General features: G+C 66.0%; 210 protein-coding genes and 6 pseudogenes (1 of these 216 running past the window's edge). 91 read left to right on the top strand and 125 right to left on the bottom strand.

Features of this window, described 5'->3' with window-relative positions:
* The 7 genes from BMZ43_RS10455 to BMZ43_RS10425 all read right to left on the bottom strand — a co-directional run.
* Positions 1 to 766, bottom strand: the 5' portion of a protein-coding gene (locus tag BMZ43_RS10455) for a peptidoglycan DD-metalloendopeptidase family protein (protein ID WP_093253211.1). 134 nt of this gene lie to the left of the window's left edge; only the first 766 of its 900 coding nucleotides appear in the window; its start codon is at positions 764 to 766; its stop codon lies beyond the left edge, outside the window.
* Positions 767 to 842: 76 nt separating this feature from the next.
* On the bottom strand, positions 843 to 1,763 hold the full coding sequence (locus tag BMZ43_RS10450) for a response regulator (RefSeq protein WP_017639284.1): 921 nt from the start codon (positions 1,761 to 1,763) through the stop codon (positions 843 to 845).
* Positions 1,764 to 1,835: 72 nt separating this feature from the next.
* Positions 1,836 to 2,561 carry a phosphate signaling complex protein PhoU gene (gene phoU / locus BMZ43_RS10445; RefSeq protein ID WP_007161478.1) on the bottom strand — a complete coding sequence of 242 codons (726 nt, stop codon included), beginning with the start codon at positions 2,559 to 2,561 and terminating at the stop codon, positions 1,836 to 1,838.
* Between the two features lie 58 nt (positions 2,562 to 2,619).
* Positions 2,620 to 3,447, bottom strand: a complete 828-nt coding sequence (pstB, locus tag BMZ43_RS10440) for a phosphate ABC transporter ATP-binding protein PstB (protein WP_093253208.1) — start codon at positions 3,445 to 3,447, stop codon at positions 2,620 to 2,622.
* Between the two features lie 200 nt (positions 3,448 to 3,647).
* Positions 3,648 to 5,360 carry a phosphate ABC transporter permease PstA gene (gene pstA / locus BMZ43_RS10435; protein ID WP_093253204.1) on the bottom strand — a complete coding sequence of 571 codons (1,713 nt, stop codon included), beginning with the start codon at positions 5,358 to 5,360 and terminating at the stop codon, positions 3,648 to 3,650.
* On the bottom strand, positions 5,347 to 7,632 hold the full coding sequence (locus BMZ43_RS10430; protein ID WP_177344801.1) for an ABC transporter permease subunit: 2,286 nt from the start codon (positions 7,630 to 7,632) through the stop codon (positions 5,347 to 5,349). Before BMZ43_RS10430 ends, pstA begins: the two co-directional genes overlap by 14 nt.
* A gap of 94 nt (positions 7,633 to 7,726) precedes the next feature.
* Positions 7,727 to 8,698, bottom strand: a complete 972-nt coding sequence (locus BMZ43_RS10425) for a PstS family phosphate ABC transporter substrate-binding protein (protein ID WP_068384553.1) — start codon at positions 8,696 to 8,698, stop codon at positions 7,727 to 7,729.
* Positions 8,699 to 8,964: 266 nt separating this feature from the next.
* Here BMZ43_RS10425 and BMZ43_RS10420 point away from each other — a divergent pair, with 266 nt between their 5' ends.
* From BMZ43_RS10420 to BMZ43_RS10410, 3 genes are all read left to right on the top strand, one after another.
* Positions 8,965 to 10,263: an MFS transporter gene (locus BMZ43_RS10420; protein ID WP_093253196.1), complete on the top strand. Its 1,299-nt coding sequence runs from the start codon at positions 8,965 to 8,967 to the stop codon at positions 10,261 to 10,263.
* Positions 10,264 to 10,274: 11 nt separating this feature from the next.
* Positions 10,275 to 11,456, top strand: coding sequence for a M20 aminoacylase family protein (locus BMZ43_RS10415; RefSeq protein WP_077171300.1), 1,182 nt, complete (start codon positions 10,275 to 10,277; stop codon positions 11,454 to 11,456).
* Between the two features lie 102 nt (positions 11,457 to 11,558).
* Positions 11,559 to 12,425 carry an SMP-30/gluconolactonase/LRE family protein gene (locus BMZ43_RS10410; RefSeq protein ID WP_093253193.1) on the top strand — a complete coding sequence of 289 codons (867 nt, stop codon included), beginning with the start codon at positions 11,559 to 11,561 and terminating at the stop codon, positions 12,423 to 12,425.
* Between the two features lie 20 nt (positions 12,426 to 12,445).
* Here the strand turns inward: BMZ43_RS10410 and BMZ43_RS10405 are convergent, their stop codons facing one another.
* The 9 genes from BMZ43_RS10405 to arnB are packed head-to-tail and all read right to left on the bottom strand — an operon-like array spanning position 12,446 to position 22,919.
* Complete coding sequence (locus BMZ43_RS10405) at positions 12,446 to 14,128, bottom strand: glycosyltransferase family 39 protein (protein WP_093253190.1); 1,683 nt, start codon at positions 14,126 to 14,128, stop codon at positions 12,446 to 12,448.
* Positions 14,128 to 15,525: a UDP-glucose dehydrogenase family protein gene (locus BMZ43_RS10400; RefSeq protein WP_093253180.1), complete on the bottom strand. Its 1,398-nt coding sequence runs from the start codon at positions 15,523 to 15,525 to the stop codon at positions 14,128 to 14,130. The genes BMZ43_RS10405 and BMZ43_RS10400 overlap by 1 nt, the downstream gene beginning before the upstream one ends.
* Positions 15,522 to 15,923: a 4-amino-4-deoxy-L-arabinose-phosphoundecaprenol flippase subunit ArnF gene (gene arnF / locus BMZ43_RS10395; RefSeq protein WP_093253176.1), complete on the bottom strand. Its 402-nt coding sequence runs from the start codon at positions 15,921 to 15,923 to the stop codon at positions 15,522 to 15,524. Before arnF ends, BMZ43_RS10400 begins: the two co-directional genes overlap by 4 nt.
* Entirely contained in the window at positions 15,920 to 16,261 is a 342-nt protein-coding gene (locus BMZ43_RS10390) for an EamA family transporter (protein ID WP_093253170.1), read from the bottom strand. Before BMZ43_RS10390 ends, arnF begins: the two co-directional genes overlap by 4 nt.
* The gene (gene arnT / locus BMZ43_RS10385) at positions 16,258 to 17,901 is read right to left on the bottom strand and encodes a lipid IV(A) 4-amino-4-deoxy-L-arabinosyltransferase (RefSeq protein WP_256562920.1); all 1,644 of its coding nucleotides are present in this window, start codon (positions 17,899 to 17,901) and stop codon (positions 16,258 to 16,260) included. The genes BMZ43_RS10390 and arnT overlap by 4 nt, the downstream gene beginning before the upstream one ends.
* Positions 17,898 to 18,779: a 4-deoxy-4-formamido-L-arabinose-phosphoundecaprenol deformylase gene (gene arnD, locus BMZ43_RS10380; RefSeq protein WP_058791270.1), complete on the bottom strand. Its 882-nt coding sequence runs from the start codon at positions 18,777 to 18,779 to the stop codon at positions 17,898 to 17,900. The genes arnT and arnD overlap by 4 nt, the downstream gene beginning before the upstream one ends.
* An 11-nt stretch (positions 18,780 to 18,790) precedes the next feature.
* Complete coding sequence (gene arnA, locus BMZ43_RS10375; protein WP_371913869.1) at positions 18,791 to 20,770, bottom strand: bifunctional UDP-4-amino-4-deoxy-L-arabinose formyltransferase/UDP-glucuronic acid oxidase ArnA; 1,980 nt, start codon at positions 20,768 to 20,770, stop codon at positions 18,791 to 18,793.
* Between the two features lie 14 nt (positions 20,771 to 20,784).
* Positions 20,785 to 21,774 carry an undecaprenyl-phosphate 4-deoxy-4-formamido-L-arabinose transferase gene (arnC, locus tag BMZ43_RS10370; RefSeq protein WP_068384540.1) on the bottom strand — a complete coding sequence of 330 codons (990 nt, stop codon included), beginning with the start codon at positions 21,772 to 21,774 and terminating at the stop codon, positions 20,785 to 20,787.
* The gene (gene arnB / locus BMZ43_RS10365) at positions 21,771 to 22,919 is read right to left on the bottom strand and encodes a UDP-4-amino-4-deoxy-L-arabinose aminotransferase (protein WP_143075256.1); all 1,149 of its coding nucleotides are present in this window, start codon (positions 22,917 to 22,919) and stop codon (positions 21,771 to 21,773) included. Before arnB ends, arnC begins: the two co-directional genes overlap by 4 nt.
* 243 nt (positions 22,920 to 23,162) lie before the next feature.
* Here arnB and BMZ43_RS10360 point away from each other — a divergent pair, with 243 nt between their 5' ends.
* From BMZ43_RS10360 to BMZ43_RS10340, 5 genes are all read left to right on the top strand, one after another.
* Entirely contained in the window at positions 23,163 to 23,495 is a 333-nt protein-coding gene (locus tag BMZ43_RS10360) for a hypothetical protein (protein WP_256562919.1), read from the top strand.
* Positions 23,492 to 23,782: a cell division protein ZapA gene (gene zapA / locus BMZ43_RS10355; RefSeq protein ID WP_017639266.1), complete on the top strand. Its 291-nt coding sequence runs from the start codon at positions 23,492 to 23,494 to the stop codon at positions 23,780 to 23,782. The genes BMZ43_RS10360 and zapA overlap by 4 nt, the downstream gene beginning before the upstream one ends.
* A 239-nt stretch (positions 23,783 to 24,021) precedes the next feature.
* Complete coding sequence (locus BMZ43_RS10350; protein ID WP_093253160.1) at positions 24,022 to 24,573, top strand: chorismate mutase; 552 nt, start codon at positions 24,022 to 24,024, stop codon at positions 24,571 to 24,573.
* A gap of 58 nt (positions 24,574 to 24,631) precedes the next feature.
* Positions 24,632 to 25,309, top strand: coding sequence for a response regulator transcription factor (locus BMZ43_RS10345; RefSeq protein WP_093253150.1), 678 nt, complete (start codon positions 24,632 to 24,634; stop codon positions 25,307 to 25,309).
* Positions 25,306 to 26,700: a sensor histidine kinase gene (locus BMZ43_RS10340; RefSeq protein ID WP_093253147.1), complete on the top strand. Its 1,395-nt coding sequence runs from the start codon at positions 25,306 to 25,308 to the stop codon at positions 26,698 to 26,700. Before BMZ43_RS10345 ends, BMZ43_RS10340 begins: the two co-directional genes overlap by 4 nt.
* A 49-nt stretch (positions 26,701 to 26,749) precedes the next feature.
* Here BMZ43_RS10340 and BMZ43_RS10335 read toward each other — a convergent pair whose 3' ends face one another.
* The 4 genes from BMZ43_RS10335 to BMZ43_RS10320 are packed head-to-tail and all read right to left on the bottom strand — an operon-like array spanning position 26,750 to position 31,256.
* Positions 26,750 to 27,982, bottom strand: a complete 1,233-nt coding sequence (locus BMZ43_RS10335; RefSeq protein ID WP_093253144.1) for a thiolase family protein — start codon at positions 27,980 to 27,982, stop codon at positions 26,750 to 26,752.
* A 23-nt stretch (positions 27,983 to 28,005) separates the two neighbouring features.
* Positions 28,006 to 28,557, bottom strand: coding sequence for a DUF3237 domain-containing protein (locus tag BMZ43_RS10330; RefSeq protein WP_093253140.1), 552 nt, complete (start codon positions 28,555 to 28,557; stop codon positions 28,006 to 28,008).
* Positions 28,550 to 29,782, bottom strand: coding sequence for a 3-(3-hydroxy-phenyl)propionate transporter MhpT (gene mhpT, locus BMZ43_RS10325; RefSeq protein ID WP_093253137.1), 1,233 nt, complete (start codon positions 29,780 to 29,782; stop codon positions 28,550 to 28,552). Before mhpT ends, BMZ43_RS10330 begins: the two co-directional genes overlap by 8 nt.
* A 10-nt stretch (positions 29,783 to 29,792) precedes the next feature.
* A complete protein-coding gene (locus BMZ43_RS10320) occupies positions 29,793 to 31,256 on the bottom strand; it encodes an alginate export family protein (RefSeq protein WP_093253132.1) in 1,464 nt (487 codons plus the stop codon).
* A gap of 394 nt (positions 31,257 to 31,650) precedes the next feature.
* Here BMZ43_RS10320 and BMZ43_RS10315 point away from each other — a divergent pair, with 394 nt between their 5' ends.
* Positions 31,651 to 31,986: an I78 family peptidase inhibitor gene (locus BMZ43_RS10315; protein WP_093253128.1), complete on the top strand. Its 336-nt coding sequence runs from the start codon at positions 31,651 to 31,653 to the stop codon at positions 31,984 to 31,986.
* A gap of 52 nt (positions 31,987 to 32,038) precedes the next feature.
* Here the strand turns inward: BMZ43_RS10315 and BMZ43_RS10310 are convergent, their stop codons facing one another.
* Positions 32,039 to 32,686 carry an HAD hydrolase-like protein gene (locus BMZ43_RS10310; protein ID WP_093253122.1) on the bottom strand — a complete coding sequence of 216 codons (648 nt, stop codon included), beginning with the start codon at positions 32,684 to 32,686 and terminating at the stop codon, positions 32,039 to 32,041.
* Between the two features lie 97 nt (positions 32,687 to 32,783).
* Here BMZ43_RS10310 and BMZ43_RS10305 point away from each other — a divergent pair, with 97 nt between their 5' ends.
* Complete coding sequence (locus BMZ43_RS10305) at positions 32,784 to 33,680, top strand: alpha/beta hydrolase (RefSeq protein ID WP_093253117.1); 897 nt, start codon at positions 32,784 to 32,786, stop codon at positions 33,678 to 33,680.
* Here BMZ43_RS10305 and BMZ43_RS10300 read toward each other — a convergent pair.
* Entirely contained in the window at positions 33,677 to 34,165 is a 489-nt protein-coding gene (locus BMZ43_RS10300; RefSeq protein WP_093253114.1) for a GNAT family N-acetyltransferase, read from the bottom strand. The genes BMZ43_RS10305 and BMZ43_RS10300 overlap by 4 nt on opposite strands.
* Positions 34,166 to 34,202: 37 nt before the next feature.
* Complete coding sequence (locus tag BMZ43_RS10295; protein WP_093253105.1) at positions 34,203 to 34,781, bottom strand: TetR/AcrR family transcriptional regulator; 579 nt, start codon at positions 34,779 to 34,781, stop codon at positions 34,203 to 34,205.
* A 76-nt stretch (positions 34,782 to 34,857) separates the two neighbouring features.
* On the opposite strand from BMZ43_RS10295, the gene BMZ43_RS10290 reads away from it, so the two are divergent.
* From BMZ43_RS10290 to BMZ43_RS10280, 3 genes are all read left to right on the top strand, one after another.
* A complete protein-coding gene (locus tag BMZ43_RS10290; protein ID WP_093253100.1) occupies positions 34,858 to 35,487 on the top strand; it encodes a glutathione S-transferase in 630 nt (209 codons plus the stop codon).
* Between the two features lie 161 nt (positions 35,488 to 35,648).
* Positions 35,649 to 36,407 carry an SDR family oxidoreductase gene (locus BMZ43_RS10285; RefSeq protein WP_068384524.1) on the top strand — a complete coding sequence of 253 codons (759 nt, stop codon included), beginning with the start codon at positions 35,649 to 35,651 and terminating at the stop codon, positions 36,405 to 36,407.
* A 39-nt stretch (positions 36,408 to 36,446) separates the two neighbouring features.
* On the top strand, positions 36,447 to 36,980 hold the full coding sequence (locus BMZ43_RS10280; protein WP_017639251.1) for a DUF924 family protein: 534 nt from the start codon (positions 36,447 to 36,449) through the stop codon (positions 36,978 to 36,980).
* 31 nt (positions 36,981 to 37,011) lie between these two features.
* On the opposite strand, the gene BMZ43_RS10275 is transcribed toward BMZ43_RS10280, so the two are convergent.
* Entirely contained in the window at positions 37,012 to 37,662 is a 651-nt protein-coding gene (locus BMZ43_RS10275; RefSeq protein ID WP_064307703.1) for a nucleoside/nucleotide kinase family protein, read from the bottom strand.
* 272 nt (positions 37,663 to 37,934) lie between these two features.
* Between BMZ43_RS10275 and BMZ43_RS10270 the strand changes: the two genes are divergently transcribed.
* Positions 37,935 to 39,395 (top strand): YdgA family protein, encoded by a 1,461-nt coding sequence (locus BMZ43_RS10270; RefSeq protein ID WP_093253097.1) that lies wholly within the window; start codon positions 37,935 to 37,937, stop codon positions 39,393 to 39,395.
* Positions 39,396 to 39,602: 207 nt separating this feature from the next.
* Here BMZ43_RS10270 and BMZ43_RS10265 read toward each other — a convergent pair whose 3' ends face one another.
* The 5 genes from BMZ43_RS10265 to BMZ43_RS10245 all read right to left on the bottom strand — a co-directional run bounded on the left by BMZ43_RS10265 (position 39,603) and on the right by BMZ43_RS10245 (position 42,918).
* Positions 39,603 to 41,564 carry a DUF7844 domain-containing protein gene (locus tag BMZ43_RS10265; RefSeq protein WP_093253092.1) on the bottom strand — a complete coding sequence of 654 codons (1,962 nt, stop codon included), beginning with the start codon at positions 41,562 to 41,564 and terminating at the stop codon, positions 39,603 to 39,605.
* Positions 41,561 to 41,881: a DUF2388 domain-containing protein gene (locus BMZ43_RS10260; RefSeq protein WP_007160025.1), complete on the bottom strand. Its 321-nt coding sequence runs from the start codon at positions 41,879 to 41,881 to the stop codon at positions 41,561 to 41,563. The genes BMZ43_RS10265 and BMZ43_RS10260 overlap by 4 nt, the downstream gene beginning before the upstream one ends.
* A 34-nt stretch (positions 41,882 to 41,915) precedes the next feature.
* Positions 41,916 to 42,215 carry a DUF2388 domain-containing protein gene (locus BMZ43_RS10255; protein WP_037006567.1) on the bottom strand — a complete coding sequence of 100 codons (300 nt, stop codon included), beginning with the start codon at positions 42,213 to 42,215 and terminating at the stop codon, positions 41,916 to 41,918.
* 99 nt (positions 42,216 to 42,314) lie between these two features.
* Positions 42,315 to 42,635 carry a DUF2388 domain-containing protein gene (locus tag BMZ43_RS10250; RefSeq protein ID WP_007160027.1) on the bottom strand — a complete coding sequence of 107 codons (321 nt, stop codon included), beginning with the start codon at positions 42,633 to 42,635 and terminating at the stop codon, positions 42,315 to 42,317.
* A 73-nt stretch (positions 42,636 to 42,708) separates the two neighbouring features.
* A complete protein-coding gene (locus BMZ43_RS10245; protein ID WP_064307700.1) occupies positions 42,709 to 42,918 on the bottom strand; it encodes a DUF1127 domain-containing protein in 210 nt (69 codons plus the stop codon).
* Positions 42,919 to 43,179: 261 nt separating this feature from the next.
* Between BMZ43_RS10245 and argC the strand changes: the two genes are divergently transcribed.
* The gene (gene argC, locus BMZ43_RS10240) at positions 43,180 to 44,133 is read left to right on the top strand and encodes an N-acetyl-gamma-glutamyl-phosphate reductase (protein WP_017639245.1); all 954 of its coding nucleotides are present in this window, start codon (positions 43,180 to 43,182) and stop codon (positions 44,131 to 44,133) included.
* Positions 44,134 to 44,322: 189 nt separating this feature from the next.
* On the opposite strand, the gene yihA is transcribed toward argC, so the two are convergent.
* Positions 44,323 to 44,961 carry a ribosome biogenesis GTP-binding protein YihA/YsxC gene (gene yihA / locus BMZ43_RS10235; protein WP_017639244.1) on the bottom strand — a complete coding sequence of 213 codons (639 nt, stop codon included), beginning with the start codon at positions 44,959 to 44,961 and terminating at the stop codon, positions 44,323 to 44,325.
* Positions 44,962 to 45,162: 201 nt separating this feature from the next.
* Here yihA and BMZ43_RS10230 point away from each other — a divergent pair, with 201 nt between their 5' ends.
* From BMZ43_RS10230 to BMZ43_RS10220, 3 genes are all read left to right on the top strand, one after another.
* Complete coding sequence (locus BMZ43_RS10230) at positions 45,163 to 45,792, top strand: thiol:disulfide interchange protein DsbA/DsbL (RefSeq protein WP_017639243.1); 630 nt, start codon at positions 45,163 to 45,165, stop codon at positions 45,790 to 45,792.
* Positions 45,793 to 45,969: 177 nt separating this feature from the next.
* Positions 45,970 to 47,739, top strand: a complete 1,770-nt coding sequence (locus BMZ43_RS10225) for a GGDEF domain-containing protein (RefSeq protein ID WP_093253088.1) — start codon at positions 45,970 to 45,972, stop codon at positions 47,737 to 47,739.
* Between the two features lie 25 nt (positions 47,740 to 47,764).
* Positions 47,765 to 48,550, top strand: a complete 786-nt coding sequence (locus BMZ43_RS10220; protein ID WP_093253085.1) for an N-acetylmuramoyl-L-alanine amidase — start codon at positions 47,765 to 47,767, stop codon at positions 48,548 to 48,550.
* A 15-nt stretch (positions 48,551 to 48,565) separates the two neighbouring features.
* Here the strand turns inward: BMZ43_RS10220 and BMZ43_RS10215 are convergent, their stop codons facing one another.
* A complete protein-coding gene (locus BMZ43_RS10215) occupies positions 48,566 to 49,663 on the bottom strand; it encodes a choline metabolism transcriptional regulator GbdR (RefSeq protein ID WP_017639240.1) in 1,098 nt (365 codons plus the stop codon).
* Between the two features lie 465 nt (positions 49,664 to 50,128).
* Here BMZ43_RS10215 and choX (BMZ43_RS10210) point away from each other — a divergent pair, with 465 nt between their 5' ends.
* The 4 genes from choX (BMZ43_RS10210) (at position 50,129) to choV (ending at position 54,474) form a co-directional block, all read left to right on the top strand.
* Positions 50,129 to 51,067: a choline ABC transporter substrate-binding protein gene (choX, locus tag BMZ43_RS10210; protein WP_093253082.1), complete on the top strand. Its 939-nt coding sequence runs from the start codon at positions 50,129 to 50,131 to the stop codon at positions 51,065 to 51,067.
* Between the two features lie 273 nt (positions 51,068 to 51,340).
* Positions 51,341 to 52,279, top strand: coding sequence for a choline ABC transporter substrate-binding protein (locus BMZ43_RS10205; RefSeq protein WP_017639238.1), 939 nt, complete (start codon positions 51,341 to 51,343; stop codon positions 52,277 to 52,279).
* 116 nt (positions 52,280 to 52,395) lie between these two features.
* Positions 52,396 to 53,238 carry a choline ABC transporter permease subunit gene (choW, locus tag BMZ43_RS10200; protein ID WP_017639237.1) on the top strand — a complete coding sequence of 281 codons (843 nt, stop codon included), beginning with the start codon at positions 52,396 to 52,398 and terminating at the stop codon, positions 53,236 to 53,238.
* Between the two features lie 3 nt (positions 53,239 to 53,241).
* A complete protein-coding gene (gene choV, locus BMZ43_RS10195) occupies positions 53,242 to 54,474 on the top strand; it encodes a choline ABC transporter ATP-binding protein (RefSeq protein ID WP_017639236.1) in 1,233 nt (410 codons plus the stop codon).
* Positions 54,475 to 54,784: 310 nt separating this feature from the next.
* On the opposite strand, the gene purU is transcribed toward choV, so the two are convergent.
* The 6 genes from purU to glyA form a co-directional block, all read right to left on the bottom strand.
* Positions 54,785 to 55,642: a formyltetrahydrofolate deformylase gene (gene purU / locus BMZ43_RS10190; RefSeq protein ID WP_093253079.1), complete on the bottom strand. Its 858-nt coding sequence runs from the start codon at positions 55,640 to 55,642 to the stop codon at positions 54,785 to 54,787.
* A gap of 98 nt (positions 55,643 to 55,740) precedes the next feature.
* Positions 55,741 to 56,370 (bottom strand): sarcosine oxidase subunit gamma, encoded by a 630-nt coding sequence (locus BMZ43_RS10185; protein WP_059316708.1) that lies wholly within the window; start codon positions 56,368 to 56,370, stop codon positions 55,741 to 55,743.
* Positions 56,371 to 56,385: 15 nt separating this feature from the next.
* Positions 56,386 to 59,406 (bottom strand): sarcosine oxidase subunit alpha, encoded by a 3,021-nt coding sequence (locus BMZ43_RS10180; RefSeq protein WP_093253076.1) that lies wholly within the window; start codon positions 59,404 to 59,406, stop codon positions 56,386 to 56,388.
* Entirely contained in the window at positions 59,403 to 59,702 is a 300-nt protein-coding gene (locus BMZ43_RS10175; RefSeq protein WP_017639232.1) for a sarcosine oxidase subunit delta, read from the bottom strand. The genes BMZ43_RS10180 and BMZ43_RS10175 overlap by 4 nt, the downstream gene beginning before the upstream one ends.
* Positions 59,703 to 59,713: 11 nt before the next feature.
* Positions 59,714 to 60,964, bottom strand: a complete 1,251-nt coding sequence (locus BMZ43_RS10170; RefSeq protein WP_064307693.1) for a sarcosine oxidase subunit beta — start codon at positions 60,962 to 60,964, stop codon at positions 59,714 to 59,716.
* A gap of 78 nt (positions 60,965 to 61,042) precedes the next feature.
* On the bottom strand, positions 61,043 to 62,296 hold the full coding sequence (gene glyA, locus BMZ43_RS10165) for a serine hydroxymethyltransferase (RefSeq protein ID WP_007160043.1): 1,254 nt from the start codon (positions 62,294 to 62,296) through the stop codon (positions 61,043 to 61,045).
* On the opposite strand from glyA, the pseudogene BMZ43_RS27320 reads away from it, so the two are divergent.
* The 3 genes and pseudogenes from BMZ43_RS27320 to BMZ43_RS10155 all read left to right on the top strand — a co-directional run.
* A pseudogene (locus BMZ43_RS27320) lies at positions 62,213 to 63,283 on the top strand (PAS domain-containing protein); the annotation flags it as partial. The gene glyA and the pseudogene BMZ43_RS27320 sit on opposite strands and share 84 nt — an antisense overlap.
* On the top strand, positions 63,284 to 63,871 hold the full coding sequence (locus tag BMZ43_RS27315) for a methyl-accepting chemotaxis protein (RefSeq protein ID WP_371099767.1): 588 nt from the start codon (positions 63,284 to 63,286) through the stop codon (positions 63,869 to 63,871). It abuts the pseudogene before it with no gap.
* An 81-nt stretch (positions 63,872 to 63,952) separates the two neighbouring features.
* Complete coding sequence (locus tag BMZ43_RS10155) at positions 63,953 to 64,381, top strand: universal stress protein (protein WP_017639228.1); 429 nt, start codon at positions 63,953 to 63,955, stop codon at positions 64,379 to 64,381.
* Positions 64,382 to 64,439: 58 nt separating this feature from the next.
* Here the strand turns inward: BMZ43_RS10155 and BMZ43_RS10150 are convergent, their stop codons facing one another.
* Complete coding sequence (locus BMZ43_RS10150; RefSeq protein WP_007160046.1) at positions 64,440 to 65,219, bottom strand: exodeoxyribonuclease III; 780 nt, start codon at positions 65,217 to 65,219, stop codon at positions 64,440 to 64,442.
* An 80-nt stretch (positions 65,220 to 65,299) separates the two neighbouring features.
* Between BMZ43_RS10150 and pyrE the strand changes: the two genes are divergently transcribed.
* The 4 genes from pyrE (at position 65,300) to BMZ43_RS10130 (ending at position 68,238) form a co-directional block, all read left to right on the top strand.
* Positions 65,300 to 65,941 (top strand): orotate phosphoribosyltransferase, encoded by a 642-nt coding sequence (gene pyrE / locus BMZ43_RS10145; RefSeq protein WP_017639227.1) that lies wholly within the window; start codon positions 65,300 to 65,302, stop codon positions 65,939 to 65,941.
* A 23-nt stretch (positions 65,942 to 65,964) separates the two neighbouring features.
* Entirely contained in the window at positions 65,965 to 66,561 is a 597-nt protein-coding gene (locus BMZ43_RS10140) for a DUF4124 domain-containing protein (RefSeq protein ID WP_068384510.1), read from the top strand.
* 143 nt (positions 66,562 to 66,704) lie between these two features.
* The gene (locus BMZ43_RS10135) at positions 66,705 to 67,370 is read left to right on the top strand and encodes a GntR family transcriptional regulator (protein WP_093253072.1); all 666 of its coding nucleotides are present in this window, start codon (positions 66,705 to 66,707) and stop codon (positions 67,368 to 67,370) included.
* A gap of 16 nt (positions 67,371 to 67,386) precedes the next feature.
* On the top strand, positions 67,387 to 68,238 hold the full coding sequence (locus BMZ43_RS10130) for an urea carboxylase-associated family protein (RefSeq protein WP_093253067.1): 852 nt from the start codon (positions 67,387 to 67,389) through the stop codon (positions 68,236 to 68,238).
* A gap of 61 nt (positions 68,239 to 68,299) precedes the next feature.
* On the opposite strand, the gene argB is transcribed toward BMZ43_RS10130, so the two are convergent.
* The 4 genes from argB to coaBC form a co-directional block, all read right to left on the bottom strand.
* Complete coding sequence (argB, locus tag BMZ43_RS10125; protein WP_093253062.1) at positions 68,300 to 69,202, bottom strand: acetylglutamate kinase; 903 nt, start codon at positions 69,200 to 69,202, stop codon at positions 68,300 to 68,302.
* Between the two features lie 74 nt (positions 69,203 to 69,276).
* On the bottom strand, positions 69,277 to 70,671 hold the full coding sequence (gene algC, locus BMZ43_RS26720; protein WP_197480243.1) for a phosphomannomutase/phosphoglucomutase: 1,395 nt from the start codon (positions 70,669 to 70,671) through the stop codon (positions 69,277 to 69,279).
* 1,212 nt (positions 70,672 to 71,883) lie between these two features.
* Positions 71,884 to 72,339 (bottom strand): dUTP diphosphatase, encoded by a 456-nt coding sequence (gene dut, locus BMZ43_RS10115; RefSeq protein WP_068384508.1) that lies wholly within the window; start codon positions 72,337 to 72,339, stop codon positions 71,884 to 71,886.
* Entirely contained in the window at positions 72,332 to 73,555 is a 1,224-nt protein-coding gene (gene coaBC / locus BMZ43_RS10110) for a bifunctional phosphopantothenoylcysteine decarboxylase/phosphopantothenate--cysteine ligase CoaBC (RefSeq protein ID WP_093253053.1), read from the bottom strand. Before coaBC ends, dut begins: the two co-directional genes overlap by 8 nt.
* Positions 73,556 to 73,690: 135 nt before the next feature.
* Here coaBC and radC point away from each other — a divergent pair, with 135 nt between their 5' ends.
* The 3 genes from radC (at position 73,691) to drt3b (ending at position 77,693) form a co-directional block, all read left to right on the top strand.
* Positions 73,691 to 74,365: a RadC family protein gene (gene radC, locus BMZ43_RS10105; RefSeq protein WP_017639219.1), complete on the top strand. Its 675-nt coding sequence runs from the start codon at positions 73,691 to 73,693 to the stop codon at positions 74,363 to 74,365.
* 117 nt (positions 74,366 to 74,482) lie between these two features.
* Positions 74,483 to 75,706: an antiviral reverse transcriptase Drt3a gene (gene drt3a / locus BMZ43_RS10100; protein WP_093253049.1), complete on the top strand. Its 1,224-nt coding sequence runs from the start codon at positions 74,483 to 74,485 to the stop codon at positions 75,704 to 75,706.
* Positions 75,699 to 77,693: an antiviral reverse transcriptase Drt3b gene (drt3b, locus tag BMZ43_RS10095; RefSeq protein ID WP_093253045.1), complete on the top strand. Its 1,995-nt coding sequence runs from the start codon at positions 75,699 to 75,701 to the stop codon at positions 77,691 to 77,693. The genes drt3a and drt3b overlap by 8 nt, the downstream gene beginning before the upstream one ends.
* A 244-nt stretch (positions 77,694 to 77,937) precedes the next feature.
* On the opposite strand, the gene BMZ43_RS10090 is transcribed toward drt3b, so the two are convergent.
* Positions 77,938 to 78,606, bottom strand: a complete 669-nt coding sequence (locus BMZ43_RS10090; protein WP_093253042.1) for a uracil-DNA glycosylase family protein — start codon at positions 78,604 to 78,606, stop codon at positions 77,938 to 77,940.
* 141 nt (positions 78,607 to 78,747) lie between these two features.
* Here BMZ43_RS10090 and BMZ43_RS10085 point away from each other — a divergent pair, with 141 nt between their 5' ends.
* The gene (locus BMZ43_RS10085; protein WP_068384497.1) at positions 78,748 to 79,125 is read left to right on the top strand and encodes a glutaredoxin family protein; all 378 of its coding nucleotides are present in this window, start codon (positions 78,748 to 78,750) and stop codon (positions 79,123 to 79,125) included.
* A gap of 96 nt (positions 79,126 to 79,221) precedes the next feature.
* On the opposite strand, the gene BMZ43_RS10080 is transcribed toward BMZ43_RS10085, so the two are convergent.
* From BMZ43_RS10080 to BMZ43_RS10030, 11 genes are all read right to left on the bottom strand, one after another.
* Positions 79,222 to 79,770, bottom strand: coding sequence for a DUF3299 domain-containing protein (locus BMZ43_RS10080; RefSeq protein ID WP_093253038.1), 549 nt, complete (start codon positions 79,768 to 79,770; stop codon positions 79,222 to 79,224).
* Between the two features lie 310 nt (positions 79,771 to 80,080).
* Positions 80,081 to 80,329: a GlsB/YeaQ/YmgE family stress response membrane protein gene (locus BMZ43_RS10075; RefSeq protein WP_007160058.1), complete on the bottom strand. Its 249-nt coding sequence runs from the start codon at positions 80,327 to 80,329 to the stop codon at positions 80,081 to 80,083.
* 128 nt (positions 80,330 to 80,457) lie between these two features.
* A complete protein-coding gene (locus tag BMZ43_RS10070; RefSeq protein WP_064307667.1) occupies positions 80,458 to 81,540 on the bottom strand; it encodes a 5-(carboxyamino)imidazole ribonucleotide synthase in 1,083 nt (360 codons plus the stop codon).
* Positions 81,537 to 82,031, bottom strand: a complete 495-nt coding sequence (purE, locus tag BMZ43_RS10065; RefSeq protein WP_093253033.1) for a 5-(carboxyamino)imidazole ribonucleotide mutase — start codon at positions 82,029 to 82,031, stop codon at positions 81,537 to 81,539. The genes BMZ43_RS10070 and purE overlap by 4 nt, the downstream gene beginning before the upstream one ends.
* A gap of 332 nt (positions 82,032 to 82,363) precedes the next feature.
* Positions 82,364 to 83,284: a dihydrodipicolinate synthase family protein gene (locus BMZ43_RS10060; RefSeq protein WP_093253030.1), complete on the bottom strand. Its 921-nt coding sequence runs from the start codon at positions 83,282 to 83,284 to the stop codon at positions 82,364 to 82,366.
* Positions 83,281 to 84,072: an AraC family transcriptional regulator gene (locus tag BMZ43_RS10055; RefSeq protein ID WP_017639212.1), complete on the bottom strand. Its 792-nt coding sequence runs from the start codon at positions 84,070 to 84,072 to the stop codon at positions 83,281 to 83,283. The genes BMZ43_RS10060 and BMZ43_RS10055 overlap by 4 nt, the downstream gene beginning before the upstream one ends.
* Complete coding sequence (locus BMZ43_RS10050) at positions 84,069 to 85,304, bottom strand: NAD(P)/FAD-dependent oxidoreductase (protein WP_093253027.1); 1,236 nt, start codon at positions 85,302 to 85,304, stop codon at positions 84,069 to 84,071. The genes BMZ43_RS10055 and BMZ43_RS10050 overlap by 4 nt, the downstream gene beginning before the upstream one ends.
* Positions 85,301 to 85,537: a (2Fe-2S)-binding protein gene (locus BMZ43_RS10045; RefSeq protein ID WP_017639210.1), complete on the bottom strand. Its 237-nt coding sequence runs from the start codon at positions 85,535 to 85,537 to the stop codon at positions 85,301 to 85,303. Before BMZ43_RS10045 ends, BMZ43_RS10050 begins: the two co-directional genes overlap by 4 nt.
* Entirely contained in the window at positions 85,531 to 86,646 is a 1,116-nt protein-coding gene (locus tag BMZ43_RS10040) for an NAD(P)/FAD-dependent oxidoreductase (protein WP_017639209.1), read from the bottom strand. The genes BMZ43_RS10045 and BMZ43_RS10040 overlap by 7 nt, the downstream gene beginning before the upstream one ends.
* Positions 86,643 to 87,581, bottom strand: coding sequence for a 4-hydroxyproline epimerase (locus tag BMZ43_RS10035; protein ID WP_017639208.1), 939 nt, complete (start codon positions 87,579 to 87,581; stop codon positions 86,643 to 86,645). Before BMZ43_RS10035 ends, BMZ43_RS10040 begins: the two co-directional genes overlap by 4 nt.
* A 106-nt stretch (positions 87,582 to 87,687) precedes the next feature.
* Positions 87,688 to 88,593, bottom strand: a complete 906-nt coding sequence (locus tag BMZ43_RS10030) for a LysR substrate-binding domain-containing protein (protein WP_026083632.1) — start codon at positions 88,591 to 88,593, stop codon at positions 87,688 to 87,690.
* 154 nt (positions 88,594 to 88,747) lie between these two features.
* On the opposite strand from BMZ43_RS10030, the gene BMZ43_RS10025 reads away from it, so the two are divergent.
* The 6 genes and pseudogenes from BMZ43_RS10025 to BMZ43_RS10000 all read left to right on the top strand — a co-directional run bounded on the left by BMZ43_RS10025 (position 88,748) and on the right by BMZ43_RS10000 (position 95,307).
* On the top strand, positions 88,748 to 90,181 hold the full coding sequence (locus tag BMZ43_RS10025; protein WP_017639206.1) for an aspartate ammonia-lyase: 1,434 nt from the start codon (positions 88,748 to 88,750) through the stop codon (positions 90,179 to 90,181).
* Between the two features lie 98 nt (positions 90,182 to 90,279).
* Positions 90,280 to 91,281, top strand: coding sequence for an AraC family transcriptional regulator (locus tag BMZ43_RS10020; RefSeq protein ID WP_064307661.1), 1,002 nt, complete (start codon positions 90,280 to 90,282; stop codon positions 91,279 to 91,281).
* A gap of 46 nt (positions 91,282 to 91,327) precedes the next feature.
* Complete coding sequence (locus BMZ43_RS10015; protein WP_064307660.1) at positions 91,328 to 91,687, top strand: cupin domain-containing protein; 360 nt, start codon at positions 91,328 to 91,330, stop codon at positions 91,685 to 91,687.
* Positions 91,688 to 91,801: 114 nt separating this feature from the next.
* Positions 91,802 to 92,833, top strand: a pseudogene (locus tag BMZ43_RS10010) (histone deacetylase family protein).
* Between the two features lie 23 nt (positions 92,834 to 92,856).
* Complete coding sequence (locus BMZ43_RS10005; RefSeq protein ID WP_017639202.1) at positions 92,857 to 93,957, top strand: polyamine ABC transporter substrate-binding protein; 1,101 nt, start codon at positions 92,857 to 92,859, stop codon at positions 93,955 to 93,957.
* A 144-nt stretch (positions 93,958 to 94,101) separates the two neighbouring features.
* Positions 94,102 to 95,307, top strand: coding sequence for a GGDEF domain-containing protein (locus tag BMZ43_RS10000; RefSeq protein WP_064307658.1), 1,206 nt, complete (start codon positions 94,102 to 94,104; stop codon positions 95,305 to 95,307).
* On the opposite strand, the gene BMZ43_RS09995 is transcribed toward BMZ43_RS10000, so the two are convergent.
* On the bottom strand, positions 95,304 to 96,092 hold the full coding sequence (locus BMZ43_RS09995; RefSeq protein ID WP_017639200.1) for a helix-turn-helix domain-containing protein: 789 nt from the start codon (positions 96,090 to 96,092) through the stop codon (positions 95,304 to 95,306). The genes BMZ43_RS10000 and BMZ43_RS09995 overlap by 4 nt on opposite strands.
* 276 nt (positions 96,093 to 96,368) lie before the next feature.
* On the opposite strand from BMZ43_RS09995, the gene BMZ43_RS09990 reads away from it, so the two are divergent.
* A complete protein-coding gene (locus BMZ43_RS09990) occupies positions 96,369 to 97,823 on the top strand; it encodes an alanine/glycine:cation symporter family protein (RefSeq protein ID WP_068384473.1) in 1,455 nt (484 codons plus the stop codon).
* Positions 97,824 to 97,984: 161 nt separating this feature from the next.
* Positions 97,985 to 98,968 (top strand): asparaginase, encoded by a 984-nt coding sequence (locus tag BMZ43_RS09985; protein WP_017639198.1) that lies wholly within the window; start codon positions 97,985 to 97,987, stop codon positions 98,966 to 98,968.
* Positions 98,969 to 99,348: 380 nt separating this feature from the next.
* On the opposite strand, the gene BMZ43_RS09980 is transcribed toward BMZ43_RS09985, so the two are convergent.
* Positions 99,349 to 100,251, bottom strand: a complete 903-nt coding sequence (locus tag BMZ43_RS09980; protein WP_064307051.1) for a D-hexose-6-phosphate mutarotase — start codon at positions 100,249 to 100,251, stop codon at positions 99,349 to 99,351.
* Between the two features lie 169 nt (positions 100,252 to 100,420).
* Between BMZ43_RS09980 and ampC the strand changes: the two genes are divergently transcribed.
* A complete protein-coding gene (gene ampC, locus BMZ43_RS09975) occupies positions 100,421 to 101,569 on the top strand; it encodes a class C beta-lactamase (protein WP_093253024.1) in 1,149 nt (382 codons plus the stop codon).
* 199 nt (positions 101,570 to 101,768) lie between these two features.
* Here ampC and BMZ43_RS09970 read toward each other — a convergent pair whose 3' ends face one another.
* The 4 genes from BMZ43_RS09970 to BMZ43_RS09955 all read right to left on the bottom strand — a co-directional run bounded on the left by BMZ43_RS09970 (position 101,769) and on the right by BMZ43_RS09955 (position 107,165).
* The gene (locus BMZ43_RS09970; RefSeq protein WP_093253020.1) at positions 101,769 to 103,439 is read right to left on the bottom strand and encodes a Na/Pi cotransporter family protein; all 1,671 of its coding nucleotides are present in this window, start codon (positions 103,437 to 103,439) and stop codon (positions 101,769 to 101,771) included.
* A 164-nt stretch (positions 103,440 to 103,603) separates the two neighbouring features.
* Entirely contained in the window at positions 103,604 to 104,356 is a 753-nt protein-coding gene (locus BMZ43_RS09965; protein ID WP_017639194.1) for a TerC family protein, read from the bottom strand.
* Positions 104,357 to 104,472: 116 nt separating this feature from the next.
* Positions 104,473 to 105,807: a CitMHS family transporter gene (locus BMZ43_RS09960; RefSeq protein ID WP_007160081.1), complete on the bottom strand. Its 1,335-nt coding sequence runs from the start codon at positions 105,805 to 105,807 to the stop codon at positions 104,473 to 104,475.
* A 455-nt stretch (positions 105,808 to 106,262) separates the two neighbouring features.
* Complete coding sequence (locus tag BMZ43_RS09955; protein ID WP_064307054.1) at positions 106,263 to 107,165, bottom strand: homocysteine S-methyltransferase family protein; 903 nt, start codon at positions 107,163 to 107,165, stop codon at positions 106,263 to 106,265.
* Positions 107,166 to 107,265: 100 nt separating this feature from the next.
* On the opposite strand from BMZ43_RS09955, the gene BMZ43_RS09950 reads away from it, so the two are divergent.
* The 4 genes from BMZ43_RS09950 (at position 107,266) to BMZ43_RS26045 (ending at position 109,521) form a co-directional block, all read left to right on the top strand.
* Positions 107,266 to 108,087, top strand: a complete 822-nt coding sequence (locus BMZ43_RS09950; protein ID WP_017639192.1) for a transporter substrate-binding domain-containing protein — start codon at positions 107,266 to 107,268, stop codon at positions 108,085 to 108,087.
* On the top strand, positions 108,084 to 108,890 hold the full coding sequence (locus BMZ43_RS09945; RefSeq protein WP_093253017.1) for an amino acid ABC transporter permease: 807 nt from the start codon (positions 108,084 to 108,086) through the stop codon (positions 108,888 to 108,890). The genes BMZ43_RS09950 and BMZ43_RS09945 overlap by 4 nt, the downstream gene beginning before the upstream one ends.
* Positions 108,891 to 108,953: 63 nt before the next feature.
* Positions 108,954 to 109,166, top strand: coding sequence for a DUF6434 domain-containing protein (locus BMZ43_RS09940; protein WP_017639190.1), 213 nt, complete (start codon positions 108,954 to 108,956; stop codon positions 109,164 to 109,166).
* 61 nt (positions 109,167 to 109,227) lie between these two features.
* Positions 109,228 to 109,521 carry a hypothetical protein gene (locus BMZ43_RS26045; RefSeq protein ID WP_143075249.1) on the top strand — a complete coding sequence of 98 codons (294 nt, stop codon included), beginning with the start codon at positions 109,228 to 109,230 and terminating at the stop codon, positions 109,519 to 109,521.
* A 138-nt stretch (positions 109,522 to 109,659) separates the two neighbouring features.
* On the opposite strand, the gene BMZ43_RS09930 is transcribed toward BMZ43_RS26045, so the two are convergent.
* The 4 genes from BMZ43_RS09930 to BMZ43_RS09915 form a co-directional block, all read right to left on the bottom strand.
* A complete protein-coding gene (locus tag BMZ43_RS09930) occupies positions 109,660 to 110,493 on the bottom strand; it encodes a hypothetical protein (protein ID WP_026083629.1) in 834 nt (277 codons plus the stop codon).
* A gap of 1 nt (position 110,494) precedes the next feature.
* Positions 110,495 to 112,159, bottom strand: a complete 1,665-nt coding sequence (locus tag BMZ43_RS09925) for a hypothetical protein (RefSeq protein WP_093253013.1) — start codon at positions 112,157 to 112,159, stop codon at positions 110,495 to 110,497.
* Positions 112,160 to 112,174: 15 nt separating this feature from the next.
* Positions 112,175 to 113,644: an OmpA family protein gene (locus BMZ43_RS09920; RefSeq protein WP_143075248.1), complete on the bottom strand. Its 1,470-nt coding sequence runs from the start codon at positions 113,642 to 113,644 to the stop codon at positions 112,175 to 112,177.
* 227 nt (positions 113,645 to 113,871) lie between these two features.
* Positions 113,872 to 115,290, bottom strand: coding sequence for a MocR-like pyridoxine biosynthesis transcription factor PdxR (locus BMZ43_RS09915; protein WP_093253009.1), 1,419 nt, complete (start codon positions 115,288 to 115,290; stop codon positions 113,872 to 113,874).
* Positions 115,291 to 115,378: 88 nt separating this feature from the next.
* On the opposite strand from BMZ43_RS09915, the gene BMZ43_RS09910 reads away from it, so the two are divergent.
* From BMZ43_RS09910 to BMZ43_RS09885, 6 genes are all read left to right on the top strand, one after another.
* The gene (locus BMZ43_RS09910) at positions 115,379 to 116,011 is read left to right on the top strand and encodes an FMN-binding negative transcriptional regulator (protein WP_093253004.1); all 633 of its coding nucleotides are present in this window, start codon (positions 115,379 to 115,381) and stop codon (positions 116,009 to 116,011) included.
* A gap of 14 nt (positions 116,012 to 116,025) precedes the next feature.
* A complete protein-coding gene (locus BMZ43_RS09905; protein WP_177344800.1) occupies positions 116,026 to 116,487 on the top strand; it encodes a GNAT family N-acetyltransferase in 462 nt (153 codons plus the stop codon).
* Between the two features lie 18 nt (positions 116,488 to 116,505).
* Positions 116,506 to 116,955 carry a GNAT family N-acetyltransferase gene (locus tag BMZ43_RS09900; RefSeq protein WP_093252994.1) on the top strand — a complete coding sequence of 150 codons (450 nt, stop codon included), beginning with the start codon at positions 116,506 to 116,508 and terminating at the stop codon, positions 116,953 to 116,955.
* Positions 116,952 to 117,617, top strand: coding sequence for a GNAT family N-acetyltransferase (locus tag BMZ43_RS09895; protein WP_093252991.1), 666 nt, complete (start codon positions 116,952 to 116,954; stop codon positions 117,615 to 117,617). Before BMZ43_RS09900 ends, BMZ43_RS09895 begins: the two co-directional genes overlap by 4 nt.
* A gap of 66 nt (positions 117,618 to 117,683) precedes the next feature.
* Positions 117,684 to 118,412, top strand: coding sequence for a response regulator transcription factor (locus BMZ43_RS09890; RefSeq protein ID WP_068384452.1), 729 nt, complete (start codon positions 117,684 to 117,686; stop codon positions 118,410 to 118,412).
* Positions 118,409 to 119,764: a sensor histidine kinase gene (locus BMZ43_RS09885; protein ID WP_093252988.1), complete on the top strand. Its 1,356-nt coding sequence runs from the start codon at positions 118,409 to 118,411 to the stop codon at positions 119,762 to 119,764. Before BMZ43_RS09890 ends, BMZ43_RS09885 begins: the two co-directional genes overlap by 4 nt.
* Positions 119,765 to 120,188: 424 nt before the next feature.
* Here BMZ43_RS09885 and BMZ43_RS09880 read toward each other — a convergent pair whose 3' ends face one another.
* The 9 genes from BMZ43_RS09880 to BMZ43_RS09845 form a co-directional block, all read right to left on the bottom strand.
* Entirely contained in the window at positions 120,189 to 122,132 is a 1,944-nt protein-coding gene (locus tag BMZ43_RS09880) for a TonB-dependent receptor domain-containing protein (protein ID WP_177344799.1), read from the bottom strand.
* Between the two features lie 82 nt (positions 122,133 to 122,214).
* The gene (locus tag BMZ43_RS09875; protein WP_017639179.1) at positions 122,215 to 122,649 is read right to left on the bottom strand and encodes a CBS domain-containing protein; all 435 of its coding nucleotides are present in this window, start codon (positions 122,647 to 122,649) and stop codon (positions 122,215 to 122,217) included.
* 66 nt (positions 122,650 to 122,715) lie between these two features.
* Positions 122,716 to 123,561, bottom strand: a complete 846-nt coding sequence (locus BMZ43_RS09870; protein WP_093252975.1) for a metal ABC transporter permease — start codon at positions 123,559 to 123,561, stop codon at positions 122,716 to 122,718.
* A complete protein-coding gene (locus BMZ43_RS09865) occupies positions 123,561 to 124,415 on the bottom strand; it encodes a metal ABC transporter permease (protein WP_017639177.1) in 855 nt (284 codons plus the stop codon). The genes BMZ43_RS09870 and BMZ43_RS09865 overlap by 1 nt, the downstream gene beginning before the upstream one ends.
* Positions 124,415 to 125,185 (bottom strand): metal ABC transporter ATP-binding protein, encoded by a 771-nt coding sequence (locus BMZ43_RS09860; protein WP_064307070.1) that lies wholly within the window; start codon positions 125,183 to 125,185, stop codon positions 124,415 to 124,417. Before BMZ43_RS09860 ends, BMZ43_RS09865 begins: the two co-directional genes overlap by 1 nt.
* Entirely contained in the window at positions 125,182 to 126,075 is an 894-nt protein-coding gene (locus BMZ43_RS09855) for a metal ABC transporter substrate-binding protein (protein ID WP_093252972.1), read from the bottom strand. Before BMZ43_RS09855 ends, BMZ43_RS09860 begins: the two co-directional genes overlap by 4 nt.
* Positions 126,076 to 126,262: 187 nt before the next feature.
* Positions 126,263 to 126,394, bottom strand: a complete 132-nt coding sequence (locus BMZ43_RS26890) for a hypothetical protein (RefSeq protein ID WP_256562914.1) — start codon at positions 126,392 to 126,394, stop codon at positions 126,263 to 126,265.
* A gap of 147 nt (positions 126,395 to 126,541) precedes the next feature.
* Positions 126,542 to 128,347, bottom strand: coding sequence for a sodium-extruding oxaloacetate decarboxylase subunit alpha (gene oadA, locus BMZ43_RS09850; RefSeq protein WP_093252969.1), 1,806 nt, complete (start codon positions 128,345 to 128,347; stop codon positions 126,542 to 126,544).
* A 10-nt stretch (positions 128,348 to 128,357) separates the two neighbouring features.
* Positions 128,358 to 129,773: an acetyl-CoA carboxylase biotin carboxylase subunit gene (locus BMZ43_RS09845; protein WP_064307073.1), complete on the bottom strand. Its 1,416-nt coding sequence runs from the start codon at positions 129,771 to 129,773 to the stop codon at positions 128,358 to 128,360.
* 138 nt (positions 129,774 to 129,911) lie between these two features.
* Between BMZ43_RS09845 and BMZ43_RS09840 the strand changes: the two genes are divergently transcribed.
* Positions 129,912 to 130,886 (top strand): LysR family transcriptional regulator, encoded by a 975-nt coding sequence (locus tag BMZ43_RS09840; protein WP_173148799.1) that lies wholly within the window; start codon positions 129,912 to 129,914, stop codon positions 130,884 to 130,886.
* On the opposite strand, the gene BMZ43_RS09835 is transcribed toward BMZ43_RS09840, so the two are convergent.
* Both BMZ43_RS09835 and hexR read right to left on the bottom strand, forming a co-directional pair.
* Entirely contained in the window at positions 130,816 to 131,037 is a 222-nt protein-coding gene (locus BMZ43_RS09835; RefSeq protein WP_081594569.1) for a PA3496 family putative envelope integrity protein, read from the bottom strand. The two genes, BMZ43_RS09840 and BMZ43_RS09835, sit on opposite strands and share 71 nt — an antisense overlap.
* Before the next feature lie 74 nt (positions 131,038 to 131,111).
* Complete coding sequence (gene hexR, locus BMZ43_RS09830) at positions 131,112 to 131,981, bottom strand: transcriptional regulator HexR (protein ID WP_017639169.1); 870 nt, start codon at positions 131,979 to 131,981, stop codon at positions 131,112 to 131,114.
* A 340-nt stretch (positions 131,982 to 132,321) separates the two neighbouring features.
* Between hexR and BMZ43_RS09825 the strand changes: the two genes are divergently transcribed.
* The 3 genes from BMZ43_RS09825 (at position 132,322) to BMZ43_RS09815 (ending at position 135,573) form a co-directional block, all read left to right on the top strand.
* Entirely contained in the window at positions 132,322 to 132,840 is a 519-nt protein-coding gene (locus BMZ43_RS09825) for an Hcp family type VI secretion system effector (protein WP_017639168.1), read from the top strand.
* Between the two features lie 132 nt (positions 132,841 to 132,972).
* On the top strand, positions 132,973 to 135,141 hold the full coding sequence (gene uvrD, locus BMZ43_RS09820) for a DNA helicase II (RefSeq protein ID WP_017639167.1): 2,169 nt from the start codon (positions 132,973 to 132,975) through the stop codon (positions 135,139 to 135,141).
* Positions 135,142 to 135,144: 3 nt separating this feature from the next.
* Entirely contained in the window at positions 135,145 to 135,573 is a 429-nt protein-coding gene (locus BMZ43_RS09815; protein WP_017639166.1) for an EamA family transporter, read from the top strand.
* Between the two features lie 180 nt (positions 135,574 to 135,753).
* On the opposite strand, the gene BMZ43_RS09810 is transcribed toward BMZ43_RS09815, so the two are convergent.
* Entirely contained in the window at positions 135,754 to 137,514 is a 1,761-nt protein-coding gene (locus BMZ43_RS09810; protein ID WP_093252963.1) for a cation:proton antiporter, read from the bottom strand.
* A gap of 272 nt (positions 137,515 to 137,786) precedes the next feature.
* Here BMZ43_RS09810 and BMZ43_RS09805 point away from each other — a divergent pair, with 272 nt between their 5' ends.
* The 5 genes from BMZ43_RS09805 to ybaL all read left to right on the top strand — a co-directional run bounded on the left by BMZ43_RS09805 (position 137,787) and on the right by ybaL (position 142,390).
* Positions 137,787 to 138,644 (top strand): Tim44 domain-containing protein, encoded by an 858-nt coding sequence (locus BMZ43_RS09805; RefSeq protein ID WP_093252960.1) that lies wholly within the window; start codon positions 137,787 to 137,789, stop codon positions 138,642 to 138,644.
* Between the two features lie 179 nt (positions 138,645 to 138,823).
* A complete protein-coding gene (locus BMZ43_RS09800; RefSeq protein ID WP_017639163.1) occupies positions 138,824 to 139,225 on the top strand; it encodes an SMI1/KNR4 family protein in 402 nt (133 codons plus the stop codon).
* Positions 139,226 to 139,293: 68 nt separating this feature from the next.
* A complete protein-coding gene (locus tag BMZ43_RS09795; protein WP_093252957.1) occupies positions 139,294 to 140,052 on the top strand; it encodes an SDR family NAD(P)-dependent oxidoreductase in 759 nt (252 codons plus the stop codon).
* A 62-nt stretch (positions 140,053 to 140,114) separates the two neighbouring features.
* A complete protein-coding gene (locus BMZ43_RS09790) occupies positions 140,115 to 140,597 on the top strand; it encodes an acyl-CoA thioesterase (protein ID WP_007160109.1) in 483 nt (160 codons plus the stop codon).
* A 74-nt stretch (positions 140,598 to 140,671) separates the two neighbouring features.
* Complete coding sequence (gene ybaL, locus BMZ43_RS09785; protein WP_064307077.1) at positions 140,672 to 142,390, top strand: YbaL family putative K(+) efflux transporter; 1,719 nt, start codon at positions 140,672 to 140,674, stop codon at positions 142,388 to 142,390.
* Positions 142,391 to 142,394: 4 nt separating this feature from the next.
* Here ybaL and BMZ43_RS09780 read toward each other — a convergent pair whose 3' ends face one another.
* Both BMZ43_RS09780 and BMZ43_RS09775 read right to left on the bottom strand, forming a co-directional pair.
* Positions 142,395 to 143,345 (bottom strand): energy transducer TonB, encoded by a 951-nt coding sequence (locus BMZ43_RS09780; RefSeq protein WP_064307078.1) that lies wholly within the window; start codon positions 143,343 to 143,345, stop codon positions 142,395 to 142,397.
* A 131-nt stretch (positions 143,346 to 143,476) separates the two neighbouring features.
* Positions 143,477 to 144,433, bottom strand: coding sequence for a CobW-like GTP-binding protein (locus BMZ43_RS09775; protein WP_093252953.1), 957 nt, complete (start codon positions 144,431 to 144,433; stop codon positions 143,477 to 143,479).
* 66 nt (positions 144,434 to 144,499) lie between these two features.
* Between BMZ43_RS09775 and BMZ43_RS09770 the strand changes: the two genes are divergently transcribed.
* Positions 144,500 to 144,835, top strand: a complete 336-nt coding sequence (locus BMZ43_RS09770) for an NADH:ubiquinone oxidoreductase (RefSeq protein WP_371913868.1) — start codon at positions 144,500 to 144,502, stop codon at positions 144,833 to 144,835.
* Between the two features lie 18 nt (positions 144,836 to 144,853).
* Here the strand turns inward: BMZ43_RS09770 and glmS are convergent, their stop codons facing one another.
* The 21 genes from glmS to rpmH all read right to left on the bottom strand — a co-directional run bounded on the left by glmS (position 144,854) and on the right by rpmH (position 164,954).
* Complete coding sequence (glmS, locus tag BMZ43_RS09765; RefSeq protein ID WP_068384419.1) at positions 144,854 to 146,689, bottom strand: glutamine--fructose-6-phosphate transaminase (isomerizing); 1,836 nt, start codon at positions 146,687 to 146,689, stop codon at positions 144,854 to 144,856.
* A 67-nt stretch (positions 146,690 to 146,756) separates the two neighbouring features.
* A complete protein-coding gene (locus BMZ43_RS09760; protein WP_093252945.1) occupies positions 146,757 to 147,527 on the bottom strand; it encodes a DeoR/GlpR family DNA-binding transcription regulator in 771 nt (256 codons plus the stop codon).
* A 54-nt stretch (positions 147,528 to 147,581) separates the two neighbouring features.
* Complete coding sequence (gene glmU, locus BMZ43_RS09755; RefSeq protein ID WP_093252942.1) at positions 147,582 to 148,949, bottom strand: bifunctional UDP-N-acetylglucosamine diphosphorylase/glucosamine-1-phosphate N-acetyltransferase GlmU; 1,368 nt, start codon at positions 148,947 to 148,949, stop codon at positions 147,582 to 147,584.
* Positions 148,950 to 149,103: 154 nt separating this feature from the next.
* Positions 149,104 to 149,529, bottom strand: coding sequence for a F0F1 ATP synthase subunit epsilon (locus BMZ43_RS09750; protein ID WP_007160117.1), 426 nt, complete (start codon positions 149,527 to 149,529; stop codon positions 149,104 to 149,106).
* 38 nt (positions 149,530 to 149,567) lie between these two features.
* Positions 149,568 to 150,944: a F0F1 ATP synthase subunit beta gene (gene atpD / locus BMZ43_RS09745; RefSeq protein WP_017641466.1), complete on the bottom strand. Its 1,377-nt coding sequence runs from the start codon at positions 150,942 to 150,944 to the stop codon at positions 149,568 to 149,570.
* Positions 150,945 to 150,974: 30 nt separating this feature from the next.
* Positions 150,975 to 151,838, bottom strand: a complete 864-nt coding sequence (gene atpG, locus BMZ43_RS09740) for a F0F1 ATP synthase subunit gamma (protein ID WP_007160119.1) — start codon at positions 151,836 to 151,838, stop codon at positions 150,975 to 150,977.
* Positions 151,839 to 151,886: 48 nt separating this feature from the next.
* A complete protein-coding gene (gene atpA / locus BMZ43_RS09735) occupies positions 151,887 to 153,431 on the bottom strand; it encodes a F0F1 ATP synthase subunit alpha (protein WP_017641467.1) in 1,545 nt (514 codons plus the stop codon).
* 18 nt (positions 153,432 to 153,449) lie between these two features.
* Positions 153,450 to 153,986: a F0F1 ATP synthase subunit delta gene (locus BMZ43_RS09730; protein WP_017641468.1), complete on the bottom strand. Its 537-nt coding sequence runs from the start codon at positions 153,984 to 153,986 to the stop codon at positions 153,450 to 153,452.
* Between the two features lie 12 nt (positions 153,987 to 153,998).
* Entirely contained in the window at positions 153,999 to 154,469 is a 471-nt protein-coding gene (locus BMZ43_RS09725) for a F0F1 ATP synthase subunit B (protein ID WP_007160122.1), read from the bottom strand.
* Between the two features lie 55 nt (positions 154,470 to 154,524).
* Complete coding sequence (gene atpE, locus BMZ43_RS09720; RefSeq protein ID WP_003097235.1) at positions 154,525 to 154,782, bottom strand: F0F1 ATP synthase subunit C; 258 nt, start codon at positions 154,780 to 154,782, stop codon at positions 154,525 to 154,527.
* A gap of 139 nt (positions 154,783 to 154,921) precedes the next feature.
* Positions 154,922 to 155,785 carry a F0F1 ATP synthase subunit A gene (gene atpB, locus BMZ43_RS09715; protein WP_007160124.1) on the bottom strand — a complete coding sequence of 288 codons (864 nt, stop codon included), beginning with the start codon at positions 155,783 to 155,785 and terminating at the stop codon, positions 154,922 to 154,924.
* A 16-nt stretch (positions 155,786 to 155,801) separates the two neighbouring features.
* The gene (locus BMZ43_RS09710) at positions 155,802 to 156,206 is read right to left on the bottom strand and encodes a F0F1 ATP synthase subunit I (RefSeq protein ID WP_017641469.1); all 405 of its coding nucleotides are present in this window, start codon (positions 156,204 to 156,206) and stop codon (positions 155,802 to 155,804) included.
* 146 nt (positions 156,207 to 156,352) lie between these two features.
* Positions 156,353 to 157,225, bottom strand: coding sequence for a ParB/RepB/Spo0J family partition protein (locus BMZ43_RS09705; RefSeq protein ID WP_017641470.1), 873 nt, complete (start codon positions 157,223 to 157,225; stop codon positions 156,353 to 156,355).
* A gap of 9 nt (positions 157,226 to 157,234) precedes the next feature.
* A complete protein-coding gene (locus BMZ43_RS09700; RefSeq protein WP_007160127.1) occupies positions 157,235 to 158,029 on the bottom strand; it encodes a ParA family protein in 795 nt (264 codons plus the stop codon).
* An 8-nt stretch (positions 158,030 to 158,037) separates the two neighbouring features.
* On the bottom strand, positions 158,038 to 158,682 hold the full coding sequence (gene rsmG, locus BMZ43_RS09695; protein ID WP_068384413.1) for a 16S rRNA (guanine(527)-N(7))-methyltransferase RsmG: 645 nt from the start codon (positions 158,680 to 158,682) through the stop codon (positions 158,038 to 158,040).
* The gene (mnmG, locus tag BMZ43_RS09690; protein ID WP_068384411.1) at positions 158,682 to 160,574 is read right to left on the bottom strand and encodes a tRNA uridine-5-carboxymethylaminomethyl(34) synthesis enzyme MnmG; all 1,893 of its coding nucleotides are present in this window, start codon (positions 160,572 to 160,574) and stop codon (positions 158,682 to 158,684) included. Before mnmG ends, rsmG begins: the two co-directional genes overlap by 1 nt.
* Before the next feature lie 444 nt (positions 160,575 to 161,018).
* On the bottom strand, positions 161,019 to 162,383 hold the full coding sequence (gene mnmE / locus BMZ43_RS09685; protein ID WP_093252939.1) for a tRNA uridine-5-carboxymethylaminomethyl(34) synthesis GTPase MnmE: 1,365 nt from the start codon (positions 162,381 to 162,383) through the stop codon (positions 161,019 to 161,021).
* A gap of 63 nt (positions 162,384 to 162,446) precedes the next feature.
* On the bottom strand, positions 162,447 to 164,162 hold the full coding sequence (gene yidC, locus BMZ43_RS09680) for a membrane protein insertase YidC (protein WP_068384408.1): 1,716 nt from the start codon (positions 164,160 to 164,162) through the stop codon (positions 162,447 to 162,449).
* 2 nt (positions 164,163 to 164,164) lie between these two features.
* On the bottom strand, positions 164,165 to 164,413 hold the full coding sequence (yidD, locus tag BMZ43_RS09675; RefSeq protein WP_081594596.1) for a membrane protein insertion efficiency factor YidD: 249 nt from the start codon (positions 164,411 to 164,413) through the stop codon (positions 164,165 to 164,167).
* A complete protein-coding gene (gene rnpA, locus BMZ43_RS09670; RefSeq protein ID WP_026083891.1) occupies positions 164,406 to 164,807 on the bottom strand; it encodes a ribonuclease P protein component in 402 nt (133 codons plus the stop codon). The genes yidD and rnpA overlap by 8 nt, the downstream gene beginning before the upstream one ends.
* A 12-nt stretch (positions 164,808 to 164,819) precedes the next feature.
* Positions 164,820 to 164,954 (bottom strand): 50S ribosomal protein L34, encoded by a 135-nt coding sequence (gene rpmH / locus BMZ43_RS09665; protein ID WP_017641476.1) that lies wholly within the window; start codon positions 164,952 to 164,954, stop codon positions 164,820 to 164,822.
* A 526-nt stretch (positions 164,955 to 165,480) separates the two neighbouring features.
* Between rpmH and dnaA the strand changes: the two genes are divergently transcribed.
* Genes dnaA through gyrB form a run of 4 tightly spaced genes read left to right on the top strand, consistent with a single transcriptional unit; the run spans position 165,481 to position 171,619 of the window.
* On the top strand, positions 165,481 to 166,950 hold the full coding sequence (dnaA, locus tag BMZ43_RS09660) for a chromosomal replication initiator protein DnaA (RefSeq protein WP_017641477.1): 1,470 nt from the start codon (positions 165,481 to 165,483) through the stop codon (positions 166,948 to 166,950).
* A gap of 28 nt (positions 166,951 to 166,978) precedes the next feature.
* Positions 166,979 to 168,082 carry a DNA polymerase III subunit beta gene (dnaN, locus tag BMZ43_RS09655; RefSeq protein ID WP_007160136.1) on the top strand — a complete coding sequence of 368 codons (1,104 nt, stop codon included), beginning with the start codon at positions 166,979 to 166,981 and terminating at the stop codon, positions 168,080 to 168,082.
* Positions 168,083 to 168,092: 10 nt separating this feature from the next.
* Positions 168,093 to 169,202, top strand: coding sequence for a DNA replication/repair protein RecF (gene recF, locus BMZ43_RS09650; RefSeq protein ID WP_093252936.1), 1,110 nt, complete (start codon positions 168,093 to 168,095; stop codon positions 169,200 to 169,202).
* Positions 169,199 to 171,619, top strand: coding sequence for a DNA topoisomerase (ATP-hydrolyzing) subunit B (gyrB, locus tag BMZ43_RS09645; RefSeq protein ID WP_017641479.1), 2,421 nt, complete (start codon positions 169,199 to 169,201; stop codon positions 171,617 to 171,619). The genes recF and gyrB overlap by 4 nt, the downstream gene beginning before the upstream one ends.
* 385 nt (positions 171,620 to 172,004) lie before the next feature.
* Here the strand turns inward: gyrB and BMZ43_RS09640 are convergent, their stop codons facing one another.
* The 4 genes from BMZ43_RS09640 to glyQ are packed head-to-tail and all read right to left on the bottom strand — an operon-like array spanning position 172,005 to position 176,321.
* Positions 172,005 to 172,754: a lysophospholipid acyltransferase family protein gene (locus tag BMZ43_RS09640; RefSeq protein WP_068384406.1), complete on the bottom strand. Its 750-nt coding sequence runs from the start codon at positions 172,752 to 172,754 to the stop codon at positions 172,005 to 172,007.
* A complete protein-coding gene (gene gmhB, locus BMZ43_RS09635; protein WP_093252932.1) occupies positions 172,754 to 173,296 on the bottom strand; it encodes a D-glycero-beta-D-manno-heptose 1,7-bisphosphate 7-phosphatase in 543 nt (180 codons plus the stop codon). The genes BMZ43_RS09640 and gmhB overlap by 1 nt, the downstream gene beginning before the upstream one ends.
* Positions 173,297 to 173,298: 2 nt before the next feature.
* Positions 173,299 to 175,356, bottom strand: a complete 2,058-nt coding sequence (gene glyS, locus BMZ43_RS09630; RefSeq protein WP_068384402.1) for a glycine--tRNA ligase subunit beta — start codon at positions 175,354 to 175,356, stop codon at positions 173,299 to 173,301.
* Positions 175,356 to 176,321 (bottom strand): glycine--tRNA ligase subunit alpha, encoded by a 966-nt coding sequence (glyQ, locus tag BMZ43_RS09625; RefSeq protein ID WP_017641483.1) that lies wholly within the window; start codon positions 176,319 to 176,321, stop codon positions 175,356 to 175,358. Before glyQ ends, glyS begins: the two co-directional genes overlap by 1 nt.
* A 357-nt stretch (positions 176,322 to 176,678) precedes the next feature.
* On the opposite strand from glyQ, the gene BMZ43_RS09620 reads away from it, so the two are divergent.
* The 3 genes from BMZ43_RS09620 (at position 176,679) to BMZ43_RS09610 (ending at position 178,682) form a co-directional block, all read left to right on the top strand.
* The gene (locus BMZ43_RS09620; RefSeq protein WP_068384400.1) at positions 176,679 to 177,263 is read left to right on the top strand and encodes a DNA-3-methyladenine glycosylase I; all 585 of its coding nucleotides are present in this window, start codon (positions 176,679 to 176,681) and stop codon (positions 177,261 to 177,263) included.
* Between the two features lie 90 nt (positions 177,264 to 177,353).
* Positions 177,354 to 178,241: a lysophospholipid acyltransferase gene (locus tag BMZ43_RS09615; protein ID WP_017641485.1), complete on the top strand. Its 888-nt coding sequence runs from the start codon at positions 177,354 to 177,356 to the stop codon at positions 178,239 to 178,241.
* Positions 178,242 to 178,409: 168 nt separating this feature from the next.
* On the top strand, positions 178,410 to 178,682 hold the full coding sequence (locus BMZ43_RS09610; RefSeq protein ID WP_017641486.1) for a PilZ domain-containing protein: 273 nt from the start codon (positions 178,410 to 178,412) through the stop codon (positions 178,680 to 178,682).
* Here the strand turns inward: BMZ43_RS09610 and BMZ43_RS09605 are convergent.
* Positions 178,673 to 178,990 carry a tetratricopeptide repeat protein gene (locus tag BMZ43_RS09605; protein WP_068384398.1) on the bottom strand — a complete coding sequence of 106 codons (318 nt, stop codon included), beginning with the start codon at positions 178,988 to 178,990 and terminating at the stop codon, positions 178,673 to 178,675. The two genes, BMZ43_RS09610 and BMZ43_RS09605, sit on opposite strands and share 10 nt — an antisense overlap.
* A 216-nt stretch (positions 178,991 to 179,206) precedes the next feature.
* Here BMZ43_RS09605 and BMZ43_RS09600 point away from each other — a divergent pair, with 216 nt between their 5' ends.
* Genes BMZ43_RS09600 through BMZ43_RS09590 form a run of 3 tightly spaced genes read left to right on the top strand, consistent with a single transcriptional unit; the run spans position 179,207 to position 181,026 of the window.
* Positions 179,207 to 180,169, top strand: a complete 963-nt coding sequence (locus BMZ43_RS09600; protein ID WP_068384396.1) for a M23 family metallopeptidase — start codon at positions 179,207 to 179,209, stop codon at positions 180,167 to 180,169.
* Positions 180,150 to 180,509, top strand: a complete 360-nt coding sequence (locus tag BMZ43_RS09595; protein WP_026083892.1) for a hypothetical protein — start codon at positions 180,150 to 180,152, stop codon at positions 180,507 to 180,509. The genes BMZ43_RS09600 and BMZ43_RS09595 overlap by 20 nt, the downstream gene beginning before the upstream one ends.
* A gap of 16 nt (positions 180,510 to 180,525) precedes the next feature.
* Positions 180,526 to 181,026 (top strand): bactofilin family protein, encoded by a 501-nt coding sequence (locus BMZ43_RS09590; RefSeq protein WP_093252927.1) that lies wholly within the window; start codon positions 180,526 to 180,528, stop codon positions 181,024 to 181,026.
* Here the strand turns inward: BMZ43_RS09590 and rsmB are convergent.
* From rsmB to def, 3 genes are read right to left on the bottom strand one after another with little or no spacing between them, the layout of a single operon-like run.
* A complete protein-coding gene (gene rsmB, locus BMZ43_RS09585) occupies positions 181,010 to 182,311 on the bottom strand; it encodes a 16S rRNA (cytosine(967)-C(5))-methyltransferase RsmB (RefSeq protein WP_068384392.1) in 1,302 nt (433 codons plus the stop codon). The genes BMZ43_RS09590 and rsmB overlap by 17 nt on opposite strands.
* On the bottom strand, positions 182,308 to 183,252 hold the full coding sequence (fmt, locus tag BMZ43_RS09580; protein ID WP_068384391.1) for a methionyl-tRNA formyltransferase: 945 nt from the start codon (positions 183,250 to 183,252) through the stop codon (positions 182,308 to 182,310). The genes rsmB and fmt overlap by 4 nt, the downstream gene beginning before the upstream one ends.
* Before the next feature lie 58 nt (positions 183,253 to 183,310).
* Positions 183,311 to 183,817, bottom strand: a complete 507-nt coding sequence (def, locus tag BMZ43_RS09575; protein ID WP_064307096.1) for a peptide deformylase — start codon at positions 183,815 to 183,817, stop codon at positions 183,311 to 183,313.
* 229 nt (positions 183,818 to 184,046) lie between these two features.
* Here def and BMZ43_RS09570 point away from each other — a divergent pair, with 229 nt between their 5' ends.
* From BMZ43_RS09570 to BMZ43_RS09560, 3 genes are all read left to right on the top strand, one after another.
* Entirely contained in the window at positions 184,047 to 185,078 is a 1,032-nt protein-coding gene (locus tag BMZ43_RS09570) for a LysM peptidoglycan-binding domain-containing protein (RefSeq protein WP_026083893.1), read from the top strand.
* A 50-nt stretch (positions 185,079 to 185,128) separates the two neighbouring features.
* Complete coding sequence (gene dprA, locus BMZ43_RS09565; protein WP_064307097.1) at positions 185,129 to 186,214, top strand: DNA-processing protein DprA; 1,086 nt, start codon at positions 185,129 to 185,131, stop codon at positions 186,212 to 186,214.
* Positions 186,215 to 186,278: 64 nt separating this feature from the next.
* Positions 186,279 to 186,833 (top strand): L-threonylcarbamoyladenylate synthase type 1 TsaC, encoded by a 555-nt coding sequence (locus BMZ43_RS09560; RefSeq protein WP_017641494.1) that lies wholly within the window; start codon positions 186,279 to 186,281, stop codon positions 186,831 to 186,833.
* A gap of 1 nt (position 186,834) precedes the next feature.
* Here the strand turns inward: BMZ43_RS09560 and BMZ43_RS27310 are convergent.
* The 4 genes and pseudogenes from BMZ43_RS27310 to BMZ43_RS09550 all read right to left on the bottom strand — a co-directional run.
* Positions 186,835 to 187,152 (bottom strand): annotated as a pseudogene (locus tag BMZ43_RS27310) (response regulator); the annotation flags it as partial.
* Between the two features lie 141 nt (positions 187,153 to 187,293).
* Positions 187,294 to 187,533, bottom strand: a pseudogene (locus BMZ43_RS27305) (ATP-binding protein); the annotation flags it as partial.
* A gap of 201 nt (positions 187,534 to 187,734) precedes the next feature.
* A pseudogene (locus BMZ43_RS27300) lies at positions 187,735 to 189,249 on the bottom strand (PAS domain S-box protein); the annotation flags it as partial.
* A gap of 1,127 nt (positions 189,250 to 190,376) precedes the next feature.
* Positions 190,377 to 191,354 carry an NADPH:quinone reductase gene (locus BMZ43_RS09550; protein ID WP_017641496.1) on the bottom strand — a complete coding sequence of 326 codons (978 nt, stop codon included), beginning with the start codon at positions 191,352 to 191,354 and terminating at the stop codon, positions 190,377 to 190,379.
* 118 nt (positions 191,355 to 191,472) lie between these two features.
* On the opposite strand from BMZ43_RS09550, the gene hemF reads away from it, so the two are divergent.
* On the top strand, positions 191,473 to 192,402 hold the full coding sequence (hemF, locus tag BMZ43_RS09545; RefSeq protein ID WP_068384387.1) for an oxygen-dependent coproporphyrinogen oxidase: 930 nt from the start codon (positions 191,473 to 191,475) through the stop codon (positions 192,400 to 192,402).
* A gap of 4 nt (positions 192,403 to 192,406) precedes the next feature.
* Positions 192,407 to 193,222 (top strand): shikimate dehydrogenase, encoded by an 816-nt coding sequence (gene aroE, locus BMZ43_RS09540; protein WP_017641498.1) that lies wholly within the window; start codon positions 192,407 to 192,409, stop codon positions 193,220 to 193,222.
* A gap of 193 nt (positions 193,223 to 193,415) precedes the next feature.
* On the opposite strand, the gene BMZ43_RS09535 is transcribed toward aroE, so the two are convergent.
* Complete coding sequence (locus BMZ43_RS09535) at positions 193,416 to 193,841, bottom strand: hypothetical protein (protein ID WP_059313020.1); 426 nt, start codon at positions 193,839 to 193,841, stop codon at positions 193,416 to 193,418.
* Positions 193,842 to 193,912: 71 nt separating this feature from the next.
* Between BMZ43_RS09535 and BMZ43_RS09530 the strand changes: the two genes are divergently transcribed.
* Positions 193,913 to 194,263, top strand: a complete 351-nt coding sequence (locus tag BMZ43_RS09530; RefSeq protein WP_093252917.1) for a MerR family transcriptional regulator — start codon at positions 193,913 to 193,915, stop codon at positions 194,261 to 194,263.
* Positions 194,264 to 194,439: 176 nt separating this feature from the next.
* Here BMZ43_RS09530 and BMZ43_RS09525 read toward each other — a convergent pair whose 3' ends face one another.
* Positions 194,440 to 194,991 carry a gamma carbonic anhydrase family protein gene (locus BMZ43_RS09525; protein WP_093252912.1) on the bottom strand — a complete coding sequence of 184 codons (552 nt, stop codon included), beginning with the start codon at positions 194,989 to 194,991 and terminating at the stop codon, positions 194,440 to 194,442.
* Positions 194,992 to 195,035: 44 nt separating this feature from the next.
* Here BMZ43_RS09525 and prlC point away from each other — a divergent pair, with 44 nt between their 5' ends.
* Complete coding sequence (prlC, locus tag BMZ43_RS09520) at positions 195,036 to 197,132, top strand: oligopeptidase A (RefSeq protein WP_177344798.1); 2,097 nt, start codon at positions 195,036 to 195,038, stop codon at positions 197,130 to 197,132.
* Positions 197,129 to 197,401 (top strand): YheV family putative zinc ribbon protein, encoded by a 273-nt coding sequence (locus BMZ43_RS09515; protein WP_017641503.1) that lies wholly within the window; start codon positions 197,129 to 197,131, stop codon positions 197,399 to 197,401. Before prlC ends, BMZ43_RS09515 begins: the two co-directional genes overlap by 4 nt.
* A 13-nt stretch (positions 197,402 to 197,414) precedes the next feature.
* Here the strand turns inward: BMZ43_RS09515 and BMZ43_RS26510 are convergent, their stop codons facing one another.
* On the bottom strand, positions 197,415 to 197,573 hold the full coding sequence (locus tag BMZ43_RS26510) for a hypothetical protein (RefSeq protein ID WP_160329276.1): 159 nt from the start codon (positions 197,571 to 197,573) through the stop codon (positions 197,415 to 197,417).
* Positions 197,574 to 197,765: 192 nt separating this feature from the next.
* Between BMZ43_RS26510 and BMZ43_RS26885 the strand changes: the two genes are divergently transcribed.
* The 3 genes from BMZ43_RS26885 to BMZ43_RS09500 all read left to right on the top strand — a co-directional run bounded on the left by BMZ43_RS26885 (position 197,766) and on the right by BMZ43_RS09500 (position 200,215).
* The gene (locus BMZ43_RS26885) at positions 197,766 to 198,224 is read left to right on the top strand and encodes an anti-virulence regulator CigR family protein (RefSeq protein WP_068384377.1); all 459 of its coding nucleotides are present in this window, start codon (positions 197,766 to 197,768) and stop codon (positions 198,222 to 198,224) included.
* A 262-nt stretch (positions 198,225 to 198,486) separates the two neighbouring features.
* A complete protein-coding gene (locus BMZ43_RS09505) occupies positions 198,487 to 199,653 on the top strand; it encodes a lactonase family protein (RefSeq protein ID WP_093252904.1) in 1,167 nt (388 codons plus the stop codon).
* A 172-nt stretch (positions 199,654 to 199,825) separates the two neighbouring features.
* A complete protein-coding gene (locus tag BMZ43_RS09500; RefSeq protein WP_093252900.1) occupies positions 199,826 to 200,215 on the top strand; it encodes an SMU1112c/YaeR family gloxylase I-like metalloprotein in 390 nt (129 codons plus the stop codon).
* A gap of 7 nt (positions 200,216 to 200,222) precedes the next feature.
* Here the strand turns inward: BMZ43_RS09500 and BMZ43_RS09495 are convergent, their stop codons facing one another.
* Positions 200,223 to 201,209 carry a choline sulfate utilization transcriptional regulator gene (locus BMZ43_RS09495; protein ID WP_093252897.1) on the bottom strand — a complete coding sequence of 329 codons (987 nt, stop codon included), beginning with the start codon at positions 201,207 to 201,209 and terminating at the stop codon, positions 200,223 to 200,225.
* Between the two features lie 118 nt (positions 201,210 to 201,327).
* On the opposite strand from BMZ43_RS09495, the gene betC reads away from it, so the two are divergent.
* The 3 genes from betC to BMZ43_RS09480 all read left to right on the top strand — a co-directional run bounded on the left by betC (position 201,328) and on the right by BMZ43_RS09480 (position 205,634).
* A complete protein-coding gene (gene betC / locus BMZ43_RS09490) occupies positions 201,328 to 202,827 on the top strand; it encodes a choline-sulfatase (protein WP_093253741.1) in 1,500 nt (499 codons plus the stop codon).
* 21 nt (positions 202,828 to 202,848) lie between these two features.
* On the top strand, positions 202,849 to 203,766 hold the full coding sequence (choX, locus tag BMZ43_RS09485) for a choline ABC transporter substrate-binding protein (RefSeq protein ID WP_093252892.1): 918 nt from the start codon (positions 202,849 to 202,851) through the stop codon (positions 203,764 to 203,766).
* A gap of 227 nt (positions 203,767 to 203,993) precedes the next feature.
* Complete coding sequence (locus BMZ43_RS09480; protein WP_093252888.1) at positions 203,994 to 205,634, top strand: methyl-accepting chemotaxis protein; 1,641 nt, start codon at positions 203,994 to 203,996, stop codon at positions 205,632 to 205,634.
* Between the two features lie 17 nt (positions 205,635 to 205,651).
* On the opposite strand, the gene norR is transcribed toward BMZ43_RS09480, so the two are convergent.
* Entirely contained in the window at positions 205,652 to 207,190 is a 1,539-nt protein-coding gene (gene norR, locus BMZ43_RS09475; RefSeq protein ID WP_068384369.1) for a nitric oxide reductase transcriptional regulator NorR, read from the bottom strand.
* A 131-nt stretch (positions 207,191 to 207,321) separates the two neighbouring features.
* On the opposite strand from norR, the gene hmpA reads away from it, so the two are divergent.
* The gene (gene hmpA, locus BMZ43_RS09470; RefSeq protein WP_017641512.1) at positions 207,322 to 208,491 is read left to right on the top strand and encodes an NO-inducible flavohemoprotein; all 1,170 of its coding nucleotides are present in this window, start codon (positions 207,322 to 207,324) and stop codon (positions 208,489 to 208,491) included.
* A gap of 86 nt (positions 208,492 to 208,577) precedes the next feature.
* Here the strand turns inward: hmpA and BMZ43_RS09465 are convergent, their stop codons facing one another.
* Together BMZ43_RS09465 and BMZ43_RS09460 are read right to left on the bottom strand one after the other, a co-directional pair.
* The gene (locus BMZ43_RS09465; RefSeq protein WP_017641513.1) at positions 208,578 to 208,805 is read right to left on the bottom strand and encodes a DUF1161 domain-containing protein; all 228 of its coding nucleotides are present in this window, start codon (positions 208,803 to 208,805) and stop codon (positions 208,578 to 208,580) included.
* Positions 208,806 to 208,849: 44 nt separating this feature from the next.
* Complete coding sequence (locus tag BMZ43_RS09460; RefSeq protein ID WP_017641514.1) at positions 208,850 to 209,065, bottom strand: dodecin; 216 nt, start codon at positions 209,063 to 209,065, stop codon at positions 208,850 to 208,852.
* Between the two features lie 218 nt (positions 209,066 to 209,283).
* On the opposite strand from BMZ43_RS09460, the gene BMZ43_RS09455 reads away from it, so the two are divergent.
* Entirely contained in the window at positions 209,284 to 209,607 is a 324-nt protein-coding gene (locus BMZ43_RS09455) for an ElaB/YgaM/YqjD family protein (protein ID WP_007160170.1), read from the top strand.
* A 45-nt stretch (positions 209,608 to 209,652) separates the two neighbouring features.
* Here the strand turns inward: BMZ43_RS09455 and BMZ43_RS09450 are convergent, their stop codons facing one another.
* The gene (locus BMZ43_RS09450; RefSeq protein WP_093252885.1) at positions 209,653 to 210,543 is read right to left on the bottom strand and encodes a LysR family transcriptional regulator; all 891 of its coding nucleotides are present in this window, start codon (positions 210,541 to 210,543) and stop codon (positions 209,653 to 209,655) included.
* A 92-nt stretch (positions 210,544 to 210,635) separates the two neighbouring features.
* Between BMZ43_RS09450 and trpB the strand changes: the two genes are divergently transcribed.
* Complete coding sequence (gene trpB, locus BMZ43_RS09445; RefSeq protein WP_093252879.1) at positions 210,636 to 211,844, top strand: tryptophan synthase subunit beta; 1,209 nt, start codon at positions 210,636 to 210,638, stop codon at positions 211,842 to 211,844.
* Positions 211,841 to 212,647, top strand: a complete 807-nt coding sequence (trpA, locus tag BMZ43_RS09440; protein WP_007160173.1) for a tryptophan synthase subunit alpha — start codon at positions 211,841 to 211,843, stop codon at positions 212,645 to 212,647. Before trpB ends, trpA begins: the two co-directional genes overlap by 4 nt.
* A 730-nt stretch (positions 212,648 to 213,377) precedes the next feature.
* On the opposite strand, the gene BMZ43_RS09435 is transcribed toward trpA, so the two are convergent.
* The 6 genes and pseudogenes from BMZ43_RS09435 to gbcA form a co-directional block, all read right to left on the bottom strand.
* Positions 213,378 to 213,788, bottom strand: coding sequence for a DUF2141 domain-containing protein (locus BMZ43_RS09435; RefSeq protein ID WP_093252874.1), 411 nt, complete (start codon positions 213,786 to 213,788; stop codon positions 213,378 to 213,380).
* Positions 213,789 to 213,798: 10 nt separating this feature from the next.
* Positions 213,799 to 214,431 carry an HAD hydrolase-like protein gene (locus BMZ43_RS09430; RefSeq protein WP_093252869.1) on the bottom strand — a complete coding sequence of 211 codons (633 nt, stop codon included), beginning with the start codon at positions 214,429 to 214,431 and terminating at the stop codon, positions 213,799 to 213,801.
* A 97-nt stretch (positions 214,432 to 214,528) separates the two neighbouring features.
* Positions 214,529 to 215,257: a methyl-accepting chemotaxis protein gene (locus BMZ43_RS27295; RefSeq protein ID WP_371913872.1), complete on the bottom strand. Its 729-nt coding sequence runs from the start codon at positions 215,255 to 215,257 to the stop codon at positions 214,529 to 214,531.
* Positions 215,258 to 215,383: 126 nt separating this feature from the next.
* Positions 215,384 to 216,154, bottom strand: a pseudogene (locus tag BMZ43_RS27290) (MCP four helix bundle domain-containing protein); the annotation flags it as partial.
* Between the two features lie 125 nt (positions 216,155 to 216,279).
* Positions 216,280 to 217,905: a methyl-accepting chemotaxis protein gene (locus BMZ43_RS09420; protein ID WP_093252860.1), complete on the bottom strand. Its 1,626-nt coding sequence runs from the start codon at positions 217,903 to 217,905 to the stop codon at positions 216,280 to 216,282.
* A 173-nt stretch (positions 217,906 to 218,078) separates the two neighbouring features.
* Complete coding sequence (gbcA, locus tag BMZ43_RS09415; protein WP_017641523.1) at positions 218,079 to 219,371, bottom strand: glycine-betaine demethylase subunit GbcA; 1,293 nt, start codon at positions 219,369 to 219,371, stop codon at positions 218,079 to 218,081.
* A 328-nt stretch (positions 219,372 to 219,699) separates the two neighbouring features.
* Between gbcA and BMZ43_RS09410 the strand changes: the two genes are divergently transcribed.
* Complete coding sequence (locus BMZ43_RS09410) at positions 219,700 to 220,797, top strand: FAD-binding oxidoreductase (RefSeq protein WP_017641524.1); 1,098 nt, start codon at positions 219,700 to 219,702, stop codon at positions 220,795 to 220,797.
* Positions 220,798 to 220,856: the final 59 nt, after the last annotated feature.

Genomic DNA, 220,856 nt, shown 5'->3' with positions numbered 1-220,856 from the left:
TGCCTGAAGCGGCCAGGGCCTGGCCGGTGCGTACCCACTGACCCTCGGTGACCTTGATCGAACCGCGCTGCAAGTGCAGGTAGACGCTCATGGTGCCGTCGTCGTGGAGGATGCGCACGAAGTTGCCGGAGGGGTGGTTGCCGCGACCGTCCTGGGCGTTCTCCACCTCCACCACCTGGCCGGCGCGCGAGACCACGATGGGCGTGCCCTCGGGCATGGCGATGTCCACCGCATAGCGACTCTTGGGCGTGTTGTGGCTAAAACCGCCGCCGGCGCCCTGGCTGACGTTGAAGGGCCCGCCCAGCCAGGGCAGCGGATAGGCGAAACCGGAGGCGAAGACCGGGGTGGCACTGCCCATCAGGGTGGTGAGCTGGGGGGTGTAGCGCTGCGGACGACTGGGATCCGGCGCGATCAGGGTCGCCAGGCGGGTCAGGCTGCGCGCCGGCAGGACCTTGCGAATCGGCGCCTCGCCCACCCCGCTGACATTCTGCAGCGCCGACAGGCGCAGGGTGACGGTCACCGGCAGAAAGCTGTCGTTGCGCACCTCCAGCACCGTGCCGCCGGCATAGTGCCGCGGCTGCAACTTGACCCGCTGGTCCAGCCGCTCGATGGGGTCGTCGCTGAAGGTCATCACCTTGGCGCCCTTCTGCGCCTTGTCGGTGTAGGTGACCACGCCATTGGCATCGACGTACTTGTAGATGGGCGCCGCCAGGGCGGGACCCGCAAGGGTCAACGACAGCAGCAGCAGGTGACGGGCAAGGAGCATGGGCAGGGCGTCAGAAATCCGCGATACCTGAGCGCGAAGCAGTCTCCGTGCCAGCCCCCTCATGGCGTCGCCCTCTTCAGGCGCCCGGCACGTAGTGCCGCTGGGCGGTGCCCTTGGCGATCAGCCGCGACAGGTAGTCGAGCTTGGCCGGGTCACGGTCGATGAAGCGGAAGTTGACCTGCACCCACTCGCTGGCCGGCGTCGCTTCCAGCGCGGCGAGGGAATGCAGATAGCCATTGAGGCGCGCCACGTCGTTGCCGTCTTCGCCCTGCTCCAGGTCGAGCACGGCGGTTTCCAGGATCTGCGGCAGCGGATCGCCGCGGCGGACCACCAGCAGGGCTTCCTTGAGGCTGATGGCCTTGATCAGGCAGGCCATGCTGGCGTTGGGCAGGCGCAGCTGGCCCTGGCCGAAATTGGCGGCCGCCTTGCCGCGGGCAGGTGCCGGCGGCGCGGCGCCGGTGAGCAGAGCGGCACTGGAGGAAGCGACTGGCGCCGCGACCGGTGCGGCGGCGGGCTGGACCACATCGCTGCGGCCGGCGGTCAGGGCGCCGAGGGAGTCATTGGCGAAGCCGGTGGCCGGACGCGGCTGGGCGCCGGCCTGCAACTCGGCGAGCTTGCCGGTGCGCTGCAGGGCCTTCTTGACCTTGGCCGCCAGTTGCTCGTTGGAGAAGGGCTTGCCCATGTAGTCGGACACGCCGGCCTGGATGGCCTGGACGACGTTTTCCTTGTCGCCGCGGCTGGTGACCATGATGAAGGGCACGCCCTGGTGGTCCGGCTGGGCACGAAACCAGGACAGCAACTCCAGACCGGTCATGCCGGGCATTTCCCAGTCGCAGAGGATGAGGTCGAACCGCTGCTTGCCGAGCATCGTCTGGGCGCGGCGACCATCGGCCGCCTCGTCCACCACGAGCCCGGGAAACAGATTGCGCAGACCCTTCTTGATTAGATCGCGAATGAAGGGCGCATCATCCACCACCAGTACGTTCAACTTGCTCATCGGTCACTCCATGCCAAGTCTTCCAGCATAGCAGGCGGCTCCGCAGCGCCACCCGGGGAGTGACCGGGCGGATCATTCGCGCGACCGATTGACCTCTTCGGCCATGCGCTTGAGGCCCATGTGCCGTACGTCGGTGCCCTGGACCAGGTAGATCACCAGCTCGGCGATGTTGCGCGCGTGGTCGCCGACCCGCTCCAGAGAGCGCAATACCCAGATGATGCTCAGCACCCGCGAGATGGAGCGCGGGTCTTCCATCATGTAGGTAGCCAGTTCGCGCAGCGCGGACTTGTATTCACGGTCGATCAGCTTGTCGTACTGGGCCACCGAGAGGGCCAGCTCGGCGTCGAAGCGGGCGAAGGCGTCCAGCGCCTGATGGACCATCTTGCGCACCTGCTCGCCGATGTGGCGAACCTCGACGTAGCCGCGCGGGGCCTCGCCGTCCTCGGTCAGCTCGATGGCGCGGCGGGCGATCTTGGAGGCTTCGTCGCCGATGCGCTCCAGGTCGATCACCGACTTGGAGATGCTGATGATCAGGCGCAGGTCGGAGGCCGCCGGCTGACGACGGGCGAGGATGCGCAGGCATTCCTCGTCGATGCCGCGTTCCATGATGTCGATCTGGTCATCGATGGTGCGTACCTGGCGCGCCAGGCCGGCATCGGCATCGATCACCGCGCGCACGGCGTCGCTGACCTGCTTTTCCACCAGACCGCCCATGGCCAGCAGGTGACTGCGGACCTCTTCCAGTTCGACGTTGTATTGCTGGGAGATGTGCTGCGTGTGGCCTTCTTTGTTGATCATGCTGTCAGTCCTGCCTGAGAGGATCGAGTCGCCGGGTGGGGCACCGGCCTGCCTGGAACTAGCCGTAGCGGCCGGTGATGTAGTCTTCGGTCTGCCGCTTCGCGGGATTGGTGAAGAGGGTGTCGGTGTCGCCGTGCTCGACCAACTGGCCCAAGTACATGAAGGCGGTGTAGTCGGACACCCGCGCCGCCTGCTGCATGTTGTGGGTGACGATGACGATGGTGTAGCGCTGTTTCAGTCCGTGGATCAGCTCTTCCACCTTGAGGGTGGAGATGGGATCCAGCGCCGAGCAGGGTTCGTCGAGCAGGAGCACATCGGGTTGCACGGCGATGGTGCGGGCGATCACCAGGCGCTGCTGCTGGCCACCCGAGAGGCCCAGGGCCGACTCGTGCAGGCGATCCTTGACCTCGTCCCACAACGCCGCGCCGTGCAGCGCCCACTCCACCGCTTCGTCGAGCACCCGCTTCTGCTTGATGCCCTGGATGCGCAGGCCGTAGACCACGTTCTCGTAGATGCTCTTGGGAAAGGGATTGGGCTTCTGGAACACCATGCCCACCCGCCGCCGCAGCTCGGCGATCTCGGTGCCGCGGGCATAGATGTTCTGCCCATCGAGCAGGATCTCGCCGTCGATGCGACAGTCTTCCACCAGGTCGTTCAGGCGATTGAAGCAGCGCAGCAGGGTCGACTTGCCGCAGCCGCTGGGACCGATGAAGGCGGTGACGCGCTGGCGCGGGATCTCCAGGGCGATGTCCTGCAAGACCTGCTTCTTGCCGTAGAACAGATTGAGCCGCGGCACCGACAGGGCCACGCCACCTTCGCTCGCCGCAGGCAGGGCGCTGGCCGCGTAGGCGGCGGCGGTTCTGAAGATGGAGGAATCGGAAGGCATGGGGTCTCCTCGGCCGCGGGCGCTAGTATGGCGCTTCAGAAGTTCGCACGAGATTTGGCGAGTGATTTTTGGCGGTTCGGCGCTCCGATGGGGGCCAGGCGCCGCGACGAGTCATAGCAGGGCTATGGCGAGGAGTGGCAACGCCGTCCACGCCGAAAAAGCGCCGCCAAAATCGTGTAGTTAACTTCTGAAGCACCATACTATTCTTCCAGCAGCCGGTACTTTTCGCGCAGCCGGTTGCGCAGGAACACGGCGGACAGGTTCAGCCCGGCGATCACCAGCACCAGCAGCAGGGCGGTGGCGTAGACCAGCGGGCGGGCGGCTTCCACGTTGGGGCTCTGGAAGCCGACGTCATAGATGTGGAAGCCCAGGTGCATGATCTTCTGATCCAGGTGCAGATAGGGATAGTTGCCGTCCAGCGGCAGCGAAGGCGCCAGCTTGACCACCCCCACCAGCATCAGCGGCGCCACCTCGCCGGCGGCGCGGGCCACGGCGAGGATGAGCCCGGTCATCAGCGCCGGGCTGGCCAGCGGCAGCACCACCTTCCACAGGGTCTCGGCCTGGGTCGCGCCCAGCGCCAGGGAGCCCTCGCGGATGCTGCGGGGAATGCGCGCCAGGCCCTCTTCGGTGGCGACGATCACCACCGGCACGGCGAGGATCGCCAGGGTCAGCGAGGCCCACAGCAGCCCCGGGGTGCCAAAGGTCGGCGTGGGCAGGCTGGCCTGGAAGAACAGCTGGTCCAGCGAACCGCCCAGCACATAGACGAAGAAGCCCAGGCCAAAGACGCCATAGACGATGGCCGGCACCCCGGCGAGGTTGTTGACCGCGATGCGGATGGTACGGGTCAGCGGGCCCTGGCGGGCGTACTCGCGCAGGTAGATGGCGGCGATGACGCCGAAGGGGGTGACGATCACCGCCATCAGCAGGGTCATCATCACGGTGCCGAAGATGGCCGGGAAGACCCCGCCCTCGGTATTGGCCTCGCGCGGATCGGCGCTGAGGAATTCCCACAGCTTGCTGCCATAGAAGCCGAGCTTGGCGCCCAGGCCCATGGCGTTGGGCTGATAGGCGCGCACGATGCGGGCGAGATTGAGTTCCAGGGTGCGGCCCTCGACGTCGCGCAGCACCACGCTGTCGCGGCGGCGCTCCTGGCGCAGGCTGGCCAACTGGTCTTCCAGCTCGCCGTAACGGGCTTCGAGCTCGGCGCGGCGGGCGGCGAGGTCGGCCTGGGCGGCGGCGTCGAGACGCCCGTCCAGCTCCAGGCCGCGGCCCTCCAGGCGCAGCCGCTCCAGGGCATGATTGACGCCGCCGATATCCTGCTTTTCCAGGCGCTCCAGGCGCTCGCTCAGGTCGCGGGTGCGCAGCAGGCGGCGCTGCAGTTCGGGCACCGCCGCGGCGCCCTTGGCCACCTGGCGTCCCTCTTCACGGACCTCCAGCGCATAGCCGTAGAAGTTGCCCCATTCGCGGCGCTCCAGCACCAGGGCGTCGGCCGGGGTCTGGCGATCGCGCAGCCAGTCGCCGACCAGCCAGACGAAGTCGCTGCCATAGAGATCGCGATTGCCCAGCTTGAAGAGTTCGCGAGTCAGGGTTTCGCCGCTGTCCGGCGGCAGGGTCACCCCGGCACTGCGCAGCCGCTCGGCCGGGATCGTCTCCTGTTCCACCACCTGGCCGAGCACCAGGCGCGCTTCCAGGCCCGGCGGCGTGTAGCGCGCCTGCACCACCTCGGCCGGCCAGAAATGCGCCAGGCCGCGCACGGCGAGGATGCCGATCAGCCCCAGGGTCATGAGCACGGCGATGGCCACGGCGCCGGCGCTGAGCCAGACCCCGGGCGCACCGCCACGCAGCCAGACGCCCAGGGAGCGCCGCCGTCCAACGCCCTGCCGCTGCGGCGCGCCGGTGCTAGAGGGCCGCATAGTTTTTCCTCAGCCGCTGGCGGATCAACTCGGCCAGGGTATTCATCAGGAAGGTGAAGCTGAGCAGCACCAGCGCGGCCAGGAACAGCAACCGGTAATGGGTGCCGCCCACCTCGGATTCCGGCATCTCCACGGCGATGTTGGCCGCCAGGGTGCGCATGCCCTCGAACAGGTTGGCATCCATGATCGGGGTGTTGCCGGTGGCCATGAGCACGATCATGGTCTCGCCGACGGCGCGGCCCAGGCCGATCATCAACGCCGAGAAGATGCCCGGACTGGCGGTGAGCAGCACCACCCGCGTCAGGGTCTGCCAGGGGGTGGCGCCCAGCGCCAGCGAGCCCAGGGTCAGGCTGCGTGGCACGCTGTAGATGGCATCCTCGGCGATGGAGAAGATGTTGGGGATGACGGCGAAGCCCATGGCCAGCCCGATGATCAGGGCGTTGCGCTGGTCATAGGCGATGCCCAGCTCCTGGCTCAGCCAGAGGCGCAGGTCGCCGGCGAACAGCAGCCCTTCCAGCGAGGGGCTGAGCCATAGCGCCAGGGCGGTGGTCAGCACCACCACCGGCAACAGCAGCAGGCTTTCCCAGCCTTCCGGGATCCGCTCGCGTAGCGTGAGCGGCAGGCGCGACCAGCCAAAGCCCGCGGCGAGGATGGCCAGCGGCAGGAGCAACAGCAGGCTGAACAGCCCCGGCAGGTGATTTTCCACGAAGGGGGCGAGGAACAGTCCGGCGAAGAAGCCGAGGATCACCGTGGGCAGGGCCTCCATCAGCTCGATGACCGGCTTGACCGTGCGCCTCATGCGCGGCGCCATGAAGTAGGCGGTATAGATCGCTGCGGCAATGGCCAGGGGCGCGGCGAACAGCATCGCGTAGAAGGCCGCCTTGAGGGTGCCGAAGGTCAGCGGCGCCAGGCTCAGCTTGGGTTCGAAGTCCGCGGTGGCGGCGCTGGACTGCCAGACCCGCGCCGGTGCTTCGTAATTCTCGTACCAGACCTTGCCCCAGAGCGCCGACCAGGAGACTTCCGGGTGCGGATTATCCAGGCGGAAGCCGAGCAGCCGACCGTTCTCTTCCAGCAGCAGCCGGTCGGCGCGCGGCGACAGCGCCAGCACCCCGGCGGCGGGGGCGAGCTGCTCACGCAGCAGGGTGCGCCCGGCGGTGCTGTGGAAGACCCCGAGTTCACCGGCGGCATCCAGCGCGACGAAGCCTTTGCGCCGCTGCTCGGGCACCAGCTGGACGATGGGCGCCGTGCCTAGTTGGAAATCGCGGATATGCCTCAGCACCGGTTCGCCATCCTGGCCGCGGACCATGAACCACTGACTGACGCCACCCTTGGCGGTACCCACCAGCAGCGATACGCCGCCCAGCAGCTGGGCGCTGGCGGTGACCTCGTTGTCGGCGGCGTCGAGCAGCTTGTAGTGGCCGTTGAGACTGCCGTCATGCAGGTCGAAGACATCCGCCTGGGCGCGGCCATTGAGGGCATAGAGCCAGCGGCCGCGAGGATCGAGGTGAATGGCCTTGACTGCGGCATTGAGCGGCCCGAGTGTGATCGAGGTGCGGACCGGCGTGGCCTGGTCGCCGGTCACCGGAGTCGCCAACCCGCCGAGACGCAGCGCCGTCACCCGGTTGCCCTGGGCCCCGGCCAGCACCAGCAGGCCCTCGTCGCCAGCGATGGCGACCCGCTCCAGGGCCGCGCGCGGCGCGCCCAGGTCCAGGGGCTCGCGCCCGTAGGGGAAGTCCAATTCAGGGGTGATGACCCGCTCGCCCTGGGGATAGCGGGAAACATAGCGCTTGTGCGCCACCAGCACGCGACCATCGGACAGACCCAGGGCGATCAGCCCACGGGGGGCATCCTGGGCCTGGCTGCTGATGGTGACGCCAGGCGGCAACGGCAGGCGCTCGCGGATGACCGGCTGGCCGTCGGCCAGGGTAAAGAACGTCGCTTCGCCGCCCTGGGAGAGGTGCAGGCCGAGGCGATTCTGTTCGTCGACACCCAACAGCAGCGGCGCCCCGGCCGTTGCCAGCCAAGCGGGTTGCGACAGCGGCTCGGCTTCGAGACTGGCACCGCGCAGCAACGGCAGCACCACATAGGCCAGATAGAAGAAGATCAGGGTGATGGTGGCCAGCACGGCCAGGCCGCCGGCCAGCACCGAGCCCCGTACCAGTCGATCCTGCAGCGCCCGCCAACGTCGCCGCCGGCGCAGAGCAGGCGTGTTGAAGTCCAGCCGAGCAGGGCCGCGAGGATCGGGCGGGGACGGAGGTACCGGGGATTTCATGGCGCAGAGCCTAATCACGTCGTGTGACAGAAAGGTTACAGCGAATGGGCAGCCAGGGGCGCCCCGCCCAGTGCGGGCGTTGAGCGCCGGCCGCTCAGTAACCCAGCGTCTTCAGCGCCTGCTGCACCACGGGGGCCGGTAGGGGAATATAGCCGTCCTTGAGCACGGCCTCCTGACCGTTGCGCGAGAGGATCAGGCGCAGGAATTCCCCTTCCAGGGGATTGAGCGGGCGGTTCGGCGCCTTGTTGACATAGACGTAGAGATAACGCGCCAGCGGATAGCGCCCGGACAGGGTGTTTTCCTGGTTGTCCTCGACGTAGTCGGTGGTGCCTTGCCGGGCCAGCGCCAGGGTGTGGACACTGGCGGTCTGGTAGCCGATACCGGAGTAGCCGATGCCACCCAGCGACTGGCTGATGGCCTGGACCACCGAGGCCGAGCCGGGCTGCTCGTTGACGTTGGCACGGAAGTCGCCACGGCACAGCGCCGCTTCCTTGAAGTAGCCGTAGGTGCCCGATACCGCATTGCGGCCGAATCTCTGGATCGGGCGCTTGGCCCAGTCACCGGTCAGGCCCAGGTCGCCCCAGGTCTTGATCTCGTGCGGACCGCCGCACAGCCGGGTGCTGGAAAAGATCGCATCGACCTGCTCCAGGGTCAGCTGCCGCAGGGGATTGTCCTTGTTGACGAAGATCGCCAGGGCATCGATGGCCACCGGCACCGCGGTGGGCTGGTAGCCGAAGCGCTGCTCGAAGGCCTGGAGTTCGGCGTCCTTCATCTTGCGACTCATGGGGCCGATGCTGGCGGTGCCTTCGGTGAGCGCTGGCGGCGCGGTGGACGAGCCGGCCGCCTGGATCTGGATATTGAGATTGGGATACTGGCGCTTGTAGCTCTCGGCCCAGAGCGTCACCAGGTTGGCCAGGGTGTCGGAGCCCACGCTCGACAGATTGCCGGAGATTCCGCTCACCTTCTGGTAGTCGGGGATGGCCGGGTCGACGCCCTCGGCCCGAGCGGTCGTGCCACCTAGCGCCAGGGCGAGCGCCACAGCGGTCAGCGGACCTTTGATGTCCATACCGGATTCCTCGCGGGGATGGGAGACGGGCCTGGGCCGGCGACGCTCAGACGCGACCTGGCACTTTAGCGGGGCATTGTGACGGATTTATGAGAGACCGCCAGCCGTGGTGGCGGGTTCGACTAGGCTGCAAGAGGACCTGCGCTGCACCACCCTGGCGCAGGCCTGGCCTTCGGACCTGCCCTGATCGCTCTCGCTGGCGGCCTTGATGGACCGGACCAACATTTGCACAGCTAAGCATTCATCTCAGTGCAGAGGAACGCACCATGGCCCAGGCTCTTCCGACGTCCTCCACCCCGGCCGCTCAGGCAACCACCGCCCCGCCCTCGCGGGCCAAGCTGATCGCCGCAGCCAGTCTCGGCAACGGCCTGGAGATGTTCGACTTCACCGTCTTCAGCTTTTTCGCCGCCATCATCGGCCAGCTGTATTTCCCGTCGGATACGCCCTACGGCTCCCTGCTGATGGCGGTTGGCGTCTTTGGCGTCGGCTTCGTCATGCGCCCCCTGGGCAGCATGGTGCTGGGCGCCTATGCCGACCGCCACGGGCGCAAGCAGGCCATGCTGCTGACCATTTCGCTGATGGGCCTGGGCAGCGCCCTGATCGCCTTTACCCCGACCCACGCCCAGATCGGCATCGCCGCGCCGCTGATCCTGTTGCTGGGGCGCCTGCTGCAGGGCTTTTCCGCCGGCGGCGAGATCGGCGCCGCCACCACCCTGCTGCTGGAATCGGCCAGCCCCGGCCGGCGCGGCTTCCATGTCAGCTGGCAGGTGATCAGCCAGGGCGGCAGCGCCCTGCTCGGCGCCGGCCTGGGCGCCCTGCTCACCCGCAGCCTGTCCGAGGCCGAGCTGCATGCCTGGGGCTGGCGCATCCCCTTCCTGGTCGGCCTGCTGATCATCCCGGTCGGCCTCTATATCCGCCGCCAGGTGGACGAGACCTGGAGCGGCGCCGGCACGGTCGAGGGCGGCCCGGTGCGCGCCTTCCTGCGCGAGCATCCGCGGCGCTTCGGCCTGGGCCTGTTGATCGTGATGTCGGCGACCCTGCTGACCTACCTGATGCAGTTCTACATGCCCACCTACATGACCCGCATCGTCGGCCTGCCGGCCACCAGCGCCTATCTGGCCGGGGTGGCCTCCAGCGCCGTGCAGATGGCCGCCGCCCTGGCCGCCGGGCTGCTGCTGGATCGCTTCGGGCGCTACAAGCCGGTGGCCCTGGTCAGCCTGGCGGTGGCCCTGCTGGGCATCTACCCGGCCTTCGTCTGGCTGAACGATCCCACCACCCAGGGCCTGGCCTTTGCCGCCCGCTTCGTGGTGATCACCGCCATGAGCGTCAACATGACCGCCGGGCTCTTGCTGATCCTCGCCGGTCTGCCGCGGCCGGTGCGCGCCACGGGCCTGGCCATGACCTACGCCCTGGCGGTGACCCTGTTCGGCGGCACCGCCCAGTTCATCGCCACCTGGCTGATCGGCGCGACCGGCAGCCCGCTCGCCCCGGCCTGGTACCTGATCGGCATGCTGCTGATAGGATGGCTGGCACTGCTGAGCTATCCCGAACGCCACCTGGATTGAGAGAGATCGCCATGAGCCTTGCCACCGCTGCGGATCAAGACGCCACCGCCCGTCATATCGCCGGCTACCTGCCGGACATGGTCGCCCTGCGCCGCGACATCCACCGCCATCCCGAACTGGGCTACCAGGAACAGCGCACCAGCGACCTGGTGGCCGCCGCCCTCGCCGGCTGGGGCTACGAGGTCCATCGCGGGCTTGGCGGCACCGGGGTGGTCGGCACCCTGCGCGCCGGCAGCGGCAGCAAGGTGCTGGGCATCCGCGCCGACATGGACGCCCTGCCGATCCTGGAAACCACCGGCCTCGACTACGCCAGCCAGCACCCGGGGCGCATGCACGCCTGCGGTCACGACGGCCACACCACCACCCTGCTCACCGCCGCCCGCTGCCTAGCCGAGACCCGCGCCTTCGACGGCACCCTGCACCTGATCTTCCAGCCGGCCGAGGAAGGCCTGGGCGGCGCCCTGAAGATGATGCAGGACGGCCTCTTCGAGCTGTTCCCCTGCGACCAGGTGTTCGGCCTGCACAACATGCCCGGCGTGCCCACCGGCAAGTTCTGCTTTGTCGACGGCGCCGCCATGGCCTCGTCCGACACCGCCCTGCTGCGCATCCGCGGCCAGGGCGGCCACGGCGCGGTGCCGGACAAGGCGGTCGATCCCATCGTCGCCAGCGCGGCCACGGTGATGGCGCTGCAGACCGTGGTCTCGCGCAACGTGGCGCCGCTGGATACGGCGGTGATCACCGTGGGCAGCATCCACGGCGGCGAGGCTTCCAACGTCATCCCCGACGCGGTGGAGATGAAGCTCACCATCCGCGCCTTCCAGGACAGCACCCGCGACCTGCTGGAGCAGCGCATCGGCGCCCTGGTGCGGGCCCAGGCGGAAAGCTTTGGCGCCACCGCCGAACTGGACTACCAGCGCGGCTATCCGGTGCTGGTCAACCACGACGGCCCCACCGCCTTCGCCCGCCAGGTGGCGGTCGAGCACTTTGGCGCCGAGGCCCTGCACCCCTTCGCGCCCATCCCGGCCAGCGAGGACTTCGCCTACATGCTGCAACAGGTGCCCGGTTGCTACCTGTTCGTCGGCAACGGCCCCAGCGCCAACCTGCACAACCCGGCCTATGACTTCAACGACGCCCTGCTGCCGGTGGGCGCGCGCTACTGGGTCAAGCTGACCGAAGCCTTCCTCACCGCCTGAGGCTCCGCCCCGCCGGCCCCCTCACCTGGGGTGCCGGCGACGGATTCTTCACGCGCGGGCCGCTAGACTGCCCGGTCATCATTCAGCCACAGAGAGATCGCCATGCGTCGTGTTCCGCGCCTGGGCTGGCGCCAGGGTCTGGCGCTGGGCGTCGCCGTGCTGGCCGCCGGCTTCGCCTATCCGGCCTGGCGGCATTTCCATCCGGTCAGTGCGGCCGAGGGCTGGCGCTATCGGGAAGTCGCCGCCGACATCCCCATGGTCAGCGCCCTGGCCCTGGACGCCGATGGCAGCCTGTTCGTGACCCAGGAATTTTCCAGTCGCCGCGGCAGCCTGCTGCGGCTGCTGCCCAATGGCGAGCGCCAGCCGGTGCTGGGCGAGTTGTCCAAGCCCGATGGCCTGGTGATGTTCCAGGGCGGTCTGGTGGTCAGCCAGGAAGGCGGACCGCTGCCGGTGTTTCTCCTGCGCGACGGCCAGCGCCAGGCCCTGTTCGACGGCAACGACGTCGAGGGCGTCGCCACCGATGGCCAGACCCTCTATGCCATCGAGGACCTGCCGCGCGGTCGCCTGCTCAGCTACGACCCGCTGCAGCGGCGCCTGGCGGTGCTGCGCGACGGCCTGGAAGAAGGCGAAGGGGTGGCGCGCTGCCCGGATGGCCGGCTGTTCTATACCGAAAAGGCCAAGGGCTGGGTCAAGCAGTGGCAGCCCGAGGGTACCGATACCCTGGTCGCTTCGGGTCTCGACGCGCCGGGCTTCGTGCAGTGTTCGGCCGATGGCCTGTGGATCACCGAAGACGCCACCCACGGCGCCCGAGTGCTGCTGGTGCAGCCCGACGGCCGCCTGGTCACGGTGCTCTCGCACCTGCGCTCGGCGCAGACCCTGATCCCGCGCGACGACGGTCATTACCTGGTCGCCGAGCAGGGGCGCAACCGCATCCTGGAATTCTCCCGAGAAGCCGGAGCCGATCGCTAGGGCGAGCGGCTCCGGAGGCCTCAGGGCAGGCGATACACCAGGCAGGGATTGCCGTTGAGGCGGCGACCCAGCACCGGAGTCAGGTCGGCCAGCGGGGTGCCCGCCAGCAGCTCGCGGTCGTCGCGCGCCAGGATGATCCAGGCACCGGACGGCAGGTGCGCCAGGTCCGCGACCTGCGGCCGGGCGATGAAGATCGGCTGCTCGTCGTGGTCCAGGTTCATCATGTAGCGGATCGCCCAGCTGTCCTGGCCGAGGCCGAAGAACACCAGGGGACCCGGCTGCTGCTGGCGCAGACCCTCCACCTGTTGGACGAAGCCGCGGGTGTCGTACTGGAGGTCCTGGGCCGGCTCCACCACCGTGACCAGCATCAGCCACTGGGCGGCCAGCGCCAGGGCGCTCAGCGTCAGCAGACGGCGACTGCCGTCCAGCCGGCGCCAGCTGACCAGGGCGGCGATCTGCAGCAGGACGAAGGCCGGCACCAGCAGCGCCAGGGAGACATCCGGCCAGTAGCCGTGGCGCTGCCAGAGGTGGCGACAGACCAGCATGGCCACCAGCGCCAGCCCGGGCAGCGCCAGCACCAGCGCGGTGTAGACCGGCGCGATGCGGCGGAACCAGCCCTCGGCGCGCAGGAGGCCATGGGCGGCGATGGCGGCCAGGAAGGGCACCATGGGCACCACATAGTAGGCGCGCTTGAAGTGCGGGATGGACAACCCGACCAGGATCAGCAGACCGCTGCCGGCGAGGCCCAGCAGCAGGCGGCGCTGGGCGGTGTGCGGCCAGGCCAGCAGGCGGCGGCGCTCGGCCGCCAGCACCAGCAGCGCCAGCGGCAGCACCGGCAGATAGCGATAGAGCCCCAGCTGCAGATAGAACCAGAACGGCTTGCCGCTCTCGTCCAGCCGGCCGGTGACCTGCATGTGCCAGACCTCGGCGGCGAAGTCCGCCCCGCCCTCGTGGTGGGCGAGCTGGATCAGCGTCCACCAGCCGAGGGCGAGCAGCGCCAGACCGGCCAGGCCATAGCCGAACAGGCGCTGCAGGGCCAGGGTGCGCCGGGCCGGTTCGCCCCAGGCCACCACCAGCCAGTAGAGGCAGACCACGCCGCAGGGCTCGATGAGGCCCAGCGGACCACGGATGGCGAAGCCCAGGGCGAACAGCGGCAGCACCAGCAGGCGGCGCAGCGGGCGACCGTCACGGTCGGCGCTGTAGAGCAGGTAGAAGCAGAGCAGCACCACCAGGGCGACCAACTGGTCCAGGCAGACCGCGCGGGCCTTTTCCAGCCACTGCGGGGTCAGGGCCACCAGCAGCACCGTGAGCAGCGCCCAGGCGCGGCGGGTGTCGGCCAGCAGGCGATAGGTCAGCGCCAGCACCGCGGCCGAGGCCAGGGCGGTGGGCAGCACGTTGGCCAGGTGATTGGGCGCGCCGATCACCCGCGCGGCCAGCCAGCTCAGCCAGGTGGCGGTGCCGGGATAGTCCGGATAGGGCTGGCCGTAGGTGGTGGCGAAAAAGGACGGGCCATGGCGAAACATCTCGCCGAGAAAGACCGCCCAGCGGCCGTCGAAGCCCTGGGGCGCCTGGCTCCAGATGCCGAGGGTGAACATCAGGGTGGCGACCACCCCGAGCAGCAGGCTTTCGCGGCGCAGGCGACTGGCCGCCGGCAGCGCGGCCAGGGGCGCGCTGCGTGGGGTCAGGGGCATGGGCGAGACCATCAGGCGGCGTCCACGCGGCGGGTGATCTGGGGACCGCCCAGGGCGGCGCCACGGCCGATGGCGAAGTATTCGATGCCGCGACGCTCCATGCGCTCGGGATCGAACAGGTTGCGCCCGTCGAAGATCAGCGGCTGGTTGAGCTGGCGGGCGATCAGATCGAAGTCCGGCGCCTTGAACTGCTGCCACTCGGTGCAGATGACCAGGGCATCGGCGCCGGCCAGGGCGGCTTCGGGGGTGCCCATCAGCGCCAGACGCTCGTCGTGGCCATAGAGGCGCTGGGCCTCGGCCATGGCCACCGGATCGAAGGCGCGCACCTTGGCGCCGGCCGCCCAGAGGGCTTCCATCAGCACCCGGCTGGGCGCATCGCGCATGTCGTCGGTGTTGGGTTTGAAGGCCAGCCCCCAGAGGGCGAAGGTGCGGCCGCGCAGGTCACCGTCGAAGTAGGTGTTGATGCGCTCGAACAGCTTGGTCTTCTGGCGCACGTTGATGGCTTCCACGGCGCGCAGCAGGTCCAGCTCCACCTGGTTTTCCTCGCCGGTGCGGATCAGCGCCTGCAGGTCCTTGGGGAAGCAGGAGCCGCCGTAGCCGCAGCCCGGGTAGATGAAGTGGTGGCCGATGCGCGGATCGGCGCCGATGGCCTGGCGCACCGCCTCGATGTCGGCGCCGACGTGCTCGGCCAGTTCGGCGATCTGGTTGATGAAGCTGATCTTGACCGCCAGCAGGCTGTTGGCGGCGTACTTGGCCAGCTCGGCGCTGCGCAGGTCCATGCACTGGATGCGGTCATGGTTGCGGTTGAAGGGCGCATAGAGTTCGCGCATCACGTCGCGGGCCACCGGAGAGTCGGTGCCCACCACGATGCGATCGGGTTTCTTGCAGTCGGCGATGGCGGCGCCTTCCTTGAGGAATTCCGGGTTGGAGACCACCTCCACGTGCAGGGTGCGGCCCTCTTCGGCGAGCACCTCGTGGATCAGCGCGCGGACGCGGTCGCCGGTGCCCACCGGCACGGTGGACTTGTTCACCACCAGCAGCGGATCGCGGGAGACCGGCTGGCCGATCAGCGGCTCGCGACGCAGGCGGGCGATGGTCTCGGCCACGGCGAAGACGGCGGACAGATCGGCCGAGCCGTCGGCGGCCGGCGGGGTGCCCACGGCGATGAACTGCACGGCACCATGGGCCACGGCTTCGGCGGCCTCGTGGGTGAACACCAGGCGGCCGGCGGCCAGGTTGCTGCGCACCAGCTCTTCCAGACCCGGCTCATAGAGGGTCACCTCGCCGCGCTTGAGCTTGTCGATCTTGGCGCGGTCGATGTCCATGCACACCACCTGGTGGCCGACTTCCGCCAGCACGGCGGCTTGCACCAGACCCACGTAGCCGATGCCGAAAACGCTGATGTTCATAGGGTATTCCTCAGGGTGGGAGCGGCGCTGGCGCGAGGCCCGCCGACGAGGGCGACACCGGCCACGACCAGCGCGACGCCCAGGGTTTTCCAGGGAGTGAAGGATTCGGCGGCGCCTGGCAGCCAGGCCGCGCCGAGGTGGACGAAGACGTAGGAGAGGCCGAGCGCCGCATAGGCGCGGCCCAGCGGCAGGCGCGCCAGGGCGGCCAGCCAGGCCAGCAGCGACAGGCCGTAGCAGAGGATGCCCAGGGCCAGCAGCAGCCCGGCCGTACTCAGCAGCGCCGCGGGCGCGCCGACCCAGCTGGCCATGGCCGGCAGCCGCACCAGGGCCGCGCGCAGGGCGAGTTGCGCCAGGGTGGTGAGCAGGATGCTCAGGCCGAGGGGCAACAGGCCGTTCATAGCTGGCCCCCCAGCAGCGCGGCGCCGGCGACGATGCACAGGCAGCCACACCAGGCGCAGGCGTCCACCACCTCGCCGAACACCAGGCGCGCCAGCAGGGTCACCGCCAGGGTGTTGAGCGAGAGCAAGGGATAGGCGACGCCCACCGGCACCCGCTGCAGCACCGCGCACCAGACCAGCAGGGCCAGGCCCAGGCAGACCAGGGCGCCCCACAGCCAGGGCGAGCGCAGTCGCGCGGCCAGGGCGTTGCCGGCGGCCACCGCGCGCTTCTGGCCCAGTTGGCCGGCGCTGGTGAGGCCGATCACCACGGCGATCAGCAGGCCGTCGAGGGCGGTCATGGCGTCGGCCTCGGATAGACCAGCAGCACCAGGCGCTCGCTGGCGATGCTCTCGCCGGGCTCGGGCAGGCTGTCGAGCAGCTGGCGATCGCTGGGGCCGTCGACCCGCAGGAGGATGGCCACCGGACCCTGGTCGCGATGGGCGGCGAGCCAGGCGGCCAGGTCGTGCTCTTCGATCAGCCGGCCGCTGGCCGGCTCGCGGGCGAAGCCGTACTTGAGTTCGCCTGGACCGCCGACCAGCACCACGTCGTCGCGGTGGGTGGCCCAGGCCAGGCTGGCGGCCACGCCGAGGTCGTTGCTGACCAGCAGGCCGGCATTCTTGAAATGACCGAGCTGGGCCTGGATGAAGGTGCTCGGCAGCTTGTTGTCGACCAGGCCGTTGGGCAGGGCGATGGACAGCAGCGGTAGCAGCACCCAGAGCGCCAGGGCCGGCGCCAGCTGGGTGCGCCGTGGCCAGACCAGGGCGGCCAGACCGGCCAGCAGCAGCGCCAGGGGCGCCAGCAGGGCCAGGGCGCGGGTCAGGCCTTCGCCGCTCTCATAGAGGCGACCGCCATAGATCAGCAGGGCGGCAAGGCCGGCCAGGCCCAGCAGCAGATTGCACAGGCCGTTCAGCCGCAGGGCGCCGGTGGCGCCGCGGCGGCCCGCCTCCAGCAGGGTGCGCGCCAGCAGCGGCACCAGAGCGGCCAGGGTCGGCAGCAGGTAGGTGGGCAGCTTGCCGCGGCTGAAGCTGAAGAACAGCAGCTGGCCGACCACGGCGATGCCGAGGAAGGCGGTACCGGCATGGCGGCGCTCCTGCCAAGTCCGGCCCAGGGTACGCGGTAGCAGGCCGGCCCAGGGCAGGATGGCCAGCAGCAGCACCGGGCCATAGAACCAGAACGGCCGCTCGTGCTGGGCATCCTGGCCGGCGAAGCGCTGGATGTGCTCGTGCCAGAAGAAGAAATTCCAGAAATCCGCATCGCGCTGGGCCACCAGCAGCGCCCAGGGGGCCACCACCAGGATCGCCACCAGCACCGCCAGGGGACCGCGGCAGAGCAACTCGCCCAGGCGCCGCTGCCAGAGGAAGAAGGGCACGGCCACCAGCACCGGCAGCACCAGGGCGAGAAAGCCCTTGGTCAGCAGGCCGCAGCCACAGGCCAGCCCCAGCAGCGCCCATTGCACCAACGCCGCGCCGCGGGTCTCGGCGGCCTGGGCCTGCCAGAGGGCGAGCAGCGCCAGGGCCATCCAGAAGGCGAACTGGGCGTCGAGGGTCACGTAGGTGGCCAACCCCGCCACGGCCACGCAGGAGAGATAGACCACCCCGGCGAGCAGCGCCAGCGGGCGGTCCTGCCAGATCAGCCGGGTCAGGCGCACCACCAGGGCGGCGGTGGCCAGACTGGCCAGCAGCGGCACCAGGCGCACGCTGAACAGCGAGTCACCGAGCCAGGCCTGGGCGATGGCCTGGGTCCAGTAGCCGCCGATGGGCTTCTCGAAATAGGGCAGGCCGAGGAAGTGCGGCACCACCCAGTCGCCACGCCGCCAGAGTTCCTGGGCGATCTGCGCATAGCGCGACTCGTCCGGAATCCACAGGCCGCGCCAGGCCAGCGGCAGGGCATAGGCCAGCAGCGCCAGCGGCAGCAGCATCCACAGGCGGCGCCGACTCATGCCTGCACGCCCAGCCAGCCCTGGCGGCCGGCCAGGCTGCCACGCACCAGGTTGCCCGCGGGCAATTGGCGCGGATCGGCCGGCAGGCGGTCGCCCAGGGTCAGGAACAGGATGCCCTCCTCCCGCGCGGCCTTGAGCAGGGCGCGGAAGTCCTCGGCGAAGGCGATGCCTTCCACCTCGGCGTGCAGGGTGTAGACGTTGAGCGCCCCCGGACGGAAGCGCTTGAGCAGGTAGCTGTTCCAGTCACCGGCGGCCAACTCCGGGCCGACCACCTCGTCGAAGGTCGGCATGTCCACCGGCACCTGGGGGGTGCCGTGGCTGCCGTTACCCAGCCGCGGGCGAAACAGCGCACTGCCGCGGCAATCGCTGTTGTAACGGAGACCGAAGGCTTCCTTGGCCAGTACCACGCGCGGATCGGCGCGCCAGCCGGCGGCGGCGGAGCAGTCGACCCTGGCGCCGAGGATGTCTTCCAGGGCCTGCAGGCCACGGCCGAATTCCGCGCCCAGGCGCTCCAGGCTCCAGCTGCCGGTATGCGCCTGCCAGGCGTGGTGGTCCCAGGCGTGCAAGCCGACCTCGTGGCCGCGGGCGCGGGTCTCGCGCATCAGGTGACCGAGGTCGCGCCCGATGGGGCGACCCGGCCAGGCGGTGCCGGCCAGCAGGATGTCCCAGCCATAGAGGCTGGCGGCCTTGGAGCGGAGCATCTTCCATAGGAAGGTGGGCTTCACCAGGCGCCAGAGGTGGCGCCCCATGTTGTCCGGCCCGACGCTGAAGAAGAAGGTGGCCTTGACCCCGGCCTCGTCCAGCAGGTCGAGCAGCCGCGGTACCCCTTCGCGGGTGCCGCGATAGGTGTCCACGTCGATGCGCAGGCTGGCCGGGATCAGGGCTTTCATCAGGCCTCCCGCTGCGCCAGGGCTTCGCGCAGGAAGAAGTCCAGCGTCTTGCCGACGGTGGCGGCCATGGCGGTGGTCGGCTGCCAGTCGATCAGGCGGCGGGCGTTTTCCACGCTGGGCTTGCGGTGGGCCACGTCCTGGTAGCCGTCACCGTAGAAGCTCTTGCTCTCCACCTCGCGGAAGCCGGCGAAGGGCGGGAATTCATGACGCAGCGGATGGGCCTCGAACTGGGCCAGCAGCTCTTCGGCCAGCTCGCGAATGCTCGCTTCGTTGTCCGGGTTGCCGATGTTGACGATCTGGCCGTCGCAGCGACCGCCCTTGTTCTCGATGATGCGGAACAGCGCCTCGATGCCGTCGTCGACGTCGGTGAAGCAGCGCTTCTGGGCGCCACCGTCGACCAGCTTGATCGGGGTGCCTTCCACCAGGTTGAGGATCAGCTGGGTGATGGCGCGGGAGCTGCCGATGCGCGCCGAGTCCAGACGATCCAGACGCGGACCCATCCAGTTGAACGGGCGGAACAGGGTGAATTTCAGGCCTTTGGCGCCGTAGGCCCAGATGACCCGGTCGAGCAGCTGCTTGGAGACCGAGTAGATCCAGCGCTGCTTGTTGATCGGGCCGACCACCAGGTTGGAGCGGTCTTCGTCGAAGCGCTCGTCCTGGCACATGCCGTACACCTCGGAGGTGGACGGGAAGATCACGCGCTTTCCGTACTTCACGCAGTGGCGAACGATCTTGAGGTTTTCCTCGAAGTCCAGTTCGAACACGCGCAGCGGATTGCGGGTGTATTCGATGGGGGTAGCGATGGCCACCAGCGGCAGCACCACGTCGCACTTCTTGATGTGGTATTCCAGCCACTCGGTGTGGATGGAGATGTCGCCTTCCACATAGTGGAAATTCGGATCGGCCTTGAGCCGCTCGATGGCGTCGGAGCCGATGTCCAGGCCATAGACCTCGTACTCGCCGTCGGCCAGCAGGCGCTCGGAGAGGTGGTTGCCGATGAAGCCATTGACGCCCAGGATCAGCACCCGGGTACGGCGCTTGGCGCGGCGATCCTGGCGATGCAGGCGGGCACCGGCCACCAGGCCGGCTTCGCGGGCCAGTTGCGGACCGGACAGATAGAGGCCGTTGTCGCCCAGCTGGCCGGCCTGGATTTCCAGGACGCCCTCGCCACAGGCGATGCGCAGCGGCTCCAGGCTCAGCACGCTGCCGGGGGCCTGATCATGGGCTTGCTGGCGGGCCAGGGCGCTCCAGACGATCAGCTTGCGATCACCGATCCAGCCGAAGGCGCCCGGATAGGGTTGGGTCACGGCGCGCACCAGGTTGCCCAGTTCGGCGGCCGGACGACTCCACTCCAGCTCGCCATCGGCGGCGCTGCGGCGGCCAAAGGTGGTGGCCTGGCTTTCGTCCTGCTCGCGCTCGGTCAGCTGGCCTTCGGCCAGGGCCGGCAGGCTGTCGCGCAGGAGCATCTGGCTGGCTTCGCGCAGCTTGGCGTGCAGGGTCAGGGCGGTGTCGTCGGCGGCGATGGCGACGCGCTGCTGGGCGACGATGGCGCCGGCGTCGGCGCGCTGGACCATGCGGTGCAGGGTCACGCCGGTCTCAGTCTCGCCGTTGACCAGCACCCAGTTGGCCGGGGCGCGACCGCGATAGCGCGGCAGCAGCGAACCGTGCAGGTTGTAGGCGCCGCGCTTGGCGCAGGCCAGGACGTCGTTGGACAGCAGGTTGCGGTAGTAGAAGGAGAAGATGAAATCCGGCTCCAGGGCGCGGATGCGCTCGACCCAAATCGGGTGGTTGACGTCTTCCGGCGCGTGCACCGGGATGCCGTGGCGGGCGCAGAGCTGGGCCACCGAACCGAAGAAGCGGTTCTCGCTCGGGTCATCCGGGTGGGTGAAGACGGCGGCGATGGGATAGCCGGCCTGGATCAGCGCGGCGAGGCCGGCGCAGCCGATGTCGTGGTAGGCGAAGACGATGGCGGTTTTCATCAGGGGCTTTCCTGTTACTGGACCTGGCGCAGCGGCGCCGGCGAAGGAGAAAGGGTGGCGGCGCGGATCACTTGTTCCACGTGGAACCGGGGCCGGGCACGGACGTCGTGGTACACCCGGCCGAGGTACTCGCCGAGCAGACCGAGGCCGACGAACTGGGCGCCGGTAAAGATGAACAGCACGGCGAACAGCGAGAACACACCGTCGGCCGCCCACTCGGCGCCGTGGGTGACGCGCAGCACCAGCAGCAGCGCGGCGAAGAGGAAACCGAAGATGGCCAGGCCACCGCCGAACAGGCTGAGCATGCGCAGCGGGGTGGTGGTCATGCAGGTCAGCAGGTCGAACATCAGGTTGATCAGCTTGAGGAAGCCGTACTTGGAATCCCCGTGTTCGCGCTCGGCGTGGGCCACCTCGATCTCGGTGGTGTGGCGGGCGAAGCTGTTGGCCAGAATCGGGATGAAGGTACTGCGCTCGTGGCAAGCCAGCATCGACTGCACCACCTGGCGGCGATAGGCGCGCAGCATGCAGCCGTAGTCGCGCATGGCGACGCCGGTGGAACGCTGCACGGCGCGATTGATCAGCCGCGACGGCAGGGTGCGCAGGTAGGAGTCCTGGCGCTGCTGGCGCACGGTGCCGACCACGTCGTAGCCCTGGGCGGCGGTGTGCACCAGGCGCGGGATCTCTTCCGGCGGATTCTGCAGATCGGCGTCCAGGGTGATGATCAGATCGCCGCGGGCCTGCTCGAAGCCGGCGAGGATCGCCGAGTGCTGGCCGTAGTTGCGATTGAGCAGCACCGCCACGACCGGGCTGTCCGGCTCGCTGGCGGCCTGCTGCAGCAGTTCGGCGCTGCGGTCGCGGCTGCCGTCGTCGACCAGGATGATCTCCACCTGGCAATCCAGCAGGCGGCAGGCGGCGCGGGTGCGGCGCAGCAGTTCCGGCAGGCTGGCTTCTTCGTTGTAGACGGGGATCACCACGGATACCCGGTCGATGGCATAGGGCTTCATGCGCCTTTCTCCAGCAGGTCTTCGATGGCGCCGACCACGCGGTCGACGTCGGCGAGGGTCATGTCGGGAAACAGCGGGATGGAGCACAGCCGGGCCGAATTCCATTCGCTGTTGGGCAGCGCCAGCTCCGGCCAGCGCTCGCGGTACCAGGGGTGCAGGTGGGTGGCGGTGAAATGGATGCCAGTGCCGATGCCGCGCGCCTTGAGGCCGGCCATGAAGGCTTCGCGCTCCAGCCCGCAACGCTCGGGGCAGATGCGCAGGATGTAGAGGTGCCAGGCGTGGGTCTGGGCGTAGTCGGGCAGCGCCAGGGGCGCGACCGGCAGCTGGGCCAGGCGCTGGGTGTAGGCCTGGGCCAGCAGCCGGCGACGGCTGTTGATGTCGCCCAGGCGATCCAGCTGCACCAGGGCCAGGGCGGCGTGGATGTCCGAGAGGTTGTACTTGAAGCCGGGTTCCTGCACCTGGGCCTGGGGCTTGCGGCCCAGGGTCTGGCGGTCGAAGGCATCCACCGCCAGGCCGTGGAATTTCAGCCGGCGCACCCGTTCGGCCAGGGTGGCGTCGTCGGTCACCAGCATGCCGCCTTCGGCGCAGGTCAGATTCTTGATGGCGTGAAAGCTGAAGATGGCGGTGCCGCGCTGGCCGATGGGCTCGCCCTGGTAGCGGGTGCCGACGGCGTGGGCGGCGTCTTCGATCAGCGCCACGCCATGCTCGCGGGCCAGGGCGCGCAGCGGGGTCAGGTCGCAGCTGGCGCCGGCGTAGTGCACCGGCACGATGGCCTTGGTGCGCGGGGTGATGGCGGCGGCCACCTGCTCGGCGGAGACCATCAAGGTGTCGCGGTCGACGTCGACGAACACCGGGGTGGCGCCGATCAGGGTGATCATGTTGGCGGTGGAGACCCAGGTCAGCGAGGGGGTGATCACCTCGTCACCGGGGCCGATGTCCAGCGCCAGCAGGGTCACGTGCATGGCGGCGGTGGCCGAGCACAGGGCCACGGCGTGGGCGGCGCCCACCGAATCGGCGAAGCGCTCTTCCAGCAGGTTGGCCTGGGGCCCGGTGGTGATCCAGCCCGAGGTCAGCACCTGGCTCACCGCGGCTACTTCCTCGGCGCCGATGCTGGGCCGGGAGAACGGCAGGAAAGGCTCGTCCAGCTGACGCGGGGCGGTGCTCTGGGACAGATCGGTCATGGCGGCTCATCCGAAGCGAGGGGCGCCGGGACAGGACAGCCGACGCGATGAGCCCAGGCTAAGGCGTCTTGCCTTACGGCCCCCTTAGCGCAACCTGACAACTGCCTGACAGCCGGTCAGCTCACTGACCACCCCCGTGAACCTCTTGGCAAAACAAGGGCTTAGCCCACGACGAATGGGGTGCCGGTGGTCGGTGAGAGGCCTAGAATGCTGACCCCTGCCTCCCTGGCAGTCCCGAACCTGACACGAGAGACGACCGCGCCCATGCTGGACAACACCCTGAGCGAACTGGAAACCGCCATCCGCGACCTGCTGCAGCGCAACCAGCGCCTGACCGCCCGCACCCAGGAACTGGAGCAGGCCCTGCTGGCCGCGCGCGAGGAAAACGACACCCTGCAACTGAGTCTGCTGGAGCAGGAAGAACACGGCGCCAGCACCCGCCAGCGCGTGGAAGGCCTGCTGGCCCTGCTCTCCGCGCAGTCGGTGGAGCAGACCGTAGCCGCCGACGCCGAGCAGCGCCACGCGGCCAGCGTCGAGTGAAGACCGCTAACGCGGGCGCCGACGACGAGGTGGAGGTGCTCGGTCGCCGCTACCGCTTCAAGGTGGCCGAAGGCGACCGCGCCGCCCTGCAACAGGCCGCCGCCCGCCTGCGCGACGAACTGGTCGCCATCCAGGGCGACCGCCGCCGCGGTGATGCCATCGAGCTGCTGGTGCTGGCCGCCCTGCGCCTGAGCCTGGACACCGCCGCCGACGCCGGCGCCCTGAGCGCCCTCGACGCCCGCCTCCAGGCCCTGACCGCCGAGGTACGGGCGACGCAGGAGGCCTAGCCTCATCCAAGAGGCACGCCACCCACGCCGCTCTGCCCCCTCTCCCCTGGGGAGAGGGGTGGGGTGAGGGCGCCGCTCCGCTCGAACCCGACCTGCGCTCGACGCCGCCGTGTTGGGCTTCGACGATGGGGCCGTCTCAACCCAACCTACGAAAGCCACACCGCCCTGCCCCGCTAATCTTGACCACCCCGCTGGCCCATGCGAGCTTCGGTGCCCTTCCCCTGCCCTGGAGGTCCGTCATGTCGGGTATTCGCTGGCTCGCCTTGCCGTTGTTGAGTCTCGCCCTCGGCGCCCAGGCCGCGCCGGCACCGCTGCCGGCCCTGCTGGACGCCATGGCCCAGCGCCTGACGCTGGCCGATCAGGTGGCCCGCAGCAAGCACGACAGCGGCAAGCCGGTGCTGGACGAAACACGCGAACGCCAGGTGCTGCAGGACGTCGCTCAGGCCGCGCCTGGCGCCGCCGTCTCCCCGGCCACCGCCCAGATCTTTTTCGCCGCCCAGATGGAAGCCAACAAGCTGGTGCAATACGGCCTGCTGCAGGCCTGGCGGCGCAACGAACAGCCGCTGCCCGCCAGCACGACGGACCTCACGGCACTCAGGACCCAGCTGAACGAACTCCAGGCCAGGCTGCTCGGCGGTCTCGCCGCCACCGGCGAATTGCGCGCCGCCGCGGACTGCCCGGCGCAGCTGGATCGCGCCCTCGCCGCCCATCTCGCCGCCGCGCGCCCCGATGATCTCCACCGCCTGGCCCTGGTGCGGGCGCTGGGCGATTTCTGCACCCTGCCGCGCTGAGAGCCTGTGCATAATCGGCGGCACGGCGACCGAACCGCGTTGAATCCAAGGACCCTACATGCACATCCTGCTCGTCGAAGATGACGCCACCCTGGCCGACGGTATCCGCCGCGTCCTGGAAGGCCATGGCATGCAGGTCGACCTCCTGCGCACCGGCGCCGAGGCCGACGCCTGGCTGCGCACCACCCGCTTCGCCGTGGTGGTGCTGGACATCGGCCTGCCCGGTGGCCTGGACGGCTTCGAGGTGGTCCGCCGTCTGCGCCAGCGTGGCAGCGATCAGCCGGTGCTGCTGCTCACCGCCCGCGACGCCATCGACGACCGGGTACATGGCTTCGAGGTGGGCGCCGACGACTACCTGGTCAAGCCCTTCGCCGTGCCCGAGCTGGTGGCGCGGATCAAGGCGCTGGTCCGTCGCGCCGGTGGCCAGAACAGCGCCGACCTCACCCTTGGCGCCCTGCGACTGGACACCGCCGCCCACCAGGCGCGCCTTGGCGACACCTCACTGGATCTCTCGGCCCGCGAGTGGGCGGTGCTCGAACACCTGCTGCGCCAGGCCGGCAAGGTGGTCTCCAAGCAGCAGATCATCGACGCCCTGGCCCCCTGGGGCAGCGAGGACCTGACCCACAACGCCGTGGAGGTCTATGTCTCGCGGCTACGGCTGAAACTGGCCGACTCCGGGGTCGGCATCCGTACCGTGCGCGGCTTCGGCTATCGCCTGGAAGAAGCCGCGCCATGACCGCCACCGCGCCCAGCCTGCGCCGGCGGCTGCTCAAGTGGCTGGTGCTGCCGGTGCTCCTGGTGAACCTCGCCGGCGCGGTGGTCAGCTATCAGTTCGCCCGCAAACCGGCGTTCAGCGCCCTGGACGGCGATCTCACCGATGCGGTGATCCTGCTGCTCGAACAACTGGAGGTGGATGGCAACGGCCGCCTGTGGCTGCCGACGGAAGCCGACTACCTGCTGCGCCATAACAGTCATGACCACGTCTGGCTGGCGGTCCGCACCCTCGATGGCCAGCTGCTGTTCGGCGATGAGGCCATGCCCGTCCAGGAGATCACCGACGAGATGCGCGACGGCCATACCACCGCCCTGCGCACCCGCATCAACGACCGCTCGGTGTTCATGGTCGGCCGCCTCGGCACGGTAGCCGGGCGACCGGTGGTGGCCAGCGTGGCCCAGACCCTGAGTCGCCACACCGCCGCCCTGCAGCGCATGGTGCTGACCCTGGTGGCGGTGCAGATCCTGGTCGCCCTGCTCATCGCCGCCCAGTTGCTCTGGGCGGTGCGCCGGGGCCTCAAGCCCCTGGAACGGCTGGAGCGCCAGCTCGACAGCCGCCACTACGATGACCTGGCGCCACTGCGCGAAGAGGGTGCGCCTCGCGAACTGGGCACCTTCGTCACCGCGCTCAACGGCCTGCTGCTGCGCATCCGCGAGGGCGCACGCAACCAGCGCGCCTTTCTCGATGACATGGCGCACCAGTTGCGCACCCCGCTGGCCGGCATCAGCACCCTGACCCAGTGGCTGCGCCAGCGCCATGCCGGCGATGCCGAAAGCGCCGCGGCCCTGGCGCAGCTCCAGGCCGCCACCGAGCGCATGACCCGCCAGACCAACCAGTTGCTGACCCTGGCCCGCGCCGCCACCGCACGCCTGGAAAGTCCGCCACGCGAACCCCTGCGGCTGGACGAGCTGATCGGCGCAGCCATGCCCAGCCAGCTGTCCCAGGCCGATGGCCACGGCATCGACCTGGGCTACGAACTGGAGCCGCAGACCGTGCAGGGCAACGCCTTTCAGCTGCGCGACCTGCTCGACAACCTGGTCGACAACGCCCTCAGATACACCCCACGCGGCGGTCAGGTCACGGTGCGGCTGCGCGGCCAGGCCGGAGCGACGGTACTGGAGGTGGAAGACGACGGTCCGGGCATTCCCGAGGCGGAGCGCGAACGCATCTTCGAGCGCTTCTATCGCCTCGACAGCGGCATCCACGGCACGGGTCTGGGGCTGGCCATCGTCCGCGACATCGCCACCGCCCACGACGCCGGCATCGAACTGGCCACCGCCACCGGCGGCCACGGCCTGCGCGTGGCCATCCATTTCCCGCCCCTGGTCGTGACCCCGGCGGAGGCTTCGTAGGTTGGGCTGAGCCCTGCGAAGCCCAACACGCCCTGGCCAACCCTACGCCTTAGCACCCTCGCCACCCCGGATTCTCCAGCAACACCGCCATCCCCTGCCCGCCACCAATGCACACCGCCGCCACGCCATACCTGAGCCCCTCGGCGCGCAACTGACGCGCCAGGGTGATGGCCAGGCGCAGCCCGGTGGCGGCCAGCGGATGACCCAGGGCGATGGCGCCGCCGTGCACATTGAGGCGCGCCGGATCCAGCTCCAGGGCCTGCTGCACCGCCAGCAGCTGGGCGCCCTGGGCTTCGTTGATCTCCAGGCGGTCGATGGCGTCCAGGGTCAGGCCGGCGCGGTCGAGCAGGCCCTGGATGGCCGGTACCGGCCCGCTGCCCATGACGTCCGGCGGCACCCCGACCACGCAGCTACCCCGCACCCAGGCCAACGCCCGTTCCGACGCGGTGTCCGCGCCCCGCGCCAGCAGCACGGCGGCGGCGCCGTCGGCCACCGCGCAGCTGTTGCCGGCGGTCTGGACGCCGCCCGGATGTACCGGCGTCAGCCGCGCCAGGGCCTCCGGCGACGTCTCGCGCGGATGGCTGTCATGCTCGACCACCGCGAAGCCCCGCGGCAGGCGCAACTCCCGCGGCGCCAGGCCCTCGGCCTCGAAGCGCGCCGCCGCCACCGGCACGATCTCTGCCGCGAACCAGCCCTGGCGCTGGGCCGCCAGGGCGCGCTCGAAACTGCGCAGCGCCCAGGCATCCACAGCCTCGCGAGCAATGCCATGGCGCTGCGCCAGGCGCTCCGCGGTGGCGATCATGTCCAGTCCGACCGCCGGGTCCTTGAGCGCCTCCCAGAGGAAGTCGTGGAATTCCACCGGCGCGCCGAGGCGAAAGCCGCTGCGGTGGCTGTAGGCGGCGATGGGATTGCGGGTCATGGACTCGGCCGCCACGCACAGCACCCGACTGGCCTGGCCGCTCTGCAACTGGTCACCGGCCTGGCGCAGCAGCTCCAGGCCGGTGCCGCAGACCCGTTGCACCTGCAGCGCCGGCACCGCCTCGGACACCCCGGCATAGAGGCCGATATGGCGTGGCAGCAGATAGGCATCGAAGCTGGCCTGGGCCACCGAGCCGGCCAGCACGGAGTCCACCGCCCCGGCCTCATGCCCGCGCGCCAGCAGCGCCCGGGCCACGGCGATACCCAGGTCGGTGGGTGATACCTGCCCCAGAGCGCCATTCAGATCGGTCCAGGGCGTGCGCACACCATCCAGCAGCAGGACATCGTCGTAGAGCGCACTCATTCCGGTAGGCATCGGGTACTCCTCTATTGCAGCAGATAGGCGTCGTAGACCACCGCCTTGCCCAGGCGCATGGCGCTGCCCACGCCTAGGGCGCGGTTGAGCCAGGCATAGGCCGGAGCGGCGGTCTCGAAGGTCAGGGTGACGCGAAAGAAGTAGCGCCGCGGGTCCACCGGCTTGCCGGCGGCCAGCTCGCGCATCACCTCCGGCGGGCCGTAGCGATAGCCCTTGGTCTGCAGATAGATCAGCGCGCCATCGTCGGTCTGCAGCAGATAGCGGGTGTCGATGATGGCCAGGCCATCGGCGGTCACCACCTGCCAGTCGGCGCCGTTGTCGAGGATCCGGCCGTGCAGGCGCTGGCCGTCGAAGCGACCGCCGGTGATGGGGATGATGCGCCGCTTGCCCAGGTCGCTGGTCTGGCCCAGCTCCCACACCGGCGCGTCGAGGGCTACCTCGAAGCGCGCCAGGGGTTCGAGCTGCAGCGGCGGCGGCGTGGCGGTGGCCGGATCGCCGTCCGCCGTGGCCGCGCGGGCCAGGCCGGTCAGCATCAGCAACGTGACCAGCAGCAGGCTACGCATGACCGGGAGCCTCCACGCGGGCGGTAGCCGCCGGCGCCGCCGTCCGCCGTTGCAGCAGGGCCAGCACCGCGCCCGCGGCCACCAGCACCGCCGGGGTGGTGGCCACCACCAGGGTTGCCGCGCCACCGCCCAGGGCCAGGACCTGGCCCGCCAGCAGCGGTCCGGCCATGGCGCCCAGGCGCCCGACTGCCACCGCCGCACCGGTTCCGGTCGCCCGTACCGCCGCCGGATAGAGCTGCGGCGCCAGGGCATAGAGCACCAGTTGGCCGCCGACCACGAACAGCCCGGCGGCGAAACCGGCCAGGGCCACCAGCGGATAGGCCTTGGCCAGACCCAGCCCGGCCAGACCCAGCAGGATGCCCAGGTAGATGGCCAGCACCGTCAGCCGTGGCCGCCAGCGATCCATGAGCAGGCCGAACAGCACCGAGCCGATGCCGCCGCCCAGGTTGAAGAGGATCTGCACCCCCACCGCCTGGCCGCGGCTGAAGCCCTGGCCCACGAGCAGCGACGGCAGCCAGTTGAGCAGCATGTACATCACCGTGAGGGTGAAGAAATAGCCCAGCCACAGCAGCAGGGTGGTCGACAGCGGGATGGCGCCCAGCCAGGCCCCGCGCGGCCCGCTTGCCTGAGGCCCACCGCGCGTGCGCAGAAAGCCGGCGGTCTCCGCCAGGTAGCGTCCGAGCAGGGGCGCCACCAGCAGCGGCGCCAGGCCGCCGACATAGAACACCGTCTGCCAGCGGCCGACGTCCAGCAGCCCCACCACCGCTGCCAGGGCGCCACCCAGGGGCACGCCGCAGTACATCAGGCTGACCGCCGTGGCGCGGGCGCGCTCGTCCACCGACTCGGCGGACAGGGCGATCAGATTGGGCAGGGCGCCGCCCAGGCCGATGCCGGTGAGCAGCCGCGCCAGCAGCAGGCTCTCCAGACTCCAGACATGGGCGGTGGCCACCGAGAAGACCCCGAAGATCAGCACGCAGGCGATCAGCACCTTCTTGCGGCCGATGCGATCGGCGCACCAGCCGCCGATGAAGGCGCCGGGCAGCAGGCCGAGGATGCTGGCGCTGAACACCAGGCCCATCTGCCCCGGCTGGAAGCCGAAGGCCTTGGCCATGGCCGGGGCGGCGATGCCCATGGCCTGGAGGTCCATGCCCTCCAGCAGGGCGACGATAAAGCACAGCAGCAGGGTCAGGCGGGCCCCGGGCGGGGCGGTCGAGAGCAGGCGCATGGTGGGCTCCTCAGAAGCGGAAGGTGGTGGCGGCCATCAGGAAGCTGGTGTCGTCGCCATCGGCCTGGCGCACGGCGGCGCCGGCCTGGAAGTAGCTGTATTCCAGGTCCAGGGTCAGGTTGGCGGTGGGCATCCAGCGCAGGTTGTTGCGCCAGAGGGTGCCGGCCTTGCGCGCCGAGCTGGCCGCGGTGCCCGGCACCGTGGTCATGCCCGGCAGGTAGACGCCGTCTTCGGTGCTCTGCCGCCAGACGCCGAACAGCCCGCTTTCCAGCTGCAGGGTCGGTCGCGGCGCCAGGGTCAGCAGCGGGCCGACCAGATAGAGGTTGGCCAGGGTAGTGAGACCGGAGTCGCCATAGAAACCATTCTTCGGATAGAGCGGATCGAAGGTGCCGACGCGGTCGTCGCCCAGGCCGTGATCGCCACTGGCGGCGTCCACCCGCAGGGCCAGACGCGGCTTCCAGGCGCCGCCCAGGCGATAGCCGGTTTCGCTGCTCAGGCCCCAGGCGCGGATCTGGGCCCCGGCCAGATGCCCGCCCTGCCCGGCCAGGTCCCAGCTCCAGTCCCAGGGACCGGCGTTGCCGAACAGGCGAATGCCGGCGGTGTAGCGCTTTTCCGCGCCGGTCAGACCGTCCAGGGTGCGCTGATCGGTCTCCAGGCGGAAGCCGTAGACATCGAGCTTGAGCGGTCCGGCCAGCGGCAGGGTGCCGTAGAGGCCATAGAACTTGACCGCATTGTTGGAGCCGTCGTCGAAGCTGTCCTCGCCGGTCACCACGGGCCTCAGGCCGAAGGCATCCAGCCGGTAGCCGTCCGGGCGACTCCAGGCCAGGCGCAGACCGTCGAAGTTGAGGCGGATGTTGCGGGCGTCGCGGTAGGTGACGAAGGCCTGGTTGCCGTAGCCCAGCTCCTGGCGGCCGATGCGGGTCATCAGCTTGCCACCGGCCAGCGGCGTGTTGAGGTCGATGAAGGCCTGGTGCAGTTCGGTGCGGCTCTGGTCGTAGGGGCCGTAGAGCGCCTTGTTCCAGGCGCGGGTGTTTTCCAGCTGGATGAAGGCGCGCACGGCGTCGTCGAACAGGTGCAGGTCGGCGTGCAGCTGCAGGCGCTGCTGAATGTAGTGATCGGTATCCACCCCACGCCGGCCAAAGACCGGATTGCGGATGCTGTCGAAGCGATAGCGCGCCTCGCCGCCGGTCTGCAGCCAGGCCGAATCGCCGAGGCGCTGGTAGCGCAGCCCGTCGAAGGCATCGGTGCGCTTGGCCGGATCGTCGAGGAAGCGATAGTCCTCGGCCCAGCGCGGCGGCCCGGGCGGCAGAGGACGCGCCGTCTCCAGGCTGTTGAGGGGCTTGGGTCGGGCACTTTCCAGGGTAGTGGAAGGCGCGGCCAAGGCGCCCTGGCTGGCTAGCAGGGAGGCGAGAGAGGCAAAGGCGAGGCACGAGCGGGCCCGTGCGCAGGCCGGAAGCGAGCGCGAAAGAGACATGAGGTGACCGTCCTGACGAAAGAGGCGGAAGGCGCCGCGAGGCGCGGGGATCAGGGCCTAGCGGGCGCGGATCGGCCGAGCGTCAGGAGGGAAGGCGGTGGGATAGCGAGCTGACATGGCGGGTGTTCCTTTTTTGTTGTTGTCGTCACCGTAAGAGGCCGTGCGGCCCTGGTTCGATGATGGTCGATGCCAAAAATGGATCAAGCCATCCCACCCGAATCTGGCCGATTACCGAACGTTATATTTGTTAACTTTATCTCTGGGAGACGACTGGTCACCTGCGCCTATCAACGTCGCCTGACTCGCGATTTGTAACAATGCCTACCCTAGAGGGGTCCATGAGGAGGCCCGTACGGGTTAAGGTTCCTTCTCTCACGATCGAAAAGGCGAACTCATGAGCTCCAAGACCCCTCTCCTGCTGGCCGGTGCCGCGCTCTTCACCCTGCTGGTGGGTTGCGGCTCGCACGAAACCCAGAGCGGCCCGACGGCGGCCTCCTCGGCCCCGAGCGGTGTCGTCAGCAGCAGTGGCCGTTGCAATTCCGATGCGGTCCAGGATCTGGTCGGCCAGGCCCTCTCCCCGGCTCTGGCCGAAGAAGGCCGGCAGCGCGCCGGTGCCCAGGTCGTCCGCGTGGTCCGTCCGCAGGACCCCATGACCATGGACTTCAACTCCCAGCGGCTGACCATCACCACCAGCGCCAGCCTGGTGGTACAGACCGCCACCTGCGGCTAAGCCCTACCGCCCGCGACCTGCCGGCCACTGCCGCGCAGGTCGACGTCTGCCGCTAGAGGCCGAAGCCCTGGCGCAGGGCCGCCACGCTGTGGAAGTGGAAGTCAGGGCAGTGGCGTTCCAGTTCTTCCCGACTGCCGAAGCCATAGCCCAGGGCCACCGCCGCCACACCTTTGGCCTGGGCGGCGATCAGGTCGTGCTCGCGGTCACCCAGCATCAGGCAGGTCTCCGGCGCCAGGCCTTCGGTTTCCAGCACGAAACGCAGCAGCTCGGTCTTGTCGGTGCGGGTGCCATCCAGCTCGCTGCCATGCAGGGCGGTGAAGAACTCCGTCAGGGCGAAATGTCTGAGGATCTCCACGGCGAACACCCGCGGCTTGGCCGTCACCAGATAGAGCCGCCGCCCGGCCGCCTGCAGCTCGGCCAGCAACTCACGGATGCCCGCATAGACCTCGTTCTCATAGAGGCCGGTGGCGCGAAAATACCCCCGATAGGCTTCCACCGCGCGCCAGGCCCGCGCCTCGTCGAAGCCGTAGTGGGTCCTGAAGCTCTGCAGCAGCGGCGGGCCGATGAAGACCTCCAGCCGGCGCAGATCGGGCTCCTCGATACCCTCGGCGCGCAGCGCCACCTGGATCGCCCGGGTGATGCCCAGGCGCGAATCGGTGAGGGTGCCATCGAGATCGAACAGCAGATGGGGGTGATGCATGGGGTGTCCTAGGCGGCGGAGATACTGGCCAGTATGGCGACCGGGGGCAGAGATCGGTAGGCTCGACTGCTCCACTGGAAATGAGTCTTGTTCGCTGATGCCGCTTTCGTCCCGTTTCGCCCGTCAGAGCGCCTGGCTGGCCCTGCCGCTGCTGCTCGCCCTCGCCGCTCCCGGCCAGGCCCGTCCCATCGATCAGCCCATGGATGCCCAGGTGCTCCAGCAGCCAGGCCACGGCTATGCCTTCAGCGAACTCCAGCTGGATTCCGTCGACGGCGCCCGCCACTACCAGGTATGGATCGCCCGACCCGCCACCCCGGCACCGGCCGCCGGCTATCCGGTGCTCTACCTGCTCGACGGCAACGCCGCCCTGGGCGGCCTGAACGCCGAGTTGCTCGATACCCTGGCCAAACGGCCCCATCCGCCCGTGCTGGTCGCGGTGGGCTATGTGGGCGGCAAGCGCATCGACGGCCCTGGCCGGGCCTACGATTACACGCCGTCGGCGCCTACCAGCGAACGCTTTCGCGAGATGGCCACCGGTGGCGCCGACGTCTTTCTCGCCTGGCTGCTGGACCGCCTGGAACCGGCAGTTGGCCGTCAGGTGCCGCTGGATCCCCGCCAGCGCGCGCTCTGGGGTCACTCCCTGGGCGGGCTGTTCGTCCTCCACGCCCTGCTCACCCGCCCCGACGCCTTCGCCCAGGGCTACGCCGTGAGCCCCTCGCTGTGGTGGAGCCCTACCGTGCTGCCGCAAGATGACGAGCAATTGAAGGCGCGCTTCAAGACCCATCCAGCCCGCCTGGTGCTGCTGCAGGGCGGCGCCGAACGCGAACTGCCTGCGCACTTCCAGAGCGAGGTCCCTGCCGATGCCACCCGGCGCCTGGCCGACCGCCTCGGGCAGATACCCGGCATCCAGGTGCGCTACGAGGTGCTCGCAGGCCTGGGCCACGGACCCATGCTGCCGGCCTCGCTGAAAGCCGTGCTGAGCGAGTGGCGCTAGTCCGCCAGCCAGCGATACATCACCAGGCAATCCACCAGCCCCAGGCTGGCATGGCGATAGGCCCTGGGTAGGGTACCGACGATCTCGAAGCCGTGTTTCTGCCAGAGCCGCACCGCCACCTGGTTACTGGCCACCACCGAGTTGAATTGCATGGCCTGGAAGCCCAGTTCGCGAGCCACCTGCACGGAGTGCTCGCAGAGAGCACCGGCCACGCCCTGGCCACGGGCGGCGGGAGCGACCATGTAGCCGCAATTGCAGACGTGATCGCCCGGGCCCATGGCATTGGCCTTGAGGTAGTAGCTGCCGAGAATCTGGCCATCGCGTTCGGCGACGAAGGTTGCCCGGGGCAATTCCACCCATAGTCGCCAGGCGTCGTCGCGGCTCATGTCCGGGTCGTAGGCGTAGGTCTCCCGGGCCTGGGCGACCTGCTGGATCAGCGGCCAGACCTGGTCGAAATCGGCGGCTACGAAGGAGCGAATCTGCATGGGTGACTCCGGTGGACGAAAGAGTCGCCAGTGTCGCCTAGCCGGCTGCCGCTGCCAAATCATCGCCCTCTTCCAGCAGTCCCTGACCGCCCTGGCGACAGGCCGCCAGCAACTCCTCGGCCAGGCCCTCGTCGTCCAGCGCCACGCCACCGATCAGGGTGGTGGCCAGCTGCAGCGCCCGGGCGCGCCGCTGCGCCGGGGGCCCCGACAGATCCCGTTCCAGCCGGCTGACGAAGCGCGCGAAGAAGTGCATATAGCTGCCACGGATGGCGGCCTCCCGATGGGTGACATCGGCCGCCAGAAAGGCCAGCGGACAGCGCAGCGAATCGCCCTCGGCATGCTCGCGACTCAGGTAATGCTCGACCAGCTGGCCGAGGCCTGAGCCGCCGAGACTGTCGAGCCGGGCGCTGCCGACCTGGGCGGCATGGGCGATGGCCTGGTCATAGACCTCGGTCTTGGTGCGGAAGTGGTGATAGAAAGCGCCGCGGGTGAGACCGGCATCGGCCATCAGGTCATCGAGTCCGACCGCATCGAAGCCCCGGAGGGCGAACAGGCGGGCGGCGCTTTCGAGGATGCGCTGGCGGGTCTGCACGCGCTGATCAAGGGGCCAGGCCATGGTTGCTCCAGATTATGTTCTTGAACATAAGGTCTCCTTTGCCAGCATGCAGCCTTCTTTGCAAGGAGCCTGCAGCATGACGCCCTATCTCTTCGGTCCCGCCTTCAGCACCCTGGTGCGCAGCGTGCGCCTCCATGCTCTGGAGCGCTGCCTGGACCTGCCCTGTGGCCTCGCCCCCGCCGGCCAGGCCATCGCCTGGCGCAGCGAGGCCCACCTGGCGCTACATCCCTTCGGCCAGGTGCCGGTGCTGCTCGATGGCGAGCAACGGATCTTCGAGACCCTCGCCATCTGCCGCCATCTCGATCGTCGGCTCGCGCCGGAGCGCGGCGGCAATCCGGAGCAGGACGCCTGGAGCAGCGCCCTGCTGACCACCGTGGATACCCATCTGGTCCGCCGCTATCTGCTGCGGATCGCCGGGCCACGACCCGAACCCTTCCGCACGCCGGAAGAGCAGCAGCGCGCCCTGGCCGCCGTCGACGCGACCCTGGGCGCGCTCGATCGCCAGCTGGGCGACCGGCGCTTTCTCTGCGGCGCCGAGTTCAGCCTGCCCGACGCCCTGCTGGCGCCCATGCTGGACTACCTGGAGCCCCTGCCGGAACTCCGCTGGCAGGCGAGCTGGCCCCGCCTCGCCGCCTATCTCGACCGCCTGCGCGCGCGACCCTCCGGCCAGGCGATCCTGGTGGCGACCGACTTCAAGCTGCGCTGAGCCCATAGGAGCCACTGGAGCTACCGGTGACCTCTTCCCCCCCAACACACCGCAACGATCCCCTCTCCCCCGGGAGAGGGCCAGGGTGAGGGCGAGGCTCACCCACCCTCCCTCCTCACCTGCTAGCCTTGGAAGCTCCCCTCGCCGCCAAGGACCGCCCCATGACCACCGCTCGTCCCATCGCCCTCGTCACCGGTGCCTCCCAGGGCATCGGCCGCGCCGTCGCCCTCGGCCTGCTCGCGGACGGCTTCCGCGTGGTCCTGGCAGCCCGTCGCGCCGAACCCCTGGAGGCCCTCGCCGAAGAGGCCCGGCAACAGGGCGGCGAAGCCCTGGCGGTACCCTGCGATGTCACCGATGCCGCCAGCGTCGAGGCCCTGTTCGCCCGCATCCGCGACACCTATGGCCGTCTCGACCTGCTGTTCAACAATGCCGGCGTCGGCGCCCCGGCGGTGCCCATCGACGAACTGGAGCTGGACGCCTGGCACCGGGCGGTCAATACCAACCTCACCGGCGTCTTCCTCTGCAGCCGCGCCGCCTTCGCCCTGATGCGCGCGCAGTCGCCGCGTGGCGGGCGCATCATCAATAACGGCTCCATTTCGGCGCACACGCCCAGGCCCTTCAGCGCGCCCTACACCGCCACCAAGCACGCCGTGGCCGGTCTGACCAAGGCCCTGGCTCTGGACGGTCGCGCCTTCGATATCGCCTGCGGCCAGATCGACATCGGCAACGCCGCCACCGAGATGACCGAGCGCATGGCGAGTGGCGTGCTCCAGGCCGACGGCAGCACTGCCGTGGAACCGCGCATGGACGTCAAACACGTCGCCGACGCCGTCCGCTACATGGCCAGCCTGCCACTGGACGCCAACGTTCAGACGCTGACGGTGATGGCGACCAAGATGCCCTATGTGGGTCGGGGCTGAGGGGTTCCACGTGGAACCCGATCAGACAGGGAGCAGGAAATGAATCCAACCGAAGTCGTCTCCTTCTGGCGCGCCGCCGGCCGACGCCAGTGGTTCAACGGCGGCCCTGCCTTCGACGCCGAGTGCCGCACTCGCTTCGAGGCCGCGCATCTGGCCGCCAGCCGCGGGGAACTGGACGGCTGGGCCACCGGCGCCGAAGGCGCCCTGGCCCTGTGCCTGCTGCTCGATCAGATCCCGCGCAATATCTATCGTCATAGCGGCCACGCCTTCGCCACCGACGGCCTGGCCTTGAGGCACGCGCGCCAGGCGATCGACGCCGGTCTGGATCAGCAGGTCGAAGCCGAGTTGCGCGCCTTTTTCTATCTGCCGTTCGAACACTCCGAAGCCCTGGCCGATCAGCAGCGTTCGCTCGCCTTGTTCGAGGCCCTGGGCATCGAGCACTACCGGCGCTATGCCGAGGCCCACTTGGAGGTGATCGCTCGCTTCGGTCGCTTCCCGCACCGCAACCGGGCGCTGGGGCGGCTCAATACGCCGGAGGAACAGGCCTGGCTGGATGCTGGCGGCGGTTTCTAGCCGTTTCTTCTGGCCGCCGAGACAGGCTGCCTCAGCCCCGCCACTCCACTACCAGATCCGCCCGGGCTCTATCGCCGTCGATCAGTCGCGCATTGGGCTCGTCGGTGCTTTCCACCCAGGCCTCAGCGTCCGCGCGGCTGCGGCCGAAATGCATGTGGCGGGCGACCAGCCGCTCGCGACGCTCCGCGGGATCGACGCGCACGTACCAGCACTCGTCGAACACCTCGGCGACATCGCTCCAGGGCGCCTGGGTCAGCAGCAAGTAGTTGCCCTCGCTGATCACCAGCTGGGTCTCGGCGGGGACCGGGATGGCATTGGCGATGGGCTCTTCGATCTCGCGATTGAACAGCGGCGCATAGACGGTCTCCCCGGCCACCGGCGTCTTCAGCCGCTGCAGCAGGGCGCGATAGCCGCGTGCATCGAAGGTGTCCGGCGCGCCCTTGCGTTGCGCGCGATCCAGACGCGCCAGCTCGCGATTGGCCAGGTGATAGCCGTCCATGGGCACCACCACGGCGCGCGCGCCGAGCGCCGCCGCCAGCAACTCGGCCACGGTCGACTTGCCCGCGCCCGGAGTGCCCGCGATGCCCAGCAGGCGACGTCCACCCTGGGCCAGTAGCGCCTCGGCGCGAGCCAGGAGTTCGGCGGGAAGTTGCAGGCCATCGACCGGACGCTGACTGCTCATGCCGGCACCTCCGGCAGTGAACGGATGGAAACGGCAGGCAGGCACGGGAAAACGGTCATGGCGGAGGTTCCGGCAGTGGGGATCGCGGCACGCTAGCACCCACCGCCGCGGTCGTCGACTCGGCGCCGACGCCGCCGGAAAGCCATCACAGTCTGCAGCCATACGAGCGGATCACCGCTGCGCCCCCTCGGCATCCACCCGGCGCTCTCGTACACTCCGCTTCCAATCTGCCGCAAGCCGCTGTGTGCCTTATACAAAGGGATTTGGTCGCCATGAAGAAACCATTACTCACCACCCTCGCCGGTGTGGCCCTGGTCGCCGTCGGCACTGCCGTGGGCGGCGCCTGGTACACCGGCACCCGGCTGGAGGGCGAATTGCGCCAGGTCGCGAGCCAGGCCCAGGTAGCCTTGCAGGCGCAACTGCCCGAGTACCCCTTGCAGCTGCAGCTGGTCGAGCTGCAACGCGGTGTCTTCAGCAGCACCGCCACCTTCAGTCTGACCGTACAGGCCGAGGATCGGCCGCCCGTGGAGGTACTGCGGGTGCTCGACGACATCCAGCACGGTCCCTTCCCCCTGACCCGCCTCAAGTCCCTGCAGCTGGCGCCGGTCATGGCGGTCAACCGCTTTACCCTGGCGCGTACGCCGCTCACGGCCGATCTCTTCACCCTGGCCAAGGGCGCCGAACCCGTGCAGCTCGACGCCACCCTGGGCTACGACCGTGCGGTGGACGGCGGCCTGACCCTGGCCGCCCTGCACTTGGACCAGCCCCAGGGCGCGGTGGCCTTCTCCGGTCTGAACGCCACCTTCCACACTGACATGGAGGCCAGCCGACTGCGTCTGGACAGCACGGTCGGCCAATTCAGCCTCAATGTGCGCACGCCGGATGGCTGGGCCAAGCTGGAGACCGAAGGTTTCGGGCTGACCGGCGACAACCGCCGCAATGCCGATGGCTTCTGGCTGGGCCCGGGTCAGCTGCGCCTGGGGCGCCTGCTGCTGGCCATGCCCGGCAAGCCCGCGGTGGAGCTGCGGGACCTGCAGCTCCAGGGCGACACCCAACAACAGGGCCAGCAGCTGGCGGGGACGCTTAATGCCAGCCTCGGTCGACTCGACATCGCCGGCCAGACCCTGGGCAAGGCGAGTCTGAGCAGTCACTACAGCAATCTCGACAGCCAGGCCCTGGCCCAGCTCAACGCCCTGCTGCAGCACCTGCAGCTGGATACCGAGCAGGGTCTCGATCCCACCACCCAGGCGACCCTGCAGCAGCACCTCGGCGATGTGCTCGCCGCGCGCCCCCAACTGGTAGTGGATGACCTGCGCTTCGATACCCCCGGCGGCAGCAACCACCTGCGCCTGGACCTGACCCTGGCCAAGCCGGCGACCTACGATCTGCCGCCCGAGCAACTCGCGGCCCAACTGCTGGCCGGTCTCGATGCGCGCCTGTCGGTGGCGCGGGGCAGCCTGGTGGATGGCGTCCTGTTCCAGACGGGCGCCCAGCGCACCCAGCCGGCCATGCAGCAGCAGGCCCAGGCCACCGCCGAAGCCCTGGCCGGCATCGGCCTGAACAGCGGCCTGCTCAAGGCCGAAGGCGAGGATCTGGTGGCCACCCTGAGTTATAGCGCCGGGCGGCTGATGCTCAACGGCCAGGAGGTACCGCCGGAACAGCTGCTGGCCCTGCTGAAGCGCCCGCAACCCGCGGCACCTGCCAAACCCCAGGGCAAGGCGCCGCAGCGCTAGTGAATGTTTGGGCTGTTGGACTTCGGCGATAGAGCTGCCTCAACCCAACCTACCTAGGGTCTCGTAGGTTGGGTTGAGCAAGGCGAAGCCCAACGATGCTCGTCACCGCTGGCCGTTGGGCTTCGACGATAAAGCCGTCTCAACCCAACCTACGCAGGCTCCGTAGGTTGGGTTGAGCTACGCGAAGCCCAACAGGCCCCAACCGCTCTACTTCAACTCCAACCCGCCACTGGCCTTGTTCAGCTCGCGCAGGTGCTTGCCGAGCAGGTCCAGGTTGGCTTCGGTCAGGTCCAGGCCGTCGCGGGCCTCTGGCGAGAGCAGCTGGCGGACCTCGTTGTTGAGGGTGTCTCTGAGGCTGCGCAGGTGCGCCTGGCGCTTCTGGCTCTCGGCGGTCAGCTGTTCCCACTCGCCTGGTTGCGGCAGGCCGTAGCCGTCGGTGCCCAGCAGCTCGGCGGGGCGGCTCAGGTAGCCGCTGTCCTTGAGGATCTGCTCCAGGGCGCCACCGGCCTTGCCGAAGCGCGCCTTGTCCAGCGCATCCTGACCCAGGTAGCGATCCTTGAGCTCGGTCTGCGCCTGCAGCAGCGCCCGGCGATAGGCCGCCTGCTCCAGCAGCAGCAAGGCGGCGCTGGCGCGCAGATCGGCGCGCTGGAATTGCTCGCGGCGCTGCTGCGGGGTCAGCGCCAGCCAGGCCTCGACGTCCGCCTGGGGCAGGTTCAGGCGCTCCCTGGCCACCTTGAACATCGCCTGGAAGCGCTCGCGGAAGCTGTCGAAGCGATAGCCCAGCCGCAGCGCCTCGCGCGGATCGTCCAACACCGAGGTGTCCACCAGATCCTTGAACCTGAGCGCATCCATCAGCCCGGTGGGGGTGATGACATCGAGCTGGGCAGCGGCCAGGCGCGGTACCCCGTCGTGCAGGAGCTTGAAGGTTTCCACCGCGCAGTTGTTGGTGACGAAGTAGTACTGGCCGTCATAGCTCCAGTGCACCTGGGCGGTCCGTTCGAGAAAGTCGGCGATCTCCGGGCGGGTCAGCTTGAGCGGGACCGATTGCAGGCCTCGCAGCTCCACCTTGGTGTACTCGTCCACCACCTGGGCCAGCGGCAGCACGAACAGCCGCGAGGGGTAGGAGCCGGTCAGGCCACGCCAGCTGGAGAGCTGGACGTCGTTGACGAAGGCCCGGAACGACAGCACCAGGTGGTATTGCAGGTCCAGCCGGCAATCCGGGCCGCGTGGCCGACCGGGGGCGCAGACCACCAGGCGCAGCATGCTGTGGCCCCAGCGGCTCATGACCTTCTCGTTGCCCTCGGCCAGCAGGTAGTCGACCGCATAGACCCGCTCCGGATCGAGCCAACCCAGGGGCGCCTCGCCGAAGTCGTTGCCGGCGTTGAGATAGGGATAGCGCCCCGGACAGGCATCGTGCGCCGGCGACCAGCCGAAGTGCTCGGCGAAGTAGCGCTGCAGCGCCGGCCGCCGGCAGGCGTAGCTCGGGTCGAGCAGGAAGTACTCCAGGTTCACCGCCAAGAATTCCTTCGGGTTGGTGACTTCATAGAGATCGGGACTGCGGGCGATGAAGAGGTTCTTGGACTCGCGATTGCCATGCTTGCGCGTCTTCACCTGCCAACCGGCCAGGTCCAGCAGCCGCGGATCGTCGGACAGGGTGTAGCTGCGCCCGGCCTGGCCCTGGCATTTCAGCGGCAGCTGGTCGGAGGTCAGCCCCAGGCCGCCGCAGGAGAGGATCAGCTGGCGCTGCGCGGGCGTCCAGATGCGCTCGCGGTCATAGAAGTGGGTCAGCTCGTGCAGCACCGTGGCCAGCAGTTCGCGGTGCTGGGTGCCATGGGGGCGACCGGTCTGGATGCGGGTGTCGCTGCCGTCCACCAGACTGGGCAGCAGGCGGCGATTGAGCAGCAGGTTGCGCCGATCCGCCTCGCCATAGGCTTCTTCCAGCAGCTCGCTGCTCCAGCGCACCGGAATGCGCTCGTCCAGCGCCGCCTTGAATTTGGGTGGCAGCAGCGCCTGGGCTTCAGCCAGCAGCTGCTGGGTGGCCTGGATCTGCGCGGGCGTCAGGCCCTGGGTATCGAGTTCGAGGTGCAGGGCGGCCTGGGCCCCGCCAAGGGCCAGGCCGGCCGCAAGGCCGGCCAGCCACTGCCGCAGCCGGCCGGCGCGGTTCTTCACAGCGCCAGGATGGCCTGGGCCAGCTGCAGGTCGTTGGCCTGGCGCGCGGCCGGGAACTGGTCGCGCAGACTGCGGAAGGCCTCTTCCAGCTGCACGCCACGGATGTCGCCGTCGGTGGCGACGAAGCTGGCGGCATCGCCACGCGCGGCCTGGATCATCTTGGCGTCGCGGATGGAGGTGGTGGTGTCGGAGGTGAAGTCGATGCTGCGCTGCAGCGCCCGCACCACGATGTTACTGGTGGCCACCAGGGTCTGGGCCTGAGCCAGGCTCGAAACGCCCAGGGTCAGGGCAGCGGCGATAAGCAGGGAACGGCGCATGGATACTCCAGGGATGTCACGGAATTGAAACGGACTACTGACTCAGAATCGCCTGGGCGAGTTCCCGGTCGGAGGCGTGCAGCGCCGGATCGGCCGCACGCAGGGCTCTCAAGGTTTCTTCCAACTGGGCACCGCGCAGGGCACCGTCGGTGGCGACGAAGGCCGCGGCATCGTCACGGGCCGCCAGGACCAGCTTGTTCTGGAAGGGGCCGGTGGTGAGCTGGCTGGTGCCGTAGATGGTCTTGACCAGACCCTCGGTGGTGGAGTCGAACGCCAGGACCGGCGTGGCGAGACAGAGGCCGAGCAACAGCGCGGCAGAACGACGGATATGCATGGATGACGACCCTCCGGTGGCAGATGGTCGCCAAGGCTAACGCAGCCCCCCGTTCCGGGCTAGCAGCCACGGGGTACGGGGGTATCGCGGTGTTGCGCGTCAGATGGCGAGAATCGCCTGGGCCAGCTGGTCATCACTGGCCTGACGCAGTTCGGGCGCCTGGCTGCGCAGGTGGTCCAGCGCCGCTTCCAGGCGTACGCCACGGATGTCGCCGGCGCTGCCAACGTAGGTGGCCGCATCGTCACGGGCTTCCTGGACCAGCTTGTCGTTCTTGAAGGAGCCGGTGATGGACGAGGTGGTGTCGGACGTCGCGTCGATGGCGTTGACGATGATGTCGGTGGTGACATAGAAACTCGACGCCGAGGCGGCGGTGGACAGGCAGAACAGCGCCGCGGCGGCGCCCAGGTGCAGGGTTTTCATGGGGGACTCCCGTCTGGATAGGCTTGACTGAGACTACCGTCAGCCGGAGGAAGTCGCACCTCGGCGCAGATTTTCACTCCCGCCAGAAGGGCTTGCCGCCTTCGCGGTACTGATCCGCGAGATTCAGTCCCAGATCGGCCAGGGCGCGGCTGTCCAGTTGCTGCAGTTGCCGTCGGCTCTGGACCCGCGATCGCCAGCGGACGAGCAGCTCGCACAGGTGGCGTAATCCACGCCGGTGAATGACGAAACGGGCAAGGGCGATACCGGGCGATAAGCGATCCATGGCGAGATCCAGCGAGGTGGCAGAGGAGTCTCAGCTTCGCCGCTGGCACCGGAGCGAACCACTTACAGCTACGCGACACTGTATCCGTACAAAATTAAAAATTTTTAATCTGTACCTGTCGCTCCTGTCCGGACCGCTCTAGCACGGCGGACTGCGCTGGTTGGAAGGCACACGGCTGTATCCCCGCCCTGCGGCGTATGCCTGATCTGCCCGAGTCGCTACAATCGACCCTTTCAGCGCCCATTCGCGAGAGGCACCGCCATGAGCTTCAAAGTTTTCGTCGACGGCCAGGAAGGCACCACCGGCCTGCGTCTGCTGGACTACCTGACCGGCCGTTCGGACATCGAACTGCTGCGCATCGACGAGAGCAAGCGCAAGGACCCGGCCGAGCGCGCGCGCTTCCTCAATGCCGCCGATGTGGCCTTTCTCTGCCTGCCCGATGCCGCCTCCCGCGAAGCGGTGAGCCTGGTGACCAATCCCAACACCTGCATCATCGACGCCAGCACCGCCTTCCGTACCGACAGCGGCTGGACCTACGGCCTGCCCGAGCTGGCCCCCGGTCAGCGCGAGGCGCTACGCGCCAGCAAGCGCATCGCCAACCCCGGCTGCCACGCCACTGCCTTCATCCTGCTGGCCCGGCCGCTGGTAGATGCCGGTCTGCTGGCCCCGGACACCCCACTGTCGGCCTTTTCCCTGACCGGTTACAGCGGTGGCGGCAAGCAGATGATCGCCGCCTACGAAGCCGGCGGCGAGGCGCGCCTGCTGAGTCCGCGTCCCTATGCCATGGGCCAGGGCCACAAGCACCTGCCGGAAATGCGCGTGCAGAGCGGTCTGGCCGCCGCGCCGGTGTTCAGCCCCATCGTCGGCCCCTTCCTCAAGGGCCTGGCGGTGACCATCCCGCTGCACGCCAGCCAGCTGCGCCCGGGCACCAGCGCGGCCGACCTGCAGGCGGCGCTGGCCCGTCACTATGACGGCGAAGCCTTCATTCGGGTGGCGCCGGTAGCTGCCGAGGAGGAGTTGGACAATGGCTTCTTCGACGTCCAGGCCAGCAACGACACCAACCGCGCCGACCTCTTCGTCTATGGCAATGCCGAGCGGATGACGCTGGTGGCGCGCCTGGACAATCTGGGCAAGGGCGCCGCGGGCGCTGCGGTTCAGTGCATGAACGTGCACCTGGGCGCCGACGAGGGTCTGGGGCTCGCCAGCGGCCGCTAGTCAGGGCGCTGGCTTTCTGCACGGGCGGGGCGAACCTTTCTCGAGGCGCCCCGTCTGAATTGCTGAACGGTTCGGATAACCGTTCTGCTCCTTTGCTGTTTAGTGTTGGCAGATGCTGGACCCCTGCTGTGGCGGTCCAGTCTTGAACTCCGGACTTCTCCCCTCCCCCGATGGAAGTCCGGAGTTTTTTTATGCCTCGGCGGCGGGCTCGTCGAGACCCAGCCAACTGGCCAGCACGCGCTGGGCATCCTCTATCCCCTGGCGCTTGGGCGCCGAGAACAGCTGGATGCTGGCGGTATCGCCCCAGCCCTGGCGCACCTCGCGCTGCACCTTGAGCAGGGCGTTCTTCTGCGCGCCGAAGGCCAGCTTGTCGGCCTTGGTCAACAGGATGTGCAGCGGCATGGAACTGGCCTGGGCCCAGTCCAGCATCAGGCGGTCGAATTCGGTCAGCGGATGGCGGATATCCATCATCAGCACCACGCCGCTGAGCGAATTGCGGCTGCTCAGATAGGCCTCTAGGTGCTCCTGCCAGTGCTGCTTGAGCGGGATCGGCACCTTGGCGTAGCCATAGCCGGGCAGGTCCACCAGGCGCCGCTCCTCGTCGAGGGTGAAGAAGTTGAGCAGCTGGGTGCGTCCCGGCGTCTTCGAGGTGCGCGCCAGGTTGGCGTGGGTCAGGGTGTTGAGCGCACTGGACTTGCCGGCGTTGGAGCGGCCAGCGAAGGCCACTTCCAGACCGCTGTCGAGCGGGCACTGATCGACCTTGGCGGCGCTGATGAGAAAGGACGCCTGCTGGCACAGACCGACGATGGGATTCTTGAAGCTGGACATGGGGGTACTCGCGAGCGCGCGGCAAAGCCAGCAGTATATCGGATGCGCTGGGCGAGGACCGCGCTCCTGGCAACCTGAACGAAGCCTGAACATGGCCGGCCTCGACCGCGTCAGCGACTAGGCGCGGCGATGCACCCGGCTACAATGCCCGCAATCCGTCATGCCCGGTTGGTGGGCGTGCTTTCTTCCAGGAGTAGTCCCATGCGCAACCTGCTTTTCTCCGCCGTGTTCGCCGCCGCCAGTCTGTTCGGCGCGGCCGCCCATGCCGACGACATCCAGGCCGGCAAGCAGTACACCGAACTGAGCAGTCCGGTTCCGGTGTCCGAACCCGGCAAGATCGAAGTGGTTGAGCTGTTCTGGTACGGCTGCCCGCACTGCTACGCCTTCGAGCCCACCCTCAACGCCTGGTCCAAGAAGCTGCCCGACGACGTCACCTTCAAGCGCGTGCCGGCCATGTTCGGTGGCGTCTGGAACGTCCATGGTCAGCTGTTCGTGACCCTGGAAGCCATGGGCGTGGAAGCCAAGGTGCACGACGCCGTCTTCGCCGCCATCCACAAGGAGCACAAGAAGCTCGCCACACCCGAAGAGATGGCCGACTTCCTCGCCACCCAGGGCGTGGATCGCGACAAGTTCCTCAGCACCTACAACTCCTTCGCCGTGAAGGGTCAGGTGGAAAAGGACAAGAAACTGGCCATGGCATATCAGATCACCGGCGTACCGACCATGGTGGTCAACGGCAAGTATCGCTTCGACCTGGGCTCCTCGGGTGGTCCGGACGAAACCCTGAAGGTCGCCGACTTCCTGATCCAGAAAGAACGCGCCGCCAAGTAAGCTTCATCCGCCGCCGCGTCCTGCGGCGGCGGCTCCTCAGTTCGTCCCGCCCAAGCGGCCTCTGGTCGTCCTGCTCAAACTTTCCCCGAAACCGCCGATACCCTAGCCACTGTCAAGTTGGTTGGGCGCCCCGTCGTGCCTGCCTGCTGGCCACCCTCAAGCCTTTGGAGCGGGCGGATGGAGCGCGCGGACGTCGAACGCTGGAAAAACAAATACCTGGAGAGCCTCGAGAATCTCGAACGCCTGGAAAGCCGGTGGGAAAACCGCCTGGACCTGGTGCGTCGTGGCCTCGTGCGCAGCAGTCTAGCCGCCGAAGGCAACGACGCGGCGGTGGACGCCTGCCTGGTCGAATTGCGCGACATTCTCCGCCGGGACGACAGCGACGCCGATCTCGCCAAGCTGATTCCGCGCCTGGAGCGCACCGTGCTCGATTCCGAGCAGCGCCGGGAATTGCGTGCGCGGCAGGTAACCGAGGCCTTTGCCGAACTCTGCCGGCTGCTGCAGACCCTGGAGTTGCCGCGTGACCAGCGCAAGGCGCTCAAGGGTTTCGCCAAGCGCGCCCAGGCCGCTGCCGGCCAGCCAAGCGAGCTGCCCGCGCTGCTCGGCGAGTTCAGCCGCCTGCAGCAACAGGCCCTGAGCCAGCTGCACCCCGAGCAGCCCGCCCGTCCCGGCTTCCTGCAGCGCCTGCTGGGAGGACGAGGCGAGCATGCGGAAGAGGCGCCAGCGGCGCTACCGGCGCAAATGCCCGACACCGCTGCGCCTCTCGCCCAGGCCGAGCCGGCGGAAACGTCCGAACCGCCAGCGCTGGCCAGTCCGCCAGCCGCTGCCGTCGAAATCAGCGGCGATGCTTCGCTTGCGCCGGCCGATCCGGCCTATGCCCTACCACCGGTGCCCGAGCCCGGCTACAGCGCCATCGCCCCGCATCTGGAAGCTACCCTTTTGCGCCTGCTCGACGACCTGGCGCTGCCCGACAGCCACAAGCCCCAGGCCGAGCACCTGCGCCAGCGCATCCAGGGCAGTCTGAACTGGTACGAACTGGTACCGGTGCTCGACGACCTGTCGGTACTGGTGCTGGCCCTCAACCATTCCGGGCAGAGCGAATTCCAGCTCTATCTGCGCCGCCTCAACGAACGCCTCGCCGCCTTCCAGACCGGTCTGCAACACGTCCACGACCAGCGTCAGGACGGCCAGACCCAGGAGCGGGCCTTTGGCGAGGCCCTGCGCGGTCAGGTCAACGAACTGCAGAACGAGGTCCAGGAGGCCACCGACCTGGACAGTCTCAAACTGTCCCTCGACAGCCGACTGGAAGGCCTGCTGACCAGCCTGGCCGAGCAGCAGAGCCAGCGCGAGACCCGCGAGCAGGAAGCCAGCGAGCGATTCAACGCCCTCACCGAGCGCGTCGCCGGCATGGAGCGCGAGGCACAGCAGTATCGCGGCCATCTCGAAGAACAGCGACAGAAGGCCCTTTGCGACCCCCTCACCGGGCTGCCCAATCGTGCCGCCTGGAGCGAACGCCTGGAACTGGAGGTGGCCCGCTGGCAACGCCATGGCGGCGACCTGCTGCTGGCGGTGCTCGATGTCGATCTGTTCAAGCGCATCAACGATGGCTACGGTCACCTGGCCGGCGACAAGGTGCTCAAGATCATCGCCAGCGAATTGCAGCGCCGCCTGCGCAAGACCGACTTCATCGCCCGCTTCGGCGGCGAGGAGTTCGTCGTGCTGTTGAGCGCCACGCCGGTCGCCGGCGGGGTGACCCTGATCGAGCAGCTACGCGCCGCCGTCGCCGCCTGCCCCTTCCATTTCAAGGGCGAGCGGGTGGTGATCACTCTGTCCGCTGGTCTTGCCGCCTTTGCGCCGGGCGAGGATGCCGATACCGTATTCGAACGTGCCGACCAGGCGCTCTACCGCGCCAAGCGCGCCGGACGCGATCGCCTGGACGTGGCCTGACCCTTCCGCCGTTCGCGAGGTAATCGTGCGAAATCCCTTCAAGCTCCTCCCCTGGCTGCTCTGCGGCCTGCTCCTGGCCGGCTGCTCCAGCGGTCTGCGCATCAACGACGACTACACCGCCCGCGACCAGGACAGCCGGGTGCAGTACATCGTGCTGCACTACACCGCAGCGGGCTCCCAGCAGTCGCTCAAGCTGCTGACCCAGGCCGGCGTCAGCGCCCACTACCTGATCGACACCGATGGCACCATCTACCGTCTGGTGGATGAGAATCGCCGCGCCTGGCATGCCGGCGTCAGCGAATGGGAAGGCCGCACCTGGCTCAATTCCACCTCCATCGGCATCGAGATGGTCAACCTGGGCTTTCGCGACACCCCGGCCGGACGCCAGTGGTATCCCTTCAGCGAAGCCCAGATCCAGGCGCTGATTCCGCTGCTCAAGGACATCGAACAACGCCACGGCCTGGATCGCCGCGCCATCGTCGGACACAGCGACATCGCCCCGGGACGCAAGCAGGATCCGGGTCCGCTGTTTCCCTGGGCGCGCCTGGCCGCGGCGGGGCTGATCAACTGGCCGAATCAGAACGTGGTCACCCAGCGCCAGGCCAGCCTGGGCGGCGTGCTGCCGCCTCCGGCCTGGTTCCAGGATCAGCTGGCGCGGATCGGTTATGCGGTGCCGCGCACCGGCGTGCTCGATGCGGCCACCCGCGATGTCATCGGTGCCTTCCAGATGAAGTACCGGCCCGGCCGTTTCGACGGCCAGCCGGATCTGCAGACGGCGGCATTGCTGCTCAGCCTGCCCAGCGGTCGCTAGGCCGGCCGAGGCGACCTACAGCCGCACGCTGGCGAAGGTGGATTCGCCCTGGGCCTGACTCAGGGCCGCCAGTGCGGACGAGGCCGGCATCAGCGACAGCTCCTGGGACAGCGGCATCAGGGCGATGGGCTGCTGGATGGTCGGACCCTGGCGCTCGTCGCGCGGCGGGATGCCGAAGTATTCGCGGTAGCACTTGGAGAAGTGCGGGGTGGAGACGAAGCCGCACACCGAGGCCACCTCGATGATCGACAGGGTGGTCTGCTTGAGCAGCTGCCGGGCGCGGATCAGCCGCAGCTTGAGGTAGTAGCGCGACGGCGAGCAGTGCAGGTACTTCTGGAACAGGCGCTCCAGCTGGCGCCGGGACACATCCACATAGACCGCCAGCTCGTCGAGGTCGATGGGCTCTTCGAGATTGGCCTCCATCAGCGCCACGATCTCCTGCAGCTTGGGCTGGTTGGTACCCAGCATGTGCTTGAGCGGGACGCGCTGGTGATCCTGCTCGTTGCGGATGCGCTCGTAGATGAACATCTCCGAGATCGCCGCCGACAGCTCGCGACCATGCTCGCGGCCGATCAGGTGCAGCATCATGTCCATCGGCGCGGTACCGCCCGAGGCGGTGCAGCGGTTGCGGTCGATGGTGAACAGACGGGTGCTGAGCACCACGCGCGGATAGGCTTCCTGCAGGGCCGCCAGGGTTTCCCAGTGCACGCTGCAGTCGTAGCCGTCGAGCAGACCGGCACGGGCCAGGGCCCAGCTGCCGGTACAGACCGCGCCCAGCTTGCGGCCCTGGCGCGCCTGGCTCTGCAGCCAGGTGCAATGCTCGCGCGACACGCTGCGCTGGATGCCCACGCCGCCGCAGACGATCACCATGTCCATTGCCGGGGCGGCGCTGACGGCACTGTCCGGAGTGATCTGCAAGCCGTCGCTCGCCCGCACCGGACGGCCGTCCAGACTCAGGGTGCACCAGCGATAGAGTTCGCGTCCCGACAGCTGGTTGGCCATGCGCAGCGGCTCCACCACCGACGCCAGGGAGATAAGTGTGAAGTTGTCCAGCAGCAGAAAGCCGATGGACTGGATCGCACGGGCCTGTGACGAGGTGGGAATGGGCGACATGGTTTGAATCTCCTTCACGCAGGCTGGGGCCCTTTGCTGGGCTCTAATGAGGTGCGGCGGACAACGTTGGGCGAAAGATGTGTCGCGGACGCATAAGTCATGTCGCAATTCCCATGCCGAAAATGGGTGAACCCCGCTGCAGGCAGGCTGTCTGGGGCGAATAATCCATTAAGCAGCGGTCAATGGCGTTGATTAGATAGGGTTTTTAATTGCGACCTTTCGGGTCTGAGACCGACCTCTGGGAGATAGCACTTCGCCAGAGGTATCCCATCGGTAACACCAGGACGTAACCGATGCGCGCCAAAATGTGGCATGGCGACTCAGTTGGCACGGTTGTAGTTCAGGCCAACGACCGTTGGTCGCCCTTCTGGCCACTCGTGGCGAAAAGCCACCAATACCAGGGCCAGACGGACCGGTACGTGCAGTGGCCAGGGTCCTTCCCTTCGCGATTCCCTGGAGTTCAGGATGAAAATCTCCCAAGCGCTGTGGTTGTCCGGTCTGTTGCTGAGCTCGACCGTGCAGGCGGGCGAGGCCGAAAGTTGCCAGCAGGTGCGCCTGGCCGATGTCGGCTGGTCGGATCTCAATATCACCAACGCCATGACCCGCTATCTGCTCAGCGCCCTCGGTTACGAGACCGAGGTGCTGCGCCTGTCCCTGCCGCAGACCTACGACGCCCTAGCCGCAGGCGAGGCCGATGTCTTCCTCGGCAACTGGATGCCGGCGCAGGCCAAGCTCAGCCAGCCCATGGTCGACGCAGGAGCGGTCGAACGCCTGCACGCCAATCTGGAGGGCGCTCGCTACACCCTGGCGGTGCCCCAGTATGTCTACGAGGCTGGGGTCAAGAACTTCGCCGACATCGCCCGCTTCGCCGAGCGTTTCGACCGCACTATCTACGGCATCGAGCCCGGCAACGACGGCAATGCCCTGGTCAAGAAGATGATCGCCAGCAACGCCTTCGGCCTGGGCGACTTCAGGCTCGACGAATCCAGCGAGCAGGGCATGCTGACCCAGGTGCGGATGAAGGAGCTGCTGGACCAGCAATGGATCGTCTTTCTCGGCTGGGAACCCCATCCGATGAACGTCCGGCACAAGCTGGCCTACCTGGACGGCGGCGACGACTACTTCGGACCCAATCAGGGTGGGGCGACGGTCTACACGGTGGTGCGCAAGGGCTACGCCCAGCAGTGCCCCAACGTGGCCCGGCTGCTGGGCAACCTGGAGTTTTCCCTGGACATGGAGAACCAGCTGATGGATCGGGTGCTCAACGAAAAGGACAATCCGCGCCGCGCCGTGCGCAACTGGCTTAAGCGCAATCCCGAACGCCTCGACGCCTGGCTCAAGGGCGTCGCCACCCGCAGCGGTGCGCCGGGCAACGTCGCGGTGAAGGCCAGCCTGGCCAACTGAGTCGCGGGCCTGTGCGATGGCTATCAAACCCCTCTGGGCAGCGGCTCGCCGCAAGGGGCATGTGCGCTCGCGCCGCCGCCTCGCGCGGCCACGCCGCCCTGGGCGCGGACCTGTCCCGGGGCTCGTGCTGGATACGACATTTCCGCTTCTGGTTGCGACGCCGCGTACACTGGTAGCGACGCAGGCGGTAGGCGAGCCTGGGGGGATGGGTTACAGATAAATACACGTGGGGCGCACCGAAAGGTACCCCGCCAAACGCAAGGAGATGTGTCCATGAAAGGTTGTTCCCGTTGGCTCTTGAGTGCCGCTCTGCTGGCGCCACTCGCTGTTCAGGCAGCCGAACCGGCTTCCTGTGCCAAGGTGCGCTTTGCTGACGTCGGCTGGACCGACATCACCGTGACCACGGCCGTGACCAGCGAGGTGCTGCACGCCCTCGGCTACCAGACCACGACCAACATGATCTCCGTACCGGTCACCTACAAATCCTTGCAGAACAAGGACATCGACGTCTTCCTCGGCAACTGGATGCCCAGCATGGCGGCTGACATCAAGCCCTATGCCGACAACGGCAGCGTCGAGACCGTGCGCGCCAACCTGGAAGGTGCCAAGTACACCCTGGCGGTGCCCCAGTATGTCTATGACGCCGGGGTCAAGAGCTTTGCCGACATCGCCAAGAACGCCGACAAGTTCGACGGCAAGATCTACGGCATCGAGCCGGGCAACGATGGCAATCGCCTGATCCAGGGCATGATCGACAAGAACACCTTCGACCTGGGCAAGTTCAAGCTGGTGGAGTCCAGCGAGGCCGGGATGCTGTCGCAGATCCAGCGCGCCGAGCGGCGCCAGCAGTGGGTGGTCTTCCTCGGCTGGGAACCCCACCCGATGAACACCCGCTTCAAGATGGCCTATCTCCAGGGCGGCGACGACGTCTTCGGCCCCAACTACGGCGGCGCCACCATCTACACCAACGTGCGCAAGGGCTACGTCCAGGAATGCCCCAACGTGGGCAAGCTGCTGACCAACCTGTCCTTTACCCTGGACATGGAAAACCAGCTGATGGACAAGGTGCTCAACGAAAAACAAGCCGCGAGCGCCGCCGCCAAGGCCTGGCTCAAGGCGCATCCGCAGGTGCTCGACCAGTGGCTGGCCGGCGTGACCACCCGCGATGGCAAGCCTGCGCTGGAGGCGGCGAAGACCGCCCTGGCCCCCTGATCGAACACTAACATTCGACTGTCCCGCGCCAGTTCGGGCGGGTACTGCCACAGCCGAAGCACGAATCAGCGGTTATCGTGCTTCGACCTGTCCACTCCTACCTGACGGGCACCGTTATGTTAATCACCGACCACAAGCTCCCTCTCGGCCAGCAGATCGCCGATTTCATCGACTGGCTGACGCTGCATGGCGCCAGCGTCTTCGACAAGATCTCCGATGTGCTGTCCGGCCTCATCCACGGCCTCACCGCCGGACTGATGTGGTTCCACCCGCTGGCCTTCATCGCCCTGGTCGCGGTAGGGATCTATCTGCTGCAACGCAGCATCGGCCTGGTGATCTTCGCCCTCATCTCCCTGCTGCTGATCCTCAACCTGGGGTACTGGCAGGAAACCATGGAAACCCTGGCCCAGGTGGTCTTCGCCACCCTGGTGTGCATCGCCGTCGGCGTGCCGCTGGGTATCATCGCCGCGCACAAACCCTGGTTCTACACCGGCCTGCGCCCGGTCCTGGACCTGATGCAGACGGTCCCTACCTTCGTCTATCTGATTCCGACCCTGACCCTGTTCGGCCTGGGCGTGGTGCCCGGGCTGATCTCCACGGTGGTCTTCGCCGTGGCCGCGCCGATCCGCCTGACCTGCCTGGGCATCCAGGACGTTCCCGCCGAGCTGATGGACGCCGGCAAGGCCTTCGGCTGCTCGCGCTGGCAGCTGCTGACCCGCATCGAACTGCCCCACGCCATGCCCAGCATCGGCGCCGGCATCACCCAGTGCATCATGCTGTCGCTGTCCATGGTGGTGATCGCCGCCCTGGTGGGCGCCGATGGCCTCGGCAAGCCGGTGGTGAACGCCCTCAACACCGCGGACATCGCCCTGGGCTTCGAAGCCGGCCTGTCCATCGTCCTGATCGCCATCCTGCTCGACCGGGTGTGCAAGCAACCCGCCCCACGCGAGGTTAAATAAGTCATGACCGCCATACGTTTCGAACACGTCGACGTCATCTTCGGCAAGCAGAACAAGCGCGCCCTGGAGCTGCTCGACCAGGGCAAGGGTCGCAGCGAGATCCTCCAGGAGACTGGCCAGGTACTGGGCGTCGAGGACGCCTGCCTGGAGGTCCAGAAGGGCGAGATCTGCGTGCTGATGGGCCTGTCCGGCTCGGGCAAGTCCAGCCTGCTGCGCTGCATCAATGGCCTCAACACCGTGAGTCGCGGCAAGCTGCTGATCGAGCATCAGGGCGCCGAGGTGGACATCGCCAACTGCTCGCCCGCCGTGCTCAAGGACATGCGCACCACCCGCATCGCCATGGTGTTCCAGAAGTTCGCCCTGATGCCCTGGCTGACCGTGGCCGAGAACGTCGGCTTCGGCCTGGAGATGCAGGGCCGCTCGGCCGCCGAGCGCAAGAAGCTGGTCGACGAGAAGCTGGAGCTGGTCGGCCTGACCCAGTGGCGCAACAAGAAGCCCGATTCCCTGTCCGGCGGCATGCAGCAACGCGTCGGCCTGGCCCGCGCCCTGGCCATGGACGCCGACATCCTGCTGATGGACGAGCCCTTCTCCGCCCTCGATCCGCTGATCCGCCAACAACTGCAGGACGAATTGCTGCAGCTGCAGGCCAAGGTCAACAAGACCATCGTCTTCGTCAGTCATGATTTGGACGAAGCCCTCAAGATCGGCACCAACATCGCCATCATGAAGGACGGCCGCATCATCCAGCACGGCCGCCCCGAAGACATCGTGCTCAATCCGGCGGACGAATACGTGCGCACCTTCGTCGCCCACACCAATCCGCTCAACGTGCTCAGCGGCTACAGCCTGATGCGTGGCCTGGACAAGTGCGGCCGCGAGGGCAACGAGATCTGCCTGGAGCGCAGCCACGACATCTGGCTGGCCCTGGAAAACCAGACGGTCAAGGCCCTGCGCCGTGGCGGCGAGAGCCTGGCCCTGCAACGCTGGACCCCGGGCATGCCGGTCACCAGCCTGCAACGCCAACCGACCCTGGCACCGGCCGACATCCGCATGCGCGATGCCCTGGAGATCCGCTACCACACCGGGCACAAGCTGGTGCTGGAGACCGAAGGCCGCGCCGTGGGCATCCTCGGTGACAAGGAGCTCTACCACGCCCTGCTGGGCAAGAATCTGGAAAAGGCCGGCGAAGACGTCGCCCCGCCTGCGGTCCGCTCGACCCTGTCCCAGGCCGGCTGACCGCCTGCCCCGCCACCCGCCTCTCCCCTACGGAGGCGGGTGCGCACCGCCCTCCTGCTCCACCGCCGGCAGCACCATCCACGGCGCGCTTACCCGACACCTCTCCTCATCCCGAGCTACACCTCCATCCCTGGCCGTCGCCCAGCCTGACCCTGTTCGCCTAGCACGGCCAAAGGACGCACGCACGTCTCCGGGCAGCGCCTGATGGGTACCGCCGTGCCGATAGAAAAATGATCGAGGTGGCGCAGGACAGGCAGGCTGCGAACGCCTTGGCGATCTCGCAGCCTGCCGGGATGGGTAGCGAGAAGGGTTAGAGCACCACCGTCCGCCCGGCGTTGAGGAAGACGCGGCGTTCCAAGTGATAACCCACCGCACGGGCCAGGGTCAGGCACTCGATGTCACGGCCGCGGGCCACCAGGTCTTCGGCATAGTGGGCGTGGTCCACGGACTCGACGCCCTGGGCGATGATGGGGCCTTCGTCGAGGTCGTTGTTGATGTAGTGCGCGGTGGCGCCCACCAGCTTGACGCCCTTGGCATAGGCCTGATGATAGGGCCGCGCGCCCTTGAAGCCGGGCAGCAGGGAGTGGTGGATGTTGATCGCCCAGCCGTCGAGGCGGCGGCAGAGTTCCGGCGACAGCACCTGCATGTAGCGGGCGAGGATCACCAACTCGGCGCCAGTCTCCTGCAGCACCTGCCAGACCCGAGCTTCCTGGGCCGGCTTGTCCTGAGGATCCAGGGGGAAATGGTGATAGGGAATGCCGTGCCAGGCCGCCAGGGGTTCTAGGTCCGGGTGGTTGGAGATCACCGCCACCACGTCCATGGGCAATTGGCCGATGCGCTGGCGATAGAGCAGGTCGTTGAGGCAGTGGTCGGCCTTGGAGACCATGATGGCGACCTTGGCTCTATAGCCTGGCGGGGTCAGCTCGAAGGTCATGTCGAAGGGGGTGAAGCGCAGGTCGAGGCCGACGCGGAACAGGCCTTCGTTGAAATCGCCGGGCACCTGGAATTCCACCCGGATGAAGAAGCGCTGGGCTTCGCGATCATCAAAACTGTGGTGCTGGGTGACATAGCAGCCCTGCTCGAAGAGATAGCGCGTGACCACGTCCACGGTGCCGAGGCGACTCGGGCTCTGGGCGGTGAGAATCCAGGTATCGGGCGTGCGGCTCATGATGAATTCCTTTGCATGGAGATGAAGCCAGAATCACAAAACCCGACCTGCGCGCAACGCAGGTCGGGTTCGATGGAGCGTCTGAACGCAGCGACCGGTCAGGCCTCGATGCGCAGTCCGTACTCGGCACTCGCGTCCTGCAGCCATAGCCAGACGTAGTCGGCGAAGCTCCGGCGTACCACCAGTTCCCAGGTGTCCTCCGCGGTGTGGCGGATGATCAGCTGGGACTTGGCGAATACCGTCCCCACGGCCTTGCCTACCGGGAAGTTGTCCGGATGGACATCGTAGGACGTGGACTTCATCAGCACTTCACGCACCTTAGGTCCCTTGAGTTCGACCAGCGTCTGGCCGCCACCGACGTTGACGATGGCGACGTGGCGCTCGCCTAGGGCTTGGCGCAGCGCCTGCTCGGTGGCGAATTCGCTGCCACCGGGCACGACCAGCAGCCATTCGTCCGGGCCGAGCCACTGCAGCGAGCTCTCGCCTTTCTGGGTGATCGCCAGCGGACCGGGCACTTCCAGGCCGACCACGCTCTGCACGGCGCCGGTGAAGCCTTCGTCATGGGCGTCGCCACGCAGCACCAGGTGCCCCAGCAGGGCCCGCTCGCGCAGGGTCACCCCAGCGGTGGCCGGGCCCCGTCCGGCGAGCTTGCTCAGCTCGGCGTGGAACAGCGGGGATTCGGCGCGCGCCTTGGCGGAGTATTGGTCGTACACATTGATGTTGTTCATGGGGCGCTATCCTCGTTAGGCGACGTTCTGCCGCTCACCCTTGGGGTCGTAGAACACCGGCGAGACGATCTCGGCAGCGATGTAGCGGCCGTCGGCCAGCGGGGCGTAGACGGTCTGGCCCATGCGGCCCAGCCCGCCCTTGACCATCGCCATGGCGAAGCCGTAGCCCAGGGTCGCGCTGTGGTAGCTGGAGGTCACGTGACCGACCATGTCCATGGGGATCGGCTGGTTGCGCTCGAACACCAGTTGCGCGCCTTCCGGCAGGACGTCGCGGGCATCCAGGGGCTTGAGGCCCACCAGCTGCTTGCGATTCTCGCGGACGCAGTCCACGCGATGCATGCCGCGCTTGCCGATGAAGGAGAAGCTCTTGTTCAGGCTCACCGCCCAGCCCATGCCCAGGTCCTGGGGCGTGACCGAACCATCGGTGTCCTGACCGATGATGATGAAGCCCTTCTCCGCCCGCAGCACGTGCATGGTCTCGGTGCCATAGGGGGTGAGGTCGAATTCCTTGCCCGCGGCGACCACCTGTTCCAGCACGCCCATGGCGTAGTTGGCCGGCACGTTGATCTCGTAGGAGAGCTCGCCGGTAAAGGAGATGCGGAACACCCGCGCCGGCACCCCGCCCACCAGGCCTTCCTTCCAGGCCATGAAGGGGAAGGCGGCGTTGTCCAGATCGATGTCGGTCAGCTTGGCCAGCAGCTTGCGGCTGTTGGGACCGGACAGGGTCAGGGTCGCCCAGTGGTCGGTGACCGAGGTGAAGTACACCTCCAGCTCCGGCCATTCGGTCTGGTGGTACAGCTCCAGCCATTCGAAGACGCGCGCCGCGCCGCCGGTGGTGGTGGTCATCAGGAAGTGGTTGTCGGCGAGACAGGCGGTGACGCCGTCGTCGAAGACCATGCCGTCTTCCTTGCACATCAGGCCGTAACGGGCCTTGCCGATGTCCAGCTTGGTCCAGGCGTTGGTGTAGACGCGATTGAGGAACTCGCGCGCATCCTTGCCCTGGATGTCGATCTTGCCCAGGGTGGAGGCGTCGAGCAGGCCGACGCTACGGCGCACGGCCAGACACTCGCGGTTGACCGCGGCATGCAGGTCCTCGCCCGCCTTGGGGAAGTACCAGGGGCGCTTCCACTGGCCGACGTCCTCGAACAGGGCGCCCTGCTTGAGGTGCCAGGCGTGCAACGCGGTGTAGCGCTTGGGCTCGAACAGGTGGCCGCAATGCCGTCCGGCGATGGCGCCGAAGGTGATGGGCGTGTAGTTCGGGCGGAACATGGTGGTACCGACTTCCGGGATGGCCTTGCTCTGCACGCGGGCAGCGATGGCCAGGCCGTTGATGTTGCCCAGCTTGCCCTGGTCGGTGCCGAAGCCCATGGCGGTGTAGCGCTTGACGTGCTCGATGGACTCGAAGCCCTCGCGGCAGGCCAGCTCGATGCCGGCGGCGGTCACATCGTTCTGCAGGTCGACGAATTGCTTGGGCGCCCGCGACGACGGCTTGTCGTGGGGCACCTGGAACAGCGCGAGACTCGGCTCTTCCTGGCGGAATTCGGCCTGGGGCAGCTCACCGCTGACGACCTTGGCACCGGCTTCGGCCGCCGCGGTGGCGCCGGCTTCGAAACCATCGGCGAGGACGTCGCCCAGGGCGAAGACCCCGTTCACGCCACCGGCGCAGACGCGCTTCTGCGGCGCCGGACCGGGCACGAAGGCCTGGATGTCCTCACGCCACTGCGGACGACCGCCCAGGTGCGAGGCCAGGTGGACCACCGGGCTGTAGCCGCCGGAGGTGGCGATGAGGTCGCAATCGAGCCACTCGCCGCCACCCAGGGTGCGGAAGGCGGTCAGGTCGATGGTGGCGATCTTGGCGCCGGTCACCCGGGTGTTGCCACGGGCTTCGCTCACGGCGGTCCCGCCCATGACCCGCACGCCACGCTTGCGCACTTCCTCGACCCAGGCACCGCGCGGATTGGGCCGCGCATCGGCCACGGCCACCACCTGGCGACCGGCTTCGAGCCAGTCCAGCGCCACGCGGTAGGCGTAATCGTTGTTGGTGGACAGCACCAGCCGCTGGCCCGGGGCCACGGCATAGCGACGGATGTAGGTGGAGACGGCGCCGGCCACCATGTTGCCCGGCAGGTCGTTGTTGCCGTACACCAGCGGCCGCTCGTGGGCGCCGGTGGCCAGTACCACGCGGGTGGCGCGGACACGGTGCAGGCGCTGACGCACCTGGCCATGGGGCGCGCGATCACCCAGGTGATCGGTCAGCCGCTCGTGAATGGTGAGGAAGTTGTGGTCGTGGTAGCCGTTGACCGTGGCGCGCGGCAGCAGGACCACGTTGTCCAGGCCCTGCAGCTCGGCGACCGCCTTGGCCGCCCAGTCGGCGGCCGGGGCGCCGTCGAGACGCTCGCGGCTGTCCAGCAGGCTGCCACCGAATTCTTCCTGCTCGTCGGCCAGGATCACCCGGGCACCGCTGCGACCGGCGGCCAGGGCCGCCGCCAGACCGGCAGCGCCACCGCCCACCACCAGCACGTCGCAGTGCTGGTTGAAGTTGTCATAGGTGTCGGGATCGACCTGGGTCGGCGCACGCCCGAGGCCAGCGGCCTTGCGGATGTACTTCTCGTAGGTCATCCACAGATTCTGCGGATACATGAAGGTCTTGTAGTAGAACCCGGGCGGCATCATCTTGCCGCCGACCTTGCCGAGAATGCCCATGAGGTCGTTGTTGACGCTCGGCCAGCCATTGGTGCTGGCGGCGACCAGGCCCGGATACAGCGCCTGCTGGGTGGCCCGCACGTTGGGCACCTGGGTGGCCTCGGTGGCGCCGATCTGCATGATGGCGTTGGGCTCTTCGGCACCGGCGGCGACGATGCCGCGGGGGCGGGAGTACTTGAAGCTGCGCCCGATCACGTCCACGCCGTTGGCCAGCAGTGCCGAGGCCAGGGTGTCACCCTTGAAGCCCTGGTAGGTCTGACCGTTGAAGGTGAAGGTGATGGCCTGGCTGCGGTCCAGGCGACCGCCCTGGGTGAGTCGATGGACCTGGCTCATGTGCGCTCTCCTCGCTCGGCGGTGAAGCGGGGCTGCTCGCCGATCGGATAGGTTTCGAGAATTTCGTAGGTCTCGGTGTTACGGGTCGCGTTGAAGTACTGGCGGCAACCCGACGCGTGGACCCACAGCTCGTGACGCAGACCGCGCGGGTTGTCGCGGAAGAACATGTAATCGCCCCACTCCGCGTCGCTGCAGGCCTCGGGATCCAGCGGACGCGGGATGTGCGCCTCGCCAGCGGCGTGGAATTCTTCTTCGGAGCGCAATTCCCCACAGTGGGGGCAGTGGATGTACAACATGCTCGGGCTCCTTAGTGGGCGACGGCCGCTGCGCCGTGTTCGTCGATCAGCGCGCCGGTGTGGAAACGGTCGATGGAGAAGGGCTTGGCCAGCGGATGCATCTCGCCGGAGGCCAGGGACGCCGCGAAGACGTTGCCCGAGCCGGGAGTGGCCTTGAAGCCGCCGGTACCCCAACCGCAGTTGAAGAACAGGTTTTCCACCGGGGTCTTGGAAATGATCGGGCAGGCGTCGGGCGAGGTGTCGACGATGCCGCCCCACTGGCGGTTCATGCGTACCCGCGAGAGGATCGGGAACATCTCGACGATGGCCTGCAGGGTGTGCTCGATCACCGGGTAGGAGCCGCGCTGGCCGTAGCCGACCCAGCTGTCGATACCGGCGCCGATCACCAGGTCGCCCTTGTCGGACTGGCTGATGTAGCCGTGTACCGCGTTGGACATGATGACGCTGTCGATGATGGGCTTGATCGGTTCGGAGACCAGCGCCTGCAGCGGGTGGGATTCCAGCGGCAGGCGGAAGCCCGCGAGCTTGGCCATGTGCCCGGAGTTGCCCGCGGTGACCACGCCGACGCGCCGGGCGCCGATGAAGCCGCGATTGGTTTCCACGCCGATCACCTTGCCGTCCTGCTTGCGGAAGCCGGTGACTTCGGTCTGCTGGATCAGGTCCACGCCCAGGGCGTCGGCGGCGCGGGCGAAGCCCCAGGCCACGGCGTCGTGACGGGCCACACCACCGCGGCGCTGCACGGTGGCGCCGAAGATCGGATAGCGGGTGTTCTTGCTGCAATCCAGGTAGGGAATCTCCTCGGCCACCTGGCGGGTGTCGAGCAGCTCGCCGTCCACACCGTTGAGGCGGTTGGCGCTGACCCGGCGCTCGGAATCGCGCATGTCCTGCAGGGTGTGGCAGAGGTTGTAGACGCCGCGCTGGGAGAACATGACGTTGTAGTTGAGGTCCTGGGACAGGCCTTCCCACAGCTTCATGGCGTGCTCATAGAGGTGCGCCGACTCGTCCCACAGGTAGTTGGAGCGGACGATGGTGGTGTTGCGTGCGGTGTTGCCGCCGCCCAGCCAGCCTTTCTCGATCACCGCGACGTTCTTCACGCCGAATTGCTTGGCGAGGTAGTAGGCAGTGGCCAGACCGTGACCGCCACCGCCGACGATGATCACGTCGTAGACCGGCTTGGGCGTCGGGGTACGCCACATCCGCTGCCAGTTCTCGTGATGGCTCAGGGAGTGCTTGAAGAGGCCGAAGCCGGAATAGCGTTGCATCTGGAGACTCCTGCAGACGACGCCCCTTTCCGCGAGGGGAAAAGGGGTTGGATAGGGGTTGCGTCAGGCGCGCGGCGACTATCGGTAAACCGGGTAGTCGCGGCACAGCGCGGCCACCTGGCGCGCCACCTGGGCTTCCACATCGGCATCGCCGAGGTGGTCGAGGATGTCGCAGATCCAGCCGGCGACGCGTTCGCTTTCGCTGACGCCCAGGCCACGGGTGGTCAGGGCCGGGGTACCGATGCGCAGACCCGAGGTCACGAAGGGCGACTGGGGATCGTTGGGTACGGCGTTCTTGTTCACGGTGATGCAGGCGCGACCCAGGGCGGCGTCCGCGTCCTTGCCGGTGATGCCCTGCTTGATCAGGCTGACCAGGAACAGGTGGTTGTCGGTGCCACCGGAGACCACGTCGAAGCCGCGGGCCTTGAACACGCCAGCCATGGCCTGGGCGTTCCTGATCACCTGCTGCTGGTAGGTCTTGAAGCCGGGCTCCAGGGCTTCCTTAAAGCACACGGCCTTGCCGGCGATGACGTGCATCAGCGGACCGCCCTGGGCGCCCGGGAACACCGCGGCGTTGAGTTTCTTCTCGATGTCGGCGTTGGCCTTGCACAGGATCAGGCCGCCACGGGGGCCGCGCAGGGTCTTGTGGGTGGTGGTGGTCACCACGTCGGCGAAGGGCACCGGGTTCGGATAGACACCGGCAGCGACCAGACCGGCCACGTGGGCCATGTCGACGAACAGCAGGGCACCCACGCTGTCGGCGATGTCGCGGAAGCGCTGGAAGTCCAGGGTCTTGGAATAGGCGGAGAAGCCCGCCACGATCATCTTGGGCTTGTGCTCTTCGGCCAGACGCTGGATCTCGTCATAGTCGATCAGCCCGGTGTCGGTGTTGATGCCGTACTGCACCGCGTTGTAGAGCTTGCCGGAGGAGCTGACCTTGGCGCCGTGGGTCAGGTGACCGCCATGGGCCAGGCTCATGCCGAGGATGGTGTCGCCGGGTTGCAGCAGCGCCAGGTAGACGGCCGAGTTGGCCTGGGAGCCGGAGTGCGGCTGGACGTTGGCGTAGTCGGCGCCGAACAGCTGCTTGGCGCGCTCGATGGCCAGCTGCTCGACCTTGTCGACGTGCTCGCAGCCACCGTAGTAGCGCTTGCCCGGATAGCCTTCGGCGTACTTGTTGGTCAGCACGCTGCCCTGGGCTTCCATGACGCGCTGGCTGGTGTAGTTTTCGGACGCGATCAGTTCCAGGTGATGCTCCTGGCGCCGCGCTTCCTCGCCCATGGCGGCGAACAACGCATCATCGTAGCCCTGGATTTGGTCCTGCTTGCTGAACATCGCGGCGCTCCTAAAGTCTGTGGCGGTGAAAACCACCCCCTTGGCCGCGATGGTAGGCCCGGCCCCAGACCCCAAGATGCCTGTTTACGCCCCGGGCCGGCGCGTTTGCGACAGCCGTCCAGACGCCGTGTTCCACCGCTCGCCGGGTCCTTTCAAGTCGGCTCGCTTGGAGCCGATAGGCTGGCTACGTCTTTATCCCAGCCAGCGAGTTCTGCCATGTTCAATGCGCATCTAAAGAAGACCATCGCTCGGCTGGAAGCCGAGGCGAACGCCAACCAGGGCCTGACCCAGGCACTGGAGCGTTCCATGGCGGTGATCGAGTTCGATCTCGACGGCACCATCCTGCGCGCCAACGATAACTTTCTCCGGCTGACCGGCTATCGCGCCGACGCCCTGGTCGGCCAGCAGCACCGCCGACTCTGCCCGGCCGCCGTAGTCCAGGGTCGCGACTATGGCGATTTCTGGGCGCGCCTGAAACGCGGTGACTTCGTCTCCGGCACCTTCCAGCGCCTGGACGCCCAGGGCCGTACCCTCTGGCTGGAAGCCAGCTACAACCCGGTACCCGACAGCAGCGGCAAGATCGCCAAGGTGGTGAAGTACGCCCTCGACGTCACCGCCCAGGTCGAGCGCGACAGCGAAGCCCAGAGCAAGCTCAAGGCGCTGGACCGCGCCCTGGCGCGCATCGAGTTCGACCTGGACGGACGCATCCTGGACGCCAACGACAACTTCCTGGCCACCCTGGGCTACAGCCTGAAGGAGATCCAGGGCCAGCAGCATCGACTGTTCTGCGAGCCGGCCCTGGTCAACAGCAGCGAATACGCCGACTTCTGGCGCCGCCTCAACGCCGGCGAATTCTTTCGCGGCCAGTTCAAGCGCCTGGGCAAGCATGGCCGGGTGATCTGGCTGGAAGCGAGCTACAACCCGGTGTACGACGCCACCGGCCGGCTGTACAAGGTGGTCAAGTACGCCAGCGACATCAGCGAGCGGGTGGAAAAGCACGAAAGCGACGGCCGCAGCGCCTCGCGGGCCTATCACATCTCCGCCGAGACCGAGAAGGTCGCCGAGCACGGCACCCAGATCATCCAGGCGGCGGCCGGCGAGATGCGTGAGATCGCACAGAACGTCAGTCAATCCGCCGAGGTGATCGGCCAGCTGGGCCAGCGCTCGGAGCAGATCACCGCCATCGTCAACACCATCCGCGGCATCGCCGACCAGACCAACCTGCTGGCGCTCAACGCCGCCATCGAGGCCGCCCGCGCCGGTGACCAGGGTCGTGGCTTCGCCGTGGTCGCCGACGAGGTTCGCCAGCTGGCGGGGCGCACCAGCAGCGCCACGGCGGAAATCGCCGAGATGATCGGCCGAATCCTCAGCGAAACCCAGCAGGCGGTCGCCAGCATGGAAAGCACCCAGGGTCGGGCGGCCAAGGGTGTCGAGCTGGCGGACCAGGCCGGCGCGGTGATCGTGCAGATCCGCGATGGTGCCAGCGACGCCGTGGAGGCCGTGAGCATGTTCGCCAGCAAGCTGGACGAATCCGAGGTGATTCCCAAGGGCGCGCGTAACTGGGTGGGGCATTGAGGGCGCTGGCTTGATCGGGATCAAGCGTCCCTGACGACCAGGGTCTAGCATGAAGGCATACCCCTCTCGTGGAGATGCCCCATGCACAATGTCCTGGTCGCCTACGACGGTTCCCCCAGCGCCGACAACGCCCTGCGCTACATCCTCGACCTGGTGAAGGCTGGGCTGTCGCTGGAGCTGCACCTGCTCAATGTCCAGAACGAGCCGGAGATCTACGGCGCGCCCTTCGACGACCGCATCCTGCGCGAATGGCGCGGCAGCCTGCAGGACAAGGCCGAAGACATTCTGGTGCGGGCGCGCCCGGCCCTGCTCGAAGCCGGTATCGAGGCCCAGACCCATGTCGGTTTCGGCAGCATCGCCGAGACCATCGGCGAGACGGCCCGGCGCCTGGAGGTGGACACCGTGGTCATGGGCACCCGCGGGCTGGGGTCGCTCAGCGGCCTGCTGCTCGGCTCGGTGGCCCATCGCGTGGTGCACCAGGTGCCCTTGCCGGTGATCCTGGTGAAATAGCCGCCCAACAAAAAACCAGCCACTGGGCTGGTTTTTTCGTTTCCGGGCACCGCGTGGATCAGATGCTCAGGGTCCAGTCGTAGTCGACGATCAGCGGCGCGTGCTCGGAAAAGCGCGGTTGCCGCGGCAGGCGCGCCGACCGCACGAAGCGGCGCAGACCCGGGGTAAGGATGTTGTAGTCGAAGCGCCAGCCCAGGTTCAGGTGCTCGGCCTGGTCGCTGTCCGGCCACCAGCTGAACTGGTCGCCTTCGCGACTCACTTCGCGCAGGGCATCCACATAGCCCATGTTGCCGATCACCTCGTCCATCCAGGCCCGCTCAGGGGCCAGGAAGCCCGGGATCTGCTGGCAGTCACGCCAGTTCTTCACGTCCTGCTTCTGGTGCGCCACATACAGCGAGCCACAATAGATGTACTCGCGACGCTTACGGCGCTGCTTGTTCAGGTAATGGGTAAAGTCGTCCATGAACTTGAATTTCATGTTCAGGTCTTCGTCACCGCGCTTGCCCGAGGGCAGCAGCAGGCTGGCGATGCTGACCTTGTCGAAGTCCGCCTGCAGGTAGCGACCGAAGCGATCGCAGGACTCGAAGCCCAGGCCGCTGATCACCGCCTTCGGCTGGACCCGGGTATAGAGTGCAACCCCGCCCTGGGACGGCACTTCGGCGTCGCAGGCATAGAGGATGTAACCTTCCAGCGCATAGGCCGGATCGTCCATGTCGTAAGAAGAGGCGCGCGTATCCTGCAAGCAGATCACGTCGGCATTCTGCGCCTTAAGCCAGGGCAACAGGCCCCGCTCCACAGCGTCCTGAATACCATTGACGTTCAAGCTGATGATCCGCATAAATGGCCCCCAAAAAATCGTGGATGTATGATACCCGAGCTAAACCGGTTTAGCTAAATACAAGCCGCGCAAGGACTTATATGCAGGCGTATCAGCGTAATTTCATTCGTTTCGCCATCGAGCGCGGAGTTCTGCGCTTTGGTGAATTCACCCTGAAATCGGGACGCATCAGCCCCTATTTCTTCAACGCCGGCCTGTTCCACAGCGGCGCGGCGCTGGCCCAGCTCGGCCGTTGCTACGCCGATGCGCTGGTGCAGGCCAACCTGCCCTTCGATGTCCTCTTCGGCCCGGCCTACAAGGGCATCCCCCTGGCCGCGGCCACGGCGGTGGCCCTGGTCGAGCACCACGGCCGCGATGTGCCCTGGTGCTTCAACCGCAAGGAAGCCAAGGACCACGGCGAGGGCGGCCTGCTGGTGGGCGCGCCCCTGACCGGTCGGGCGCTGATCATCGATGACGTCATCACCGCCGGCACCGCCATCCGCGAGGTCATGCAGATCATCGACGGCCAGGGCGCCAGCGCGGCCGGGGTGCTCATCGCCCTGAATCGCCAGGAGCGCGGCCGCGGCGAGTTGTCGGCCATCCAGGAAGTCGAGCGTGACTATGGCATCCCGGTGCTCAGCATCGTCGCCCTGGACCAGGTGCTCGAATACCTGGCCGAGGACGCCGAGCTCAAGCGTCACCTGCCCGCCGTCCAGGACTATCGCGCTCAATACGGTATCTAGTCGTCAGCCCAGGAGAGACGGTCATGGTCGTACGTCGCGCCGCTGCCAGTCTGTTGCTCATCGCCCTGCCGCTGGCCGGCCAGGCGGCCGAGCTGTATCGCTATCTGGACCGCAACGGCACCCTGGTCATCGACCGCCAAGGCGTGCCGCCGGAATACGCCGGCAAGGGCTACGACGTGCTCAACGAGCAGGGCCGGGTGATCCGCAAGGTCGCCCCGGCACTGCCCGCCGCCGAACTCGACCGCCGTGAACGCGAGCGCCAGCAGGCCCTGGTCGATGGCCAGCTGCGCAGGCTCTACAGCAATGTCGAGGACGTCGACCGCGCCAAGGCGCGCAAGCTGGCCGAGCTGGACGGCCTGCTGCAGATCAAGAAGGCCAACCTGGAGGCCACGCGCCAGTTGCAGAGCCAACTCATGGAGCAGGCCGCGGTACAGCAACGCAACGGCCAGGCGCTCCCGGCCGATCTGCAGGCCCGCCTCGACGCCGCGGCGGCCGATCAGGTGCGTCTGCAGGCCGATCTGCAGCGCTTCGACGAGCTGCGCAGCAGCACCAGCGCTGCCTTCGACGCCGACCGTGCGCGCATGCAGCGACTAGAAGCGGCTCAGGGCGCGAATCGCTAGTCCTGCAGAATCCGCTACCTGGTCGTATCTAGCCATCGCCACCTGGGTAGCGACGAACTTCTTGATTCTTTCACGCTAGATTCTGGCACGCACCGTGCTAAACGGTTTTCAACACATTGTTGAACAATCGGGCGTGAAGATTCATGAGTGGTAAAGACGCCGGCGAGTTGCCCCTGGGGGCTCAGCTGCTGCTGGAAATGCGTGAAGACATCATCGGCGGTCGCCTGCTGCCCGGCACGGCGCTGGTCGAGAGTGAACTGGTCAAGGCTTACAACGCCTCGCGCAACACCATCCGCGAAGCCCTGCACCAGCTGGATCGCGAGGGCCTGGCCACCTATGTGCGCCACAAGGGGGTGATGGTACGGCGCCTGGGCCTGGCCGAGGTGCGTGACCTCTTCCAGGTGCGCCGCACCCTGGAACTGCAGGCCATCCTCACCAGCCGCCCGCTACGTGAATACCAGTCCGATCGGATGCTGGACGCCCTGGAGGCCGCCGAACTGGCGCAGTCGCGGGAAGACTGGCGCGCCCTCGGCACCCACGGCCTGCATTTCCATCAGCACATCGTCGGCCTGCTGCGCAGCCCGCTGTTCGATGAATTCTTCGCCACCGTCGCCGCCCAGATGCGCCTGCTGTTCTCCCTCGCGCCCGACGAGGAACACTTCCAGCGGCCCTGGATAGCCCGCGACCGCCAGATCCACGACCTGCTCGCCGCCGGACAGCGCCAGGCGGCCGGCGAGGCGATGGCCAGCTATCTCGACGATTCCGAAAACCGGCTGCTGGATCTGCTCAGCGCAGCCAGGCCGCTCTGACCGAGGAGACCTCCCCATGTACAAGGACTACCCCGCCGCCTACCAGGCCACCCAGGGCTCGGCCCTGCAGGTCGATCAGGCCTTCTATGATCGGCTGCGTGAACGCAAGGACGGGCGCACCCTGATCGAGCAATTCGAGATCCCGATCCGTACCGGTCGCGCCTGGAAGGTCCCCGCCGGCCATCTGTTCCGCGTCACCACCCCACACGGGCCTCAGGTCGGCGACTTCAACGTCTGGAACGCCGAGGATCCGCGCGAACGGATGTGGGCCGCGCGTACCCGGCAACTGCAGGGTGCCCACGTCAGCACCTACGACCGGCTCTGGTCCAACCTGCCCTTCCTGCGGCCGCTGCTGACCATCACCGACGACAGCCTGGCCAGCTATGGCATCGACGAACACGGCGGCCGCCTGCATGACCTGCTGGGCACCCGCTGCGACCCCTACGTCAACAAGATGCTCACCGGCGAGGACTTCCACCACCACTGCCATTCGAATCTGACTCGCGCGGTGCTGCCCCACGGCCTCACCGAATTCGACGTCCACGATGTGCTGAACATCTTCCAGTGCACCGGCCTCAACCACGACGACCTGTACTTCATGAAGGCCTGCCCGGCCAAGCCCGGCGACTACCTGGAATTCTTCGCCGAGATCGACGTGCTCTGCGCCCTGTCCACCTGCCCGGGCGGCGATCTGTCCCTGGCGATGTGGGGGCCCGATGCCGAGGACCCGCTCAAGGTCTGCCGTCCACTGGGGGTGGAGATCTATCGGGTCGAGGAAGAGCTGCTGCAAGGCTGGGAATCGCCCAAGCGAGCGGCCTACAACGGCCAGCACGGCGTGACCCTGCCCAAGGCCAGTTGGGAACAGTAGGTTCCGGCAGCAATGAAAAACGGCGCCCTGGGGCGCCGTTTCTGGGTCCGACCGAAAGCACTCAGCGCTTGCGGTTGGAAATCAGCGTACCGACGCCGACGTCGGTGAAGATTTCCAGCAGCACCGCGTTGGGCACCCGGCCATCGATGATGTGGGCGCTCTGCACCCCGCCCTGCACCGCTTCCAGCGCGCAGCGGATCTTCGGCAGCATGCCGCCGTAGATGGTGCCGTCGGCGATCAGCGAATTGACCTGCTCGGTGGACAGCCCGGTGAGCACCTGGCCCTGCTTGTCCATCAGGCCGGCGATGTTGGTCAGCAGCATCAGCTTCTCGGCCTTGAGCGCCTCGGCCACCTTGCCTGCCACCAGGTCGGCGTTGATGTTGTAGGACTCGCCGTCCGGACCCACGCCGATGGGCGCGATGACCGGGATGAAGTCACCGCGCACCAGCATGTTGATCAGGTCGATGTTGACCCCGGTGACCTCGCCGACATGGCCGATGTCGATGATCTCAGGTTGGGTCATCTCCGGCGTCTGCCGGCTGACCTTGAGCTTGGTGGCGCGGATCAGGCCCGCATCCTTGCCGGTCAGGCCGATGGCCTTGCCGCCATGGCGATTGATCAGGTTGACGATGTCCTTGTTGACCTGGCCGCCCAGGACCATCTCCACCACATCCATGGTCTGGGCGTCGGTGACGCGCATGCCGTCGATGAAGTGACTCTCGATGGACAGGCGCTTGAGCAGGTCGCCGATCTGCGGACCGCCGCCGTGCACCACCACCGGGTTGATGCCCACCGCCTTCATCAGCACGATGTCACGGGCGAAGCCGGCCTTGAGCTCGTCGCTCTCCATGGCGTTGCCGCCGTACTTGATCACCAGCGTCTTGCCGACGAACCGGCGGATATAGGGCAGCGCCTCGGACAGCACCTCGGCGACGTGCGAGGCATCCTCGCGGCTCAGGGTCATGGCTCACCTCTCAAGGTCGACTAAGAAAAGACAAAGGGCGCCTAGGCGCCCTCTGTGCTACCGCTGACCCGAGGTCAGAACGGCAGATTCAGATCCGGCTCCACCGCCAGCAGCTGCTTGCGGAACACCGTCTTGATGCGCTCCAGCTCCTCGAGGGTTTCCGCCTCGAAGCGCAGCACCAGCACCGGCGTGGTGTTGGACGCACGCACCAGACCCCAACCGTTCTGGTAATCGACGCGAACGCCGTCCAGGGTGGTGATCTGGGCATCGCCCCACTGGGCGTCGCGCTGCAGGGTCTCGATGATGCCGAACTTGCTCTCTTCGGTCACCTGGATATTGATCTCCGGGGTGGAGATGTCTACCGGGAAGGTATCGAACACCTGTTGGGCGCTGTGCTTCTCCTGGCTGAGGATCTCCAGCAGGCGCACGGCGCTGTAGATGCCGTCGTCGAAACCGAACCAGCGTTCCTTGAAGAACACGTGGCCGCTCATCTCGCCAGCCAGCAGGGCGCCGGTTTCCTTCATCTTCTTCTTGATCAGCGAGTGACCGGTCTTCCACATGATGGGACGACCGCCGTAGCCGGCGATGAGGTTGTTCAGGCGGCGGGTGCATTTGACGTCGAAGATGATGTCGGCGCCCGGATTACGGGAGACCACGTCCTTGGCGAACAGCATTAGCAGCTGGTCGGGATAGATGATCTTGCCTTCGTTGGTCACCACGCCGACGCGGTCGCCGTCACCGTCAAAGGCCAGGCCCAGGTCGGCACCGGTTTCCTTGACCTTGGCGATCAGGTCTTCCAGGTTCTCGGGCTTGCCCGGATCCGGATGGTGATTGGGGAAGTTGCCGTCCACCTCGCAGAACAGCGGGATAACCTCGCAGCCCAGGGACTCGATCAGCTGGGGGGCATTGACCGCGGCGACACCGTTGCCGGCGTCCACCACCACCTTGAGCTTCTTGGCCAGCACCACGTCGTTGCGGATGTAGTCGGCATAGCTCTTGAGCACGTCGACCTGCTTGATCTGGCCCTGGCCGCTGGCCACGTCGCCGGTCTCGATGCGCTCGCGCAGACGCTGGATGGATTCGTTGGCCAGGGTCTCGCCGGCGATGACGATCTTGAAGCCGTTGTAGTCCGGCGGGTTGTGGCTGCCGGTCAGCATGACGCCGGACTTGCCTTCGAGCACGTTGGCTGCGTAGTAGAGCACCGGGGTCGGCACCATGCCGACATCGCTGACATTGGCGCCGCTGTCGGCCACGCCCTTGATCAGTTGGGCGACCAGCTCGGGGCCGGACAGGCGGCCGTCACGGCCGACGGCCACGTTGGGCTCGCCACGCGCCAGGCTCTCCGAGCCGATGGCGCGCCCGATCCAGTAGGCGGCTTCGGCGGTCAGGGAGTCACCCACCACGCCACGGATGTCGTAGGCGCGGAAGATGCTGGCGTTGAGTTGGGGGGCTTGCGGGGTAGTGCTCATCGGGGGTTTCTCCAATCCCAGGAGATCCTGGTCTTCGTCGAGGATACTGATATCGAGGATGTCGGTGGTCTGGAACAGCGGCTCGCTCTGTTGAGCGCGGCCTCTGTCGGCAAACTCCGCCAGGGTCTTGGCCACGGCATCGCTAGGTGCCGCAGCATATAGGTCCGGCGACGACCCGGCCGATCGGCTGGCCAATCGGGCCGTCGACTTGGCCACGGGTTCCATTACCGCCAGGCGCAAAGTCGGGCTTTTGGCTATCTGATTGGATTCAAGTTCCTCGGCATAGGCCGTCAGACTGCGGACGTCGTCACGGAGCCGGCGTGACAGCTCCCGGGAAAACAGCCAAAAGCCCGCCAGCACGCCGAACAGCGCCAGCAGCAGCGCTACCAGGGGAAGGCCCACCGGGGTATCGGCGCCGGCCTCGGCGGCCGGTGCCAGTTCCAGCGTCCAGAGCGGGCTGCCGGTGGCGAGCCGGCGCATCAGCGCCGGATCACCGGGGCTGCCGCCGCTGGCCAGTACCTGCACACCGCCACCGGGAAATTGCTGCAGCAGGCGCCACTGGCCGACATTCGCCGGCGGCGTGGCCCAGCCCTGCAGCACCGCCGGCAGCGCTTCCACCAGCACGGCGCTGCCGAGCAACTGATCGCCGCGGCGGATGGGCTGGGCACTGTAGACCAGCCAGCGGTCGCCCACGCGATAGGCTTCCGGCGGCGTGCGCTGGCCGCTTTCCAGGCGCTTGAGCAAGTCGAGCGCGGCATAGTTGAGGGGACCGGGACGGTCGTCTTCGATCTGGCGCATGCCGGCCGGCACCACCAGGACATCGACCACTCCCAGTCGCTCGCGCAGCTGGCTTTCCGCCGCCGCACGCGCCGCGGGGTCATCGCCCTGCAAGGCCTGCAGCACCAGGGCATCCCCGGCGACGCCCTGCAGCCGGCGGGTCAAGCCGACCAGCAATTGATTGAGGGAGGCCGCCTGGGCCTGCAGCGCCTGGTCCGCCTGCTGCTCCTGATTGCGCGCGCCCTGCGGCTGCAACACCAGGAACCACAGCAGCAGCGCGGCCAGCAGCAGACCGGCGAGCGCCAGCAGCAGCCCCGCGCCCATGCCGGGCAAGCCCGCGACCCGAGGGGCCATCTTGCGCACATCCTTGCCGTTCTTGCCCCTTGCCATGCCGTTCTTCTCCTTTATGTCACGGCGCGCCTTGCATGTTTGGCGTCAGCGGGTACCGGAGTGCCCGAAGCCGCCAGTACCCCGTTCGGTCTCGGTAAAGTTCTCGACGATGTCGAAGTGCGCCTGGACCACAGGTACGAGCATCAGCTGGGCGATACGTTCGCCGATGCTCACGGTGAAGGTGGTCTGGCCGCGATTCCAGCAGGAGACCATGAGTTCGCCCTGGTAGTCCGAGTCGATCAGGCCGACCAGGTTGCCCAGCACGATGCCGTGCTTATGACCCAGCCCCGAGCGCGGCAGGATCAGCGCCGCCAGCGACGGATCGGCCACATGGATGGCGAGCCCGGTGGGGATCAGCGCGGTCTGGCCCGGCTCCAGCACCAGTTCCTCCTGCAGCATGGCGCGCAGGTCGAGGCCGGCCGAGCCGGGGGTGGCGTAGGACGGCAGCGGGAAATCGCGCCCCAGGCGCGGGTCGAGGATCTTGGCTTGAAGGCTATGCATGGTTCTGGGCGGTATCTTTGAGATGGGTGGAAATCAGGGCGATGAGCTGGCGGGCGATCTTGCCCTTGCTGGTCTGCTCGAAGCGGATCTCGTGCAGGCCACGGTCGATCACGGTGACCGCGTTGTCTTGGCTGTTGAAGCCGATGGCCGGATTGGCCACGTCGTTGGCGACGATGAGGTCGAGATTCTTGTCGCGCAGCTTGCGTTGGGCGTACTCCAGCAGATTCTGGGTTTCCGCGGCGAAGCCGACGCTGAAGGGCCGATCCGGGCGCCCCGCCAGGGTGGCGAGGATGTCCGGGTTGCGCACCAGCTCCAGCAGCAGGCCGTCGCCACGGGTGGGGTCCTTCTTCAGCTTGTGCGGCGCGATCACCTCGGGGCGATAGTCCGCCACCGCCGCCGAGGCGATGAGCACGTCGCAGGGCATCAGCGCCTCGCAGGCGGCCAGCATGTCGCGGGCGCTGATCACGTCGATGCGCTCGACGCGATCGGGGGTCGGCAGATGCACCGGGCCGCTCACTAGGCTGACGCGGGCGCCCGCCTCCGCCGCCGCTTCCGCCAGGGCGAAGCCCATGCGACCGGAGCTGTGGTTGGTGATGTAGCGCACCGGGTCGATGTTTTCCTGGGTCGGGCCGGCGGTGATGACCACGTGGCGACCGGTCAGGTCGAGGCGCTGGAAGCAGTCGGCGGCAAGCTGGGCGAGGTCGGTGGCTTCCAGCATCCGACCGGGGCCGACGTCGCCACAGGCCTGGCTACCGCTGGCCGGGCCGAACAGCTTGATACCGCGACTGCGCAAGAGCTCCGCATTGGCCTGGGTGGCCGGATCGCGCCACATGGCCTGGTTCATGGCCGGTGCCAGGGCGACCCGGGCATCGGTGGCCAGCACCAGGGTGGTGAGCAGATCGTCCGCCACGCCTTGGGCCAGGCGCGCCATTACATCGGCGGTGGCCGGCGCGACCAGCACCAGATCGGCCCAGCGGGCCAGCTCGATATGACCCATGGCCGCTTCGGCGGCCGGATCCAGCAGATCCAGGTGCACCGGCAGCCCGGACAGCGCCTGCAGGGTCAGCGGCGTGATGAATTCGCGCCCGCCGCGGGTCAGTACCACCCGCACCTCGGCGCCCTGATCCTTGAGGCGGCGCACCAGCTCGGCGCTCTTGTAAGCGGCGATGCCACCTCCGACGCCCAGCACGATGCGTTTACGATGGAGCCGCTGCATATAGCCTTTCCGTTCTCGAACCGTCTAGAACGGGCATCGCACGGCCAATCGAGGCCTGCGCGCACCCGCGAATGATCCGGTTAAGATAGCACAGCGCCTGCAGGACGCAGACGCCCCGCCAGACAAGGAGCGCCCATGAGCATCAAGGATTGGCCGGCCCAGGAACGGCCGCGGGAGAAACTGCTGGAACAGGGCGCCCAGGCCCTCACCGACGCCGAGTTGCTGGCGATCTTCCTGCGCACTGGCGTGACCGGCAAAAGCGCGGTGGATCTCGCCCGCCAGTTGCTTGGGGAATTTGGCAGCCTGAGGGCCCTGCTGGAGGCCGACCTCACCGCCTTCAGCACCCACCTCGGCCTCGGCCCGGCCAAGTACAGCCAGCTGCAGGCGGTGCTGGAAATGGGCCGCCGCCACTTGGCCGAAGGCCTCAAGCGCGACTCGGCGCTGGAAAGCCCCCAGCAGGTCCGCGACTATCTAAAGGCGCGCCTGCGCCACGAACCCCACGAAATCTTCGGCTGCCTGTTCCTCGACACCCGCCACCGGGTGCTGGCCTTCGAAGCCCTGTTCCACGGCACCATCGACGGCGCCAGCGTCTACCCCCGCCAGGTGGTCAAGCGCGCCCTCGCCCACAACGCCGCCGCCGTCATCCTCACCCACAACCACCCCTCCGGCATCGCCGAACCCAGCCAGGCCGACCGCCTGCTCACCACACGCCTGAAGGACGCCCTGACGCTGGTCGATGTGCGGGTGCTGGATCATTTCATCGTGGGGGATGGAGAGCCGCTTTCGATGGCGGAAAAAGGATATGTGTAAAGCTTATTTTCATATCAGACGGATCATCTCCGTTTTTTAGGCAAAACTCTCAGAAGACGCTACAGTGAATAACGCATGCAATAGCCGCTAACTCGAAAAATGAGATCACCATAAAAAATGTTAAATCAACATTTTTCATCAAAGAATTTTTTACGCTTACTAAATAAACAAGACATTTTTAGATATGAGCTAGGGGCAGGAATAGAAGACTTCAAGGATAAATTCATTACTGTCGAAAAAGAATTAGCAAGTGAAGACTTCAGCTTTTCAGGCTTTAAAAGAAAAAAGATGTCTCATGGCATTGTTTTATCCCCACAAAACCTGACAGACGAATTCGCGCTAAGAAAATTAAACGACAATATTAAGCGCGTTTTTAATATAAAAGTTACAGACCGCAACAGTGTTCTTCCTCAAATCAAAATCTTAATGAATGAAGGGGTGGAATTTTGGATAAAAAAATACGATATTTCAAAGTTTTTTGAGTCGATACCAGCGAAAAAAGCAGTAGAAGCAATCATTAAAGACCACCGACTATCTTATGAATCCAAGAGGCTTTTGGAAAAATTCTTTTCCTCGCCTGAGATAAGCTCGGTATCTGGTCTACCTCGCGGAATTTCGCTGAGCTCTACAATTTCTGAGCTTTACATGCGTGACTTTGACACTAACTGTCGAAGGCTTTCTAGCTGCTATTTTTTCACTCGATATGTTGATGACATCTTGATGTTGTTTCACGAACAGCCGGGTGAATCTTTGCCTGGTATAGAATTACCTGAAGGCTTATCATTTCAGCCTGCTAAAACACTGTCACTTTATCATCCAGTGAAAGGGCCGGTGAAAGCGAGCGATAAAAGCTCAAAGGTCACTTATCTGGGATACGAATTTGAATTCACGTCATCAAATAAAGATAAGCCAACGAAGCTTCAAGTCGGTATGTCCTCAAAGAAAATTAAAAAAATAAAAACCAGAATAGCACTTTCCTTATTTGATTATTGTAAGAATAAAAATTACGACTTATTAAAGGCTAGACTTACTTTCCTTGCAAGCAATTATAATATTGGAAAAGACTCAAAAAGAGGCAACCTATATTCCGGTGTATATTTCAATAACTTCTTGATTGATAGCACGCGCCACTGTGACTTGGTTTCAATAGATGTTTTTTTACGCAAAGCCGTCTGTGGCTCAACTAAATCCCTAGGAAAAAGGTTGAGCCCTTTATTATCGGTAAATCAGCGTAGAGAGCTGATGAGTATCTCCCTAAAGGCGGGGTATGAGAAAAAAATTGTTCGACAATTTACTCCGGAACGCCTGCAAGAAATAAAAAGGGTTTGGGCACATGTCTAGAATTGAAAGCAAACAGATCAGGATTCGCAAAAACGATGAATACCGAGCTTTGCTTACAGAAACGTTGCCATACGAAGTGCCCATGCTATTTTCAAATGATGGCCTATATAGGGCAATTAAATCCGGCATCATATCGAAACTCAAAAGCGAACATGGTTTAGATATTTTTGAAAAAAAGGTGACAGTGCCATACAAGTATAAAATCAAAAAAAATTCATACGAATCGCGTGAGCTAGCTGTCATGCATCCGGCGCAGCAGATTGAAACAAGCCTATTTTATTCTAAGTACGACCATCTGATTATCGGGCTATGTCAGAGAAGCCCATTAACACTTAGGTCTCCGAGTTCTATAGCTAGCTATTATGTTGAGCGCGTGCTTTCAAGCAATGTCGACCATAGTAAAAGGTCCCAACAAGCTGAAGCAGTAGACGGATATGAATCAATCCCCAAAACAGGTACATCCTATTTCGCCTATAGGAAATTCCCTCTACTTTTCAAATTTTATGACTCTCATGAATTTCTAAGATTGGAAAAAAAATTTAAAACACTCACGAGGATGGATATCTCAGATTGTTTTAATAGGATCTATACTCACACAATCGCCTGGGCAGTTAAGAGCAAATCCCATGCAAAGCTACACAAAACTAACGACACGTCCTTCGAAAGCAAATTTGATAAATTACTTCAAAATGCAAATCATGGCGAAACTGCCGGAATCCTGATAGGTCCTGAGGTATCAAGAATATTCGCCGAAATAATATTGCAAAAAATAGACTTAAATATTATAGAAAAAGCGGCAAAGCAGGATTTACATCTCGAACAAGACTACACAATCAGGCGCTATGTAGACGACTATTTTATATACACTAACAACAGCGAGACTCAAGAAAGAATCAAGAGAATCATTCCCGAAGCACTAACTGAATACAAGCTCGCCACAAATAACTCAAAAACCACAGACCATTCGAGACCATATATCACAAGCATATCAATATCTCGCCACAATATATCACTAGCCATATCAGCCTTCCTTAGTAAATATGTTGAGTTTAAAAAGGAGCCTACAGGCGAACAACAGAAAGAAAAAACTGTCGTTTATTTGAACAAAATTGATAACACTTCAAAATCTGTAGTCCAAACTATCGCCGCAATTAAGCGAGCCATCGGTGAGCTTGGCTCTTACGACCCTAATGCGAACTATTTTCTAGGCACATTCAAAAAATTTCTTTCTCGCATAAAAGGAAAGGAGATAAAGTCAGATAAGGGTAGCGTTGAAATGTCGCTCTACTTCTTTCTGACCGCCGTCATAGAAATTTTGTTTTTCTACTACTCTATGACAATGCGAGTAAGGCAGACCTACCAAATATCTGAAATACTTCTCTTAATAGCTAAAATCATAAAATGCTTGCCATTGGATCTTAAATCCACTTTGATTAGAAAAATAGTGGATGAAAGCCGATCAATAATATACCAAGCTAGCACCGATTTTCCGGAATACAAAATTGAGGTAATGAACCTTTTGCTTGTAATCCAGAACTTTGGCATTGAACATCTATATAGTAAAGAATTGCTTTCAAAGGTTTTCGATTTCGAAATATCGCCAAGTGGCGCTATTTCAGTGACAGATAAATTAGACTATTTTCAGTTAATGTTCTTGCTATCTTACGCCGGGGACGTTGCAGAATTTAGTGATGTTATAGATGCTGCTATAGAAAACTCAACCAAGCAATTTGAAAGTAGAGACTGGGGTGAATACGCAGAGAGTGTATTCACTTTTTTCGATCTACTTTCTTGCCCTTACGTAAGCCAACCCGCGAAAATAAAGATTGCCAAATTGGCATTACGGCATATATCAAATACGAACATAAACTCGCGAGCTGCGTCCCTTATAGAAGAAGTAGGTAATAAAGGCTGGTTTTTTGGATGGCATCAGAAGGCTGACCTTCAACTGGCATTGCGAAGAAAGGAATTGCGAACGCCCTATTAACGCCATAAGATACACAAAGGAAGGCGCAGGTCAGTTTGACCCAGGCTAGAGCAGTCTTCAAGATGCGAACACGTAGAGTAACGTACGGCTGTCAGCGACATCGACGGCAATATGCGAAAAGCGCACCTAGGCCATCAATGTTGGCGATACAGGGCTTAGCACTGTAGGACCAAACAGGCCTATGGACACACGATGAGCCGTGCGTCCTTCCTACCTTTTCAGCTCTATCCACAACTGTTTCTTATCACAATAAACTTCTTATTCGCGCTTCCAACAACCCCGGAAACCTCGTGTACCACGTCTGATTCAACGGCGACGGATGCGGCAGCGGATAGAGCGTCAGTGTCTTGCGAGTGCCCTCCTCCGTTTCCAGGGTGACCTCGATGCTGCTTTCGAAGCGGTCTTCGCTTTTCCAGAAGGCTTCCAGGCGGGCGCGCTCTTCCTTGGATTGGCCGATGCCGAACCAGAGGAAGGCCTCGCGGCCGAAGGTGATGAGCTGGGTGCCGTGCCAGTGCTCCACCAGCAGGCGACGCATCAGGGGGTGGAAAGTCTTTTTCACCCGTTCCGACCAGGCTTTGTTGCCGAGCGGCTTGTAGGGTACGGTGTTGGCCCAGAAGAACTGCTGGCTCAGGCTGCGGCTGGCTTCGAAGTCGGCCGGGGGCTGGCCGTGCAGGTGGGTATAGAGGACCTTGCGGGCGATCTGGCCGCCGCTGCCGATGAAGGGCTCGCCGTACTTCACTTCCTCCCGCCCCGGATCGCGACCGAAGAAGCCCAGGGGCGCATCGGGATCGCCCAGACCGATGATGGGGTCCAGCGGGTCCTTGGCGAATTGTTGATAGACCGGAAGATCGACACCTGGAAGATCGGCAGCGAGCTGGCGAAAGGCTTCGCGCTTCGCGGAAGACAGCGGCATGCAACAGCTCTCCATCGAGGAATTAATCCCTCTAGTAGAGCGCTGCCTGGCGGTTGACGTTCCGTAACGACTGGCGGAGCGGCAGCCCTGGGGCGATAGGGTAAACTGCCCGGCTCGAACGACCCCTCAAGGTGAATCCCGTTGATCAATCTGCTACGCAACGGCCTCGGCCAGGTGATCGTCGGCCTGGATCTGGTGACCCGGCCGCGCAAGCTCCAGCGCCCTGAGCAGGCTCAGGCTGCCATCGAGGCGGAGCTGGCGAATCTGTCGCTCTATCAGTTCCAGGCCTGCCCTTTTTGCGTGAAGACGCGGCGGGCGCTGCATCGGCTGAACCTGCCGATCCGCCTCAAGGACATCAAGAAGGATCCACAGCTGCGCGCCGAGCTGGAACAGGGCGGTGGCCGGGTGAAGGTGCCTTGCCTGCGCATCGACGAAGGCAGCCAGAGCGTATGGATGTACGAGTCGGACGACATCATCGCCTATCTGGAGCAGCGCTACGGCGAGCGGCAGCCGGGGTAACGTTCAGGTAGCGACTAGGATGGACAAGGCGGCGGCGTTGCTCAGGCTGACGCCTTGGCGTGTTGGGCTTCGCTGCGCTCAACCCAACCTACGGGGCTAGAGGTCGCTTTCTTCGACCTTGCGGACCTTGCTAGCGTCCAGGGTGTAGGAGGCTTCGGCGAGATCGTTGTCGACCGCCTCGGTGTGCAGGGTGCCGATGACCCAGTAGGGCTCGTAGATGTCAGGTAGCGGCACGCCCTTGGGGTAGCGCACCAGCACGATCTGGTTCGGCGGCGGCGGTGGCACGTGGATGCAGGCACCCGGATAGGGCACCAGGAAGAATTCACGGAAGTTGCCCTTGGCGTCGGTCTCAAGTGGCACCGGAAAACCACCCAGACGCACGTTCTTGCCATTCAGGGCGGCCACGGTGCGGGTAGAGTGCATCACCTCGGGCAGGCCATTGTCCTTCTGCTTGAGCCCGCCCGGCGAGCCGAAACCGCCCGGTGCTTCGGGGCTGTTGTGGCTGATCTCGGGCATGGTCTCCAGGGCGTGGCGATCTTCGGCGGTGAGCAGATCGAGCCAATTGGTTTCTGGCGGTTCACCCTTGGCGGCGTGGGTCAGCAGCGGCAGGCTGGCGAGCAGCAGGGTAATGAGCAGTCTGGGCATGGTCGGCAGGTCGGACGCAAAAGTCCGAGTGTGCGGCGCGCCAGGTCAGGGGTCCAGCCCCAAGGCCGCAAAGCAGAGCCTCGCCCATTAAAAAGCCCCTGGATCGACGGGCGACACCAGGGGCGGAAACGCTGTGCTACTTGGCTTCGCCGAGGCGAAGCGGCGTCTTAGAACCTATTCACGATCTGCTGCGCGTCGGCCAAACGGCGTTGAAAATGACTTCGGAATGCTCATTTACCCTTTGTAAACTCCGCTTCCTCAGCCATTTTCGCCTTGTTTGTCTCTAGCTCGCGAGATCGTGAACACGTTCTTAGCGACGCTTGGTCACCATGCCGTAGATGAACAGCACGATGATGGCACCGACCACGGCACCAATGAAACCTGCGCCTTCACCGGCACGGTAAATGCCCAGTGCCTGGCCCAAGTAGGTGGCGACCACGGAGCCGACGATGCCCAGAATGATGGTCATGATCCAGCCCATGCTGTCGTCGCCCGGCTTCAGGAAGCGGGCAACCAGGCCGACGATGAGACCGATGATGATGGTTGCGATGATGCCCATGTGAAGAATCCCCTGTTTGAGTGCTGGTAAGACAACGCCGGTCAGCAGGCGTCGTTGTACTCTCCGACCACCGGTGATCCGTCGAGGTTCAGGGGAAAACGGCTTCCGTGTGCGGAAGCCGTCTGGCATCAGTCCTGGATCAGGGCTTCCAGGGCGGCGATGCGGGTCTGCAGGGTCGCGGCATCGGCGCTGCGCAGGGTGGCGTGACCGACCTTGCGCCCGGCCTTAAAGGCCTTGCCGTAGTGGTGCAGGTGGCAGTCTTCCAGGGCGGTGACGGCGGCCACCGGCGGGACCGAGCCGATGAAGTTGACCATGGCGCTCTCGCCCACCTTGGCGGTGGAGCCCAGCGGCAGGCCGGCCACGGCGCGCAGGTGGTTCTCGAACTGGCTGCACTCGGCGCCTTCGATGGTCCAGTGTCCGGAATTGTGCACGCGCGGGGCGATCTCGTTGGCCTTGAGGCCACCCTCGACCTCGAAGAATTCGAAGGCCAGCACGCCGACGTAGTCGAGCTGTTCCAGCACGCGACGGGCATAGTCTTCGGCCAGGGCCTGCAGCGGGTGGTTGGAACTGGCCACCGACAGGCGCAGGATGCCGCTTTCGTGGGTGTTGTGTACCAGCGGATAGCAGGCCACCTCGCCGTCACGACCGCGCACGGTCACCAGGGACACCTCGCCGGTGAAGGGCACGAAGCCTTCCAGCAGCAGGGGCACGCTGCCCAGTTCGGCGAAGGCGCCGGTGACGTCTTCCGGCTGACGCAGGACCTTCTGGCCCTTGCCGTCGTAGCCCAGGGTACGGGTCTTGAGCACCGCCGGCAGGCCGATACGGGCCACGGCGGCGTCCAGGTCGGCCTGGGAGAGCACGTCGGCGAAGGCTGGGGTGGGGATGCCCAGGTCGCGGAACATGGACTTCTCGAACAGGCGATCGCGGGCGATGCGCAGGGCTTCGGCGGACGGATAGACCGGCACGAATTGCGAGAGGAAGGCCACGGTTTCAGCCGGGACGCTCTCGAATTCGAAGGTCACCAGATCGACCTCGTCGGCCAGCTGGCGCAGGTGGTCCTGGTCGCCGTAATCGGCGCGCAGGTGCTCACCCAGGGCGGCGGCGCAGGCATCCGGCGCCGGATCGAGAAAGGCGAAGTTCATGCCCAGCGGCGTGCCGGCCAGGGCGAGCATGCGGCCCAGCTGGCCGCCACCGATGACGCCGATCTTCATGCCTGCTCCCTCGGATCGGGATTGTCCAGCACGGTGCGGGTCTGCTCGTCACGGAAGGCGTCCAGCCGCTCGTGGTACTCGGGATACTTGCCGCCGAGGATGCTGGCGGACAGCAGGGCGGCGTTGATGGCGCCGGCCTTGCCGATGGCCAGGGTGGCGACCGGCACACCGGCGGGCATCTGCACGATGGACAGCAGGGAGTCGACGCCCGAGAGCATGGACGACTGCACGGGCACGCCCAGCACCGGCAGGTGGGTCTTGGCGGCGCACATGCCCGGCAGGTGGGCAGCGCCACCGGCACCAGCGATGATCACCTCGATACCGCGACCGGCGGCCTCTTCGGCGTACTGGAACAGCAGATCAGGGGTGCGGTGGGCGGAGACCACCTTCACTTCGTGGGGAATGCCCAGCTTGTCCAGCATGTCGGCGGTGTGGCTCAGGGTGGACCAGTCGGACTTGGAGCCCATGATCACGCCTACGAGTGCGCTCATCGTCGTGCCTCTGAAATGAAGAAGCCACGCGGCGGACGTGGCTTGGGAAATGAGCGGGACAGTATAGACGAAAGCGGGGCGGAGCGTGCTCCTGCGCCGGGTATCGCCTGTCGGTTGCAGGACAGGCTGTGGCGCCCATGGGATGGGTGGTGGTGTGGGGTGAAAGGTACGGGCCAGAGGCCTGGGGTGGGGCGTGGCGTTAGGGGGTTGGCTTTTATCGCGGCCATGGGCCGCTCCTACAGCAGCAGCCCCTACCGTAGGAGCGGCCCATGGCCGCGATTAATGCAGAGCGGGCGCGTTAGCGGATCACCTTGGCCGCGATAAGCCCTGCCTCAGATCCCTACATCCGGCAATTGCGGACGGGTTTCCAGGGCCTTGGCCATCAGGCGTTCGACGAAGGCGCGATCCGCGTCGGGCAGGGCCAGGCGGGGTGGGCGGGTCAAGGCTCTGCCGCGGCCGGCGAGTTCTTCGCAGAGTTTGATGCACTGCACCAGGTCCGGACGGGCGTCCAGGTGCAGCAGCGGCATGAACCACTCGTAGAGCGGCATGGCGTCGGCGAAGCGGCCAGCCTTGGCCAGGCGGAAGATGGTTTCGCCTTCGGTGGGGAAGATGTTGGACATGCCCGAGACCCAGCCCTCGGCGCCTACGGCGATGCTTTCCAGCACCACGTCGTCGAGGCCGGCGAAGAGCACGAAGCGGTCGCCCACCTCGTTGCGCACGTCGATGAAGCGACGGGTGTCGCCGGAGGAATCCTTGAAGCAGACGATGTTGTCGACATCGGCCAGGGAGATGAGGATGTCCGGGGTGACGTCGTTCTTATAGATCGGCGGGTTGTTGTAGACCATCAGCGGCAGGTCGAGGGCGCTGGCCACGCTGCGGAAGTGGGCGGCGGTCTCGTGGGGCTTGGCCGAGTAGACCAGCGCTGGCATGAGCATGATGCCGTCGGCGCCGGCGCGACCCACCGCCTGGGCGGTGCGGGTGGCGTTGAGGCTGGTGAATTCGGCCACGCCGCAGATCACCGGCACGCGGCCACCGGCGGCGTCCTTGGCAACCTCTACCAGGGCGATCTTTTCTTCCAGGGTCAGGGAGGTGTTCTCGCCCACGGTGCCGCACATCACCAGACCAGAGACGCCATCGCGCACCAGGTTGCTGATCACGCCATGGGTCTCGTCCAGATTGACCGAGAAGTCATCGTTGAATTGGGTGGTGACGGCGGGAAAGACGCCGCTCCAGTTGACGCGGGGAGTGCTCATGCAGGGGTTTCCTCCAGACGCAGACGGGGCTTGAGAGAGTCGCGGTATTGCCGGGGCGACAGGCCGGTGAGACGGCGGAACTGGCGGCTGAAGGCGCTGTGGTCGGTATAGCCACAGGCCAGGGCCACTTCGGTGACGGGCAGATCGCGGGCCAGCAGGCGCGAGGCGGCGTCGAGTCGGGCCTTGTGCAGCAGTTGCTGGGGCGTGAGGCGCAGGATGCGTTTGCACTGGCGTTCGAGCTGGGAGACCGACAGGCCCACCCGCTGACTCAGTTCGCCTACCGAAAGCGGCTGGGCATAGTGTTCGCGCAGATAGCGATCGACCTCGGCCACCTTGGCGTGGGCCGGATGATCGGCGGCCGGCGCCTGCAGGTCGTGGGAGATGCCCGCCATACCCATGAGTCGGCCCTGGGCGTCGTGCAGCGGCAGCTTGCGGGTCAGGCACCAGCCCGGGGTGCGGCCGGCATAGAGGTGCAATTCCAGCTGGTCGTCCAGCGCCAGGCCCTCGCGCAGCACGCGGCGATCCTGTTCGGCGTAGGCGCCACCCAGGGGGGCGGGAAAGACTTCCTCGGCGGTCTTGCCGAGCAGTTCGCTGACGTCTTCATAGCCGCAGCGCTGGGCCAGGGTCAGGTTGACCAGCACATAGCGCGCCTCCAGGTCCTTGACGAAGAACACCACGCCGGGAATGGCGTCGAGCAGCGGCGCCACCAGGCTCAGGCTCGCCAGCAGCGCGGGCAGGTCGGCGGGCCGGGCGCGGTTCAGGGCGTCCAGGTGGGCAGCGGCGTTCATCTCTCGTCCTCGGTCAGGGCCAGCAGGCTGTCGATACGGGTGGGTTGCAGGGGAAAGCGCGGCACCGGGGGCGTCCAGCCCAGCAAGACGCGGGTGGCCTGGCCGCAGATGCGGCCCTGGCAGGCACCCATGCCGCAGCGGCTGCGCAGCTTGGCCTGGGTCCAGTCGGCATGGCCAACCAGGGCACCAAGGGCCACGTCTTCGCAGCGGCAGACCAGGGTATCCGGCTGGGCCAGCCGGGCAATGGCCGGATTTAGAGCGAAGGTACGGGCCAGCTGGGCGGCGAAGCGGCGCCAGGCACGGGCCTCGGTCTGCACGCCAGCGATAGCGTCGAGCTGGTTACTGGCGACCAGGCCGGCGATCCGCCCGGTGACCTGGGCCAGTTCGTTGCCGCCGATGCCGGTGCATTCGCCGGCCGCCAAGATGTGTGGCTGGCTGGTGCGCTGGTGTTCATCTACCGCCACAGCGCCGTCCAGGGTGGCGCAGCCCAAGCTCTGGGCCAGTTCGACATTGGGCACCAGGCCGTAGCCACAGGCCAGGCGGTCGCAAGCGATCTCCCAGCGACGCTCGCCCTGGCGCAGGCGCACGGCTTCGAGACGCTCGGTGCCGAGCGCCGCCTCGACCCAGGTGTCGGGGCTATAGCGGGAAGTGGCCAGCGTCAGCGCCTGGCGCAACTTGTTCGGCCAACGCCAGAGCCCCAGGCCGAAGTCGAGCACGGCGCGGCGCCTGGCCTGTTCGGCGACCAGGGCGATGCGGGCACCCGCTTGGCGCGCCGTGGCGGCACTGGCCAGCAGCAGCGGACCGGTACCGGCGACGACGATGCGTTCATCGGCGACTTCGACTCCACCCTTGATCAGTGCCTGCAGGCCGCCAGCACCGGTCACGCCGGGCAGGGTCCAGCCGGGAAACGGCAGCAGCAGTTCGCGGGCACCGGTGCAGAGGATGAGCGTTTCGAACGCCAGGGTACGACTGCCACTGGCGTCTTCCAGCAGCAACTGGCGAGGCCCCAGAACCGCCGCGACCCGGTTGCCGCTCAGTAGCGTCACGTCGGCCGGCAAGCTGCCGACCTCGGCCGCAACCTGCCCGACTCTGGCACGCCAGATCTGGCCGCCAGGCAAGGGATTGTCGTCCAGCAGCACCAGCTTCAGGCCGCGGCCACTGGCCGCGCGGGCAGCGGCGAGACCGGCCGGACCGGCGCCGATGATGAGTAGATCGCAGCTCGCGCCATTCATGACAGGCGCTCCACCTGCATGCCGTCCCGGCAGGAGGTCTGGCACGCCAGACGGCGCACGCCATCGACCTGCACCCGGCATTCCTGGCAGACGCCCATGCCACAAAAAGGTGCTCGGGCCTCCCCGGTCACCGAACGGCGCGCGGCGGGGTTGCCGCTCTTGGCCAGGGCAGCGGTGAGCAGACTGCCAGGGCGGACCTGCAGGCGCTCGCCATCGATGAACAGGGTCAGCATGCCTGACTCCTCGGCGCGGTAGTGAAACGCGCCGGTGCGAAGGGTTCCACGTGGAACGTCGAAGACTCGCCGAACAGTCCATTGGCGATGGCTTCGGCAGTGGCCGGCGCGGTGGTGACGCCCAGGCCCTCGTGACCGACCGCCAGCCACAGACCGGGCTGGTCGGGATGGGCGCCGATCAAGGGCAGGCCGTCGGGACTGGCGGCGCGCTGACCGGTCCAGCCGCGGATCAGCGAGGTATGGATCAGACCCGGCAGGAAGTCCAGGGCGCGGCGCAACAGCTGGCCAACCACCGCGGGTTCCACGGCCATATCCGGACGCTCGAATTGCCGCGACGAACCGATCAGCAACTGGCCGGTGGGCCGCGGCTGGACATTGAAGGCCACCGAGGCGCCGCTGCTGGCGTGGGCGCTGGCGCCGTAACCGATTTCCACCAGTTGATGGCGGACCTGCTCGGGATAGCGGTCGGTGATCAACAGATGCCCCTTCTTCGGCACCAGGGGCAGGTCCGGGCAGAGACTGGCGGCCTGCAGGCCGGCGGCGAGCACCACGGCATCGGCGCTCAGCCAGCGACCGTCGTCCAGGCGCACGCGCTGGCCTTCGACGGCAATCACCCGGGCGCGTTGGAATTCGATCAGCGGCGAGCGCTGCAGCAGCCAGGCGGCGACTACCGGGGCATAGAGCAGTCCGTCGCCCGGCACTTCCAGGCTGCCGGCCAGGGCAGTCAGTGCCGGTTCGGCGGCGGCAGTCGCCGCAGCGTCGAGCGGCTGGTTGGCGACGCCCTGGGCGTCCAGGCGCTGACGTTTCTCTTCGATCAGGTCCAGTTCGGCGGCGTCGCGGGCCAGCCAGAGGGTGCCGCAGTTGCGGTAGTCGGCGGCGCCCGGCAACTGGGGCACCAGCTCACGCCAGAGTGCCAGGGAGCGGGCGCTCAGGGTCAGTTCGGCGGGGTCGTCGTCCATCACCACCAGGTGGCCCATGCCAGCGGCGGAGGCGCCGGGCAGGCCGGCGTCCAGCACCCGCACGCGACAGCCCCGCGCGGCCAGGGCCGCGGCGCAGCTGGCCCCGACGATGCCGCCGCCGACGACGAGAACCTCCGCTACCGCCTTCACCCCGGGATGCCCCAGGCGAAGGGATCGTCGGCGGCCAGCAGCAGGGTCGCTTCGGCCATGACATGGGCGCGCCCACGGATCACTGGCAGGATGCGGCCCTCGTCGCCCGGCTGATAATGGGCCTCGAAACGACTGCCGATGACGCTGGCCTGCTGCCAGACGGCGCCGGGTTCGAGATCGCCGTCCGCCGCCAGGCAGGCCAGCTTGGCGCTGGTGCCGGTGCCGCAGGGCGAGCGGTCATAGGCGCGGCCCGGGCAGAGCACATAGCTGCGGCTGTCGGCGCCGTCCGGGTCGTCGGCGAAGAGTTCGATGTGATCGATATGGCCGCCCTGCTCGCCGGTGATCCCCGCGGCCTCCAGGGCGCCCCGCAGGGCCAGGCTGAAGGTGAGCAACTCTTCAAGGTTATCGGCGGCGACGCGCTGGCCGTGATCGGCACAGAGGAAGAACCAGTTGCCACCCCAGGCGATGTCGCCGGTGACCGGGCCATGGCCGGGAATCTCCACCTGCACGCCCTGCCGGTAGCGATAGGCCGGGACGTTGCGCACGCTGACGCTGCCATCGTCGTGCAGGGTGGCGGTGACATCGCCCACCGGGGTCTCGATCAGGTGATCGCCGGGGCCGATCCGGCTGATATGAGCCAGGGACACCACCAGGCCGATGGTGCCATGGCCGCACATGCCCAGATAGCCGACCTCGTTGAAGAACACCACGCCAGCGCTGGCGGCAGGAGATACTGGCTCACAGAGCAGGGCGCCGACCAGCACCTCGTTGCCGCGCGGTTCACGCATGCAGGCCCGGCGGAAGGCGTCATGCTCCCCGGCCAGCCGGGTGCGGCGCTCGGCCATGCTGCCCTGGCCCAGATCGGGAAAACCATCGAGGACCAGGCGGGTGGGTTCGCCGCCGGTATGGGAGTCGATGACGCGGATGCGCTGCATGGCTGACCTCCGTGAGAGAGGTGCCAGTGTCGCGCAGATGACGGCAAAAGGCTTGCAGGACGTCGGCTAACTAAAAGCCGATATCGGCATAGTCTCCTACCGTCGATCAGCCGCCGTGGCTTTGATTTTCGAGATGTCGCCAGACCTGCTGCACCAGCCGCTTGCGCAACAGGGCACAGCGGTAGAGGCGGATCTCCAGGCCGACCTGCCAGGCGGCGTCGCCGCAGATGGCCAGTTCGCCGCGGGCCAGTTCCGCCGCCACCGACAGCTGTGGCACCCAGGCTACGCCTAGGCCTTGCAGGGCCATGGTCTTGAGGCTGTCGGCCATGGCGGTTTCGTAGAGGGTCACGGCGCGCAGCTTGCGCTGGCGTAGGAGCAGATTCACCGAGCGGCCGAGAAAGGCGCCGGCACTGTAGGCCAGCAGGGGGACGCTGCTCTGCCCGTCCAGCTGGAACATCGGTCGGCCTTCGCCATCGGTGGCGCAGACCGGCAGCATGGCGGTGTGTGCCAGGTGCAGCGAAGGAAACAACTCCGGGTCCATCTGCAGGGCGGCGTCGGGATCGTGGAAGGCCAGCATCAGGTCGCAGGCGCCATCGCGCAGGGCATGGATGGCATCGCCGACGTTGGTGGCCACCAGTCGGCTGGCCAGCGCCAGGCCCTGGCCGCGCAGGCCGGCGATCCACTGCGGAAAGAAGCCCAGGGCCAGGGAGTGGGCGGCGGCGAATTGCAGCACCTCGCCCTGCCCGCCTTCCAGGTGATGCAGATGGCGCACCGTCTCGCCCAGTTGCTCCACCACGCTGCGCGCCGTGACCAGAAACAGCTGACCGGCTTCGGTCAGGCTGATCGGGGTGTGGGATCTGTCCACCAGGGTCAGGCCGACGCTTTCCTCCAGCGCGCGGATGCGTCGGCTGAAGGCGGGCTGGGTGACGAAACGTTTTTCGGCGGCCTGGGAAAAACTGTAGGTGGCCGCCAGGGCCACGAAGTCTTCCAGCCATTTGAATTCGATGTTCATGGCACCCATACGTCGTCTGATCTCGTGAGGTCACAACCTGAGTTATGCCGATCCGGCATGAGGCTTGGCGGATCGGCATTGGCCGGGATCGGCTGGCAGGCCTAGATTCTAGGGCATCGCGGCGTCCGCCGCTCGATCGAAGCCCAACGCTATCATGTCCGACTCTGCATCATCCGTCCGCCTCGAAAAAGATCTTCTCGGTACCCTCGACGTCCCCGCCGATGCCTACTACGGCATCCAGACCCTGCGCGCCGTGCAGAACTTCCGCCTCTCCGGCGTACCCCTCGGTCACTATCCCAAGCTGGTAGTGGCCCTGGCCATGGTCAAGCAGGCGGCGGCCGACGCCAACCACCGGCTCGGCCACCTGCCAGCGGCAAAGCACCAGGCGATCAATGAGGCCTGCTCGCGCATCATTCGCGGCGAATTCCACGACCAGTTCGTGGTGGACATGATCCAGGGCGGGGCCGGCACCTCGACCAACATGAACGCCAACGAGGTGATCGCCAACGTCGCTCTGGAGCTGCTCGGCCATGCCAAGGGCGAGTATCGCCACCTGCACCCGAACAACGACGTCAACATGGCGCAGTCGACCAACGACGCCTACCCCACCGCCATCCGCCTGGGCCTGCTGCTCGGCCATGACGCCCTGCTCGCCAGCCTGGACAGCCTGATCACCGCCTTCGCCGCCAAGGGTGTGGAATTCGCCGAGGTGCTGAAGATGGGTCGCACCCAGCTGCAGGACGCGGTGCCCATGACCCTCGGCCAGGAATTCCATGCCTTCGCCACCACCCTGGGCGAAGACCTGGCGCGGCTGAAGAGCCTGGCGCCGGAGCTGCTCACCGAGGTCAACCTGGGCGGCACCGCCATCGGCACCGGCATCAACGCCGACCCCGGCTACCAGCTGCTGGCCGTGCAGCGCCTGGCGGACATCAGCGGCCAGCCGCTGACCCCGGCCGCCGACCTGATCGAAGCCACCTCGGACATGGGCGCCTTCGTGCTGTTCTCCGGCATGCTCAAGCGCACCGCGGTGAAGCTGTCGAAGATCTGCAACGACCTGCGCCTGCTCTCCAGCGGCCCGCGCACCGGCATCAACGAGATCAACCTGCCGCCGCGCCAGCCGGGCAGCTCCATCATGCCGGGCAAGGTCAATCCAGTGATCCCCGAGGCGGTCAACCAAGTAGCCTTCGAGATCATCGGCAACGACCTGGCGCTGACCCTGGCGGCCGAGGGCGGCCAGCTGCAGCTCAACGTCATGGAGCCGCTGATCGCCTACAAGATCTTCGACTCCATCCGCCTGCTGCAACGCGCCATGGACATGCTGCGCGAGCATTGCATCACCGGCATCACCGCCAACGTCGAGCACTGCCGCCGCCAGGTGGAGCACTCCATCGGCCTGGTCACCGCGCTCAACCCCTACCTGGGCTACGAGACTTCCACTCGCATCGCCAAGACGGCGCTGGAAACCGGTCGCGGGGTACTGGAGCTGGTGCGCGAGGAAAACCTGCTGGACGAGGCGACCCTGGACGACATCCTGCGCCCGGAAAACATGATTGCCCCGCGGTTGGTGCCCTTGAAGGCCAAGGCCTGAGTCCCGCACGCCAGACTTGAGCGGTAAGCGCGGCAACTCCTCGTGGGCGCGGTATCCTTCTTGCTTGGAAGGCTGCCACCGCCCCGGGGAGTTTGCCCATGCGTCAGTCCGGTCTGATCAATCTCAACCTGGTGTCCCTGGTCCTCCAGCAACTGGCGGCCGACACGCCTGCCCGGGCGGAACCGCTGCTGGCCGGTAGCGGCCTGCAGCTGGACGACCTCGAACAGCCCCATCGCCTCATCACCCTGGCCCAGGAACAGCGGGTCATCGCCAACGCCCTGCCCGTCGCGCCGCCCGAACTGGGGCTGCTGCTGGGCTGGCGGCTGCGGGTCTCCGGCTACGGCCTGCTCGGCTATGCCCTGCTCAGTGCCCCGACCCTGGGCGCGGCGTTGCAGGCGGCCCTGGCCCACCAGGGCCTGCTCGGTGCCTATTTCAGCCTGCGCCTGGAGCGCCACGGCGAGCTGGCCTGGCTCAGGGCGGATGACCACCCCTTCGCGCCAGAACTGGAACGCTGCAACGCCGAGTGCTGCCTGGCCTCGCTGCGGGCGATTTGCTGCGACCTCCTGGGCACGTCTCTACCCCTGGTGCAGGTGGCTTTTCGGCACCCCGAGCCGACCTATCGCGAGCGCTATGACGATTGCTTCGGCGCCGCGCCCCTGGCCTTCGGCGCCGCCTTCAATGGCCTGGCCTTTCCCGCCACCTGGCTGGAGCGCGGCCTGCCGCTGGCCGATCCGGTGACCCATCGCGACGCCCTGGAGCAGTGTGGTCGCCTGGCTCCGGAACAGGATCGCCAGCGCGCCCTGCTCGCCCGCATCCGCACCCTGCTGGGCGCCGACCTGGCTGCACCACCCTCCTTCGCGGCCCTGGCCGGCCACCTCGGCATGGCCCCGCGCAGCCTGCGCCGCCACCTGCAGGCCGGCGGCAGCGGCTATCAGCAACTGCTCGACGAGCTGCGCTTCGCGCGGGCGCGTGATCTGCTGGCCCAGGAACGCCTGCCCATCTATCGCATCGCCGAGGCGATGGGCTTCAGCGAGACGGCCAGTTTCCGCCATGCCTTTCGCCGCTGGAGCGGACAGTCGCCCCGGGGTTATCGGCTCTAGCGGCAGGCGTATGCTGAGCGCTTTCCGTCCCCAAGGAGGATTTTCCATGCCCTCACTGAAACTGCTCGCGGACCGCGGCCAACCCACCGACCAATACCGCCTGCCGGCGGAAAAGCGCCTGGAGGGCGATCCGCTGCAGAGTCTCTGGCTCGACTACGAAGATGGCAGTGGTGTCTTCGCCGTCGGCCACTGGCACAGCGAGGTGGGCAAGTGGCGGGTGAGTTACACCGAGGAGGAGTACTGCCAGATCCTCGAAGGGGTGAGTCTGGTCACCGATGACCAGGGCCACGCCACCCGCCTCGAACCGGGCAACAGCTTTGTCGTGCCGCGTGGCTTCCAGGGGACCTGGGAGGTCGTGGAGCCGACCCTCAAGCGCTTCGTGGTCTACGAAGCCAAGGGCGGCTGATGGCCGGTGCCGGGCGCAATCTGGCCGGATCTATCCCCTTTTGGCCGTTGCGCCTCTCGTCGCGGGTCGCCGGGTTGGCAAGAATCTGGAGAGAGCCCGCCGCCCGGAGTCGCCATGCGCATCCACCACAGTCCCGATCACGCCCTGCACCACGGTCGCTGCGAATTGATCGACGGCCAGTTGCAGCCCTGTTTCGAAAAGCCCCAGCGCGTCGAATTCATCCTCGCCGAGTGTCACCGCCGGCAGCTCGGCGAGGTAGTGGCGCCCAGGGACTTCGGCCGGGCGCCTCTGGCGCGCATCCATAGCGCGGCCTAACTCGACTTTCTCGCCGGCGCCTGGGACGAATGGGCTGCCGCGGGCGAGACCGTGGACCTGCTGCCCTACACCTGGCCGGCACGTACCCTGCGCCAGGTGCTGCCGCCCACCAGCCTGCACGGGCGTCTGGGCTACTACAGCTTCGACGGCGGGGCGCCCATCACCGCCGGCACCTGGCAGGCCGCCTACAGCGCCGCCCAGGTGGCCCTGAGCGCTGGCGCCGAGATCGCCGCGGGCACGCGTAGCGCCTTCGCCCTCTGCCGTCCGCCGGGCCATCACGCCGCGGCCGATGTCATGGGCGGCTACTGCTATCTGAACAACGCCGCCATCGCCGCCCAGGCCGCCCTCGACGGCGGCGCCCGGCGGGTCGCCATCCTCGATGTCGACTACCACCACGGCAATGGCACCCAGGACATCTTCTATGCCCGCGACGACGTGCTGTTCCTGTCGCTGCACGGTGATCCGGGTTTCGAATTCCCCTTCTTCCTCGGCTATGCCGACGAGACCGGCAGCGGGGCGGGCCAGGGCTTCAACCTCAACCTGCCGCTGCCCGCCGGCAGCGCCTGGGACAGCTGGAGCGCCGCCTTGGAAGTAGCGCTGGCGCGACTCCAAAGCTATGCCCCGGACCTGCTGCTGGTCTCCCTGGGCGTGGATACCTTCAAGGCCGATCCCATTTCCCAGTTCAAGCTGGAGAGCGACGACTACCTGCGCCTGGGCGAACGCCTGGCGCGGCTCGGCCTGCCGACCCTGTTCGTCATGGAGGGCGGTTACGCCGTGGCGGAGATCGGCATCAACACGGTGAACGTCCTGGCCGCCTTCGACGGCGCCTGATCCCCCTCCCGAGGAATCCGACCATGCACAGCCTCCTGCGTCCGCTCACCGTCCTGCTCGGTGGCGCCCTGCTCGCCACCGCCGTCCAGGCCGCCGATCCTGGCGAACTGCGGGTCTACAACTGGGCCGACTACATCCTGCCCGAGACGCCCAAGGACTTCGCCAAGCAGACCGGCATCCGTGTCACCTGGGACACCTTCGACAGCAACGAGTCGCTGGAGGCCAAGCTGCTCACCGGCCGCTCCGGCTACGACCTGGTAATCCCCTCCAACCAGTTCCTGGAAACCCAGATCAAGGCCGGAGTGTTCCAGAAGCTGGACAAGACCAAGCTGCCCAACTGGCAGAATCTCGATCCCGAGTTGCTCAAGCTGCTGGAGGTCAACGATCCGGGTAACCAGTACGGCGTGCCCTACATGTACGGCACCATCCTCATCGGCTTCAATCCGGCCAAGGTCAAGGCGGCGCTGGGCGCGGACGCACCGGTGGACAGCTGGGACCTGGTGTTCAAGCCGGAGAACATGGCCAAGCTCAAGAGCTGCGGCGTGGCCATGCTGGATTCGCCCTCGGACATCCTGCCGGTGGTACTGCACTACCTGGGGCTGGATCCCAACAGCGCCAACGCCAAGGACTACGAAAAGGCCACGGCGCTGATGCTGAAGATCCGCCCCTACATGGCCTACTTCAATTCCACCAAGTACATGACCGATATCGCCAACGGCGACATCTGCGTGGCGGTGGGCTATTCGGGCAGCTTCTACCAGTTCGGCAACCGCGCCAAGGAGGCCGGCAACGGCGTGGTGGTGGACTGGCGGCTGCCACGCGAGGGCGCGCCCATCTGGTTCGACACCTGGGCCATTCCGGCCAGTGCCGCCAATGTCGACCAGGCCCATGCCTTCATCAACTACCTGCTCGAACCCAAGGTGATCGCCGGAATCAGCGACTACCTCGGCTACCCCAACGCCAACAAGCCGGGCATGCCGCTGGTGACCGCCGCCATCCGCGACAACCACGACCTGGTGCCCACCCCGGAAATGCTCAAGAAGCTCTATGTGGTGCAGCCGCTGCCGCAGCCCATCGAGCGGGTCCGCACCCGTGCCTGGAGTCGCATCAAGGCCGGCAACTAGCGGCAACGGCGTCCACAACCATCCGAATGGTAGCCAATGGCTACCATTCGGCGGTTACATCCCCGCGTCCGGGAACCCTCTATCGCGCTAAGGGACTTACTGTGCTGAAGTGACCCATTGGATTTACCTGCCAGGTACGGCGTCATGTCCCTCAGTCTCGCCCTCACCCGAGCGCTGGCTCGCCCTTTCTGGGCTCTGCGCTTCGAATCGGTATTGGAACGGCATTACCAGGACGACATCGCCCGTTCGCGCCGGCGGCACCTGCGCATCAGCCTGACCGTGGCCATCCTCGCCTACGCCAGCTTCTCGATCTGGGACTGGATCCTGATGAACGAGGCCTTCTGGCTCATCAGCCTGCTCAGTGCGCTAGTGGTGATTGGCGGCGGGCTGGTCTTGCTGGCGCTCGGGGTGATACCCGCCGAACATCCCGCGCGCGAATGGCTGGGCATCCTGCCCTGTCTGCTGGCCTATCTCCCGCCGCTGCTCGACGTCGAGGCCACCGATGCCGCGCACCGCGCCCTCTGGCTGGCGACCATGCCGCTGATGACGCTCTTCACCAACAGCTGCATCGCGCCGCCCCTGCGCCAGGCCGCGGTCCACAGCCTGTTCGCCCTGCTGGCCATCGGCCTGGCCACCCAGATGCATACCCTGCCGCCTCTGGAGGCTTCGCTGGTCATGACCCTGGCGTTCGCCACCGCGAGCTTCACCCTGCTCAACAACTTCTGGATGGAGCGCGCGCGCCGTCAGGGCTATCTGCTGATCCTGCGCGACCGCTTGCGCAACGAAGAGCTGGCCGCCACCAACCGCGTTCTGGAACAGCAATCGGCCACGGACCCCCTCACCGGCGTGGCCAACCGCCGGGCGCTGATGCAGGCCCTGGCCACCGCTCTGGCCCATCCCCCGCCCCGGCCATTGCTCCTGCTGATGATCGACGTCGATCACTTCAAGGCCTTCAATGACCGCTATGGGCACCCGGCCGGCGATCGCTGCCTGCAACAGGTCGCCACCGCCCTGGCCAATGAATTGCGCGCCGGCGACTGCCTGGCCCGCTACGGTGGCGAGGAGTTCGCCATCCTCTGCACCCCTTCGCGCGAGGAGGATGCCGGCAAACTGGCCCAGCGCCTGCTCGATGCGGTACGGCGCCTGGAGATTCCCCACCTCGGGCCCCCTGCCGGTCCGCGCGTGACCGTGAGCATCGGCGGCGCCTGCGCCCGACTGGACCACGACTGCGCCGAAACCTTTATCGAAGCCGCCGATCGCCAGCTCTACTGGGCCAAGCAGGCCGGGCGCGACCGCGCCATCCTGGAGGATTGCGATCGCTGCCAGACCCAGGTCGCTGAACCCAGCTAGCCCAGGCGATAGACCCGATCGACCAGAGTCGCGCTGGCCAGGCGCTGGCGCAGATCGTCGTCCAGGTGAGGGTCCTGCCAGTCGTAGAGACCGATGCGGCCATAGGCCTGACCGCGCCGGGGGCGGGTGCCCAGGTACTCCCAGACCACTCGGGTGCAGGCCGGCTCGCGGCGGTCGGAGGCGCTGACGCCCAGCTTGAGGCCGTTGAGGCGATCGATACGATTGCGCGCGCTGGGCAGCAGCACCGTCTGCGACAACTCGTTGCCGGTGAGGGATTCGTAGTCGGTGAAGAACAGCCGGCTTTCCAGGCTCATGGCCAGGCCTAGGTAACGAAAGCGTGCCTGGCTCGTGGCCTCGCCCTGACGACGCAGGCGTTCGAAACGCACATAGCGAAAGACGCCTTCCTCCTCGAACAGCCGCACCAGCCCACAGAGCACTACGCCTGGGGTGGAGAGCGACGGATAGTATTCGTGGTAGTAGCCCTGGTAACGGACCAAGCCTTCCTGGCGTTCGCCGAACAGGGCCAGCGCCTGCCCCGCCCACCCCGTCTCCTGGCTGACCGGTGCCCCCAGGCGCGCCGCGAATTGCCGTTGCGGCAGCTGCAGATCACTGGCCGGCAGTCCGAAGAACTCCGCCAGTCGCTGCAGGTTGTAGGGCGACGGACGGCTCTGGCCGTTGAGGTAGCGATTGAACTGGGCACGGTTGATACCGACGGCGCGACAAACGGCGGCAATCGAGCGGTGGCGCTGGCAGAGCAGCTGCAAATTGGCGGAAAAATCGCTCATGAACCCTGCCCAAGCTTGACAGACGGCCGGAAAACTAGCATCAAGTCGCGCCATTTTGAAGCGAGGCGCGGAATTGTCCACGCCGGTGGGATAGCCGAACCTAGGCGGCCCGGTCCGTCTTACTGCCCGTTCCACCCGGACCGATCCGTCCCAGCGCCCTGTCCCGGTCGTCTCCCCACGGCCGGGCGCGGTGTCGGGAGCGGGATATTCCACAATAATAGCCCCAAGGCTTGCGAGCCGGCCTTGGAGCATCACTAGCATGCTCGAGGATTCTTCATGCACTACCTAGAAATGCTCAACGACTTCCTGTCCGGCCACGTGCTCATCGTGCTGATCGTCGGCCTGGGCAGCTATTTCACCCTGCGCTCGCGATTCGTGCAGGTGCGCCACTTCCCGCACATGTTCACGGTGTTCAAGGATTCCCTGCGCAACAGCGGCGACGGCCTGAGTTCCTTCCAGGCGCTGATGCTCAGCCTGGCCGGCCGCGTGGGTGCCGGCAACATCGCCGGTGTGGGCCTGGCCGTGACCCTGGGTGGCCCCGGTGCGGTGTTCTGGATGTGGGTGACCGCCCTGGTCGGCATGGCCAGCAGCTTCTTCGAGTGCACCCTGGCGCAGGTCTACAAGCGCGCCGATGGCGACGGCCTCTACATCGGCGGTCCGGCGTACTACATCCAGCACGGCCTCAACAAACGCTGGATGGCGCTGATCTTCTCGGGCCTGCTGCTGGTGACCTACGGCTTCGCCTTCGTCGGCCTGCAGTCCTTCACCGTGACCCACTCGCTGGAAAACGCCTTCGGCCTGCCGGTGCAGTACACCGGGATCGCCCTGGCCATCCTGCTGGGCCTGGTGTTCATCGGTGGCATCAAGCGCATCGCCGCGGTCTCCGACGTCCTGGTGCCGGTCAAGACCCTGGCCTACATCGCCGTCACCCTCTATGTGATCGTCACCCAGATCGACCTGGTGCCCGGCACCCTGCTGACCATCGTCAAGAGCGCCTTCGGCCTGGAGCCGGCCTTCGCCGGTCTGCTGGGCGCCGCCATCACCATGGGCGTCAAGCGTGGCGTCTTCGCCAACGAAGCCGGCCTGGGCGCCGCGCCCAACGTCGCCGCCGTGGCCGCGGTCAAGCACCCGGCCGCCCAGGGCGTGGTGCAGGCCTTCAGCGTCTTCCTCGACACCTTCGTCATCTGCACCTGCACCGCGCTGCTGATCCTGCTCTCCGGCTTCTACGCCCCGGGCTTCGACGGCGACGGCATCGTGCTGACCCAGAACTCCCTGGCCGCGGTGGTCGGTGATTGGGGCCGCATCTTCATCAGCGTCGCCCTGTCGCTGTTCGTCTTCACCTGCATCCTCTACAACATCTACCTGGGCGAGAACGGCCTGCGCTACCTGCTCGGCCGCGGCAAGGCCGTGCTGCTGGGCTATCGCGGCCTGGTGCTGGTGCTGATCTGCTGGGGCTCCATGCAGAATCTGACCACGGTGTTCGCCTTCGCCGACATCACCATGACCTGCCTGGCCTTCGTCAACCTGATCGCCCTGGCGATGCTGATCAAGGTCGGCATGCGCATCCTCAACGACTACGACGCCCAGCGCCGCGCCGGTGTCGATCAGCCGGTGTTCGATGCCGACCAGTTCCGCGACCTGGACCTGGATCGCCAGGCCTGGCCGTCGCTGGATCGTCTGGAAGACACCGTCGCCGAGGCCCGCGCCGCGCAGCCGCGCCAGGCGCACTGACCGCCGCAGCGGTCACCTTGGGCTTCGCTACGCTCAACCCAACCTACGGGTGACGTAGGTTGGGTTGAGGCGGCTCCAGCGCCGAAGCCCAACGGCCCCGAACCATGATTCGCTTGTCTGCCCCCACCTCGCGTGGGGGCAGTCTTATCAGGAAGTCCCCCATGAATTCTCCCTACCTGCACATCCTCTACACCGGCGGCACCATCGGCATGCAGGCGACCGCCGCCGGCCTGGCCCCGGCCGCCGGTTTCGAGGCGCGCATCGAGGCCCTGCTGGCCAGCCGCCCGGAACTGGGCAATCCGGCCTGGCGGCTGCAGGAGCTGCTGCCGCTGATCGACAGCGCCAACATGACCCCCGCCGCCTGGGAGCGCATGGCCCAGGCCATCATCACCGCCGCCGCGGACCCGGCCTGTCGCGGCGTGCTAGTGCTGCACGGCACCGATACCCTGGCCTACAGCGCCGCCGCCCTGGCCTTCCGGCTGCTGGGCCTGGCCATTCCGGTGCTGCTGACCGGCTCCATGCTGCCGGCCGGCGTGCCGGACAGCGATGCCGACGGCAACCTGGCCGACAGCTTCGCCGCCTTTGCCAGTGGCCTGGCGCCGAGCGTCCAGGTGCAATTCCATGGCGAGCGCCTGCCGGCGGCGCGCTGCACCAAGCAGGCCAGCAGCGGCTGGAAGGCCTTCGTGGCAAGTGCCCGGCCGCGCAGTGGTGACGCCCTGGTCGCCGCACCTGCGGCCCTGCGCTTCGACCAGCCGCGCCAGGCGGTACGGGTAGCGGTGCTGCCGCTGTTTCCGGGCGTCGATGGCGCCACCTTGCGCGGTCTGGCGGGCAGCGGCGTGCAGGGGCTGGTACTGGAGTGCTATGGCAGCGGTACGGGCCCCGCCGACGACGCCGACTTCCTCGCGGCGCTGGCCGAACTGCGCGATGCCGGGGTACCGGTGGTCGCCCTCAGTCAGGGTGCTCGCGGCACGGTGGAACTGGGCACCTACGTCGCCGGCAGCGGCCTGGCCGACGCCGGGGTGATCTCCGGTCGCGGCATGACCCGCGAAGCCGCCCTGGGCAAGCTGCACAGCCTGCTCGGCTGCGGGCTGGATCGCGCGGCGGTGGCCGAGTGGATCGGACGTAATCTGTGCGAGGAGTTGTGATCTTCGGCTAGGTGCCGGCTGCTCCCTCACCCCGGCCCTCTCCCAGGGGGAGAGGGGGCGTTTGGGTAGACGCCGCAGCAAGGCAGTGACCCTGCCAAACCAGGAGTGAGTCCTGCGCACGCTCCAATATCCAACACGCCAAAGCCTATCGGAGCCTCCCCTCTCCCTCTGGGAGAGGGCCAGGGTGAGAGTCCGCTTGACGCCTGACAGCCCCAAGCCCTTCGCACCAAACTCCCCTGCGCGCCCCCTCTCCCCCCGGGAGAAGGCCGGGGGAAGGGCCCGCTTGACGCCTGACACAACGCACCAAGCTCCCCTTGAGCGCCCCCTCTCCCTTTGGGAGAGGGCCGGGGTGAGGGCAAGCCCTGACGCCAAAGTAGCCCCTACAGCGCCTCGCGCCACAGGCTCACCGCCATCTCGGCCGAGGCGCCCGGCGCCACGGTCAGGACGTCGTCCATTACCCGGGCGGTCTCGATGCACAGCATGCCGGTCCAGGCGTCGTCGGCGAACTGGCTCAGGCGCGCGGCCTTGTCGATCCAGGGATTCCACAGCACCGCCGAATGGCTGTTGCGGGTCTCGACGAACAGTCGGCGCTGCCACTGAGTATCGCGGATCGCCAGACGCGCCGGCAGCCCGACATAGACCCGGTCGGTCTCGGCGGTGATGGTCGGCTCGCCGTTCTGCCGCTTGCGGGTCCAGCCGTCCAGGCAGTCGTAGTAGTCGGCGTTGGCCAGGCCTTCGATGCCCACTTCGCGCACGTCGCTCACGGCGAAATAGGTGTGCAGCGCCTGACTCAGCACCAGCGGGTGATCTTCCAGATTGCGCACGCTTAGGGTCAGCTCCAGGCGTTCGCCCACACTCAGGCTCAGGGTCAGCTCGGTGGCATGGGGCCAGCCCGGGGTGGTCTCGGCGGAGGTGCGGTGGTGGAAATCCAGGCGCACCCGGTCGGTATCCACCTCGACGCCACCCGCCTGCCAGGCGACCTGGCGCGCCAGGCCGTGAGCCGGGGCGTCCGCGGTGGTGGTGCACATCGCCTGGACTTCGGCCGGATTCTTCAGCAGGTCGCCGAACCAGGGCCAGCAGACCGGGATGCCGCCACGGATCGGGGTGCCGGGCTCGAACACGGCTTCTGGATTGCCCCAGACGATGTCCGGTTCGCCGTCGAAGCCGTAGCGCAGCACATGGGCGCCCTGGCAGGCCACCAGGGCTTCGGCCTGGCCGACGCGGATGCGCCAGACGGGCAATTGACCCAGTTGGATCTGTTCGACGAGGGGGGCAGCGGACATGGGATGACTCCTGGAAAAGGTGAGAGGCGACTGTAGTCCAGTCGAGGACCGGGCTCCAGCCAGCCATGGACAGCGCCAGCGGCAAAAGCTTCCAACGTCGCCCGCGTCTCATACCCGCGCGGCGGCGCTCGGCTAGACTCCTGGCCTCGTCCCCAGGAACCGCTCCGCCATGTCGGCTTTCCCGCGCCTTTCCGTTCTGCTCGGCCTGACCCTGCCGCTCCTGGCCAACGCGGCGACCTCTCTCGACGACGAGGTCCGCACCGCCGCCCGCGCGGTGATGGCCGAGCAGGACATTCCGGGCCTGGCCGTGGGTGTCACGGCCCCGGGCCTGCGCCGGCTCTACTACTTCGGCACCGCCGATCGCCGTAGCGGCCAGGCGGTGGACGCCGCCACCCTGTTCGAGATCGGCTCCCTGAGCAAAACCTACACCGCCACCCTGGGTGGCTACGCGGCGGCGACGGGCCGGCTGCGGCTGGACGAAACGGTTGCGCAGGTTCGCCCGGCCCTGGCCGGCAGCGCCATCGGCCAGGCCAGCCTGCTGCAGCTGGCCACCTACAGCGCCGGCGGCCTGCCGCTGCAATTTCCCGACAGCGTCACCACAGACGACCAGACGACGGCCTTCTACCGCGCCTTCCAGCCGCCCTTCCCCGCCGGCAGCCGCCGCCTCTACTCCAATCCCAGCATCGGCCTGTTCGGCGCCCTGGCGGCCCAGCGCCTCGACGAGCCCTTCGCCACGGCCTTGCAACGCCACGTACTGACGCCCCTGGGGCTCAGCCATACCTATCTGCAGGTGCCGGCAGCGGCGCAGGCCCACTACGCCTGGGGCCATGGCAAGAACGACCAGCCGCTGCGGGTCAATCCGGGCGCCTATGCCGAAGAGGCCTATGGCATCAAGACCACTGCCGGGGATCTGCTGGGTTTCGTCGAGGCCAACCTGACTCCTGACCGGCTGCCGGCACCCCTGGCCAAGGCGATCGACGCCACCCAGCGGGGCTACTACCGCAGCGGTGCTATGACCCAGGGCCTGGGCTGGGAGGCCTACGCCTATCCGCTACCCAAGGCCCGGCTGCTGGCCGGCAACACCCCGGCGATGGCCCTGGAGCCGCAGCCGGTGGACTGGCAGCACCCGCCATTGCCGGCAACGGGCGCCCGGTTGCTGAACAAGACCGGCTCCACCAACGGCTTCGGTGCCTATGCGCTGCTCATCCCGGAGCGCCGGATCGGCCTGGTGATCCTGGCCAACCGCAACTACCCGAATTCCGCGCGGATCGAGACGGCCTGGCGGATCTTGCAGCAGCTCGATGGCGGGGTGCAGTAAGCGAACGTGTTGCCGCGGCCATGGCACTCCGCTCTACCGGTCGCCGTAGGTTGGGTTGAGCGCAGCGAAGCCCAACGTCGTCTTGGGACGCAGGCATTGTTGGGCTTCGACGATGGAGCTGTCTCAACCCAACCTACGGACCAAAGCGAGGGCGTAGGTTAGGTGGATGACGGCGCAGCCTCATGCGCGAAGTCCAACCTCAGGCCCCGCCCGACTCCTCCCGCCCCTCCGCCGGCACCTCGTGCTCGGTGGCGTAGCCAGCGTCGGCCGCTTCCAGCACGCCATGGGCGATGCTGCAGAACAGCGAATTGACCCGGCGCATGTCGCTGAGCAGCCCCAGGTGCAGGGAGCTGGTCTCGAAGCTCTCCACCACCTGCTGATGCAGCCGCTCGACGTGGGCATGGGCATAGCGCCGCTCCAGCAGGCGGAAGCGCTGCTTGAGCCGACGCAGGCGGCGCGCTGCGTCCAGGTCGCCGGACAGATAGACCGACAGGCACAGCTTGAGGCTGTCGACCAGCAGCCGGTGGAGCGCGGAGAGCTCGTCCACCCCGGAGGCCGAGAAGGACCGCCGGGCAGCGATCTTCTTGCTGTCGACGTCGCTGGCCATGCGCTCGATCAGATCGCCGGCCTGCTCCAGGTTGATCGCCAGTTCGATGGTCTCGGCCCAGCGCCGGCTGTCGCGCTCGTCCAGGTCGTCGCGCGGCATGCGCGCCAGGTACAGCTTGATCGCCGTGTAGAGAGCGTCGACGTCGTCGTCGAGACGGCGCACCTCACGGGCCAGCTGCTTGTCGCCGGCATTGATCAGCACCAGCAGGTGCTGCAGCATCTGCTCGATGACATCGCCCATGCGCAGGAGCTCGCGCGAGGCGTTGGTCAGCGCCAGGGCCGGGGTATCCAGGGCCGCGGTGTCCAGGTGGCGCGGTCGCAGGATGGTCTCGGCACTGTCCTTGGCCGGCAGCATGGCGGTGCAGAAGCGCGCCAGGGGCCCGGTCAGCGGCAGGAACAGCAGGCAGCGCACCAGGTTGTAGGCGACGTGGAAACCGATCACCACCTCGGCGTCGTTGAAGTCGTAGCCCTGCAGCCAGTCGGCCAGCAGGCCGATCCAGGGCAGCACCAGGATGCAGCCGGCGAGCTTGAACAGCAGGCTGCCCACCGCCACCCGCCGCGCCTCGACGCCCTGCTTGGCGGCGCCCATCAGCGCCAGTACGCCGCTGCCCAGGTTGGCGCCCACCACCAGGCACAGCGCCACCTTGAGCGAGATGACCCCGGAGCCGGCCAGGGTGGCGGTGAGCAGCACCGCTGCCAGGCTGGAGTAGGAGACCATGGCGAAGACCGCGCCGGTCAGGGCATCCAGTAGTTGATCACCGGTCAGCGAAGAGAACAGCACCTTGACCCCGGCGGCGTGGGTCATGGGCGAGGCCGCCTCGACGATCAGCTGCAGCGCCAGGATGATCAGGCCCAGGCCGATGGCGACCCGGCCAAGCTGGCCGGCGCGGGTCTGCTTGCGACCGAGAAAGAACACCACCCCAAGAAAGATCAGCAGCGGCGATAGCCAGGACAGGTCGAAGGTCAGCACCCGCGCCATCAGCGCGGTGCCCACGTCGGCGCCGAGCATGATGGCCAGCGCCGGGGTGAGTGGCACCAGGCCTTGGGCGACGAAGGAGGTCACCAGCAGCGCCGTGGCGTTGCTGCTCTGCACCAGGGCGGTGACGGCGATGCCCGAGAGAAAGGCCAGCGGCATGCGCTGCATGCTGCGGCTGAGCACCCGCCGCAGGCTGGCGCCGTATACCCGCAGGATACCGGTGCGCACGATATGGGTGCCCCACACCAGCAGGGCAACGGCGGATAGCAGATTGAGCAGTGTCAGCATCGTGGCGCCCTCCCGGCGCGTGTCCAAGAGCTCCTGGCGAGCTTGTCACAAAATCGTAATGACCGTTCTGCACAGACGCACGAGCCCGAAGGCAGGGCACCTTCGGGCTCGTGGGGACTTGCTGGATTAGGCGGCGGAGACCCGGGTGGGTTCCGCCGCGGCGCTTAGATCTGCTCTTTGCGCAGCTTGACCGCGTCGCGGGCCTTGGCCTTGCCGCGCAGGCGGATGTTGATGGCTTCCACCGCCAGCGAGAAGGCCATGGCGAAGTAGACGTAGCCCTTGGGCACGTGGACTTCGAAGGCTTCGGCGATGAGCACGGTACCCACCACGATCAGGAAGGACAGCGCCAGCATCTTCAGGCTCGGGTGCTTGTCGATGAAATTGCTGATGGCCCCGGCCGCCAGCATCATCACCAGCACCGCGACGATGATCGCCGCCACCATCACCGGCACATGGCTGACCATGCCGACCGCGGTGATCACCGAGTCCAGGGAGAAGACGATGTCGATGATGGCGATCTGGATGATGGTGCCGATGAAGCCGCTGCCCTTCTTCTGGGGGGCGTCCTCGTCCTGCTCTTCCTCGCCTTCCAGGCCGTGGTAGATCTCGGCGCTGCTCTTCCACAGGAGGAACAGACCGCCGAAGAAGAGGATGAGGTCACGCCCGGAGATGCCCTGGCCGAAGACAAAGAACAGATCGGCGGTGAGACGCATCACCCAGGTGATGGACAGCAGCAGCAGGATGCGGGTGACCATGGCCAGGGCCAGGCCGAAGAAGCGGGTCCGCGCCTGCATGTGCTTGGGCATGCGGCTGACCAGGATGGAGATCATGATGATGTTGTCGATGCCCAGAACGATTTCCAGGGCCGTCAGGGTAAAGAAGGCGACCCAGATTTCCGGGTTGGTCAGCCAGTCCATTGCAAATCCTCTTTTAGCTGAGACGCGCTCGGGCGCGCGCTCCAATGGAAAAGGCGCGTCGGACGACGCGCCGTTTTCGAACAGCCGGCAAGGCTAGTCGTACATTTGGTAAAACTCTAGCGGCTGTACAGCGGAAACACACCCAGTAACAAAGCGCCGACCAGCAGGAACATGCAGGTCACGGTGGCCCATTTCAGGGTGAAGCGCTGATGGTCACCGAACTCCACCTTGGCCAGGCCCACCAGCAGGTAGGTCGAAGGCACCAGGGGGCTGAGCAGGTGCACGGGCTGACCGACGATGGAGGCCCGGGCGATCTCCACCGGACTGATGCCATAGGCCGCAGCGGCCTCGGCCAGCACCGGCAGCACGCCGAAGTAGAAGGCGTCGTTGGAGATGAAGAAGGTGAACGGCAGGCTGACCAGGGCGGTAATCACCGCCATGTACGGGCCCAGGGCGTCCGGAATCACCGCCAGCAGGCCCTTGGACATGGCGTCGACCATGCCGGTACCCGAAAGGATGCCGGTGAAGATGCCCGCGGCGAAGATCAGCGAAACCACTGCCAGGACGTTCTCGGCATGGGCGGCGATGCGCTGCTTCTGCATGTTCAGGCAACGGTAGTTGACGGTCATGGCGATGCCGAAGGCGATCATGAACAGCACTGGCATCGGCAGCACGCCGACGATCAGCGCGGCCATCAGCGCCAGGGTCAAGAGGCCGTTGAACCAGCGCAGGTGCGGGCGCCGGGCCTCGGCGCACTGGGAGACGGTGACGTCGGCGCCTTCGGTCTCGCCGATCTGCAGGATGCCCAGACGGGCGCGCTCGCTGCGACCATAGAGGTAGGCCAGGAAGAACAGCCAGGCGATGGCCAGCAGCATGGGCGCGATCATGGGCACGAAGACGTCGGCCGGATCCACGTGCAGGGCACTGGCGGCGCGGGCGGTCGGACCGCCCCAGGGGGTCAGGTTCATCACCCCGCTGGAGAGCAGCATCAGGCAGGTCATGATCAGCGGATTCATGCCCAGGCGCCGGTACAGCGGGAACATGGCCGCCACGCAGATCATGTAGGTGGTCGAGCCGTCACCGTCCAGGGAGACCACCAGGGTCAGGAAGACGGTGCCCATGGCCACCTTGAGCGGATCGCCCTTGACCAGCTTGAGGATCCAGCGCACCGCCGGATCGAACAGGCCGGTATCGATCATCACGGCGAAGTAGAGGATCGCGAACAGCAGCATCACGCCGGTGGGCGCCAGCTTGCGGATGCCGTCGAGCATCATCGGGCCGAGGGCGTCGAGCTTGACGTGGCCGAGGCTGGCGAATTCGCTGGACAGCGCCCAGGCCAGCACGGCGAAGGCGATCGGCACCATGGTCAGGGCGATCAGCGGAGACAGGCGCTTGGTCATGATCAGGTACATGAAGGTCATGACCATGGCGAAGCCGAGGAAAGTCAGCATGGGAATACCTCTGAATTTTCGCGAAGAGAAGGAGGGTTCAGCCGCGGCGCAAGGGCGCGGTGAGGGCGAAAATCCAGGGGAGGCGGGCGCGCGGGGACGCCTGGAAGGACAGATACGACATGGCAAGAATCCTGGTTATTTTTGTAGGCACGTCGCCCGCTCACGGGGGCGGGTCTTGAGCGGATCCTAAGAGGTCAACCTTTCGCCAGCCTTGCGTGGTGGCGAATGGATGTTGCCGGATGTCACGAAGCGGACATGAAGGAAGGGGTTAGCCGCCCCGCTGCCAGTACAAAACGCTCAGCTGCTCGATGCAGCAATCGAGCGGGCTCTGGATCCTGGTGGACCGCCTGCGCGCCGAGAGGGCCCAGGCGCCGATCTGAATGACACCTGGCGGCAAGAAAAAAGCGGACCGCGCTCGGGGCACGGTCCGCTTTTTCACTGACTGAATGCGGGCGTCAGCCGCGCAGTCGCGTGTTGAGCACGGCGATGTGCTCCGGGCCGATGCCGCAGCAGCCGCCGATCAGGCTCGCGCCACGCGCCTGCCAGTCCTGGGCGAAGCTCAGGTAGCCGGGCGGATCCAGGTCCGGACGCAAGGGGTCGAGGCCGTCGTTGGCGGTGGCCTCTTCCGGCTGGGGCGGGAAGGCGTTGGCATAGGCGCCAAAGGGAATCTCGACTCCCGCCGCGGCAAAGGTCGTCCGTGCGGTATCCAGCGCCGCGGCCATCACCTCGGGCTGGCTGCAGTTGAACAGCAGTGCCCCGGCGCCCAGCTCCACCGCCAGCTGCGCGGCCTCGGCCACCGGCTCGCCGGATCTCAGCCGTGGGATCTCGTCGACGTCTTCGTCCTTCAGGGTAAAGGACAGCCACAGCGGCTTGCCGTCGTCGGGCAGGCCGGCGGCGATGGCGCGCACCTCGGCCAGGGCGCTCTGGGTCTCCGCCAGCCAGAGATCGACATGGGGCGCCAGGCCGCGGATCAGCGGCTGCAGCAGCTCGTCCACCCGCGCCGGCTCGAACAGATCGGGGCGATAGGAACCGAACAGCGGCGGCAGGGAGCCCGCCACCCGCACCGGCTGACCGCTGGCTGCCACGGCCTGCCGCGCCAGTTGGCCGGCGCGCGCGGCCAGGCTCTCGCCTTCGGTGGCGAAGCGCTCCTCGCCAATATGGAAGGGCACCACCGCATAGCTGTTGCTGGTGATCACCTGGGCACCCGCCTCGATATAGGCCCGATGCACCGCCTCCACCTGCTCCGGCGCCTCGCTCAGGGCCAGGGCCGACCACTCCGGCTGGCGAAAGGGCGCGCCACGGCGCTGCAGCTCGCGGCCCATGCCACCGTCGAGCAGAACAAGATTCATGTTGGCCATATAGCTATTTCACTTTTCCTTATAACCAAAACAGAGTTCAATATCGGTTCTCATATCTCTCTAATACCAGGCCCTCTTTCCCTTTGCAAAGGACGCCCCCATGAGAACCGCTCTGCTATCGGCCCTCGGCCTGACCCTGGCGCTGGCTGCCACCTCGGCCTCGGCCGGCGCCACCCTGGACCGCATCAAGGCCAAGGGCGAGCTGGTCAATGTGCTCATGGAGAGCTATCCACCCTTCTCCCAGCTCAATGCCCAGAATCAGCTGGAAGGCTTCGACGTCGACGTGGCCAAGGCCGTGGCCGACAAGCTCGGCGTCAAGCTGCGCCTGGAAACCCCTTCCTGGGACGTGATCGCCGCCGGTCGCTGGAGCGGTCGCTACGACGTCTGCATCTGCTCCATGACGCCCAGCCAGGCGCGCGCCCAGGTGTTCGATTTCCCGGTCAACTACTACGCCTCGCCAGCGGTGATCGTGGTCAACGCCGGTGACGACCGCATCCACGGTGCCAAGGACCTCTCCGGCAAGAAGGTCGGCGTTACCAGCGCCTCCTCCTACGAAGGCTACCTGAACAAGGACCTGACCATCGAAGGCCAGGAGGACAAGCCGCTGAGCTATCCCTTCGACCAGGTGCAGGTGGTGCCCTTCCCCGACGACAACGTCGCCTTCCAGGACCTGGGCCTGGGCGCCGGCAAACGCCTGGACGCGGTGCTGACCAACCTGGTGACCGCCCAGCCGCGCCTGGCCCAGGACAGCAAGTTCAAGCTGGCGGGCGCGCCGCTCTATGCCGAGCCCAACGCCGTGGCCATCGAGAAGGGTGATGCGGAATTCGCCGCCAAGCTGCGCGAGATCATCGAGGGGCTGCGCCAGGATGGCACCCTCAAGCGGATCTCCGACAAGTGGATCGGTGCCGACATCAGCCAATGAGTCAGCTACCACCCCCGGTCAAATCGCGTCCCCTGTTGAGCTTTCGTACCCGCGTCTGGCTGACCTGGCTGGCGCTGCTGGCCGGGGGTGTGTGCTTCGTGCTCGGCTTCGACCTCAAGTTCGCCAGCGTCTGGCCGCGCCTGCCCAACCTGGTGGGCTGGCGCCTGGGGCCCAACGGCTTCCTGCAGGGCGCGGCCCTGACGCTGTTCCTCAGCCTCAGCTCCATCCTGGTGTCGGTGCTGCTGGGCTTCGCCGCGGCCCTGGGGCGGCTGTCGTCCAGCGCCCTGGCCTATGGCGTGGCGACCTTCTACGCCTCCTTCTTTCGTGGCACCCCGCTGCTGATCCAGATCCTGCTGATCTACCTGGGCCTGCCGCAGATCGGCGTGGTGCCCGGCGCCATCAGCGCCGGCATCCTCGCCCTGTCGCTGAACTACGGCGCCTACCTCAGCGAGATCTTTCGCGCCGGCCTGCTTGGCGTCCCCGCCGGTCAGCGCGAGGCGGCCCTGGCCCTGGGCCTGTCGCCGCGGGTGATCTTCTGGCGCGTCACCCTGCCCCAGGCCATGCGCAGCATCATCCCGCCCACCACCAGCCAGTTCATCTCCATGCTCAAGGACTCCTCCCTGGTTTCGGTGATGGGTGTCTGGGAGGTGATGTTCCTCGCCCAGTCCTATGGCCGCTCCAGCTATCGCTATCTGGAAATGCTGACCACCGCGGCGGTGCTCTACTGGCTGATGTCCCTGGCCATGGAATTCATGCAGTCGCGCTTGGAGCGGCACTATGGGAAGGCGTATCGGGGGCGTTAGGGCCTGTGGCTAGGCTGCGAAGCACTGACGTCCGATCGACGCCTCACCACCGGAGTAGCCAGGATGAAAGTGGATTGGCATGGTGCCGAGCTGACTCGTGCCGCCGTTATTGATCGGCACTACAGGCACACGCAGAACGTTCGCCGCTTCATGCTCGCGGCCTGTGGCGAGGCCTTCCGCTTCGATCGCGACCTCATGGCGTGGATCCGCAGGGGAGTACCCAAGACCCTGGGCGATGTGGTGGATGAATGGCACCGTCGGCAACGCGGTCGATAGCGTCTTGCTGTCTCTAGTCACTCGCTGATCCTCGCTGTTTATAAGCGGAAGCGGAGGCCACATGACTGAAACGGAAACCACTACTCAAAAGCTGTCCCGTTTTGAAACGGCGCGTTTTTGTCTTGAATCGCTGATGGCCAACTGTTCGCGGTTGATCCAGGCAGAAGAGGCGAAATCAGAGCCGGATCAGGCCTGTATCGATCAATTGAAGGCCAGGCGTCGCGAATACCGCAGACTTCGTAACGATCTGGATTTCGACGATCAAAGACAGGTCGAGGACGCCATAGCCACCTATGGCCCTCAGGCAAAAGCCGCTATGCAACAGACAGCGAGACAGGATCCTGGTGCGAGCTGATTGACTGGGCGCCAACCGGGATGAATGCCGATCGTGCTGGATGACGTCAGCGTAGGAAAAGCTGCTCCTCAAAGGATCGCACCCGGTACAGGCGGAGTGATCCTTTGAAATCGCAATTATGGCAGCAGGATCCAGCCACTACTTGAGATCGGTCGTCAGCTCCGGCGTACCGAAGCTGACGAGCCTGGCATTGGAACGTTCGAAATAGCCCTGCCAGAAACGTTCGAGACTCTGCAGTACCTTGCCAGAACGATAGGCACCCTTGGCATCGTCACCGATCAAGCCCGCACCCATGACATACACCCGGGCGCCGTCCAGTTGGGCGAACAGCTCCTTCTTCTCTACCTTGGCCAGCTCGGCTGCAGGGTCGATTCCACGAATGCGGTTGGCTTGATAGAAGCTGCCGAAGTCGCTGTTCTCCAGCATGTCTGATACCAGCAGAATGATCTGATCCTCGCTAGGCTCCTGGCCTAGGTCTTCGCCAATCTTCTTGAGGCTGGCGAAGATTTCACTGCGCGATATCTCCTCGTTAGGCTTGCCGAAACTCTCGACGAATTGCTTGCCGAACGTCTTCTGGAAAAAAGCGGCCTGCTGTTGCAGACAGGTATCGAGCTTCTTGAGGCTGGCGTTGCCGATATGGTTACGCACCTTCCCAACCAACGGTTTTTCCAGGATGCCGGCAAACTGCAACTTCATGTAGTTGTTCTGCAACAAAGCCGAAAATTGATAGAGCTTGATGCTGTCGCCTGGCTGTAGGTATCTCAGGGTGTGCTCCCAGGCACTGCTTTTGAGCGCCTGGGGCATATTGACCGTTTCATCGATGACCACCGTCAACGCTCGCCCCGACGGGGCTGGCTGTTCGCTGGCCAATTGCGCATAGCGGTAACAGCTCGGCAAGTCGTTACGTTCAGCCGCCATTGTCGCAGGCGCCAACAATAGGCCCACAATTGCCAAGGTTGTGGTCAGGCGCATTTCAGGCACCCTCTTTCTTGGCACGCTTTATCGCCATCTGAACTTTCTGCTTGCTCAGCAGTGCGGCGCTGTCGACACCCAGTTCTTCGCCGATGGCGGTCAGTTCTTCGGGCGAATAGACCGTGAGGTCGCCCAGGTTGGCGATCAAGGCGTTCTGCTCTAGGGCAGGTGCCGGTGCCGATACAGATGCTGGTGCTGGTGCTGGTGCTTCAACGGTCGCGCTCGACGAACGCTCAGGAGCTGAGGTTTCAGCAACAGCAGCCACGTTGTTGAGCGCAGCCAATTCACGCTGCAACGCCTGTTTTTGCTTGGCGGTATCAAGCGCCTCACGCATCGCTTCCAGCTCGCTGGCAGCCTGATGCGCTTTTTTCTGCCGCTGACTTTCGCTGTTCTGCCGCTCTTTCTCGTTGGCATAGAGCGCAAAGCTCCGACGCAGACCACGGTCGGCACTACCGCCTAGAGAATGACGATGCTCGATCCGCTCTTGCAGACTGCTGAGCTTGGCCTCGGCATCTCGGGCGACTCGATCACGCTGACTCTGCTGATAGGCCGCGAATTCGCTGGCACTGCTGAAGCCGGAGATATAGCCCGCTGCTTCCCGTGACTGGGTGCCGGCGAACGAACGGAAAACGCCGATCAGGATGCCGATGATCTGTACGCCGATGAAAATGACCGACAGGATGAAGAAGGTGAGTTTGTAGGCGAAGATCCGATCGCCAGCCACTTCACTGGCCGCACGCTGGTCAGCCGCCTGACCATCGGCAGTGGCTTCGCTGGGCAACTGGAAAGGCGAAGCGTCTGGGATGAGCGCCGAACTGCTACCCGACGCATAGGGCGAACCGTTTACCTGCTGGGTTTCCAGCTCGTTGATGGTGGACGCTCGGATAAAATAGGCACCAATGGCCAGAGTTAGAATAAGCGCCGTAGCAATGATAGTGGTCCACCAGGTCGGGGAGACCGTGGCGTTGTGCTTTACTCGATTGATGATATGCAGGTACTTGGGCTCTTTATCATCGAGGCCGGTACGGTCCAGATCGACGTTGGCATCGGCCTGAAGATCCTTGGCGTTGTTGTTGCGCCGAGCCTGCCGATGCCATTCGCGGGCTTTGCGGATAAGGCCGTTGCGGTGAATCTCGGCACCCATGAGGTGGGTAGCAGGAACCAGAATGGTACCGATCAGCAGGGAGATGACGATGGCCGAGAATTCCGCCTGATTGGCGGAAATATTGTTGGCAATGAAAGGCGCCAGTACCAGGGCGAAGATGAACGCCTCAAGGATCACCAGAAAGATACTGCCGATCCACAGGGGCAATCCCGTAGGTTTGCGGCCGCGCTCTTCCACCTTGTTCAGATAGTTTGCGCATTTGTCGTAGAAGGTTGCGTCCTTGTTCACGCGCTCATAATAGCGATGGTATTTCGCGCATAGTTCACGCTCGGCCTTGTACCAGGCCGTCCCGCCTTCTTCACGATCCTGCATGAGATCGCGTTTGGACGCCTTGGCGATGAAGCCCACGACCGGAAAACTGACGCCCAGATTGAGAAAGAAGTACTTAACCTCATCCCACCAGCGGATGATTACCACGACCAATACCAGCAGGCTGATCAGCGGCCATATCGCGTAGCGATAAGCCGCCAGCGCTGTTGTCAACGTCTCGAAAAGTTCCATGTTTCGTCCCCGGAATCAGCCGCGCACAGGCGCGTAAGTCGCTATGTAAGGTTTGGTGCCATTGTCGTAAAACAGGTCGCCGTCGATACTCTTGTCGCCGGTCTTTTTAATTACTACATCAATACAACTTACCGGTGCCTGCTCGGGCTTTTCCAAGAAGACCCGGTAGAGAATGGCGTCTTCGCCTTCATAGGTATTGGCGACGGCCGTATAGGCATCGCTGGGTCCGCCTTTGTTTTTTTCATAGTTCTGGGTAATGAAGACTTTCGGATCCTTCACCAGCGCAGCGTTGTCACGCAGCACGGCAACCGGCGACAGGGTCACAAGATGGCCATTGACCAGACCGGCCCAGGCGCGCCCGTTCATGCCGGGCAGGTATTCGCGCGTGACATGGTCAGATAGCGCAGCGCCGGTCGCGAAGCTTTTGACCTCGCCGCTGACGCGCGGGGCGTCCTGCTGACAGCTGCTCATGGGTACCTGGGCATAGGCACTGGAAATCAGCGCGAATCCGCCACTTTTCGGACGCAGGGCCTGACCGAGCTTCCAGGCACCGCTATCAACCGGCTGACCGCCGAAATCGATTTTCGCCAAGCTCGGCTTCGTCTGCCGAGGCGCCTCGGCATCTGTCGTCTTGGCCGCTTTCGACGGCGCAGTGGCAACAACCGGTTTTTTACCCTCGGGCTTGGCCACGGACTCCGTGGCGGTGCCATGGGCCAGATACTTGGCGTTGTTCTTTTCCGCGTTGATGCGCTTGACCAGCATGGCCTTGTCATTCAACTCGACGATCTCGACGCGGCGGTTCTTGCCGCGTTCGAGCGGATTGCTGTTGTCGGCGATGGGGCGCGAGGCGCCGGCACCCTGGAAGTACATGCGGTCTCGCGAAATGCCCTGCTCGACCAGAATGCTCGCCACTGCCCGCGCGCGCTGCTCCGACAGTGCCTGGTTAATGGCCGGCGTACCGGTGGCATCGGTGTGGCCGACGATGAGGATCGGCGTGGCTTCCTTGCCCACATAGGCACTGGCCAACTTGCCGATCTTGCGGCGACCTTCGTCGTTGAGCTGAGCACTCCCTATCGGGAACATACCTTCGTCGGCGATCTGGGCCACCAGGCCCGCCTCTTGCGGCGCGGCCGAAGGTGTAGCGGCGGCGGTCTGCAGCGTTTCCACCTGTAGCGGGATCTTTTCCTGTTCGGCGATCTGCTTGAGTCGCTCAAGACGATTCTTGTAGGCCAGAGCCGCGCCACAACCCACCGAGGCACCGACCACGGCCCCGGCGATCAGCGTCGCACCATCGCCCTTGGCCAGCGCAGCCGCGGCTACGCCCGTAGCGGCACCAAGGAAACCGCCGGCCAGGCAGTTGACGGTGCGACTCTGGCCGCTGGAAAAATTATCGACGGTGGCGCAGCCGGTAACGCCCAAGGAAATGGCTACGGTCAGCGCAGCAAGGCGTACTGGCCGGGAAGGAAGCAAAGAAGCCTGACTCACGTAAGTGACTCCTGGTTACTGGAGATAACGGATAACCAGGATGAAACGACCTATGATGTTTCATCCATGAAAACGGCGGGTGCTCTATCTAGCAGGATAGAAGCCTGGATTATATCCCGATATTACGGGTGGAAAGTGAAGAAGTGGGTTCGATGCAATGACAGCCAACTTGAGTCGGGCCTAATAATCTCAAGGCAATATCATAACTAACGTTATTGCCTGCATAACTACTCCATCCAGGCCCGCCGCAGCCTGGCCAGCGCCTCGACGATCCGCGCCTCCGGCACCGCAGCAAAACCCAGCACCAACCCGGCGCGGGCGTCGGGCGGGGTCGGGCCCTCCGGTAGCCAGTAGCGCGACAGCGCATTGAGCTCCACCCCGACCGCGGCTGCCCGCTCTACCAGTTCGGCTTCGCGGGCCGGATGGGTGACCGGCAGGCACAGATGCAAGCCGGCCACCGGCACGCCCGGCGCGGCGCAACCAGCGACCGCGGGCCAGCCGGCCAGCAGGGCATCGCGGCGGCTACGCGCCGCACGTCGCATGCGCCGGATATGGCGCTGGAAATGGCCCTGCTCGATGAAGTCGGCCATGACCGTCTGGGTGGCGCTGTCGAGATGGCGGATGCCGGCCCGTTGCAGTTCCAGCAGCGCCGGCAGCAGCGCGAGCGGGGCCACCAGATAGCCCAGGCGCAGGCCGGGAAAGGCGATCTTGGAAAAGGTGCCGACATAGAGCACCCGACTGTGGCGATCCAGCGCGGCCAGGGGCGCCAGCGGCGCGCCCTGGTAGCGGTACTCGCCGTCGTAGTCGTCCTCGATGATCCAGCCGTCCCGCTGGCGCGCCCAGTCCAGCAGCGCCAGGCGGCGCGGCAGGGACAGCACCGCGCCGGTGGGGTACTGGTGCGACGGGGTGACATAGACCAGCCGGCAGTCCGGCAGCCCTGCCAGCTGCTCCACCACCAGCCCGGCCCCATCCACCGCGACTCCCTGCAATCGCGCCCCGCCACTCTGCAAGGCCAGGCCCGCGGCGCGATAGCCAGGATCCTCCATGGCCGCCCGGGCTCCGGGCGCCAGCAGCAACCGGGCGCAGAGTTCGATGGCCTGCTGGGCGCCGCTGGTGATGAGGATCTGCTCGGGTGCGCAGGCCAGGCCCCGCGCCTGGCGCAGGTAGGCGCTCAGCAAGCGCCGCAGGCGTAGTTCGCCGCCGGGTTCGCGATAGCCGAGCAGGGCCGGCTCGGGCTGGCGCCAGAAGCGCTGCTGCAGCCGCGCCCAGGTAGCGAAGGGAAACAGATCCACCGCTGGCAGACCGACGCGAAAGGCGCACGGCGCGCCGGGTGGCACGCTGGCTGGAGGCGCAGGCGTGGCCCTGACCGTGGCATCGGGAGCGGTCAGGGCCTGGGTCACGGGCACGACATAGGTACCGTCGCCCGGGCGGCTGTCGAGAAAGCCCTCGGCCAGCAGCTGCTCGTAGGCCGCGGTTACGGTATTGCGCGACACGCCCAGCAGCCGCGCCAGTTCGCGACTGGCCGGCAGGCGCACCCCGGCGGCAAGCTCACCAGTCAGGATCCGCCCCCGCAGGCCCTGGTAAAGCTGGCGCGCCAAGCCCTGTCCGGGCTCCAGCAACAGCCCCGACGGATCGAATCCCAGCATGGATTGGCACCCTGAAAGTTGCAGGAATTGGCTCTTACAGGGAGCCAAAGCCGACCTTAGCATGGCGAGACGTTGCTGGAGCCTTGCCATGTACCCCAACCCCGCCTTCTGTCTCGAAGACCTGCCCAGGCTGCACCAGCATCTGCGCGATCATGCCCTGGCGCTGCTGATCAGTCAGACCTCATCCGGTCCCCTGGTGAGCCATCTGCCGCTCTGGCTGGACCCCGACGAGGGCCCCCATGGCACCCTCTACGGCCATCTGGCGCGCAGCAATCCCCAGGCCCAGGCACTGGTCGCGGCGGGACAGGTACTGGCGGTGTTCCAGGGACCCCAGGCCTATGTCAGCCCGGCCTTCTATCCCGCCAAGGCCGAACATGGCCGGGTGGTGCCGACCTGGAATTACCAGGCGGTGCATGCCCGCGGCACGGTCGAGGTGTTCGATGACCCCGAGCGGCTGCTACGGCTGCTGGAGCGCCTCACCGATCAGCACGAAGCCGGGCGCGCCTGGCCCTGGCAGGTCGCGGATGCGCCCGCGGATTACGTCCAGGGCATGCTGCGCGCCATCCGTGGCCTGCGCCTGCCGCTGGACAGCCTCCAGGGCATCGCCAAACTCAGCCAGAATCGCACCGCCGCCGACCGCGAAGGCGTCCGCCAGGGCCTGGCCGCCAGCCCCGCACCCGGCGACCAGGCCCTGGCCGCCCTGATCCCCTCTCCCGCCTGACCTTGGAGTCACCCATGACCATCCGCCCCCTGACCGAAACCGATCACGCCGTCTGGCACGAGCTGTGGCAGGCCTACCTGGCCTTCTACGAGACCCGGCTGCCGGAAACCACCTATGCCCGCACCTGGCAGCGGCTGCTCGATCCACACGAACCCATGCACGGCGCCCTGGCCTTGGAGGATGACTGCGCCCTGGGACTGGTGCACTTCATCTATCACCGCTCCTGCTGGACGGAGGGGTCGTCGTGCTACCTAGAAGATCTCTATGTCGCAGCCGATAGCCGCGGAAAGGGTATCGGCGGGCAACTGATCGCCGACGTCTATCGCCAGGCGGACCTGGCTCGCTGTGACCGTGTCCATTGGCTCACCCACGAGACCAACCGCAACGCGCGGCGACTCTACGATGGGCTAGCGGAGCGTTCCGGCTTTCTCCAATACCAGCACCCCTGTACCCCTTCGGCCCCTGACCAACGCTAAGCCCGTGGAAGCCACCCCATGACTATTCGCCCCCTTACCCAGCATGATCACGACCTCTGGCACGACCTCTGGCAGGCCTATCTGGCCTTCTACGAGACCCGGCTGCCAGAAACCACCTATGCCCGCACCTGGCAGCGGCTGCTCGATCCCGCTCAGCCCCTGCATGGCGCCCTGGCCTGGGAGGGCGAGCGGCCGCTGGGCCTGGTGCACTTCATCTATCACCCCTCCTGCTGGACCGAGACCGACTACTGCTACCTGCAGGATCTCTATGTCGCCGAAGGCCATCGCGGCGGCGGCCTGGGCCGCGCCCTGATCGAGCATGTCTATGCCCGCGCCAAGGCCGACGGCTGCGACCGGGTGCACTGGCTGACCCAGGAGACCAACTATGCGGGACGCCAACTCTACGACCGCATCGCCACCCGCTCCGGTTTCATCCAGTACCGCCACCTGCTGGGAGACAGACCATGACCCCGCTCGACTGGACCCCGGCCCAGCTGCCCCAGCCCCGCTTGCTGCAGGGTCGCCATGTACGCCTGGAACCCCTGGACCCTCAGCGCCACGGCGCCGATCTCTGGCAGGCCCTGCACGATCAGGACCCGGCCCTGTGGGACTTTCTGCCCTATGGCCCCTTCACCGAGCAGGCGGCCTTCGACGGCTGGCTGGCGGGCCTGGCCGAAGGTCGCGATCCGCTGTTCTACGCCGTGGTGGATCCCCGCGACGGCCGTGCCCTGGGGCAGCTCAGCCTGATGAGCATCGTCCCTGAACACGGCAGCATCGAGATCGGCCATGTGGCCTTTGGCGGGCGCTTGCAGCGCACGCCCCTGGCCACCGAGGCCTTCTATCTGCTGATGCAGGAGGCCTTCTCCCTGGGCTATCGCCGTCTGGAGTGGAAATGCGACAACGCCAATGTCCGTTCCAAGCGCGCCGCCGAGCGACTGGGCATGCGCTCTGAAGGTCTGTTCCGCCAGCACCGGGTGGTCAAGGGTCGCAACCGCGACACCGCCTGGTTCAGCCTGCTGGATCACGAATGGCCCGCGGTGGACGCAGGCTTCAGACGTTGGCTGGCGGCGGAGAACTTCGACGCGGCAGGGCGCCAGCTGCGCGCCCTGGCGGTCACGTCTAGCAAATGAGAAGCAATACCAAGGAGGCGGGCAAAGCGCTATCCTAGAGAGGTTGCTACCACCAGTCTCTTTGCCGTGACCGCCATCCACGTCCTGCTCGTCGACGACCACCGCAAGCTGCGCGAACCCCTGGCGATCTACTTGCGGCGCCAGGGGTTCGAGGCCACCACCGCGGCCGATGCCACGCGAATGAAGGCGCTGCTCGCGCAGCAGCGCTTCGACGTCATCGTCCTCGACGTGATGCTGCCGGATGGCGACGGCTTCAGTCTCTGCCGTGAGCTGCGCCAGCGCGACACGACGCCGGTGATCCTGCTCACCGCCCGGTGCGAACTGGACGATCGGGTGCTGGGCCTGGAACAGGGCGCCGACGACTACCTGACCAAGCCGTTCGAACCGCGTGAATTGGTGGCGCGAATTCGCACCCTGCATCGTCGCTCCCGAACGACCGCGCCGCCGCCTCCGCGCGAGTCCATCCCAGCGGCAATCTATCGTTTCGCGGGTTGGCACTACGCCGCCGTCAGCCAGCGCCTGCAGTATCCCGATGGCAGCACCCGCCGCCTGGGCCAGGCGGAGGCCCGCCTGCTGCTGGCGTTCCTGTGTCAGCCCCAGACCGTGCTGCATCGCGATCTCTTGCTGGACCGGGTGCGACCGCCCGATCGCGAGTTGGAGGACCGCAGCCTGGATCGCCAGGTCAGTCGGCTGCGCCTGCGCCTGGCCGATCCGGCCGGCGAGTCGCCGCTGCGCACCGTCTGGGGCCGCGGCTATCTGCTGGATTGCCCGGTAGAGGCACTGGACGGGCCATGATCGCTCCTTGGCGGCGCTGGCTGCAGGGCATCACGCCGCGCCTCTGTCTGCTGTTCTGCGCCGCCTTGCTGCTGGCGCACGCGGCCGCGGCGCTGGTCCTGCACCAGACCGGCGCGCTGGTCCATCCGCTGTCCTATGGTCAGGCCTTGGAGCGCCTGGCGGTGGCCCGTACCGCGGTCGAACGCCTGCCGACGGTACAGGCGCAGGCCCTGCTACGGGTGCTGGCCGAGGCACCGGCGCAGGTCTGGGTGGCCGCGACGCCGGAGGTGACGCCCTTCGCCATGCTCGCCGAGGAACGTCGCCTGACCCGGGATCTGGCGCGACGCCTGGGGCAGACCGAAGACGGCCTGGTGATGCAGTTGGAAGGCCTGGCGGGCAACGCCGCCCGCGCCTCACCGCTGACCCCGGCCGGCTGGGCCCCCCTGCGCTTGCGCAGCAGCGTGCGCCTGCCGGACGGTCGCTGGCTCAATGCCGTGCAGTATCCGGCGCGCAGCGACGGCTGGCTGACCGCCCTGGGCTGGTCGCTGCTGCTGGGCGCCCTACCGGTGCTGCTGCTGGCTTGGCTGTTGATCGGCCAGCTGGTACGGCCGCTGCAACGGCTCACCCGCGCCGCCGAGGGACTCAGCCGGGGCGAGCGCAGTCGATTGGAGGTCCGCCAGGGCCCGCGCGAGGCCAGGGAACTGGCCGCGGCCTTCGAGCTGATGCAGGAGCGGCTGCTGCGCCACCTGGACGATCGGGTGCGCATGCTGGCCGCCATCAGCCACGACTTCAACACTCCGCTGGCCGCACTGCGGGTGCAGCTGGCCCTGCTGGAGCCCTCGGCCGAACGCGACGACATGGAGGAAAGCCTGGCCGAACTGGACGCCATGGTGCAGGAAACCCTCGACTTCATCCGTGGCGAACGCCAGACCGAAGCCCATCAGGAGGTCGACCTAAGTGCCCTGCTGCAGGACCTGCACGGGCGTTACCGGGCGCTGGGTCAGCCGGTGACCTGGTCGGGCGCCGCCGCGGCACCGCTCCGTGGTCGTCCGCTGGCGCTCAAGCGCGCCCTGGGCAATCTGCTCGACAACGCCCTGCAGCACGGTGGCAGCGCCGCCCTGGAGCTGTCGCAGCCTGAGCCACAGCTGCTCCGGCTGGACATCCTCGACGACGGCCCCGGCTTGCCGGAGGATCAGCTGGAGCAGGTCTTCGAGCCCTTCTACCGGCCCCCGGGGCAGGACTCCGCCCGCGGCCTGGGTCTGGGCCTGGCCATCGCCCGTGCCTGCATCCTCGCCCATGGCGGGGAACTGCACCTGCACAATCGCCCGCAAGGCGGCCTCTGCGCCCGGATCCTACTGCCATCGGCCACCTAGTTCGGGTCGCGCACAACGAAATCCAACGGCCCTTTGGTTAGGGCAGGCAATGCCGGACTTTGAAGTTTGGATACTCTCAGCTGATCGCGGCCATGGCGGTCCGCCGATGCGGCCGCTCCTACGGTAGCTTTCGTGCCTGTAGGAGCGGCCCATGGCCGCGATAGCCCAAGCCAGAGCAACGGACCGCCCTGGTCGTGCCAAGACAGTGGTTCCCAAGCTGGCGACACCCTGTAGGATCAGGATCCTGCTACTGGAGACGAACGCCTGCTCGGCTAGCCCCCTCTCCCTCTGGGAGAGGGTTGGGGTGAGGCGCGCCTCACAACGGCTTTCCTAGTGGAAAAAGCTCCGCCGTTTTCCACGCTATGGTTCCGGCACCAACGCGCGTCCACCACAGTGGAGGTTCCACGTGGAGCATCTGGCTCCCTTAGAAACTCAAGGTCGCACTCACCCAGAGATGCCGACCGTAGTTCACCGTGCCATAGGTCTCGTCGTCCAGGCGGCGGTCGTTCAGGTTGCGGATGGCGGCATTGAAGCTCAGGTTGCGCGTCGCCACGAAGCCACCGCCCACGTCCCAGGTGGTATAGGCCGGGGCGGCCTCGCCGGTCAGGGTAGCGTCGTACTCTTCACCGTAGTAGTCCAGCGCCGTCCACAGGTTGAGGCGGTCCGACAGGGTCCAGTCCAGGCGGACGTTGGCCTTGCGCTCCGGGGTCAGGGCCAGGGGCGCACCCTGGTTGGGACCGCTGCGCTGCTCCGAGTCGAGATAGGTGAAGTTGCCGCCTAGACGCAGGGCCTCGGTGATGTCCCAGCCACCGCTGAGCTCCACACCGCGGATCACCGCCTCGTCGACATTGATGCGGTCCATGCGGATATAGCCATTCCAGCGCTCGGTGGTGGTGACCGTGGACAGCTTGTCCTGGAAGTCGTTGTAGAACAGCGTCGCCGCCGCCTCCAGATTGCGCCGGTTGGACCAGAGCGCCGCCACCTCGTAGTTGGTGCTGGTTTCCGGCTTGAGATCCGGATTGCCGAGCATGACAAAGCGGTTGCGCCGCAGATAGGCATAACCCGGCGCCACGGCGCGGATTTCCGGTGCCTTGAAGCCGCGCGAGACGCCGCCCTTGAAGGTCCACTCAGGGGTCGCATGCCAGACCCCATAGAGCCGCGGACTCCAGTGATTGCCATACAGCTCGTGGTGATCCAGGCGCAGCCCGCCGGTGAGGGCAAAGCTGTCGGTGATGGCCCACTCGTCCTCGGCGAACAAGGCCTGCTGGGTCACCGCGAAGGAATACTGGCGGCGATCGTTCAGCCCCTGGTTCCAGTCCTGCACCTCCCCGCGGTTGTATTGCAGACCGGTGGTGAGCAGGTGGTCGTCCAGTGGCGTCACCAGCTTGGCGTCGAACACGGTGTTCTCGACCTGCGGCTTGCGCCCATAGACATCGGTCTGCGCCGGCGTGGCCAGGCCTTCGCGGGAGGTCTCCTCGTGCAGCAGCGACACGTCCGAGCGCAGCCCGCCGGCCCAGTGGCCAGTGTGACTCAGCGACCAGTGATCACGGTCGTTGTCCTGTTGGCGGGTCGCCCAGTTGTCGCTCAGGCCGTCGCCGTTGCGCAGGCGTGTCTGCCCGGCTTCCAGCAGGAATTCATGATTCTCGTTCGGGGTGAAGGCCAGGCGCCCGGTCAGGTCGCGATGGCGCGCCTTGCTGAAGCCCTGGGTCCGCTCAATGTCGTCGTCGGCCTGGCGATCCAGGTAGCGGCCCCACAGCTGCAGGCCGAGCAATTCGCTGTGCAGCGGCCCGCTGAGAAAGAACTGGCCCTGGCGCGAATTGCCCTGGTCGCTGTGCTGCTGGGCGATGTAGTCGGTGGTCAGGGCGCCGTGCCAGGTGGCGGTGTTCTTCTTGGTGATGATGTTGATCACCCCACCGATGGCATCGGAGCCGTACAGCGAGGACATGGGCCCCCGCACCACCTCGATGCGCTCGATGGCCGCGGCTGGCGGGATGAAGCTCTGCTCGTAGCCGCGATTGCCGTTGACCCGTGACTCCCGCGCGCTTTGCCGCTTGCCGTCGACCAGGATCAGGGTGTAGTCCCCCGGCATGCCGCGGATGGAGATGTCGGTCTCGTTGGCCGCGCCGTTGACCACCACCCCCTCGACGTCGCGCAGGGCATCGCCCAGATCGCGGATCGGGCGCTTGCGCAGGGTCTCGGCGTCGATCACCGTGACCGAGGCCGGGGCGTCCTCCAGCCGCTGTTCGAAGCCGGAGGCGGTGACCACCGTGGTGTCGAGATCGGTGATCTCTTCGGCCTGGATCGCCAGACTGGCCACAGCCAGGCCGAGCGCCAGGGGCGTAGGGATGAAGCGTTGCAACCTTGCCATGCAGCGTGCCCTCCAAACGGGAAAGGGCACGGATGGTAATGATTGACGTTACGCAAATTGGGACAGGTTGGGACAGCTGCCCTCACTCGCCGCGGATGTAGCCTTCCAGGTGGCGGATCAGCTCCGCCTGCTGCACGGTGGTCGCCTTGACCAGGTCACCGATGGACAGCAGCCCGATCAGTTTGCCATTGCCCATCACCGGCAGGTGGCGCAGGTGGTGGTCGGTCATCATCTGCATGCAGTCGCCCACGGTCTGCTGCGGCAGCACGATGATGACCGCCTCGGTCATGATCTCGCTGACCGGGGTGGCATAGGAGGAACGCCCCTCCAGCGCCACCTTGCGCGCATAGTCGCGCTCGCTGACGATGCCCACCAACTCGCCGTCGCGCATCACCGGCAGGGCCCCGACGTTCTTTTCCGCCATCAGCCGCAGGGCGTCGAGCACCCAGGCGTCCGGAGCGATGGTGTAGACGTCCTGCTGGGTCTTGAGGGCGAGCAACTGGGCGACGGTTTTCATGGTGGTTCTCCTGAGGTGAGGCGAGCGTGACCGGCGACGCCTGGCAGAGCCGGTCAGCTGATTACATCAGGCCGCTTGAACGCCCTTGTCGCCCGAACGACGTCGATCCCGCCACAGGCGCCATGCCAGGGCCAGCAGGAAACCGACCGTCAGCAGCAGCACCATGGTCGGTGCTGGCGCGCTGTCCCAGACCAGGCTCAGCAACACCCCGCCCAGGGCGGCCGCCACGGCCAGCGTCGTGGCCACCAGCAGCATCCAGCCAAAGGAGCGGGTCAGCAGAAAGGCGGTGGCACCGGGGGCGATCAGCAAGGCCACCACCGGCACCATACCCACCGCCTGCAGGGCGCCGACCACGGTCAGGGCGATGAGTCCGAGCAGGCCGTAGTGCAGCAACTCCACCCGCAGGCCCAGGGCCCGTGCCTGGGCGGCATCGAAGGCCAGCACCAGCAGGTCGCGCCAGCGACAGACCAGCGCCAGCAGCACCAGGGCGGCGATCACCGCCATCTGCCAGAAGGCCTCCGGGGTCACTCCCAGCAGATCGCCGAGCAGGATGTGGTCCAGGTGCAGCTCGGTGGGCAGCCGGGCGTGCAGCACCAGGCCCAGGCCGAACATGCCGGAGAAGACCACGCCCATGAGGGTGTCCTGCTTCACCCGGCTGTGGCGCTTGAGATAGCCGGTGGCCAGGGCGCAACCCAGTCCCGCGACGAAGGCGCCCACGACCAGGGGCGCCCCCAGCGCCGAAGCCAGCACCAGGCCGGGAAACACCGCGTGGGCGATGGCGTCGCCCAGCAGCGCCCAGCCCTTGAGCACCAGAAAACAGGACAGCAGCGCCGTGGGCACCGCCACCAGCACGGCCATCAGCAGCGCCTGGCGCATGAAATCGACTTCCAGGGTCAGCAGCAGCCAGTCCATCAGCCCGCCTCCGCCGTCTGCCGCGCCCGGCGCCGATTGGCCAGCAGGCCGTGACGCGGCGCCAGCACGAAGGCCAGCAGAAAGATCAGCGTCTGCAGGACCACCACGCAGCCTCCGGTGGCGCCGTCGAGGAAGTAGCTGAGATAGGTGCCCAGCAGGCCGCTGCCGACGCCGATGGCCACGCTGATCAGCACCACTCGCGAGAAGCGATCACTGAGCAGATAGGCCGTCGCCCCCGGCGTCACTACCAGGGCGATGACCAGGAAGGCGCCCACCGTCTGCATGGCCGCCACGGTGCTCAGCGCCAGCAGGGTAAAGAACAGCAGCTTGTAGCCGGTGGGATTGAGGCCGCAGGCACGCGCCTGGCCCTCGTCGAAGAACACCAGCAGGAGGTCGCGCCACTTGAGCAGCAGCACCAACAGGGAGACGGCGGCGATGATCAGCAGCTGGCGACTGGCCTCGGGGGTGATGGCCAGGATGTTGCCGAAGACGATGGTCTGGATGTCCACCGCCACCGGCGCCAGCGAGACCAGGAACAGCCCGCCACCAAAGAAGGCGCTGAAGATCAGCCCGATGATGACGTCTTCTTTCAGCCGGGTGTACTGCCGCAGCCCCAGCATGGCTCCGGCCGCCGCGCCGCCGGCGAGAAAGGCGCCCAGGGCCAGCGGCAGCCCGAGCAGATAGGCGCCGGCCACCCCCGGTACCACGGCATGGGACAGGGCATCGCCGATCAGCGACCAGCCCTTGAGCATCAGATAGGCGGAGAGAAAGGCGCACAGCCCACCCACCAGGGCCGCCGCGCCCAGGGCGTTTTTCATGTAGCCGTAGGCCAGGGGTTCCAGCAGCCACTCCATCAGGCACGCTCTCGCCACTGGGGCGGTTGCGACGCCTGGCGTCCCCCCTCGAACAGGCGCAGGGCGCCACCGAAGGTCCGCTCCAGATTCTCCCGGGTAAAGACCTCGGCCGTCGGCCCCTGGGCCAACACGGTGCGATCGAGCAGCACGGTGCGGTCGCAGAAGCGCTCGATGCTGGCCAGGTCATGGGTCGAGACCAGCATCGAGCGACCCTCGGCGCGCAGGGCCTGGAGCAATTCGATGATGGCGCGCTCGGAGGTGGCGTCCACCCCGGTGAAGGGTTCATCCAGCAGGATCACCCGGCTGTCCTGAGCCAGGGCGCGGGCGAGGAAGACGCGCTTCTTCTGGCCACCGGAGAGTTCGCCGATCTGCCGTTTGCGCAAGTCGGTCAGCCCTACCCGGGCCAGGGCGGCGGCCACCGCCTGGTGATCGGCGGCGCGCGCCAGGCGCAGGAAATTCATCCGGCCATAGCGCCCCATGAGCACCACGTCTTCCACCCGCACCGGAAAGTCCCAGTCGACGTCTTCGCTCTGGGGCACATAGGCGACCAGATTACGCTTCAGGGCCTGGGCCACCGGCAGGTCATCGACCCGCACCTGACCGGTGCGCAGGGGCACGAAGCCCATGATCGCCTTGAACAGGGTGGACTTGCCGCTGCCATTGACGCCCACCAGGGCGGTGATGGACCCGCCGGGCACCACCAGGCTGGCGTCGCGTAGGGCGGTATGGCCATTGCGATAGGTCACGCCGACCCCGTCGAGAGCGATCATGGCGCCAGCCCCTTGACCAGGGTTTCGGTGGTGACCCGCAGCAGGTCCAGATAGGTGGGCACCGGACCGTCGGCGGCGCTCAGGGAATCCACATAGAGCACCCCGCCGTAGCGGGCGCCGCTCTCCCGCGCCACCTGCTCGGCCGGTGCGGCGGACACGGTGCTCTCGCTGAACACCGCCAGAATCCGCTCGGCGCGCACTGTCTCGATCACCCGGCGCACCTGCTGCGGGGTGCCCTGGGCATCGGCGTTGATTGGCCAGAGATAGAGTTCCTTGAGGCCCAGGTCACGCGCCAGATAGCTGAAGGCACCCTCGCTGGAGACCAGCCAGCGGCGCTGCTCGGGAATCCCCTGCAGCTGCTGGCGCAGGGGATCGAGGGTGGCGGTGATGCGCGTCTTGTAGGCCTCGGCGTTACGGCGGTAGGTCTCGGCATTGGCCGGATCGTGCTGCACCAGCGCATCGCGGATGTTGTCGACGTAGACCAGCGCCGCCTGCGGCGACATCCAGGCATGGGGATTGGGCTTGCCGGCATAGGGACCCTGGGCGATGGCGATGGGCGCGACGCCCTGGGAGACCACCGCGCTGGGCACGTCCTTCATGCGGCTGAAGAAACGCTCGAACCAGAGCTCCAGATTCAGGCCGTTCCACAGCACCAGCTGGGCATCGCGTGCCTTGAGCAGATCGCCCGGGGTGGGCTGGTAGTTGTGGATCTCGGCACCGGGCTTGGTGATGGACTCCACCTGAGCGGCGTCGCCCGCCACGTTGCGCGCCATGTCGGCGATCACCGTGAAGGTGGTGACCACCTTGAACGGCTCCGCCGCCTGGACAGGGTTGCCCAGCAGCAGTCCCAACAAACCCATCAGGGTCCAGCGTTTCGTCTTCTCCAGCATCCGGCCAGCCTCTCGGTAGTTATAGCCTTGGCTAAATTAGATAGCACAACCTATCAGAGGTGCAGGGAGACTTTGTAACCTGGGATGAGAACGCTCGACAGAGATACGAGCAGTGAAAGGCGCCTCAGCAGGAACGCACGCGAGGCAGCGCGGCAGGACCAAGCGGCCCTGCCTGCTAGGTAGAAGATCAGTGCGCGGCGTGCACCAGAGCGCTGCGCGAACGCTCGGGCTGGGTCTCCAGCGGGCGACGTTCGGCGTGCTGATCGAGCAGCTTGTCCAGTAGTCCACGCAGAGCACGTCTTTTCAGATCTTTCAGCATCGCGAATCCTCCCGGGATCGTTATAGCCTTGGCTATATTAAATAGCAGACCCTATCGAGAGGCGTTAGTGCTTTTTCTCAATCGAATGGATAGAAACCGCCCATAAAAAAGGGGGCCTAGTGGCCCCCGAGGGAAATCGAAGTGATCTCAGCCTTCGATTTCAATCAAGACTTCACCCGGATTGACCCGGTCGCCCTTGGCCACCCGCACCGCGATGACGGTGCCGGCGATGGGTGCCTGGATCTCGGTCTCCATCTTCATGGCTTCGGTGACCAGCACGCCCTGCCCGGCCTTGACCTGATCGCCTTCCTTGACCAGCACCTCGACGATGTTGCCTGGCATGGTGGTGCTGACATCGCCCGGACGCTCCGCCTGGCGCCGCCGCTGGCCGCCTTCGGCGACGAAATCGCCGCTGGCCTCGAACACCACCTCTTCCGGCACGCCGTCGATGGACAGGTAGAAGTGCCGCTTGCCCTCGCTCTTGAGGCCGATGCCAGTGATGTCGACCTGGTAGGTCTCGCCGTGCACATCGACGCTGAAGGCGGTCGGCACACCCTGGCCACCCACCGCGGCCACGCCATCGGCCGACGGCATGGGCAGCAAGGCTTCCGGCACCAGGGTGCCGGCAGCGCGTTCTTCGAGGAATTTGCGTCCGATATCGGGGAACATGGCGAAGGTCATCACGTCCTCTTCGCGCTTGGCCAGGTCGCCGATCTCGGCACGCAGTCGCGCCAGCTCGGGGCTGAGCAGATCGGCCGGACGCCCCTCGATGACCTCTTCCTGGCCGATGGCCTGCTTGCGCAACTGCTCGCAGATGGCGCCCGGCGCCTTGCCGTAGCGACCCTGCAGATAGAGCTTCACCTCGTTGGTGATGGTCTTGTAGCGCTCGCCGGCCAGCACGTTGAAGAAGGCCTGGGTGCCGACGATCTGCGAGGTCGGCGTCACCAGGGGCGGATAGCCCAGGTCCTTGCGCACCCGCGGGATCTCCTCCAGCACCTCGTTCATGCGATTGAGGGCGCCCTGCTCGCGCAACTGGTTGGCCAGGTTGGAGATCATGCCGCCCGGCACCTGGTTGACCTGCACCCGGGTATCGACCCCGGTGAATTCGCTCTCGAACTGGTGGTACTTCTTGCGCACCGCATGGAAGTACAGGCCGATCTCCTGCAGCAGTTCCAGGTCCAGCCCGGTGTCGTAGGGCGTATCGCGCAAGGCGGCGACCATGGATTCGGTACCCGGGTGGCTGGTGCCCCAGGCCATGCTGGAGATCGCCGTGTCGATGCGGTCGGCGCCGTTCTCCACCGCCTTGAGCTGGCACATGGCGGCCACCCCGGCGGTGTCGTGGGAGTGCACCACCACATCCAGCGTCAGGGCCTCCTTGAGCGCCTTGACCAGCTCGCCGGTGGCATAGGGGGTGAGCAGACCGGCCATGTCCTTGATGGCGATGGAATCCACGCCCAAGTCGGCCATGCGCTTGGCCTGGTCGACGAAGGCCGCCACGCTGTGTACCGGGCTGGTGGTGTAGCAGAGGGTACCCTGGGCGTGCTTGCCGCTGGCCTTGACCGCCCGGATGGCGGTCTCCAGGTTACGCACATCGTTCATGGCATCGAAGATACGGAAGACGTCGATGCCATTGGCTGCCGCGCGCTCGACGAAGGCCTCGACCACATCATCGCTGTAGTGCCGATAGCCCAGCAGATTCTGCCCGCGCAGGAGCATCTGCAGGCGGGTATTGGGCAGCGCCTGGCGCAGCTGGCGCAGACGCTCCCAGGGGTCTTCCTTGAGGAAGCGCACGCAGGCGTCGAAGGTGGCGCCGCCCCAGACTTCCAGCGACCAGTAGCCGACCTGGTCGAGCTTGGCGCAGATCGGCAGCATGTCTTCGGTACGCATGCGGGTCGCCAGCAGCGATTGGTGGGCGTCGCGCAGGATGGTGTCGGTGATCTGGATGCTTTTCATTGTTCTGTCCTTACAAACCGGCATGGGCGGCGATGGCGGCGGCGATGGCGATGGCCAGGTGCGTCGGGTTGCGCTTGATCGAGTACTGGGTCAGCTCCGGATGGCTCTCCACGAAGCTGGTGTTGAAGCGCCCGCTGCGGAATTCGGGATCGCGCAGGATGGCCTGGTAATAGGGCGCGGTGGTCTTCACCCCCTGCACGCGCATGTCGTCCAGGGCGCGCAGGCCACGGTCCATGGCCTCTTCCCAGGTCAGCGCCCAGACGATCAGCTTGAGACACATGGAATCGTAGTACGGCGGTATCACGTAGCCGGTGTAGATGGCGGTGTCGGTACGCACCCCCGGGCCGCCCGGCGCGTAGTAGCGGGTGATCTTGCCGAAGCTCGGCAGGAAGTTGTTCTTGGGATCCTCGGCGTTGATGCGGAACTGCAGGGCGAAGCCGCGGTGCTGGACGTCTTCCTGGGCAAAGGACAGCGGCAGCCCGGAAGCGATGCGGATCTGCTCGCGGACGATGTCGATGCCGGTGATTTCCTCGGTGATGGTGTGCTCCACCTGCACCCGGGTGTTCATCTCCATGAAATACACCTCGCCCTCGGCGAGCAGGAATTCCACGGTACCGGCGTTCTCGTAGCCCACCGCCTTGGCGGCACGCACGGCGAGATCACCGATGTAGGCGCGCTGCTCGGGAGTCAGCTGGGGGCTGGGGGCGATCTCGATCAGCTTCTGGTTGCGCCTCTGGATGGAGCAGTCGCGCTCGAACAGATGCACGGTGTTGCCGTGGCTGTCGGCGAGGATCTGCGCCTCGATGTGCTTGGGATTGACGATGCACTTCTCGAGAAACACCTCGGCCGAGCCGAAGGCCTTGGTCGCCTCGGAAATCACCCGCGGATAGGCCTGCTCCAGCTCCTCGCGCGAGTTGCAGCGACGGATACCGCGCCCGCCGCCGCCGGAGGTGGCCTTGAGCATCACCGGGTAACCGATACGATCGCCTTCGCGCAGGGCCTCGGCGATGTCCGCCACGTTGCCCTCGGTGCCCGGGGTGCAGGGCACGCCGGCGGCGATCATGCTGCGCCGCGCTTCGGTCTTGTCGCCCATGCGGCGAATGACCTCGGCGGACGGCCCGATGAAGCGGATACCGCGCTGGGCGCAGATTTCCGCCAGTTCGGCGTTTTCGGAAAGGAAGCCATAGCCGGGATGCAGGGCATCGCAGCCGGTCTCCACGGCCAGGTTCACCAGCTTGCGCGGGTTGAGATAGCCCTCCAGCGGATCGCTGCCGATCCCATGGGCTTCGTCGGCACGTTTCACGTGGAGCGCTTGGCGATCGGCGTCGGAATAGACCGCTACCGAGCGGATGCCCATCTCGGCACAGGCACGCACGATGCGCACGGCGATCTCGCCCCGATTGGCGATAAGTATCTTCTTGATCACACCTGGCTCCTTGTCTGCTGCAACCTGCAGCCGCTTGTTATTGCCGGTGATCCGAAGCTACGCCAGGGCCTCTCTTATGGAAAATAAATAATTGTTGGATACTCCATAAGTCATCCCTTATGTATCTCGCCGATGCCCATGCGCAAGCCCTTGATGCGACTCACCTTCCGCCAGCTGCAGGTGTTCGAGGCCGTCTGCGAGGCCCGCTCCTACAGCCGCGCGGCCGACATCATGGCGCTCACCCAGCCGGCGGTGAGCCTGCAGGTGCGCCAGCTCGAAGAGGTGGTGGGCGCGCCGCTGTTCAACTACGTCAATCGCACCCTCTATCTCACCGAGGCCGGCGAGGCCTTGCGTCAGACCGGTCGCGATCTCTTCGCCCGGCTGGGCAGCCTGGACATGCAGCTGTCGAATCTGCGCGGTGCCCTGCACGGCCAGTTACGCCTGGGGGTGGAGAGCAGCGCCCAGTACCTGGCACCGCACCTGTTCAGCCAGTTTCGTAGCAGCCATCCCCAGGTCGATCTGGCGCTGACCGTGGGCAACCATGCCCGGGTGCTACGACGGCTGACGGAGAATCGCGAAGACGTGGCGCTGATGTCCGGCGTGCCGAGCGGCACGGATCTGGAGTTCCTGCCGCTGCTGGACAACGCCATCGTCGCCGTGGCGCGCCCGGGCCATGCTCTGGCCGGGCGCCGCGGGCTGAGCCTGCGCGACCTGACGACCTATCCGCTGCTGGTGCGCGAAGTCGGCTCCGGCACGCGCCAGGCCTGCGAGGACTATCTCAAGCAGAAGCGCGCCCACTTCGCCGAACAACTGGAGATCGGCGCCTTCGAGGCACAACGCGAAGCGGTCCGCGCCGGCCTCGGGCTGGCCCTGCTGCCGCGCCAGGCCATTCGCAGCGATCTCGCCGCCGGCAGCCTGGTCGAGCTGGACGTCGCCGAATTGCCGCTGCGACGTTCCTGGTGCGTGGTCCAGGTCCGTGGCAAGCCGCTGTCGCCAGTGGCCCAGGCCTTCGTCGACTATCTGCGCGGCCAGCGCAGCCTGATCAATGCGTTAGGTATTGCCCTGGAGCCTGCTGTCGGCGCTGGGCCTGGCGTTCGTCCAGCAGCTGATTGAGAAACAGCAGTTCATCGAGCTCCACGGCAAGCCGCTGTTCTTCGGCTCGGGCCTCGATGGCACGGCGGAATTTCATCCGCCGTTGATCCTGTAGCTTTCTGCGAGTCTTGCTGTCGAGACGAACGCTGGATTGCTGGATGAGAGCGGTCATGCCAATTCCTCCGGGCTGGGATCGGAATGGGCAGCTTCACCCTAACAGGTGACGGTTTGGCGACAGCGAGACGACTATTGAGTGTCGCTGTGCTTGGTCGACTTTGACGACAGTCGCAAGCTGCGCAGGCTGCGCTTCACGCTCTTGAGATGCTCGACCAGCGCCGGACCACGGGACATGGCCACGCCCATGGCCAGCACATCGATCACCACCAGGTGGGCGATGCGCGAGGTCAGGGGCACATAGATGTCGGTGTCCTCGTGCACGTCGATGGCGATGTTGACCGTGGACAGATCGGCCAGCGGCGTCTGCCCCGGGCAGATGGTGATCAGCGCGGCGCCGTTGTCGCGCACCAGATTGGCGGTGATCAGCAGATCCTTGGAACGCCCCGACTGGGAGATGCAGATGGCCGCATCGGAAGGCGTCAGGGTCGCCGCCGACATCGCCTGCATGTGCGGATCGGAATAGGCGGTGGCGCTGAGCTGCAGGCGAAAGAACTTGTGCTGGGCGTCGTTGGCCACCGAACCCGAGGCGCCAAAGCCGTAGAACATCACCCGCTGGGCCTTGGCAATCGCCTCGATGGCCGTTTCCAGGGCCCGCATGTCCAGGCGCTCGCGCACGTCCATGAGGGTGTGCAAGGTGGTGTCGAAGATCTTCAGGCTGAAGTCCTCCACCGCATCGTTCTCGTGGATGGCGAACTGGCCGAAACTGGCCCCCGCCGCCAGGCTCTGGGCCAGGCGCAGCTTGAGATCCTGGAATCCATCGCAGCCGATGGCCCGGCAGAAACGCACGATGGTGGGCTCGCTGACGCCAACGTTGTGGGCGAGGTCGGCCATGGAGCTGTGCATGACGGCAGCCGGATCCACCATGACCTGCTCGGCGACCTTGAGCTCCGACTTGCGCAGCAGGTGGCGGGATTGAGCAATGTGTTGCATGAGGTTCACAGGCGTGTCTCGTCTAGCGGGCGGATGTAGTGCGCCGTACTTATACTACATAACGGTCGCCAAGGCTCTTGGTCATTACGATTCAGCAGGGCCCTTCTCACGGTCGTACCGGCACCAGGTAGTCGCCTGAACAAGCCACTACCGGAAACTGGGCAGCTTTTGAACCGCTCTGCGCAAGGCCTTGCGCAGATTTCCGCGCAGGAGCGCACAGTCGCTCCGCCCGTGCTCTGTAGTCTTTTTTCAACCTACTGATCAGAAAGGATTTTTCAGTTCTGGCACAACCCTTGTTAGGTCTTGGTACCCGGGCCATGAAGCCCTATCACCAGGCAAGGAGAGCACCATGCCAACCCCCGCGTACCTGTCCCTCGAAGGCACCAAGCAAGGCCTGATCACCGCTGGCACCTTTACCGAGGACTCGGTCGGCAACATCTTCCAGGAAGGCCACGAAGACCAGATCCTGGTCCAGGCCTTCAACCATCAGGTGATCATTCCCCGCGATCCCCAGTCCGGTCAGCCCACCGGCCAGCGCGTGCACAAGCCGCTGATGATCACCAAGGTCTTCGACAAGGCCTCGCCGCTGATCTTCAACGCCCTCACCTCCGGCGAACGCCTCGGCAAGTGCCGCCTGGAGTGGTACCGCACCTCGGCCACCGGTACCCAGGAGCACTACTTCACCATCGAGCTGGAGGACGCCATCATCGTCGACGTCCAGTCGCGCATGCCCAACTGCCAGGACCCGAGCATGGCGCACTTCACCCACCTCGAAGACGTCTACTTCACCTACCGCAAGATCGTCTGGACCCATGAGGTCTCCGGCACCTCCGGCTCCGACGACTGGCGCTCGCCGATCGCCGCCTGACGCATCGATCACAGGCGTCCTTTCGAACCCCGGCCAGACCCGCTGGCCGGGGTTCGGCTGTCCTGCCCTACCCGCTTCGCCTCCCATCCGTCCGGTTTGGCGCTCCTTTCACCGCATCGGTAGAATACGGCGATGAACGACGACATCTCCCTGCTGCTCAATTCCCTCAACGATGCCCAGCGCCAGGCCGTAGCCGCGCCCCTGGGTCGCCAACTGGTCCTGGCCGGTGCCGGCTCGGGCAAGACCCGGGTGCTGGTGCACCGCATCGCCTGGCTGATCCAGGTCGAGCGCGCCTCGCCGCACTCCATCCTCTCGGTGACCTTCACCAACAAGGCCGCCGCCGAGATGCGCCACCGCATCGAGCAATTGCTGGGCATGAGTCCGCAGGGCATGTGGGTCGGCACCTTCCACGGCCTGGCCCACCGTCTGCTGCGTGCCCACTGGCAGGAAGCGGGGCTGTCGCAGAATTTCCAGATCCTCGACAGCGATGACCAGCAGCGCATCGTCAAGCGGGTGATCCGCGAACTGGGCCTCGACGAGCAGCGCTGGCCAGCGCGCCAGGCGCAGTGGTTCATCAATGGCCAGAAGGACGAGGGCCTGCGGCCGCAGCACATCCAGGCCGCCGGTGACCTCTTCCTCAGCACCATGCGCAGCATCTACGAAGCCTACGAGGCGGCCTGCGCCCGTGCCGGGGTGATCGACTTCTCCGAGCTGTTGCTGCGCGCCCTGGATCTCTGGCGCAACAATCCCAGCCTGCTGGAACACTACCAGCGGCGCTTCCAGCATCTCTTGGTGGACGAATTCCAGGATACCAACGCCGTCCAGTACGCCTGGCTCAAGCACCTCGCCCAGAATGGTGCCAGTCTCATGGTGGTGGGCGACGACGACCAGTCCATCTATGGCTGGCGCGGTGCCAAGATCGAGAACATCCAGCAATTCAACGAGGACTTCTCGGCGGAGATCATCCGCCTGGAGCAGAACTACCGCTCCACCGACACCATCCTCAAGGCCGCCAACGGTCTGATCGCCCACAACTTCGGCCGGCTCGGCAAGGAATTGTGGACCGATACCGGCGAAGGCGAGGCCATCACCCTCTATGCCGGCTTCAACGAGCACGACGAGGCACGCTACATCGTCGAGACCATCGAGAGCGAGTTCAAGAAGGGCACCCGGCGCAGCGAGATGGCCATCCTCTACCGCTCCAACGCCCAGTCACGGGTGCTGGAAGAGGCACTGCTGCGCGAGAAGATCCCCTATCGCATCTATGGCGGCCTGAGGTTCTTCGAGCGTGCCGAAATCAAGAACGCCATGGCCTACCTGCGGCTGATCCAGCATCGCCACGACGATGCCGCCCTGGAGCGGGTGATCAACGTGCCGCCGCGGGGCATCGGTGAAAAGACCGTGGAAGCGCTGCGCACCGCCGCGCGTGCCCAGAACACCTCGCTGTGGCAGGCGTTGCACGACCTGGTCGGTGCCCGCGCGGTGTCCGGTCGTGCCGCCTCGGCGCTCAACGTCTTCGTCGAGCTGGTCGATACCCTGGCGCTCAAGGCCGAGGACCTGTCCCTGCACAATCTGGTGCAGCAGATCATCGAACAGACCGGCCTGGTCACCTTCCACAAGGAAGAAAAGGGCGAAAAGGGTCAGGCTCGCGTGGAAAACCTGGAAGAACTGGTCAGCGCCGCCCGCTCCTTCGACTTCAGCGGCGACGAGGAGATGACGCCCCTGGCGGCCTTCCTCGACCATGCGGCGCTGGAGTCCGGCGATACCCAGGCCGACAGCCACGAAGACAGCGTCCAGTTGATGACCCTGCACAGCGCCAAGGGCCTGGAATTCCCGCTGGTGTTCCTGGCTGGCATGGAGGAAGGGCTGTTCCCGCACAAGATGAGCCTGGAAGAGCCTGGCCGGTTGGAAGAGGAACGCCGCCTGGCCTATGTGGGTATCACCCGCGCCATGCGCCGGCTGGTGATGAGCTATGCGGAGACCCGTCGGCTCTATGGCAGCGAGACCTACAACAAGGTTTCGCGCTTCGTCCGCGAGGTACCGGATGGCCTGATCCAGGAGGTGCGGCTGTCCAATGCGGTCAAGCAGCCCTTCGCCGGCAGCCGTCCCAACCTCTTCGCCCAGGCACCGGTGCCGGAAACCACCTTCAGCCTCGGCCAGCCGGTGCGTCATGCCCTGTTCGGCGACGGTGTCATCCTCAACTACGAGGGCTCCGGCGCCCATGCCCGGGTGCAGGTGAACTTCAAGTCCGAAGGCAGCAAGTGGCTGATGGTGAGCTACGCCAAGCTCGAACCGCTCTAGGCGATGACCAGTTCCTGGCTGTTCTGGGCGCTCCTGGCAGCGGCCTTCGCCGCGCTCACGGCCATCTTCGGCAAGCTCGGCGTGGAACAGGTCAACGCCGACTTCGCCACCCTGTTGCGCACCCTGGTGGTCGTGGTGGTCCTGGCGGCCATCGTCCTGGCTACCGGGCAGGCGCAACCCCTGGCCAGCATCGCCGGCCGTAGCTATCTGTTCCTGCTGCTCTCGGGCGTGGCCACCGGCCTGTCCTGGCTGTGCTACTACCGCGCGCTCAAGCTGGGCCCGGCCTCGCTGGTGGCGCCGGTGGACAAGTTGAGCGTGGTGCTGGTGGCGATCTTTGGTGTGGCGCTGCTGGGCGAGCGCCTGGACCTGCGCCAGTGGTGCGGCATCGCCGCCATTGGCGGGGGCGTACTGCTGCTTGCCTGGCGACCTTGAAGGGGCGCAGGAAAAGGGCCTGACCGCCGGTGGGAGATTGCCGGAAGGCAGAAAGCGGCCAAGCCCATTTCCTGCATTGCGCATTCCTTTGCCATCGACCCGCTTATTCAAACGAGCGACTTAGAGCGATTCTGCCGCGTCGATCCCCAGCCGGCAATGGCTGGATTGCGCAAAAGCGGCCTAATGATGTCCGCCCTTGTCCTGCTCCAGGGTTTCGATGAAGGCGATCTGCAGCCGCGAATGCACGCGGATGAACCAGCGCCACAGCACCGCGATCACCACCACCGCGACCAGGCCGATCAGCAGCAACAGCTCACCACGAGGCAGGATGCTACTGCTCAAGGCGGCTAGCAGCACCAGCATGCCGGCCAGCGACAGCAGCGGGATCAGTTCACTGACCAGACGCCGCACCGGCTGGGTATAGCGTCCGGCCTGGTTCTGCCGCACGCTGAGTTCTGCCATCAGCATGGCCAGGGCCTTGAGCTTGCGATAGGCGGCGATCAGGCAGGGCAGCGACAAGAGCAACGCTCCACCCCAGATGCAGGCCTTCTGCAGGTCGGGATCAGCAATCCAGGTGCCAAGCCAACCCGCCAAGCCGTTGGCGAAATAGGCGCCGCCTAGGAAAATTGCGATCACCAGCGACAGGTTGATGCCGACTTGCAGCAGGATACGTCTCATCATCCCGGCCAGTACCGCCTTCTCGCCCTGTGGCTGGATGCTACGCAACCATTCGCCATAGATGCCTAGTACCCGCTGTAGAGGCTGCGGCAGCCAGCGTCCGATCCACAGCGCCAGCGGATCGGCGGCCTTGATCAGGTAGGGCGTAAGCAGCGTAGTGACCGCCGATACGGCGACCGCCACCGGATAGAGGAAATGACTGGTGACGCCAAGGGTGATGCCCAGGGTGGCGATGATGAAGGAGAACTCGCCGATCTGCGCCAGGCCCATGCCCACTCGCAGTGAGGTACGACCATCATTGCCGGCGATCAGGGTACCCAGGCTGCAGGCGAGGATCTTGCCCAGTACCACGGCGACGCTGATCACCGTGATCGGCCAGGCGTATTCGACCAGCACCTTGGGATCGAGCAGCAGGCCGATGGCGACGAAGAAGATGGCGCTGAACATGTCGCGCAGTGGCTCCACCAGCGTCTCGATCTTCAGCAACTGACGGGACTCGGCCATGATGGCGCCGATCAGGAAGGCCCCCAGTACCACACTGTATTCCAGCTTGGCGACCAGCAGGCAGAAGCCGAAGCACAGCCCTAGCACCGTGATCAGCAGCATCTCGTTGCTTTCGAACTTTGCCACGTAGGCCAGCAGCCGCGGCACCAGCAGGATGCCGATCACCAGCGCCACGATCATGAACAGACTCAGCTTGCCCAGGGTCGAGGCCACAGCTCCCGGTTCCACCGAACCGCTTACCGCCAGCCCCGACAGCAGCGCGATGATGCCGATGCCGAGGATGTCCTCGACGATCAGCACGCCAAAGATCTGCTGGGCGAAGCGCTCGTGCTTCATCTTCAGCTCGTTGAGTGCCTTGACGATGATGGTGGTCGAGGAGATGGCCAGGATGGCGCCGAGGAACAGCGAATCCATGTGCGACCAGCCGAACATCTGGCCTACCTGATAACCCAGCCAGAGCATCAGGCTGATCTCCAGGAAGGCCGCGATGAAGGCCGTGGCGCCTACCCGGAACAGTTTGCGCAGTGAAAACTCAAGGCCAAGACTGAACATCAGGAAGATCACTCCCACCTCGGCGAGGGTCTTGATGCTTTCTTCGTCGTGGATCAGACCGAATGGCGGGGTATGGGGTCCGATGATGAAGCCGGCGAGGATGTAACCCAGGACCACGGGCTGCTTGAGGCGGTGAAACAGGATGGTCACCACGCCGGCCACCAGCATGATGACCGCCATGTCCTGGATGAAAGCTAAGGCATGCATCGGCCGGGCCCTCCTATGACGGGCCGGGTTATCTCCCGACACCTGCGCTGACTGGAGTCCAAGACTAGCATCTGCAAACTCTTGTGACGGATTTTGCAAAAATCTGTAATAGATTGATGTGGCTAGAGATTTTCCGCTGTCCGCGGGGGCGACGTTGGTGGCCCAGGCGGCGAGCGCAAAGGGCAAAATACCGAAACAATTCACGCTGGCTGTACTTGACCGGGCAGCGCAAGATGTATCCAACACCAGACTCTTCACTGAGAGAACACCACATGCAACGCCTGATGAGCTTCTTCATGATCCTGTGCCTGGGCCTCACGCTCAGCCTGGATGCCAATGCCAAACGCATGGGCGCCGGCAAGTCCGCTGGCGCCGCGCCCATTCACCAGACCCGCCAGGCCGCACCGACACAGCAGCCGGGCATGGCCGCACCGGCCGCCGGTGCTGGCGCCGCCGCTGCTGCCCGTACCAGTGGCGCCTCGCGCTGGCTCGGCCCACTGGCTGGTATCGCCGCCGGCGGCCTGCTGGCCTCCATGTTCATGGGTGATGGCTTCGAAGGCTTCCAGTTCTTCGACTTCCTGATCCTCGCGCTCATCGCCTTCGTGATCTTCCGCCTGATCGCCCGTCGCAAGCAGCAGGCCGGTCCGCAGCCTGCCGTGGCCGGTCATGCGCCCATGCAGCGTGAGATGCCCAACCAGCCCACCAATGGCGGTCTGTTCGGGGGTGCCACTGCTGGCGCCGCGCCGGTGATCAACGCGCCGAGCTGGTTCAATGCCGAGCGCTTCGTGGCCGCCGGTCGTGATCACTTCATGAGCCTGCAGCAGCACTGGGACGCCAACGAGATGGACAAGATCTCCGAATTCGTCACCCCGCAGATGCTGCAATGGCTGCGTGACGAGCGCGCCGCGCTGGGCGAAGGCTTCCAGTCCACCTACATCGAGAACCTGAACGCCACCCTGGACGGTGTCGAGGATCTGCAGGGCAAGACCATCGCCACCATCACCTTCAACGGTGTGTCCAAGGAATCGCGTTTCGACCAGGGCCAGCCGTTCAGCGAAAGCTGGCGCATGGAGCGCATGGCCGGCGAGAACCAGCCTTGGCTGCTGGCCGGTATCCGCCAGAACGCCTGATAACGGCGCTTTACCCGAAAGCCCGGCTCTACGCCGGGCTTTTTCATGGGCGTCGCCTGCCGAACATCTCTCGAAACCGCTATCAAGTCCGTACGGAAGCTGCCGTTATCCCGGACTGAACTGCTAACCTTGCGCGCCTCTTTCCCTTTATCCGGCGCGCATTCCGAGAGAGGCCTGCTATGGAAGACGTCATCGAACGCCTGCGTGAAGAAAACGAACCCGTTCCCGTACCCCTGGAGCTGCCCGACGAAGACCTGCTGGTCGAGATCGAGGAAGAACTGCTCATCAGCCTGCCACCGGAATTCCGCGAATTCCTGCTGACCGTCAGCGACGTGGTCTATGGCCGTATCGAACCGGTGACCGTCACCGATCCCCAGTCCCATACCTATCTGCCGGAAGTGGCTGCCACCGCCTGGGACGAAGGCCTGCCGCGGGAGTACATCCCTCTCTGCGCCAGCGACGATGGTTACTACTGCGTCAGCCAGGAAGGCGAGGTACTGTTGTGGGAAGACGGTGACCTGACCGACGAGTCCTGGGATTCGGTCTGGATCTGGGCTCGCGACGTCTGGTTGGAAAGCTGACCGAGCCGGTACTGAACGACCTTGCCTGACACGGGTCTGGATAAGGCCATCACTCCGGAGGAAGCGTCATGAGCACTCCCGTCGTCCTGATCACCGGCGCCGCGGGCGGCCTCGGCCGCGCCCTGGCGCAACGCTTCGCCCAGAGCCGCTGGCGTGTCGCCGCCGCCGACCGCGATCCCGGGGGCCTGCACGGACTCAATGGCATCGTCGGCCTGGATTCCAGCGTGACCGCCGATATCTCCAGCGCCGAAGGCTGCCGCTCCCTGGTCAGCAAGGTCATGGCCCGCACCGGGCGCCTGGACGCCCTGATCAACGCGGCCGGCATCTGGCGCGAAGGCGAGGTGGAGACCTTTACCGAGGACGACTACGACCTGGTGATGGCGGTCAATCTCAAGGCCACCTTCTTCATGTGCTCGGCGGCCATCCCCTTCCTCAAGGAAAATCGCGGCGTCATCATCAACGTCGCCAGCGGGGCCGGGCGCCAGCCCATCGCGGGCGCCGCGGCCTATGGCGCCGCCAAGGCGGCAGTGCGTTTCTTCAGCCAAAATCTGGCAGTGGAGCTGGCGCGCGATGGCGTGCGGGTCAATGCCGTCTCGCCGGGCGACATCGATACGCCCATGCTGGACTTTCAGGCCGCCCACTATGGCAGCGGCGACCCGGCCGGTTATCGTCGCAATCTGCTCAATCGCTACCCCCAGGGCGATACCGCTCGCTTCATCCAGCCGGAGGAAGTGGCCGAGTTTGTCTATTTCCTCTGTCAGCCCCAGGCGGCGGCCATTTCCGGTGCCGACCTGCCCATCGACTTCGGGCTCTCCGCCGGCCGTTGATGGCTGTGACAGACGGCGCCGTTGCGCCGTCTACAGGATTTTCCCCCCTCGAGGATTCGCCCATGGAAGCCGGCAACCACCAGTTGAGCATGACCATCCTGATGACCCCGGACCTGGCCAACTTTTCCGGCAATGTCCACGGCGGCGCCCTGCTCAAGCACCTCGACGAAGTGGCCTACGCCTGTGCCAGCCGCTATGCCGGACGCTATGTGGTGACCCTTTCGGTGGATCAGGTGATCTTTCGCGAGCCGGTGCATGTCGGCGAATTGGTGACCTTTCTCGCCTCGGTGAACTACACCGGGACCACCTCGATGGAAATCGGCGTCAAGGTGATCACCGAGAACATCCAGCAGCGTTCGGTGCGCCACACCAACAGCTGTTTCTTCACCATGGTGGCGGTGGACGAGAACGGCAAGTCCTGCCCGGTCCCGCAGCTGGAGCCGGTGACCGCGGACGAGAAGCGACGCTGTGTGCAGGCCCAGCAGCGCCGGCAGATCCGTCGGGAACTTCAAGAGCGCTATCAGGCACTCAAGGAAACCTTTTGAGTTTTGCCGGCTAGGTCGCCGTCGTTCGACGGCAGCGGCTCCAGGATCTGGCAATCCAAATCCTTGGAGCCAGCATGTCCCATGACACCCCTCTGATATCCACCCTGGCCATCGGCCTGGTCCTGGCCTTCGCCTTCGGCACCCTGGCCACCCGCCTGCGCCTGCCGCCCATCGCCGGCTATCTGCTTGCCGGCGTGGCCGCCGGCCCCTTCACCCCCGGCTTCGTCGCCGATCCCGAGCTGTCCAAGGAACTGACCGAAATCGGCGTCATCCTGCTGATGTTCGGCGTGGGCCTACACTTTTCCATCAAGGATCTGCTGGCGGTCAAACGCATCGCCATTCCCGGTGCCATCGTGCAGATCGCCGCCGCCACTCTCATGGGCATGGGGGTTAGCCACTTCCTGGGCTGGGGCCTGGGCAGTGGCCTGGTCTTTGGCCTGTCGCTGTCGGTGGCCAGTACCGTGGTGCTGCTGCGGGCCCTGGAAGAACGCCAGATGGTGGAAAGCCGGCGCGGACGGATCGCCGTCGGCTGGCTGATCGTGGAAGACCTGCTGATGGTGTTGGCCCTGGTGATCCTACCGGCGCTGGCCGGACCCCTGGGTGGCGATAGCGGCGAAGAGCCGGGCCAGAGCCTGGGGCTGGAACTGGGCCTCACCGCGCTCAAGGTGAGTGCCTTCATCGCCCTGATGCTGCTGGTGGGGAGACGGGTCATTCCCTGGCTGCTGGCCCGGGTAGTCCGTACCGGTTCACGCGAACTCTTCACCCTGGCGACCCTGGCCATTGCCATGGGCATCGCCTATGGCTCGGCCTCGCTATTCGGGGTGTCCTTCGCCCTAGGCGCCTTCTTTGCCGGCGTGGTGCTCAACGAATCGGAGCTCAGCCATGACGCTGCGGAGAATTCGCTGCCCCTGCGCGAAGCCTTCGCCGTGCTGTTCTTCTTTTCCGTGGGTTGCCTGTTCGATCCAGAGATCCTGCTGGAGCAACCCCTGGCGGTGCTGGCGACGGTGGCGGTGATCGTCCTCGGCAAGTCCATCGCCGCGACTTTGATCGTCCTGGCCTATCGCCGCCCCCTGAGCGTGGCCCTGACCATCGCCGCCAGCCTGGCGCAGATCGGCGAATTCTCCTTTATCCTGGCCAGCCTCGGCCTGTCGCTGAAACTGCTCGACCAGGGCGCCCACGACCTCATCCTGGCCGCCGCCATCATCTCCATCATCCTCAATCCCCTGCTGTTCCACGGTATCGATCGCCTGCAGCCGTGGATGGAGCGCCGCGAAGGTCGTCGGCTGATCAATGCCAAGGGCAAGCACGCACCGGAACTGGACGACGAACCCGAGCCGATCGAGCAGAGCGGCCACCTGGTGCTGGTGGGCTATGGACGGGTGGGTCGCTATATCTGCGATCGCCTGGATCGCCAGGGACCGCCGCTGATCGTGATCGCGGACGAGCCGGAACACGTCGCGGCGCTACGCCAGCAGGGCTTCACCGCGATCCTGGGCAACGCGACCCAGGACAAGGTGCTGGCGCGGGCCAAGCTCAAGGAGGCACGCGCCCTGCTGCTGGCGATTCCCAACGGCTTCGAGGCCGCCGAGATCGCCCGCCGCGCGCGCGAGCTGGCGCCGGACCTGCATATCCTCGCCCGTGCCCATCACGATGACGAGATCCGGCATCTGGAGAATCATGGCGTGGATGAGGTGATCATGGGCGAACGCGAGATCGCCCATGGCATGTTCCGCTATCTGGGCCTGGAGCGGCCCGGGGAACATGAGGCGGCGCCCAGGGGCTCCGCCGCCTAGCGACCTAGCGGCGCTGGATCTTGAAGTTGAAGGTCTTGGTGGCCTTGCGCGGCACGATCTGACCGCCGGAAACCCGGGGGGCGAAGCGCCATTCGCCCAGCACGTCGAGCACGGCGCGCTCCAGTTGCTTGTTGGAGGCTTCCAGTACCTGGATGTCAGCCAGTCGACCGTCGGCGGTCACGGTGAACATCACCCTTACTTCGCCGCCCACGCCGCGGCGACGCAGCATTTCCGGATACTCCGGCGGTGTCATCTTGATCGGCCGGATGTCGGCGTCGTCGATACTGCCAGTGGGCAGGCCGGCGGTCTTTGGCGGACCGGAAGGCGCGGCGGCCGGTGCCGGCTGACTGGGCGCAGCTGTTGCCGCCGGTGCTGGTGACGGCGTCGCCTGGGCTACGGGCTCCGGGGCCGGTTCGACCTTTTTCGGCAGCGGCTTCTGCTGGCTGTGCTCGACCGGCTTGGGCTTCGGCTTGGGTTTGGGCTTTTCCACTACCGGCTTGGGTGGCTCCACCGGTTTCGGCGGTTCCACGGGCTTGGGCGGCTCCGGTGGCGGCGGTTCGGGTTGCGGTGGCGCGGGCGGTGCCGGGGTTGGCGCAGGCGGCTCGGGAACCGGCTTGGGCAATTGGATGAAGCTGACCTGCATGGGCTCATCGCCCTTGGCGATCTTCAACTCCGGCGGCGCCTGAACCACCATGAACAAGGCCACCGCCATGCTGGCGTGCATGATCAACGACAGCGCCGAGGCAGCGCCCCAGCCGCGGTCGCGCGGTGGCTGCTCGCCCGGCTCGGCCGCACCAACCGGGGTCAGCACCGGCGTCACGATCTCTTCGTTACGCTCGGGCATGCGGAACGACAGGATGGTGGCCGAGGGTTCGCTACGCTTGGCATTGACCCCCGCCACAGGCTCTACGTCGCCTGCCAGGGCGGCCCTGACAGGACCCTGAACGGATTCCACCTCATCACCGTCGGAACGCGCAGCAACTACGAGAGGTTCAGGCTTGGCAAGGGACGTTGGAGCCATGGGAGCTATACGCAGAGGAAGTAAATTTAATAATCATTATCATTAACTGAAAAGATTTGGCAACCTCAAATGTCGCGAATGGTGCCGCGCAGGCCTTTTTCGAGCGCCTCTAGGTCCGGCATCTCATCCAGGATCAACTCCAGCCGATTGTCGCGGCGCCACAGGGTCGACTCCCAATCGCCCTGCCCAGCTACACCATTGTAGGCCTGCCAACCATCCGCCAACTGCAGGACCGCCTTCAGCCTGAGCAGCCCGGGGAGACCACCCAGCAGGCCCAGCAACGCCGGGCCATCGAAGCGGTGGCTGGGATGCCAGCGCCAACCGACGGCATGGTGTCCTTCCTGGGTATGGCTGAAGCGCAGCGGGCGCCCGGGCAGCAACAGTGCCTGGGGACTGGAAGCCGCCATGGGCTCAGGTAGCTCATGGTCAGCCGACGTCTCACAATCAACCAGAGGCAGTTCGGCCAGGGTGATCCGCCCGCCTTCGGTCCAATACAGTGGCCGGTCGCCCAGTTGCGCAGGCACATCTGTCCGATCCAGGCCAGCGCTCTTGTTGAGCACGATCAGACCAGCCTGCTCCAGTGCCTGTTGTTGGGCCTCAGGCAGGGCCTGGTCTGCCAGTAGTTGTCCGGCATCCACCACCCAGATCAGGGGTTGCAGAGTCAGTACCCCGGTCCAGGGCGGCGCCTGGAGTTGCCGATAGAGGCTGGCGGGATGGCCCAGGCCGGAAGGCTCGATGAACAGCCGCTGCGGTCGCGCGCGCCGGAGCAACCGGGTGAGGGCTACCTGCAGGGGCACGCCTTGGACGCAGCACAGGCAACCACCCGGGACCTCGGCGATACTCAGGCCCGCGTCATCGCGAGTCATCAGCGCAGCGTCGAGACCGACCTGGCCGAATTCGTTGACCAGGATCGCCCAACGCTCATGGGCGGGACGCTGGGCGAACAGCTGGCGGATCAGGGTGGTCTTGCCGGCGCCCAGGGGACCGGCGATCACATGGGTCTTGATATCGGCGAGGCGCATGGTGAGAGGTCGGATGCTAGAGTGGCGATTTCATCAGGGAGATGGGCTGGAATGTGGCGATTGCTGATGACTCTGCTGCTGTTGCCGTCGTTGGCGCTCGCCGATGCCTGCGTGATCCGCAGTCGTCAGGGCAGTGTGGACGTGCAGGTCTGCCAGAGCAATATCGACATTCCCGCCCAGCTGTTCCGCGACGGCTTCTGCCAGCCGCAACTCAAGGACCAGCAGACCGAGGTCCGCTTCGTCGACCGCTGCCCGGTAGGTGAGATCGGCATCTGTCAGGGCGCACGCAGCCCAGGCGTGCCCTACCGACAGGATATCCACTACTACGGCGAACCTGGCGACGGCCGCTTCCTGGCCGTCGCCTGCCGGCAGCAGAATCAGGGCAACTGGCGCGTGCCCTGAGGTTCCACGTGGAACCGTTTATTCCACGGTCACCGACTTGGCCAGGTTACGCGGCTGGTCCACGTCGGTGCCCTTGAACACGGCTACGTGATAGGACAGCAGCTGCAGCGGTATGGTGTAGAGGATCGGCGACAGGGCATCGTGGATATGCGGCATGGGCACGATGCGGGTGCCTTCGCCTTCCTCGAAGGCCGCGCGCTCGTCGGCGAAGACGATCAACTGACCGCCCCGCGCCCGTACCTCCTGCAGGTTGGACTTGAGCTTTTCCAGCAACTCGTTGTTGGGCGCAACCGTCACCACCGGCATATCGGCGTCGACCAGGGCCAGGGGACCATGCTTGAGCTCACCGGCCGGATAGGCCTCGGCGTGGATGTAGGAGATCTCCTTGAGCTTGAGCGCCCCCTCCATGGCCACCGGGTACTGCTCGCCACGTCCGAGGAACAGGGTGTGGTGCTTTTCAGCAAAGGATTCCGCCAGCTTTTCCACGGTCTTGTCCATGGCCAGGGCTTCGTCCAGGCGCGCCGGCAGCCGGCGCAACTCGGCCACCAGCTCGGCTTCGATGCCGGCATCCAGGCGTTGCTGGCAGCGGCCCAGGCTCAGGGTCAGCAGGAGCAGCGAAACCAGCTGAGTGGTGAAGGCCTTGGTCGAAGCCACGCCGATCTCGGGACCGGCCTGGGTCAAAAAGCTCAACTGGGATTCGCGTACCAGCGAGCTGGTCGCCACGTTGCAGATCGCCAGGCTGCTCAGATAGCCGGATTGCTTGGCCATGCGAAGGGCCGCCAGGGTATCGGCGGTCTCGCCGGACTGGGAGATGGTGACGAACAGGGTGTCCGGGCTGACGGCGACGCGGCGATAGCGGAATTCGCTGGCCACCTCCACCTGGCAGGGAATGCCCACGTATTCCTCGATCCAGTAGCGCGCCACCGAACCGGCATGGAAGCTGGTGCCACAGGCGACGATCTGTACCTGGCGCACCTTGGCGAACAACGCGGACGCCGAGGGACCAAAGGCCTCGGGCAGCACCTGCCCATCACCCAGGCGCCCTTCCAGAGTGCGCTGGACCACGCTGGGCTGCTCGTGGATCTCCTTGAGCATGAAGTGGCGATAGGCGCCCTTGTCGGCCGCTTCGCTGCCTTCGTGGTACTGCACCGTCTCGCGCTGCACCGGCTCGCCATCCACATTCCAGAGATTGACCTGATCCAGGCGGATCTCGGCCACGTCGCCCTCTTCCAGGTAGACGAAGCGGTCGGTCACCTGGCGCAGCGCCAGTTGGTCGGAGGCCAGGTAGTTCTCGCCGAGGCCGAGGCCGATCACCAGGGGACTGCCGCTGCGGGTCGCCACCAGGCGATCCGGCTGCTGGCGCCAGACCGCCGCCAGGCCGTAGGCACCGTGCAGCTCCTTGACCGCTGCCTTGAGCGCCGTGGTCAGGTCGCCACTGTCCTGCAGCTTGAGGTGCAGCAGGTGGACGATGACCTCGGTATCGGTCTGGGAGGTGAAGACATACCCCTGAGCCTTGAGCTGGGCCCGCAGGGCTTCATGGTTCTCGATGATGCCGTTATGCACCACCGCTACGTCACCCTGGGAGAAATGCGGGTGGGCATTGGCTTCGGTGGGTGCACCATGGGTAGCCCAGCGGGTGTGGGCGATGCCCAGGCGACCGGCCAGGGGGTCGGCCAGCAGGGCCGCTTCCAGTTCGCTGACCTTGCCGATACGGCGCAGGCGCTGCAACTCGCCCTGGGCATCCAGCAACGCCAGGCCGGCACTGTCGTAACCGCGGTATTCCAGGCGCTTGAGACCCTCGACCAGAATGGCGGTGATGTTACGCTCGGCAATGGCGCCGACGATTCCACACATGCTTACCTCCCGTTGCCGGTCTTATCCACAGCGACCCGACTGGGCCGGCAGTGGATGACCTGATTGTCTAGTTGTCCACCGGGGCGCAGATGACCTGCACCCCGCGGGTTTCGATCGCCCGGGCCGCTTCGGCGGGCAGTCGCTCATCGGTGATGAGCACATCCACTCTTTCCCAAGGTAGTTCCAGATTGGGAATTCGCCTGCCCAGCTTGCTCGCTTCGGCCATGACCACTACCTCCCGCGCCACCTCGGCCATCACCCGCGACAGCGACAGGTGCTCGTTGAAGGTGGTGGTGCCCCGCTCCGGATCGAGGCCGTCGGCGCCGATGAACAGCTGGTCGAAGTCGTAGGATCTGAGCACCTGCTCGGCGACCTGGCCCTGGAAGGATTCCGAATGCGGATCCCAGGTGCCACCGGTCATCAGCAGCATGGGCTCCTGCTCCAGCTCGCGCAGCGCCATGGCCACCTGCAGGGAATTGGTCATGACCACCAGCCCGGGGCGGCGATCGAGCTGGGGAATCAGCGCCGCCGTGGTGCTGCCGCAGTCGATGATGATCCGTGCATGTTCGCGCAGGCGCTGGGCCGCGGCCCGGGCGATGGCCTGCTTGAAGGGCGACGCCTGGGGCGGTGCATCGGCCAGCAGTTCCTGGGGCATGGCCACCGCGCCGCCATAGCGACGCAGGAGCAGGCCATTGCGCTCGAGGGCGGCCAGGTCCTTGCGGATGGTGACCTCGGAGGTCTCCAGCTGACGGGCCAGCCCGTCCACGCTGACCTCGCCCTGCTCTTGGAGCTGGGCGAGGATGGCGTGACGGCGCTGCGCGGTATTGCGACGGGTCATAAATTTCGATTCGAAAGATAATGGATCGAATCAAAACCTAATAGCGAGCAGCCGTCAAGCCTTGGGGGTCTTCTTCGGCCGCTGCCAGCCGGTCTTGTTGACTTGGCGGGCCCGCCCCAGCGCCAGGGTATCCTCTGGTACATCCGCAGTGATGACCGAACCTGCAGCGGTAGTTGCCCCCGCACCCAGGGTAACCGGCGCTACCAGGGAACTGTTGGAACCCACGAAGACGTCCGCGCCGATTTCGGTTCGAAACTTGTTGGCGCCATCGTAGTTGCAGGTGATAGTGCCTGCCCCTATGTTGCTGTCGGGACCTATGCTGGCATCACCCAGGTAGCTCAGGTGCCCGGCCTTGGCGCCGGCCTGCAAATGGGCGTTCTTCAGTTCGACGAAGTTACCCACATGGGCCTTGCTGCCCAGTTCGCTGCCGGGTCGCAGGCGGGCGAAGGGACCGACATCGGCGCCCTCCCCTACCACGGCGCCGTCTAGATGACTGTTGGCCTTGATGATGGCGCCACGCTTGAGCACGCTGTCCTTGATCACACAATTCGGACCGATGCTCACGCCGTCTTCCAGCACCACCCGGCCTTCGAGAATGACATTGACGTCGATGGAGACGTCGCGACCGGCCTCGACCTGGCCACGCTGATCGAAGCGCGTGGGATCCAGCAGGGTCACGCCCTGAAACATCAGGCGCTCGGCGGCGCGGTGCTGGAAGTGCCGCTCCAGCTGGGCCAGTTGCCGGCGATCGTTGGCACCCTGCACTTCCATGGCATCCGCCGGCTGGCTGGTGGCGATGGTCAGGCCGTCCGCCACCGCGAGGGCGATGACGTCGGTCAGGTAGTACTCGCCCTGGGCATTGCTGTTGGACAGGCGACCCAGCCAATCCGCCAGCCGCCGACCGGGTACCGCGAGGATGCCGGTATTGCCTTCGCGAATGGCGCGCTGGGCGTCGCCGGCGTCCTTGTGCTCGACGATGGCGGTTACCCGCCCCTGCTCATCGCGCAGGATGCGGCCATAGCCAGTGGGATCGTCCAGCTCCACGGTCAGCAGCGCCAGGTGACCGTCGTCCACCTGCTGCAACAGGCGCTGCAGGGTCTCGGTCTGGATCAGGGGCACGTCGCCATAGAGTATTAATACCCGCTCCGCCGTCAGCGCCGGCGCTGCCTGGGCCACGGCATGGCCGGTACCGAGTTGCTCGGCCTGGACCACGAAGCTGACATCGGCGGCGGCCAGCTGGCTGCGGACCTGGTCGGCGCCATGACCGATGACGACATGGATGCCGGCCGGCTGCAGCTCACGGGCACGGTCGAGGACATGCCCCAGCATGCTGCGACCGGCCACGGGATGCAGCACCTTGGGTAGAGCGGATCTCATGCGGGTGCCCTGGCCAGCAGCCAGGATGACGATTTCCAGGGACATCGGAACCTCGGAGACAGGAGGAAGAGACGAGCCGGCGACCGAAGGCGACAGGCGCCTTCCGAGTCCGACCACGCGAAATTTCTCGCCCACTTTTTGGGCGACAAAAGAAAAGGGTAGCCGAAGCTACCCTTGTCGTTACAGCCTGACCTTGCGCTTAGCGCTTGGCTTGCCGCTTGAGCTGCTGGATGGTGCGCAGCTGGGCGGCGGCTTCGGCGAGCTGAGTTGCGGCAGCGGTGTAGTCGAACTCCGTGCCCTTGTCGCTCAGCGCTGCCTCGGCGCGCTGCTTGGCTTCCAGAGCGGCAGCTTCGTCGATGTCACCGGCGCGGCTGGCGGTATCGGCCAGCACTTCGACGACATTCGGCTGCACTTCCAGAAAACCGCCGGAGATGTAGAACACCTCCTCGGCGCCCCCGGCCTTGACCAGGCGGATGGGGCCCGGTTTCAGATCGGTGAGCAGCGGCGCATGGCCCGGGGCGATACCCAGATCACCCAGGTGGCCGTGGGCGATGATCATCTCCACCGCGCCGGAGAAGATTTCCCCTTCCGCGCTGACGATGTCGCATTGGACTGTCTTGGCCATAGCGTGCCTCTAAGAGCGCCCGTTGCCGGGCGCGGCAGTTACAGTTTCTTGGCTTTCTCGATGGCTTCGTCGATGCCGCCGACCATGTAGAACGCCTGCTCGGGCAGGTGATCGTAGTCGCCGCGCAGAATCCCGGAGAAGCCGGCGATGGTGTCCTTGAGGGACACGTACTTGCCGGGCGAACCGGTGAAGACTTCGGCCACGAAGAACGGCTGGGACAGGAAGCGCTGGATCTTACGCGCGCGGGATACCAGCTGCTTGTCGGACTCGGACAGTTCGTCCATGCCCAGGATCGCGATGATGTCCTTCAGCTCCTTGTAGCGCTGCAGCACGTACTGGACGCCGCGAGCGGTGTCGTAGTGCTCCTGGCCGATCACGTTCGGGTCCAGCTGGCGCGAGGTGGAGTCCAGGGGATCGACCGCCGGGTAGATACCCAGGGAGGCGATGTCACGGGACAGAACCACGGTGGCGTCCAGGTGGGCGAAGGTGGTCGCCGGGGACGGGTCGGTCAAGTCATCCGCAGGGACGTAAACGGCCTGTACGGAGGTGATCGAACCCAGCTTGGTGGAGGTGATGCGCTCCTGCAGGACACCCATCTCCTCGGCCAGGGTCGGCTGGTAGCCCACCGCGGACGGCATACGACCCAGCAGCGCGGACACTTCGGTGCCGGCCAGGGTGTAGCGGTAGATGTTGTCGACGAACAGCAGGACGTCACGGCCTTCGTCACGGAATTTCTCGGCCATGGTCAGACCGGTCAGGGCCACGCGCAGACGGTTGCCCGGCGGCTCGTTCATCTGGCCATAGACCAGGGCGACCTTGTCCAGAACGTTGGAGTCCTTCATCTCGTGATAGAAGTCGTTCCCTTCACGGGTACGCTCGCCCACGCCGGCGAACACGGAATAACCGCTGTGCTCGATGGCGATGTTACGGATGAGTTCCATCATGTTGACGGTCTTGCCCACGCCGGCGCCGCCGAACAGGCCGACCTTGCCGCCCTTGGCGAAGGGGCAGACCAGGTCGATGACCTTGATGCCGGTTTCCAGCAGGTCGTTACCACCTGCCTGCTCGGCATAGGACGGGGCCTTGCGGTGGATTTCCCAACGCTCTTCCTCGCCGATGGGGCCGGCTTCGTCGATGGGGTTGCCCAACACGTCCATGATGCGGCCGAGGGTCTTGACGCCGACCGGGACCTTGATGGCCTCTCCGGTGTTGCCGACGTTCAGGCCGCGCTTGAGGCCTTCGGTGCTACCCATGGCGATGGTACGGACCACGCCGTCGCCCAGCTGCTGCTGGACTTCCAGAGTGGTTTCGGCACCCTGCACCTTGAGGGCGTCAAAGACGCGCGGTACCGCGTCGCGCGGAAATTCCACGTCGATCACGGCGCCGATGATTTGTACGATACGTCCGCTACTCATTTCGCGTTCCTCGAATGTTTAAGCTGTCCGTCAGACCGCGGCGGCGCCGCCGACGATTTCCGAAATTTCTTGGGTGATCGCAGCCTGGCGAGCCTTGTTGTAGACCAGCTGCAGCTCCTTGATGAGATCGCCGGCGTTGTCGGTGGCGTTCTTCATCGCGATCATCCGCGCGGCCTGTTCGCTGGCAGCGTTCTCGACCACGGCCTGGTACACCTGGGATTCCACGTAGCGCACCAGCAGACCGTCGAGCAGGGTCTTGGCGTCGGGCTCGTAGAGATAGTCCCAATGCTTGCCTTGCAGCTCACCGCCCTCGGCCGGCACCAAGGGCACCAGCTGCTGGATGGTCGGCTTCTGGGTCATGGTGTTGACGAAGACGTTGGACACCACGTACAGACGGTCGATACGGCCGTTCAGGTAGGCATCCAGCATCACCTTGATGCTGCCGATCAGATCGCCGATCGCCGGGGCTTCGCCAAGGTGGCTGATGGCCGCGACCACGTTGCCGCCGAAGCTGCGGAAGAAGGAGGCACCCTTGGCCCCGATCACCGCCAGATCGATTTCCACACCCTTGCCGCGCTGGTCGCTCATGTCGCGGACCAGAGCCTTGAACAGGTTGGTGTTCAGACCACCGGCCAGACCCCGATCGGAGCTGACCACGATGTAACCGACGCGCTTGACCTCGCGTTCCACCATGAAGGCATGGCGGTACTCGGGGTTGGCGTTGGCCAGGTGGCCGATCACAGCGCGGATGCGCTCGGCATAAGGCTTGCTGGCAGCCATGCGGGCCTGAGCCTTACGCATCTTGCTGACCGCAACCTTTTCCATGGCGCTGGTGATCTTCTGTGTGCTTTTGATGCTCGCGATCTTGCCGCGAATCTCTTTTGCGCCTGCCATGTGACACCTATCGGGTTGGCAAACGGGGGCTGGCGCCCCCGTCGCGGCTTACCAGGTTTGCGTGGCCTTGAACTTCTCGATTCCCGCCTTGATGCCGGCGTCGATCTCGTCGTTGAAGTCGCCCTTCACGTTGATCTTGGCCATCAGGTCGGCGTGATCGCGGTTGAAGTAGGCGATCAGGGCCTGCTCGAAGCTACCGATCTTGTCCAGGGACACATCGCTCAGGAAACCACGCTCGGCGGCGTACAGGCTCAGGGACATCTCGGCGATGGACATGGGCGCGTACTGCTTCTGCTTCATCAGCTCGGTGACGCGCTGACCATGCTCAAGCTGCTTGCGGGTGGCTTCGTCCAGGTCCGAGGCGAACTGGGCGAAGGCTGCCAGTTCACGGTACTGGGCCAGCGCGGTACGGATACCGCCGGACAGCTTCTTGATGATCTTGGTCTGGGCCGCACCACCCACACGGGATACCGAGACACCGGCGTTGACCGCCGGGCGGATGCCCGAGTTGAACAGGCCGGCTTCCAGGAAGATCTGGCCGTCGGTGATGGAGATCACGTTGGTCGGAACGAAGGCGGACACGTCGCCGGCCTGGGTCTCGATGATCGGCAGCGCGGTCAGCGAGCCGGTCTTGCCGGTCACGGCGCCGTTGGTGAACTTCTCGACGTAGTCGGCGGAGACGCGGGACGCGCGCTCGAGCAGACGGCTGTGGAGATAGAACACGTCGCCGGGATAGGCTTCACGGCCCGGCGGACGACGCAGCAGCAGGGAGATCTGGCGATAGGCCACGGCCTGCTTGGACAGATCGTCATAGACGATCAGGGCGTCTTCACCGCGGTCGCGGAAGTATTCGCCCATGGTGCAACCCGAGTAGGGCGCCAGGAACTGCAGGGCAGCCGATTCGGACGCACTGGCTGCCACCACGATGGTGTTGTGCAGAGCGCCGTTCTCTTCCAGCTTGCGTACCACGTTGGCGATGGTCGACTGCTTCTGACCAATGGCGACGTAGACGCAGCGGATGCCGCTGTTCTTCTGGTTGATGATGGCATCGATCGCCATGGCGGTCTTGCCGATCTGACGGTCACCGATGATCAGCTCACGCTGACCACGACCAACCGGGATCATGGCATCGACGGCCTTGTAGCCGGTCTGCACCGGCTGGTCGACCGACTGACGCCAGATCACGCCCGGCGCGACCTTCTCGACGGCGTCGGTGGCGCTGGCATTCAGCGGACCCTTGCCATCGATGGGGTTGCCCAGGGCGTCGACGACGCGACCCAGCAGTTCCGGACCGACCGGGACTTCCAGGATGCGGCCGGTGCACTTGGCGCTCATGCCTTCGGCCAGACCCAGGTAGCTACCCAGGACCACGGCGCCGACGGAGTCTTGCTCCAGGTTCAGCGCCATACCGTAGATGCCGCCGGGGAATTCGATCATTTCGCCGTACATGACGTCGGCCAGACCGAAGATCCGCACGATACCGTCAGACACGCTGACGATGGTGCCTTCGTTGCGGGCTTGCGAGGTCACGTCGAGCTTGTCGATGCGACCCTTGATGATTTCACTAATTTCGGAAGGATTGAGTTGCTGCATGCTACTGCCCCTTCAAACTCAAGGTTTCAACGCTTCGGCCAGTTGCGCGAGCTTGCCGCGAACGGAGCCATCGATTACCAAGTCGCCGGCGCGGATAACCACACCACCGATCAGGCTCGCATCCTCGGATGCATTAAGTCGCACGTGTCGACCTAGCCTTGCGCTGAGAGCCTTGGCGAGTTTGTCTTGCTGTTCTTCGCTCAGGGCGAAAGCACTGGTGACTTCCGCCTCGATGGATTTTTCCTGCTCGGCCTTGTACGCCTCGTAGATCTCGGCGATGGCCGGGAACAGGTCGATCCGGTTGTTTTCTGCCACGGTCCGAACGAAGTTCTGGGACTGTGCATCCAGCTGATCGCCACATACGTCGATGAGCAATCCGGCCTTGGCGTCCGCAGTCAACTGCGGCTGCTGAAGCAGCTGGCGCACGGTCCCATCTTGGGATACCGCGGCGAGCAGCCCGAGCGCGGCCGACCATTGGGTCAGCTGCTGCTGGGACTGTGCGAACTCGAAAGCCGCCTTGGCATAGGGCCGGGCCAGCGTGTTCAGTTCTGCCATTGGTGGCCTCGCTTAGATTTCCGCTGCCAGTCGGTCGACCAACTGGGCATGAGCATTGGCATCAACGGTCGATCCGAGGATCTTCTCGGCGCCGGCCACGGCCAGCACGCCGACGCGAGCACGCAGAGCGTCCTTCGCGGTGTTGATTTCCTGCTCGATTTCCGCCTGAGCCTGCGCCTTGATCCGGTCGCCTTCGGCACGGGCCTTGGCCTGTGCGTCCTCGACGATCTGAGCGGCACGCTTGTTGGCTTGCTCGATGATCTCGGCTGCTTGGCCCTTGGCTTCGTTCACTTTCTGGTTGGCTTGCTGCTGTGCCACTTCCAGATCACGAGCCGCGCGGTTGGCAGCGTCAAGGCCATCGGCAATCTTCTTCTCACGCTCACGCAGCGCCGAGATGATCGGCGGCCACACGTACTTCATGCAGAAGAGCACGAAGATGAAGAAGGCAACGGACTGGCCTATCAGGGTTGCATTAATGTTCACGCCAACACCTCGCTCGTTCGTTGTCCATCAGTCCTGCCTACACCCGCGAGGGTGATCAGCCGGCGATCTGACCAACGAAGGGGTTAGCGAAGGTGAAGAACAGGGCGATACCAACACCGATCATGGTCACGGCGTCGAGCAGACCGGCGACGATGAACATCTTGACTTGCAGCATCGGAACCATTTCCGGCTGACGAGCGGCGCCTTCGAGGAACTTGCCACCCAGCAGACCGAAGCCAATGGCGGTACCCAGAGCGCCCAGGCCAATCAGCAGAGCAACGGCGATCGCGGTCAAACCAACTACAGTTTCCATCTTTCCTCCCGACTTTTTTAGTCGTCTTGGTTAAGGTTGAAGCGAAAAAGTTTTCCCAAGTTACCCGGCGGACGAGGTCCTCCGGGACTCACGGCAGAACCGCCCCCGGACGCCGTCAGCAGCGTCCGGAAGCCATTCCTTAGTGACTTTCTTCGTGCGCCATCGACAGGTAGACGATGGTCAGCATCATGAAGATGAAGGCCTGCAGGGTGATGATGAGGATGTGGAACACCGCCCACGCCCACTGCAGCACGATACCCAGACCGCCCAGTGCCAGACCGTTGGCGAACATGATGGCGATCAGGATGAAGATCAGCTCGCCCGCATACATGTTGCCGAACAGTCGCAGTGCCAGCGAGATCGGCTTGGCGATCAGGGTGACGAATTCGAGCAGGAAGTTGATCGGAATCAGGATGATCTGCAGCAGCGGATTCTTGCTGCTGAAGGGGTGCAGGGTCAGCTCGCCGAAGAAACCGCCGAGACCCTTCATCTTGATGCTGTAGAAGATGATCAGGCCAAACACCGACAGGGCCATGCCCAGGGTGGCGTTCGGGTCGGTGGTGGGCACCACGCGGAAGTAGGTGTGCTCGCCGAACAGCATGCCGGCCACGGACGGCAGCCAGTCCACCGGCACCAGGTCCATCAGGTTCATCAGGAAGATCCAGACGAAGATGGTCAGGGCCAGGGGCGCGATCAGGGCGTTCTTGCCATGGAAGGTGTCACGGACGCTGCCGTCGACGAATTCCACCAGCACTTCGACGAAGTTCTGCAGGCCGCCGGGCTGACCGCTGGTGGCCTTCTTGGCGATGCTGCGGAACAGCACCAGGAAGATCAGGCCGAGGGCGACCGACCAGCCGAGGGTGTCCACGTGGAAGGCCCAGAAGCCCATTTCCTTAGCTTCAGCGGGGGTGTGGGCGAAGCTCCAGCCGTTCACCGGATGCATACCATAGGTCAGGTTCTGCAGGTGGTGCTGGATGTAGCCCGAAGCGGAGTCTGCTGCCATGTGTGCCTCGAATGCCTTAAGGTCTAGTCGGTTTTTTCAGTAGCAAGGGCGCGCCAGCATTGACCATCAGCGTCAACAGATAGACGCCGAACAGTGCAGGAGCCGAAAGCGGTTTTACCCCGGCAAACGTCAGTGCAAAGAGCACTGCCGTGAGAATCAGTTTGCCCGCCTCGCCCGAGTAGAAAGAACGGACGATGTCTCGGGCGGCATGGGCGCCGCGATAGCGGAACGCCTTGAACGAAAAATACAGATTGGGCAGCCAGGCAATCAGCCCACCCAACAATCCGGAATAACCGGCGACCTTACCGACGAAGCAATACAAGACAACGGCGGCACACGACGCGACAGCCAGTTGGACGAGCAGCAGGCGAAAGGCAGGCTGATGATGGAAGGGCAGGCGTTTGGGCGTGCGGCGGTCCATCGGCTCGAAGTCCTCTGGTGTCGGCTTAATAGTTGTTTTCACTGGCATGCTTTGTGCCGACAAAAAGCGGGCAAAGTATAGGGGCGCGCCAGGGGTGGTTCAAGCCACCCCGGACAGATTGCCTTTATTGCCGGAAGGCATTTGTGTCAGCGAATGTGCGCCAGTACGCCTTGAAGTTCGTCCAAAGAGGTATAGCGGATCACCAGTTGACCCTTGCCCTTCTCGCCATGGCGGATCTGCACGTTGGCGCCCAAACGCTCGGCCAGACGCTGCTCCAGACGGCTGATGTCCGGATCCACGGCTGGTGCCTTCTCAACCGGCTCCGTTCCGCTGAGCCACTGGCGCACCAGGGCCTCGGTCTGGCGGACGGTGAGACCCCGTGCGACAACGTGCCGCGCCCCTTCGGCCTGGCGGGCCTTGGGCAGACCGAGCAGCGCCCGGGCATGGCCCATTTCCAGCTCGCCCTTGGCCAGCAGGTCCTTGGCGTCCTCGGCCAGCGCCAGCAGGCGCAGCAGATTGGTCACGCCCGAGCGCGACTTGCCGACGGCTTCGGCCACTTGGGCCTGGGTCAGCTCGAATTCGTCCTGCAACCGCTGCAGGGCCATGGCCTCTTCCAGCGGATTGAGATTCTGCCGCTGGATGTTCTCGATCAGCGCCAGGGCGATGGCCACCTGGTCGGGCACATCGCGCACCAGGGCGGGGATGCGGTCCAGGCCGGCCTGCTGGCTGGCACGCCAGCGGCGTTCACCGGCGATGATCTCGTAACGGCCTTCGCCGATGGCACGCACCACGATGGGCTGCATCAGCCCCTGGACGCGAATGGAGTTGGCCAGCTCTTCCAGAGCGGTCGGATCCATGTGCCGGCGCGGCTGGTACTTGCCGCGCTGGATGATGTCCACCGGCAGCGATTGCAGTTCGCTGACCGGGGTGGCGGCGGCCTGCTCCTGCAGGACCTTGACGCTGGCACCGCCGAGCAGGGCGTCGAGACCGCGGCCCAGACCTCGTTTCTTCACAGCCATGGGGATTCCTTAGGCAGTCTTGGCGACGCGAGCCGCCTTACGCTGACGTTTGACCAGCTCGCTGGCCAGCTCCAGATAGGCCGCGGCCCCCTTGGAGCTCTTGTCGTAGACCAGCGCGGGCATGCCGTAGCTGGGGGCTTCGGCCAGGCGGACGTTGCGCGGAATGATGGTTTCGTAGAGCTCGTCGCCGAAGTGCTGCTTGAGCTGGGCGGCAACGTCGTTGGCCAGGCCGATGCGCGGATCAAACATGGTGCGCAGCAGGCCTTCGATCTTGAGCTGCGGATTCAACCGCTGGGCGATGTGCTGGATGCTGCCGATCAGATCGGTCAGGCCTTCCAGGGCGAAGTATTCGCACTGCATGGGGATGATCACGCCGTCGGCGGCCACCAGCCCGTTGATGGTCAGCATGGACAGCGACGGCGGGCAGTCGATGAGCACGTAGTCGTAGTTGTCCCGCACGGGGGCCAGAGCGTCGCGTAGGCGACTCTCGCGCCCGCTCATCTCCAGCAGCTCGACTTCCGCGGCGGTGACGTCGCGGTTCGAGGGCAGCAGCTGGTAGCCGCCGTGCTCGGAGAAGTGCATGGCGTCGAGCAGACCGCAGGCGCCGGTGAGGACGTCCAGCACCGAATGCTCCAGGGCATGCTTGTCCACCCCACTGCCCATGGTGGCGTTACCCTGGGGATCGAGGTCGATCAGCAGCACCTTGCGCCGGTTGGTGGCGGCCAGAGAAGCGGCGAGATTGATGCACGTGGTGGTCTTGCCCACCCCGCCCTTCTGGTTGGCTATCGCGTAAACCTTGGCCATGTACCGCCTTACCCCTCTCCGTTCGTGCGGCGCAGTATCAGCAAGTGCCGCTGGCCTTGGCAACCGGGAACCGCGAGGACGTGCGCCGCCGCAACTTGGAAATCCGCTGGTAGCTTGGCCAGTTCGTCGTCGGGGTGCAGCCCCTTCATCGCCAGCCACTGTGTTTGGTTGTCGCCCAGGTGGCGCGTCCAGGTGGCGAAGTCGTCGATGGCGCTGAACGCCCGCGAGACGATGCCGGTGAAGGGCGCGGCAGGCTGGTAGGCCTCGACGCGGGCGTGGACCACGTCGAGATTGGCCAGGCCCAGTTCGATCCTGGCCTGGGTCAGGAAGCGGGTCTTCTTGCCGTTGCTGTCGAGCAGGGTGAAGCGCGACTCGGGAAAGAGGATCGCCAGGGGAATGCCCGGCATACCGCCGCCGCTGCCTACGTCCAGCCACTGCCCCGCGCCTACGTAGGGGACGATGCTGAGGCTGTCCAGCAGGTGCCGCGAGACCATCTCGTTGGGATCGCGCACCGCGGTGAGATTGTAGGCCTTGTTCCACTTGACCAGCAGGTCCAGGTAGCCCAGCAACCGCTCTTCCACGGCGGCGGTCAGGGCCACGCCGAGGGTCTCGGCGCCCTGACGCAGTTCGTTGGCTTGGATCGCGCTGGCCATCAGGCGCTGTGCTCCAGGCTGCGACCGGCGCTGCGCTTCTTCAGGTGGATCAGCAGCAGCGAGACCGCCGCTGGCGTGACGCCGGGAATGCGCGAGGCCTGCCCCAGGGTCTCGGGACGGGCCTGGGCCAGCTTGTGCTGGATCTCCTTGGACAGTCCGGAAATGCTGGCGTAGTCGAGCTCCGCGGGCAGCGCCACGGCATCGCTGGCGCGCAGTCGCTGGATCTCGTCCTGCTGGCGATCGATGTAGCCGGCGTACTTGGTCTTGATCTCGATCTGCTCGGCGACCTGGGTCTCGGCCGGCGTCTCGCCCACCGCGGCCATCAGGCCGGCATAGTCGATCTCCGGCCGGGCCAGCAGGTTCTGCAGGTTGTATTCGTGATTGAGCGGCGTGCCGAAACGCTCGGCGACCGCCGTGCCCTGGGGCGTTCCCGGACGGATCCAGGTGGCCTTGAGACGCTGCTCTTCCAGGACGATGCCCTCGCGCTTGGCTTCGAACAGCGCCCAGCGCTGGTCGTCCACCAGGCCCAGCTCGCGGCCCTTTTCGGTCAGGCGCAGGTCGGCGTTGTCTTCGCGCAGGATCAGCCGGTACTCGGCGCGCGAGGTGAACATCCGGTAGGGCTCCTGGGTGCCCAGGGTGATGAGGTCATCCACCAGGACGCCGAGGTAGGCCTCGTCGCGGCGCGGACACCAGGCTTCACGGCCCTGGGCGCGCAGCGCGGCGTTGGCCCCGGCGAGCAGACCCTGGGCGCCGGCTTCTTCGTAACCGGTGGTGCCATTGATCTGGCCGGCGAAGAACAGCCCGGCGATGACCTTGGTCTCCAGGCTGTACTTGAGATCCCGCGGATCGAAGAAGTCGTATTCGATGGCGTAGCCGGGCCGCAGGATGTGGGCGTTCTCCATGCCACGCATGGAACGCACCACCTCGAGCTGCACATCGAAGGGCAGCGAGGTGGAGATGCCGTTGGGATAGAGTTCGTGGGTGGTCAGGCCCTCGGGTTCGAGAAAGACCTGATGGCTGTCCTTGTCGGCGAAGCGATGGATCTTGTCTTCGATGGACGGGCAGTAGCGCGGCCCTACCCCTTCGATCACGCCCGAGTACATGGGCGAACGATCCAGGTTGGCGCGGATGATGTCGTGGGTGCGGGCGTTGGTGTGGGTGATCCAGCAGCTGACCTGCTGGGGATGCTGCTCGCGATTGCCGAGGAAGGACATCACCGGCAGGGGGGTATCCCCGGGCTGCTCGGTCATCACCGAGAAATCCACCGAGCGGCCGTCGATGCGCGGTGGCGTACCGGTCTTCAGCCGCGATACCCGCAGTGGCAGTTCCCGCAGGCGCTGGGCCAGGGCGATGGCCGGCGGATCGCCCGCTCGTCCACCACTGTGGTTCTGCAGGCCGATGTGGATAAGACCACCGAGGAAGGTCCCGGCGGTCAGCACCACGTTGTCGGCATGGAATTTCAGGCCCATCTGGGTGACCACGCCGGCGACGCGATCGCCTTCGACGATGAGGTCGTCACAGGCCTGCTGGAATATCCACAGGTTCGGCTGGTTTTCCAGCGTATGGCGGATGGCCGCCTTGTACAGCACGCGGTCGGCCTGGGCGCGAGTGGCGCGCACGGCAGGTCCCTTGCGGCTGTTGAGAATGCGGAACTGGATGCCGGCGAGGTCCGTGGCCGCGGCCATGGCGCCGCCCAGGGCATCGATCTCCTTGACCAGATGGCTCTTGCCGATGCCGCCAATGGCGGGGTTGCAGCTCATCTGGCCGAGAGTTTCCACATTATGCGTGAGCAGCAGGGTGCGCACACCCATGCGAGCGGCCGCCAGGGCCGCTTCGGTACCGGCATGGCCGCCGCCGATCACGATGACGTCGAAACGGGAAGGAAAGTCCACCACGCACCTCGTGCCTGTTGGCAGGAATTCAAAGGAAAGCCGGCAAGTATAAGGCCTGAGCGGCTCTTGCAGAAGGGGTTCTGGCCAAAAAATGACCAGCCGTCAAGAGAGACCTCCAATATAAACAATAGGGAAGAAAGTTTTAAAAGGACTGATATAGAGCTTATGTATATGCAGGCACTTCGCTGTGGATAAGGTTATCCAGCCCTCGTCAGCACTGAGCTGGGGAAAACCTGAGCCCCGTGCATGTCTTGTGCTGTGGATGGATACAAGCTCTCAGCATCCTGTGGAGCCTTTGCCTGTTTATCCACATGCGCAGTCATGGACAGCTCGTGCACCGATTTATGGGCAGACCTCAGGCAGGGTTATCAACAGGGCTCTGGAAGGGAGAGATGAGGACAGTCAAGGCCTGCCTTGCACAGGCCTGGAACGGCGGGCGGGAAATTACTTGCCGATGCAGAAGCTGGAGAAGATGCGGCCGAGCAGGTCGTCGGAGCTGAAAGCGCCGGTGATCTCGCCGAGCACCTGCTGGGCTTGGCGCAGGTCTTCGGCCAGCAGCTCGCCGGAGCCGGCCAGGGTGAGCTGACGATAGCCATGGTCCAGGGCACTGGCGGCTCTTTGCAGGGCATCCAGGTGACGCCGCCGGGCGCTGAAGCCGCCCTCGGTGGTCTGCTCGAAGCCCATGCAGGCCTTGAGGTGCTTGCGCAAGGCTTCGACACCGCCGCCATCGGTGGCGCTGAGGGCGATCTCGACCGGTTCGCTGGTGGCCAGCAGGCCGGTAACCTCGCCGGTGAGATCGGCCTTGTTGCGGATCACCGTCAGCTTGTCCAGCGGCGGCCGGGTGCTCAGCAGCTCCGGCCAGAGCGCCTGGGGATCCCGGGCTTCCGGCGCGCTGGCATCCACCACCAGCAGCACCCGATCGGCGCCGGCGATGGCGTCCAGGGCGCGCTGGACGCCAATCTGCTCGACCCGGTCGGTGGTGTCGCGCAGGCCGGCGGTATCGACCACATGCAGCGGCATGCCGTCGATGTGGATATGTTCGCGCAGGACATCCCGGGTAGTGCCGGCGATGTCGGTGACGATGGCGGCTTCGCGACCGGCCAGGGCATTGAGCAGGCTGGACTTGCCGGCATTGGGACGGCCGGCGATCACCACGGTCATGCCATCGCGCAGCAGGGCGCCGCGATTGGCTTCGCGCTGGACCTCGTGCAGCTCGGCCTGGACGCCCTCCAGCAGGCCCTGCACGCGGCCGTCGGCGAGGAAGTCGATCTCCTCCTCGGGAAAGTCGATGGCGGCCTCGACATAGATGCGCAGGCGGATCAGCTGCTCGACCAGGCTTTCCACCCGGCGCGAGAATTCGCCCTGCAGCGAGCGCAGGGCATTGCGCGCCGCCTGTTCGGTGCTGGCCTCGATGAGGTCGGCGATGGCCTCGGCCTGGGCCAGATCGAGCTTGTCGTTGAGAAAGGCGCGTTCGCTGAATTCCCCCGGGCGGGCCAGGCGGGCGCCCTCTTCCAGGGTGCGGCGCAGGAGCAGATCGAGGATCACCGGACCGCCGTGGCCCTGGAGTTCCAGCACGTCTTCGCCGGTGAAGGAGTTGGGGCCGGGAAAGAACAGGGCAATGCCGGCGTCCAGCACGCTGCCGTCGGCGGCGAGGAAGTTGCCGTAGTGGGCATGCCGAGGCGGCAGCTCACGGCCGCAGATCGCCCGCGCCAGGGGAGCGGCCAGGGGACCGGAGACGCGGACGATGCCGACCCCGCCGCGCCCGGTGGCGGTGGCGATGGCGGCGATGCTGTCGGAAGGCAGGGACATGACGATCCTCCAGAAAGCACGACGCCCCAATCAAGGGGCGTCGTGTGGACAGGGTGAGCGAGGTCAGGCCTTCTTGCTGGCCGCCTCGATCTTCCGGGTAATGTACCACTGCTGCAGGATCGACAGGCAGTTGTTGACGATCCAGTACAGCACCAGACCGGCCGGGAACCACAGGAAGAAGAAGGTGAAGACGATGGGCATCATCTTCATGACCTTGGCCTGCATGGGATCCGGCGGTGCTGGGTTGAGCATCTGCTGCACCAGCATGGTGGCGCCCATGATGATCGGCAGGATGAAGAAGGGATCCTTGGCCGACAGGTCGGTGATCCAGAACATCCAGGGCGACTGGCGCATCTCGACGCTTTCCAGCAGCACCCAGTACAGCGCCAGGAACACCGGCATCTGCACCACGATGGGCAGGCAGCCACCCAGGGGATTGATCTTCTCCTTGCGGTACAGCTCCATCATCGCCTGGGACATCTTCTGGCGATCGTCGCCATGCTGCTCCTTGAGCGCCTGCAGTCGCGGACCGACGGCGCGCATGCGCGCCATGGAGCGGTAGCTGGCGGCGGACAGCGGGAAGAACAGCAGCTTGATGATGATGGTCAGGACGATGATCGACCAGCCCCAGTTACCCAGGATGCTGTGGATATGCTGCAGCAACCAGAAGATCGGCTGAGCGATGAACCACAGGAAACCGTAGTCGACGGTCAGCTCCAGACCGTGGGACAGGGTCTTGAGGTGCTCCTGGATCTTCGGACCGGCATAGAGGGTCAGCGAGGTCTCGCCCTTGCCACCCGCCGGCACGCTGAACTGCGGACCGGTGAAGCCGACGATGTAGTTGCCCTGGGCATCCTTGCGGGTGGTGATCTGGTGCTGCTCGTCCTTGTTCGGCACCCAGGCGGTGACGAAGTAGTGCTGCAGCCAGCCGACCCAACCACCCTGCACGGCTTCCTGCAGGCGATTCTTGTCCATGTCGCTCATGGACACCTTGCGATAGGGCTCGGCCGGGGTACCGACGGCGGCGCCCAGGTAGGTGGACACGCCGGTGGCGGTGGTCGCCGAGGGATCGCCGCTCTTGTCCCGCTTGAGCTGGGCGTAGAGCACGCCGTTCCAGGCGTTGGCGCTCTGGTTGTCGATCAGGTAGCTGACCTGGATCTGGTAGGCGTCCGGGTTGATGCAGGTGATCTTCTTCTGCGCCTTCTCGGCGTCCGAGCAATCGACCTTCAGGCCCCGGTGGAAGGTGAATCTCTTGGTGTAGTCGACGCCGTTGGCCTGGTACTTGAGATCCACCACCAACTGCTGCTGGCCATCGGCGAGCACGTAGCTGGACTGGGCCGAGGTGTACAGCGGACGCCCGGCGCTGTTGGCGTCGGGACCGTTGGCACCGGTCAGGCCGCTCTGGGCCAGGTAGAGACGCTCGTTGCCGTTGTCGAACAGCATGAAGGGCACGTCGGGATGATCCTGACGGCGGGGGTACTGCACCAGACCGAGCTGGACGATGTCGCCGCCGCGAGGATCGATGGCCAGATCCAGGACGTCGGTACGTACCTTGATGAGCGCAGTGCTTGCCTGAGTGGTCGAGTTGTCCACCGGCGCCGCAGCCTTGGCGTCAGCGGGAACATCGGTGGGCACGTTGGGAGTGTCACCCGGCAGGACGCTGGTCTGCGTCTTGGCCGTGGGCAGATCGGCCTGGCCGTAATCCTTGTTCCACTGGAAAACCAGGGTGTAGGACACGATCGCCAAGGCGGCAATGAGTAGCGGGCGCTTGATATCCATGTTTACTCGGCCATCGAAGAGGTCGGGGCTGGGGTCTTTGCGGGAGGAACGGGATCATATCCGCCTGAGTGCCAGGGATGGCACCGGCACAGTCGCCGTGTGGTCAGCCAGCCACCACGCAGCAGCCCGTGGCGCTCGATGGCTTCGAGGGCGTAACCGGAACAGGTCGGATAGAAACGACAGTGACTGGCCATCATGGGGCTGATGGCATAACGGTAGAAGCGAATCAGCAGCAGGGCCGGTTTACGCATGAGCACCGTCGGGACTGTCGGTTGGGTGGGCAACGGTCTTGCTCGCCTGGCGATTGAGACGTTTCCACAGTTGCAGCAGCTGATCGTGCAATTCGGGATTGTCGACTTCGCCAAGTCCCTTGCGGGCGACGAAGACCAGATCGAAGCTGCCCAGGCGGTCCTGATTCAGACGGAAGGAATCTCGGATGACCCGCTTGATGCGATTGCGCTCGACAGAAAGCTTGACGCTCTTCTTGCCGATGACCAACCCCAGACGGGAATGGTCGAGCCCATTGGCATGGGCGAGCAGCAGCAGGTGCTTGCCGGATGCCTTGTGGGTGGGAGAGTCAAAGACCGCTTGGAACTGTTGGGAGCTCAGTAAGCGCCTGTCCCGACCGAAACCCTGACTCACCACCTGACCGGGCAATCAGATCGCCAGACGCTTGCGGCCTTTGGCACGGCGACGGGCGAGAACCTGACGGCCGTTCTTGGTTGCCATACGAGCACGGAAACCGTGGACACGGGCGCGCTTCAGGGTGCTGGGTTGGAAGGTGCGTTTCATGGACTTTTACCTAGGTGAAAGCGGCAAGGCATGAGTGCCCCGCGCAAAGAGACCGGCGATTCTAGAGAAAGCCTCGATGCAGGTCAATTTCCAACCAGCACCGGCTGACAGGAGACCGGGCAAATAAAATCAACAGGTCAGAAGGTTTTAAAAGACTGTTGAAGTGAATATGTATGGTGCAGCGGATTTCTGTGGATAGATCGTGCCAGGGCAGATGGCCTCTGCGCTGAGCGGGAACGGAAAGTCTGTTTTCAACAGGTGCAATTCGGGTGCTCTGCCTGCTGAGAGGCTGTGGATAAGCAGACCTGTTACGCACAGCACGATTATCCACAACAAAAAGCCCCGGGATGTCCAGAGAGGTCAGACGGCGTTATCCACAGAGCTGACGGTCATGGGTCTGCTCCTGATGGCCGTAACGGCTATCTACCGGGAAACTGCGTGGCCATGTGGATAACCTGGGTGGGGAGGGATACAATGGGCGTTTGCTCATGGCCCGTCCGGGCCGCTCCAGTTCTTGGGAGACGCTGTGTCGGTCGAACTCTGGCAACGTTGCGTGGATGTGCTGCGCGACGAGCTGCCTTCGCAACAATTCAATACCTGGATCCGGCCACTGCAGGTGGAAGCGGAAGGGGATGAGCTGCGGGTGTTCGCGCCCAACCGCTTCGTGCTCGACTGGGTCAACGAGAAGTACCTGAGCCGTATCCTCGAATTGCTCGAGGAACATGCCGACGACGGCATCGCGCCGGTGCTTTCCCTGCTGATCGGCAGCAAGCGCAGCAACAAGCCGCGCCCGGCCCAGACGCCCAGCAGCCAGAGCAGTCCGCTGCCACCCCCGGTGCAGGCGCCACAACCGATCCAGTCGGATATCGTCACCGCGGGCGTTGCCCTGGAAGACGTGACCGCGGAACTGGCCGAGGCCGACGAGCCGGCGGTCAAGACCGAGCGTACCGTGCAGGTGGAGGGTGCGCTCAAGCACACCAGCTATCTGAACCGGACCTTCACCTTCGAGAACTTCGTCGAGGGCAAGTCCAACCAGCTGGCCCGCGCCGCGGCCTGGCAGGTGGCGGACAATCCCAAGCACGGCTACAACCCGCTCTTCCTTTATGGGGGCGTGGGTCTGGGTAAGACCCACCTGATGCACGCGGTGGGCAACCACCTGCTCAAGCGCAATCCGAACGCCAAGATCGTCTATCTGCATTCGGAGCGCTTCGTCGCCGACATGGTCAAGGCGCTGCAGCTCAACGCCATCAACGAATTCAAGCGTTTCTACCGTTCGGTGGATGCGCTGCTGATCGACGACATCCAGTTCTTCGCCCGCAAGGAGCGTTCGCAGGAAGAGTTTTTCCACACCTTCAACGCCCTGCTCGAAGGTGGACAACAGGTGATCCTCACCAGCGACCGCTATCCCAAGGAGATCGACGGCCTGGAAGAGCGGCTCAAATCGCGCTTCGGCTGGGGTCTCACCGTGGCCGTGGAGCCGCCGGAGCTGGAGACGCGGGTGGCGATCCTGATGAAGAAGGCCGACCAGGCCAAGGTCGACCTGCCCCACGACGCCGCCTTCTTCATCGCCCAGCGCATCCGCTCCAACGTGCGGGAACTCGAAGGCGCACTCAAGCGGGTGATCGCCCATGCCCACTTCATGGGCCGGGACATCACCATCGAGCTGATCCGCGAATCGCTCAAGGATCTGCTGGCGCTGCAGGACAAGCTGGTCAGCATCGACAACATCCAGCGCACCGCGGCCGAGTACTACAAGATCAAGATCGCCGATCTGCTGTCCAAACGCCGCTCGCGTTCGGTCGCCCGGCCGCGGCAGGTCGCCATGGCGCTGTCCAAGGAGCTGACCAACCACAGCCTGCCGGAAATCGGCGACGCCTTTGGCGGACGCGATCACACGACGGTGTTGCATGCCTGTCGCAAGATCGCCGAACTTCGGGAATCCGACGCGGATATTCGCGAGGATTACAAGAACCTGCTGCGTACCCTGACCACCTGACGGACGCGGCCCTGGCAAGGACCTGACCATGCATTTCACCATTCAACGCGAAGCCCTGTTGAAACCGCTGCAGCTGGTGGCCGGTGTCGTGGAACGTCGGCAAACGCTGCCGGTGCTGTCCAACGTACTCCTGGTCGTGGAAGGCCAGCGACTATCGCTGACCGGTACCGACCTGGAAGTCGAGCTGGTTGGCCGGGTCGATCTGGAAGAAGCCGCCGAAGCCGGTGAGATCACCGTGCCGGCGCGCAAGCTGATGGACATCTGCAAGAGCCTGCAGCCCGATGCGCTGATCGACATCCGCACCGAGGAACAGAAGCTGCTGATCCGTGCCGGACGCAGCCGTTTCACCCTGTCCACCCTGCCGGCCAACGACTTTCCCACCGTGGAAGAAGGTCCGGGCTCGCTGAAGTTCAGCATTCCCCAGGGTCGCCTGCGCCGTCTGATCGAGCGCACCGGCTTCGCCATGGCCCAGCAGGACGTGCGCTACTACCTCAACGGCATGCTGCTGGAAGCCAGCACCGGACGCCTGCGCGCCGTGGCCACCGACGGTCACCGCCTGGCCATGTGCATGCTGGAGGCCGATGTCGACCAGGCCGAGAAGCACCAGGTCATCGTGCCGCGCAAGGGCATCCTGGAGCTGTCGCGCCTGCTCACCGAACCGGAAGAGCCGGTCAACGTGGTCCTGGGCCAGCACCATATCCGCGCCACCACCGGCGACTTCACCTTTACCTCCAAGCTGGTGGACGGCAAGTTCCCCGATTACGAGCGCGTCCTGCCACGGCATGGCGACAAGCTGGTACTGGGCGAGCGTCAGCACCTGCGCGAGGCCTTCAGCCGCACTGCCATTCTCTCCAACGAGAAATACCGGGGCATCCGCCTGCAGCTGGAAAACGGCTTCATGAAGATCCAGGCCAACAACCCGGAGCAGGAAGAAGCCGAGGAAGAACTGCAGGTCGACTACGACGGCGGCAGCCTGGAGATCGGCTTCAACGTCAGCTACCTGCTCGACGTGCTGGGCGTGATGACCACCGACCAGGTGCGCATCACCCTGTCCGATTCCAGCAGCAGTGCGCTGTTGCAGGAGGCGGGCAACGACGATTCCTCCTATGTCGTGATGCCGATGCGCCTCTGATCGCCGCTCGATGACGCTGATCCGCTTCAACGCCGACCGCCTGCGCAATCTGCAGGCGGTCGCGCTTCAACCCTCGCCACGGGTTAATCTGCTGCACGGCGCCAACGGCAGCGGCAAGACCAGCCTGCTGGAAGCCATCCACCTGCTGGGACTGGCCCGCTCCTTTCGCAGTACCAAGCTGGCGCCGGTCATCCAGCATGAGCAGGCCAGCTGCACGGTGTTTGGCCACGTGCGGCTGCCCGGTGGCCAGGACTGCAACCTGGGCATCCAGCGCGAGCGCGGTGGCGACTACCAGATCCGCATCAACGGCGAGAATGCCCGTAGTGCGGCGCAGCTGGCCGAGGTGCTGCCGCTGCAGCTGATCAACCCCGATGGCTTCCGGCTGCTCGAAGGCAGCCCCAAGATCCGACGGCAGTTTCTCGACTGGGGCGTGTTCCACGAGGAACAGCGTTTCCTGCCCCTGTGGCAACGCTTGCAAAAGGCGCTCAGGCAGCGAAATCACTGGCTCAGACGTGGTAAAATCGACCCTGCGGCGCAGGCCGCCTGGGATCAGGAACTGGCCCTGGCCAGCGGCGAGATCGATGGCTTTCGCCAGGCCTATATCCAGCGTCTGAAGCCGGAGTTCACCGCGGTGCTGGCCGAGCTGATCCAGCTCGATGGCCTGACCCTGAGTTACTACCGCGGCTGGGACCGCGAGCGCGATTTGCGCGAGGTGCTGGCAGACAGTCTGCCACGGGATCTGCAGCTGGGGCATACCCAGGCCGGTCCCCAGCGCGCCGACCTGCGGATCCGCATCGGCAACCACAACGCGGCGGACATCCTGTCGCGCGGCCAGCAGAAGCTGGTGGTGTGCGCACTGCGCATCGCCCAGGGGCGGCTGGTCAACCAGGTCAAGCGGGGCCAGTGCGTCTATCTCATCGACGACCTGCCTTCGGAACTGGACGAGGGACACCGGCTGGCCTTGTGCCGGCTGCTGGAGGCACTGGAGTGCCAAGTCTTCATCACCTGTGTCGAGCGCGAGACGCTACAGGCCGCCTGGCGGCCGGAGACAGAGGTCAGCGTGTTTCACGTGGAACACGGCCATATCAAGCAGACCCACACTAGCGGGAGCCAAGCATGAGCGAGACCAATACCTACGACTCTTCCAGCATCAAGGTGCTGAAGGGACTGGATGCCGTGCGCAAGCGCCCCGGCATGTACATCGGCGATACCGATGACGGCACCGGCCTGCACCACATGGTCTTCGAGGTGGTGGACAACTCCATCGACGAGGCCCTGGCCGGCTTCTGCAGCGAGATCAGCATCACCATCCACATGGACGAGTCCATCACCGTGCGCGACAACGGTCGCGGCATCCCGGTGGACATCCACAAGGAAGAAGGCGTCTCGGCGGCCGAGGTCATCATGACCGTGCTGCACGCCGGCGGTAAGTTCGACGACAACACCTACAAGGTGTCCGGCGGCCTGCACGGCGTGGGCGTCTCAGTGGTGAACGCCCTGTCCGAGGAGTTGCGGCTGACCATTCGCCGTGCCGGCCAGGTGTGGGAGCAGGTCTATGTCCACGGCGTACCCCAGGCGCCGCTGGCGGTGATCGGCGAGACCGACACCACCGGTACCCAGGTGCACTTCAAGCCTTCGGCCGAGACCTTCAACAACATCCAGTTCAGCTGGGACATCCTGGCCAAGCGGATTCGCGAGCTGTCCTTCCTCAACTCCGGCGTCGGCATCGTCCTGCGCGACGAGCGCAGCGGCAAGGAAGAGCTGTTCAAGTACGAAGGCGGCCTGCGCGCCTTCGTTGACTACCTGAACACCAACAAGACCGCGGTGAACGAGGTGTTCCACTTCCAGGTGCAGCGCGACGACGATGGCGTCGGCGTGGAAGTGGCCCTGCAGTGGAACGACAGCTTCAACGAAAACATCCTCTGCTTCACCAACAACATTCCCCAGCGCGACGGCGGCACCCATCTGGCCGGCTTCCGTTCGGCGCTGACGCGCAACCTGAACAGCTACATCGAGGCCGAGGGCCTGGCCAAGAAGTTCAAGGTGGCCACCACCGGTGACGACGCCCGCGAAGGCCTGACTGCCATCATCTCGGTCAAGGTGCCGGATCCCAAGTTCTCTTCCCAGACCAAGGACAAGCTGGTTTCCTCCGAGGTGAAGACCGCGGTGGAACAGGAGATGGGCAAGCACTTCTCCGACTTCCTGCTGGAGAATCCCAACGAGGCCAAGGCGGTGGTCGGCAAGATGATCGACGCGGCCCGGGCCCGGGAAGCGGCGCGCAAGGCGCGGGAGATGACTCGCCGCAAGGGCGCGCTGGACATCGCCGGCCTGCCCGGCAAGCTGGCGGATTGCCAGGAAAAGGATCCGGCGCTGTCCGAACTCTACATCGTGGAGGGTGACTCCGCCGGTGGTTCGGCCAAGCAGGGCCGCAATCGGCGCACCCAGGCGATCCTGCCGCTCAAGGGCAAGATCCTCAACGTCGAGAAGGCGCGCTTCGACAAGATGCTCTCCTCCCAGGAGGTGGGCACCCTGATCACCGCGCTGGGCTGCGGCATCGGTCGCGAAGAATTCAACATCGACAAGCTGCGCTACCACAACATCATCATCATGACCGATGCTGATGTCGACGGCTCGCACATCCGTACCCTGCTGCTGACCTTCTTCTTCCGCCAGATGCCGCTGCTGATCGAGCGGGGCTACATCTACATCGCTCAGCCGCCGCTGTACAAGGTGAAGCGTGGCAAGCAGGAGCAGTACATCAAGGACGACGAGGCGATGGAGGAATACCTGACCCAGACCGCCCTGGAGGAAGCCAGCCTGCACGTCAACGAGAACGCCCCGGGTCTGTCCGGTGTGGAGCTCGAAAAGCTGGTGAACAGCTATCGCCAGGTGATGAAGACCTTCAAGCGTCTGTCGCGGCTGTATCCGGCCGACGTCAGCGAACACCTGCTGTACCTGCCCCGCGTGGGCGTGGAGCAGCTGGGTGACGAGGCGGCCATGCGCGAGTGGCTAGCCACTCTCGAGACGCGCCTGAAGGCCGCCGAGCGCAATGGCACCACCTACACCTTGAGCCTGCGCGAAGATCGCGAGCGCAGCCTGTGGCTGCCGGAGGTCGAGACCCGGGCCCACGGCCTGTCCAGCTACGTGACCTTCAACCGGGATTTCTTCGGCAGCAACGATTACCGCCTGGTGACCGAGCTGGCTGCCCAGCTGGACAACCTGCTGGAAGAAGGCGCCTATGCCAAGCGCGGCGAACGCCGTCGCCCGGTCAGCACCTTCAAGGAAGCCTGGGAGTGGCTGATGGTCGAGACCAGCAAGAGATTCAACATCCAGCGCTACAAGGGCCTGGGCGAGATGAATCCGGATCAGCTGTGGGAAACCACCATGGACCCGAACGTGCGTCGCATGCTGCAGGTGACCATCGAGGACGCCGTGGCGGCCGACCAGATCTTCAACACCCTGATGGGCGATCACGTGGAGCCGCGTCGCGATTTCATCGAGAGCAATGCCCTGGCGGTGTCGAACCTCGACGTCTGATTCCAGCGGTTATGCACAAGCCCCGCCATGCGGGGCTTTTTTGTGGAAAACATTCTGGCTAGACGAAGATGCCGTTTCGTTCCCTGGGAAGGATTGCCACTCATCTTATAGCCAGAGGTTTTGTGGATAGTTTTCCTCAGCTGCTTTTCGCAAAGCCTGTAAAGCAGCACAAAGAGGCCGTGCCATGCGGCATAGAGACACAGGCTATAACGGGCGATCCTGTGGATAAGCCTGGGAATAAGCTTATTGGTACTTGTGGATGACAGGGGATTCGCGGTAGCGGCCCACGATCAGGGCGCAGGAAAACCTCAGGATGTCCTGTGGATAAGTCTGTGGGAAACGCGAGGAAAACTGTCGGAAACAGCCAGGCCTTGCGGCCTGGCGATCAGGCGACGCAGCGCTCGACTGGGCTGGCGTCGGGCTTGGGGGCGAGGGCCTGTTCGATGAAGGCGAAGCAGCGGGCATTGAGATCGACAATGGCGCGGGGATCCTGGCCCTGGGGATAGAGCAAGGGGCCGATGCTGACCTTGATGGTTCCCGGCGACTTGATCCAGGAACGATTGGGCCAGTAGGCGCCGGCATCGTGGGCGATGGGCAGGATGGGCACGTTCAGGCTGCAGGCCAGGGCGGCGCCACCGCGGGAGAACTTGCCCATCTGACCGTAATCGATGCGCGTGCCCTGGGGAAAGATCAGTACCCAGCAGCCCTGGGCCAGGTAGCGGCCGCCCTGCTCGGTCAGCTGCTGGAGAGCCAGCTTGCCGTTGTCGCGGTCGATGGCGATGGGCTTGAGCAGCGAGAAGGCCCAGCCAAAGAAGGGAATCCGCAGCAACTCGCGCTTGATCACCTGGGAGGTGGGTTCGAACTGGGCGGACAGGAAGAAGGTTTCCCAGGTGCTCTGGTGGTTGGCCACGATCACGCAGGGCTGCGCCGGGACGTTTTCCAGGCCGTCGATCTCGTAGCGAATGCCGCAGATGACCTTGGCCAGCCAGACGGCAAAGCCGGTCCAGGCCTTGACCACCAGCCGATAGCGGGCGCGATAGGCCAGGAAGGGCGCGATCAGCAGGCTGACGCAGGACCAGAGGATGCCGCTGGTCCCCAGCAGCACGTAGAACAACAGGGTACGCAAGAGCCGCATCAGCGCGTTTCCTCGAGCAGGTGATCAGCCACCGCGGCCAGGTCGGCGAAGACCTGGGTGCCGGCTGGTAAAGGCTTGGCCAGGGTGCGCTCGCCCTTGCCGGTGCGCACCAGATAGGGGGTGCAGCCCAGGGCCACGCCGGCTTCCAGGTCGCGCAGGCTGTCGCCGACCACGGGGACTCCCGCGAGATCAGGGAGCCCATACTGGGTGGCGATGGCGCGGAACAGGCCGGGCAGCGGCTTGCGGCAGTTACAGCCCGCTTCCGGGCCATGGGGGCAGTAGAGGATCAGGTCGACCCGACCGCCCTCCTCGGCCAGCAAGCGTTGCAGCTTCTCGTGCATGGCCGCCAGGTCATCTTCCGTGAAATAGCCCCGGGCCAGACCGGACTGGTTGGTGGCCACGGCCACCTGCCAGCCGGCCCGGTTCAGCCGAGCGATGGCAGCAAGGCTGCCGGGCAGCGGTTGCCACTGCTCGGCGCTGCGCACGTAGTCATCGGAATCGACATTGATGACGCCGTCGCGGTCCAGCACGATCAGCTTCATGCCTAGCCCAGCACCGAGATGTCGGCGATGCCGAGGAACAGGCCGCGCAGGTGGGCGAGCAGCGCGTAGCGATTGGCGCGGACGCGCTCGTCCTCGGCGTTGACCAGCACCTCGTCGAAGAAGGCATCTACCGGGGCGCGTAGACTGGCCAGGCGTTCCAGGGCTTCGCGGTAACGGCGGGCTTCGGCCAGGGGCGCGGCATCCCGCTCGGCGTCGGCGATGGCGGCGGCCAGGGTGCGCTCGGCGTCGGTCTCGAACAGGGCGGCATCGGCCTGGGCCGCGACCTGACCTTCGAACTTGCCGAGCAGGTTGGAGACGCGCTTGTTGGCGGCGGCCAAGGCTTCGGCTTCGGGCAGGCGACGGAAGGCTTGCACGGCCTGGACGCGCTGGTCGAAGTCCAGCGCCGAGGCCGGGCGCAGGGCGCGCACGGCCAGGTAGGCGGCGGTGTCGATGCCTTCGTCCTCGTAGCGGGCGCGCAGCCGGTCGAAGACGAAGTCCAGCACCTGCTCCTGCAGGCCCGCGGCCTTGACCCGCTCGCCGTAGCCGCCGATGGCGAAGGCGACGGCGGCCGGCAGATCCAGCTCCAGGCCTTTCTCGATGAGGATGCGCAGCACGCCCAGGGCCTGACGGCGCAGGGCGAAAGGATCCTTGCTGCCGGTGGGCAGCATGCCGATGCCGAAGATGCCGACCAGGGTGTCGAGCTTGTCGGCCAGGGCCACGGCCGCACCGGTCAGGGTCTGCGGTAGTTCGGCGCCAGCGCCACGCGGCATGTACTGCTCGTTGAGCGCCAGGGCCACGTCTTCCGCCTCGCCGCCCTTCTTGGCGTAGTAGTAGCCGGCGATACCCTGCATCTCGGGGAATTCGCCGACCATCTCGGTGGCCAGGTCGCACTTTGCGAGCACGCCGGCGCGGTGGGCGCGCTCGGCATCACCGCCGATGCGTTCGGCGATGAACGCGGCCAGGGCAGCGACGCGCTGGGCCTTGTCGTAGACCGTACCGAGCTGGGCCTGGAAGACCACGTTCTTGAGGCGCTCGTTGAAGCTTTCCAGCGGCTGCTTCTGGTCCTGCTTGAAGAAGAACTCGGCGTCGGTGAGACGGGGGCGGACCACCTTCTCGTTGCCGCTGACGATCTGCGCCGGATCCTTGCTCTCCAGGTTGGCCACGGTGATGAAGCGCGGCAGCAGCTTGCCCTGGGCGTCCAGCAAGCAGAAGTACTTCTGGTTGTCCTGCATGGTGGTGATCAGGGCTTCCTGGGGCACCTCGAGGAAGCGTTCCTCGAAGGCGCACACCAGCGGCACCGGCCATTCCACCAGGGCGGTCACCTCGTCCAGCAGCGCGGGCGGCACCACGGCGCTGCCCTGCTCCGCCGCGGCCAGTTCGGCCACGCGGGATTCGATGAGCTGGCGGCGTTCGGCGAAGTCGGCCAGCACATGGGCGGCACGCAGGTCGGCGGCGTAGTGGGCCGGGGCGCTGATGCGCACGGCATCGGGATGATGGAAGCGATGGCCGCGGGACTCACGGCCGGCACGGCGGGTGAGGATCTCGCAGTCGATGACCTCGTCACCGAGCAGCATCACCAGCCACTGGGTCGGCCGGACGAATTCCTCGCGGCGGGCGGCCCAGCGCATGCGCTTGGGAATCGGCAGCTCGGCGAGGGAGGCTTCGACGATGCCGGGCAGCAGCGCGGCGGCGGGCTGACCGGGGATGCTCTGGGAGAATCTCAGCTTGGGGCCGCTGCGATCGATGGCGCTGATGTCGACGCCGCACTTGCGGGCGAAGCCCAGGGCGGCCTGGGTCGGCTGGCCATCGGCGCCAAAGGCGGCCTGGAGCGGCGGGCCGTCTAGGTTGACGCTACGCTCGGGCTGCTGGGTCTGCAGGGCTTCGACCAGCACGGCCAGGCGGCGCGGCGCGGCATAGGCGCGGGCGCTGGCATAGCCTAGACCGGCCTGCTTGAGGCCCTTCTCGATGCCGGCGAGAAAGCTGTCGCCGAGGGTCTTGAGCGCCTTGGGCGGCAGTTCTTCGGTACCCAGTTCGACCAGGAAATCCAGAGTGGTGCTCATCATTCGCCCTCCTTGAGCAGCGCCTGGACATCGTCGCGACCCAGGACCTCGTCACGCAGCGCCGGGGTGGCCAGGGGGAAGCCCAGGCGGGCACGGGCCTTGAAGTAGCCCTGGGCGACGCTGCGCGCCAGGGTGCGCACGCGCAGGATGTAACGCTGGCGCTCGGTCACCGAGATGGCGCGGCGGGCGTCCAGCAGGTTGAAGGTGTGGGAAGCCTTGAGCACCATCTCGTAGGTGGGCAGCGGCAGGTCCAGGGCGATCAGGCGATTGGCCTCGGACTCGTAGAAGTCGAACAGCTCGAACAGCTTGGGCACATTGGCGTGCTCGAAGTTGTAGGTGCTCTGCTCCACCTCGTTCTGGTGGAAGACGTCGCCGTAGGTCACGGTGCCGAAGGGGCCGTCGGCCCAGATCAGGTCATAGACCGAGTCCACGCCCTGCAGGTACATGGCCAGGCGTTCGAGGCCATAGGTGATCTCGCCGGTCACCGGATAGCACTCGATACCGCCCGCCTGCTGGAAGTAGGTGAACTGGGTGACTTCCATGCCGTTGAGCCAGACTTCCCAGCCCAGACCCCAGGCGCCCAGGGTGGGCGATTCCCAGTTGTCCTCGACGAAGCGCACGTCGTGCACCAGCGGATCCAGACCGATGGCGGCCAGGGAGCCCAGGTAGAGCTCCTGGAAGTTGTCCGGGTTGGGCTTGAGGACCACCTGGAACTGGTAGTAGTGCTGCAGGCGGTTGGGGTTCTCGCCATAGCGGCCGTCGGTGGGGCGGCGGCTGGGCTGCACATAGGCGGCGTTCCAGGTCTCGGGACCGATGGCGCGCAGGAAGGTGGCGGTGTGGAAGGTACCGGCGCCAACTTCCATGTCATAGGGCTGAAGTACCACGCAGCCCTGCTCGGCCCAGTATTGCTGCAAGGCCAGGATCAAGTCTTGGAAGGTGCGCACGGTGGGCTTGGACTGGCTCACGAAAGATACCCGTTCGGCTGCGACGAAAAGCCGGGGAGTATAGCTGAAAGCCGGGGGTGGCCACATGGGGGCTTTAGGGCTGCCCGACGGGAAAGTGCCTGCTCCCGTTATCGCAACCGTGGGCCAGCGTAGGTTGGGTTGAGCGTAGCGAAGCCCAACAGTGTCTCGGGGCGCCGGCGATGTTGGGCTTCGACGATAGAGCCGTCTCAACCCAACCTACGGTCTAGTGCTGCCATGGCTGCGATACGCTGGCAACCTGATAGCGTGGAAAAGCGCCTGGTGAGGCCGTTGGATTCGTCTCATCGACCTGGCAACTGCGCTAAGGTGACGTCTCCCCTCGCCGTCCGAGCCTTCGCCATGCCGCGTTGCTTCTGGTGCACCGCCGATCCGCTGTACATCGAGTATCACGACCACGAATGGGGCGTGCCCCAGCGCGATCCGGCGGTGCTCTTCGAATTTCTCTTGCTGGAAGGCTTTCAGGCCGGGCTGTCGTGGATCACCGTGCTGAAGAAGCGCGAGCGCTATCGCCAGGTGCTGCACGGCTTCGATCCCCGGCGCCTGGCGCAGCTGAGCGATGCCGAGATCGAGGCGCTGATGCAGGATCCGGGCATCATCCGCAACGGCGCCAAGCTGCGCGCCGCCCGTCAGAATGCTCAGGCCTGGCTCAGGCTCGAAGACCCGGCCGGCTGGCTATGGTCCTTCGTCGGCGGTGCGCCGAAGATCAACCATTTTCGCGACAGCCACGAGGTACCGGCGATCACCCCGGAAGCCGAGGCCATGAGCAAGGCGCTCAAGAAAGCCGGTTTCACCTTTGTCGGCCCGACCATCTGCTATGCCCTCATGCAGGCCATGGGGCTGGTGATGGACCACACCCTCGATTGCGACCGCCATGCCGAGCTGGCATCTTTGTCGGCAGAACCGCAGGAAAAGTCGAATGTATAGGCGTCAGTTGGCGCGAACCTTACGCTTTCTTAACGTTTCCGGGGCTTGTAGACGCTAAACTGTCGGCGCATTCAGACAGGAGTCCCTCTTTTGGAAAGATTCAAAGGCGCGCTGATGATCGCCTTCCTGCGCCTTTTCGCCCTGCTGCCCTGGCCGCTGGTGCAGCGCCTGGGTGGATTCATCGGCTGGTGCATGTGGAAGCTGCCGACTCGCGCCAGCAAGGTCACCCGCATCAACCTCGCCCATTGTTTTCCCGAACTCGATGCCGCCGGTCTGGAACGGCTGTCGCGCGAGTGCCTGCGCGGCATCGGCAAGACCCTGACCGAAAGCGCCTGCGCCTGGATCTGGTCACCCCAGCGTTCCCTGCGCCTGGTGCGCGAGGTGGAAGGCATGGACGTCCTGCAGGAAGCCCTGGCCTCCGGCGATGGCGTGGTGGGCATCACCAGCCATCTGGGCAACTGGGAGTTGCTCAACCACTTCTATTGCTCCCATGCCAAGCCGATCATCTTCTATCGGCCGCCCAAGCTGAAGGCGGTGGACGACCTGCTCAAGCGCCAGCGGGTCCAGCTGGGCAACCGCGTGGCGCCCTCCACCCCGGAAGGCATCATCAGCGTGATCAAGGAAGTCCGCCGCGGCGGCGCCGTGGGGATTCCGGCCGATCCTGAGCCAAGTCGCAGCGCCGGCCTCTTCGTGCCCTTCCTCGGCACCACTGCCTTGACCAGCAAGTTCGTGCCCTCGCTGCTGGCGCGCGGCAAGGCCCGCGGGGTGTTCTTCCATGCCGTGCGCCTGGCAGACGGCAGTGGTTACAAGGTGATCCTGGAAGCCGCGCCCGCAGCCATGTACGACCCGGATCCGGAGGTCTCGGTGGCCGCCATGAGCGAGGTGCTGGCCGGCTACGTACGGCGCTATCCGACCCAGTACATGTGGAGCATGAAGAGGTTCAAGAATCGCCCGGATGGCGAGGAGAAGTGGTACTGAGGTCTTTCGCCCGGGTCCTGCCCGGGCGCTGAGGGGCAGGAGGTGGTCCTACGACCTATCGCTCGGCGCTTCGCCAGGACCGTTCGGTCGGCGCGCGGCTGACAGCCGCTGGGCTTTGCCGGAAGCTGCCCGGACCTCTAGGGAACGCCCAAGCCAGGGAGTCAGGCGATGAATTCGCGCGATCAGCGCCAACATACCCGTACCCCACTCAAGTGCCGGCTGTGGATCGCCTATCCGGATGGCGAGATCGTCGGTGAGACCCGCGACCTGTCCGATGGTGGCGTCTATGTGGTGCATCCCGAGCTGACCCGGCTACCGCAGGGCACCCGCGTGGTCGGCCAGGTACTCGATCTGCCGATCGAAGCGCCCAAGGTGACCATGGAAGTCATGCGCACCGACGCCGACGGCGCGGGCCTCAGGTTCCTGCGCGATCAGGACTGAGCGCGGCGCGCCAGGCGCTTGAGAAACACCGTCATCTCCTTTTCCGCCTGCTTGTCGCCCTTGGCTTGCGCCGCCTGCAGGCCCTGGGTCCAGGCCGCCTCGGCGCTGGCCGGGTCGCCGCTCCCCTCATGGGCCTTGCCCAGCAGTTTCCAGGCCGCCGAATAGGCCGGATCGAATTCGACGCAGCGCGCCAGGTGCTCGATCGCCCGCGCGGGCTCCCCGGCATCCAGATAGCCCTTGCCCAGTCCGAACCTGAGCAGGGCATTGTCCTGGCCGCGAACGAGCATTTTCTCCAGGGATTCGAGCATGGCGGACTCCGGTAGCAGCGGGAGGGACGGGCCGATTCACGACCTTGAGCCGAACATTCTGCCCCGACTACGGCAGCCTGACGATCCGGTGTTGAAAGTGCCATATGTCAGGTGGACGGGCAGGTTGGTCTGGAACAGGCCTTTTGCCATCATTTTGTGACGTGTTTCACTTTAAGCTGACTGATCTATCGGCGCCTAGGACGGCCGCAGGATCTGATGAAGCTGTTTTCTTCCCTCAGTCGCAAGCTTGTGCGGGACGGTGCCCACATCGTCGACCCGCGTCAGGCAAAGAGCCCCTGGCTGCTGATCCTGACGCTGACATCGCTGCTGACATTCGCTCTGGGCTGCTGGCTGGGTGGTCGGGTTTCGCCTGCTGCAGCTCCGGCCACCCCAGTCGCTGCCACTCCGGGCAGCGCCAGCACAACGGTGGCCCTGGAGCGAATGGGCGTGCTGGTCGGCCGGCTGCAATCGCTGGAGGCCGATACCCAGGCGCTGCAGCGGATGCTGGAGCAGAACAGGCAATTGCGCGACCAGGTGAGCGCGGTCGACCCCAGTCTGCTGGTCGAGCCTTCCACGCGAGGTGCCCAGGGCGGTGCCTGGCTGCCGGCGCGATCCTGTAACGCCGGCGCCGCCAGCCAGGGCTTGCCTCTGCGCATGCTGGGTGCCAGCGAACAGGTAGCGCTCTGCCTGCGTCAACAACTGGATCTGCTGCTGAACCGGGTGGCCAGTCGCAATGCCGCCCTGATGGCGATTCCCTCGCTACGCCCAGTGGAACAGGCCCGTCTGGGATCGCTGTTCGGCAATCGGGTCGATCCCTTTACCGGTCACCTGGCGTTTCATTCCGGTGTCGACTTCGCCGCGCCCACTGGCACTCAGGTACACGCCGCGGCCGGGGGGCGTGTCCAGGTCACGGGCGCCCTGGGTGGCTATGGCAATCGGGTGGAGGTCGCTCACGGCAATGGCCTGGTCACCCGCTATGCCCATCTGAGCCGCATCTTCGTCAAGGAAGGCCAGGTGGTCATCCCCGGGCAACTCCTGGGTGCGGTGGGCTCCACTGGACGCTCGACCGGGCCTCATCTGCATTTCGAGGTCTTGCGTGACGGCCAATTCCTCGACCCCCAGCGCTTTCTTGCCCTAGGCCGACTGGAGCCCGAGCGCGATGGCCAGGCGCGCGACTAGTCGAGCGTCGAGTCGCGAGTTGCTGCGCGGCGAATTTCGCCTGCAGCCGGTCCCGCGACGGCGACTGGCCGGCTGGGTTGGTTTGTGCCTGCTGCTGTTGATACCGCTCGCGTTGCTGGTGGTCGGGCAGCGGATCCACCAGGGATACCAGGCGGAACTGAATCACCTGCAAGCCGAGAATCAGCACCTGCGCGATCGTCTGGCGCAGCAGACGCTGGATCTGCAACTGGGTGCGGCCACCGAACGCCAGTTGCTCGAACGCAACGCCGCCCTGTTGGCGCAGGTCGAGCGCCTGAGCGCGGAGCTGGCCTTCTTCCGTCGCCAGAATCAGAAACCCTAGTTGGAGAGCAGCACGGATGTTCAACAGAAAGAAGGCGGTTCCTCGCCCCGCGGTGAATGGCTTTTCCAGTCTCATCGCCGACAACCTGTCGATCCGCGGTGATCTGGAGTTCAGCGATGGCCTCAAAGTCGACGGCCGGGTATGCGGCAGCATCAGTTTCAAGTCCGGCACCACCAGCCTGCTGGCGATCAGTGCCAATGGCGTGGTGGAGGGCGACGTGAGCAGCTACGACGCCCTGATCGATGGCACCATCGTCGGCGATCTGCGGGTCGAGCATCTGCTGGAGCTGCATTCCAATGCGCGGGTGCAGGGCAACATCACCTATCGCCAGCTGAGCATGGAGAACAGCGCCGTGGTGGAAGGCACCCTGAGTCGCCTCGAAGAAGGCTCCCCGGTGCTGGAGCTGCCCCAGGCGGAGGTACGCGCGCAGTTGCCGCACCCAGCCGCCACCGCGGAGAAGCGTCCGCAGCAGGGTACGAACCAGCCGCTACCGCCAGAGGCTAGCGAGCAATCTTGATCAGCTTGCAGTAATAGAAGCCGTCGTGGCCGTCGGGCTGCGGCAGGAGCTGGCGACCATGGGGCTGGGCGAGGCCCCAGGGCGCGGGGATATCCAGTTCGCGGGCGCCCGGGGTGCGGGCGAGAAAGGCGGCGAGGTTGTCGCTGTTCTCTTCCGGCAACACCGAGCAGGTGGCGTAGACCAGGATGCCGCCGACGTCCAGCGTCGGCCAGAGGGCGTCCAGCAATTCGCCCTGCAACTGCACCAGGGGCGCGATATCGCTGGCCTGACGGGTCAGCTTGATGTCCGGATGGCGGCGGATCACCCCGGTGGCGCTGCAGGGAGCGTCCAGCAGGATGCGCTGGAAGGGCGTGCCGTCCCACCAGTCGGTTACGGCGCGGCCGTCGGCGGCCAGGGTGCGGGCGGTGAGGCCCAGCCGTGCCAGATTCTGCTCGACGCGCTCCAGGCGACCGGCATCGGCGTCCAGCGCCACCACCTCGGCCAGCCCCGGCTCACGTTCCAGCAGATGGCAGGTCTTGCCCCCGGGCGCGGCGCAGGCGTCAAGCACCCGCTGGCCGGGCGCCAGCTCCAGCAGTTCGGCCGCCAGCTGCGCGGCTTCGTCCTGCACGCTGAGACGCCCCGCTGCAAAGCCCGGCAGGGCGGTGACGTCCTGGGGTTGCAGCAGGCGGATGCCGTCGGCGCTGAAGGCGCAGGGCACGGCCTCGATACCGGCGGCGGCCAGCTCGGCCAGATAGCTGTCGCGACTGCCCTGGCGGCGATTGACCCTGAGGATCAGCGGCGGGTGCAGGTTGTTCGCGGAGGCGATGGCTTCCCAGTGCGCCGGCCAGCGCGCCTTGAGCGTCTTCTGTAACCAGCGCGGATGGGCCAGGCGCGCGGCCGGGTCATGCTCCAGGGCCGGTAGCAGGCTGTCGTATTCACGCTGGGCACGGCGCAGCACGGCGTTGAGCAGGCCCTTGGCCGAGGACTTCTTCAGCTTGTCGACGCAGCCCACCGTCTCGCCGATGGCGGCGTGGGCCGGGATGCGGGTGTGGAACAGCTGGTAGAGCCCGATCAGCAGCAGGGCTTCGAGATCGCGGTCGCCGGCCTTGAAGGGTTTCTGCATGAGCTTTTCCGCCAGCAGCGACAGGCGCGGCTGCCAGCGGGCGGTGCCGAAGGCCAGGTCCTGGGCCAGGGCGCGGTCACGCGGATCGACCTTGGCCAGTTGCTCGGGCAGGCTGCTACCGAGGGAGGCGCGCCCGGCCAGGACCGCCGCCAGGGCGCGGGTGGCCGCCAGCCGCGGATTCATAGACCCAGTACCTGGCCGGGGGCGAAGCGTTCGCGGCGGGCGTTGTAGAGATCGGCGAAGCCCAGCGGCTTGCCACCGGGCAGTTGCAGCCGGGTCAGACGCAGGGCGCCCTCGCCACAGGCCACCAGCAGGCCTGCGCGATCGGCGTCGAGCACCATGCCGGGAACGCCCTGCCCTTCCGCCAGTTCGGCGGCCCAAACCTTGAGCGGTTCACCGGCCAGGGCGGTGTGGCACAGCGGCCAGGGATCGAAGGCGCGGATACGGCGCTCCAGTTCCACCGCCGGCCGACCCCAGTCCAAGCGGGCCTCGTCCTTGTTGAGCTTGTGGGCGTAGGTGGCCAGGTTGTCGTCCTGTACCTCGCCCTGCAGACTGCCGTCGGCCAGACCCGGCAGGGCCTGGACCACGGCGGCGGCGCCCAAGGCGGCCAGGCGATCGTGCAGGCTGCCACCGGTGTCCGTGGCGGTCAGCGGCGTGGTCACCTTGCTCAGCATGGGGCCGGTATCCAGACCGGCTTCCATGCGCATCACGGTGACCCCGGACTCGGCATCGCCGGCTTCCAAGGCGCGCTGGATGGGCGCGGCGCCGCGCCAGCGCGGCAGCAGCGAGGCATGGCTGTTGATGCAACCCAGGCGCGGGATATCCAGCACCGCCTGGGGCAGGATCAGACCGTAGGCCACTACCACCAGCAGGTCGGGTTCCAGGGCCGCCAGGGTGGCCTGGGCCGCGGGATCGCGCAGGGTCGGCGGCTGCTGCACGGGAATGCCGTGGCTCAGTGCCAGCTGCTTGACCGGGCTCATGGCCAGTTTCTGGCCCCGCCCAGCGGGACGGTCCGGCTGGGTATAGACGGCGGCAATGGGATAACCGGCGTCGATCAGCGCCTGCAGGTGCACGGCGGCGAATTCCGGGGTTCCGGCGAAGACGAGGCGAAGGGATCTGGACATGGCGGACCTGGCGGAAAGGGCGAGCGGCGGACGCCGATGACGCCGTCCGCCAGGGCGATCAGGCCTTGTGGCGCTGCTGCTTTTCGAGCTTCTTCTTGATGCGATCGCGCTTGAGCGGCGACAGATAGTCGACGAACAGCTTGCCGTCGAGGTGATCGATCTCGTGCTGGATGCACACCGCCAGCAGGCCGTCGCACTCCAGCTCGAAGGGCTTGCCGTCGCGGTCCAGGGCAGTCACCCGGACGCGCTCGGGACGGCAGACCTTTTCGTAGAACCCGGGGATCGACAGGCAGCCTTCCTGGTACTCGCCTAGTTCCTGGGTGAGCGGCTCGGCCTCGGGGTTGATGAAGACCAGCGGTTCGCTCTTGTCTTCGCTGACGTCGATCACCACCAGGCGGCGATGAACGTTGACCTGAGTGGCGGCCAGACCGATGCCAGGCGCTTCGTACATGGTCTCGAACATGTCGTCGATGGTCTGGCGCAGGGCATCGTCGACCACGTCGATGGGCTTGGCGACGGTGCGCAGGCGGGGATCGGGGAATTCGAGGATGTCTAGGATCGCCATGGCGTTGAGGGCACTTGTGGAATACAGTCAAGGGGCGCTGCTAAGATGCCGCAGCGTTGTTTCCACCCGGCTCGAGCTGGTCCCGAGCGGTGGATGACGTCGGTCGACGGGGATGAGCGCCTGCGCTGCCCGGTGCCGACGAAGGTGGCGATCAGGGCACGACTGGGGCGATTCCCCGACGTTTGCGTGAAGACGGTTCTTCAAAGCTAAGTGTAAAGGGATTCGACGCATGAGGAAATCTTTGTTCGCCCTGCTGCTGGTCGCCGGGGGCGCCCTGCAGTCGGCGTACGCAGCGGTCACCCTGCGTCAGGATCACCCGGAGAGCTATACCGTGGTCCGCGGCGATACCCTCTGGGACATCTCCGCCAGATTCCTCAGCAAGCCCTGGGAATGGCCGGAGATCTGGCAGGCCAATCCGCAGGTCAAGAATCCCCATCTCATCTATCCCGGCGATACCCTGGTGCTGAGCTACGTCGACGGCCAGCCGCGGCTGCAGCTCAACCGCGGCGCCTCGCGTGGCACGGTCAAGCTGTCACCTACGGTGCGCAGCACGCCCATCGCCGAAGCCATCCCGGCCATTCCGCTGGAAGCGGTCAACAGCTTCCTCTTGCAGAATCGCGCCATCGATTCGGCCGAACAGTTCCAGGCGGCGCCCTATGTGGTGGCCGGCAATGCCGAGCGCGTGGTGAGCGGCGCCGGCGATCGCATCTATGTGCGCGGCAAGCTGCAGCCGGGTGTCTCGGCCTATGGCATCTACCGCCAGGGCAAGACCTATGTCGATCCCAAGACCGGCGCCTTTCTCGGCATCAATGGCGACTTCATCGGCAGCGCCGACCTGGTCACCCAGGAGGGCGACATCGCCACCCTGCGCCTGACCCGCACCACCCAGGAGGTGCGCCTGGGCGACCGGCTGTTCCCCACTGAGGAGCGGCTGGTGAATTCCACCTTCATGCCCAGTGCGCCGGCCCGTGACATCAACGGCCTGATCCTCGACGTGCCGCGCGGCGTCACCCAGATCGGCCAGTTCGATGTGGTGACCCTCAACAAGGGCGCCCGGGACGGTCTGGCCGAGGGCAATGTGCTGGCGGTCAACAAGACCGGCGAGACGGTGCGTGATCGCATCACCGGCGAGCTGGTGAAGATCCCCGACGAGCGCGCCGGGCTGCTGATGGTCTTTCGCACCTACGACAAGATCAGCTACGGCCTGGTCCTGACCGCCACCCGCCAGCTGGCGATCATGGACAAGGTGCGCAACCCCTAACCTCTTCCGGGTCGCCAGGACGGCGACCGGCCACCCTCAAGGATGACAGCATGGCCAGCCTCTCCCCTGCCGAGCTGGACGCTCGGCTTCGCCTGCATGCCCTGCCGGAGCTCGGTGCCGTGCGCCAGCGCCTGCTGCTGGATGCCTTTGGCAGCGCCAGCGCCGCCCTCAGTGCCCCCGCCTCGGCCTGGCGCGCCCTGCGCCTGCCGGCGGTGGCCGCGGACGCCCGCCGCAGCCCCGCGACCCGCGAACGGGTCGACCAGGCCCTGGCCTGGCTGGAGGACCCCGAGCGCCATCTGCTCTGCCTGGGCGACGAGCGCTATCCGGCGCTGCTCGCCGAGATCGCCGATCCACCGCCGCTGCTGTTCGTCGAAGGACGGGTCGAGTTGCTCGAACGACCGCAACTGGCCCTGGTCGGCAGCCGCCAGGCCAGTGCCCAGGGACTCGACAATGCCCGGCGCTTCGCCCACAGCCTGGCCGCGGCCGGCTTCTGCATCACCAGTGGCCTGGCGCTGGGCATCGATGGCGCGGCGCACCAGGGTGCGCTGGACGCCGGCGGCGGTACGGTGGCCGTGCTGGGCACCGGCCTCCGGCAGCTCTATCCCCGCCGTCATCTGGGCCTCGCCCGGCGCCTGCTGGCCGAGGGTGGTGCGCTGGTCTCGGAATTGCCGCTGGACTGCACGCCCCAGGCCGCCAACTTTCCGCGGCGCAACCGGATCATCAGCGGCCTCAGCCTGGGTACCCTGGTGGTGGAGGCCAGCCCCTCCAGCGGTTCGCTGATCACCGCGCGGCTGGCCGCCGAGCAGGGCCGCGAGGTGTTCGCCCTGCCCGGCTCCATCCATCATCCCGGGGCGCGAGGCTGTCATCAGCTGATCCGTGAAGGGGCGCAACTGGTGGAGGGCGTGGAGCATATCCTCGAAGCCCTGCAGGGCTGGCGCAGCCTGGCCCCGGTCGCCACGGCCGCGGTGGTCGAGGATCACCCCCTGCTGCGGCAGCTGGCCGCCGGACCGCTCAACAGCGAAGAGTTGGCGCGGCTCTGCCGCCTGTCGTTGCCGGAGGTGCTGGTCCAGCTGACCGAGTTGGAGCTGGAGGGCCGGGTGGTGGCGCAGCAGGGCAGCTGGACGCGTCTCGGCTAGCGGTGGATGGCTACCATCGGCGGCGCGCTCGGGTAGACTTCAGGGATTTGGCGGAGGCAAGGCGATGCACAACAGCTGGCGAGTGCGGCAGGCGGCGCGAATCGTGCGCGAGGGGGGCGTGCTGGCCTACCCCACCGAGGCCGTCTGGGGCCTGGGCTGCGATCCCTGGGATCAGGCCGCGGTCTATCGCCTGCTGACGCTCAAGCGGCGGCCCATGGAAAAGGGCTTGATCCTGGTGGCCGATACCATCCGCCAGTTCGACTTCCTGCTCCACGATCTGCCGGAAGAGTCCCTGGCCAAGCTGGCCAGCACCTGGCCCGGCCCCAACACCTGGCTGGTGCCGCACCACAATCGCCTGCCCGGCTGGGTGACCGGCGCCCACGCCACCGTGGCGCTACGGGTCTCCGAACATCCGCTGGTGGGCGAACTCTGCGCCCTCACCGGTCCGCTGATCTCCACCTCGGCCAATCCCGCCGGCCGTCCGGCCGCGCGCACCCGGCTGCGGGTTCAGCAGTACTTCCCCGATAACCTGGATGGCATCCTCATGGGCGAACTGGGTGGGCGCAAGAATCCCAGCGTGATTCGCGATCTGGTGACCGGCAAGGTCTTCCGGCCCTAGGTCAGTCCAGCAACTGGCGCAGCAGCCGCGCCAGGGCATCGATCTGGAACGGCTTGGCCAGCGAGAGCTCACCGTTCGGGGTGGGCCGTTCGGCGTGACCGCTGACGAACAGCACCGGCAACTCCGGCCAGCGCTCGCGCAGGCGCCCGGCTAGGTCGGCGCCGTCGAGATCCGGCAGGCCGAGATCGGTGATCAGCAGGTCACAGGGCAGGTCGCCGTCGACCAGGGTGAGCGCCGCCGAGGCACTGGCCGCGGTGCGCACGCGATAGCCCAGCTCGGTGAGCATCTCGCGCAGCAACAGCCGCACCGAGACATCGTCTTCCACCAGCAGCAGGCGTTCGCCCCGGCTCTGGGCGATGGCCGCCTGAGGTGTATCGCTCGCTGCCGGTCGCTCGGGCTGGGCACAGGGCAGCCAGAGGCTGACCCGGGTGCCGCTGCCCAGTTCGCTCTCCAGGGTCACGTGGCCACCCGACTGCTTGATGAAGCCATAGAGCATCGACAGGCCCAGGCCGGTGCCCTGGCCGATGGGCTTGGTGGTGAAGAAGGGATCGAAGGCGCGATCCACCACCTCGACCGGCATGCCGCTGCCGGTGTCGGCGATGGTCAGGCGCACATAGTCACCCGGCGGCAGGTCATGCTCGGCGGCCAGGTCGGTGAGGTGATCGAGGGCGGTTTCCAGGGTCAGCTGACCCCCCTCGGGCATGGCGTCGCGGGCGTTGATCACCAGATTCAGCAGGGCGTTCTCCAGCTGGTTGGTGTCGGTGCGCGCCGGCGGCAACTGCAGCGCGAGGCTGCTGCGCAGGCTGATGCGTTCGCCCAGGGTGCGCTGGAAGAGTTCTTCCAGGGACAGGATCAGGTCATTGACGTCCACCGGCCGCGGGTCGAGGGTCTGCCGACGCGCGAAAGCCAGCAGGCGATGGGTCAGGGCGGCGGCGCGGGTGGCGGATTGCTCGGCGGTGTCGAGGTAGCGCTGCAGGTTGTCGTGGCGGCCCTGGTCCAGGCGCCGACGCAGCAATTCTAGGGAGCCACTGATGCCGGTGAGCAGGTTGTTGAAGTCGTGGGCGATGCCGCCGGTGAGATGGCCGATGGCTTCCATCTTCTGTGCCTGGCGCAGCGCGGCTTCGGCGTTCTGCAGGGCCAGGGCGGCGTCGTGCTCGACGGTGACGTCGCGGCCGAAGACATAGATGCGGCCATCGTGATCGGCGGTGGCCTTCCACATCATGTGGCGCCAGTGGCCGTCGCGAGTGCGCAGGCGGCCCGGCAGATCGCTGAGCACCTCGCCATGGCGCAGGGCGGCCAGGCGCGGGAACACCGGCGGATCGTCCGGGTGCTCCAGCGAGGTCGGCGGCTGGTGGCGCAATTCCTCGTCGTCCCAACCCAGGGTGCGGCCCCAGGCCGGATTGCGACTGAGCCAGCGTTGCCCCTGGATGACACCGAGCAGGTCGTCGGCCACCCGCCACATGCGGTCACGCTCGACGGTGCGCTCATGGACGCGCTGTTCCAGCAGTTCGGCCAGGCGCCGCAGGCGGTGTTCGGCCATGCGGATCTCGCTGACGTCGGTGTGCACGCCCACCCATTCGCAGACCACGCCGTTTTCCCGCACCGGCAGGGCGCGCACGCTGAAGGTGCGCCACTGACCGTCGCGGCAGCGCAGCCGGTGTTCGTCGTGGAAGTCCACCTGTTGCTGCACCGCCAATCGCCAGCGGCGCAGGGTGCGGGGGGCATCCTCGGGATGCAGGGCAGCGGCCCAGCCGTCCTGCTGATACTGGGCATAGCTCTGCCCGGTCAGGGTGCTCCAGGCGAGTTGTTCGCCGAGCAGGTGCCCCTGGGCATTGCTGGTCCAGACCACCCCCTGCACCGCCTCCACGGCGTTGCGGAAGCGCTGGTTGGACAGGTGCAGCGCGGCTTCGGCCTGCTTGCGCTGGGTGAGATCCACCACCACCAGACTCACCGACAGCTCCTGGCCGATTTCCGACTGCAGCGGCGAGCCGTGCAGGCTGACCCAGACCACCGAGCCATCCGGGCGTAGGAAACGCTGGTCCAGCTTGAAGCTGTCGCCGCGCTCGCGCAGGGTGTCGAGATGGCGCTCCAGGATGGCCCGGTCCTCGGGATGGGTCTGGGCCTGCAGGGTCTGTTCCAGCACCCCGACCTCGTTGCGATCGAGCAATTCGCAATAGCGGCGATTGGCGAGCAGGATGCGCCCGCGGGCGTCGGTCTGGCAGATGCCGACCGCCGCCTGGTTGATCAGGCTGGCCAGCCGCGCGCTGTGTTCGCGCAGGGCATTTTCCGCATCGACCCGTTGCTGAACGTCGTCGAACAGGGTGACCGAGGCGATCACCTCGCCGGTGGCCGAGCGAACGGGCGCGCTGGACACTTCCAGCAGCCGGATGCTGCCGTCGGGCCGTCGATAGCGCATCAATTCGGGCGATACCGCCTGGCCACTGCGCAGCACCCGGACCGTGGGATAGTCGTCCACCGCATAGGGCTGGCCATTGGCATGCAGGGCGCCGATGGCGCCATAGCGTTCGTCCAGCGTCTCACCGGCCGGGCGCTTGCCCAGGAGGAGATCGACGCGGTCATTGAGCATCACCGCTTCTTCGCTGCCGGCCTCGGTGATGGAGATGCCCAGGGGCGCCTGCTGCAGCACGCTGGCCAGGAGCCCCTGTTCCAGCGACAACCGCCGTTCCAGGTGCCGGACCTGGTCTTGGGTCTGCTGCCGCACCAGCAGAGCGCCCAGCAGCAGGGCCAACTGGTCCAGCAACAGCCGGGTGTCCGCCTCGACGGCGTTGCTCAGCTGCAGATAGCCCAGGGGCTGCGCCGCAGCGCCGAACGGGAGGAGCGACTGACCCGCCGGCAGGCTGCCGGCTTCGGCCACGGACAGCAGCCGCGCCTGGGGATCGTCGGCGAGGTCACGCAGGGCCTGGGTGGCGCACAGGCGCAGGGCGGCAAGATCCGCCGTGCCGCTGAGGCGCCGCGACCATTCGCCAAGCGCCTGCAGGCGTTGTGGCAGATCCCGCTCGGCGCTGCGCCGGGCGGCGAAGCGGGCCCGGCTCGCTGGGGCCTGCCAGACGTGCAGCAGCCAACCCACGGCGACATCCGCCCGGCGCAGCGGCACCAGGTGCAGGTCGAGGCGCACCAGATGACCATCGCGATGGCGCAGGCCCTGGGTCTGGCAGCGTTCGAGGGCGGTCAGCCAGCCGTCCGCCGGGGGTTCCGGGAGCAGCAGGCCGACGATGGACTCGCCGACCTTGTCCTGCGCGCTCCAGCCCAGCAGCCGGGCGACGGCCGGGCACCACTGCCCGATGCACCCTTCGGCGGTCAGGGTGATCAGTGCCGTGTCCGTGGCGGTGTCGAGCAGGTTGGCGAGGGGGCTGGAGATGGGCATGACGAGGGCAGCGATCCGGCCGATTCTGGAAAGAGCGTCGAGACCTTGGCGGCCTGACTGTCCGAGATAGACCGGCGTTTACCCCCGTCGTGCCGCCTGGTTACGGGAAACTTAATGGCCGTCACGATTTACCCGGCCAGGCGCGCGAACGTCTAGCCTCAGGGCAGCAGGATGGTCGAGCCGCTGGTCTCGCGGCCTGACAGGGCGCGGTGCGCCTCCTGCACCTCGGCCAGCGGATAGCGGCGACCGATGTCCACCTGGATACGGCCATCGGTGATCAGCTCGAACAGCTGATCGGCCATGTCCTGCAGCGCTTCGGGCGAGGCGGCGTAGGTGGCCAGGGTCGGCCGGGTCACATAGAGTGAACCCTTCTGCGAGAGGATGCCCAGGTTGACCCCGGTGACCGCGCCCGAGGCGTTGCCAAAGCTGACCATCAGGCCGCGCGGGGCCAGACAGTCCAGCGACATCTCCCAGGTGTCCTTGCCGACGCCGTCGTAGACCACCGGCACCTTGGCACCCTCGGTCAGCTCGCGGACCCGCGCCGGGACGTCTTCCTGGCGATAGTCGATCACTGCCCAGGCGCCCAGGGCCTTGGCCTTTTCCAGTTTTTCCGGCGAGCCGGCGGTACCGATCAGGCGTACGCCCAAGGCCTTGGCCCATTGGCAGGCCAGGGAGCCGACGCCACCCGCCGCGGCATGGAACAGCACGGTGTCACCGGCCTGCAGTGGATAGGTCTGGCGCAGCAGGTACTGCACCGTCAGGCCCTTGAGCATGACCGCAGCGCCCTGCTCGAAGGAGACCGCCTCCGGCAGGTGCACCAGATGCCGCTCGGGCAGCACATGGACCTCGGCATAGGCGCCCAGCGGACCGGTAGCGTAGGCGACGCGGTCGCCGGCCTTGAAGCGGGTGACGGCGTTGCCCACCGCCTCCACCACCCCGGCACCCTCGGTGCCCAGGCCCGAGGGCAGCGACGGCGGCGGATAGAGGCCGCTGCGGTAGTAGGTCTCGATGAAGTTGAGGCCGATGGCGTGGTTGCGCACCCGCACCTCGTCGGGGCCGGGCGCGGCGGGTTCGAAATCCACAAGTTCGAGTACTTCGGGACCACCGGTGCGGCTGAACTGGATGCGCTGGGCCATGCTGTCGGTTCCTTATTGACGTGAGCCTTCATCCAAGCCGCAACCGCGGGCCACGTCAACCGGTCGGATACGGGTGTTATGCTCTCCGCCCTCCCCGCCTGTTGTGGAAATCCTTGCGATGAATCCCTCCCTGGAGGCCGTCAAGGCCTATCTGCTCGATCTGCAGGAGCGCATCTGCGCCGCACTGGAAGCCGAGGATGGCGCTGCGCATTTTGTCGAAGACGCCTGGACCCGGCCGACCGGCGGTGGTGGCCGTACCCGGGTCATCGCCGAGGGCGCCCTGCTGGAAAAGGGCGGTGTGAACTTCTCCCATGTGCATGGCGACAGCCTGCCGCCCTCGGCCAGCGCCCATCGTCCGGAACTGGCCGGGCGCAGCTTCGAGGCCATGGGCGTGTCGCTGGTCATGCACCCGCGCAATCCCCATATCCCCACCGCCCACGCCAATGTGCGCTTCTTTCTCGCCGAGAAGCCCGGCGAAGCGCCGGTCTGGTGGTTCGGTGGCGGTCTCGACCTCACCCCCTACTACGGCAACGAGGCCGACTGCGTGCACTGGCACCAGGTCTGCCATGACGCCTGCGCACCTTTCGGCGCCGACGTCTATCCGCGCTACAAGGCCTGGTGCGACCGCTATTTCCACCTCAAGCACCGCGGCGAACCGCGCGGCATCGGTGGCCTGTTCTTCGATGACCTGAACGACTGGGACTTCGACACCTGCTTCGCCTTCCAGCGCGCCATCGGCGATGCCTTCGTCGACGCCTACCTGCCCATCGTCCAACGCCGCCGTGACCAGCCTTATGGCCAGGCCGAGCGGGAATTCCAGGCCTATCGTCGTGGGCGCTACGTGGAATTCAACCTGGTCTACGACCGTGGCACCCTGTTCGGCCTGCAATCCGGCGGCCGCACCGAGTCCATCCTCATGTCGCTGCCGCCCGAGGTGCGCTGGGGTTATGACTGGAAACCCGTACCCGGCTCGCCGGAAGCGCGACTGACCGATTTCTTTCTCACCGACCGCGACTGGCTCGCGCTCGCCCCGACGCCTGCAGGATAGCCCCATGGATCGCTACGCCGTCTTCGGCAACCCCATCGCCCACAGCAAGTCGCCGCTGATCCACAGCCTGTTCGCCGACCAGACCGGTCAGCGCCTGCACTACGGGCCGCTGCTGGCACCGCTGGACGGCTTCACCGAAAGCGCCCGCAGCTTCTTCCAGAGCGGCCTGGGCGCCAACGTCACGGTGCCCTTCAAGGAAGAGGCCTACCAGCTGTGCGACGACCTCACCCCGCGCGCCCGGCGCGCCGGGGCGGTCAACACCCTCAAGCGCCAGCCTGACGGTCGCCTGCTGGGCGACAACACCGATGGCGCCGGGCTGGTGCGGGACCTCACCGTCAACGCCGGTCTGCAGCTGGCTGGCCAGCGCGTCCTGGTGCTGGGCGCCGGGGGCGCGGTACGCGGCGTGCTGGAGCCGCTGCTGGCCTGCCAGCCCGGGCAACTGGTGCTGGCCAACCGCACCGAACTCAAGGCGGTGCAGCTGGCGCGGGAATTCGCCGAGCTGGGGCCTATCGAGGTGGCCGCCTTCTCCACCCTGCGCGAGCCCTTCGACGTCATCATCAATGGCACCTCCGCCAGCCTCGGTGGCGGTCGTCCGCCGCTGTCGGAAGCGGTGATCGGCCCCCAGACGGTGACCTACGACATGATGTACGGCAAGGACCTGACCGCCTTCAATCGTTGGGCGCAGGATGAAGGCGCCTTCCACACCCTGGACGGCCTGGGCATGCTGGTGGAACAGGCCGCGGAGGCCTTCGAACTCTGGCGCGGCGTGCGCCCCGACGGTGCGCCGGTGCTGGCGGAGTTGCGGCGGCAGCTGGGCTGAGGTCGGGCTTGGGCGGTGTTGGGCTTCGCTGTGCTCAACCCAACCTACGGCCATCGCGGCCATGGCGGTCCGCCTATGCTGCCCCTCCTACAGTTGCGTTGGAGCCTGTAGGAGCGGCCCATGGCCGCGATAGCCGCGATCAGTCGTAGGTGGGGTTGAGGCGGCTCCATCGCCGAAGCCCAACGGGCCGCAGTCAGCCCGCCAGCTGGGGCTGGCGCCTGCGCGAGGCCAGAGACACCGGCCACGCCTGGGCGATGCCGAAGCCGATTTCGATCACCAGGAACATTGCCAACAGGGGACTGGCACCCTGGTACAGCGCCCAGGCCTGCCAGAGGGCGAACAGGCCCCTGGCCACGGCGTCGTAGCGCCCCAGCGTCACCGAGGGGCTGGCCAGCCGCAGCGCCGCCCAGACGCACACCACGGAGCCGAGCAGGTTGCCTAGCAGCAGGGCTTCCGGGCTGAAGGTCGCCAGGGGGGCGAATCCCAGCCACTGCCCCAGGGCGTCGAGCTGCCGCAGCAGCCAGGCGAGACTCCAGGGGGTGGCAAAAGGCGCGGTGACCAGCAGATCATAGAGGGCGCTGGCACGGACCAGCCGTAGATAGGGCGCAAGCTTCCACATGGACGGACTTCCTTGAACGAGAGGAAATCCAGTGTCGACCCTGGAGCTAGGTCCAGGGTCAAGGAGAACGGATGCGTATCGGCACCCTCGCCCAGGCGACCGGCCTGACCCGCGATACCCTGAGATTCTACGAGCGCCAGGGACTGCTCAAGGCCCGGCGCCGGGCCAATGGCTATCGCGACTATCCGCCCGAAGCCGTGGAATGGCTGGGCTATATCCGCACCGCCCAGCGGTTGGGCTTCAGCCTGCAGGAAATCGCCGCCAACCTGGACGCAGTCGAGCGCGCCGCCGATCCGGATGCCTATCTGCAGGAGCTGCTGCGCGACAAGCTCAGGGTCATCGAGGCGCGCATCGATGAATTGCAGGCGTTGCGTGGGGTGCTGTATTCGCGCCTGGGTGAAGCCTGTCCGCTGCGAACGTAGCTGAGCGTTGGGCTTCGCGGCGCTCAACCCAACCTACGGTCATCGCGGCCATGGGCCGCTCCTACGGGCTCCGACACAATCGTAGGAGCGCCGCATCGGCTGACCGCCATGGCTGTGATCACTTGTAGGTTGGGTTGAGGCGGCTCCATCGCCGAAGCCCAACAGGACCAGGCCTGCTAGGCCCGCTCCTCCCCGTACCCCTCGGCCAGATGCTGGTCCTTGAGCTTCACGTAGTTGCCGGCGCTGTAGCTGAAGAAGGCGCGTTCCTTCTCTTCCAGCGGGCGGATCTGCTTGACCGGGCGGCCGACGTAGAGGTGGCCGCCTTCCAGCCGCTTGCCCGGCGGAACCAGGCTGCCGGCGCCGATCACCACGTCATCCTCCACCACCGCGCCGTCCATGACGATGCTGCCCATGCCCACCAGTACCCGGTCGCCAATCGTGCAGCCGTGCAGCGTCACCTGGTGGCCGACGGTGACGTCGCTGCCGATCAGCAAGGGATAGCCGTCCGGATTGAAGGGGCCGGCGTGGGTGATGTGCAGCACGCTGCCATCCTGGATGCTGGTGCGGGCGCCGATGCGGATGCGATGCATATCGCCGCGGATCACCGTCAGCGGCCATATCGAGCTGTCTGCGCCGAGCTCGACATCACCGATTACCACGGCGGTGGTGTCGACGAAGGCGCGTTCGCCCAGGTGCGGGGTCTTACCCTGGAAGGTCCTTATGGTCACGATAGATACCTTTTCTCGTCGGAAGGGTCTTGAGACCTATTAGGATGGGCTCCATATATAACTGTCAAAGCCATCGCCCCGAGGGGAACGCCGTGAGCGCCAGCAATCCGCTGCTTCAGTCCTACGACCTGCCGCCCTTTTCCGCCATCAGGCCCGAGCACGTCGAGCCGGCCATCGACACCGTCCTGGCCGAGAACCGTGCCGCCCTGGCCAAGTTGTTGGAGACCCAGAAGGAACACCCCACCTGGGCCGGCCTGGTGCTGGCGATGGACGAGCTGAACGATCGGCTGGGTCAGGCCTGGAGCCCCATCGGCCACCTCAACGCCGTGTGCAACAGCGCCGAGCTGCGCGCCGCCTACGAGGCCTGTCTGCCCAAGCTGTCGGCCTACTCCACCGAGATCGGCCAGAACAAGGATCTCTTCCAGGCCTACAGCCGCCTGGCTGAAAGCGAAGAAGCCAAGGGCTTCGACGCCGGCCAGAAGACCACCCTGGAACACGCCCTGCGTGACTTCCGCCTGTCCGGCATCGACCTGCCGCCGGCCGAGCAGCAGCGCTATGCCGCCATCCAGGCGCGTAAGTCCGAGCTGGGCAGCAAGTTTTCCAACCAGTTGCTCGACGCGACGCAGGCCTGGACCAAGCACCTCACCGATGAAGCCGCCCTTGCCGGCCTGCCTGAATCGGCCAAGGCCCAGCTGCAGGCCGCCGCCCAGGCCAAGGAGCTGGACGGCTGGCTGGTGACCCTGGAATTCCCCAGCTACTACGCGGTGATGACCTACGCCGACGACCGTGCCCTGCGCGAGGAAGTCTATGCCGCCTATGCCACTCGCGCCTCCGAGCAGGGCCCCAACGCCGGTCAGTTCGACAACGGCCCGGTGATGGAAGAACTGCTCGACCTGCGCCAGGAACTGGCGCGTCTGCTGGGCTACGCCAACTACGCCGAGCTGTCGCTGGCCACCAAGATGGCCGAGAGCAGTGATCAGGTGCTGGGTTTCCTGCGCGACTTGGCGGTGCGCTCCAAGCCCTTCGCCCAGCGCGACCTGGAAGAATTGCGCGCCTTCGCCGCCGAACAGGGCGTGCAGGATCTGCAGAGCTGGGACACCGGCTACTTTGCCGAGAAGCTGCGCCAGCAGCGCTACGCGCTGTCCCAGGAAGAGGTCCGCGCCTGGTTCCCGGTGGACAAGGTGCTCTCCGGCCTGTTCGCCACGGTGCAGAAGCTCTATGGCATCGAGATCGCCGAGCTGCGCGACTTCGAGAAGTGGCATCCCGACGTGCGCCTGTTCGAGATCAAGGAGAACGGCACCTCCATCGGCCGCTTCTATTTCGACCTCTACGCCCGTGCCAACAAGCGCGGCGGTGCCTGGATGGACGGCGCCCGCGACAAGCGCCGCGATGCCCAGGGCCGGCTGATCGATCCGGTGGCCTACCTGGTCTGCAACTTCACCCCGGCCAGCCCCGGCAAGCCGGCGCTGCTGACCCATGACGAGGTGACCACCCTCTTCCACGAATTCGGCCATGGCCTGCACCACCTGCTGACCCGCGTCGAGCACGCCAGCGTCTCCGGCATCAACGGCGTGGCCTGGGATGCGGTGGAGCTGCCCAGCCAGTTCATGGAGAACTGGTGCTGGGAGCCCGAGGGCCTGGCGCTGATCTCCGGTCACTACGAGACCGGCGAGCCGCTGCCCCAGGAACTGCTGGACAAGATGCTGGCGGCCAAGAACTTCCAGTCCGGCCTGATGATGCTGCGCCAGCTGGAATTCTCGCTGTTCGACTTCGAATTGCACGCTACCCATGGCGACGGTCGCAGCGTGCGCGAGGTGCTGGAAGGCATCCGCGACGAGATCTCCGTCGTACGGCCGCCGGCCTACAACCGCTTCCCCAACAGCTTTGCCCACATCTTCGCCGGCGGTTATGCGGCGGGCTACTACAGCTACAAGTGGGCCGAGGTGCTGTCCGCCGATGCCTTCGCCAAGTTCGAGGAAGAAGGCGTCTTCAACCCCGAGACCGGGCGCGCCTTCCGCGAGGCCATCCTGGCCCGCGGCGGCTCCCAGGCGCCCATGGTGCTGTTCGTCGACTTCCGCGGTCGCGAGCCCAGCATCGACGCCCTGCTCCGCCATTCCGGGCTGAGCGAGGAGGCGGCGTGAGCGAGCCGATCCGCAAGAGGTTCATCGCCGGGGCGGTCTGCCCGGCGTGCCAGGCGCAGGACACCCTCAAGATGTGGACCCAGGACGGTACGCCCCACCGCGAGTGCCTCTCCTGCGGCTACAGCGACACCCTGGACGAGCGTGGCAATTCGGTCCCCAAGGAATTGCCGACGCGGGTCAATATCAGTGCGCTGAAACCCAAGAAGCCTGATCCTAAGGTGCAGGCCGTGCAGTTCTTTCCCAATCCCAAGCTGAAAAAGCCGGAATAGCGAAAGGCGACCTTCAGAAAAGCCGCGCCCGGTCATCCAGGCGCGGCTTTTCCGTTTCCAGGCTGGGGAAAATCGATCCGCGCACGGCTTGAGTGCAGGCGAAAACGAGCGTCAGCGCAGGGGGGTCCCAGGCTTTATCCACAAAAAGCGGATTCGATAGCCAGCCGATCATCTTTTTAATCTATTGATAATAAAGGGATTTTATTGAGTCTCTGATTGGCGTCAGGGTTTTCTCCTGAAGTTATACCGATTTTATCCCCGATTTATCCACAGGCTGAAGAGTCCTGGAATGACTTGGGAGTCTTTTCCTGCAATCAGACTCCAAGTGGATAGCCGACGCCATCGTCCCTGACGAGGAAATCCCATGCGTACCGTCCTTTCTGCTGCAGTCCTCTGTCTGATAGGCAACCTGGCCCTGGCCGCGCCGCCGGAACATGGACCGGGAGGACCCAAGGGGCCGCATGGCCCAGGCTGGCAGGACCAGGGCGGTCCGCATGGCAAGGGACCGGGTCCCGAGTCGCGTGGCCAGGGTCGCCCGGGTGCCGGACCGGGTGCCGGCGGCCCGCCGGATCTGGGACCGGCGCGGGAGCGTATCCAGGCGCTGCGCGGCCAGATCGGTCGCGGGGGCGACCTGCCGCCGGGGCTGCGTCTGGAGCGCGGACGCCCTCTCCCACCTGGTTATGGCCGACCGCTGCCGCCGGGTATCGCCCGCCAGTTGCCGGACTACCCGGGCTACGAATGGCGGCGTCTGGGAGCCGACATGGTACTGGTCGCCGTGGGCACCGGGATCGTCTACGCCATCCTGCAAGGCGTACTGGACTGACCGGGACGATTCTTTTAGCGGTAGCCAAGGAGTAGTGCCGAGCTCACCGCAGGCTCTGGCACAGACTCCTTGGGCCTGCCGGCCCGGCGGAACTGGCCGGCGCGCCATCGCAGGCGATAAATGGAGAAAGACCTCTGGCACAGTGCCAGCCCGGATTTCAGTAGAATAACCGCCGCGCGCGGCCGCCCTCCGCCTTCAGACGGTAGGGAAACCGGGCCGCTTCGTATCGGTCTCAACGCCCATCGCTCGCCAAGGATTTCCCATGAGAGCTCTGCCCCGTCTGCTGCCGCTGGCCCTGTTCGCCCTGCTCGTGGGGCATAACGCCCCAGCCCGCGCCGAACCCGGTCTGTTCAATCTGCTGGTGGGCAGTTACACCGCGGGCAGCAGCCAGGGACTGTATGTCTACCGCTTCAACAGTCGTAATGGCCAGATCGATGGCCCGCTACGGATCGTCAAGGCCTCCAATCCGTCGTTCCTGACCCTGTCCCGCGATGGCCGGACCCTGTTCGCCGTCAACGAGAACGGCCGCGGTTCGAGTAGCGACAGCATCGGCCGGGTCACCTCCTATCGCTTCGAACCGGGCAATGGCCGTCTGCAGCAGATCAGCCAGGTCAAGAGCCTGGGCGACGAGCCGACTCACTCCAGCCTCAGCACCGATGGCAAGTTCCTGTTCGTGGCCAACTACTCTAGTCTGCCGGAAGGCTCCCTGGCGGTGCTGCCGATCCAGGACGGCGGCGTGCTCAGCCCGGTGGCCCAGATCGAATTCCATCAGCCCAGCGAACAGCACCCACGCCAGCAATCCAGCCATGTGCACGCGGCGGTGACCACCCCGGATGGCCGCTTCGTCTTCGCCCCGGATCTGGGCGCCGACAAGGTGTTCGTCTATCGCTATCTGCCGCAGCAGCCGGAGCGGCCGCTGGTGGCCGCCGAGACGCCCTTCGTCCCGGTGCCGGAAGGCAGCGGTCCTCGCCATCTGGTGTTCAGCGCCGATGGCCGCTATGCCTACCTGACCCTGGAGCTGGCCGGTCAGGTCATGGCCTTCGCCCATCAGGACGGCATGCTGCGCCAGTTGCAGAGCTACAGCCTGACGCCCCAGGAATTCATGGGCGAGCGGGATGCCGGAGCTCTGCACCTGTCCGGCGACGGGCGCTTCCTCTATGTCGCCAGTCGCGGCACGGACAACCAGCTGGCGGTGTTCGCGGTCAATCCCGACGGCACCCTGACCTTTGTCCAGCGCCATCCGGTCAATGGCCTGTCGCCACGGGAGTTCGCCATCGACCCGTCCGGGCGGTACCTGCTGGTGGCCAACCAGAAATCCAACCAGCTCAAGGTCTTCGCCCGGGATCCCGACAGCGGCACGCTCGGCGATGAACTGCAGAGCCTGGATGTGGGTGCCCCGGCGGACCTCAAATTCGTCGCGGTACCCTGAGAAGCTGTTCACGATCTGCTGCGCGTCGGCCAACCTGCGTTAAAAACGCCCTGGATCGCCAGCCCGGTCGCAATGCACATTTACCATCCGTAAACCGCGCTTTCTCAGGCATTTTCGTGGGGCCGCCCAGGCCTTGTTTGGCTCTAGCTCGCGAGATCGTGAACAGCTTCCTATGACCCACTTCGACCGTCTGCACCACGTGGCGCTGATCTGCGCCGACTATGAACGCTCCCGGCACTTCTACACCGAGATCCTCGGGCTGCCGGTGATCGCCGAGACCTATCGCGAGGCCCGGCGCTCCTGGAAGCTGGATCTGGCGGTAGGCGCGCATGCCCAGCTGGAGCTGTTTTCCTTTCCCGATGCCCCGCCCAGGCCTTCGCGTCCGGAGGCCCAGGGCCTGCGCCACCTGGCCTTCGCCGTGGCCGACCTGGACGCCACCGTCGCCCACCTGCACGGCCATGGCGTGGTCACCGAGCCGATCCGCACCGACGAGCTGACCGGCAAGAGATTCACCTTCTTCGCCGACCCGGACGATCTGCCGCTGGAAGTTTACGAGCGCTGAGTTCAGCTCAGGTCGCCAGCCGTGCGCTGGCCAGGGACTCGCGCGGCATTTCCAGCTCTTCCAGCAGCCAGTCGAGAAAGCGCTGCACCAGTCGCTGGCGCCGCTTGCGCTCGGGCAGGATGGCGTAATAGCCGTAGCGCGAGGTGGCCAGTCCGGCGAAGGGGCGACAGAGCAGCTCCTGCTGCAGCAGGTCGTCCACCAGGTGGCGCCAGCCGATCGCCAGGCCCTGGCCGGCAATGGCCGCCTGGATCACCAGGGTGTAGTTGTCGAAGCTCAGCACCGCGCCGGACGGTGCCGCGGGCAGGGGCGCCAGGTCCAGCGCCGGCAACAGGGTCTTCCAGTCGTACCAGCGACTGTTGGGCGCCGCCTTGAGGTGCAGCAGCGGCCAGCGCCCCAGCTCCGTGGCGGGCAGCGGCGGTTGCCGGCCCTGGAGCAGCCGCGGACTGCACACCGGAAAGACCTCTTCGCGAAACAGCGGCCAGGCTTCGCCATGCTTGAAGCGGCCGTCGCCGAAGCCCAGGGTGATGTCGATCTCCGGACCGGGCAGCGGCACCCGGTCGCTGGTGACCAGGCTGACGTCCAGCTCCGGGTGGCGGGCATGGAAGCGCGGCAGGCGCGGCAGCAGCCAATAGGCGGCGAAGGCGAAGTCGGTAGCCACCTGCAGGACTTCATGGGCAGGCCGGGCGGTAACCAGCCGCACCCCCTCGTCCAGGGTGGCGAGACCGGCCTCGACGTATTCCTGCAGCAGCCGTCCGGCCTCGGTGAGCAGGATGCCGCGGTGAACCCGGTCGAACAGCCGGACCTGCAGCTGGGCCTCCAGGCGCTTGATCTGCTGGCTGATGGCCGGCTGGGTGGTGCCCAGTTCGCTGGCCGCCGCGGTAAAGCTCAGGCGGCGCGCCACCACTTCGAAGGTGCGCAGGCTGTCCAGTGCCAGGGCAGGGCGGTCGGCAGGCGTCGTGGCGTCCAAGGTGAAAATCCTGTGAGGGTCAGACATAAGCCCAGCTTATCCGAAACATCATCTTCCATGCCCTTCACGTGATTTTCCTGGCGTCGGATGATGGGTTATCCATAAGCAACCCTGATTCGAAGCGGAGGCCCTCTTGTCCAAGCCGATGAACATCCTCTTTCTCATGGCCGACCAGATGGCGGCGCCCATCCTGCCGCTGTACGACGCCGCCTCGCCGATCAAGCTGCCGAATCTGCAACGCCTGGCCGAGCGCGCCGTGGTGTTCGACTCCGCCTACTGCAACAGCCCGCTGTGCGCGCCCTCGCGCTTCACCCTGGTGAGCGGCCAGCTGCCGTCGAAGATCGGCGCCTACGACAACGCCGCCGACTTCGCTGCTGACATCCCCACCTATGCCCACCACCTGCGCCGCCTCGGCTATCGCACCGCGCTGTCGGGCAAGATGCACTTCTGCGGACCGGATCAGCTGCACGGCTACGAAGAGCGCCTGACCAGCGACATCTATCCGGCCGACTATGGCTGGGCGGTGAACTGGGATGCGGCGGACGTGCGCCCGAGTTGGTACCACAACATGTCCTCGGTGCTGCAGGCCGGGCCCTGCGTGCGCACCAACCAGCTGGATTTCGACGAAGAGGTGGTCTTCAAGGCACGCCAGTATCTCTACGATCATGTGCGTCGCGGCGACGACCAGCCGTTCTGCCTGACCGTGTCCCTGACCCACCCCCACGATCCCTACACCATTCCGCGGGAGTACTGGGACCTGTACGACGACGTCGACATCCCGCTGCCGGAAGGCACCATTCCCCAGGCCGAGCAGGACCCCCACAGTCAGCGCCTGCTCAAGGTGATCGATCTGTGGGACAAACCGCTGCCCGAGGCCAAGATCCGCGACGCCCGCCAGGCCTACTACGGTGCCTGCAGCTATGTCGACGCCCAGGTCGGCCACCTGCTCAAGACCCTGGAAGAATGCGGTCTGGCCGACGATACCGTGATCGTCTTTTCCGGCGACCATGGCGACATGCTCGGCGAGCGCGGACTCTGGTACAAGATGCACTGGTTCGAGATGGCCGCGCGGGTACCGCTGCTGATCCATGCGCCCGGGCGCTTCGCCCCGGCGCGGGTGCAGGCCTCGGTGTCGACCATGGACCTGCTGCCGACCTTCGTCGAGCTGGCCGGCGGCAGGCTGCCGGCGGAGTTGCCGCTGGATGGTCGTTCGCTATTGCCGCACCTGGAAGGCCGGGTAGGGCACGACGAGGTCATCGGCGAATACCTGGCCGAGGGCACCGTCAGCCCGCTGTTGATGATCCGTCGCGGCCCCTACAAGTACATCCACTGCGAGCTGGACCCGCCACTGCTGTTCGATCTGCAGAACGATCCGCTGGAACGCGAAAACCTGGCCGCCAGCCCCGACTATGCCGAGCTGCTCGCCAGCTTCCAGGCCGAGGTCCGCCAGCGCTGGGACCTGCCGCGCCTGCATGGCGAGGTACTGGCCAGCCAGCGGCGGCGGCGCTTCGTCGCGGCGGCCCTGGAGCAGGGCGAGCGGACCAGCTGGGATCATCAGCCTTTCGTCGATGCCAGCCAGCAATACATGCGCAATCACATCGATCTCGACGACCTGGAGCGTCGCGCCCGCTACCCTCAACCCTGAACCGCTAACTGGAGCACGGCCATGAAACACGGAATCATCGCTACGTTCACGCTGGCCCTGGTCAGCCTGTCGGCCCAGGCCGAGGATCAGGCCTGTGGAACGGTTCGCCTGGCCGATCCGGGCTGGAGCGACATCGCCGCCACCAACGCCCTCACCGGCGCGGTCCTGGGCGCGCTGGGCTACACCAGCAAGGTCGAGACCCTGGCGGTGCCGATCATCTACGGTGGCATGCGCAACGGGCAGGTGGACGCCTTCCTCGGCAACTGGATGCCGGCGCAGCAGGCGCACTATGACCAGTTCGTGAAGACCGGCCAGGTCACCGAGCTGGCGCAGAACCTGGTCGGGACCGAATTCACCCTGGCGGTGCCCACCTATGTCTGGGAGGGCGGGGTGAAGAGCTTCGCCGACTTGGCCAAGCATGCCGACCAGTTCGGCAAGAAGATCTACGGCATCGGTGCCGGCGCGCCGGCCAACCAGTCGCTGCAGAAGATCATCCAGGACAACGAATTCGGCCTGGGCGGCTGGCAGCTGGTGGAATCCAGCGAGCAGGCCATGCTGTCCCAGGTAGGGCGCGCGGTGAAGCGTGACAAGTGGGTGGTCTTCCTCGGCTGGACGCCGCACCCCATGAACGTCGACTACCCGATCAAGTACCTGACCGGGGGCGACAAGTATTTCGGTACCGCCGGCACGGTGAACACCCTGACACGCAACGGCTACGCCGATCAGTGCCCCAATCCGGCCCGGTTGCTGACCAACATGAAATTCACCCTGGACATGGAAAACGCCGTCATGAGCGCCGCACGGGACAAGGGCGGCAGCTACGAGGCCGCCGCCAAGGCCTGGCTCAAGGCCCATCCCCAGGTGCTGGAGCCCTGGCTGCAGGGCGTCACCACCCGCGACGGCCAGCCCGGCTTGCCAGCGGTACAGCAAGCACTCTGATCCTTTCCCTCGTCCGGCATCCCCGTGGTGTCGGACGCTGCTGCATGCCCTCCCTGGCCGTTCTGGCCACCGTCGTTCCCTTCCCTGACCAGCCGATAGACGTAGACGTTTTGGCGGCGAGCTGCCTTGAGCTCCCCGGCGAATTCAGTAACTAATTAATGGTGTTAACTAAATAGCCTGACAAACAACAACAAAGCTTGCCGCTCGTGCGGCCGCGAGGCTCGTCCATGGAAAGGTTTTCCCATCTGCGATTGGGGCTGAAACTGCAAATCGCCTTTTTCAGCTGCGCGCTCATCACCCTGATCATCGGCGGCCTGGGCAGCCTGGGCGTTGCCCGACTCTCCAGCGGTCTGCAGCAGGTCTTCGCCCAGGACCTGGTATCGGTGGCCAAGGTCGCCGAGGCCAAGGCCGCGGCCATTTCTCACAACCGTGATCTCTATGTGGTGCTGTCGATGACCATGGGGCGTGCGCCCGCCGTAGAGATTGCGCAGATGCGCACCTGGCTGGAGGCCGACCGCCAGGCCAGCGAGCGCGCCTTCGCCCACTATCGCGCGCTGCCGCTGCGGGCGGAGGAGCGGGCGCTGGGGACGCCGCTCGAAGGGCAATGGTCAGCCTATCAGGACAGTGCGACCCGAGTACTCAAGGCACTGGAAAGCGGCGACATGGCGCCGCTGCCTGATCTCCTGCGTCAGGAAGTCTTTCCCCGCTATTTGCAGGTGATGGCCACCTTCGACGCCCTGAGCGCCCTCAAGGATGAGCAGATCGGGGCGGGTGCCGAGCAGGCCGCGGCCACTGCCGAAGGCATCAAGGCCAAGCTCTATGGTGGCATCCTCGTCGCCTTCATCGTGGCGATCGGCTTGGGGTTGCTGATCACCCGCTCCATCACCAGGCCGCTGAGCATCGCGGTGGCCAGTGCCCAGCGCATTGCCGCCGGGGATCTGAACGGCGTGATCCACAGCACCCGACGGGACGAACCGGGCCAGTTGCTGCAGGCGCTGGAACGCATGCAGGGGCAGCTCAGGGGTACCCTGCAGGAGATCGGTGACGCCGCCAGCCGGCTGGCCAGGGCCGCCGCAGGCCTGGATACCGTCACCGACGCGAGCGCTCGCGGCCTCACCCGGCAGCATGATGAGATCCAGCAGGCGGCCACCGCGGTGACCGAGATGACCACCGCCGTGGAAGAGGTGGCGCGCAATGCGGTGTCCACCTCCGCGGCCTCGCGCAGCGCCAGCCAGGAGGCGAACAGCGGGCGCACCCAGGTGCAGGAGGCGGTCGCCACCATCGTGAGTCTGAGCCAGGCGCTGGGCACCTCCAGTGTCACGGTGGAGCAATTGGCCGAACGGGTGCGCAGCATCGGCAGTGTGGTGGATGTCATCCGCGGCATCGCTGAACAGACCAATCTGCTGGCGCTGAACGCCGCCATCGAAGCCGCTCGGGCCGGCGATCAGGGACGGGGCTTCGCCGTGGTGGCCGACGAGGTCCGCGCCCTGGCTGCGCGCACCCAGGCCTCCACCGGCGAGATCGAGCGGATGATCGGCGGCGTGCAAGAGAGCGCCGTGCAGTCGGTTCGCGCCATGGGCGACAGCCAGAGTCTGGCCCAGGCGACCCAGGCCGCCGCGCACGCCGCCGATCAGGCCCTGGCGCACATCACCCAGACGGTGGGCGGCATCAACGAGCGCAATCTGGTCATCGCCAGCGCCGCGGAAGAGCAGGCCCAGGTGGCGCGGGAGGTGGATCGTAATCTGACCAACATCCAGCAGTTGTCGACGCAGACGGCGACGGTCGCCCAGCAGACCCGCCAGGCCAGCCAGGAGCTGTCCCAGGTGGTGGGCACCTTTACCGGTCTGGTGGCGCGTTTCCGCTTCTAGGCGCTAGGCCGGACGCTTCACTTGAGCCCCAGCCGCCGCGCCAGGCGGGCGAGATTGGCGCGGTCCAGGTCGAGGGCGGCGGCGGCCAGGGTCCAGTTCTGGCCATGCTGTTCCAGGGCCAGGGTGATGGTCTGGCGCTGGAAGGCCTCCGTGGCTTCGCGCAGGGAGGTGGCGGGCAGGACGAGATCCTCGTCGGGCAGCGCCGTGGTGCCCAGCGGCAGGCCGAGCTGCTCGCTGTCCAGGGTCAGGATGCCGCCACGTTCCTCGCTGCCGGCATGGGCCTTGAGCGCCGCCCGGCTGATGAGGTGCGACAGTTCGCGCACGTTGCCCGGCCAGGCGTAGGCCAGCAGGGTGCGCTGCGCCGCGGGTGTCAGCCGGAGGCCGCGCAGGCCCAGGCGGGCGCGATTCTGCTCCAGGTAGAAACCGGCCAGCAGCAGGACATCCCGGCCACGCTCGCGCAGGGCCGGTACCGCCAGCGGATAGACGCTCAGGCGGTGGTAGAGATCGGCGCGAAAGCGTCCGGCGCGCACGCAGTCGGCCAGGTCGCGGTTGGTGGCGGCGATGATGCGCACGTCCACCTTGAGATCGCGATCCGAGCCCAGCCGCTGCAGTTGGCCGCTCTGCAGCACCCGCAGGAGCTTGGCCTGCACCGTCAGCGGCAATTCGCCGACCTCGTCGAGAAACAGGGTGCCGCCATCGGCCAGTTCGAAGCGCCCGCGGCGTTCGCTGACGGCACCGGAAAAGGCGCCGCGCACATGGCCGAAGAGTTCGCTTTCCACCAGCGCCTCGGGCAGCGCCGCGCAGTTGAGACTGATCAGCGGCCGCTGCTGGCGCAGGGAGCGGGCATGCACGGCTTCGGCCACCAGTTCCTTGCCGACTCCGGTCTCACCGGTGATCAGCACCGTCAGATCGCTGGCCGCCACGGTGTCGATCTCCTGGCGCAGCCGCAGGCTGGCCGGACTCTGGCCGATGAGTTCGCGAGGCCGCTGGTGCCCCACCGATTGCTGATAGGCCACGGTCAATTCGTGCTCGCTGACGATGCGGGCGGAGAGCTGACCGATGCGCTCGGCGGCGGCCACGGTGGCGGCGGCCAGGCCGGCGAAGGCGGCGAGGGTGGTGAGATCCTCGGGTCGGGCATTCTGCGCCTGCAGCGAATCCAGGGTCAGCAGGCCCCAGAGCTGGTCCTGCACATAGAGCGGACAGCCCAGGCAGTCATGGACCTCCAGGTGCCCCTGCACGCCTTCCACCAGGCCATCGTAGGGATCGGGCAGGTCGCAATCGAGGGCGAAGCGGGTGGGCGCGCGACTCGCCAGCAGCAGGGCCAGGCGCGGGTGCTCACCGACCTTGAAGCGGCGTCCCAGGGTGTCGGCTGCCAGCCCGCGCACCGCCAGGGGCACCAGCACCTCGCCATCCAGGCGCAGCAGGGCCACCGCATCGAAGGGCAGGACCTGGCGCAGGGCATCGAGCAGACTGGCGTAGCGTTGTTGATCGGGCAGGTCGCGGGCCAGATCCGCCACCAGCGGTACCATCACATCGAGCAGAGTGGGGCGGGTCAATTTGACCTCGGCGAGTCATAGGGACCTGGTCATTATGACCTGCGCACTGGCTAAAAGCCTGATCCAGGGCAAGTTTTAGGCTGGCACGACTCGTGATAGGGACAGGGCAGTCCTGTTTGGAGATCCCTGCCATGCTGTCATCCGACCAAAAAGCCATCATCACGGCTACCGTCCCCCTGCTAGAAACCGGGGGCGAGGTCCTCACCCGGCATTTCTACGCCAAATTGCTGGGCGACAATCCCGAGATCCGCCCGCTGTTCAATGGCGCCCACCAGGCTAGTGGCGCCCAGGCCCGGGCGCTGGCCCGGGCGGTGCTGATGTACGCCCGCTACATCGATCGCCTGGATACCCTGGGGCCGCTGGTGGAGCAGATCGTCAACAAGCACGTCTCCCTGCAGGTCCAGCCGGATCACTATCCGCTGGTGGGTATCGCCCTGCTGCAGAGCATTCGCGAGGTGCTGGGAGCCGAGGTCGCCACCGATGCGGTGATCGATGCCTGGGCTGCCGCCTATGGTCAGCTGGCCAACCTGCTGATCGGTGCCGAGGAACAGCGCTATGCGGCCCAGGCCGAGGCGCCCGGTGGCTGGCGTGGCGGGCGGCCGTTCCGCATCGCCCGGATCGAACCGGAAAGCGAAGAGATCAGCTCCTTCTACCTGGAGCCGGTGGACGGCCTGCCCACCAGCATCGCCCAGCCCGGCCAGTACCTGGGGCTGAGTGTGATCCTCGATGGGGTGGAATACCGGCGCAATTATTCGATCTCGGCGGCCAGCGATGGCCAGGGCTATCGCATCAGCGTCAAGCATCAGCCAGGCGGGGTGGTCTCGCGTTACCTGCACACCGATGCCCATGAAGGCGGCGTGTTGCAGGTCTTCGCGCCAGCCGGCGAATTCGTCCTGCAGGAATCGACCAAGCCGCTGCTGCTGATCGCTGGCGGCGTCGGCATCACGCCGCTGTTGCCTATGGTATCGGCGGCCCTGCCCAGCGGCCGGCCGATTCAGCTGATCCACTGCACCCGCCATGTCGGGGTGCAGGCCTTTGGACACTGGCTCGAAGAGCAGGCCGCCCATCATCCGCAATTGCAGCTGTACTTCTGCTACAGCGAGCCGGTGGCGGAAGAGGCCTACGCCTCGCGATTGGACCGGACGCGCCTGCAGCGCTGGTTGCCCAAGGATCGCGATCTGGACGCCTACCTTCTCGGCCCGCAGCCCTTCATGGCCCAGGTGCGACGGGATCTGCTGGAGCTGGGGGTGCCGGAAAAGCAGATCCGTCATGAATTCTTCGGACCTGCTACGGACCTTTAGATGCAACAACGCCCGCCACCTCTCGGTGGCGGGCGTTGCATCGGCAGCGGCCGGCGCTACCTGGGGAGCACCCGGCAGCCGGAGACCTAGCGACGCTGGTAGACGATTTCCTTGCTACCGCCTTCGCAGTTGCCCACCACCTTGGCGGAGGCGCTGGCGCTGCCCTTGTCCACCACCTCAAGACTGTAGTGCGCTACCTGCTTGGCCTGCAGCTTGGCATCGATATCGGCCTTGACCGTGTCGCACGAGGTGCCAGCGGCGAAAGCTCCGCTGCTCAGGGCCAACAAACCGAGGGTAATCACGACTCTACGCATCTTGCCTGTCCTTTTGCGAGGGGAGGGAGGTCTTGAATAGCTGCTCAGCTGGCTTCGATACGGAAGCCGATCTTCAGGGTGACCTGATAGTGCGCCACCTTGGCGTCCTGGATATGACCGCGGATTTCACCCACTTCGAACCATTCCAGGTTCTTCACCGACTTGGAGGTCTCGGCAAGGGCATTATTGATGGCGTCCTCGACACTGGTGGTGGAAGAGCCAACGATTTCCAGCTTCTTGTAGGTGTGATGATCGGACATGAAAATCTCCTGGGTCAGCAATGACGGGCGCTGCAGCGGATAGCCGGCAACGCGTTGACCGGTGTCGCGGTCGACTCGCCGGGAAGGGTGCCTCTGCCATTTGAGGCCGCGAAAGGTCCCGATAAGTTCACTGCCCAGGCTCTCGGATACGGCTATGCAGCACTTTCCAACGGCTCGGTAGTCACATTTCCTGAATCCGTCCATCTCAGGAGGTTGTCATGGCCCGTAACACCGACTACCAGGCGTCCATCGCCAGCATCGAGAACGAAATCAACAGCCTGCTCGACTCGCTGGCATCGCTGAAGAAGAACGCGGCGCGCGAATCCCGCAGCAGCCTGAACTCCTTCAAGAGCACCGCTCGCGAAGCCCTGCATCATTCGGGCGATTCGCTGGAAGAAGTCTATGACGACGTGCGTCGCCTGACCCGTCAGTACGGCCGTGCCGCCAGTGGCGTGGCGCGCGAACATCCCTGGGCTACCGTCGGCATCGCCGCTGGCGTGACCGTTCTGGTCGGCTGGGCGCTGCTGCGCGGCGACCACTGATCGTGGCAGTTCGAGGCATCCCACGGGATGCCTCGGGCGCTAGCGCTAGGCCAGCTCCTGTCTGAGCCAAGCCGCCAACCGCTCCACCCGCTCATCCGCCAACCGACCCGGCGCCCATAGCGCCAACTCCGCACCGGTCGTCGCGAAGCCCCAGGGTGCGACCAGCCTGCCCGCCTTCAGATCCGCCGCCACCAGTGGTTCCGGGGCGATCGCTACCCCCAATCCCGACAGCGCCGCCTCCAGCAGGTAATAGAGGTGCTCGAAGCCCTGCCCGTACTCCAGCACCGGTGCCGCCAGGCCCTGGGTGGCGAACCACTGTGGCCAGGCCTGGGGCCGCGACAGGGTGTGCAGCAGTCGCTCCGCCAGCAAGGCCTGCAGATCACCGTCCCTGAGCCGCAGATAGGCCGGACAGTAGGGACTCAGCACCGGCCCGATCCGCTCGGGCGCCAGGTGATAGGGCATCACGTCCTGGGGCGGCGCCGTCTCGGTGAACAACAGGCTGGCGTCCAGACCGGCAGCGGCCAGCGGGGTATCGTCGGTACGGGTCGAAAGGTGCAGGCGCAGCTCCGGCAGATCGCGATTGAGGCGATCCAGTCGCGGAATGAACCAGCGGGCCACCAGGCTGCCCGGGCAGCCCAGCACGAAGGGTCCCTGGCGACTGCCAGCCTTGAGTTCAGCGCATACCTCGCGTAACCGTTCGAAAACCTCACCGCTCACCTCGCGCAGGCGCAGCCCGGCCTCGGTCAGCGCCAGCCCCCGACCTTCACGGCGAAACAGTGCCACCCCGAGCTGTTCCTCCAGGGCACGGATCTGGCGACTCACGGCGCCATGGGTTACGTGCAGTTCGTCGCCGGCGCGGCTCATGCCACCCAGACGGGCGGTGGCCTCGAAGGCGCGCAGGGCGTTCAGCGGGGGCAGGTCGCGGGCATCGCTCATCTGTGAGATTTCCTGACGGGTAATCGCGATCTTATCGATTTATCAGCGGCACTCAAGCAGGTAAGGTAGATCCATCTTCGCAGGAGAATCTCATGACCCAGTTCGCTTATCGCCAGGGCCCCGACGCTCAAGGCATGTTCGGCCAGTTCGGTGGTCGCTATGTCGCCGAAACCCTGATGCCGCTGATCCTCGATCTGCAGCGCGAATACGAGACCGCCATGGAGGATCCGGCGTTTCTCGAGCAGCTGGCCTACTTCCAGCGCGACTACGTCGGTCGGCCCAATCCGCTGTACTTCGCCGAGCGCCTGACCGAGCACTTCGGCGGCGCCAAGATCTATCTCAAGCGCGAAGAGCTGAATCACACCGGCGCGCACAAGATCAACAACTGCATTGGCCAGATCCTGCTGGCCAAGCGCATGGGCAAGACCCGCATCATCGCCGAGACCGGTGCCGGCATGCACGGCGTGGCCACCGCTACCGTCGCCGCACGCTTTGGCCTGCCCTGCGTCATCTACATGGGCAGCACCGACATCGACCGCCAGCAGGCCAACGTCTTCCGCATGAAGCTGCTGGGCGCCGAGGTGATTCCGGTCACGTCCGGTACCGGCACCCTCAAGGACGCCATGAACGAGGCGCTGCGCGACTGGGTGACCAATGTCGCCGACACCTTCTACCTGATCGGCACCGTGGCCGGTCCGCACCCCTATCCGGCCATGGTCCGCGATTTCCAGGCGGTGATCGGTCGCGAGACCCGCGCGCAGATCCTGGAGAAGGAAGGACGCCTGCCCGACAGCCTGATCGCCTGCGTCGGCGGCGGCTCCAATGCCATGGGCCTGTTCCACGAATTTCTCGATGACCAGGACGTCGCCATCATCGGCGTCGAGGCCGGCGGCCACGGCGTCGACACCGACAAGCATGCCTCCAGCCTCAACGGCGGGGTGCCCGGGGTGCTGCACGGTAACCGTACCTTCCTGCTGCAGGACGATGATGGCCAGATCATCGACGCCCATTCCATTTCCGCTGGCCTGGACTATCCCGGCATCGGCCCGGAGCACGCCCACCTGTACGACGTGAAGCGCGTGGAATACGTACCGATCAACGACGACGAGGCGCTCAAGGCCTTCCACCAGACCTGCCGCCTGGAAGGCATCATCCCGGCGCTGGAAACGGCTCACGCCCTGGCCGAGGCCTACAAGCGCGCGCCACACCTGCCCAAGGACCACCTGATGGTGATCTGCCTCTCGGGCCGCGGCGACAAGGACATGCAGACCGTGATGAGTCACCTGGGAGACAAGCTATGAGCCGCCTGGAAACCCGCTTCGCCGCGCTGAAGGCCGAGGGCCGCGCCGCCCTGGTCACCTACACCACCGCCGGCGATCCGGACTACGACACCGCCCTGGCCATCCTCAAGGGCCTGCCGGCGGCCGGTGCCGACGTCATCGAGCTGGGCATGCCCTTCACCGATCCCATGGCTGACGGCCCGGCCATCCAGGCCGCTGCCCTGCGGGCCCTGCAGGCGGGCCAGAATCTGGCCAAGACCCTGGAGATGGTGCGCGACTTCCGCCGTGGGGAAGGGGAGACGCCACTGGTGCTGATGGGCTACTACAACCCCATCCATCGCTATGGCGTGGAGCGCTTCCTGGCGGAAGCCGCCGAAGCGGGCGTGGATGGCCTGATCGTGGTCGACCTGCCGCCCGAGCACGACGCCGAGCTGGCGCTGCCGGCCCAGGCCGCCGGTATCGACTTCATCCGTCTGACCACCCCGACCACCGATGACGCCCGCCTGCCGCGCGTACTCAACACCAGCTCCGGCTTCGTCTATTACGTATCCGTCGCGGGCGTGACCGGTGCCGGCTCGGCCACCACCGAGCACGTCGAGGCCGCCGTGGCGCGCCTGCGCCGCTTCACCGACCTGCCCCTGGCCGTCGGCTTCGGCATCCGTACCCCGGAGCAGGCCCGGGTGATCGCCCGGATCGCCGATGGCGTGGTGGTGGGTTCGGCATTCGTCGACCAGATTGCCAAGGCCGAATCCTCGGGCGCTGCCATCGATGGCGTGCTCGGCCTCTGCAAGCAGCTGTCGGACAGCGTACGCACCGCGCGCTGAGCACTTGCCACTGTTTGAAAGACCGCCTAAGGCGGTCTTTTTTATGCCCGAATGCTTTGCAAACTGTGCATAAGGTTGTGGGCAGTCTGTTCGCTACCGACGCAAAGGCGCGTGCCAGAAGGGCTGCGGGGATACTGGCCTTGTTGATCGAATTGGCGACGGCCAGATCAAACCGGTCAGGCTGCGGACGATTGCCTGTCGTGCCGTCATTGCTTGACAGGTAAAGGCTGTGGATAAGCCCTGGGCAAGTTGTCAGCAACCGTTGGGGCAACTGTCCAAGGAAAATTGCTCAATAAATAACCAATTCCGCTCTGGCTATGCGTCACGCCGGAAGACGTTTCTCCTGGCTGGTTTGCCCACATCTGCTGTGTGCGTGCCTGTGGAAAAGATGTGGGACCTGATCTGTACGCCAGGGCTGGCAAGGCTTGTAGAGGATCGTACAAAAAATGATCAATACTGTTTCAGGCGTTTTCCACAACCCACAATAGCGTTGCATAGGGCTGTGGATAGGTTGTTCGTCCAGTGTCAGAGACCAGAGCTGGCGCGGCCTCCAGAGGATCGATCAAATAATGACCAGTTTTTCGGGATATGCCCGAGTCAAGGGATTTCTTTCGCCAGCCCAAGGAGTTATCCACGCCTGTTCAGCTCGGAGTTCAGCGATCGACGCTAAAAGTCATGTGGATAACTCTGTTGATTTTCTGTTTGGAAGCCTGTGCATGATCGCTATGGCCTAGCGCAGCGTCACCTGCTGGCGCAGGCCTGCGGCGGGCAGGGTGAAGGCGCATTCCTCGAAGGTGGCCATGCGCATGCGCAGCGGCGGATTGTTGCTGTAGCCGTATTGTTCGGTGGGCATGCCGATGAAATTGGTGTCCAGCTGACTATTGCTGTTGCTGTCGTGGATGACCGATACGGCATAACGCCCGGGCGGCAGCTCGAAGCGCTGCTCCTGGGCACCCGCCTGCGCGGCGAGATGGGCCTGGGCCACCGGCGTCTTGTGCGCCTTCCAGGCCTCTTCGCTATCGAATACCGCCAGCAGCAACTGGCCCCCCGAGGCATCGACCGTCTCCACCCGCACCTGCAGCTCGGCGGCGTGCAGCACACCACTCAGACAAAGACCAGCGACCAGCAACAGAGACTTCATGGACATTCCTTCAGCAGGGGGAGGGCCGCAGCCGCAACAGCTCGACCGGGTGTTCGAAGAAGAGATCGGGCTGCTGCGCACGCAGCGTCACCGGGCAGCCATAGCCCCAGGCCACGGCCGCGCAATCCAGCCCGGCGCGGTGCGCGGCCTGGAGATCGCGCAGCTCGTCACCGACATAGAGCGCCTCGGCCGGTGCGATGCCCTGGCGGCGGAGCAACCGTGTCAGGCGCCGGGCCTTGCCCAGCAGGGGGATATCGAATTCGCCATCAGGGAACAACCGTCCGGCCTGGGGCAGTACCTGATGGACCGCGGCGGCGGAATTGGAGGTCGCCAGACCCAGCGCCAGGCCGTTGGCCTGGAGCCGGTCGAGGGTGGCGGGAATCTCGGCGAAGGGCGCCACCTGGTCGCCGCGCTGGACCAGCAGGCGGCGATAGTGGCGGGCGATGCGCGGTACCTGCCACAGCGGGATGCTCAGGCTGTCGAGCAGGCCGGTCAGGGAGGCGGCGCGCAGCCGGGGCCACTCGTCGGCAGCCGGCTGCCGAAAGCCATGGGTTCGCGCCAGCTCGCCCAGGCAGCTCAACAGAAAGGGCAGGCTGTCCGCCAGGGTGCCGTCGAAGTCGAAGATGACGTAGCGATAGCTCATGCGAGAGAGGCGCGGTGGGCGAAGGCGCCAGCGTAGCGGTCGCCTCCCGGTTTTGCCACCGCGACGGGGTCCGGCAGGGGTGTCCCTGCCGGACAGGTCACACGCGGAAGCGGCGGATCTGGCCGTTGAGCTCCACCGCCAGTTCGGAGAGCTGCTGGCTGGCGGCGCGCGTCTGTTCGGCACCGGCAGCGGTCTGCACCGACAGATCGCGGATGCGTACCAGATTGCGATCCACCTCGCGGGCCACCTGGGCCTGCTCTTCGGCGGCGCTGGCGATCACCAGGTTGCGCTCGTCGATGCCCGACACCGACTGGGCGATGGCGGCCAGGGCGGCGTTGGCCGACTGCGCCTGCTCGCGGGTCTGGCGCGCCTGGTCGGCGCTGGTCAGCAGCGCATCGACGGTTTGGCCGGTGCCCTGCTGGATGCTGCCGATCATGCCTTCGATCTCGCGGGTGGATTCACCGGTGCGATGGGCCAGGGCGCGCACCTCGTCGGCGACCACGGCGAAGCCGCGACCGGCATCACCGGCACGCGCGGCTTCGATGGCGGCGTTGAGCGCCAGCAGGTTGGTCTGTTCGGCGACCGAGCGGATCACGTCCAGTACCTGGCTGATGTTGCGGGTCTGTTCAGCCAGCTGGCGGGCCTGTTCGCTGGCACCCAGCACGTTTTCGGTGAGCACCTCGATGGCGCCCAGGGTATCGCCCAGCTGCCGCTGGCCCTGGCGCGCGGTATCGGCGGCCTGGCGCGATTCGGACGAGGTGGAGGTGGCATTGCCGGCCACTTCGTCCACCGCCTGGCTCATCTCGGTGACCGCGGTGGCCGCCATCTCGATCTCGCTGTTCTGCTGTTGCAGGCCGTGGGCGCTCTCCTGCATGACCGCGGTCATTTCCTCGGCGGCGGAGGCCAGCTGGGTAGCGGAATGGCCCAGGTGGCCCAGGGTATCGCGCAGATTGGTCTGCATCTGCTGCATGGCTTGCAGCAGCTGGGCGGCTTCGTCGTGACCGCGGGTATCCAGGGTCTGGGTCAGATCGCCGCTGGCGATGGTCCGGGCGGCGGCCACGGCCTCGGCGATGGGTCGGGTCATGCTCAGGGTCAGGCGCCAGGCCAGCAGCACGGTCAGACCCAGGGCCATGGCGATGACCATCCAGGTGATGGAGGTGGCCTGGGCATAGGTGTCGCCGGAGTGCTGGGAGGCGGCCTTGATGTCTTCCTGGTTGATCTTGCGCAGGGCTTCGGTGCGCTCGTTCATCTGCACGCCGAGCTGGGCCATGCTGGTCTGGATCAGGCTGCGGGCCTCGTCGACCTTGCCGGCCCCGATGAGGTCGGCGAGTTGCGCGGTGTAGCGGACATAGTCGCCATGGATCTGGCGCAGGGCCTCGAAGGCCTGGCGCTCGCGGTCGCTGCTGACGAGATTGTCATAGCGACCGAAAGCGGCGCCGATGTCGGCATTGATGCTGTCGATCTTCTTGCGCGTGTTGGCGACGGTAGCGGCGTCCGGAATGGCCAGTAGGCGCAGCACCTCGACCCGGGTGCGGGCCAGTTGCAGGGCAAGGTTGTCGGCTTCGACGATGCTGGGCACGTTGTTGGTCTCGATCACCTGGCCCTGGGCCCGGATCTGCGACAGTTGCAGCAGGCCGAACAGGCCCAGACTGGCGACGAGGATGGCCAGCAGGCCGAAACACAACACGCTGCGAATGGCGAGGGAGAAGGAACGAAAGGTCACGGCGGCAGCCCCGGTGAAGAGTGAGGTCTCCTTTAACGGCTAGAGGCGCCGCGACTTTATGGTCATTCGTCTTAAAGCTGACTGTTGACGACCCGACGGCTTCTAGCCTAGGTGCTGACACTCGCTCAGAACTGGAAGCGGCGTACCTGACCACTCAAGGTCGCTGCCAGATCCGCCAGTTGCTGGCTGGCGCCCCGGGTCTGCTCGGCACCGGCGGCGGTCTGCACCGACAGATCGCGGATGCGTACCAGATTGCGATCCACTTCACGGGCCACCTGGGCCTGCTGCTCGGCGGCGCTGGCGATCAGCAGGTTGCGTTCGTCGATGCCGGATACCGCATCCGCGATGGCAGCGAGGCCGGCATTGGCCGCCTGGGCCTGTTCCCGGGTCAGTCGTGCCTGATCGGCACTGCTCAGCAGCGCATCGACGGTCTGGCCAGTGCCCTGCTGGATATTGCCGATCATCTTCTCGATCTCGCTGGTCGAGTCCCCGGTACGCTTGGCCAGGGCCCGTACCTCGTCGGCCACCACGGCAAAGCCGCGGCCTGCCTCACCGGCCCGGGCGGCCTCGATGGCGGCGTTGAGCGCCAGCAGATTGGTCTGCTCGGCCACCGCGCGGATCACGTCCAGCACCTGGCTGATGTCGCGGGTCTGGCTTTCCAGCTCACGGGCCTGGGCGCTGGCGCCGAGGACCTGCTCGGTGAGGGCTTCGATGGCGCCGAGGGTCTCGCCCAGCTGGCGCTGGCCCTGGGCCGCGGTCTGGGCAGCCTGGCGCGACGCGGTGGAGGTCGAGCCGGCATTGCCGGCGACCTCTTCGACCGCCTGGCTCATCTCGGTGACCGCCGTGGCGGCCATTTCGATCTCGTTGTTCTGCTGGCGCAGGCCGTGGGCGCTTTCCTGAGTCACCGCGGTCATCTCCTCGGCGGCCGAAGCCAACTGGGTGGCCGAATCGCCGATGTGCGCGAGGGTCTCGCGCAACTGGCCCTGCATCTGCTGCATGGCCTGCAGCAGCTGGGCCGCCTCGTCGCGCCCGCGAGCGTCCAGCGGCTGGGTCAGGTCGCCGGTGGCGATGGTACGCGCCGCCGCAACGGCCTGGGCGATGGGCCCCGCGATGCTGCGGGTCAGCCGCCAGGCGAGCAGGGCGGTGAGGGCCAGCGCCAGCAGGATCATCAGCCAGGTCACGGTGGTGGAGCGCGCATAGGCGGTATCGGCCTCGTTACTGGCCGTATGGATATCCTGCTGGACCACGTTGCGTAGCGTCTCGATGCTGGCGTTCATCCGGAGACCCAGTTGCGCCATGTTCTGCTGGACCACCTGGCGCGCCTCGGCCATCTGGCCGGCACCGGCCAGGTCGGCCAGCTGCCGTACGCCCTGCATGTATTCCCGGTGCACCTGGCGCAGATCGTCCATCGCCTGTCGGCTCTGTGGCGACAGCGCGCCTTGCTGATAGCGCCCGAAGGCGGCCTGGACCTCGGTACTCAGGTCGTCCAGCTTCTTGCGGGTGTTGGTCAGGGTTTCGGCATCGGGCATGGCCAGCAGACGCAGGGTTTCGATGCGGGTTCGTGCCAGCAGCATCCCCAAGTCATTGGCGGCGACGAGCGTGGGGATATGGCGCTGTTCTACCTGATGACCCAACTGGCGGATTTGCGCCAACTGAAACCAACCGAACAAGCCGAGGGCAGCAACGAGTGTCGCGAGAATGCCAAAACATAGCAGATTGCGAGTAGCGATGGACAGCGAGCGAAGAGTCATGATGAGCCCGTGAAAGACGATTCAAAACGTGAACAGGCTCACAACTTTATGTGATGTTTTAAATTAAAGACGCTAAAAGGGGTGCGTCAAAAAACCGCATTAACATAAAGACAGTTTATTGGCATGCCCATGGAGCCCTTGCAGCTCCATGGGCGGCTTGGAATTCGCGTTCCTCAGTCACCGCCGACCTGTCGTAGATGCGCGGCTGGCGCCTCTTCGCCGAGGTTGTTGAGCAGCCGCTCGCTGTACCAGTCGATGAAGTTGATCACGCCGAATTCGTAAGTCTTTGAGTAGGGACCCGGCTGGTAAGCCTTGGAGTTGATACCACGCTGGTTTTCCTCGGCCAGGCGACGATCCTGGTCATTGGTGGCATCCCAGACCTTGCGCAGGTTGACCGGATCGTAGTCGACGCCTTCCACGGCGTCCTTGTGCACCAGCCACTTGGTGGTCACCACGGTCTCGGTCGGACCCAGCGGCCAGACGGTGAAGACGATCATGTGATCGCCCATGCAGTGGTTCCAGGAGTGCGGCAGGTGCAGGATGCGCATGGAGCCCAGGTCCGGGTCCTTGATGCGACCCATGAGTTTCTGGCAGCCGGGCTTGCCGTCCAGGGTCATGGACACGGTGCCGGCGAGCAGTGGCATGCGCACGATGCGGTTGCGCAAGCCGAAGCTGGCATGGGCGTAGGGGATGTTGTCGGCGTCCCAGCGCGTGGTGCAGGCGGCGACCTGGTCCTTGAATGCCTGGGAGGCACGCGGATCGGTGACGTCGTCCCATTCCAGCAGGGTGTTCAGCAACTCGGGGTGGGAGCCGCTGCAGTGATAGCACTCGCGGTTGTTTTCCAGCACCAGCTTCCAGTTGGCCTGCTCGACCAGGTCGGTGCGTACCGCGACCTTGGCGTTCTCCATGTCGTACGGCTCCATGTAGTGCTCGAGCGTACGCAGGAAGTCGTCGATGGCCGGCGGTTCGTCGGCCAGGGAGATGAAGATGTAGCCGCCGGCGGTCTTGACGTGGATCGGCTTGAGATTGAAGTCGGCCATGTTGAAATCGGCGCCCATCTCGGTGCCGGCGAACAGCAGGCGGCCGTCCAGCTCGTAGGTCCACTGGTGGTAGGGGCAGACCAGCTTGGCGACCTTGCCCTTGTCGCTCACGCAGAGGCGCGAACCGCGGTGACGGCAGACGTTGTGGAAGGCGTGGACCTTGCCCTCGGCACCGCGGACCACCAGGATGGGGTTGTCACCCAGCTGCAGGGTGATGAAGTTGCCCTTGGTGGGGATCTCGCAGGTCATGCCGGCGATCAGCCATTCCTTGCCGAAGATCTCCTGCATGTCGATCTGGAACAGGCGCTCGTCGTTGTAGAACGGCTGGGGCAGGGAATAGGTGCGCTCGCGGGTGCGCAGCATCTCGGCCGTGGCCTTGCGGGCCGGATCGAGAGGGTCGCCCAAACTCAAGGTGCTGACGTCCATCGTACATCCTCGTGGCCACCGCGGCGGGTGGCGAAAGTGGTTGGTCACGGTATTGCAAGGCTATTGGCCGACAGGACAGGGCCGCCGAATGACCCCGTGCTTCGCCCGTCGCGCGCTGTTCAGGTTCGGCTTGGGGCGGAGTGTGGGGCCGGAGGCGGGAGGGGGCCTTGCTCATGGGCGACATGGCCGACGCTGTTCACGACGCCCCAGCCCTTGCCACTGCTGGGCCGGTCGCCATCGGCATGTGGATGTCGCGATTGGGAAAGTGGCGGTCGTGGGGCCCTCCCAGAATCGCCGCCAATAGCCCCAGTGGCAGTCGAGGTGCGTCATGAATACCTTCCTCAACCCCGTAACCACCCAGACCTGGACCAATGGCCGCCACCCCGTGCGCTGCGTCAAGGTCATCCAGGAAACCTGGGACGTGCGCACCTTCTGCTTCACGGCCGAAATCCCGCTGATGTATTTCTTCAAGCCGGGCCAGTTCGTGACCCTGGAGCTGGAAATCGATGGCCGGCAGGTGATGCGCTCCTACACCATCTCCAGCTCGCCTTCGGTGCCCTACAGCTTCTCCATCACCGTCAAGCGCGTGCCGGGCGGCCTGGTATCCAACTGGCTGCACGACAACCTCAAGGTCGGTGAAAACCTGGCCGTGCATGGCCCGGTCGGCCTGTTCAACGCCATCGATTACCCGGCCGACAAGGTGCTCTACCTCTCCGGCGGCGTGGGCATCACCCCGGTGATGTCCATGGCGCGCTGGTTCTACGACACCAACGCCAGCGTCGACATGGTCTTCGTGCACAGCGCCCGCACCCCGCGCGACATCATCTACCAGGGTGAGCTGGAGCACATGGCCGCGCGGATCGACAACTTCGCCCTGAACCTGGTGTGCGAGCGCACCGAGCACGGTGAGTCCTGGGCCGGTTTCCGCGGCTACTTCGATCGCCGCATGCTCGAGCTGATGGCGCCGGACTTCCGTGAACGCGAGATCTTCTGCTGCGGCCCCACGCCCTACATGAACGCCGTCAAGGCCATGCTCCGCGAGCTGGACTTCGACATGACCCGGTACCACGAGGAATCCTTTGGCGCGACGCCGCCGGAAGCCAAGGTCGAGGCCGCCGAACAGGCCGAAGCCGCCGCCGACCTGCCGCCGATTCCCCTGGAAGCCCAGTGCCTGATCTCCTTCACCGAGAGCGACAAGAGCGTCAGCATCGGCCCGGGCGAGACCATCCACGGCGCCGCGGCCAAGCTCGGCCTGCACATTCCCAAGGCGTGCGGCATGGGCATCTGCGGCACCTGCAAGGTGCTCAAGAAAAGCGGCGAGGTGGTCATGGACCACAACGGCGGCATCACCGAGGAAGACGAGGCCGAAGGCTACATCCTGTCCTGCTGCAGCATTCCTCAGGGGGATGTCCAGATCGAGTTCTGAGGAGGAGGGCGGTTGGGCTGAACCTGAGCGAAGCCCAACGCTGCCCAGATCGAGCCCGC

Source organism: Pseudomonas sp. Snoq117.2 (assembly GCF_900110545.1).
GTDB classification, from domain to species: domain Bacteria; phylum Pseudomonadota; class Gammaproteobacteria; order Pseudomonadales; family Pseudomonadaceae; genus Chryseomonas; species Chryseomonas benzopyrenica.
The sequence above is the reverse complement of the archived record's forward strand: the minus strand, read 5'-3'. Positions and strand labels throughout refer to the sequence as shown.

What these genes read in the sequence shown, in the direction of transcription:
- BMZ43_RS09530 (WP_093252917.1), top strand. Translation starts at nt 193,913, where the DNA reads ATGCGTATCGGCACCCTCGCCCAGGCGACCGGCCTGACCCGCGATACC.
- BMZ43_RS09760 (WP_093252945.1), bottom strand. Translation starts at nt 147,527, where the DNA reads ATGACCCGTCGCAATACCGCGCAGCGCCGTCACGCCATCCTCGCCCAG.
- BMZ43_RS10075 (WP_007160058.1), bottom strand. Translation starts at nt 80,329, where the DNA reads ATGGGCATCATCGCAACCATCATCATCGGTCTCATCGTCGGCCTGGTT.
- BMZ43_RS09560 (WP_017641494.1), top strand. Translation starts at nt 186,279, where the DNA reads ATGCACAACAGCTGGCGAGTGCGGCAGGCGGCGCGAATCGTGCGCGAG.
- BMZ43_RS09885 (WP_093252988.1), top strand. Translation starts at nt 118,409, where the DNA reads ATGATCGCTCCTTGGCGGCGCTGGCTGCAGGGCATCACGCCGCGCCTC.
- BMZ43_RS10175 (WP_017639232.1), bottom strand. Translation starts at nt 59,702, where the DNA reads ATGTTGTACATCCACTGCCCCCACTGTGGGGAATTGCGCTCCGAAGAA.
- BMZ43_RS09870 (WP_093252975.1), bottom strand. Translation starts at nt 123,561, where the DNA reads ATGGACTGGCTGCTGCTGACCCTGGAAGTCGATTTCATGCGCCAGGCG.
- BMZ43_RS10330 (WP_093253140.1), bottom strand. Translation starts at nt 28,557, where the DNA reads ATGCGTAGCCTGCTGCTGGTCACGTTGCTGATGCTGACCGGCCTGGCC.
- purE (WP_093253033.1), bottom strand. Translation starts at nt 82,031, where the DNA reads ATGAGCGCACTCGTAGGCGTGATCATGGGCTCCAAGTCCGACTGGTCC.
- BMZ43_RS09770 (WP_371913868.1), top strand. Translation starts at nt 144,500, where the DNA reads ATGACTCTGCTGCTGTTGCCGTCGTTGGCGCTCGCCGATGCCTGCGTG.
- BMZ43_RS26510 (WP_160329276.1), bottom strand. Translation starts at nt 197,573, where the DNA reads ATGATCGGCTGGCTATCGAATCCGCTTTTTGTGGATAAAGCCTGGGAC.
- BMZ43_RS10130 (WP_093253067.1), top strand. Translation starts at nt 67,387, where the DNA reads ATGTACAAGGACTACCCCGCCGCCTACCAGGCCACCCAGGGCTCGGCC.
- BMZ43_RS09925 (WP_093253013.1), bottom strand. Translation starts at nt 112,159, where the DNA reads ATGGAACTTTTCGAGACGTTGACAACAGCGCTGGCGGCTTATCGCTAC.
- BMZ43_RS09805 (WP_093252960.1), top strand. Translation starts at nt 137,787, where the DNA reads ATGCAACGCCTGATGAGCTTCTTCATGATCCTGTGCCTGGGCCTCACG.
- BMZ43_RS09710 (WP_017641469.1), bottom strand. Translation starts at nt 156,206, where the DNA reads ATGGACCGCCGCACGCCCAAACGCCTGCCCTTCCATCATCAGCCTGCC.
- BMZ43_RS09990 (WP_068384473.1), top strand. Translation starts at nt 96,369, where the DNA reads ATGCACTACCTAGAAATGCTCAACGACTTCCTGTCCGGCCACGTGCTC.
- BMZ43_RS09465 (WP_017641513.1), bottom strand. Translation starts at nt 208,805, where the DNA reads ATGCGTAGAGTCGTGATTACCCTCGGTTTGTTGGCCCTGAGCAGCGGA.
- hemF (WP_068384387.1), top strand. Translation starts at nt 191,473, where the DNA reads ATGAATCCCTCCCTGGAGGCCGTCAAGGCCTATCTGCTCGATCTGCAG.
- BMZ43_RS09620 (WP_068384400.1), top strand. Translation starts at nt 176,679, where the DNA reads ATGCCGCGTTGCTTCTGGTGCACCGCCGATCCGCTGTACATCGAGTAT.
- BMZ43_RS26045 (WP_143075249.1), top strand. Translation starts at nt 109,228, where the DNA reads ATGACTGAAACGGAAACCACTACTCAAAAGCTGTCCCGTTTTGAAACG.
- def (WP_064307096.1), bottom strand. Translation starts at nt 183,817, where the DNA reads ATGGCGATCCTAGACATCCTCGAATTCCCCGATCCCCGCCTGCGCACC.
- BMZ43_RS10285 (WP_068384524.1), top strand. Translation starts at nt 35,649, where the DNA reads ATGACCACCGCTCGTCCCATCGCCCTCGTCACCGGTGCCTCCCAGGGC.
- yidD (WP_081594596.1), bottom strand. Translation starts at nt 164,413, where the DNA reads ATGCGTAAACCGGCCCTGCTGCTGATTCGCTTCTACCGTTATGCCATC.
- BMZ43_RS10035 (WP_017639208.1), bottom strand. Translation starts at nt 87,581, where the DNA reads ATGCAGCGCATCCGCGTCATCGACTCCCATACCGGCGGCGAACCCACC.
- BMZ43_RS10155 (WP_017639228.1), top strand. Translation starts at nt 63,953, where the DNA reads ATGCACAATGTCCTGGTCGCCTACGACGGTTCCCCCAGCGCCGACAAC.
- BMZ43_RS10340 (WP_093253147.1), top strand. Translation starts at nt 25,306, where the DNA reads ATGACCGCCACCGCGCCCAGCCTGCGCCGGCGGCTGCTCAAGTGGCTG.
- BMZ43_RS09595 (WP_026083892.1), top strand. Translation starts at nt 180,150, where the DNA reads ATGGCCAGGCGCGCGACTAGTCGAGCGTCGAGTCGCGAGTTGCTGCGC.
- BMZ43_RS09875 (WP_017639179.1), bottom strand. Translation starts at nt 122,649, where the DNA reads ATGAAAACCGTCGCCCAGTTGCTCGCCCTCAAGACCCAGCAGGACGTC.
- BMZ43_RS09430 (WP_093252869.1), bottom strand. Translation starts at nt 214,431, where the DNA reads ATGAGCTATCGCTACGTCATCTTCGACTTCGACGGCACCCTGGCGGAC.
- BMZ43_RS10300 (WP_093253114.1), bottom strand. Translation starts at nt 34,165, where the DNA reads ATGCAGATTCGCTCCTTCGTAGCCGCCGATTTCGACCAGGTCTGGCCG.
- arnC (WP_068384540.1), bottom strand. Translation starts at nt 21,774, where the DNA reads ATGAAGCCCTATGCCATCGACCGGGTATCCGTGGTGATCCCCGTCTAC.
- BMZ43_RS09905 (WP_177344800.1), top strand. Translation starts at nt 116,026, where the DNA reads ATGACCATCCGCCCCCTGACCGAAACCGATCACGCCGTCTGGCACGAG.
- BMZ43_RS10260 (WP_007160025.1), bottom strand. Translation starts at nt 41,881, where the DNA reads ATGCGCCGTTCCCTGCTTATCGCCGCTGCCCTGACCCTGGGCGTTTCG.
- pstB (WP_093253208.1), bottom strand. Translation starts at nt 3,447, where the DNA reads ATGCCTTCCGATTCCTCCATCTTCAGAACCGCCGCCGCCTACGCGGCC.
- BMZ43_RS09605 (WP_068384398.1), bottom strand. Translation starts at nt 178,990, where the DNA reads ATGCTCGAATCCCTGGAGAAAATGCTCGTTCGCGGCCAGGACAATGCC.
- gbcA (WP_017641523.1), bottom strand. Translation starts at nt 219,371, where the DNA reads ATGGACGTCAGCACCTTGAGTTTGGGCGACCCTCTCGATCCGGCCCGC.
- glyA (WP_007160043.1), bottom strand. Translation starts at nt 62,296, where the DNA reads ATGTTCAGCAAGCAGGACCAAATCCAGGGCTACGATGATGCGTTGTTC.
- pstA (WP_093253204.1), bottom strand. Translation starts at nt 5,360, where the DNA reads ATGCGGCCCTCTAGCACCGGCGCGCCGCAGCGGCAGGGCGTTGGACGG.
- BMZ43_RS09590 (WP_093252927.1), top strand. Translation starts at nt 180,526, where the DNA reads ATGTTCAACAGAAAGAAGGCGGTTCCTCGCCCCGCGGTGAATGGCTTT.
- BMZ43_RS09840 (WP_173148799.1), top strand. Translation starts at nt 129,912, where the DNA reads ATGCGCAAGCCCTTGATGCGACTCACCTTCCGCCAGCTGCAGGTGTTC.
- BMZ43_RS10405 (WP_093253190.1), bottom strand. Translation starts at nt 14,128, where the DNA reads ATGGTCTCGCCCATGCCCCTGACCCCACGCAGCGCGCCCCTGGCCGCG.
- mhpT (WP_093253137.1), bottom strand. Translation starts at nt 29,782, where the DNA reads ATGCGCCTGCTCTCGACCGCCCCGCCCGGGGCCCGCCTGACCCTGCTG.
- BMZ43_RS09460 (WP_017641514.1), bottom strand. Translation starts at nt 209,065, where the DNA reads ATGTCCGATCATCACACCTACAAGAAGCTGGAAATCGTTGGCTCTTCC.
- BMZ43_RS10080 (WP_093253038.1), bottom strand. Translation starts at nt 79,770, where the DNA reads ATGCCCAGACTGCTCATTACCCTGCTGCTCGCCAGCCTGCCGCTGCTG.
- rpmH (WP_017641476.1), bottom strand. Translation starts at nt 164,954, where the DNA reads ATGAAACGCACCTTCCAACCCAGCACCCTGAAGCGCGCCCGTGTCCAC.
- BMZ43_RS09480 (WP_093252888.1), top strand. Translation starts at nt 203,994, where the DNA reads ATGGAAAGGTTTTCCCATCTGCGATTGGGGCTGAAACTGCAAATCGCC.
- BMZ43_RS09855 (WP_093252972.1), bottom strand. Translation starts at nt 126,075, where the DNA reads ATGCTGGAGAAGACGAAACGCTGGACCCTGATGGGTTTGTTGGGACTG.
- arnF (WP_093253176.1), bottom strand. Translation starts at nt 15,923, where the DNA reads ATGAACGGCCTGTTGCCCCTCGGCCTGAGCATCCTGCTCACCACCCTG.
- BMZ43_RS09910 (WP_093253004.1), top strand. Translation starts at nt 115,379, where the DNA reads ATGTACCCCAACCCCGCCTTCTGTCTCGAAGACCTGCCCAGGCTGCAC.
- radC (WP_017639219.1), top strand. Translation starts at nt 73,691, where the DNA reads ATGAGCATCAAGGATTGGCCGGCCCAGGAACGGCCGCGGGAGAAACTG.
- BMZ43_RS09500 (WP_093252900.1), top strand. Translation starts at nt 199,826, where the DNA reads ATGACCCACTTCGACCGTCTGCACCACGTGGCGCTGATCTGCGCCGAC.
- BMZ43_RS09815 (WP_017639166.1), top strand. Translation starts at nt 135,145, where the DNA reads ATGACCAGTTCCTGGCTGTTCTGGGCGCTCCTGGCAGCGGCCTTCGCC.
- BMZ43_RS09980 (WP_064307051.1), bottom strand. Translation starts at nt 100,251, where the DNA reads ATGTCCGCTGCCCCCCTCGTCGAACAGATCCAACTGGGTCAATTGCCC.
- atpD (WP_017641466.1), bottom strand. Translation starts at nt 150,944, where the DNA reads ATGAGTAGCGGACGTATCGTACAAATCATCGGCGCCGTGATCGACGTG.
- atpG (WP_007160119.1), bottom strand. Translation starts at nt 151,838, where the DNA reads ATGGCAGGCGCAAAAGAGATTCGCGGCAAGATCGCGAGCATCAAAAGC.
- BMZ43_RS10230 (WP_017639243.1), top strand. Translation starts at nt 45,163, where the DNA reads ATGCGCAACCTGCTTTTCTCCGCCGTGTTCGCCGCCGCCAGTCTGTTC.
- BMZ43_RS09900 (WP_093252994.1), top strand. Translation starts at nt 116,506, where the DNA reads ATGACTATTCGCCCCCTTACCCAGCATGATCACGACCTCTGGCACGAC.
- hmpA (WP_017641512.1), top strand. Translation starts at nt 207,322, where the DNA reads ATGCTGTCATCCGACCAAAAAGCCATCATCACGGCTACCGTCCCCCTG.
- algC (WP_197480243.1), bottom strand. Translation starts at nt 70,671, where the DNA reads ATGAGCACTACCCCGCAAGCCCCCCAACTCAACGCCAGCATCTTCCGC.
- trpB (WP_093252879.1), top strand. Translation starts at nt 210,636, where the DNA reads ATGACCCAGTTCGCTTATCGCCAGGGCCCCGACGCTCAAGGCATGTTC.
- atpE (WP_003097235.1), bottom strand. Translation starts at nt 154,782, where the DNA reads ATGGAAACTGTAGTTGGTTTGACCGCGATCGCCGTTGCTCTGCTGATT.
- BMZ43_RS10205 (WP_017639238.1), top strand. Translation starts at nt 51,341, where the DNA reads ATGAAAGGTTGTTCCCGTTGGCTCTTGAGTGCCGCTCTGCTGGCGCCA.
- BMZ43_RS09705 (WP_017641470.1), bottom strand. Translation starts at nt 157,225, where the DNA reads ATGGCTGTGAAGAAACGAGGTCTGGGCCGCGGTCTCGACGCCCTGCTC.
- BMZ43_RS09640 (WP_068384406.1), bottom strand. Translation starts at nt 172,754, where the DNA reads ATGCGGCTCTTGCGTACCCTGTTGTTCTACGTGCTGCTGGGGACCAGC.
- pyrE (WP_017639227.1), top strand. Translation starts at nt 65,300, where the DNA reads ATGCAGGCGTATCAGCGTAATTTCATTCGTTTCGCCATCGAGCGCGGA.
- BMZ43_RS10135 (WP_093253072.1), top strand. Translation starts at nt 66,705, where the DNA reads ATGAGTGGTAAAGACGCCGGCGAGTTGCCCCTGGGGGCTCAGCTGCTG.
- glmS (WP_068384419.1), bottom strand. Translation starts at nt 146,689, where the DNA reads ATGTGTGGAATCGTCGGCGCCATTGCCGAGCGTAACATCACCGCCATT.
- BMZ43_RS09960 (WP_007160081.1), bottom strand. Translation starts at nt 105,807, where the DNA reads ATGCTGACTTTCCTCGGCTTCGCCATGGTCATGACCTTCATGTACCTG.
- BMZ43_RS10360 (WP_256562919.1), top strand. Translation starts at nt 23,163, where the DNA reads ATGCTGACCCCTGCCTCCCTGGCAGTCCCGAACCTGACACGAGAGACG.
- mnmE (WP_093252939.1), bottom strand. Translation starts at nt 162,383, where the DNA reads ATGTCCCTGCCTTCCGACAGCATCGCCGCCATCGCCACCGCCACCGGG.
- BMZ43_RS09450 (WP_093252885.1), bottom strand. Translation starts at nt 210,543, where the DNA reads ATGAGCGATGCCCGCGACCTGCCCCCGCTGAACGCCCTGCGCGCCTTC.
- arnA (WP_371913869.1), bottom strand. Translation starts at nt 20,770, where the DNA reads ATGAAAACCGCCATCGTCTTCGCCTACCACGACATCGGCTGCGCCGGC.
- drt3a (WP_093253049.1), top strand. Translation starts at nt 74,483, where the DNA reads ATGTTAAATCAACATTTTTCATCAAAGAATTTTTTACGCTTACTAAAT.
- BMZ43_RS10225 (WP_093253088.1), top strand. Translation starts at nt 45,970, where the DNA reads ATGGAGCGCGCGGACGTCGAACGCTGGAAAAACAAATACCTGGAGAGC.
- ybaL (WP_064307077.1), top strand. Translation starts at nt 140,672, where the DNA reads ATGTCCCATGACACCCCTCTGATATCCACCCTGGCCATCGGCCTGGTC.
- BMZ43_RS10245 (WP_064307700.1), bottom strand. Translation starts at nt 42,918, where the DNA reads ATGGATCGCTTATCGCCCGGTATCGCCCTTGCCCGTTTCGTCATTCAC.
- BMZ43_RS09505 (WP_093252904.1), top strand. Translation starts at nt 198,487, where the DNA reads ATGAGAGCTCTGCCCCGTCTGCTGCCGCTGGCCCTGTTCGCCCTGCTC.
- dut (WP_068384508.1), bottom strand. Translation starts at nt 72,339, where the DNA reads ATGCATAGCCTTCAAGCCAAGATCCTCGACCCGCGCCTGGGGCGCGAT.
- BMZ43_RS10060 (WP_093253030.1), bottom strand. Translation starts at nt 83,284, where the DNA reads ATGAGCACTCCCCGCGTCAACTGGAGCGGCGTCTTTCCCGCCGTCACC.
- BMZ43_RS09955 (WP_064307054.1), bottom strand. Translation starts at nt 107,165, where the DNA reads ATGGCCAACATGAATCTTGTTCTGCTCGACGGTGGCATGGGCCGCGAG.
- BMZ43_RS27295 (WP_371913872.1), bottom strand. Translation starts at nt 215,257, where the DNA reads ATGGCGGCCACCGCGGTCACCGAGATGAGCCAGGCGGTGGACGAAGTG.
- drt3b (WP_093253045.1), top strand. Translation starts at nt 75,699, where the DNA reads ATGTCTAGAATTGAAAGCAAACAGATCAGGATTCGCAAAAACGATGAA.
- BMZ43_RS10185 (WP_059316708.1), bottom strand. Translation starts at nt 56,370, where the DNA reads ATGAACAACATCAATGTGTACGACCAATACTCCGCCAAGGCGCGCGCC.
- rsmG (WP_068384413.1), bottom strand. Translation starts at nt 158,682, where the DNA reads ATGGCCAGCGCGATCCAAGCCAACGAACTGCGTCAGGGCGCCGAGACC.
- BMZ43_RS09610 (WP_017641486.1), top strand. Translation starts at nt 178,410, where the DNA reads ATGAATTCGCGCGATCAGCGCCAACATACCCGTACCCCACTCAAGTGC.
- fmt (WP_068384391.1), bottom strand. Translation starts at nt 183,252, where the DNA reads ATGTCCAGATCCCTTCGCCTCGTCTTCGCCGGAACCCCGGAATTCGCC.
- BMZ43_RS10050 (WP_093253027.1), bottom strand. Translation starts at nt 85,304, where the DNA reads ATGAATGGCGCGAGCTGCGATCTACTCATCATCGGCGCCGGTCCGGCC.
- BMZ43_RS10215 (WP_017639240.1), bottom strand. Translation starts at nt 49,663, where the DNA reads ATGTCGCCCATTCCCACCTCGTCACAGGCCCGTGCGATCCAGTCCATC.
- BMZ43_RS09535 (WP_059313020.1), bottom strand. Translation starts at nt 193,841, where the DNA reads ATGTGGAAGCTTGCGCCCTATCTACGGCTGGTCCGTGCCAGCGCCCTC.
- BMZ43_RS10280 (WP_017639251.1), top strand. Translation starts at nt 36,447, where the DNA reads ATGAATCCAACCGAAGTCGTCTCCTTCTGGCGCGCCGCCGGCCGACGC.
- BMZ43_RS10400 (WP_093253180.1), bottom strand. Translation starts at nt 15,525, where the DNA reads ATGAACATCAGCGTTTTCGGCATCGGCTACGTGGGTCTGGTGCAAGCC.
- argC (WP_017639245.1), top strand. Translation starts at nt 43,180, where the DNA reads ATGAGCTTCAAAGTTTTCGTCGACGGCCAGGAAGGCACCACCGGCCTG.
- glyS (WP_068384402.1), bottom strand. Translation starts at nt 175,356, where the DNA reads ATGAGCACCACTCTGGATTTCCTGGTCGAACTGGGTACCGAAGAACTG.
- BMZ43_RS10320 (WP_093253132.1), bottom strand. Translation starts at nt 31,256, where the DNA reads ATGTCTCTTTCGCGCTCGCTTCCGGCCTGCGCACGGGCCCGCTCGTGC.
- BMZ43_RS09895 (WP_093252991.1), top strand. Translation starts at nt 116,952, where the DNA reads ATGACCCCGCTCGACTGGACCCCGGCCCAGCTGCCCCAGCCCCGCTTG.
- choV (WP_017639236.1), top strand. Translation starts at nt 53,242, where the DNA reads ATGACCGCCATACGTTTCGAACACGTCGACGTCATCTTCGGCAAGCAG.
- BMZ43_RS10015 (WP_064307660.1), top strand. Translation starts at nt 91,328, where the DNA reads ATGCCCTCACTGAAACTGCTCGCGGACCGCGGCCAACCCACCGACCAA.
- atpA (WP_017641467.1), bottom strand. Translation starts at nt 153,431, where the DNA reads ATGCAGCAACTCAATCCTTCCGAAATTAGTGAAATCATCAAGGGTCGC.
- BMZ43_RS09940 (WP_017639190.1), top strand. Translation starts at nt 108,954, where the DNA reads ATGAAAGTGGATTGGCATGGTGCCGAGCTGACTCGTGCCGCCGTTATT.
- dnaN (WP_007160136.1), top strand. Translation starts at nt 166,979, where the DNA reads ATGCATTTCACCATTCAACGCGAAGCCCTGTTGAAACCGCTGCAGCTG.
- BMZ43_RS10025 (WP_017639206.1), top strand. Translation starts at nt 88,748, where the DNA reads ATGTCCGACTCTGCATCATCCGTCCGCCTCGAAAAAGATCTTCTCGGT.
- BMZ43_RS09810 (WP_093252963.1), bottom strand. Translation starts at nt 137,514, where the DNA reads ATGCATGCCTTAGCTTTCATCCAGGACATGGCGGTCATCATGCTGGTG.
- BMZ43_RS10345 (WP_093253150.1), top strand. Translation starts at nt 24,632, where the DNA reads ATGCACATCCTGCTCGTCGAAGATGACGCCACCCTGGCCGACGGTATC.
- BMZ43_RS10030 (WP_026083632.1), bottom strand. Translation starts at nt 88,593, where the DNA reads ATGAACATCGAATTCAAATGGCTGGAAGACTTCGTGGCCCTGGCGGCC.
- BMZ43_RS09790 (WP_007160109.1), top strand. Translation starts at nt 140,115, where the DNA reads ATGGAAGCCGGCAACCACCAGTTGAGCATGACCATCCTGATGACCCCG.
- BMZ43_RS10255 (WP_037006567.1), bottom strand. Translation starts at nt 42,215, where the DNA reads ATGCATATCCGTCGTTCTGCCGCGCTGTTGCTCGGCCTCTGTCTCGCC.
- BMZ43_RS09775 (WP_093252953.1), bottom strand. Translation starts at nt 144,433, where the DNA reads ATGCGCCTCGCCGATATCAAGACCCATGTGATCGCCGGTCCCCTGGGC.
- BMZ43_RS10310 (WP_093253122.1), bottom strand. Translation starts at nt 32,686, where the DNA reads ATGCATCACCCCCATCTGCTGTTCGATCTCGATGGCACCCTCACCGAT.
- BMZ43_RS09865 (WP_017639177.1), bottom strand. Translation starts at nt 124,415, where the DNA reads ATGGAGTGGCTGCTGGAACCCCTGGCCTACGGCTACATGAAAAACGCC.
- BMZ43_RS26890 (WP_256562914.1), bottom strand. Translation starts at nt 126,394, where the DNA reads ATGCTGAAAGATCTGAAAAGACGTGCTCTGCGTGGACTACTGGACAAG.
- trpA (WP_007160173.1), top strand. Translation starts at nt 211,841, where the DNA reads ATGAGCCGCCTGGAAACCCGCTTCGCCGCGCTGAAGGCCGAGGGCCGC.
- BMZ43_RS09985 (WP_017639198.1), top strand. Translation starts at nt 97,985, where the DNA reads ATGAATTCTCCCTACCTGCACATCCTCTACACCGGCGGCACCATCGGC.
- BMZ43_RS09930 (WP_026083629.1), bottom strand. Translation starts at nt 110,493, where the DNA reads ATGCGCCTGACCACAACCTTGGCAATTGTGGGCCTATTGTTGGCGCCT.
- oadA (WP_093252969.1), bottom strand. Translation starts at nt 128,347, where the DNA reads ATGAAAAGCATCCAGATCACCGACACCATCCTGCGCGACGCCCACCAA.
- arnT (WP_256562920.1), bottom strand. Translation starts at nt 17,901, where the DNA reads ATGAGTCGGCGCCGCCTGTGGATGCTGCTGCCGCTGGCGCTGCTGGCC.
- glmU (WP_093252942.1), bottom strand. Translation starts at nt 148,949, where the DNA reads ATGTCCCTGGAAATCGTCATCCTGGCTGCTGGCCAGGGCACCCGCATG.
- argB (WP_093253062.1), bottom strand. Translation starts at nt 69,202, where the DNA reads ATGACCCTGAGCCGCGAGGATGCCTCGCACGTCGCCGAGGTGCTGTCC.
- aroE (WP_017641498.1), top strand. Translation starts at nt 192,407, where the DNA reads ATGGATCGCTACGCCGTCTTCGGCAACCCCATCGCCCACAGCAAGTCG.
- BMZ43_RS09800 (WP_017639163.1), top strand. Translation starts at nt 138,824, where the DNA reads ATGGAAGACGTCATCGAACGCCTGCGTGAAGAAAACGAACCCGTTCCC.
- BMZ43_RS09420 (WP_093252860.1), bottom strand. Translation starts at nt 217,905, where the DNA reads ATGACTCTTCGCTCGCTGTCCATCGCTACTCGCAATCTGCTATGTTTT.
- purU (WP_093253079.1), bottom strand. Translation starts at nt 55,642, where the DNA reads ATGAGCCGCACGCCCGATACCTGGATTCTCACCGCCCAGAGCCCGAGT.
- BMZ43_RS10350 (WP_093253160.1), top strand. Translation starts at nt 24,022, where the DNA reads ATGTCGGGTATTCGCTGGCTCGCCTTGCCGTTGTTGAGTCTCGCCCTC.
- atpB (WP_007160124.1), bottom strand. Translation starts at nt 155,785, where the DNA reads ATGGCAGCAGACTCCGCTTCGGGCTACATCCAGCACCACCTGCAGAAC.
- BMZ43_RS09570 (WP_026083893.1), top strand. Translation starts at nt 184,047, where the DNA reads ATGAGGAAATCTTTGTTCGCCCTGCTGCTGGTCGCCGGGGGCGCCCTG.
- BMZ43_RS09950 (WP_017639192.1), top strand. Translation starts at nt 107,266, where the DNA reads ATGAGAACCGCTCTGCTATCGGCCCTCGGCCTGACCCTGGCGCTGGCT.
- BMZ43_RS10070 (WP_064307667.1), bottom strand. Translation starts at nt 81,540, where the DNA reads ATGAAGATCGGCGTCATCGGTGGCGGCCAGCTGGGCCGCATGCTCGCC.
- BMZ43_RS09965 (WP_017639194.1), bottom strand. Translation starts at nt 104,356, where the DNA reads ATGGACTGGCTGACCAACCCGGAAATCTGGGTCGCCTTCTTTACCCTG.
- BMZ43_RS10420 (WP_093253196.1), top strand. Translation starts at nt 8,965, where the DNA reads ATGGCCCAGGCTCTTCCGACGTCCTCCACCCCGGCCGCTCAGGCAACC.
- BMZ43_RS09435 (WP_093252874.1), bottom strand. Translation starts at nt 213,788, where the DNA reads ATGAAGTCTCTGTTGCTGGTCGCTGGTCTTTGTCTGAGTGGTGTGCTG.
- BMZ43_RS10000 (WP_064307658.1), top strand. Translation starts at nt 94,102, where the DNA reads ATGTCCCTCAGTCTCGCCCTCACCCGAGCGCTGGCTCGCCCTTTCTGG.
- BMZ43_RS10410 (WP_093253193.1), top strand. Translation starts at nt 11,559, where the DNA reads ATGCGTCGTGTTCCGCGCCTGGGCTGGCGCCAGGGTCTGGCGCTGGGC.
- BMZ43_RS09970 (WP_093253020.1), bottom strand. Translation starts at nt 103,439, where the DNA reads ATGCTGACACTGCTCAATCTGCTATCCGCCGTTGCCCTGCTGGTGTGG.
- BMZ43_RS10415 (WP_077171300.1), top strand. Translation starts at nt 10,275, where the DNA reads ATGAGCCTTGCCACCGCTGCGGATCAAGACGCCACCGCCCGTCATATC.
- dprA (WP_064307097.1), top strand. Translation starts at nt 185,129, where the DNA reads ATGGCCAGCCTCTCCCCTGCCGAGCTGGACGCTCGGCTTCGCCTGCAT.
- BMZ43_RS10180 (WP_093253076.1), bottom strand. Translation starts at nt 59,406, where the DNA reads ATGAGCCAGGTCCATCGACTCACCCAGGGCGGTCGCCTGGACCGCAGC.
- BMZ43_RS10170 (WP_064307693.1), bottom strand. Translation starts at nt 60,964, where the DNA reads ATGCAACGCTATTCCGGCTTCGGCCTCTTCAAGCACTCCCTGAGCCAT.
- gyrB (WP_017641479.1), top strand. Translation starts at nt 169,199, where the DNA reads ATGAGCGAGACCAATACCTACGACTCTTCCAGCATCAAGGTGCTGAAG.
- BMZ43_RS10270 (WP_093253097.1), top strand. Translation starts at nt 37,935, where the DNA reads ATGAAGAAACCATTACTCACCACCCTCGCCGGTGTGGCCCTGGTCGCC.
- BMZ43_RS09860 (WP_064307070.1), bottom strand. Translation starts at nt 125,185, where the DNA reads ATGATCGCTCTCGACGGGGTCGGCGTGACCTATCGCAATGGCCATACC.
- BMZ43_RS10140 (WP_068384510.1), top strand. Translation starts at nt 65,965, where the DNA reads ATGGTCGTACGTCGCGCCGCTGCCAGTCTGTTGCTCATCGCCCTGCCG.
- BMZ43_RS10290 (WP_093253100.1), top strand. Translation starts at nt 34,858, where the DNA reads ATGACGCCCTATCTCTTCGGTCCCGCCTTCAGCACCCTGGTGCGCAGC.
- BMZ43_RS10425 (WP_068384553.1), bottom strand. Translation starts at nt 8,698, where the DNA reads ATGGACATCAAAGGTCCGCTGACCGCTGTGGCGCTCGCCCTGGCGCTA.
- BMZ43_RS09550 (WP_017641496.1), bottom strand. Translation starts at nt 191,354, where the DNA reads ATGGCCCAGCGCATCCAGTTCAGCCGCACCGGTGGTCCCGAAGTACTC.
- BMZ43_RS09915 (WP_093253009.1), bottom strand. Translation starts at nt 115,290, where the DNA reads ATGCTGGGATTCGATCCGTCGGGGCTGTTGCTGGAGCCCGGACAGGGC.
- BMZ43_RS10005 (WP_017639202.1), top strand. Translation starts at nt 92,857, where the DNA reads ATGCACAGCCTCCTGCGTCCGCTCACCGTCCTGCTCGGTGGCGCCCTG.
- ampC (WP_093253024.1), top strand. Translation starts at nt 100,421, where the DNA reads ATGTCGGCTTTCCCGCGCCTTTCCGTTCTGCTCGGCCTGACCCTGCCG.
- BMZ43_RS09700 (WP_007160127.1), bottom strand. Translation starts at nt 158,029, where the DNA reads ATGGCCAAGGTTTACGCGATAGCCAACCAGAAGGGCGGGGTGGGCAAG.
- rsmB (WP_068384392.1), bottom strand. Translation starts at nt 182,311, where the DNA reads ATGAATCCGCGGCTGGCGGCCACCCGCGCCCTGGCGGCGGTCCTGGCC.
- choW (WP_017639237.1), top strand. Translation starts at nt 52,396, where the DNA reads ATGTTAATCACCGACCACAAGCTCCCTCTCGGCCAGCAGATCGCCGAT.
- BMZ43_RS09495 (WP_093252897.1), bottom strand. Translation starts at nt 201,209, where the DNA reads ATGTCTGACCCTCACAGGATTTTCACCTTGGACGCCACGACGCCTGCC.
- BMZ43_RS10430 (WP_177344801.1), bottom strand. Translation starts at nt 7,632, where the DNA reads ATGAAATCCCCGGTACCTCCGTCCCCGCCCGATCCTCGCGGCCCTGCT.
- BMZ43_RS09730 (WP_017641468.1), bottom strand. Translation starts at nt 153,986, where the DNA reads ATGGCAGAACTGAACACGCTGGCCCGGCCCTATGCCAAGGCGGCTTTC.
- prlC (WP_177344798.1), top strand. Translation starts at nt 195,036, where the DNA reads ATGGGCTCCATATATAACTGTCAAAGCCATCGCCCCGAGGGGAACGCC.
- BMZ43_RS10295 (WP_093253105.1), bottom strand. Translation starts at nt 34,781, where the DNA reads ATGGCCTGGCCCCTTGATCAGCGCGTGCAGACCCGCCAGCGCATCCTC.
- BMZ43_RS09410 (WP_017641524.1), top strand. Translation starts at nt 219,700, where the DNA reads ATGAATACCTTCCTCAACCCCGTAACCACCCAGACCTGGACCAATGGC.
- BMZ43_RS26885 (WP_068384377.1), top strand. Translation starts at nt 197,766, where the DNA reads ATGCGTACCGTCCTTTCTGCTGCAGTCCTCTGTCTGATAGGCAACCTG.
- BMZ43_RS10450 (WP_017639284.1), bottom strand. Translation starts at nt 1,763, where the DNA reads ATGAGCAAGTTGAACGTACTGGTGGTGGATGATGCGCCCTTCATTCGC.
- choX (WP_093253082.1), top strand. Translation starts at nt 50,129, where the DNA reads ATGAAAATCTCCCAAGCGCTGTGGTTGTCCGGTCTGTTGCTGAGCTCG.
- yihA (WP_017639244.1), bottom strand. Translation starts at nt 44,961, where the DNA reads ATGTCCAGCTTCAAGAATCCCATCGTCGGTCTGTGCCAGCAGGCGTCC.
- BMZ43_RS10150 (WP_007160046.1), bottom strand. Translation starts at nt 65,219, where the DNA reads ATGCGGATCATCAGCTTGAACGTCAATGGTATTCAGGACGCTGTGGAG.
- BMZ43_RS09880 (WP_177344799.1), bottom strand. Translation starts at nt 122,132, where the DNA reads ATGGCAAGGTTGCAACGCTTCATCCCTACGCCCCTGGCGCTCGGCCTG.
- BMZ43_RS09825 (WP_017639168.1), top strand. Translation starts at nt 132,322, where the DNA reads ATGCCAACCCCCGCGTACCTGTCCCTCGAAGGCACCAAGCAAGGCCTG.
- BMZ43_RS10335 (WP_093253144.1), bottom strand. Translation starts at nt 27,982, where the DNA reads ATGAGTGCGCTCTACGACGATGTCCTGCTGCTGGATGGTGTGCGCACG.
- BMZ43_RS10305 (WP_093253117.1), top strand. Translation starts at nt 32,784, where the DNA reads ATGCCGCTTTCGTCCCGTTTCGCCCGTCAGAGCGCCTGGCTGGCCCTG.
- BMZ43_RS09795 (WP_093252957.1), top strand. Translation starts at nt 139,294, where the DNA reads ATGAGCACTCCCGTCGTCCTGATCACCGGCGCCGCGGGCGGCCTCGGC.
- gmhB (WP_093252932.1), bottom strand. Translation starts at nt 173,296, where the DNA reads ATGAAGCTGATCGTGCTGGACCGCGACGGCGTCATCAATGTCGATTCC.
- BMZ43_RS09750 (WP_007160117.1), bottom strand. Translation starts at nt 149,529, where the DNA reads ATGGCCAAGACAGTCCAATGCGACATCGTCAGCGCGGAAGGGGAAATC.
- BMZ43_RS10315 (WP_093253128.1), top strand. Translation starts at nt 31,651, where the DNA reads ATGAGCTCCAAGACCCCTCTCCTGCTGGCCGGTGCCGCGCTCTTCACC.
- yidC (WP_068384408.1), bottom strand. Translation starts at nt 164,162, where the DNA reads ATGGATATCAAGCGCCCGCTACTCATTGCCGCCTTGGCGATCGTGTCC.
- BMZ43_RS09455 (WP_007160170.1), top strand. Translation starts at nt 209,284, where the DNA reads ATGGCCCGTAACACCGACTACCAGGCGTCCATCGCCAGCATCGAGAAC.
- BMZ43_RS10055 (WP_017639212.1), bottom strand. Translation starts at nt 84,072, where the DNA reads ATGAACGCCGCTGCCCACCTGGACGCCCTGAACCGCGCCCGGCCCGCC.
- phoU (WP_007161478.1), bottom strand. Translation starts at nt 2,561, where the DNA reads ATGATCAACAAAGAAGGCCACACGCAGCACATCTCCCAGCAATACAAC.
- BMZ43_RS10390 (WP_093253170.1), bottom strand. Translation starts at nt 16,261, where the DNA reads ATGACCGCCCTCGACGGCCTGCTGATCGCCGTGGTGATCGGCCTCACC.
- uvrD (WP_017639167.1), top strand. Translation starts at nt 132,973, where the DNA reads ATGAACGACGACATCTCCCTGCTGCTCAATTCCCTCAACGATGCCCAG.
- BMZ43_RS10275 (WP_064307703.1), bottom strand. Translation starts at nt 37,662, where the DNA reads ATGAGCAGTCAGCGTCCGGTCGATGGCCTGCAACTTCCCGCCGAACTC.
- BMZ43_RS09835 (WP_081594569.1), bottom strand. Translation starts at nt 131,037, where the DNA reads ATGACCGCTCTCATCCAGCAATCCAGCGTTCGTCTCGACAGCAAGACT.
- coaBC (WP_093253053.1), bottom strand. Translation starts at nt 73,555, where the DNA reads ATGCAGCGGCTCCATCGTAAACGCATCGTGCTGGGCGTCGGAGGTGGC.
- BMZ43_RS10045 (WP_017639210.1), bottom strand. Translation starts at nt 85,537, where the DNA reads ATGCTGACCCTGTTCATCGATGGCGAGCGCCTGCAGGTCCGCCCTGGC.
- choX (WP_093252892.1), top strand. Translation starts at nt 202,849, where the DNA reads ATGAAACACGGAATCATCGCTACGTTCACGCTGGCCCTGGTCAGCCTG.
- BMZ43_RS09600 (WP_068384396.1), top strand. Translation starts at nt 179,207, where the DNA reads ATGAAGCTGTTTTCTTCCCTCAGTCGCAAGCTTGTGCGGGACGGTGCC.
- BMZ43_RS10090 (WP_093253042.1), bottom strand. Translation starts at nt 78,606, where the DNA reads ATGCCGCTGTCTTCCGCGAAGCGCGAAGCCTTTCGCCAGCTCGCTGCC.
- BMZ43_RS10020 (WP_064307661.1), top strand. Translation starts at nt 90,280, where the DNA reads ATGCGTCAGTCCGGTCTGATCAATCTCAACCTGGTGTCCCTGGTCCTC.
- BMZ43_RS10250 (WP_007160027.1), bottom strand. Translation starts at nt 42,635, where the DNA reads ATGAAAACCCTGCACCTGGGCGCCGCCGCGGCGCTGTTCTGCCTGTCC.
- BMZ43_RS09995 (WP_017639200.1), bottom strand. Translation starts at nt 96,092, where the DNA reads ATGAGCGATTTTTCCGCCAATTTGCAGCTGCTCTGCCAGCGCCACCGC.
- BMZ43_RS09945 (WP_093253017.1), top strand. Translation starts at nt 108,084, where the DNA reads ATGAGTCAGCTACCACCCCCGGTCAAATCGCGTCCCCTGTTGAGCTTT.
- recF (WP_093252936.1), top strand. Translation starts at nt 168,093, where the DNA reads ATGACGCTGATCCGCTTCAACGCCGACCGCCTGCGCAATCTGCAGGCG.
- betC (WP_093253741.1), top strand. Translation starts at nt 201,328, where the DNA reads ATGAACATCCTCTTTCTCATGGCCGACCAGATGGCGGCGCCCATCCTG.